The 230,686-nt window shown below is 66.0% G+C and carries 201 protein-coding genes and 8 pseudogenes (1 of these 209 only partly in view); 95 read left to right on the forward strand and 114 right to left on the reverse strand.

The genetic code is table 11. The annotated features are described in order from the left end of the window. Nucleotides 1–3,391 carry the 3' portion of an alpha-(1->3)-arabinofuranosyltransferase domain-containing protein gene (locus ACQY5A_RS23905; RefSeq protein WP_428342735.1) on the forward strand. It extends 809 nt beyond the left edge of the window, so 3,391 of the gene's 4,200 nt are visible here — the last part of the coding sequence; its start codon lies beyond the left edge, outside the window; it ends in the stop codon at nt 3,389–3,391. Between the two features lie 116 nt (nt 3,392–3,507). Continuing rightward, nucleotides 3,508–5,154, forward strand: a complete 1,647-nt coding sequence (locus ACQY5A_RS23910) for an alpha/beta hydrolase (RefSeq protein WP_428342736.1) — start codon at nt 3,508–3,510, stop codon at nt 5,152–5,154. 53 nt (nt 5,155–5,207) lie between these two features. Here the strand turns inward: ACQY5A_RS23910 and ACQY5A_RS23915 are convergent, their stop codons facing one another. Continuing rightward, nucleotides 5,208–6,854, reverse strand: coding sequence for an acetolactate synthase large subunit (locus ACQY5A_RS23915; RefSeq protein ID WP_428342737.1), 1,647 nt, complete (start codon nt 6,852–6,854; stop codon nt 5,208–5,210). Between the two features lie 78 nt (nt 6,855–6,932). On the opposite strand from ACQY5A_RS23915, the gene ACQY5A_RS23920 reads away from it, so the two are divergent. Beyond that, nucleotides 6,933–8,309 carry an NADP-dependent succinic semialdehyde dehydrogenase gene (locus ACQY5A_RS23920; protein ID WP_428342738.1) on the forward strand — a complete coding sequence of 459 codons (1,377 nt, stop codon included), beginning with the start codon at nt 6,933–6,935 and terminating at the stop codon, nt 8,307–8,309. Between the two features lie 73 nt (nt 8,310–8,382). On the opposite strand, the gene ACQY5A_RS23925 is transcribed toward ACQY5A_RS23920, so the two are convergent. Both ACQY5A_RS23925 and ACQY5A_RS23930 read right to left on the reverse strand, forming a co-directional pair. Further along, entirely contained in the window at nt 8,383–9,318 is a 936-nt protein-coding gene (locus tag ACQY5A_RS23925; RefSeq protein ID WP_428342739.1) for a R2-like ligand-binding oxidase, read from the reverse strand. Nucleotides 9,319–9,327: 9 nt separating this feature from the next. Continuing rightward, nucleotides 9,328–10,008: a TetR/AcrR family transcriptional regulator gene (locus ACQY5A_RS23930; RefSeq protein WP_428342740.1), complete on the reverse strand. Its 681-nt coding sequence runs from the start codon at nt 10,006–10,008 to the stop codon at nt 9,328–9,330. A 144-nt stretch (nt 10,009–10,152) separates the two neighbouring features. Between ACQY5A_RS23930 and ACQY5A_RS23935 the strand changes: the two genes are divergently transcribed. Both ACQY5A_RS23935 and ACQY5A_RS23940 read left to right on the forward strand, forming a co-directional pair. Further along, complete coding sequence (locus ACQY5A_RS23935; RefSeq protein WP_428342741.1) at nt 10,153–11,133, forward strand: phosphotriesterase-related protein; 981 nt, start codon at nt 10,153–10,155, stop codon at nt 11,131–11,133. Beyond that, nucleotides 11,130–12,653, forward strand: a complete 1,524-nt coding sequence (locus ACQY5A_RS23940; RefSeq protein WP_428342742.1) for an AMP-binding protein — start codon at nt 11,130–11,132, stop codon at nt 12,651–12,653. Before ACQY5A_RS23935 ends, ACQY5A_RS23940 begins: the two co-directional genes overlap by 4 nt. On the opposite strand, the gene ACQY5A_RS23945 is transcribed toward ACQY5A_RS23940, so the two are convergent. Beyond that, nucleotides 12,619–13,782: an acyltransferase family protein gene (locus tag ACQY5A_RS23945; RefSeq protein ID WP_428342743.1), complete on the reverse strand. Its 1,164-nt coding sequence runs from the start codon at nt 13,780–13,782 to the stop codon at nt 12,619–12,621. The two genes, ACQY5A_RS23940 and ACQY5A_RS23945, sit on opposite strands and share 35 nt — an antisense overlap. Before the next feature lie 176 nt (nt 13,783–13,958). Here ACQY5A_RS23945 and ACQY5A_RS23950 point away from each other — a divergent pair, with 176 nt between their 5' ends. Both ACQY5A_RS23950 and ACQY5A_RS23955 read left to right on the forward strand, forming a co-directional pair. Continuing rightward, nucleotides 13,959–15,206: a DUF3068 domain-containing protein gene (locus tag ACQY5A_RS23950; RefSeq protein WP_428342744.1), complete on the forward strand. Its 1,248-nt coding sequence runs from the start codon at nt 13,959–13,961 to the stop codon at nt 15,204–15,206. A gap of 36 nt (nt 15,207–15,242) precedes the next feature. Then, a complete protein-coding gene (locus ACQY5A_RS23955) occupies nt 15,243–16,967 on the forward strand; it encodes a hypothetical protein (protein ID WP_428343315.1) in 1,725 nt (574 codons plus the stop codon). Here the strand turns inward: ACQY5A_RS23955 and ACQY5A_RS23960 are convergent. Next, nucleotides 16,929–18,083, reverse strand: a complete 1,155-nt coding sequence (locus tag ACQY5A_RS23960; protein ID WP_428342745.1) for a glycosyltransferase family 4 protein — start codon at nt 18,081–18,083, stop codon at nt 16,929–16,931. The two genes, ACQY5A_RS23955 and ACQY5A_RS23960, sit on opposite strands and share 39 nt — an antisense overlap. Nucleotides 18,084–18,122: 39 nt before the next feature. On the opposite strand from ACQY5A_RS23960, the gene ACQY5A_RS23965 reads away from it, so the two are divergent. Continuing rightward, on the forward strand, nt 18,123–18,893 hold the full coding sequence (locus ACQY5A_RS23965) for a class I SAM-dependent methyltransferase (RefSeq protein ID WP_428342746.1): 771 nt from the start codon (nt 18,123–18,125) through the stop codon (nt 18,891–18,893). Nucleotides 18,894–18,935: 42 nt separating this feature from the next. Next, a complete protein-coding gene (locus ACQY5A_RS23970; RefSeq protein ID WP_428342747.1) occupies nt 18,936–20,420 on the forward strand; it encodes an aldehyde dehydrogenase in 1,485 nt (494 codons plus the stop codon). Between the two features lie 69 nt (nt 20,421–20,489). Here ACQY5A_RS23970 and ACQY5A_RS23975 read toward each other — a convergent pair whose 3' ends face one another. After that, complete coding sequence (locus tag ACQY5A_RS23975) at nt 20,490–22,325, reverse strand: acyl-CoA dehydrogenase (protein ID WP_428342748.1); 1,836 nt, start codon at nt 22,323–22,325, stop codon at nt 20,490–20,492. Between the two features lie 352 nt (nt 22,326–22,677). Here ACQY5A_RS23975 and ACQY5A_RS23980 point away from each other — a divergent pair, with 352 nt between their 5' ends. Beyond that, on the forward strand, nt 22,678–22,830 hold the full coding sequence (locus tag ACQY5A_RS23980) for a hypothetical protein (protein WP_428342749.1): 153 nt from the start codon (nt 22,678–22,680) through the stop codon (nt 22,828–22,830). Nucleotides 22,831–22,847: 17 nt separating this feature from the next. After that, complete coding sequence (locus ACQY5A_RS23985; RefSeq protein ID WP_428342750.1) at nt 22,848–23,471, forward strand: TetR/AcrR family transcriptional regulator; 624 nt, start codon at nt 22,848–22,850, stop codon at nt 23,469–23,471. A 1-nt stretch (nt 23,472) separates the two neighbouring features. On the opposite strand, the gene ACQY5A_RS23990 is transcribed toward ACQY5A_RS23985, so the two are convergent. Both ACQY5A_RS23990 and ACQY5A_RS23995 read right to left on the reverse strand, forming a co-directional pair. Continuing rightward, nucleotides 23,473–23,769, reverse strand: coding sequence for a hypothetical protein (locus tag ACQY5A_RS23990; protein ID WP_428342751.1), 297 nt, complete (start codon nt 23,767–23,769; stop codon nt 23,473–23,475). Between the two features lie 21 nt (nt 23,770–23,790). Continuing rightward, entirely contained in the window at nt 23,791–25,308 is a 1,518-nt protein-coding gene (locus ACQY5A_RS23995) for a class I adenylate-forming enzyme family protein (RefSeq protein ID WP_428342752.1), read from the reverse strand. Between the two features lie 196 nt (nt 25,309–25,504). On the opposite strand from ACQY5A_RS23995, the gene ACQY5A_RS24000 reads away from it, so the two are divergent. Further along, nucleotides 25,505–25,705, forward strand: a complete 201-nt coding sequence (locus ACQY5A_RS24000) for a hypothetical protein (RefSeq protein ID WP_428342753.1) — start codon at nt 25,505–25,507, stop codon at nt 25,703–25,705. 55 nt (nt 25,706–25,760) lie between these two features. Here ACQY5A_RS24000 and ACQY5A_RS24005 read toward each other — a convergent pair. Further along, nucleotides 25,761–26,568: pseudogene (locus ACQY5A_RS24005) on the reverse strand (crotonase/enoyl-CoA hydratase family protein). Nucleotides 26,569–26,655: 87 nt separating this feature from the next. On the opposite strand from ACQY5A_RS24005, the gene ACQY5A_RS24010 reads away from it, so the two are divergent. Continuing rightward, nucleotides 26,656–27,462 (forward strand): 1-acyl-sn-glycerol-3-phosphate acyltransferase, encoded by an 807-nt coding sequence (locus tag ACQY5A_RS24010; protein WP_428342754.1) that lies wholly within the window; start codon nt 26,656–26,658, stop codon nt 27,460–27,462. Between the two features lie 2 nt (nt 27,463–27,464). Continuing rightward, nucleotides 27,465–29,072, forward strand: a complete 1,608-nt coding sequence (gene fadD12, locus ACQY5A_RS24015; RefSeq protein WP_428342755.1) for an acyl-CoA ligase FadD12 — start codon at nt 27,465–27,467, stop codon at nt 29,070–29,072. On the opposite strand, the gene ACQY5A_RS24020 is transcribed toward fadD12, so the two are convergent. Together ACQY5A_RS24020 and ACQY5A_RS24025 are read right to left on the reverse strand one after the other, a co-directional pair. Next, complete coding sequence (locus tag ACQY5A_RS24020; protein ID WP_428342756.1) at nt 29,063–30,481, reverse strand: WS/DGAT/MGAT family O-acyltransferase; 1,419 nt, start codon at nt 30,479–30,481, stop codon at nt 29,063–29,065. The genes fadD12 and ACQY5A_RS24020 overlap by 10 nt on opposite strands. A gap of 28 nt (nt 30,482–30,509) precedes the next feature. Further along, nucleotides 30,510–31,730, reverse strand: coding sequence for an alpha/beta hydrolase fold domain-containing protein (locus tag ACQY5A_RS24025; RefSeq protein ID WP_428342757.1), 1,221 nt, complete (start codon nt 31,728–31,730; stop codon nt 30,510–30,512). A 150-nt stretch (nt 31,731–31,880) separates the two neighbouring features. Between ACQY5A_RS24025 and ACQY5A_RS24030 the strand changes: the two genes are divergently transcribed. The 7 genes from ACQY5A_RS24030 (at nt 31,881) to ACQY5A_RS24060 (ending at nt 38,685) form a co-directional block, all read left to right on the forward strand. Then, nucleotides 31,881–32,039 carry a DUF6307 family protein gene (locus ACQY5A_RS24030; protein ID WP_428342758.1) on the forward strand — a complete coding sequence of 53 codons (159 nt, stop codon included), beginning with the start codon at nt 31,881–31,883 and terminating at the stop codon, nt 32,037–32,039. Nucleotides 32,040–32,590: 551 nt separating this feature from the next. Continuing rightward, on the forward strand, nt 32,591–33,889 hold the full coding sequence (locus tag ACQY5A_RS24035) for a fatty acid desaturase family protein (protein WP_428342759.1): 1,299 nt from the start codon (nt 32,591–32,593) through the stop codon (nt 33,887–33,889). Nucleotides 33,890–33,997: 108 nt separating this feature from the next. After that, nucleotides 33,998–34,852: an alpha/beta fold hydrolase gene (locus ACQY5A_RS24040; protein WP_428342760.1), complete on the forward strand. Its 855-nt coding sequence runs from the start codon at nt 33,998–34,000 to the stop codon at nt 34,850–34,852. A gap of 116 nt (nt 34,853–34,968) precedes the next feature. Beyond that, the gene (locus tag ACQY5A_RS24045; protein WP_428342761.1) at nt 34,969–35,865 is read left to right on the forward strand and encodes an alpha/beta hydrolase; all 897 of its coding nucleotides are present in this window, start codon (nt 34,969–34,971) and stop codon (nt 35,863–35,865) included. A 23-nt stretch (nt 35,866–35,888) separates the two neighbouring features. Further along, the gene (locus tag ACQY5A_RS24050; RefSeq protein ID WP_428342762.1) at nt 35,889–36,989 is read left to right on the forward strand and encodes an acyl-CoA dehydrogenase family protein; all 1,101 of its coding nucleotides are present in this window, start codon (nt 35,889–35,891) and stop codon (nt 36,987–36,989) included. 60 nt (nt 36,990–37,049) lie between these two features. Then, complete coding sequence (locus ACQY5A_RS24055) at nt 37,050–38,210, forward strand: acyl-CoA dehydrogenase family protein (protein WP_428342763.1); 1,161 nt, start codon at nt 37,050–37,052, stop codon at nt 38,208–38,210. Between the two features lie 25 nt (nt 38,211–38,235). Beyond that, nucleotides 38,236–38,685 (forward strand): hypothetical protein, encoded by a 450-nt coding sequence (locus ACQY5A_RS24060; protein WP_428342764.1) that lies wholly within the window; start codon nt 38,236–38,238, stop codon nt 38,683–38,685. Nucleotide 38,686: 1 nt separating this feature from the next. Here the strand turns inward: ACQY5A_RS24060 and ACQY5A_RS24065 are convergent, their stop codons facing one another. From ACQY5A_RS24065 to ACQY5A_RS24075, 3 genes and pseudogenes are all read right to left on the reverse strand, one after another. After that, nucleotides 38,687–39,988: an amidohydrolase family protein gene (locus ACQY5A_RS24065; RefSeq protein ID WP_428342765.1), complete on the reverse strand. Its 1,302-nt coding sequence runs from the start codon at nt 39,986–39,988 to the stop codon at nt 38,687–38,689. Next, a pseudogene (locus tag ACQY5A_RS24070) lies at nt 39,982–41,082 on the reverse strand (CoA transferase); the annotation flags it as partial. The gene ACQY5A_RS24065 and the pseudogene ACQY5A_RS24070, both read right to left, overlap by 7 nt. Continuing rightward, nucleotides 41,061–42,047, reverse strand: a complete 987-nt coding sequence (locus ACQY5A_RS24075; protein ID WP_428342766.1) for a MaoC family dehydratase — start codon at nt 42,045–42,047, stop codon at nt 41,061–41,063. The pseudogene ACQY5A_RS24070 and the gene ACQY5A_RS24075, both read right to left, overlap by 22 nt. Before the next feature lie 35 nt (nt 42,048–42,082). Between ACQY5A_RS24075 and ACQY5A_RS24080 the strand changes: the two genes are divergently transcribed. After that, nucleotides 42,083–43,240 carry an acyl-CoA dehydrogenase family protein gene (locus tag ACQY5A_RS24080; protein WP_428342767.1) on the forward strand — a complete coding sequence of 386 codons (1,158 nt, stop codon included), beginning with the start codon at nt 42,083–42,085 and terminating at the stop codon, nt 43,238–43,240. A gap of 120 nt (nt 43,241–43,360) precedes the next feature. Here ACQY5A_RS24080 and ACQY5A_RS24085 read toward each other — a convergent pair whose 3' ends face one another. The 6 genes from ACQY5A_RS24085 to ACQY5A_RS24110 form a co-directional block, all read right to left on the reverse strand. Continuing rightward, on the reverse strand, nt 43,361–44,299 hold the full coding sequence (locus tag ACQY5A_RS24085) for an enoyl-CoA hydratase/isomerase family protein (RefSeq protein ID WP_428343316.1): 939 nt from the start codon (nt 44,297–44,299) through the stop codon (nt 43,361–43,363). 2 nt (nt 44,300–44,301) lie between these two features. Continuing rightward, entirely contained in the window at nt 44,302–45,843 is a 1,542-nt protein-coding gene (fadD4, locus tag ACQY5A_RS24090) for a fatty-acid--CoA ligase FadD4 (RefSeq protein ID WP_428342768.1), read from the reverse strand. A 59-nt stretch (nt 45,844–45,902) separates the two neighbouring features. After that, a complete protein-coding gene (locus ACQY5A_RS24095) occupies nt 45,903–47,186 on the reverse strand; it encodes a sodium:proton exchanger (protein ID WP_428342769.1) in 1,284 nt (427 codons plus the stop codon). A 159-nt stretch (nt 47,187–47,345) separates the two neighbouring features. Beyond that, nucleotides 47,346–49,175, reverse strand: a complete 1,830-nt coding sequence (locus ACQY5A_RS24100) for a phosphoenolpyruvate carboxykinase (GTP) (protein ID WP_428342770.1) — start codon at nt 49,173–49,175, stop codon at nt 47,346–47,348. A gap of 124 nt (nt 49,176–49,299) precedes the next feature. Next, nucleotides 49,300–50,826: a hypothetical protein gene (locus ACQY5A_RS24105; protein WP_428343317.1), complete on the reverse strand. Its 1,527-nt coding sequence runs from the start codon at nt 50,824–50,826 to the stop codon at nt 49,300–49,302. 41 nt (nt 50,827–50,867) lie between these two features. Continuing rightward, nucleotides 50,868–51,722 (reverse strand): hypothetical protein, encoded by an 855-nt coding sequence (locus tag ACQY5A_RS24110; protein WP_428342771.1) that lies wholly within the window; start codon nt 51,720–51,722, stop codon nt 50,868–50,870. Between the two features lie 292 nt (nt 51,723–52,014). Between ACQY5A_RS24110 and trmB the strand changes: the two genes are divergently transcribed. Genes trmB through ACQY5A_RS24125 form a run of 3 tightly spaced genes read left to right on the forward strand, consistent with a single transcriptional unit; the run spans nt 52,015 to nt 56,506 of the window. Next, on the forward strand, nt 52,015–52,809 hold the full coding sequence (gene trmB / locus ACQY5A_RS24115) for a tRNA (guanosine(46)-N7)-methyltransferase TrmB (protein ID WP_428342772.1): 795 nt from the start codon (nt 52,015–52,017) through the stop codon (nt 52,807–52,809). After that, complete coding sequence (locus ACQY5A_RS24120) at nt 52,806–53,501, forward strand: NYN domain-containing protein (protein ID WP_428342773.1); 696 nt, start codon at nt 52,806–52,808, stop codon at nt 53,499–53,501. The genes trmB and ACQY5A_RS24120 overlap by 4 nt, the downstream gene beginning before the upstream one ends. 50 nt (nt 53,502–53,551) lie before the next feature. Next, a complete protein-coding gene (locus tag ACQY5A_RS24125; protein ID WP_428342774.1) occupies nt 53,552–56,506 on the forward strand; it encodes an MMPL family transporter in 2,955 nt (984 codons plus the stop codon). A 21-nt stretch (nt 56,507–56,527) separates the two neighbouring features. Here ACQY5A_RS24125 and ACQY5A_RS24130 read toward each other — a convergent pair whose 3' ends face one another. Then, nucleotides 56,528–57,673 (reverse strand): AI-2E family transporter, encoded by a 1,146-nt coding sequence (locus ACQY5A_RS24130; protein WP_428342775.1) that lies wholly within the window; start codon nt 57,671–57,673, stop codon nt 56,528–56,530. 73 nt (nt 57,674–57,746) lie between these two features. Here ACQY5A_RS24130 and ACQY5A_RS24135 point away from each other — a divergent pair, with 73 nt between their 5' ends. After that, complete coding sequence (locus ACQY5A_RS24135) at nt 57,747–58,886, forward strand: lysylphosphatidylglycerol synthase transmembrane domain-containing protein (protein ID WP_428342776.1); 1,140 nt, start codon at nt 57,747–57,749, stop codon at nt 58,884–58,886. A 25-nt stretch (nt 58,887–58,911) separates the two neighbouring features. Here ACQY5A_RS24135 and ACQY5A_RS24140 read toward each other — a convergent pair whose 3' ends face one another. After that, entirely contained in the window at nt 58,912–59,460 is a 549-nt protein-coding gene (locus ACQY5A_RS24140) for a hemophore (RefSeq protein ID WP_428342777.1), read from the reverse strand. A 264-nt stretch (nt 59,461–59,724) separates the two neighbouring features. Here ACQY5A_RS24140 and ACQY5A_RS24145 point away from each other — a divergent pair, with 264 nt between their 5' ends. Genes ACQY5A_RS24145 through ACQY5A_RS24155 form a run of 3 tightly spaced genes read left to right on the forward strand, consistent with a single transcriptional unit; the run spans nt 59,725 to nt 63,685 of the window. Continuing rightward, nucleotides 59,725–62,730, forward strand: a complete 3,006-nt coding sequence (locus tag ACQY5A_RS24145; protein WP_428342778.1) for an MMPL family transporter — start codon at nt 59,725–59,727, stop codon at nt 62,728–62,730. Beyond that, entirely contained in the window at nt 62,727–63,266 is a 540-nt protein-coding gene (locus ACQY5A_RS24150; RefSeq protein WP_428342779.1) for an XRE family transcriptional regulator, read from the forward strand. The genes ACQY5A_RS24145 and ACQY5A_RS24150 overlap by 4 nt, the downstream gene beginning before the upstream one ends. Further along, the gene (locus ACQY5A_RS24155) at nt 63,266–63,685 is read left to right on the forward strand and encodes a CoA-binding protein (protein ID WP_428342780.1); all 420 of its coding nucleotides are present in this window, start codon (nt 63,266–63,268) and stop codon (nt 63,683–63,685) included. The genes ACQY5A_RS24150 and ACQY5A_RS24155 overlap by 1 nt, the downstream gene beginning before the upstream one ends. A gap of 5 nt (nt 63,686–63,690) precedes the next feature. On the opposite strand, the gene ACQY5A_RS24160 is transcribed toward ACQY5A_RS24155, so the two are convergent. Next, the gene (locus ACQY5A_RS24160) at nt 63,691–64,380 is read right to left on the reverse strand and encodes a hypothetical protein (protein WP_428342781.1); all 690 of its coding nucleotides are present in this window, start codon (nt 64,378–64,380) and stop codon (nt 63,691–63,693) included. Beyond that, nucleotides 64,377–65,000, reverse strand: coding sequence for a hypothetical protein (locus ACQY5A_RS24165; protein ID WP_428342782.1), 624 nt, complete (start codon nt 64,998–65,000; stop codon nt 64,377–64,379). The genes ACQY5A_RS24160 and ACQY5A_RS24165 overlap by 4 nt, the downstream gene beginning before the upstream one ends. 91 nt (nt 65,001–65,091) lie before the next feature. On the opposite strand from ACQY5A_RS24165, the gene ACQY5A_RS24170 reads away from it, so the two are divergent. Continuing rightward, a complete protein-coding gene (locus ACQY5A_RS24170; protein WP_428342783.1) occupies nt 65,092–67,098 on the forward strand; it encodes a M13 family metallopeptidase in 2,007 nt (668 codons plus the stop codon). On the opposite strand, the gene ACQY5A_RS24175 is transcribed toward ACQY5A_RS24170, so the two are convergent. The 5 genes from ACQY5A_RS24175 to ACQY5A_RS24195 all read right to left on the reverse strand — a co-directional run bounded on the left by ACQY5A_RS24175 (nt 67,095) and on the right by ACQY5A_RS24195 (nt 72,378). Next, complete coding sequence (locus ACQY5A_RS24175) at nt 67,095–68,021, reverse strand: hypothetical protein (protein ID WP_428342784.1); 927 nt, start codon at nt 68,019–68,021, stop codon at nt 67,095–67,097. The genes ACQY5A_RS24170 and ACQY5A_RS24175 overlap by 4 nt on opposite strands. A gap of 529 nt (nt 68,022–68,550) precedes the next feature. Further along, on the reverse strand, nt 68,551–69,330 hold the full coding sequence (locus ACQY5A_RS24180) for a TIGR04255 family protein (protein ID WP_428342785.1): 780 nt from the start codon (nt 69,328–69,330) through the stop codon (nt 68,551–68,553). A gap of 317 nt (nt 69,331–69,647) precedes the next feature. Then, nucleotides 69,648–70,679 (reverse strand): L,D-transpeptidase, encoded by a 1,032-nt coding sequence (locus ACQY5A_RS24185; RefSeq protein ID WP_428342786.1) that lies wholly within the window; start codon nt 70,677–70,679, stop codon nt 69,648–69,650. 126 nt (nt 70,680–70,805) lie between these two features. Continuing rightward, nucleotides 70,806–72,044 (reverse strand): MFS transporter, encoded by a 1,239-nt coding sequence (locus ACQY5A_RS24190; protein ID WP_428343318.1) that lies wholly within the window; start codon nt 72,042–72,044, stop codon nt 70,806–70,808. 43 nt (nt 72,045–72,087) lie between these two features. Then, nucleotides 72,088–72,378, reverse strand: coding sequence for a metal-sensitive transcriptional regulator (locus ACQY5A_RS24195; RefSeq protein ID WP_240260977.1), 291 nt, complete (start codon nt 72,376–72,378; stop codon nt 72,088–72,090). Nucleotides 72,379–72,577: 199 nt separating this feature from the next. On the opposite strand from ACQY5A_RS24195, the gene ilvD reads away from it, so the two are divergent. Next, nucleotides 72,578–74,290 carry a dihydroxy-acid dehydratase gene (gene ilvD / locus ACQY5A_RS24200; protein WP_428342787.1) on the forward strand — a complete coding sequence of 571 codons (1,713 nt, stop codon included), beginning with the start codon at nt 72,578–72,580 and terminating at the stop codon, nt 74,288–74,290. Nucleotides 74,291–74,294: 4 nt separating this feature from the next. On the opposite strand, the gene ACQY5A_RS24205 is transcribed toward ilvD, so the two are convergent. Continuing rightward, complete coding sequence (locus ACQY5A_RS24205) at nt 74,295–74,951, reverse strand: O-methyltransferase (protein WP_428342788.1); 657 nt, start codon at nt 74,949–74,951, stop codon at nt 74,295–74,297. A gap of 117 nt (nt 74,952–75,068) precedes the next feature. Between ACQY5A_RS24205 and ACQY5A_RS24210 the strand changes: the two genes are divergently transcribed. Then, nucleotides 75,069–75,212, forward strand: a complete 144-nt coding sequence (locus tag ACQY5A_RS24210) for a metallothionein (RefSeq protein WP_428342789.1) — start codon at nt 75,069–75,071, stop codon at nt 75,210–75,212. On the opposite strand, the gene ACQY5A_RS24215 is transcribed toward ACQY5A_RS24210, so the two are convergent. From ACQY5A_RS24215 to ACQY5A_RS24225, 3 genes are read right to left on the reverse strand one after another with little or no spacing between them, the layout of a single operon-like run. Continuing rightward, nucleotides 75,209–75,718 (reverse strand): TIGR04338 family metallohydrolase, encoded by a 510-nt coding sequence (locus tag ACQY5A_RS24215; protein WP_428342790.1) that lies wholly within the window; start codon nt 75,716–75,718, stop codon nt 75,209–75,211. The genes ACQY5A_RS24210 and ACQY5A_RS24215 overlap by 4 nt on opposite strands. Next, nucleotides 75,715–76,464 carry a DUF2786 domain-containing protein gene (locus tag ACQY5A_RS24220; RefSeq protein ID WP_428342791.1) on the reverse strand — a complete coding sequence of 250 codons (750 nt, stop codon included), beginning with the start codon at nt 76,462–76,464 and terminating at the stop codon, nt 75,715–75,717. The genes ACQY5A_RS24215 and ACQY5A_RS24220 overlap by 4 nt, the downstream gene beginning before the upstream one ends. Nucleotides 76,465–76,508: 44 nt before the next feature. Next, a complete protein-coding gene (locus ACQY5A_RS24225) occupies nt 76,509–77,348 on the reverse strand; it encodes an alpha/beta hydrolase (protein ID WP_428342792.1) in 840 nt (279 codons plus the stop codon). Between ACQY5A_RS24225 and ACQY5A_RS24230 the strand changes: the two genes are divergently transcribed. Next, entirely contained in the window at nt 77,296–78,375 is a 1,080-nt protein-coding gene (locus ACQY5A_RS24230) for a sigma-70 family RNA polymerase sigma factor (RefSeq protein ID WP_428343319.1), read from the forward strand. The two genes, ACQY5A_RS24225 and ACQY5A_RS24230, sit on opposite strands and share 53 nt — an antisense overlap. Before the next feature lie 17 nt (nt 78,376–78,392). Here ACQY5A_RS24230 and ACQY5A_RS24235 read toward each other — a convergent pair whose 3' ends face one another. After that, on the reverse strand, nt 78,393–79,295 hold the full coding sequence (locus tag ACQY5A_RS24235) for a DUF559 domain-containing protein (RefSeq protein ID WP_428342793.1): 903 nt from the start codon (nt 79,293–79,295) through the stop codon (nt 78,393–78,395). A gap of 115 nt (nt 79,296–79,410) precedes the next feature. On the opposite strand from ACQY5A_RS24235, the gene ACQY5A_RS24240 reads away from it, so the two are divergent. From ACQY5A_RS24240 to ACQY5A_RS24250, 3 genes are all read left to right on the forward strand, one after another. Next, nucleotides 79,411–80,133, forward strand: coding sequence for a pirin family protein (locus ACQY5A_RS24240; RefSeq protein ID WP_428342794.1), 723 nt, complete (start codon nt 79,411–79,413; stop codon nt 80,131–80,133). Nucleotides 80,134–80,160: 27 nt separating this feature from the next. After that, the gene (locus tag ACQY5A_RS24245; protein WP_428342795.1) at nt 80,161–81,486 is read left to right on the forward strand and encodes an ABC transporter permease; all 1,326 of its coding nucleotides are present in this window, start codon (nt 80,161–80,163) and stop codon (nt 81,484–81,486) included. Between the two features lie 90 nt (nt 81,487–81,576). After that, complete coding sequence (locus ACQY5A_RS24250) at nt 81,577–82,698, forward strand: phosphodiester glycosidase family protein (protein WP_428343320.1); 1,122 nt, start codon at nt 81,577–81,579, stop codon at nt 82,696–82,698. Here ACQY5A_RS24250 and ACQY5A_RS24255 read toward each other — a convergent pair. The 13 genes from ACQY5A_RS24255 to fadD5 all read right to left on the reverse strand — a co-directional run bounded on the left by ACQY5A_RS24255 (nt 82,695) and on the right by fadD5 (nt 97,609). Beyond that, nucleotides 82,695–83,453, reverse strand: coding sequence for a mammalian cell entry protein (locus ACQY5A_RS24255; protein ID WP_428342796.1), 759 nt, complete (start codon nt 83,451–83,453; stop codon nt 82,695–82,697). The two genes, ACQY5A_RS24250 and ACQY5A_RS24255, sit on opposite strands and share 4 nt — an antisense overlap. After that, on the reverse strand, nt 83,420–84,025 hold the full coding sequence (locus ACQY5A_RS24260) for a mammalian cell entry protein (protein WP_428342797.1): 606 nt from the start codon (nt 84,023–84,025) through the stop codon (nt 83,420–83,422). Before ACQY5A_RS24260 ends, ACQY5A_RS24255 begins: the two co-directional genes overlap by 34 nt. Further along, entirely contained in the window at nt 84,022–85,044 is a 1,023-nt protein-coding gene (locus ACQY5A_RS24265) for an RDD family protein (RefSeq protein ID WP_428342798.1), read from the reverse strand. Before ACQY5A_RS24265 ends, ACQY5A_RS24260 begins: the two co-directional genes overlap by 4 nt. Continuing rightward, on the reverse strand, nt 85,041–85,751 hold the full coding sequence (locus ACQY5A_RS24270; RefSeq protein ID WP_428342799.1) for a hypothetical protein: 711 nt from the start codon (nt 85,749–85,751) through the stop codon (nt 85,041–85,043). The genes ACQY5A_RS24265 and ACQY5A_RS24270 overlap by 4 nt, the downstream gene beginning before the upstream one ends. Further along, a complete protein-coding gene (locus ACQY5A_RS24275; protein ID WP_428342800.1) occupies nt 85,721–87,286 on the reverse strand; it encodes an MCE family protein in 1,566 nt (521 codons plus the stop codon). Before ACQY5A_RS24275 ends, ACQY5A_RS24270 begins: the two co-directional genes overlap by 31 nt. After that, entirely contained in the window at nt 87,280–88,473 is a 1,194-nt protein-coding gene (locus ACQY5A_RS24280; protein WP_428343321.1) for a virulence factor Mce family protein, read from the reverse strand. Before ACQY5A_RS24280 ends, ACQY5A_RS24275 begins: the two co-directional genes overlap by 7 nt. 8 nt (nt 88,474–88,481) lie before the next feature. Next, a complete protein-coding gene (locus tag ACQY5A_RS24285) occupies nt 88,482–90,128 on the reverse strand; it encodes a virulence factor Mce family protein (protein WP_428342801.1) in 1,647 nt (548 codons plus the stop codon). Continuing rightward, a complete protein-coding gene (locus ACQY5A_RS24290) occupies nt 90,125–91,711 on the reverse strand; it encodes an MCE family protein (RefSeq protein ID WP_428342802.1) in 1,587 nt (528 codons plus the stop codon). Before ACQY5A_RS24290 ends, ACQY5A_RS24285 begins: the two co-directional genes overlap by 4 nt. Next, nucleotides 91,708–92,745: a virulence factor Mce family protein gene (locus ACQY5A_RS24295; protein WP_428342803.1), complete on the reverse strand. Its 1,038-nt coding sequence runs from the start codon at nt 92,743–92,745 to the stop codon at nt 91,708–91,710. The genes ACQY5A_RS24290 and ACQY5A_RS24295 overlap by 4 nt, the downstream gene beginning before the upstream one ends. Beyond that, a complete protein-coding gene (locus ACQY5A_RS24300) occupies nt 92,742–94,052 on the reverse strand; it encodes an MCE family protein (protein ID WP_428342804.1) in 1,311 nt (436 codons plus the stop codon). Before ACQY5A_RS24300 ends, ACQY5A_RS24295 begins: the two co-directional genes overlap by 4 nt. Before the next feature lie 8 nt (nt 94,053–94,060). Beyond that, nucleotides 94,061–94,930: an ABC transporter permease gene (locus ACQY5A_RS24305; RefSeq protein ID WP_428342805.1), complete on the reverse strand. Its 870-nt coding sequence runs from the start codon at nt 94,928–94,930 to the stop codon at nt 94,061–94,063. Between the two features lies 1 nt (nt 94,931). Beyond that, nucleotides 94,932–95,648 (reverse strand): MlaE family ABC transporter permease, encoded by a 717-nt coding sequence (locus ACQY5A_RS24310; protein WP_428343322.1) that lies wholly within the window; start codon nt 95,646–95,648, stop codon nt 94,932–94,934. Nucleotides 95,649–95,947: 299 nt separating this feature from the next. Next, nucleotides 95,948–97,609 (reverse strand): fatty-acid--CoA ligase FadD5, encoded by a 1,662-nt coding sequence (fadD5, locus tag ACQY5A_RS24315; RefSeq protein WP_428342806.1) that lies wholly within the window; start codon nt 97,607–97,609, stop codon nt 95,948–95,950. A 105-nt stretch (nt 97,610–97,714) separates the two neighbouring features. Here fadD5 and ACQY5A_RS24320 point away from each other — a divergent pair, with 105 nt between their 5' ends. Then, nucleotides 97,715–98,404, forward strand: coding sequence for a GntR family transcriptional regulator (locus ACQY5A_RS24320; RefSeq protein WP_428342807.1), 690 nt, complete (start codon nt 97,715–97,717; stop codon nt 98,402–98,404). Here ACQY5A_RS24320 and ACQY5A_RS24325 read toward each other — a convergent pair. Together ACQY5A_RS24325 and ACQY5A_RS24330 are read right to left on the reverse strand one after the other, a co-directional pair. Next, nucleotides 98,401–98,853 carry an SRPBCC family protein gene (locus ACQY5A_RS24325; protein WP_428342808.1) on the reverse strand — a complete coding sequence of 151 codons (453 nt, stop codon included), beginning with the start codon at nt 98,851–98,853 and terminating at the stop codon, nt 98,401–98,403. The genes ACQY5A_RS24320 and ACQY5A_RS24325 overlap by 4 nt on opposite strands. A gap of 30 nt (nt 98,854–98,883) precedes the next feature. Then, nucleotides 98,884–99,363 carry an acyl-CoA thioesterase gene (locus ACQY5A_RS24330; protein WP_428342809.1) on the reverse strand — a complete coding sequence of 160 codons (480 nt, stop codon included), beginning with the start codon at nt 99,361–99,363 and terminating at the stop codon, nt 98,884–98,886. 14 nt (nt 99,364–99,377) lie between these two features. On the opposite strand from ACQY5A_RS24330, the gene ACQY5A_RS24335 reads away from it, so the two are divergent. Then, nucleotides 99,378–100,484, forward strand: a complete 1,107-nt coding sequence (locus tag ACQY5A_RS24335) for an alcohol dehydrogenase catalytic domain-containing protein (protein WP_428342810.1) — start codon at nt 99,378–99,380, stop codon at nt 100,482–100,484. A 71-nt stretch (nt 100,485–100,555) separates the two neighbouring features. On the opposite strand, the gene ACQY5A_RS24340 is transcribed toward ACQY5A_RS24335, so the two are convergent. The 8 genes from ACQY5A_RS24340 to ACQY5A_RS24375 form a co-directional block, all read right to left on the reverse strand. Further along, the gene (locus ACQY5A_RS24340; protein WP_428342811.1) at nt 100,556–101,461 is read right to left on the reverse strand and encodes an alpha/beta hydrolase; all 906 of its coding nucleotides are present in this window, start codon (nt 101,459–101,461) and stop codon (nt 100,556–100,558) included. A 13-nt stretch (nt 101,462–101,474) separates the two neighbouring features. Next, nucleotides 101,475–102,203 carry an SDR family NAD(P)-dependent oxidoreductase gene (locus tag ACQY5A_RS24345; protein ID WP_428342812.1) on the reverse strand — a complete coding sequence of 243 codons (729 nt, stop codon included), beginning with the start codon at nt 102,201–102,203 and terminating at the stop codon, nt 101,475–101,477. Next, entirely contained in the window at nt 102,200–102,955 is a 756-nt protein-coding gene (locus tag ACQY5A_RS24350) for an HpcH/HpaI aldolase family protein (protein ID WP_428342813.1), read from the reverse strand. The genes ACQY5A_RS24345 and ACQY5A_RS24350 overlap by 4 nt, the downstream gene beginning before the upstream one ends. Continuing rightward, nucleotides 102,952–103,923, reverse strand: a complete 972-nt coding sequence (locus ACQY5A_RS24355) for a zinc-binding dehydrogenase (RefSeq protein WP_428342814.1) — start codon at nt 103,921–103,923, stop codon at nt 102,952–102,954. The genes ACQY5A_RS24350 and ACQY5A_RS24355 overlap by 4 nt, the downstream gene beginning before the upstream one ends. 1 nt (nt 103,924) lies before the next feature. Then, nucleotides 103,925–105,139: a cytochrome P450 gene (locus ACQY5A_RS24360; protein ID WP_428342815.1), complete on the reverse strand. Its 1,215-nt coding sequence runs from the start codon at nt 105,137–105,139 to the stop codon at nt 103,925–103,927. Continuing rightward, nucleotides 105,136–105,840 carry an NIPSNAP family protein gene (locus ACQY5A_RS24365; RefSeq protein WP_428342816.1) on the reverse strand — a complete coding sequence of 235 codons (705 nt, stop codon included), beginning with the start codon at nt 105,838–105,840 and terminating at the stop codon, nt 105,136–105,138. Before ACQY5A_RS24365 ends, ACQY5A_RS24360 begins: the two co-directional genes overlap by 4 nt. Continuing rightward, nucleotides 105,840–106,406: a hypothetical protein gene (locus ACQY5A_RS24370; protein ID WP_428342817.1), complete on the reverse strand. Its 567-nt coding sequence runs from the start codon at nt 106,404–106,406 to the stop codon at nt 105,840–105,842. The genes ACQY5A_RS24365 and ACQY5A_RS24370 overlap by 1 nt, the downstream gene beginning before the upstream one ends. Before the next feature lie 95 nt (nt 106,407–106,501). After that, a complete protein-coding gene (locus tag ACQY5A_RS24375) occupies nt 106,502–107,671 on the reverse strand; it encodes a CaiB/BaiF CoA transferase family protein (RefSeq protein WP_428342818.1) in 1,170 nt (389 codons plus the stop codon). 153 nt (nt 107,672–107,824) lie between these two features. On the opposite strand from ACQY5A_RS24375, the gene ACQY5A_RS24380 reads away from it, so the two are divergent. The 3 genes from ACQY5A_RS24380 (at nt 107,825) to ACQY5A_RS24390 (ending at nt 113,361) form a co-directional block, all read left to right on the forward strand. Continuing rightward, nucleotides 107,825–111,139: a helix-turn-helix transcriptional regulator gene (locus ACQY5A_RS24380; RefSeq protein WP_428342819.1), complete on the forward strand. Its 3,315-nt coding sequence runs from the start codon at nt 107,825–107,827 to the stop codon at nt 111,137–111,139. Between the two features lie 65 nt (nt 111,140–111,204). After that, entirely contained in the window at nt 111,205–111,897 is a 693-nt protein-coding gene (locus tag ACQY5A_RS24385; protein ID WP_428342820.1) for a DUF427 domain-containing protein, read from the forward strand. A gap of 213 nt (nt 111,898–112,110) precedes the next feature. Next, the gene (locus tag ACQY5A_RS24390) at nt 112,111–113,361 is read left to right on the forward strand and encodes an HNH endonuclease signature motif containing protein (protein WP_428342821.1); all 1,251 of its coding nucleotides are present in this window, start codon (nt 112,111–112,113) and stop codon (nt 113,359–113,361) included. A gap of 105 nt (nt 113,362–113,466) precedes the next feature. On the opposite strand, the pseudogene ACQY5A_RS24395 reads toward ACQY5A_RS24390, so the two are convergent. The 3 genes and pseudogenes from ACQY5A_RS24395 to ACQY5A_RS24405 form a co-directional block, all read right to left on the reverse strand. After that, nucleotides 113,467–114,665: pseudogene (locus ACQY5A_RS24395) on the reverse strand (acyl-CoA dehydrogenase family protein). Between the two features lie 5 nt (nt 114,666–114,670). Next, complete coding sequence (locus tag ACQY5A_RS24400) at nt 114,671–115,552, reverse strand: acyl-CoA thioesterase (protein ID WP_428342822.1); 882 nt, start codon at nt 115,550–115,552, stop codon at nt 114,671–114,673. Between the two features lie 47 nt (nt 115,553–115,599). After that, entirely contained in the window at nt 115,600–116,520 is a 921-nt protein-coding gene (locus ACQY5A_RS24405; protein WP_428342823.1) for an LLM class F420-dependent oxidoreductase, read from the reverse strand. A gap of 158 nt (nt 116,521–116,678) precedes the next feature. Here ACQY5A_RS24405 and ACQY5A_RS24410 point away from each other — a divergent pair. The 3 genes and pseudogenes from ACQY5A_RS24410 to ACQY5A_RS24420 form a co-directional block, all read left to right on the forward strand. After that, nucleotides 116,679–116,798, forward strand: a pseudogene (locus tag ACQY5A_RS24410) (SRPBCC family protein); the annotation flags it as partial. Then, entirely contained in the window at nt 116,791–117,630 is an 840-nt protein-coding gene (locus ACQY5A_RS24415) for an SMP-30/gluconolactonase/LRE family protein (protein ID WP_428343323.1), read from the forward strand. The pseudogene ACQY5A_RS24410 and the gene ACQY5A_RS24415, both read left to right, overlap by 8 nt. Further along, nucleotides 117,627–118,439, forward strand: a complete 813-nt coding sequence (locus ACQY5A_RS24420) for a thioesterase family protein (RefSeq protein ID WP_428342824.1) — start codon at nt 117,627–117,629, stop codon at nt 118,437–118,439. The genes ACQY5A_RS24415 and ACQY5A_RS24420 overlap by 4 nt, the downstream gene beginning before the upstream one ends. 15 nt (nt 118,440–118,454) lie before the next feature. Here the strand turns inward: ACQY5A_RS24420 and ACQY5A_RS24425 are convergent, their stop codons facing one another. Then, nucleotides 118,455–119,084, reverse strand: coding sequence for an SDR family NAD(P)-dependent oxidoreductase (locus ACQY5A_RS24425; RefSeq protein ID WP_428342825.1), 630 nt, complete (start codon nt 119,082–119,084; stop codon nt 118,455–118,457). A 106-nt stretch (nt 119,085–119,190) separates the two neighbouring features. Here ACQY5A_RS24425 and ACQY5A_RS24430 point away from each other — a divergent pair, with 106 nt between their 5' ends. Then, the gene (locus ACQY5A_RS24430) at nt 119,191–119,730 is read left to right on the forward strand and encodes a TetR/AcrR family transcriptional regulator (protein ID WP_428342826.1); all 540 of its coding nucleotides are present in this window, start codon (nt 119,191–119,193) and stop codon (nt 119,728–119,730) included. A 2-nt stretch (nt 119,731–119,732) separates the two neighbouring features. Here ACQY5A_RS24430 and ACQY5A_RS24435 read toward each other — a convergent pair whose 3' ends face one another. Continuing rightward, nucleotides 119,733–120,794, reverse strand: a complete 1,062-nt coding sequence (locus tag ACQY5A_RS24435; RefSeq protein WP_428342827.1) for a GGDEF domain-containing protein — start codon at nt 120,792–120,794, stop codon at nt 119,733–119,735. Between the two features lie 186 nt (nt 120,795–120,980). Next, a complete protein-coding gene (locus tag ACQY5A_RS24440) occupies nt 120,981–122,333 on the reverse strand; it encodes an FAD-binding oxidoreductase (RefSeq protein WP_428342828.1) in 1,353 nt (450 codons plus the stop codon). Between the two features lie 46 nt (nt 122,334–122,379). Here ACQY5A_RS24440 and ACQY5A_RS24445 point away from each other — a divergent pair, with 46 nt between their 5' ends. Further along, the gene (locus ACQY5A_RS24445) at nt 122,380–123,303 is read left to right on the forward strand and encodes an alpha/beta hydrolase (protein WP_428342829.1); all 924 of its coding nucleotides are present in this window, start codon (nt 122,380–122,382) and stop codon (nt 123,301–123,303) included. A 92-nt stretch (nt 123,304–123,395) separates the two neighbouring features. Here the strand turns inward: ACQY5A_RS24445 and ACQY5A_RS24450 are convergent, their stop codons facing one another. After that, nucleotides 123,396–124,043, reverse strand: a complete 648-nt coding sequence (locus ACQY5A_RS24450; RefSeq protein ID WP_428342830.1) for a TetR/AcrR family transcriptional regulator — start codon at nt 124,041–124,043, stop codon at nt 123,396–123,398. Nucleotides 124,044–124,188: 145 nt separating this feature from the next. Here ACQY5A_RS24450 and ACQY5A_RS24455 point away from each other — a divergent pair, with 145 nt between their 5' ends. Beyond that, a complete protein-coding gene (locus ACQY5A_RS24455) occupies nt 124,189–124,320 on the forward strand; it encodes a hypothetical protein (protein WP_428342831.1) in 132 nt (43 codons plus the stop codon). Nucleotides 124,321–124,409: 89 nt separating this feature from the next. Here ACQY5A_RS24455 and ACQY5A_RS24460 read toward each other — a convergent pair whose 3' ends face one another. The 3 genes from ACQY5A_RS24460 to ACQY5A_RS24470 are packed head-to-tail and all read right to left on the reverse strand — an operon-like array spanning nt 124,410 to nt 127,342. Next, nucleotides 124,410–125,852 (reverse strand): NAD(P)(+) transhydrogenase (Re/Si-specific) subunit beta, encoded by a 1,443-nt coding sequence (locus ACQY5A_RS24460; protein WP_428342832.1) that lies wholly within the window; start codon nt 125,850–125,852, stop codon nt 124,410–124,412. Continuing rightward, nucleotides 125,849–126,184, reverse strand: a complete 336-nt coding sequence (locus ACQY5A_RS24465; RefSeq protein ID WP_428342833.1) for an NAD(P) transhydrogenase subunit alpha — start codon at nt 126,182–126,184, stop codon at nt 125,849–125,851. The genes ACQY5A_RS24460 and ACQY5A_RS24465 overlap by 4 nt, the downstream gene beginning before the upstream one ends. Then, the gene (locus ACQY5A_RS24470) at nt 126,185–127,342 is read right to left on the reverse strand and encodes a Re/Si-specific NAD(P)(+) transhydrogenase subunit alpha (protein ID WP_428342834.1); all 1,158 of its coding nucleotides are present in this window, start codon (nt 127,340–127,342) and stop codon (nt 126,185–126,187) included. 152 nt (nt 127,343–127,494) lie between these two features. Between ACQY5A_RS24470 and ACQY5A_RS24475 the strand changes: the two genes are divergently transcribed. The 4 genes from ACQY5A_RS24475 to ACQY5A_RS24490 all read left to right on the forward strand — a co-directional run bounded on the left by ACQY5A_RS24475 (nt 127,495) and on the right by ACQY5A_RS24490 (nt 132,915). Continuing rightward, a complete protein-coding gene (locus ACQY5A_RS24475) occupies nt 127,495–128,706 on the forward strand; it encodes an acyl-CoA dehydrogenase family protein (RefSeq protein WP_428343324.1) in 1,212 nt (403 codons plus the stop codon). Nucleotide 128,707: 1 nt separating this feature from the next. Further along, complete coding sequence (locus tag ACQY5A_RS24480) at nt 128,708–129,529, forward strand: tyrosine-protein phosphatase (protein WP_428342835.1); 822 nt, start codon at nt 128,708–128,710, stop codon at nt 129,527–129,529. Between the two features lie 283 nt (nt 129,530–129,812). Next, nucleotides 129,813–131,420 (forward strand): PE-PPE domain-containing protein, encoded by a 1,608-nt coding sequence (locus ACQY5A_RS24485; protein ID WP_428342836.1) that lies wholly within the window; start codon nt 129,813–129,815, stop codon nt 131,418–131,420. Nucleotides 131,421–131,550: 130 nt separating this feature from the next. Continuing rightward, complete coding sequence (locus ACQY5A_RS24490) at nt 131,551–132,915, forward strand: PE-PPE domain-containing protein (protein WP_428342837.1); 1,365 nt, start codon at nt 131,551–131,553, stop codon at nt 132,913–132,915. 14 nt (nt 132,916–132,929) lie between these two features. Here the strand turns inward: ACQY5A_RS24490 and ACQY5A_RS24495 are convergent, their stop codons facing one another. The 8 genes from ACQY5A_RS24495 to ACQY5A_RS24530 form a co-directional block, all read right to left on the reverse strand. Further along, nucleotides 132,930–133,793: an SDR family oxidoreductase gene (locus ACQY5A_RS24495; RefSeq protein WP_428342838.1), complete on the reverse strand. Its 864-nt coding sequence runs from the start codon at nt 133,791–133,793 to the stop codon at nt 132,930–132,932. A gap of 56 nt (nt 133,794–133,849) precedes the next feature. Then, nucleotides 133,850–135,277 carry an aldehyde dehydrogenase family protein gene (locus ACQY5A_RS24500; RefSeq protein ID WP_428342839.1) on the reverse strand — a complete coding sequence of 476 codons (1,428 nt, stop codon included), beginning with the start codon at nt 135,275–135,277 and terminating at the stop codon, nt 133,850–133,852. Nucleotides 135,278–135,377: 100 nt separating this feature from the next. Then, nucleotides 135,378–136,316, reverse strand: a complete 939-nt coding sequence (locus ACQY5A_RS24505; RefSeq protein ID WP_428342840.1) for a class I SAM-dependent methyltransferase — start codon at nt 136,314–136,316, stop codon at nt 135,378–135,380. A gap of 29 nt (nt 136,317–136,345) precedes the next feature. Further along, nucleotides 136,346–137,296, reverse strand: a complete 951-nt coding sequence (locus ACQY5A_RS24510) for a class I SAM-dependent methyltransferase (protein ID WP_428342841.1) — start codon at nt 137,294–137,296, stop codon at nt 136,346–136,348. Between the two features lie 65 nt (nt 137,297–137,361). Further along, nucleotides 137,362–137,997: a TetR/AcrR family transcriptional regulator gene (locus ACQY5A_RS24515; protein ID WP_428342842.1), complete on the reverse strand. Its 636-nt coding sequence runs from the start codon at nt 137,995–137,997 to the stop codon at nt 137,362–137,364. Nucleotides 137,998–138,069: 72 nt separating this feature from the next. Further along, nucleotides 138,070–139,041, reverse strand: a complete 972-nt coding sequence (locus ACQY5A_RS24520) for a pirin family protein (protein ID WP_428342843.1) — start codon at nt 139,039–139,041, stop codon at nt 138,070–138,072. 79 nt (nt 139,042–139,120) lie between these two features. Next, nucleotides 139,121–139,669, reverse strand: coding sequence for a Dps family protein (locus tag ACQY5A_RS24525; protein WP_428342844.1), 549 nt, complete (start codon nt 139,667–139,669; stop codon nt 139,121–139,123). Between the two features lie 46 nt (nt 139,670–139,715). Then, nucleotides 139,716–140,630 carry a DNA-3-methyladenine glycosylase family protein gene (locus tag ACQY5A_RS24530; protein ID WP_428342845.1) on the reverse strand — a complete coding sequence of 305 codons (915 nt, stop codon included), beginning with the start codon at nt 140,628–140,630 and terminating at the stop codon, nt 139,716–139,718. Between the two features lie 152 nt (nt 140,631–140,782). On the opposite strand from ACQY5A_RS24530, the gene ACQY5A_RS24535 reads away from it, so the two are divergent. Continuing rightward, nucleotides 140,783–141,181 (forward strand): nuclear transport factor 2 family protein, encoded by a 399-nt coding sequence (locus ACQY5A_RS24535; protein ID WP_428342846.1) that lies wholly within the window; start codon nt 140,783–140,785, stop codon nt 141,179–141,181. Here the strand turns inward: ACQY5A_RS24535 and ACQY5A_RS24540 are convergent. The 4 genes and pseudogenes from ACQY5A_RS24540 to ACQY5A_RS24555 all read right to left on the reverse strand — a co-directional run bounded on the left by ACQY5A_RS24540 (nt 141,178) and on the right by ACQY5A_RS24555 (nt 143,317). Further along, nucleotides 141,178–141,558 (reverse strand): DUF427 domain-containing protein, encoded by a 381-nt coding sequence (locus tag ACQY5A_RS24540; protein WP_428342847.1) that lies wholly within the window; start codon nt 141,556–141,558, stop codon nt 141,178–141,180. The two genes, ACQY5A_RS24535 and ACQY5A_RS24540, sit on opposite strands and share 4 nt — an antisense overlap. 84 nt (nt 141,559–141,642) lie before the next feature. Next, nucleotides 141,643–141,717 (reverse strand): annotated as a pseudogene (locus ACQY5A_RS24545) (hypothetical protein); the annotation flags it as partial. A 68-nt stretch (nt 141,718–141,785) separates the two neighbouring features. Continuing rightward, nucleotides 141,786–142,817, reverse strand: coding sequence for an NAD-dependent epimerase/dehydratase family protein (locus ACQY5A_RS24550; protein WP_428342848.1), 1,032 nt, complete (start codon nt 142,815–142,817; stop codon nt 141,786–141,788). Next, nucleotides 142,814–143,317 (reverse strand): nuclear transport factor 2 family protein, encoded by a 504-nt coding sequence (locus ACQY5A_RS24555; RefSeq protein ID WP_428342849.1) that lies wholly within the window; start codon nt 143,315–143,317, stop codon nt 142,814–142,816. Before ACQY5A_RS24555 ends, ACQY5A_RS24550 begins: the two co-directional genes overlap by 4 nt. 57 nt (nt 143,318–143,374) lie before the next feature. Here ACQY5A_RS24555 and msrA point away from each other — a divergent pair, with 57 nt between their 5' ends. Next, nucleotides 143,375–143,893 (forward strand): peptide-methionine (S)-S-oxide reductase MsrA, encoded by a 519-nt coding sequence (gene msrA, locus ACQY5A_RS24560; RefSeq protein WP_428342850.1) that lies wholly within the window; start codon nt 143,375–143,377, stop codon nt 143,891–143,893. A 73-nt stretch (nt 143,894–143,966) separates the two neighbouring features. Here the strand turns inward: msrA and ACQY5A_RS24565 are convergent, their stop codons facing one another. Beyond that, a complete protein-coding gene (locus ACQY5A_RS24565) occupies nt 143,967–144,428 on the reverse strand; it encodes a PaaI family thioesterase (RefSeq protein WP_428342851.1) in 462 nt (153 codons plus the stop codon). A gap of 11 nt (nt 144,429–144,439) precedes the next feature. Next, nucleotides 144,440–145,768 carry a cytochrome P450 gene (locus tag ACQY5A_RS24570; RefSeq protein WP_428342852.1) on the reverse strand — a complete coding sequence of 443 codons (1,329 nt, stop codon included), beginning with the start codon at nt 145,766–145,768 and terminating at the stop codon, nt 144,440–144,442. A gap of 172 nt (nt 145,769–145,940) precedes the next feature. Here ACQY5A_RS24570 and ACQY5A_RS24575 point away from each other — a divergent pair, with 172 nt between their 5' ends. Next, complete coding sequence (locus ACQY5A_RS24575; RefSeq protein WP_428343325.1) at nt 145,941–146,525, forward strand: TetR/AcrR family transcriptional regulator; 585 nt, start codon at nt 145,941–145,943, stop codon at nt 146,523–146,525. A gap of 123 nt (nt 146,526–146,648) precedes the next feature. Here the strand turns inward: ACQY5A_RS24575 and ACQY5A_RS24580 are convergent, their stop codons facing one another. After that, nucleotides 146,649–147,089, reverse strand: coding sequence for a MarR family winged helix-turn-helix transcriptional regulator (locus ACQY5A_RS24580; protein ID WP_428342853.1), 441 nt, complete (start codon nt 147,087–147,089; stop codon nt 146,649–146,651). A 71-nt stretch (nt 147,090–147,160) separates the two neighbouring features. Between ACQY5A_RS24580 and ACQY5A_RS24585 the strand changes: the two genes are divergently transcribed. Genes ACQY5A_RS24585 through ACQY5A_RS24600 form a run of 4 tightly spaced genes read left to right on the forward strand, consistent with a single transcriptional unit; the run spans nt 147,161 to nt 150,384 of the window. Next, the gene (locus ACQY5A_RS24585; RefSeq protein ID WP_428342854.1) at nt 147,161–148,348 is read left to right on the forward strand and encodes an NmrA family NAD(P)-binding protein; all 1,188 of its coding nucleotides are present in this window, start codon (nt 147,161–147,163) and stop codon (nt 148,346–148,348) included. Continuing rightward, entirely contained in the window at nt 148,345–149,166 is an 822-nt protein-coding gene (locus ACQY5A_RS24590; protein ID WP_428342855.1) for a class I SAM-dependent methyltransferase, read from the forward strand. Before ACQY5A_RS24585 ends, ACQY5A_RS24590 begins: the two co-directional genes overlap by 4 nt. A gap of 52 nt (nt 149,167–149,218) precedes the next feature. Next, nucleotides 149,219–150,154: an NmrA family NAD(P)-binding protein gene (locus ACQY5A_RS24595; protein WP_428342856.1), complete on the forward strand. Its 936-nt coding sequence runs from the start codon at nt 149,219–149,221 to the stop codon at nt 150,152–150,154. Between the two features lie 2 nt (nt 150,155–150,156). Beyond that, nucleotides 150,157–150,384: an SRPBCC family protein gene (locus ACQY5A_RS24600; RefSeq protein WP_428342857.1), complete on the forward strand. Its 228-nt coding sequence runs from the start codon at nt 150,157–150,159 to the stop codon at nt 150,382–150,384. 7 nt (nt 150,385–150,391) lie between these two features. On the opposite strand, the gene ACQY5A_RS24605 is transcribed toward ACQY5A_RS24600, so the two are convergent. Next, complete coding sequence (locus ACQY5A_RS24605) at nt 150,392–151,507, reverse strand: fatty acid desaturase family protein (protein WP_428342858.1); 1,116 nt, start codon at nt 151,505–151,507, stop codon at nt 150,392–150,394. A 29-nt stretch (nt 151,508–151,536) separates the two neighbouring features. Further along, the gene (locus tag ACQY5A_RS24610) at nt 151,537–152,592 is read right to left on the reverse strand and encodes a ferredoxin reductase (RefSeq protein ID WP_428342859.1); all 1,056 of its coding nucleotides are present in this window, start codon (nt 152,590–152,592) and stop codon (nt 151,537–151,539) included. Between the two features lie 69 nt (nt 152,593–152,661). On the opposite strand from ACQY5A_RS24610, the gene ACQY5A_RS24615 reads away from it, so the two are divergent. Further along, on the forward strand, nt 152,662–153,336 hold the full coding sequence (locus ACQY5A_RS24615) for a TetR family transcriptional regulator (protein ID WP_428342860.1): 675 nt from the start codon (nt 152,662–152,664) through the stop codon (nt 153,334–153,336). Here the strand turns inward: ACQY5A_RS24615 and ACQY5A_RS24620 are convergent. Then, nucleotides 153,333–153,767, reverse strand: a complete 435-nt coding sequence (locus ACQY5A_RS24620; RefSeq protein ID WP_428342861.1) for a MarR family winged helix-turn-helix transcriptional regulator — start codon at nt 153,765–153,767, stop codon at nt 153,333–153,335. The two genes, ACQY5A_RS24615 and ACQY5A_RS24620, sit on opposite strands and share 4 nt — an antisense overlap. Nucleotides 153,768–153,829: 62 nt before the next feature. Here ACQY5A_RS24620 and ACQY5A_RS24625 point away from each other — a divergent pair, with 62 nt between their 5' ends. From ACQY5A_RS24625 to ACQY5A_RS24635, 3 genes are read left to right on the forward strand one after another with little or no spacing between them, the layout of a single operon-like run. Continuing rightward, nucleotides 153,830–154,153, forward strand: a complete 324-nt coding sequence (locus tag ACQY5A_RS24625; RefSeq protein WP_428342862.1) for an antibiotic biosynthesis monooxygenase family protein — start codon at nt 153,830–153,832, stop codon at nt 154,151–154,153. A 21-nt stretch (nt 154,154–154,174) separates the two neighbouring features. Further along, on the forward strand, nt 154,175–154,969 hold the full coding sequence (locus ACQY5A_RS24630) for a DUF427 domain-containing protein (protein WP_428342863.1): 795 nt from the start codon (nt 154,175–154,177) through the stop codon (nt 154,967–154,969). Nucleotides 154,970–154,974: 5 nt separating this feature from the next. After that, entirely contained in the window at nt 154,975–156,063 is a 1,089-nt protein-coding gene (locus ACQY5A_RS24635) for a DUF4185 domain-containing protein (RefSeq protein ID WP_428342864.1), read from the forward strand. Here ACQY5A_RS24635 and ACQY5A_RS24640 read toward each other — a convergent pair. Both ACQY5A_RS24640 and ACQY5A_RS24645 read right to left on the reverse strand, forming a co-directional pair. Next, nucleotides 156,009–156,302: a hypothetical protein gene (locus ACQY5A_RS24640; protein ID WP_428342865.1), complete on the reverse strand. Its 294-nt coding sequence runs from the start codon at nt 156,300–156,302 to the stop codon at nt 156,009–156,011. The two genes, ACQY5A_RS24635 and ACQY5A_RS24640, sit on opposite strands and share 55 nt — an antisense overlap. 147 nt (nt 156,303–156,449) lie before the next feature. Next, entirely contained in the window at nt 156,450–157,061 is a 612-nt protein-coding gene (locus ACQY5A_RS24645; protein WP_428342866.1) for a GNAT family N-acetyltransferase, read from the reverse strand. A 26-nt stretch (nt 157,062–157,087) separates the two neighbouring features. Between ACQY5A_RS24645 and ACQY5A_RS24650 the strand changes: the two genes are divergently transcribed. Beyond that, nucleotides 157,088–158,380, forward strand: coding sequence for an acyl-CoA dehydrogenase family protein (locus tag ACQY5A_RS24650; protein ID WP_428343326.1), 1,293 nt, complete (start codon nt 157,088–157,090; stop codon nt 158,378–158,380). Here ACQY5A_RS24650 and ACQY5A_RS24655 read toward each other — a convergent pair. After that, nucleotides 158,377–159,283: pseudogene (locus tag ACQY5A_RS24655) on the reverse strand (alpha/beta fold hydrolase). The gene ACQY5A_RS24650 and the pseudogene ACQY5A_RS24655 overlap by 4 nt on opposite strands. A gap of 8 nt (nt 159,284–159,291) precedes the next feature. Beyond that, nucleotides 159,292–159,747, reverse strand: a complete 456-nt coding sequence (locus ACQY5A_RS24660; RefSeq protein WP_428342867.1) for a MaoC family dehydratase — start codon at nt 159,745–159,747, stop codon at nt 159,292–159,294. A 106-nt stretch (nt 159,748–159,853) separates the two neighbouring features. Here ACQY5A_RS24660 and ACQY5A_RS24665 point away from each other — a divergent pair, with 106 nt between their 5' ends. The 5 genes from ACQY5A_RS24665 to ACQY5A_RS24685 all read left to right on the forward strand — a co-directional run bounded on the left by ACQY5A_RS24665 (nt 159,854) and on the right by ACQY5A_RS24685 (nt 163,710). Continuing rightward, a complete protein-coding gene (locus tag ACQY5A_RS24665; RefSeq protein ID WP_428342868.1) occupies nt 159,854–160,351 on the forward strand; it encodes a metallophosphoesterase family protein in 498 nt (165 codons plus the stop codon). Nucleotides 160,352–160,407: 56 nt separating this feature from the next. Then, nucleotides 160,408–160,854, forward strand: a complete 447-nt coding sequence (locus ACQY5A_RS24670) for a MarR family winged helix-turn-helix transcriptional regulator (RefSeq protein ID WP_428342869.1) — start codon at nt 160,408–160,410, stop codon at nt 160,852–160,854. Between the two features lie 2 nt (nt 160,855–160,856). Continuing rightward, nucleotides 160,857–161,678, forward strand: coding sequence for an ATP-binding cassette domain-containing protein (locus ACQY5A_RS24675; protein WP_428342870.1), 822 nt, complete (start codon nt 160,857–160,859; stop codon nt 161,676–161,678). Beyond that, on the forward strand, nt 161,668–162,495 hold the full coding sequence (locus ACQY5A_RS24680) for an ABC transporter permease (RefSeq protein WP_428342871.1): 828 nt from the start codon (nt 161,668–161,670) through the stop codon (nt 162,493–162,495). Before ACQY5A_RS24675 ends, ACQY5A_RS24680 begins: the two co-directional genes overlap by 11 nt. Nucleotides 162,496–162,717: 222 nt before the next feature. Continuing rightward, nucleotides 162,718–163,710: an esterase family protein gene (locus ACQY5A_RS24685; protein WP_428342872.1), complete on the forward strand. Its 993-nt coding sequence runs from the start codon at nt 162,718–162,720 to the stop codon at nt 163,708–163,710. A 129-nt stretch (nt 163,711–163,839) separates the two neighbouring features. On the opposite strand, the gene ACQY5A_RS24690 is transcribed toward ACQY5A_RS24685, so the two are convergent. The 4 genes from ACQY5A_RS24690 to ACQY5A_RS24705 all read right to left on the reverse strand — a co-directional run bounded on the left by ACQY5A_RS24690 (nt 163,840) and on the right by ACQY5A_RS24705 (nt 168,800). Then, entirely contained in the window at nt 163,840–164,520 is a 681-nt protein-coding gene (locus ACQY5A_RS24690) for a YoaK family protein (protein ID WP_428342873.1), read from the reverse strand. A 67-nt stretch (nt 164,521–164,587) separates the two neighbouring features. Next, complete coding sequence (locus ACQY5A_RS24695; RefSeq protein WP_428342874.1) at nt 164,588–165,907, reverse strand: maltokinase N-terminal cap-like domain-containing protein; 1,320 nt, start codon at nt 165,905–165,907, stop codon at nt 164,588–164,590. After that, nucleotides 165,904–167,679, reverse strand: coding sequence for a maltose alpha-D-glucosyltransferase (treS, locus tag ACQY5A_RS24700; RefSeq protein ID WP_428342875.1), 1,776 nt, complete (start codon nt 167,677–167,679; stop codon nt 165,904–165,906). The genes ACQY5A_RS24695 and treS overlap by 4 nt, the downstream gene beginning before the upstream one ends. Nucleotides 167,680–167,771: 92 nt before the next feature. Continuing rightward, complete coding sequence (locus ACQY5A_RS24705; RefSeq protein ID WP_428342876.1) at nt 167,772–168,800, reverse strand: S1C family serine protease; 1,029 nt, start codon at nt 168,798–168,800, stop codon at nt 167,772–167,774. A gap of 198 nt (nt 168,801–168,998) precedes the next feature. On the opposite strand from ACQY5A_RS24705, the gene ACQY5A_RS24710 reads away from it, so the two are divergent. The 5 genes from ACQY5A_RS24710 (at nt 168,999) to ACQY5A_RS24730 (ending at nt 172,836) form a co-directional block, all read left to right on the forward strand. Continuing rightward, entirely contained in the window at nt 168,999–169,760 is a 762-nt protein-coding gene (locus ACQY5A_RS24710) for an SDR family NAD(P)-dependent oxidoreductase (protein WP_428342877.1), read from the forward strand. An 18-nt stretch (nt 169,761–169,778) separates the two neighbouring features. Then, nucleotides 169,779–170,186: a TIGR03668 family PPOX class F420-dependent oxidoreductase gene (locus tag ACQY5A_RS24715; RefSeq protein ID WP_428342878.1), complete on the forward strand. Its 408-nt coding sequence runs from the start codon at nt 169,779–169,781 to the stop codon at nt 170,184–170,186. A 212-nt stretch (nt 170,187–170,398) separates the two neighbouring features. Then, nucleotides 170,399–171,154, forward strand: coding sequence for a L,D-transpeptidase (locus ACQY5A_RS24720; protein ID WP_428342879.1), 756 nt, complete (start codon nt 170,399–170,401; stop codon nt 171,152–171,154). A gap of 37 nt (nt 171,155–171,191) precedes the next feature. Further along, nucleotides 171,192–172,133 carry an NADP-dependent oxidoreductase gene (locus ACQY5A_RS24725; protein WP_428342880.1) on the forward strand — a complete coding sequence of 314 codons (942 nt, stop codon included), beginning with the start codon at nt 171,192–171,194 and terminating at the stop codon, nt 172,131–172,133. A gap of 43 nt (nt 172,134–172,176) precedes the next feature. Then, complete coding sequence (locus ACQY5A_RS24730) at nt 172,177–172,836, forward strand: O-methyltransferase (RefSeq protein ID WP_428342881.1); 660 nt, start codon at nt 172,177–172,179, stop codon at nt 172,834–172,836. A 51-nt stretch (nt 172,837–172,887) separates the two neighbouring features. Here ACQY5A_RS24730 and ACQY5A_RS24735 read toward each other — a convergent pair whose 3' ends face one another. The 3 genes from ACQY5A_RS24735 to ACQY5A_RS24745 form a co-directional block, all read right to left on the reverse strand. After that, the gene (locus tag ACQY5A_RS24735; RefSeq protein ID WP_428342882.1) at nt 172,888–174,960 is read right to left on the reverse strand and encodes an acyltransferase family protein; all 2,073 of its coding nucleotides are present in this window, start codon (nt 174,958–174,960) and stop codon (nt 172,888–172,890) included. A gap of 348 nt (nt 174,961–175,308) precedes the next feature. Continuing rightward, nucleotides 175,309–175,701, reverse strand: a complete 393-nt coding sequence (locus ACQY5A_RS24740) for a type II toxin-antitoxin system VapC family toxin (RefSeq protein WP_428342883.1) — start codon at nt 175,699–175,701, stop codon at nt 175,309–175,311. 5 nt (nt 175,702–175,706) lie between these two features. Next, nucleotides 175,707–175,949 carry a hypothetical protein gene (locus ACQY5A_RS24745; RefSeq protein WP_428342884.1) on the reverse strand — a complete coding sequence of 81 codons (243 nt, stop codon included), beginning with the start codon at nt 175,947–175,949 and terminating at the stop codon, nt 175,707–175,709. Between the two features lie 248 nt (nt 175,950–176,197). On the opposite strand from ACQY5A_RS24745, the gene ACQY5A_RS24750 reads away from it, so the two are divergent. Continuing rightward, on the forward strand, nt 176,198–176,506 hold the full coding sequence (locus ACQY5A_RS24750; protein WP_428342885.1) for a hypothetical protein: 309 nt from the start codon (nt 176,198–176,200) through the stop codon (nt 176,504–176,506). A gap of 271 nt (nt 176,507–176,777) precedes the next feature. Here the strand turns inward: ACQY5A_RS24750 and ACQY5A_RS24755 are convergent, their stop codons facing one another. From ACQY5A_RS24755 to ACQY5A_RS24780, 6 genes are read right to left on the reverse strand one after another with little or no spacing between them, the layout of a single operon-like run. Beyond that, nucleotides 176,778–177,968, reverse strand: coding sequence for a CaiB/BaiF CoA transferase family protein (locus ACQY5A_RS24755; protein ID WP_428342886.1), 1,191 nt, complete (start codon nt 177,966–177,968; stop codon nt 176,778–176,780). Continuing rightward, nucleotides 177,952–178,887: an SDR family NAD(P)-dependent oxidoreductase gene (locus ACQY5A_RS24760; RefSeq protein WP_428342887.1), complete on the reverse strand. Its 936-nt coding sequence runs from the start codon at nt 178,885–178,887 to the stop codon at nt 177,952–177,954. Before ACQY5A_RS24760 ends, ACQY5A_RS24755 begins: the two co-directional genes overlap by 17 nt. After that, nucleotides 178,880–180,730 (reverse strand): flavin-containing monooxygenase, encoded by a 1,851-nt coding sequence (locus ACQY5A_RS24765; protein ID WP_428342888.1) that lies wholly within the window; start codon nt 180,728–180,730, stop codon nt 178,880–178,882. Before ACQY5A_RS24765 ends, ACQY5A_RS24760 begins: the two co-directional genes overlap by 8 nt. A 46-nt stretch (nt 180,731–180,776) precedes the next feature. Further along, on the reverse strand, nt 180,777–181,958 hold the full coding sequence (locus ACQY5A_RS24770; RefSeq protein ID WP_428342889.1) for an LLM class flavin-dependent oxidoreductase: 1,182 nt from the start codon (nt 181,956–181,958) through the stop codon (nt 180,777–180,779). Continuing rightward, nucleotides 181,955–183,325 (reverse strand): aromatic ring-hydroxylating oxygenase subunit alpha, encoded by a 1,371-nt coding sequence (locus ACQY5A_RS24775; protein WP_428342890.1) that lies wholly within the window; start codon nt 183,323–183,325, stop codon nt 181,955–181,957. The genes ACQY5A_RS24770 and ACQY5A_RS24775 overlap by 4 nt, the downstream gene beginning before the upstream one ends. Further along, nucleotides 183,322–184,170: an SDR family NAD(P)-dependent oxidoreductase gene (locus ACQY5A_RS24780; RefSeq protein ID WP_428343327.1), complete on the reverse strand. Its 849-nt coding sequence runs from the start codon at nt 184,168–184,170 to the stop codon at nt 183,322–183,324. Before ACQY5A_RS24780 ends, ACQY5A_RS24775 begins: the two co-directional genes overlap by 4 nt. A 194-nt stretch (nt 184,171–184,364) precedes the next feature. Here ACQY5A_RS24780 and ACQY5A_RS24785 point away from each other — a divergent pair, with 194 nt between their 5' ends. Genes ACQY5A_RS24785 through ACQY5A_RS24805 form a run of 5 tightly spaced genes read left to right on the forward strand, consistent with a single transcriptional unit; the run spans nt 184,365 to nt 190,533 of the window. After that, entirely contained in the window at nt 184,365–185,972 is a 1,608-nt protein-coding gene (locus ACQY5A_RS24785) for an SMP-30/gluconolactonase/LRE family protein (protein ID WP_428342891.1), read from the forward strand. Further along, entirely contained in the window at nt 185,965–186,699 is a 735-nt protein-coding gene (locus tag ACQY5A_RS24790; RefSeq protein ID WP_428342892.1) for a GntR family transcriptional regulator, read from the forward strand. The genes ACQY5A_RS24785 and ACQY5A_RS24790 overlap by 8 nt, the downstream gene beginning before the upstream one ends. Before the next feature lie 14 nt (nt 186,700–186,713). After that, complete coding sequence (locus ACQY5A_RS24795; protein ID WP_428342893.1) at nt 186,714–188,297, forward strand: AMP-binding protein; 1,584 nt, start codon at nt 186,714–186,716, stop codon at nt 188,295–188,297. Nucleotides 188,298–188,299: 2 nt separating this feature from the next. Further along, the gene (locus tag ACQY5A_RS24800) at nt 188,300–189,073 is read left to right on the forward strand and encodes an SDR family NAD(P)-dependent oxidoreductase (RefSeq protein ID WP_428343328.1); all 774 of its coding nucleotides are present in this window, start codon (nt 188,300–188,302) and stop codon (nt 189,071–189,073) included. Beyond that, nucleotides 189,058–190,533, forward strand: coding sequence for an AMP-binding protein (locus ACQY5A_RS24805; RefSeq protein WP_428343329.1), 1,476 nt, complete (start codon nt 189,058–189,060; stop codon nt 190,531–190,533). The genes ACQY5A_RS24800 and ACQY5A_RS24805 overlap by 16 nt, the downstream gene beginning before the upstream one ends. A 3-nt stretch (nt 190,534–190,536) precedes the next feature. On the opposite strand, the gene ACQY5A_RS24810 is transcribed toward ACQY5A_RS24805, so the two are convergent. Then, nucleotides 190,537–190,998 (reverse strand): SRPBCC family protein, encoded by a 462-nt coding sequence (locus ACQY5A_RS24810; RefSeq protein WP_428342894.1) that lies wholly within the window; start codon nt 190,996–190,998, stop codon nt 190,537–190,539. A gap of 6 nt (nt 190,999–191,004) precedes the next feature. Then, nucleotides 191,005–191,739 (reverse strand): enoyl-CoA hydratase/isomerase family protein, encoded by a 735-nt coding sequence (locus ACQY5A_RS24815; RefSeq protein WP_428342895.1) that lies wholly within the window; start codon nt 191,737–191,739, stop codon nt 191,005–191,007. Nucleotides 191,740–192,338: 599 nt separating this feature from the next. Between ACQY5A_RS24815 and ACQY5A_RS24820 the strand changes: the two genes are divergently transcribed. Next, nucleotides 192,339–194,093 carry a hypothetical protein gene (locus ACQY5A_RS24820; protein ID WP_428342896.1) on the forward strand — a complete coding sequence of 585 codons (1,755 nt, stop codon included), beginning with the start codon at nt 192,339–192,341 and terminating at the stop codon, nt 194,091–194,093. A 72-nt stretch (nt 194,094–194,165) separates the two neighbouring features. On the opposite strand, the gene ACQY5A_RS24825 is transcribed toward ACQY5A_RS24820, so the two are convergent. The 3 genes from ACQY5A_RS24825 to ACQY5A_RS24835 are packed head-to-tail and all read right to left on the reverse strand — an operon-like array spanning nt 194,166 to nt 195,923. Then, nucleotides 194,166–194,666 (reverse strand): nuclear transport factor 2 family protein, encoded by a 501-nt coding sequence (locus ACQY5A_RS24825; protein ID WP_428342897.1) that lies wholly within the window; start codon nt 194,664–194,666, stop codon nt 194,166–194,168. Between the two features lie 10 nt (nt 194,667–194,676). Continuing rightward, nucleotides 194,677–195,495 (reverse strand): SDR family NAD(P)-dependent oxidoreductase, encoded by an 819-nt coding sequence (locus tag ACQY5A_RS24830; RefSeq protein WP_428342898.1) that lies wholly within the window; start codon nt 195,493–195,495, stop codon nt 194,677–194,679. Beyond that, nucleotides 195,492–195,923 carry a nuclear transport factor 2 family protein gene (locus tag ACQY5A_RS24835; RefSeq protein ID WP_428342899.1) on the reverse strand — a complete coding sequence of 144 codons (432 nt, stop codon included), beginning with the start codon at nt 195,921–195,923 and terminating at the stop codon, nt 195,492–195,494. The genes ACQY5A_RS24830 and ACQY5A_RS24835 overlap by 4 nt, the downstream gene beginning before the upstream one ends. Before the next feature lie 99 nt (nt 195,924–196,022). Between ACQY5A_RS24835 and ACQY5A_RS24840 the strand changes: the two genes are divergently transcribed. The 8 genes and pseudogenes from ACQY5A_RS24840 (at nt 196,023) to ACQY5A_RS24875 (ending at nt 209,039) form a co-directional block, all read left to right on the forward strand. Next, the gene (locus ACQY5A_RS24840) at nt 196,023–196,877 is read left to right on the forward strand and encodes an IclR family transcriptional regulator (protein WP_428343330.1); all 855 of its coding nucleotides are present in this window, start codon (nt 196,023–196,025) and stop codon (nt 196,875–196,877) included. Between the two features lie 159 nt (nt 196,878–197,036). After that, nucleotides 197,037–197,963: a class I SAM-dependent methyltransferase gene (locus tag ACQY5A_RS24845; protein ID WP_428342900.1), complete on the forward strand. Its 927-nt coding sequence runs from the start codon at nt 197,037–197,039 to the stop codon at nt 197,961–197,963. Continuing rightward, nucleotides 197,960–198,589, forward strand: a complete 630-nt coding sequence (locus ACQY5A_RS24850; protein WP_428342901.1) for a class I SAM-dependent methyltransferase — start codon at nt 197,960–197,962, stop codon at nt 198,587–198,589. The genes ACQY5A_RS24845 and ACQY5A_RS24850 overlap by 4 nt, the downstream gene beginning before the upstream one ends. A 494-nt stretch (nt 198,590–199,083) precedes the next feature. Continuing rightward, a pseudogene (locus ACQY5A_RS24855) lies at nt 199,084–203,709 on the forward strand (HAD-IC family P-type ATPase); the annotation flags it as partial. 158 nt (nt 203,710–203,867) lie between these two features. Beyond that, nucleotides 203,868–205,670 (forward strand): AMP-dependent synthetase/ligase, encoded by a 1,803-nt coding sequence (locus tag ACQY5A_RS24860; protein WP_428342902.1) that lies wholly within the window; start codon nt 203,868–203,870, stop codon nt 205,668–205,670. Continuing rightward, entirely contained in the window at nt 205,654–206,433 is a 780-nt protein-coding gene (locus ACQY5A_RS24865) for an esterase/lipase family protein (protein ID WP_428342903.1), read from the forward strand. Before ACQY5A_RS24860 ends, ACQY5A_RS24865 begins: the two co-directional genes overlap by 17 nt. Nucleotides 206,434–206,575: 142 nt before the next feature. After that, on the forward strand, nt 206,576–207,673 hold the full coding sequence (locus tag ACQY5A_RS24870) for a phenazine antibiotic biosynthesis protein (protein WP_428342904.1): 1,098 nt from the start codon (nt 206,576–206,578) through the stop codon (nt 207,671–207,673). Between the two features lie 22 nt (nt 207,674–207,695). Then, nucleotides 207,696–209,039 carry an aldehyde dehydrogenase family protein gene (locus ACQY5A_RS24875; RefSeq protein ID WP_428343331.1) on the forward strand — a complete coding sequence of 448 codons (1,344 nt, stop codon included), beginning with the start codon at nt 207,696–207,698 and terminating at the stop codon, nt 209,037–209,039. Between the two features lie 139 nt (nt 209,040–209,178). On the opposite strand, the gene ACQY5A_RS24880 is transcribed toward ACQY5A_RS24875, so the two are convergent. Next, a complete protein-coding gene (locus ACQY5A_RS24880; protein WP_428342905.1) occupies nt 209,179–209,682 on the reverse strand; it encodes a ferritin in 504 nt (167 codons plus the stop codon). A 911-nt stretch (nt 209,683–210,593) separates the two neighbouring features. Here ACQY5A_RS24880 and ACQY5A_RS24885 point away from each other — a divergent pair. The 3 genes from ACQY5A_RS24885 (at nt 210,594) to ACQY5A_RS24895 (ending at nt 221,245) form a co-directional block, all read left to right on the forward strand. Beyond that, nucleotides 210,594–212,351, forward strand: a complete 1,758-nt coding sequence (locus ACQY5A_RS24885) for an AMP-binding protein (protein WP_428342906.1) — start codon at nt 210,594–210,596, stop codon at nt 212,349–212,351. 154 nt (nt 212,352–212,505) lie between these two features. Further along, nucleotides 212,506–213,039 (forward strand): chorismate--pyruvate lyase family protein, encoded by a 534-nt coding sequence (locus ACQY5A_RS24890; RefSeq protein ID WP_428342907.1) that lies wholly within the window; start codon nt 212,506–212,508, stop codon nt 213,037–213,039. A 151-nt stretch (nt 213,040–213,190) separates the two neighbouring features. Beyond that, nucleotides 213,191–221,245 carry an SDR family NAD(P)-dependent oxidoreductase gene (locus ACQY5A_RS24895; RefSeq protein ID WP_428342908.1) on the forward strand — a complete coding sequence of 2,685 codons (8,055 nt, stop codon included), beginning with the start codon at nt 213,191–213,193 and terminating at the stop codon, nt 221,243–221,245. A gap of 30 nt (nt 221,246–221,275) precedes the next feature. Here ACQY5A_RS24895 and ACQY5A_RS24900 read toward each other — a convergent pair whose 3' ends face one another. Then, nucleotides 221,276–222,037, reverse strand: coding sequence for an SDR family oxidoreductase (locus ACQY5A_RS24900; RefSeq protein WP_428342909.1), 762 nt, complete (start codon nt 222,035–222,037; stop codon nt 221,276–221,278). A gap of 115 nt (nt 222,038–222,152) precedes the next feature. Between ACQY5A_RS24900 and ACQY5A_RS24905 the strand changes: the two genes are divergently transcribed. After that, nucleotides 222,153–223,517 carry an adenylate/guanylate cyclase domain-containing protein gene (locus ACQY5A_RS24905; RefSeq protein ID WP_428342910.1) on the forward strand — a complete coding sequence of 455 codons (1,365 nt, stop codon included), beginning with the start codon at nt 222,153–222,155 and terminating at the stop codon, nt 223,515–223,517. 40 nt (nt 223,518–223,557) lie between these two features. Here the strand turns inward: ACQY5A_RS24905 and ACQY5A_RS24910 are convergent, their stop codons facing one another. Continuing rightward, nucleotides 223,558–224,448 carry an SDR family NAD(P)-dependent oxidoreductase gene (locus tag ACQY5A_RS24910; protein ID WP_428342911.1) on the reverse strand — a complete coding sequence of 297 codons (891 nt, stop codon included), beginning with the start codon at nt 224,446–224,448 and terminating at the stop codon, nt 223,558–223,560. Between the two features lie 156 nt (nt 224,449–224,604). Here ACQY5A_RS24910 and ACQY5A_RS24915 point away from each other — a divergent pair, with 156 nt between their 5' ends. Further along, nucleotides 224,605–225,342, forward strand: coding sequence for a methyltransferase domain-containing protein (locus ACQY5A_RS24915; RefSeq protein WP_428342912.1), 738 nt, complete (start codon nt 224,605–224,607; stop codon nt 225,340–225,342). Nucleotides 225,343–225,353: 11 nt separating this feature from the next. Here ACQY5A_RS24915 and ACQY5A_RS24920 read toward each other — a convergent pair whose 3' ends face one another. Continuing rightward, nucleotides 225,354–226,478, reverse strand: coding sequence for an FAD-dependent oxidoreductase (locus ACQY5A_RS24920; protein WP_428342913.1), 1,125 nt, complete (start codon nt 226,476–226,478; stop codon nt 225,354–225,356). Nucleotides 226,479–226,554: 76 nt separating this feature from the next. After that, a pseudogene (locus ACQY5A_RS24925) lies at nt 226,555–226,671 on the reverse strand (cytochrome P450); the annotation flags it as partial. Between the two features lie 110 nt (nt 226,672–226,781). Here ACQY5A_RS24925 and ACQY5A_RS24930 point away from each other — a divergent pair. Next, the gene (locus ACQY5A_RS24930) at nt 226,782–227,090 is read left to right on the forward strand and encodes a hypothetical protein (RefSeq protein ID WP_428342914.1); all 309 of its coding nucleotides are present in this window, start codon (nt 226,782–226,784) and stop codon (nt 227,088–227,090) included. Here the strand turns inward: ACQY5A_RS24930 and ACQY5A_RS24935 are convergent. Further along, the gene (locus ACQY5A_RS24935; RefSeq protein ID WP_428342915.1) at nt 227,059–228,486 is read right to left on the reverse strand and encodes an alpha/beta hydrolase domain-containing protein; all 1,428 of its coding nucleotides are present in this window, start codon (nt 228,484–228,486) and stop codon (nt 227,059–227,061) included. The genes ACQY5A_RS24930 and ACQY5A_RS24935 overlap by 32 nt on opposite strands. A 170-nt stretch (nt 228,487–228,656) precedes the next feature. Between ACQY5A_RS24935 and ACQY5A_RS24940 the strand changes: the two genes are divergently transcribed. Continuing rightward, the gene (locus ACQY5A_RS24940) at nt 228,657–229,865 is read left to right on the forward strand and encodes an MFS transporter (RefSeq protein ID WP_428342916.1); all 1,209 of its coding nucleotides are present in this window, start codon (nt 228,657–228,659) and stop codon (nt 229,863–229,865) included. Here the strand turns inward: ACQY5A_RS24940 and ACQY5A_RS24945 are convergent, their stop codons facing one another. Further along, nucleotides 229,866–230,597 (reverse strand): hypothetical protein, encoded by a 732-nt coding sequence (locus ACQY5A_RS24945; protein ID WP_428342917.1) that lies wholly within the window; start codon nt 230,595–230,597, stop codon nt 229,866–229,868. It lies immediately after the preceding gene. Nucleotides 230,598–230,686 lie beyond the last annotated feature (89 nt).

Genomic DNA, 230,686 nt, shown 5'->3' on the forward strand with positions numbered 1-230,686 from the left:
GCGCGGTACCGACAGCTGGACACCGTTCGTGGCGCCCAACGCCACCGCGGGCGCGCCACTGGTCACCGGGTCGGTCGCGATCGTGGCGACCTGCCTGGTGGCGGCGGCCGGGCTGGCCGGTCTCGCCATGAGCGCCATGCCCGCCCGTGGTCGATTGGTGACGATGCTGCTGCTCGGGGTGGCGTTGCTGGGTGCCGGCTACGGCGGTGGGCTGGGTTCGCCACTGGCGCAACAGGTTCAGGCCTTCCTCGACGCCGGTGCCGCGCCGCTGCGCAACGTGCACAAGTTGGAGTCGCTGATCCGCATTCCCGTGGTGTTGGGTCTGGCCCAGCTGCTGGGCCAGATCCCGTTGCCGGGTAGTGCGCCGAAAGCGTTGTGGCTCAATGCGTTCGCCCATCCGGAGCGCGACAAGCGGGTCGCTGTGGGGGTCGTGGCGTTGACGGCGCTGATGGCCGCGACGTCGCTGGCCTGGACCGGACGGATCGCCGCGCCCGGCACGTTCACGGCGATACCGCGGTACTGGCACGACACCGCGGACTGGCTTTCCGCGCACAACACCGGGGTGCCAACCCCGGGACGTGTGCTGGTGGTTCCCGGCGCGCCGTTCGCCACCCAGCTGTGGGGCACCAGCCACGACGAACCGCTGCAGGTGCTCGGCGACAGCCCGTGGGGTGTGCGTGACTCCATCCCGCTGACTCCGCCGCAGACCATCCGCGCGCTGGACTCGGTTCAGCGTCTGTTCGCCGCCGGGACGCCGTCGGCGGGACTCGCGGATACGCTTGCCGGCCAGGGCATTTCCTATCTGGTGGTGCGCAATGATCTGGATCCGGATGCGTCTCGGTCGGCCCGTCCGATCCTGGTGCATCGGGCGATCACGGGCTCGCCCCGACTGCAGAAGGTCGCCCAGTTCGGCGGGCCGGTGGGGTCGGAGCCGATGGCGGGGTTCGTGTCCGACAGCGGGTTGCGCCCGCGGTATCCCGCGGTCGAGATCTACCGGGTCGATACGGCGACCGGCGGCGCTCCCTATCTCGCCGATATCGACCGGATGCCGCGCATCGACGGTGGCCCGGAGGCGCTGATGCGCCTCGATGAGCGCCGACGGCTGACCGGGCAACCCGCCCTGGGTCCGGCGCTGCTGACTGCGGATGCGGTGGCCGCCGGCCTGCCGGTCCCGGTTGCGGTGGTGACCGATACGCCGCTGGCACGCGAGACCGACTACGGCCGGGTCGACGACCATTCGTCGGCGATCCGGGCGGACGGCGACACCCGGCGCACCTTCAACCGGGTGCCCGACTATCCGACTCCGGGCGCCGACACCGTCTACGGTGCGTGGACCGGCGGCCGGCTCACGGCATCCAGTTCGTCGTCGGACTCCACGGCACTGCCGGACGTCGCCACCGCCGCCTCGCCCGCCGCCGCGATCGACGCGGACTCGGCCACCGCCTGGGTGTCCAACGCGTTGCAGTCGGCCGTCGGCCAGTGGCTGCAGGTCGACTTCGACCACCCGGTGACCAACGCCGTCATCACCATCACCCCCAGCCCGACGACCGTCGGGGCTCAGGTCCGCCGAGTCGAGATCGAAACCGCAACCGGTACAACAACTCTACGGTTCGACGAGACCGGCAAACCGGTCACCGGTGCGCTCCCGTTCGGCGAAACCCCGTGGGTGCGGATCACCGCGATCGGCACCGACGACGGATCGCCGGGGGTGCAGTTCGCCCTCACCGACCTGTCGATCACCCAATACGACGCCAAGGGCTACGCGCATCCGATCAACGTGCGCCACACCGCCCTGATCCCGGCCGCACCGCCCAATGCTGTTGTCGCACAATGGGACCTGGGAACCGAACCGCTGGGCAGGCCGGGCTGCGCGACCGGACTGACGAACATGCAGTGCGCGCCCTCGATGGCGCTGGCGCCGGAGTCGCCGGCCTCCTTCAGTCGCACCTTGACTGTGCCGGCGCGGATGTCGGTGGTGCCGACGATCTGGGTGCGGGCTCGTGCGGGACCCCAGCTGGCTGAGCTGGTGGCCGAGCCGGACACCACCCAGGCCCACGGCGACTCCGATTCGGTCGACGTGCTCGGCGCTGCCTACGCGGCCACCGACGGCGACCCGACCACCGCATGGACGGCACCGCAGCGGGTGGTGCAGCACAAGACGCCCCCGACGCTCACCCTCACCCTGCCGCAGCCCACCGAGGTGACCGGCCTGCGTCTCACCCCCTCCTCGTCGGCGGTTCCGGCGCACCCGACGATGGTGGCCGTCGACCTCGGCGACGGCCCACAGGTTCGAACGATGAAAGCCTCTGGGGCACAGATTCTTTCACTGAATCCGCGGGTCACCAACGCAATCACGGTCAGCCTGCTGGACTGGAAAGATGTCATCGACCGCACCGCACTGGGTTTCGACCAGCTCAAACCACCGGGGCTGGCCGAGATAACGGCGCTGGACGCCGCCGGCACGCCGATCGCGGCCGCCGACGCGGCCCGCAACCGGGCCCGCGCCATCACCGTCGACTGCGAACACGGTCCGATCATCGCAATCGCCGGCCGATTCGTGCACACCGAAGTGCGCACGACGGCCGGTGCCCTGCTGAACGGTGCGCCGGTGAGCGCGCAGCCCTGTGACAGCGAGCCGATCATGCTTCCCGCCGGCCAGCAGGAGCTGGTGGTGAGTCCCGGCCCCCAATTCGTGGTCGACGGCGCGCAACTGGCCGGCCCGCTCGCGGCGCAGTCAACCACCCCCACACCCGTGTCCACCGGCGCCTGGGGCCCGGCCCGCCGCGAGGTCGCCATCCCGGAGGCGAACACGCCGCGGGTGTTGGTGGTGCCGGAAAGCATCAACGCCGGCTGGGTGGCGCGCACCGCCACTGGAGATCGGCTGAAGCCGTTGGCAGTCAACGGATGGCAGCAGGCATGGGTCATACCGGCCGGGACGTCAGGCACCGTCACGCTCAGCTTCGCACCCAACTCGTTGTACCGGGTCGGCCTGGCCGGCGGGCTGGCGCTGTTACCGCTGCTGGCCTTGCTGGCGTGGTGGCCACAGCGGCGCCGGGCGGACGGCCCCGCGGCTTACCCGTGGACACCCGGGCTCTGGGCCGCCGCCCCGGTGTTGGCGGCCGGCGCGGTCATCGCCGGAGTAGCGGGCATCGCGATCTTCGTTGCCGCACTGGGCCTGCGGTGGATACTGCGGACGCGCCCACAACAACGCGACAGTGCCACGCTGTGGCTGACCGCTAGTGGACTGATCCTGGCCGGCGCGACACTGTCCCGCCACCCCTGGCGCTCGGTCGACGGGTACGCCGGCCATTCCGCCGGAGTGCAACTGCTGGCACTGGTTTCTCTGGCCGCAGTGGCCGCCTCAACCGTGAGGCGTGCCGCTGAGCGTTAACGCGCGGCTGTGCATGGAGTTTCCCATCCGTGGGTGATGCGTCGATCGGTGACTTGCGGCGCCGCTGCGCTGCTGTTACGGGATAGGCAACGCATTCGCTTCTGAGGTGGTGAGACGTGGCGGCTGGAGAAACGGCACTCACTGTGGCCGACATCGACCGGTGGAACGCCGAGGCGGTGCGCGAGGTGTTCCATGCCGCCGTCGCGCGCGGGCAGGCGACGTTTGAGGTTGCGCGCCAACTGGATTCGTTGTCAGTGTTCGACACGTGGCAGGGCGCCACCGCGCAAGCCCGCCGGCACGCGAGCGCGTCGATTCGCGTGGACCTCGATTCCCACGGCAACGAATCACTCGCGGTGGCGAGGGCGGCCCAGAAGGCGGCTGACGACATCGCCCATCTGCAGTCGGCGCTCAACACGTTGCGCCGTGACGCAGCCGAGTTGGAGATGCTGATCGACCTTGCCACCAACACGGTGAAACCGATGTCGAACTTCAGCGGGCCGCCGATGGCAGCATTGATCGCCGAACTGCAGTTGCAGCATCGGTTGGATGCGATTGTGGCAGAGGCTGATTCAGCTGATCGAGAGCTGGCGGTCGCGATCGACATGGCCGACGGAGATCGGCCGGTTCCGTCGGGGCCGCACGACAACCGACCGCGCATCCAGGAGGCGCTGTCCGGGCCGCTGCCTGACGATCCCAAACAATTCAACGCATTGTGGAATCAGCTCAGCCACGAGGAAAAGGACTGGCTGTACAGCCGGGACCACAGCGTCGGGAATCACCCGGGGATGCCGTGGGATCCCCCGGACCACTTGGGCAAGGACCACTACAACCGGCTGCATCTGGCCGACCTGCAGCTGCAGTCCCAGTCGGACGTCGACCGGATACAGCGCAACATCGAAGCGCTGACGAGCGAGCCACACGTCGACGACGGTGCCCTCTATGCGTTGCAGTCGCAGTTGACCGGCGCCACAAGTCGCCTCGCGGGTTACGCGGCAGCGCGGGCGACCCTGGACTCCACCGACGGCCCACGCCGGTATCTCGGGCTGCTGGACGAGTCGGGCCGCGGCGCGGTGTCGATCGGCAATCCGGACACCGCCGCCCGGAACGCGGTCTTCGTACCCGGCACCGGTCAGGGGCTGGCCCGGCTGTCGTTCAGCGACGAGAAGTCGCTGGCGATGTACGACGCCACCCGGGCCGCCGACCCCGGCCTGGCGCCGGGCGACGTCGCCGTGACGACATGGATGGGCTACGACCGTCCAATGGACCTGAGCCACGCGGCTTTTCCGCAGCCTGCGTACAGCGGCGCGGACCGGCTGGACACGTTCGAAAACGGGCAGCGGGCCTCCCATGTCGGCGCGGCGTCCGTTGACACCGTGATCGGACACAGCTACGGCTCGACCGTGGTTGGAGCGGCCGCCTCCCGCGGGCATCACCTCGACGCCGACAGCGTCATCGCGGTGGGCAGCCCCGGCATGCTGGTCGACCGAGCCGACCGACTGGACCTGCACACCCGCGGCAACGTCTTCGTGATGCGCGCCGAGCACGACGCGATCAGCATGGGCGGCGTCGTCACCGGATGGACCCTGGGCGTCGACCCGATCGCGCCGGGCTTCGGCGCGCATCGGCTTGCCGCCGACCCGGGCCCGGCAGGACCTCTCGGGCTCCCGAGCATCGGCGCGCACAGCAGCTATTGGCTGGACAGCAACACGGCGCTGAAGAACTTCGCTGCCGTCATCGCCGGATTGGCGCCGGCGTTGAAGTGACGCTCCCGGGCAAGCGCGACGAAATACTCCAGCTGCCGGATCAGCACGGACCGCTACAGCGTTTCGTCGAGCTCCCCGAGGCGGTCGGTCAAGCGCAGGTTTTCGGAATAGTCGACCGGGCAGCAGATCAGCGACACCCCGTCGTCGGCCAACGCGGCCTGCAGCGTGGGCAGCAACTCGTCCGCGCTGCTGATTTGATAACCCTTGGCGCCGAAGCTTTCCGCGTATTTCACGATGTCGGGGTTGCCGAACTTGACGTAGTGATGCTCGCCGAGTTCGAGATCCATCTTCCACTCGATCAGGCCGTAACCGCCGTCTTCCCAGATCAGCACCACTAGCGGGATCTTCTCGCGGACCGCAGTCTCGATCTCTTGTGAGTTCATCAGGAAGGCCCCGTCGCCCGCCACGGCCAGCACCTTCGCATCTGGTTTGGCCAGTTTGACCCCGAGCGCTCCAGGAAGCGCAAAGCTCATGGTGGACAAGCCATTTGATACGAGGCAGGTGTTGGGCTCATACGTCGGATAAAGCCGGGCCATCCACATCTTGGTCGCGCCGGTGTCGACCAGCACGACGTCGCTGCGGCCCAGCGCCGTACGGATATCGGCGACTATCCGCTGCGGAGCCAGCGGGTACCGCGAATCCTGTTGTCCGCGACCGAATTCTTCACCGAGTAGGCCGGAGCCGGGGATGTCGGGATCGGCGGTGAAGACGTGATCCTCGAGCCCCTCGGCCACCGCGTCCAGCGATTCGCTGATATCACCGATGATCCCGACGTCCACCGAGTAGTGCGCATCCACCTCGGCTGGGAACCTATGGATGTGGATGATCTTCTTGTCGGCCTTGGGGTTGATCCGGACCGGGTCGAACTCCTGCAGCTCGTAGCCCACCGCGATGATGACGTCGGCGTTGTCGAATCCGAAGTTCACGTAGTCATGCCGCATGAACCCGAGCGCCCCGATGCTGTTGGGGTGGTCGTCGGGCATGACGCCTTTGCCGTGGAAGGTGTTGGCAACCGGGATGCCGAACTTCTCGGAGAAGCGCACCAAGGCGTCGGTCGCACCGGAACGGGCGGCGCCGTGGCCGGCCAGCAGCACCGGCCGCACGGCCTTGCGCAGGATATCGACGGCCCGCGCCACCTGTCGGATCGCCGGCGCGTCGGCGCGAACGACGTTGCGCGGCAACGGCCCCAGGTCGTAGTCGGCTTCATCGGCATCGATGTGCTCGGGCACGGCGAGATAGACCGCAGCCGGGCGCTCGGTCTCCGCAAGCTTGAACGCCTTGCGGACCATTTCCGGGATGGCCTGTGCGGTCGGGATGCCGGCGGACCACCGGGTGATCGGCGCGAACATCGACACCAGGTCGACGTACTGGTGTGACTCCTTGTACTGCCGGTTCTGGCCTACCTGAGCAGAGATCGCGACCAGCGGGGTGCTGTTGGTGGTGGCATCGGCGACGCCGAGCTGCATGTTGATCGCACCCGGGCCCAGCGTGGCGGAGACCACCGCCGCCCGCCCGGTGACCCGCCCGTACATCTCGGCCATGAAGGACGCGGCCTGCTCGTGCCGGGTGAGCACATAGCGGATGCTGGAGGAGGCCAGCGCCTGCACGAAGCGGATGTTCTCCTCACCCGGCAGCCCGAAGACCACCTCGACGCCCTCGTTTTCCAGGCACTTGACTATCAACTCGGCCGCTTTACTCATCGGCACCTCCCTTCGAGGAACGTTAGTGGCAGGCTATGTGTTGAAACTTTCACCATCTATGCAGCGAAGGATGTCATCGTGCCCATCGCGACCATCAACCCGGCCACCGGCGAGACCGTCAAAACCTACGACGCCGCCACTGACAGCGATGTCGACGCCGCAATTACCCGCGCCCACGAGCGCTTCCTTGACTACCATCGCTCCACCACGTTTGCCCAGCGCGCGGAGTGGGCAAACGCCACCGCTGATCTTCTCGAGAAGGAAGCCGACGAGGTCGGCGCCATGATGACCCTCGAGATGGGCAAGACCCTGAAGTCGGCCAAGGCCGAAGCGATCAAGTGCGCCAAGGGTTTTCGCTACTACGCCGAGAACGCCGAGAAGCTGCTGGCCGACGAGCCGGCCGAGGCGTCCAAGGTCGGAGCCAAAAGGGCGTACACCCGCTGGCAGCCGCTCGGCGTGGTGCTGGCCGTCATGCCGTGGAACTTTCCGCTCTGGCAGGCCGTCCGGTTCGCCGCCCCAGCACTGATGGCCGGCAACGTGGGCCTGCTCAAGCACGCCTCCAACGTGCCGCAGTCGGCACTGTATCTGTCCGACGTGATCGCGCGCGGCGGATTTCCCGCGGACTGCTTCCAGACGCTGCTGGTGTCTTCCAGCGCCGTCGAGCGCATCCTGCGCGACCCGCGGGTCAAGGCGGCCACGCTGACCGGAAGTGAGCCGGCCGGCCAGTCCGTCGCCGCCATCTGCGGCGACGAGATCAAGCCCACCGTGATGGAACTCGGCGGCAGCGACCCCTTCATCGTGATGCCGTCCGTCGACCTCGACGAAGCCGTCAAGACCGCGGTCACCGCCCGGGTGCAGAACAACGGCCAGTCCTGCATCGCCGCAAAGCGTTTCATCGTGCACACCGACATCTACGACGCGTTCGTGGACAAATTCGTCGAGAAGATGGAGGCGCTCAAGGTCGGCGACCCGACCGACCCGGACACCGACGTGGGCCCGCTGGCCACCGAGTCCGGTCGCGACGAGATCGCCAAGCAGGTCGACGACGCCGTCGCCGCGGGCGCGAAGGTCCGCCTCGGCGGCAAGACACCTGAGCAGCCCGGCTGGTTCTACCCGCCGACCGTCGTCACCGACATCACCAAGGACATGGCGCTCTACACCGAAGAGGTGTTCGGCCCGGTCGCCTCGATGTACCGCGCCTCGGGCATCGACGAGGCGATCGACATCGCCAACGCCACCACCTTCGGGCTCGGATCCAACGCGTGGACCAACGACGAGGCCGAGCAGGAGCGCTTCATCGACGACATCGAAGCCGGCCAGGTCTTCATCAATGGGATGACCGTGTCCTACCCCGAACTCGGGTTCGGCGGCGTCAAGCGTTCCGGCTACGGACGTGAGCTCGCGAATCTCGGGATCCGCGCGTTCTGCAACGCCAAGACGGTCTGGGTGGGCTAGCAGCTGTCCCAGCGAGCAGACGCAGAATCACGCGAAATCGGACCGATTTAGGCGATTCTGTGTGTGCTCGGCGTCAGACCGCCGCCAGTGCCTTCTCGTCTTCGGCCGCGAAGGTGTCTTCCAGCTGCACCGGTGAGTAGTCGAGGTCGATCTCACCGAGCGGGCGGCCGCGGGCGCTGGAGATGGTCCCGAACCGGCGCATCCCCTTGTCGGCGGCGTACTGCATGAATTCGTCCGCCGACAGGTTGAACGGCATCGGATCGTAGAGGGCGAAGCCCTCTTCCGTGAGGCGCAGCGCCATCGGCATGAGCTCGTTCATGCGGGCCTCGAAAACGTCCCAGTTGGAGTCGTCGGCGGCGACGTGGCGCCGGCAGGTGAAGGTGCCCCAGGCCATGTGGCGCCGCTCGTCGTCGCCGATGCGCCGGACCAACTCCTGCATGCCGGGAAGGATCCCGCGTTCCACACAGATCTTGTGCCAGCCGAAGTAGCCGGTCAGCGCCAGCATGCCCTCGACGATGTGGTTATAGGTGACGGACGCGCGGACCTGCGCGGCCGGCGAAGCGTCGGTCTCGAGGGCGCCGAGGCTTTCGGGTAGTTCCTCGTAGAAGATCTTGCGGTAGGTGGGGACGTCATCGAGGTAGTGGTGCAGGTCTTCGGTGACGCCGACGGCGTCGAGCCACATCCGGAACACCTGGACGTGCTTGGCCTCTTCGAACGCGAACTGTGTCAAGTACATCTCGTCGCCGAGCCGTCCTTCTTCCCGCATCGCGGACATGAACGGCTGGATGTCCTGGGTCACCGATTCCTCGCCGGCGATGAACTCGGCACACAGTCGGGTGGCGTAGTTACGTTCATCCTCCGTCAAGCGCTCCCAGTCGGCCCGGTCGCGAGAGAAGTCGATGTCGGCAGGATTCCAGAACTTCGCGTTGCCCCCGGCGAACAGCTTCAAGGGCAGGCTGTTCCAGTTGAGTCCTCCCGCGGCGAGCGAACCTAGCTGTGTGCGTGTCATCAGACCTCCTCAGATCTTTTGCGGCTGAATTTTCTTGCTGTCTAGGGGAATCGGAGCAAAGGCTGCGGTCAACACGGCGACCAGTCGGCGCACCGCCAGCGCCGGCTGTTCAGGAGTGGGGTCGTCGAGACCCAGGATGGGATCCAGCCCGCGCATGTAGGGCGCCAATGCCAGGTGCGGAAAGATCAACAGCAGCAACGACATCAAGGCATCGGTGTCGGCATCGCTGCGAAAGTCGCCGCGCTGATGAGCGTCGCGCACCAATGGCCGCAGCACTTCCAAGTAGTGCCGATGGATGACGCTGCGCACGCTGATCCGCGCATCGGTGTCGACCTCCAGACTGGCGGCGGCGTGCAGCGAGCGTTCGTGCGGATGATCGGCGAAGTAGGCGATCCACACGTCGAGCCAGTCGGTCAGGAATTCGAAGAACGGCCGACTCGGATCGAGTTGACGGATCCGCTCTTCCATGTACGCGCGTACCCGCTGACTGACGACGTCGGTGATGAACGCATACAGGTCGCGTTTGTCGGCAAAGTATTGGAACAGGCTGCCTTTGGCCACGCCCGCTCGCCGGGCGATCACGTTGAGGCTGCCGCCGGAGAACCCGTGCGCGCCGAACTCCGCTTCCGCAGCGTCGATGACTGCGGCCCGTCGCGCGGCATCGACGCGAGCCCAGGTGACCGTCGGCATCAGCCCTCTTCCAGTGGATGACCACCGGTCACCTTACTGTGAGCCACGTCACTTCACAAGGGGCCGGGGGTAGCCAACTCGCGATTCGATCCGGTCTCCCCGATCCGGACCATCGGACGCCGTCGGAGTCCTAGAGTCGGCTACGTGTCGTCAGTGAATACCGCTTCCGGACCTGTCACTACCACCGATATCGGCGTCACGCTGATGCACGAGCATGTGTTCATCATGACCACCGAGATAGCGCTGAACTATCCGGAAGCTTGGGGCGACGAAGACAAACGGGTAGCCGACGCCATCGATCGGCTCAACGAGCTGAAGTCGCGCGGAGTCGACACCATCGTCGACCTGACCGTGATCGGACTGGGTCGCTACATCCCGCGCATTGCCCGGGTCGCCGCGGCCACCGACCTGAATATCGTCGTCGCGACGGGTCTCTACACCTACAACGACATCCCTTTCCGGTTCCACTACGAAGGCCCCGGCGGCTTGCTCGGCGGCCCGGAGATCATGTCCGACATGTTCGTCCGCGATATCGAGGAGGGCATCGCCGATACCGGCATCAAGGCGGGAATCCTCAAGTGCGCCACCGATGAACCGGGTGTCACACCGGGTGTCGAGCGGGTGCTGCGCGCGGTTGCCCAGGCGCACAAGCGGACCGGGGTGCCGATCTCCACGCATACCCATGCTGGTCTGCGGCGCGGGCTGGAACAGCAGAAGATCTTCGAGGAGGAGGGCGTCGACCTGAGCCGGGTGATCATCGGGCACTCCGGCGACAGCACCGACATCGGCTACCTCGAGGAGCTGATCGCCCCCGGCTCTTACCTCGGCATGGATCGTTTCGGTCTCGACGTGATCTCACCGTTCGAGGACCGGGTCAACGTCGTCGCGCAGATGTGCGAACGCGGGCATGCCGACAAGATGGTGTTGTCCCACGACGCCAACTGCTACTTCGACGCGATCCCCGAAGAGGTGGTGCCACAGATGGCGCCGAACTGGCACTACCTGCACATCCACAACGACGTCATCCCCGCGCTCAAGGAACGCGGGGTCACCGACGAGCAGCTGCACACCATGCTGGTGGACAACCCGCGCCGGATCTTCGAGCGGCAGGGCTCCTACTCGTGACCGCGCCGATCCCACCGATCGGCGCCCAGATCTCCGCGCTGGCCGCGCTCGCTCCCGACGAGCCGGCCGTCACCTGCGATGGGCGCACGCTGACCCGTCGCGAACTCGATCGCTCCACCAACCGGCTCGCCCGCGCGTACGCCGAGCGGGGTGTCGGCGTCGGCGACTACGTAACCATGTTGCTGCCCAACGGGATCGAGTGGATCCAGGCCGCGGTGGCCTGCTGGAAGCTCGGCGCCGTGCCGCAACCGCTGTCGGCGCGGCTGCCCGACACCGAGCTGGCCGGTCTGCTGGAATTGCGGCCACCGACTTTGTTGGTCGGCCGCGAAGTCGATCGCCGGCTCGGCGAAGCCGGGCGCAGCCGGTCGACGACCATAAAGCCAAGCCATGGTGAAGTCGCAAGCGTGCCAGCAGGTTTCACGCCCGATCCGGCGTTGTCCGACGAGGCGCTACCCGAAGCGGTGTCGCCGGTGTGGAAGGCGATGGGGTCCGGTGGCAGCACCGGGCGTCCGAAGCTGATCGAATCCGGCGGTGACAGCCGCATTCCGGCCGCCATCGGCTATCCGCTCGGCGCCCAAGAGGGCGACATCACGCTGGTCCCGGTTCCGCTGTCGCACAACACCGGTTTCACCACCGCGACCATCGCGCTGCTGATGCGCCACCACCTGGTGCTGATGAGCCGGTTCGAGCCGGAGCAATTCCTCCGATTGATCAGCGACCACCGCGTCACCTTCCTGACCACGGTGCCGACCATCATGCAGCGGGCGCTGCCGGTCTATCGCGACAACGCGCAAGCCTACGACCTGTCGTCGCTGCGTCGGTTCTGGCACTTGGGTGCCCCGTGCCCGCCCGCCATCAAGCAGGCCTGGATCGATCTGCTCGGACCGGAGAAAGTCTGGGAACTCTACGGCGGCACCGAATTACAGGCGCTGACCTTCATCTCCGGCGACCAGTGGCTGGCTCACCGCGGCTCGGTCGGCATCGTGGTGGCCGGCGAGATGAAGGTGCTCGACAACGACGGCAATCCGTGCCCGCCCGGAGAGGTGGGCGAGATCTACATGAGGCCCAGCCCGGGCAGCGCGCCGACCTACCGCTACGTCGGCGCGACGGCGAAATCCCGCGACGGCTGGGATTCGTTGGGCGACCTCGGCTATTTCGACGCCGACGGATTTCTCTACATCTCCGACCGCCGAGTGGACATGTTCACCGTTGGTGGCCGCAACGTGTATCCGGCCGAGATCGAGGCGGCGTTGTCCGAGCATCCAGATGTGTTGTCCTGCTTGGTTGTCGGGGTTCCGCATGACGATCTCGGGCAGGTGCCGTACGCCCTGGTTCAGGCCGGCACCGAGCTGAATGAGCAGACGGTGCAAGAGTTTCTGCGCCAACGCATCGCCGGTTACAAGGTGCCGGAAACCGTGGAGTTCGTCGAAACTCCGCTGCGCGACGACGCCGGTAAGGCCCGCCGCTCCGCGGTCCGCGCGCAAATCATGGCGCGACTGCATCTTCTTGACGCGGGCTGACCGCCTGCGGGCGTGGGATCCGGCGTGATTCCCACCGCCGCAACGCCTCTCGGCATGGCGACTCGACCAGCGCGTAGCTGACCGCGGAAATCGCGATGCTGAAGACCAGCGTCGACGCCAGCACCTCGGGCAGGTGGCCATGGAACGCGAACTGACCGATCACCGGAAACACCATTGTGAGCGCGGCCAGATGCCAGATGAAGATTCCGTAGGACCAGCGTCCGAGCGTCACCATCGGGGCGCTACCCAGTAACCGGTGGCTGGCGTCGGGCCGGTCGAGCACCAGTGGCGCCACCAGGCCCGCGGCCACCAGCGCGCCCATCGCCGTCTTGACGGTGAACTGCGCAGCGCTGCTAGGGACCAGGCCGGCCGGGCCGGCCAGCGGGGAGGCCGCAACCAGATAGGCCGCCAGCACCACGACGGCCATCGGCACGCGCTGCCGCGCCAGTCGGTGTGGCCAGCCGATCGGACTGTAGATCCATTCGGCGAGCAGCATGCCCGCGGCGAACCAGGAGAAGAACGCCGGCGGCCAGGTCAGCGGATTGAGTCCGGGTGCGGTGTGCAGTGGGAGCCAACCCCAGAACCAGCTTGCGGCAGCCAAACCCGTGATCGCCGGCACCCGGGCGCGGACCGGCAGACGGGCGGCCAGCACCGCCAGGATCGGCAGCGCCAGGTAGAAGCTGACCTCGACCGACAGGCTCCACATCTGGGTCAGGCCGGCGGTCAGTGTCAGGGGCACATAGACCTGGGCGAGCGACAGGTTCGCCAGCCACACCGTCAGGTTCGGGTGATTGCCGTCCGGCAGCAGCGTCAGAATGACTACGACCGCAACCAGATACGCGGGCATGATGCGGACCACCCGCGATCGTAGGTAGTGACCGGTCGCCGGACGCGGTGACAGCCCGCGAGCGGCGGCGGCGTGGCTTCGCCACAGCAGGAACCCCGACAGCGTGAAGAACACCGCCACCGCAAGATCGAAGCGGCCGAACAGCCGACCGTCGAATCCGCTGGAGTGCCCGGTGTCGAAAGCCGCGTGGGTGACGACGACGCCGATTGCGGCGCAGGCCCGCATCCCTTCTACTGCGGGCAGGAATTTGCGGGTGCCACCCACCTGCCCGTTCGGATCCATAACGACAGTCTGCCCGGTCAACGCGCAAACGTGTTTGCCCACCCTGGGGACATAAACAGCGACCTTAAATAATGCTGTTAGGGTCGAACGAGTTTTGCTGCGCGGCCGTGCCGCCAGCGGGTAGAACGCCAGGTTTACGGCCTGAACCGGACGAGATCAGAAGGAGGTCACGGCACGTGAACCGAGCAGTCATGTTGCGGATGGCCGCGTGCGGGATCATGGGACTCGGAGCCGCGTTGCTGATCGCCGCGCTGCTGTTGTCGACCTACACCGGCAGCAGGATCACCAAGATTCCGCTCGATCTGGACGCGACCTTGATCGGTGAGGGCAGCGGTACGACCGTCGACCCCGCGTCGCTGTACAGCCCGAAACTCGTCGTCGACAAAAACGTGCCGGTGGTGTCTCAGCAACAGATCGACGTCGAATCCCCCGCCAACGCCGACGTCGTCACGTTCCAGGTGGGTAGCTCGGTTCGGCGCAGCGACAAGCAGAAGGACTCCGGCCTGCTGCTCGCCCTGGTCGACACCGTCACCCTCAACCGCAAGACAGCGACAGCGGTGTCCGACGACACTCATCCCGGCGGCGCGGTACAGAAGCCACGCGGATTCAAGGACGAAAGTCCGGCCACCAATATTGCGCTGCCGCATGAGGGGCTGTCCTACCGCTTTCCGTTCCACACCGAAAAGCGGTCGTACCCGTACTTCGACCCGATAGCGCAGAAAGCGTTCGAGGCCAACTACAACGGTGAAGAAGACGTCAACGGCCTGACGGTTTACAAGTTCACCCAGGACGTCGGCTACGACGCGGACGGCAAACTCGCCGAGCCGATCAGATACCCGTCGCTGTACGCCGACGACGCGGACAGCAAGGTCACCAATACCGCATTCATGTGGGGCCTACCGGGCGATCCGGACGAGAAGATCACCATGACCCGCTACTACGCCGCGCAGCGGACGTTCTGGGTCGACCCGGAGTCGGGCACGATCGTCAAAGAACAAGAGCGCGCCAACCACTATTACGCGCGCGACGCGTTGAAGCCGGAAGTCACGCTGGTCGACTACAAGATCTCGTCCAACGAGGAGACGGTCGAGGCTCAGGTCAACGCCGCGCGTAACGAGCGCGACCGATTGGCGCTGTGGTCGCGGGTGCTGCCGATCACTTTCACCGCGGCGGGCGTGATCGCCCTGATCGGCGGGCTGCTGCTCGGCTCGTTCAGCCTGCGCACCGAGACCGCATTGAACGAACCCGGCCAGGACGAAGCCGATCGCGGATTCTTCGGTCGCGGCGGCGATCCACCGGTCGAGCGGGTGCCGGGCGCCGAAGCCGAGACCGAGAAGATTCCCACATCCCCCAAGGACGTCAAGCGAGACGGGACGTCGAGCTCGGGGGGTTCTTCGACTCCCGCGCCGCCCGACCTTCCCTAGCTGGCTCAGCGCGTGCGGGCGCTCCCCCATCGGGTGCTGCGGTGGACCTGTCCCGGGTACGCACTCGCGTTGGCGTTACTCGTGGTGGCGCCGCTGCTGAAGCCCGGCTACCTCCTACTCCGCGACGCGGTGTCGACGCCGCGGTCGTACTTCACCGACAACGCTCTCGGCCTGGTCTCGGCTCCGCGGGCGACACCACAGGATTTCGCGATTGCCGTGGCCTCGCATGTCGTCGACGGCGGCATCGTGGTGAAAGCCTTGCTGGTCGCCGGCCTGTGGTTGGCCGGCTGGGGTGCGGCGCGACTGGTCGCACAACTGCTACCGGAGTCCTGTGCCGGCGGCCAATTCGTGGCGACCACGCTGGCGATCTGGAACCCCTACGTCGGCGAGCGGCTCCTGCAAGGGCATTGGAGCCTGTTGCTCGGCTACGGCTGCTTGCCGTGGGTGGCGACCACGCTGATCTCACTGCGTACGGCCGAAAGTGGCATCTGGCCAAGCATTTTCGGCCTGACATTCTGGATCGCGTTGGCCGGCCTGACCCCGACCGGGCTGATCCTGGCCGCCACCGTCGGGTTGACATGCGCTGCGGTGACGGGCACCGGTGTATCACGATGGCGTTGCGCTGCAATAGTTTCGGTTGACGCTGCGTTGGCGGCATTGCCGTGGTTGACCGCCGCGCTATTGGGCCTGGCGTCGACGGATCGGATGTGGTCCCACACACCGGGCATCGCCGCCTTCGCGGCCCGTGCCGAACCGGCGCTGGGCACCTTGGGCAGCCTGGCAAGCTTGGGCGGTATATGGAATGGTGACGCCGTACCAGCCTCGCGCACAACGTATTTCACATTGGTGTCTGCTGTCGTGCTGCTCGCTGTGGTCGCCGCCGGGTTCGTCACGCTTCGGCGTTCGCATGACGCACGACCCTTGCTGGTGCTGGCGGTGGCGTCGATTCTGGTACCGGCAGCGCTGGCCACCGGCCCGGGGTTGGCCGTCCTGCATGCGGTCGTCGAGACGGTCCCCGGCCTGGGTGTGCTGCGCGACGCACAGAAGTGGGTCGCGCTGGCGATGCCCGGCTATGCCTTGGCCGGCGCGGGTGCGGTGTTGACGTTGCGACGATGGCTACGACCGGCCATCGCGCCGCTGGTCTGCTGCGTCGCGCTGCTGCTGGCGCTGCCCGACTTGGCTTGGGGCATAGGCGGAAAGGTCCAGTCGACGCACTACCCCGGCGACTGGGCGGCCGTCGCGGCCGCCATAAACCGAGCACCCGCTGAAGTCGCGGTGTTGCCGGCCGACACCATGCGGCGGTTTTCCTGGTCGGGTCCGGCACCGGTGCTGGACCCGCTGCCGCGCTGGCTACGCGCCGACGTCCTGACGACCGGCGACCTTACGGTCTCCGGGACGACCGTTCTCGGCGAAGGTGACCGGGCCCGTGAGGTGCAGCGGCTGCTGTTGGCGGGCGCCGACCCGGATCAACTCCGAGCGGCCGGCGTGGGATGGCTAGTTGTCGAGGAGGGCACCGCGGGCGATATGAGTGGGGCCACCGAGACATTGGAGCGACTACCCGTTGCGTTCCGCGGGCGGGACCTGATGCTGTACCGGGTCGGCGGTAACACGGGCGGCGCATCGGCGGGCCGTCGGGCCGCGGTCATCATCGCGCATCTGGTCTGGTTGGCCATATTGATCGGCGGAGCTGTCGGTTCGGCCATCGCGGGTCGGTGGGTGCCGTCAGACCACGCCGGTGACGCGGTCACCGGCGACGACTGACTCCAGCACCGAGCGCATCGCGTCTGCGCTTTGCTTCCACGAGAACTCGGCGCTACGCGCTTGTGCCTTGACGCCGAGCTGATCGCGCAACACGGGATCGGCGAGCAACTGCTCGAGTCGGCGCACCAGTTCGGCACGGTCGTCGACCAGCAGACCGGTCACCCCGTCGATGATCGAATCGGCCAGCCCGCCAGAAGACCGGTAACCGATGGTCGGCACGGCATGCTGCGCCGCCTCGATCACCGCCAACCCCCAGCCTTCTTTCCGGGACGGCAGCACATGCACCCAAGCCTGTTGCATGACATGGTGTTTCGCGGTGTCGTCGACGTGTCCGTGGAATGTCACCGCATCGCCGATGCCCAGCCGCTGCGCATGTTCGGTCAACCGCTGGCTCCACCAACCGCCGCCGACGACATCGAGGTGCAGATCGGGTATTGATGCCCGCAGCTGCGCCACCGCGTCCAAGGCGTCTTCGATCTGCTTGTGCGGCACCAGCCGCGACAGCACCACCACGCGAGGAGTGCCCGCTCGCGACCCGCTCAGCGAGGCCACGGGTGCCTGGTCAAGCCCGTTGCGCACCACGGCGATTTGCTCGGTGTCGACGCCCAGACCGACCAGGTCGCGGGCCGACGGAAGTGACACTGTCACATACTGATTGCGGCGATGCACCTTCGGCGACAACCACGATTCGACGAACCAGCCGACGCGGCTGAGGAACCAGCCGGCCACCGGCCACTGCTCGCGGTGGCAGTGGTGTACCAGCACCGCCACGCGGGAGCCGTAGACGAGCCGGGCCAGAAATGGCAGGCCGTTCTGGGTGTCGACGACCACATCGGGTCGCACGCCGCGCAGCGGCCCGATGCCGAGCCTGGCCGCTGCCATCGCCAGCAGTGCCCAGATGTAGACCGAGTACGGCCCACCCGAGCGCCAGATGTGGACGCCGTCGACGATGTCGCGGCGGGCTGCGCCGGGGTAGCAGGCGGTGCGTAGCGTGACATCGACGCCGGATTCGGCCAACTGGGCGCCGATGCGCTGTAGGTAGGTTTCGCTGCCGCCGCCCTGCGGGTGGCCGGTATCACGCCAGCACAGGAGCAGCACTGAGCGCACACCGGACATTCGCCAAGCCTAGCGATGCCGGGGCTCTAGGGTTGGCCGGTGGCGGTGACCGAGGTGTTCGCGCGGCGGGCGACCTTGCGCCGTTCGGTGCGGCTGCTGTCGAGCTTCCGCTACGAGCAGGCCGAGCCGGCGCGTTTCTACGGTCCGCTGGCCGTCGACACCGTGCACCTGGTCAGCGACCTGTGGCAGGGCATGCACGGCGAACAGCCGGTCGGCCGCCGGGTGCTCGACGTCGGTGGCGGGCCCGGTTATTTCGCCGGAGCGTTCAGCGACGCGGGGCTCGGCTATATCGGTGTCGAGCCGAACGCAGGCGAAATACATTCTGCAGGGCCAGTTTTGGCGCGTGATACGGGGACGTTCGTCCGAGCGTCGGGCATGGCACTGCCGTTCGCCGACAACAGCGTGGACATCTGCCTGTCGTCGAACGTCGCCGAGCACGTGCCGCGGCCCTGGGCGCTCGGCGGCGAAATGCTGCGGGTGACGCGGCCCGGCGGCCTGGCGGTGTTGTCCTACACGGTCTGGCTCGGCCCGTTCGGCGGCCACGAGATGGGCCTGACCCACTACCTCGGCGGGGCCCGGGCGGCGGCCCGCTACGCCCGAAAACACGGTCATCCGGCGAAAAATCACTACGGGTCGTCGTTGTTCGCGGTGTCGGCGGCGGAAGGGCTGGACTGGGCGGCGAGCACCGGCGCTTTGGTAGCCGCCTTCCCGCGCTACCACCCGAAATGGGCCTGGTGGCTGACGGCTTTACCGATGGTGCGCGAGTTCCTGGTGAGCAATCTCGTTCTGGTGCTCCAGCCGCACCACTGAAACGTGTTCTCGTTTGGACGCCACTTGGGTATGGTGGCGGCCATGAGCCAAGTCACAACGGAGCAAGCCACAACGGAGTACGACAAGCTTTTCATTGGCGGTAAATGGACCGAGCCGTCGACGTCCGAGGTCATCGAGGTGCACTGCCCGGCGACCGGCGAGTACGTCGGCAAGGTGCCACTGGCTGCAGCGGGCGACGTCGATGCCGCGGTCGCCGCGGCGCGTGCGGCATTCGACAACGGACCATGGCCCTCCACGCCGCCGAAAGATCGCGCGGCCGTCATCGCCGGCGCACTGAAGCTGATGGAGGAGCGCAAAGACCACTTCATCAAACTGCTCGGCGACGAGACCGGTCAGCCGCCGATGTCGCTGGAGACCATGCAATGGATGAGTGGAATTGCCTGTCTGAACTTCTTTGCCGGCCCCGCCGTCGATCAGGTCAAGTGGCAGGAAGTCCGCAACGGCGGCTACGGGCAGACCATCGTGCACCGTGAGCCGCTCGGCGTGGTGGGTGCGATCGTGGCCTGGAATGTGCCGCTGTTCCTGGCGATCAACAAGCTCGGCCCGGCCCTGCTGGCCGGCTGCACGGTGGTGCTCAAACCGGCCGCCGAAACACCGCTGACGGCAAACGCTTTGGCGGAGGTGTTCGCCGAGGCCGGCCTGCCGGAGGGTGTGCTGTCGATCGTTCCCGGTGGTATCGAAACCGGACAGGCGCTGACCTCCAACCCCGACATCGACATCTTCTCGTTCACCGGAAGCTCGGCTGTCGGCAAAGAGATCGGCAAGCGCGCCGCCGAGATGCTCAAGCCGTGCACCCTGGAACTCGGCGGCAAGTCGGCGGCCATCCTGCTCGAGGACGTCGACCTGGCCGCCTCGGTGCCGATGCTGGTGTTCTCCGGAATCATGAACACCGGGCAGGCCTGTGTGGCGCAGACCCGCATCTTGGCGCCGCGCTCGCGATACGACGAAATCGTCGAAGCCGTGGGCAATTTCGCGCAGTCACTGCCCGTCGGGCCGCCGTCGGACGCAGGCGCGCAGATCGGCTCGTTGATCTCGGAGAAGCAGCGCGACCGTGTCGAGGCATACATCGCCAAGGGCATCGAGGAGGGTGCGCGACTCGTCGCCGGAGGCGGGCGTCCCGAAGGCCTGGACGACGGTTTCTTCGTGCAGCCCACGGTGTTCGCGGACGTCGACAATAAAATGACGATCGCGCAGGAGGAAATCTTCGGCCCGGTGCTGAGCATCATTCCCTATGACACCGAAGAGGACGCGATCAAGATCGCCAACGATTCAGCGTACGGGTTGGCCGGCAGCGTGTGGACGACCGACGTGCCACGCGGGATCAAGATCTCCGAGCAGATCCGCACCGGCACCTACGCGATCAACTGGTACGCATTCGATCCGTGCTGTCCGTTCGGTGGGTACAAGAACTCCGGAATCGGCCGCGAGAACGGCCCCGAGGGCGTCGAGCACTTCACTCAGCAGAAGAGCGTGCTGATGCCGATGGGCTACACCACCGAGGCCTGACGCTGCAGCGACGTGACGCTGCAGGCACACTTGAGCGCGAACGTGCCTGTGGCGTCACACTCAAGCTCGCTAGAACGACTCTTCGCGCAGCTGCATGACGGCGAGGTCGACATTGGCCGCAATCTCGCGTTCAGCAGTCAACCGCGGCAGCACGTTCTTGACGAAAAACTTTGCCGTGGCGACCTTTCCGGCGTAAAAGGCGCGGTCGGCCGCGCCCGGATCGCCGTCCAGCGCTGTCAGGGCTATTTCGGCTTGCTGCAGTAGCAACCAGCCGATGAGCAGGTCACCGACGGCGATCAAGAAGGGCACCGACTCAAGGCCGACGCGGTAGAGCTCGTTGGGGTTCTCCTGGGATTCGATCAGGTACCCGGTCATGGTCGCGACCCAGCCTTGCAGGTCGTCGAGCGCGGTGGCCAATTGCTTACGGGCATCGGCGAGTTCGGGACGGGCGTGGTTGCTGTCGATGAACGCCTCGAGCTGCGCGACCAGATGCTGTAGCGACTTGCCCTGGTCGCGAATGATCTTACGGAAGAAGAAGTCCTGCGACTGGATCGCGGTGGTGCCTTCGTACAGGCTGTCGATCTTCGCGTCACGAATGTACTGCTCGAGCGGGTAGTCCTGCAGGAAGCCGGATCCGCCCAGTGTCTGCAACGACTCGGTCAAGCATTGGTAGGCCCGTTCGGAGCCCACGCCTTTCACGATCGGCAACAGCAGATCGTTGACCCGCTCGGCCAAATCGGCGTCGGCGCCCGAGACCACTGCGGCAACCGAGGCATCCTGGTGCGCCGCGGTGAACAGATAAAGTGCGCGCAATCCTTCGGCGTACGCCTTTTGCGTCAACAGGGCACGCCGCACATCGGGATGATGAATGATCGTCACCCGCGGAGCGGTCTTGTCGGTCATCTGCGTCAGGTCCGCACCCTGGACACGAGTCTTGGCGTACTCCAACGCATTCAGATAACCCGTTGACAATGTTCCAATGGCTTTGGTGCCGACCATCATTCGGGCGTACTCGATGATCCGGAACATCTGCGCGATTCCGCGGTGGCTGTCGCCCACCAGCCAGCCGACCGCCGGGACGCCATGCTGACCGAAGGTCAATTCGCATGTGGCCGAGACTTTCAGGCCCATCTTGTGTTCGACGCCGGTGACGAAGACGCCGTTACGCTCCCTCGGCTCGCCGGTCTTGGCGTCGAGCAGGAACTTGGGCACCAGAAACAGGCTGAGCCCCTTGGTTCCCGGACCGGCACCCTCCGGCCGGGCCAGCACCATGTGCAAGATGTTCTCGAAGACGTCGTCGCTGTCGCCGCTGGTGATGAACCTCTTGACGCCGTCGATGTGCCAGGTGCCGTCGCCCTGGTCGGTGGCCTTGGTCCGGCCGGCGCCGACGTCGGAACCCGCATCAGGTTCGGTAAGCACCATCGTCGCGCCCCAGTTGCGGTCGATGGCCAGCGAGGCCCAATGCCGTTGCTGCTCATTGCCGATCCCGTAGAGGATGTTGGCGAGAATCGGGCCGGCGATGTACATGAACACCGCCGGGTTGGCCCCGAGGACCAACTCGTTGACCGCCCACTGCACCATCGACGGCGCGGGCACGCCGCCGACCGCCTCTTCGAGCCCGACCCGAAACCACTCGCCTTCGCCCCACGCGCGCAACGACTTCTTGAACGGCTCGGGAAGCGTGACCACATGAGTGTCGGGGTCGAACGTCGGCGGGTGGCGGTCGCTGTCGGCGAACGACTCAGCCACCGGTCCTTCGGCCAATCGGGCAGCCTCGGCGAGCATCTGCCGCACCGAGTCGCCATCGAGGTCGCCGAATGCTTCGTCGGCGAGCACCTCGTCCAACTTCAGCGACTCGAACAGGTTGAACTCCAGGTCCCGCACGTTGCTCTTGTAGTGGCCCATTGCTGACCCCTTTCAATCGCCTGGGCCGAGCGTAACGCGGACGGGCTCGGTTGGAATTGAGCTTGGTCACGCTCCGCACGCTTACCAGATCCTTGCGTGCGTTAGCAGTCTTCCGTGAGTGACTTGGGGACGGCGCTGGGCGAATGTGGTCATGCGGGTTGCGACAAAGAGAATTGCCGCACCGCCCAGGGCTGCGTCCGAAATATGCATTTCACCATAATTTCTGCTGAACAGGCGCGCGGCAATAGATGCGAGACGTCCGGTCCATTAGGTCTCTATCCTGCAACGGCAGCGCCGAGCGTTTGCTTGCTGGACGCGAGTCTTATATGGTCTCTTACATAGTTTTCAGGAGATGACCATGTTGATCGTCGAACTCAACGTCGCCGGCTACCGCTTGAGCGGGGAGTGGGCCGGTCTGCGCCGCAATACGCTGCGTCCCGCGCGATTGACCGCGAGGACACTTCACTGGCGTATCCCGCAGCTTCGCCAGACCCGCGCAGCCTGACAGGCCAGCGAGAGCCCATGTCGTTAGCAACTCGATCGCGCAGTAAGCGCGGTAACACCCGCGCCAAAATGCTGATCAGCGCCGCCGAGGTGATGCGGGAACGCGGTGCCGCCGGCGTGACCATCGACGAGGTGCTCACCCGCAGCGGCGCGCCACGCGGCTCGGTGTACTACCACTTCCCGGAGGGTCGCAACCAGATCCTCGCCGAGGCGTTGCAATACGCCGGGGACGCGATCACCGCCGACATCGACGACGCCGCCGGACGAGGCGCCAAGGTGCTGCTCCGGCAGTTCGTCGACTTCTGGGAACGCGTGCTCGCGGACAGCGACTACCACGCCGGCTGCCCGGTGGTCGCCGCGGCGATCGGCTCCGGCGACGACGAACTGCGATTGTCGAAAGAGGCGGCGCGGATTTTCGCGCACTGGCGTACGGCCCTCACGTGGGCGTTCGTCGGTGATGGCTTCGCGGAGTCCGACGCCGACTCGCTGGCGGTGATGTCGATCGCCACGCTGGAAGGCGCCGTCGTCCTGTGCCGCTCGGCGCGCAGCAGCGAACCACTGCACAAGGTCTACGAGCAGCTCGAGTTCCTGGTCAAGGCAAGGGAATTCGTCCGCCGCAACGGAGTCCCCGGGCAGTCCTGAGCTAATCGCTGGCCGGCAGCGGCTTGGCTTCCTTGAGGCTCAGTGCCGTCTCGCCCACAGCCAACGTTCCGGCCCCTGCCTTGGTCACCAGCACCTCGGCACCGGCGTCGTCGACGTAACGCTTGCCCATGATCGCGCCATCGGAGAATGCCGGATCCGGCTCACCGGACCGCTCCGCCCCCAATTCCACCATCGCCGCCCCACCGCAGCGCAGATCGTCGAGGCTGTCGGCGCTGCGGACGACGATCACCTGGGTGTCGCAGACCTGGCTCGCCAGACGGGTTCCGTTTTTGATCATGATTTCGATCCTCGGTTGGAGTTACTGCTCGGCCGGAGCGGCGCGAAGCTCTTCGACGATGTCGCGACGAAGCACTTTGCCCGTCGCGTTGGTGGGCAGCTCGTCGCGAAAGACTACCCGGTCAGGGGTTCGCGACCCCCGCAAACTCCTGCGGACATGCTCACGCAATTCCTCGGCGTCGGGGTCGGCTCCGGGGGCCGGCACCACGACCGCGACGATCGCCTGCCCCCAATGCGGATCCTCCACCCCGACCACGACGACGTCTCGCACGTGCGGGTGCTCGACCAGCACATCCTCCAGCTCGGCGGGCGCGATGTTCTCCCCGCCGCGGATGATCGTGTCGTCGCTGCGGCCGCCGATGAAGAGGTAGCCGCCCTCATCGAGGGTGGCGATGTCCTTGGTCGGGAACCATCCCTCGGCGTCGAGCACCGAGCCGATCCCGGTGTAGCGACCCGACACCTGCTCGCCGCGGACGAACAGCTCACCGGTCTGCCCCGCCGGCAGAACCGCGCCGTCCTCCCCGCGGATCTGCACCTCGACGCTCGGCACCGGCTGGCCGACCGAACCCAAGCGTTTCAGTACCGACGGGTCGGCGGCGGCCTGCGCCTCGCGATGGTCGTCGGGCGTCAGCACGGCGATCGTCGAACTCGTTTCGGTCAATCCGTAGGCGTTCACGAAACCGACGTGCGGCAGCAGTTCCAGGGCCTTGCGTACCAGCGGCAACGGCACTTTGGAGCCGCCGTAGGCCAGGTTGCGCAGCGACGGCAGCCGGTGTCCACCGCCCTCCAAGACGGTGACGATCCGGTCCAGCATGGTCGGGACCACCGTCGCGCTGGTGACGTGCTCGGCGTCGATCAGACGCAGCCACTCCTGCGGTTCGAACACCGGCAGATAGACCATCTTGCGCCCGGCGTAGAGATTCGACAGAGCCGCGCTGACCCCGGCGATGTGGTACGGCGGCACGCAGATCAGCGAGGCATCGGTCTCCTCGGCGGACCCGAACTCGACCGTGCCGGTGACGTAACTGGTCAGGTTGTTGTGGGTCAGCTCAACGGCTTTGGGCTGCGAGGTGGTGCCCGAGGTGAACAGCACGATGCCCACCGAGTCCGGGTCGGCGAACTCCACGACCGGCTCGGCGTCGCGGGCCTGCACCAGGAAGTCGTCGGACAGCATGACGTGTTTGGCACAGTCCTCGAGTCCGGCCGGCCCCCCGAGCTCGTCGAGGTAGCGGCTGTCGGCGACCACCAGCGGATGGGGCAGGCGCGCGATCAGCGTCTTGATGCCCTCGGCGGAAAGCCGGTAGTTGATCGGCGTGAACGTCAACCCGGCCCGTGCCGAGGCGAACATCAGCAGCGGCAACATCGCGCCGCCGACGCCGACGTAGACGACGTGGGACGCCTGCGAACCGGCGATGATGCCGGCCCCGCCATCGGCGAGATCGCTGAGCTGCTGCGCCGTCAGTCGGACATCCCCGGAGACCACCGCCGTCCGCTCGGGATCGCTCGAGCTGGCCATCTCGAGAAGTAACGAAATACTCACGCTCGCGCTTTCTGTGGTGTCCACACGTTACAAAGCTTGGCAGAAGTGTCATGCCAGTTTAGATGACCTCACAATCTCGCCCGCGCCGTGGCCGATGTCACTACGCCGACCGCGTTTACCTGCGCACGTGAGGGTTACCCGCTGCGGGTTCGCCAGTAGTTGACCAAGCAACCACAAGCGAGTTGGGGACAACACTTTGACGACCTTCGCAACAGACCTATCGCCCACGCACTCCACCTTCACCAGGCTCCGCGCCGGGATAGCGGGCGCCATGCTCGCCGAGTTCTTCGGCACCTTCGTGCTGTTGTTACTCGGCCTCGGCACCTGCGCGGTGAACACCGTCGGCCTGCCCGGTTCCGGCCGGCAGACCGTTCCGTTCGGCCCGGACAACTGGTGACCGCCGAAGACAGCGCCGAGGCCGAGGAACTAGAGCAGGATCGGGCGGCCTGAGCTCAGGTGCCCGTCCACTTGGCCGGGCGCTTCTCGGCGAACGCGATCGCACCCTCCTTGGCATCGTTCGAGGAGAACACCGGCATCAGGTGCTCGTTCTGCTTGGCGAACCGCTCGTCGGGGCTCCAGCCCCGGGACTCGACGAGGTGCTCGTTCTGCTTGACCGCTCTGCTTGGTGGCGGCCACGGCCAACGGACCGTTGACGGTGATCCGCTCGGCCAGATCGATCGCCGCGTCCAGCGCGCCGCCGGGCTCGGCCAGCACGTTGACCATGCCGAGGGCGTGCGCCCGCTCGGCGGTAAAGGCCTCGCCCGTCAGCGCCAACTCCATGGCGATCGCGGGCGGGATGCGCTCGGGCAGCCGGAACAATCCACCGCCGCCGGCGACCAGTCCGCGCTTGACCTCGGGGATGCCGAATGACGCGTCCTTGGACGCCACGATCAGGTCGGTGGCCAGCGCCAGCTCAGTGCCTCCGGCCAGCGCATAGCCCTCGACGGCCGCGATCAGCGGTTTGACGGGCCCACGCTCGGTGAAGCCCATCCCGCGGCCCTCGACGATGGGAACTTCGCCGCGGGCGAACGCCTTGAGGTCCATGCCTGCGCAGAACGTTCCGCCCGCGCCGGTCACAATGCCCACCGATAGTCCGGGGTCGCCGTCGAGCCTGTCCACCGCGTCGGCCAAACTGTGGGCCACCGCGGAGTTGACCGCGTTCTTGGCCTTGGGCCGGTTGATGGTGATGATCAGGATGCGGTCCCGCTGCTCGACGAGGACTTCGGGTTCTGCGGCTTCTTCAGTGCTCACTGGGCTCATAGCGGCGTCGCACTCCTAAGTCCTGTTCGTAATGGGTCTTGCGGAGATCGTATCGAGCCGTTCGGGCTCGGCTAGCATCACTGCCAAATGGCTGCCACCGATGTCGAACCCAACGAGATGTCCAAATGGGATCCCGGGCTCACCGAGCGCGTCATGGGCTGGCTGCGTCCGCTGATCAAGGGCTATCACCGGGCTGAGATTCGCGGCCTGGAGGCGTTCCCGCCGGGTGGCGCGTTGGTGGTGGCGAACCATTCCGGCGGGCTGTTCGCCATGGACGTGCCGGTGTTCGCGACCGGCTTCTACGAGCACTTCGGATTCGACCGTCCGGTCTACACGCTCAGCCACGATGTCATCTTCACCGGACCCACCGGCGAGTTCTTCCGCCGCACCGGTTTCATCCGGGCCAACCACGAAAACGCCGACGAGGCGCTCCGATCCGGCGGCGTGGTGGTGGTGTTCCCCGGCGGCGACTACGACGTCTACCGACCGACGTTGTCGGAGAACGTGATCGACTTCGACGGGCGCACCGGATATGTGCGGGCCGCGATCAACGCCGGAGTGCCGATCGTTCCGGCGGTGGCGATCGGCGGCCAGGAGAGTCAGCTCTACCTGACCCGCGGGATGGGCCTGGCCAAGGCGCTACGACTGGACAAGGTGATGCGGGTGAAGATCCTGCCGATCTCGGTGGGTTTCCCGTTCGGGCTGTCCGCGGTGTTGCCCGTCAACGTCCCGCTGCCGACCAAGATCGTGATGCAGGTACTCGAACCGATCGACGTGACAGCCGAATTCGGCGAACAGCCCGACATCGACACGGTCGACTCCCACGTTCGCCGGGTCATGCAGAAGGCGCTCGACGGGCTGGCCAAAGAACGCCGCCTGCCGGTAATCGGGTAGCGATGGCGCTCGGTCTGCTGGGCAGCATGGTCCGAGCGGGGATCATCGCCCCGATGCGGCCCGACAAGTATCTGCGCATCGCACGCGTGGTTCGCCGCGAAGGACTCGCCGTCACAAGCGGATTCGCGATGTCGGCGCAACGCTGCCCGAACCGTCCCGCGCTGATCGACGAGCTGGGCTCGCTGACCTACCGCGAACTCGAGCAGCGGGCCGATGCGTTGACCGCTGCTCTGCAAGCATTGCCGGGCGGGACCCCCGAGGTAGTGGCGATCATGTGCCGCAACCACCGTGGATTCGTCGAGTCGCTGATCGCCGCCAACCGGATCGGCGCCGACGTGCTGCTGCTCAACACCTCGTTCGCCGGCCCGGCACTGGCCGATGTGGTCAATCGCGAGGGCGCGGACGCGGTGATCTACGACGAGGAGTTCACCGAGTCGGTGGACCGAGCGCTGTCCGACAAGCCCGACACCACCCGCATCGTCGCCTGGACCGACCATCCGGATCGCCACGACGTCACCGTGGAGAAGCTGATCGGCGCTCACCTCGGTAAGCGACCCGTCAAGACGGATCGCAAGGGCAGGATGATCCTGCTGACGTCGGGCACGACCGGTAATCCCAAGGGCGCCAAGCATTCCGGCGGCGGGACAACGGAGCTCAAAGCGATGCTCGATCGGGTGCCGTGGCACACCGAGGAAACCACGGTCGTTGTGGCGCCGATGTTTCACGCCTGGGGTTTCTCACAACTGATCTTCGCCGCGTCGCTCGGGTGCACGGTGGCCACCCGGCGCAAGTTCGATCCGGAAGCCACCCTCGAACTCATCGACCGTCACCAGGCCACCGGCTTGTGCGTGGTGCCGGTGATGTTCGACCGGATCATGGACCTGCCCGACGATGTACGGCGCCGCTACAGCGGTCGCTCGCTGCGGTTCGCGACCGCATCCGGATCGCGGATGCGACCCGACGTAGTCACGAAATTCATGGACGAGTTCGGCGACATCCTCTACAACAACTACAACGCCACCGAGGCGGGGATGATCGCCACCGCGACACCGACGGATCTACGCGCCGCGCCGGACACGGCGGGAAAACCCGCTGTGGGCACCGAGATTCGCATTCTGGATTCCGACCATCAGTCGGTGCCCACCGGCGAAGTCGGCCAGATCTTCGTCCGCAACTCCAACCGCTTCGACGGTTACACCTCCGGCGCCGGCAGGAACTTTCACGACGGCTTCATGGCCTCCGGCGACGTCGGTCGACTCGACGAGGCCGGTCGACTGTACGTCGTTGGTCGCGACGACGAGATGATCGTGTCCGGCGGCGAGAACGTCTACCCGATCGAGGTGGAGAAGACGCTGGCCGGGCACTCCGACGTCGCCGAGGCCACCGTGCTCGGCGTCGACGACGAGCAGTACGGTCAACGGCTGGCGGCGTTCGTGGTGATGACACCGACCACATCAGCCACCGTCGATGATCTCAAGCAACACGTCCGCGACAACCTGGCCAATTACAAAGTGCCGCGCGAGATCATCGTGCTGGACGAGTTGCCGCGCAGCAGTACCGGCAAGATCTCCCGGCGTGACCTGCATGCTCACCTGAACGATCAGGCCTGAGCCAACGCGCTTTCGATCACTGTCAGCTGCTCGGAAAGCCCTGCCGCACGCCGGATTTCGATGAGCTCCGCGATGATGGCCCCGGTCACTTCATGTGGATCGTCGACCGTGGCGCCGTCGGCGAGCACCGAAACATTCAGCTGGTCAACGTAACTCCACACCGTGATGTTCAGACCGCTGCCGGTGGTCAACGGCCCCACCGAATAGATCTCGGTGACCATTGCGCCACCGACCCGGCCGTGCTCACGCGGGCCCGGGACGTTGGAGATCGGCAAGTTGAGCACCTTGTTCTGGCCGTCGCGGCTGGCCAGCCAGCGGAACAGCGACTCCGACGGCCCCGGGGGAAAGTACGCCGCCCATCGGCTGACGAGTTCCGGGCCGAGCAGCTGGTGGCTTTCTTTGGCGTCGACGGCGTAATCGTGAGCGCGTCGGACCCGCTCCAACGGATCGTCGACATCCGCGGGCAGCGCCACCATCATTCCGGTGAACAGGTTTCCCGAGACCCGGTCCGGCGAGAAGTCGAAGCTCACCGGCACCGACGCCAGCAGCGGGTGGTCGGACTCACCGTCGTAGTGCAGCCGCAGCTTGCGCAATGCACCCGCTGACAGCGCCAGCACCATGTCGTTGATCGTGGCGCCGAGCGCCTTGCTGGTCTCCTTGATGTCGCCCAGCGCCAAAGTCGCTGTGGCGAAACGACGTTCGGGAGTGAGCATGTGGTTCATGAACGTTGGCGGCGGGGTGAATGGCATCGTCAATTCCGGCGAGAGCTTGCGCGAGCTGCGACGCACCCGGTTGATGCCCTTCGCGGTGTAGCCGATGGTCCCCGGGATTCGACCGATGTGGCGCATGTGATCGGCAAACGCCGACCGCACCAGTTCCCCGGTTGATGGCGTCGGATCGGGCGCGTAGCGAGCGTCGCCGGTCTGCGGGCCCGGCGCCAGATCCATGCCGCGCGCCAACAGGTTCGCCGCGGCCACACCGTCGGCGAGGGCGTGGTGGACCTTGCCCACCACCGCGATCCGGTTGTCGGCCAATCCTTCGACGAAGTACATCTCCCACAGCGGATGGTCGCGGTCCAACGGCGTGCTGGCGATCTCGCCGATCGCCTCGTCCAGTTCGCGGCGGCCGCCCGGGGCCGGCAGACGCCACGGGCGTACGTGATAGGTCAGGTCGACGTCGCAGTTTTCCCGCCACATCGGGTGGTGCAACTTGAGCGGAATGTCAACCAGCTGATAACAAAACGGCTCCAGCTTGTACAGCCGGCTGTGGATCACCCGGCGGAACGCATCGATGTCGAAATCACGACGGTCGGCGTCCAGCTCGATCACGGCGACCTTGAGCGTGTGCATGTGCACATTCGGCGTTTCGCTGTACAGCAGTACCGCGTCCCAGCCGCTCAGCCGCTTCATGGGAGCGACCCTAACAACCGCGCGACGGCTAAATAACCTCTTTCGCCGCGATCATCCGGTTGCGATGAACCTGACCCAGAAACAGCCCGACCGCTGTCGACATGGCACCGGTTCGCGCGCCGTCGATCATGTCGAAACCATGCCCGGCGCCGGGCAACTCCACGTAGCCGACCAGCGAACGGGAAACGGCCCGCAGGCGCTCGATGAAGCTGCGCGCCTGCGCGACTGGGATCACCCGGTCGCTGCTGCCGTGTATCACCAAAAATGGTGGGGCGTCTGGGTGTGTCCGGGCAATCGGCGAGGCGTTACGGAACACCTCGGGATGCCGGCTGATCCTTCGCTTGACCACCACCCGCTCGAGGAAGTCGACGAACTGGTCCCGCTCCGGGGTCGATCGGTCCTCCCAGTCGTAGCGGCCGTAGATGCTTACCACCGCATCGACAGAGGTATCGGAGTCCGGCGGCAGGTCGCTCTGCATGTCGGGGTCGTTGGCGGTCAGTCCCGCCAGCGCCGCCAAGTGTCCGCCGGCTGAACAACCAGCTACCGCAATGAAATTGCGGTCACCGCCGAACTTGTCGACGTTGGCGCGTGCCCACGCGATCGCGGTTTTGACGTCGGTGATGTGCGACGGCCAGCGGTTGTGCGGCGACACCCGATACTCGGCTGACAGGCACACCCAGCCCATCTCGGCCAGGTGGGACATCAGCGCATAGCCCTGAAGTTGCCGGCCGCCATGTACCCAGGCGCCGCCGGGCACGAAGATCAGCACGGGCGCGGGACGAACCGGCAGGTCCTTGCGACGCCACACGTCCAACAGCTGCGACGGCTCCCGGCCATACCTCACCGATGTCCTGTGCAGGTGGCGTCGATGCTGCCGCGCCCGCCAGAACGGCGGGGTCCGGTCGGGAGCCGGCCACTCGATGTCCAGGTCTTTGGTTGGCACCAAGCCCCGCAGCGCGGCGTCGGTGACGGCCAGGGTTTGGTCCCGCTCGGCCTTGCGGGTCGCACCGATGCCGGGAGTGAGCCACGACCTGGCCGACGCCGACATGAACTCGGGCGCCAACCGGGAACCCCAGATGCTCATCGCGGTGATGCCGCCGAGTGGTTCCAGATGCTTGCCCACCACCGGTAGCGAGGCCATCGCGTCGCTGGCCGCCAGCATGTAGTCGCCCGGGCGGGCTCGCAGCAACCATTTGATGTGCGACGCCAGGGAGCGCCCAGCGGGGCGCGGCGCCGGTCGTACATTCATCGGCGCAGAATACCCCGGGGTATGGGCCTCCAACCCGGAATCGTGCCCAGTTCCCTGCCGATCGCCGGAGCCACACCCTGATGGCGTACGGTCGAGAGTGTCGGGCGGCTCGGTGACGAGCGGAAATGCCCGATCGAAAAGGAAAAACTGATGGCTTCACCGACCATGTCTCACTCACCCTATTTCGTTCGCTTGGAACTGGTCAGGGACACCCTGATGTCGCATTCCAAGCTGAAGGACGCCGAAGCCAGCGAATTGGCGGAACACGTTCTGCAGGCCCTGAATTCGATTCCAGAGAAGATCCGCTGAGCCCGCGGCGGCAGCGCCGCCTGCCGTAACCACACGTCGACGGGGCACAGACCTAGCGGCTGACGAAAAGCCGTTGAGGCGCAACCGCTTCCGTGGCAGGTTCGAGCGGGTCACGCGTCAGCAGCCACGCAGCGCGTGTCACCCGACGGGTGTACGATTGAGCGTGCTGAGACTTCCAGCCGTTACGGAAGGGATCTGGCCGCTGTGCCGCCGGACCCAAATGGGCATTCGCTCGCGCCGCACATCCTGCCTCATTTAGTGCAGCAAGATGTTGTAAGTAATTGCCGCGCAACGCAAGACGCGCCGCCCCCGTTTCATGTTGGAAGAGGACCAGGTATACGTCATGATCACTCTCGGAGTCGTCCCCGGCGCGTTTCTCGCCGTGCTGGGACGCACGGGATACACCTTCGGCGGACGCCGGCACCACCACTGACCCGCCCGGATAGACCCCCCGGCTCGGCCAGCAGCGGAGATTGTGAGCGGCCGAGCCGGGTGCCTTCCGTTGGCGAGCAAAGCCGACCCAGACAACCGCGCTAGAAAGGCGGAAACCCATGGCGATCACCGACGTTCCGGCCTTCGCTCACCTGACCGATGTCGACATCGACAACCTCGCCGTTGAACTCGACGCGATCCGGCAGGACGTCGACGATTCCCTTGGCGCGCACGACGCCCGCTACATTCGTCGCACCATTACCGCGCAGCGCGCGCTGGAAGTCGCCGGCCGGCTCATTATGGCCGGTAGCTCGCGACGCCCCGCCTGGTGGGCCGGGACCGGGACCCTCGCAGTGGCCAAGATCATCGAGAACATGGAGATCGGCCACAACGTCATGCACGGCCAGTGGGATTGGATGAACGACCCCGAGATTCACTCTTCGACGTGGGAGTGGGACATGAGCGGGGTGTCAAAACACTGGAAAGCCACTCACAACTTTCAGCACCACAAATACACCAACATCCTCGGTATGGATGACGATGTCGGCTACAGCACGCTGCGGGTCACCCGCGACCAGCCGTGGAAGCCGTACAACGTTGGCAACGTGCTCTTCAACACCATCCTGGCGCTCGGCTTCGAGTGGGGAATCGGCTTGCAGCCCATCGAGTTCGGCAAACTTCTCGGCGACGGTCCTGGCCGCGATCTGACCGCTCGACAGATCCGCGAATTCACTACGAAGGCGGCAAAGCAACTCGTCAAGGACTACGCCGCGTTCCCGGCGCTGACCTCGGTCTCGCCTGCGGCGACCTTCGGGTCGACGCTGAAGGCCAACATCGTGGCCAATGTCATCCGCAACATCTGGACCGACGCCGTGATCTTCTGCGGGCATTTCCCTGATGGCGCAGAAAAATTCACAAAGACCGACATGATCGGCGAAAGCCGGGGCCATTGGTACCTGCGCCAGATGCTGGGCAGTGCCAACTTCGAGGCTGGACCGGCGTTGCGGTTCATGAGCGGCAACCTGTGTTACCAAATCGAGCATCACCTCTACCCCGACCTGGCGAGCAACCGATTGCACGAGGTCTCGTTGCGGGTGCGCGAGGTCTGCGACAAGTACGACTTGCCTTACACCACAGGCTCATTCCCCGTGCAATGCGCCAAGACGTGGCGCACGATCGCCAAGCTGTCGCTGCCAGACCGCTATTTACGCGACACCGCCGACGACGCTCCAGAAACCCGCAGCGAGCGGATGTTCGCCGCACTTCAGCCCGGATTCACCGAGACCGCACCGGCGACCGGGCGTCGCCGCGGTCTCAAGACCGCGATTGCGGCTGTCCGTCAATGGCGTCAGGATGGGCGCGCGGGCGATGGCGCCGGTCAGGACCGAACCGCACGTCAGGCCACGGCATGCTACTGATCGGTAACCTACGGTAACGTAGGTCGGACCAGGGTTGGTCTGACGCCAGCGAAACGGCTGGTATGACAGCGTCCCAGCGATCAACGGAGGCCGGTTGAGGTGAGCGAGATGCGTTTTCTCGATCTGCACGGTGAGCAGATTGCCTATCGCGATGAAGGTGCCGGCGAGGCGTTGCTGTTGATCCACGGCATGGCAGGAAGCTCCGCAACATGGCGCGCGGTCATCCCCGAGTTGGCGAAACGATATCGGGTGGTCGCACCGGACCTGCTTGGACACGGCGAATCGGCGAAACCGCGCGGCGACTATTCGCTGGGGGCGTTCGCGGCGTGGCTGCGAGATCTGCTCGATGAGCTCGGTATCGACCGGGCAACGGTTATCGGTCAATCACTGGGCGGCGGTGTGGCCATGCAGTTCGCCTATCAACACCGTAACTACTGCCAGCGCCTCGTTCTGATCGGCAGCGGTGGACTGGGCCCCGACCTGAACTGGATTTTGCGGATCCTCTCGGCACCCGGTGCTGAATTCCTACTGCCGGTCGTCGCGCCGCAGCCGGTGTTGAACCTCGGCAACAAGCTGAAATCGTGGCTTACCTCAGCCGGAATTCAATCGCCCCGCGCGAGTGAGATGTGGAGCGCCTACTGCACGCTGTCAGATCGGCCGACTCGCCAAGCATTCCTGCGTACGTTGCGATCGGTGGTCGACTATCGCGGACAGGCGGTCAGTGCACTCGGCAAGATCCACGTCAGCTACGGGCTACCCACCTTGCTGATCTGGGGCGACCAGGACCGGATCATTCCCGTCTCCCATGGCTACGCCGCTCACGAAGCTGTGCCGGGTAGCCGACTCGAGGTGCTCGCCGGTGTCGGGCATTTTCCGCATGTCGAGTCCCCGAAAGCGGTGGTCGACATTCTGGACGACTTCATCGCCACAACAGATCGAGAAGCGACCGGCTCGCAGTGTTGATCATCTAGCTCGAATCATCAACACCGACAATAATATTGACGTGTCATCGCGACCGTGAAAAGTCGGTCGGGTAGTCCGGGTCCCAGGCGTCGCTCAGCGTTGGCGATACTGGAACGATGCCGAGCACCGAGTTCCATCCCGACCTCCGCAAGGTCGCCCGTTTTGCGCCTCGGGCGCTGGTCGGGCCCAGGACGCTGAGACTGATTCGCCGGCTCTCACGGGCGGTCCAGCGCGGCGGCGGCAGCGGCGACGTCGAGGCACTCATCCTGAGCTCTGGTGTCGGGGTGCGACTGCACCGCCCGGAGGGCGTCAGCCAGCCCGGGCCGGCGTTGCTGTGGATTCACGGCGGCGGCTACGTCATCGGCACCGCGCGACAGGACGACGAACTGTGCCGCCGGTTCGCGCGCGCGCTGGGCGTCACCGTCGCATCAGTCGACTACCGGCTGGCACCCGAGCACCCCTATCCCGCGCCGCTGGAGGACTGCTATGCGGCGCTGACCTGGCTGGCCGCGCTGCCCGCCATTGATCCGGCACGGATCGCGATCGGCGGGGCCAGTGCCGGCGGCGGGCTGGCAGCGGCCCTGGCGCTGCTGGCGCGGGACCGCGGCGAGGTGACGCCGACCCTGCAGTTGCTGGCCTATCCGATGCTCGATGACCGCAGCGGCTCGACACCGGAGAACCCGAATTACCGGCTGTGGGGACCGAAGAGCAACCGCTTCGGCTGGGCGGCCTACCTCGGCAACGCCGATCCGAAGGTCGCGGTGCCGGCGCGGCACAAGGACCTCGGTGGTCTTCCCCCAGCGTGGATCGGCGTCGGCACCCACGACCTGTTCCACGACGAGGACCTCGCCTATGCCGCCCGGCTGACCGCGGCCGGGGTGCCGTGCCAGATCGAGACCGTCCCCGGCGCGTTCCATGGCTTCGACCTCGTGGTGCCGAAAGCGGCTGTGTCCAAAGAGTTTTTTGCCAGCCAGTGCGCGAGCCTACGATCCGCGCTGGCCGTCACCAGCTGATGTCTGCCGGTGCGCCCTTTGCGGTGAGCGAGGAACAGCGGGCACTGCGCGGCGCGGTCGCCGACTTGATGGCCCGGCACTCCGGCGAGGCGCAGGTACGCATCCAGATGGCGACCGACACGGGTTTCGACCCGATGGTGTGGCGCCAGCTGGCAGCCATGGGTCTGACCGGTCTGCTGATCGACGAGAAGTACGGCGGCGCCGAATCGGGCCCGGTCGAAATGGGCATCGCGATGGAGGAGATGGGCCGGGCGCTGCTGGTCAGCCCGTTCCTGTCGACGGCCGTGTTGGTGCCCGGCTTGCTGACCGAAGCTGGCGACGCGGCCGAGTGCGACGCGGTGCTACCGCGCATCGCGGCGGGGGAACTGATCGCGACGGCGGCCTTCGCCGAGGACGGCTCGGCCCGGTTGCCGGCGACGATTTCCACGTCAGCGGGTCTGATCGGCGACACCTGGCACCTCACGGGCTACAAGCATTTCGTGCTCGACGGGCTATCTGCGCAACTGTTCTACGTGTTGGCGATCACCGACAACGGTCCCTCGGTGTTCGCGGTCAGCGCCGGCTCCCCCGGTTTGGCCGTGACGTCGCTGACCACCCTCGATCCGACCCGCAAGCAGTGCCGGCTGCAATTCGTCGACACCCCCGCCCGGTTGATCGGCCGGCCGGGTACCGGTGTCGGGGTCTTCGACGCCGCGCTCGACCACGCGGCGGTGGCCTTGGTCAGCGAGCAGGCCGGCGGCGCGCGGCGGGCAGTCGAGATGGCCACCGCGTACGCGAAGACCCGCTTCCAGTTCGGCCGCGCGATCGGCAGTTTCCAGGCCGTCAAGCACATGTGTGCCGACATGTTGCTGGAGGCAGAGTCTGCGGTGTCGGCGGCGCGCTTCGCCGCCCACGCATTCGCCGACCAGACGGCCTCGCGGGTGGCGGATCTTGCTCTGGCACAGGCGTACTGCTCGGACGCATTCGTCTTCGTGGCGGCGACCAATATCCAGGTCCACGGCGGTATCGGTTTCACCTGGGAACATCCGGCGCATCTTTATCTGCGTCGGGCCCGCAGCGACGCGCAGTTGCTGGGCGGCGCATCCTGGCACCGGGAACGCTACCTGCAGCAGATCGGAGCCTGATGACCCCGCCGGCGACGACAAACAGTGCAGTGCGATCGATAAGGGCAGGAGGAGTGGCGCTTGACTGACGACGAACTGCGCGGTGAGGTCCGGAAGTGGTTGGCGGCCAACTGGAATCCCGATATCGACCGCGCCAGTTGGGCTCACATCGTGGTCGATGCCGGGTGGGCGACCCCCAGCTGGGAATCGGAGTTTTACGGCCGTGGTCTCACTGATGCCCAATCTCGGCTCGTCGCAGCGGAATTCGCCGCCGTCGGAGCGCACGGTTGCGGACATGACCGCGGCAACCTGTTCGCCTGCACGCTGCACGACGCGGGAACCGACGAGCAGAAGCAGCGGCTGATTCCGCCGTCGATACGCGGCGAGAGCAAGTGGTGTCTGCTGTACAGCGAGCCCGGCGCTGGCTCGGATCTGGCCGGCCTGCACACTCGGGCCGAGCGCGACGGCGACGAGTGGGTGATCAACGGGCAGAAGGTGTGGACGTCGTTCGCCAAGACCGCCGACTACGGGATGTTGGTGGCCAGGACCGACTGGGATGTGCCCAAGCACCAGGGCATCAGCTTCTTCATGCTGCCGATGCGTCAGCCCGGCGTCGAGATCCGGCCGATCCACCAGATCACCGGTGAATCGGAATTCAACGAAGTCTTCATCGAAAACGCCCGGGTTCCCGCCGAGAACCTGATCGGCGAACTCAACGGCGGCTGGTCGGTGCTACAGACCGCGCTGGCCTACGAGCGCCGGTTCATGGCCGACATCGCCCGCACGGCCCGCGACGCCAAGCGCCCCCAGGCCGAGAAAGCCCATCTGCTGGTCGAATTGGCGCGGGACGCCGGCCGGTTGGACGACCCCTACATCCGCCAGCAGATCGCCCGCGTCGACGCCTTGGCCACCGTCAACCGGTGGAACACTCAACGCTCCAAGGCGGCTACCGATCGTGTAGAGTCGGCCACGTTGCTCGCGCTCGGCAAGATCGCGATGTCGCGGATCCTGCACGAGACCGCGCGCGTCGAAACCGAAATCGTCGGCGCGCAAGCTTTGTTGACCGGCCCGGACAACCCCGTCGGCGACGCCGTGACCTTCCGGACGCTGAACGCCTACTTCACCTCGATCGGCGGCGGCACCGATCAAATTCAGCGCAACATCATCGGCGAGCGTGTGCTGGGCTTGCCGAAAGAGCCTGAGCCATATCGCAACACGCCGTTCCGGGACTTGCCGCACTGATCCGGCCCGTGCCATCCTGGCAAGCGTGGCCCCTCGCGAGAACCCATTCCGGGCGATTCTCGACCCAGTGGCACGCAAGTTGCATCTGCCTTTCGGCACCAGAGACTTCATCGACAAGATCGTCCGCGGGGGTGTGGATCAGGCCGGCCGGCGCACACTGCAGATGCTGATCAGCACCTGGGATGTCACCGGCGGTGGACCGTTCGCCGCCAGCGCGATCGCCACGGCGGGCCTGGCCAAAACGGTCGACATCGCGCAAGGCCTGTTCATCGGCCCGGTTTTCAACCCACTACTCAAGGCGTTGGGCGCTGACCAGATCACGTTCCGCGCCTCGCTGTGCGCCTCGGCGGTGGTCGGCCTGGGCATCATGCGCTACGGGGTGAAGGTGGAGCCGATTCACTCGATGGATGTCGACACCCTGGTCAACGCGGTGGCGCCCACTCTGCAGCGCTACCTCATCGGTGACATTTCCTGATTCACCCTGACGTGTCGACGGTTTCGCCGCTGATGATGGTCGCCGCGACCATTCCGGCGTCCAGTTCGGCCAACGCCGTTTGCGGCGTGACGCTGAGCACGCACAGATCCGCGGGTTCACCCGGTTCGACCAGACGCGGCCGGGTGGGGTGTTCTGCGCTGCCGAGAAACATGGTCAAAGCCGTTCGGGCCGAGACACATTCAGTGCTGCCCAGTACGGCTCCGCTGTGTGTGGTGCGATACACCGCGGCGCGCATCGCCGCCCACGGGTCCCCATCGCCGAACGGCATATCAGTGGACAGCGCCACCGGCACCCCCGCCTCGATCAGCGACGCCACTCGCCACAGTTGATCGTGTTCGGCGGCGGGCACCTCGTCGAGGTACTGATCTCCGCGCTCGACAACGAAATTGGGCTGGGTCACTACCGTCACCCCGAGGTCGGCTATGTCGGCCAGACAGTCCGAGGGAACGACGGCGGCGTGTTCGATGCGGTCACCCGGATGACAGCCGGCGTCGCGCAGCGCCGCGATCGTCACCAGTAACTGCGCGGCGGTGACGCAGTGGACGGCAACCGGGTGGTCGTCGCGGTGCCGCTCGACGATCCAGCCGGCCAGCTGCTCGAGGTCGAGGTCGTCGTCGTGCAGGATCCGCTTGCCCGGGGCCAGACAGTGCACACGCTGACGGAGTTCACCGCGGCGGTGCAGCTCCGATAACCGCACCACGTCGGCGATAGCGAGATCCGGTGTGGCGTCGGTGATCCCGGTGACACCGTTGCTGCTCAGCCGCTGGCTGAGGTCGGCCAGGCTGTTTTCGCCGCGCCCCAGGGCGTCCGCCCAGGAGTCGGTGCTGCGCAGCCGGCCGTCTGGGTGATCGGGCAGGCCGACGCGTTGCAGGCCCGCCGAGTTGAGGATCCACAACAGTCCGCTGCGATGCTGAATCCGCACCGGCGCGGCGGGCGCGATAGCGTCCATCGCGTGGCGGTCCAGTGGTCCGGCGACCGAATCGTGGTATCCGACAGCGCGGATCCAGCCGTCCTCACCGGCCTCGGCGCTCGCCAGCGCGGCGGCCAGTGCGGCGTGATCGCGGACCTGCGGTGGGCCGACCCGGATCGAGGTCGCCGCGGCTGCCGCGGAGTACAGGTGCACATGGTGGTCGTGCAGGCCCGGCAGCACTGTCCCGCCTCTTGCGTCGAGCACATCCTCGCCAGACTCCGGTGTCAGAGTCTCGGCCACCTCGTCGATGCAGTCGCTCACCCTGATGTCGACGGCAGTGCCGTCGAGTCGCGTCGCGCGCTGAATCAGCATGAAGCGCCGAGCCTCTCGGACACCAGGCACTCGACGGCTCGATTGTCGGCCCCCAATGCTGACGCCGGCGGTGCCTCGGGCCGGGTGACCGCGGCCGCAGTGGCGCCGGGTGGCAGCGCCGCGTACCGGGCGGCCACTTGCGCCATCGCCACGTCGATCACCTCGCCACCACCGCGGCGCAGCGACTCCCCCACCGCGCGCGCCGCTTCCAGTCCGGTGAGCGGGTCCGCGATCGCATCGCCACGAAACACCGGTCCGCGGTCGTCGTTGTCGACCAGACCGCCGGCGACGGCGGCGTCGTCACCGAACGCTGGACGGTCCGGCTGATCACCGTAGCCATTGATCCGCAACCAGATTCGCCCTGGCCGGGCAGGCACGTCCTCGCTGGCGAGCCGACGGCGATGCAGTGCCCCGCGACGTGATCCCTCGATGACGATGTCGGCCACATCCAGCAGCCGGCGCAGTGCGTCCGCTTCCGCGTCGAAATCGACGGCATAGGAGAGCTTTCCGGTGTTCATCCAGTCGAAGAAGGCCGGCTCGCCGCGGCGGGTGCCGTCGGGCCGACTCGGGCTCTCCACCTTGACGACGACGGCGCCCGCTCGGGCGAGGAGCCGGCCGCACAGCGGTCCGGCCCACAGCGACGACATGTCCACCACGAGCAACCCGCCGGCCCGTCGCGGCACCACAGCGGCACCACAAATCCGAACCGCCGGCACCCCGGCCGACGCTTCGCCCAGGGCTGCGGCGGCGATGTCGAGCAGCCGGGTGCGGGCGATGACCTCGTCGCTGCAACGCAGTGCGGCCCAGCGGGACAGCGCCTCCCACGGGTCACCGACGACCGCGCCGACTTCCATCAGCGCCGGTAGCGCCGCGAGGTCGTCGTCGCGGGGCAGCGCCACCGCGCACCACCCGTCAACGGTGGGTAGGAGTCTGGTGGCGCCGCCGGCCGAGATACGGCCGGGCGGGCCGAGATTCATGATCGCTGCGCGGCCGGCCAAGGTGGTCGCGGCGTCGACGTCCACGCCGAGCAGCCCGCCGATGTCGGCGGCCACGCGGCAGGCTTCCTCCAGCATCAGAATTGCAGCGCGGTGAAACGCCAGTCGAGGACTTGCCGCGGCTCGTCGGGGTCGGCGCTGAACGCGTAGACCACCGAGCGCAATCCCAGTACCCCACCGCCTTCGGTCTGCTCGGCAGACTCGATGTGCAGTTCGCTGTAGAGGGTGTCGCCTTCATAGACCGGCGCGGTGTGATCGCAGGACTGCCAGCCCAGCACGGTCGCCAGGTTCGGCAACAACTTGCCGGCCTGCGCCAGCGCCAGCCCGATGGTGTGCCCGCCGTAGACCAGCCGGCGTCCGCCGAGGCGCGAATCATGGTGGACCCCAGCGAGATTCAAGGTGAGGCGGGCCAACTCCGGTGCGCTGCTCACCACGTCGGCGCTGCTGTGCAGCACCGTTCCGGCCAGGCCGGGGTCGAAATGCGGCCCGGTGACCCGCTGCCGGAAGGCATCGCCGTTCCACTCGGCGGCGGCCGAGGGCGGCGGGGCCAGGTCGGCACCGACCGTCGACAGGTCGTCGGCATGGTTGGAGCCCTCGGGGTCGGCACCGGCACTCAACGGCAACATCGCGCAGCGGTAGAAGTCGAGGATCAGCCGGTCCGCCTGGTCGATGGTGGTGATGCGCAGGGCTATCAGCCCGGTGGGCGCCCGGCCCGGCTTCGCCGAATTCTTCTTCAGCCCCACGATCTCGGTGCGGGTGAACAACGTGTCCCCGATCGCCGGGAACCGGAAGAAGGTCAGTCCGCGGTAGAACAGGTTGGCCTTGACGTGCTGGGTGGCCAGCGTCGACTGCCCGATCGCGACGTCGCAGACCAGGCCGGGATGCGCCAGCGTCGCGGGCAGGCCGGTGACCGCGGCGGACAGTTCGGCGTCCAACGGCAGGCGCAGCCGGTCGCCGAGGATGCTCTGATGCACGGCGGCCAGACCGGGGGTGAGCGTCATCGACGGCGCGCCGGTGAAGACCTGGCCGGTGTGCACCTGGTCGAAGTACGGGCCGACTGTCATCGTGACCCCGCTCCCCGGCATGCCAACATGGGCGTATGGGGCTTGACGACGACGAGGCAATGCTGGTCGCGACGGTGCGCGAGTTCGTCGACAAAGAGGTCAGGCCGACGGTCCGTGAAGTCGAGCATGCAGGAGAGTATCCCGAAGCGTGGATCGAGCAGATGAAGCGCATCGGCATCTACGGGCTGGCCGTCCCCGAGCAGTACGGCGGCACGCCGGTGTCGATGCCGTGCTACGTGCTGGTGACGCAGGAGCTGGCGCGGGGCTGGATGAGCCTGGCCGGCGCGATGGGTGGCCACACGGTGGTGGCCAAGCTGCTGGCGCTGTTCGGCACCGACAAGCAGAGGCAGCGTTACCTGCCGCCGATGGCCACCGGTGAACTGCGGGCGACGATGGCGCTGACCGAGCCGGGCGGTGGCAGCGACTTGCAGAACATGTCGACCACCGCAGCGCCGGACGGCGCCGATGAATCTGTTCTCGTCGTCAACGGCTCGAAGACGTGGATCTCCAACGCACGCCGGTCCGGGCTGATCGCGCTGCTGTGCAAGACCGACCCAAAAGCGACCCCGCGCCACAAGGGCATTTCGATACTGCTGGCCGAGCACGGCCCGGGGCTGACTGTGTCGCGGGATCTGCCCAAGCTGGGCTACAAGGGCGTGGAGAGTTGTGAGCTGTCCTTCGACAACTACCGGGTGCCGCTCTCGGCGATTCTCGGCGGCGATGCGGGAAATGGCTTCTCGCAGATGATGAAAGGCCTCGAGACAGGACGGATTCAGGTGGCGTCGCGCGCGTTGGGAGTGGCGACCGCCGCCTTCGATGACGCCCTGGCCTACGCGCAGCAGCGGGAAAGCTTCGGTCAGCCGATCTGGAAGCACCAGTCGATCGGCAACTACCTCGCCGACATGGCGACCAAGCTGACCGCCGCCCGCCAGCTCACCCGCTATGCCGCCGAGCGTTACGACAGCGGGCAGCGCTGCGACATGGAAGCCGGGATGGCCAAGCTGTTCGCCTCCGAAGTGGCCATGGAGATCGCACTCAACGCGGTCCGGATCCACGGCGGCTACGGCTATTCCACTGAATACGATGTCGAACGCTACTTCCGCGACGCGCCGCTGATGATCGTCGGTGAGGGCACCAACGAGATCCAGCGCAATGTGATTGCCGCACAGCTGGTGTCCCGCGGCGGGCTCTAGCCCGCCGAGCGGCCAGTTGTGGTCGCGCTTTTCGCGAATTGTGGGCAATAAGTGGCCACTCGGCACGATGTCGCAGTGCAGACCAAACCGCGACCGCGCTTCTGTTTCGCGCGGTACGGGTCAGCGCACGGCGTCGACGAGGCCCCAGGCCAGCGCGACGGACGGGTCAATGGTCTGGCCGCTCAGCACCAAATACGCCGTGCGCCAGCGACCTATCCGCCGAGTCACGCTGACGGTGCCACCTGCGCCGGGAATCAGCCCCAGGCGCAGCTCGGGCAGCCCGAACACGGTATCGGCAGCGGCTTCGATGCGGCCGCAGAACGCGGCCATCTCCAACCCGCTGCCGACCACCTGGCCGTGCACCTCGGCACGGCACGCCGGACCGAGTCGGGCGGTGATCGCGTCCAGCGCCAGCGCCGGGCTGTAGCGGGTGCGGGCCAGATGCGCGCTGGCCGGGTCGGTGAACGTGCCGAACTCGTCGAGATCACCACCGCTGCAGAAAGACGGCCCGTTGCCGGTCAGCACAACCTGGTCAACCGACCAATCCAGTTGCGCCACAGCCAAAGCCTCGAGCAAAGCAGCCCGGGCATCGGTGGAGAAGGCGTTGTGCCGCTGCGGGCGGTTGAACGCGATGTGCAAGGTGCCGCCGTCGCGGCGGACCTGCACCGGATCGGCGATGTCGGGCATGGTGGCCGGACCGCGGGCGGCCAGCCAGCTGGCGAATTCGGCGCCGGCCTGCAAGGTGGAGTAGGCCAGCGACTCCGTCACCACCCCGGGCGACGCCGCACCTGCCGGATCCACCGAGCGCAACACGTCGTCACAGGTCGCCGCCGCGATCGGCCATTGTTGAACCTGCGCCGTCAGCTCAACGAGCGCGGTGTCGATCGATGCGACGGTGATCGCCCGGCGATCGTCGGCGTGGTCCTCGGTGAGCGTGAATGTTGCCCGCTGCAACCAGAATTCGGAGGCACCACGCAACGACCCGATGGCGACGACCGGGTCACCGAGAAGAGCAGAGTCGACCGTGGAGTCAGGCTCTGAGACGTCGACAACGCGCAGCGTCACACCGAATACTTCTTGACCAGTTCGTGTTTGAACATCTTTCCGGTATCGGTCCGCGGCAGTTGCGCTTCGAACGAGATCGACTTCGGACACTTGTAGTGGGCCAACCGATCGCGCAGCCACCCCAGCAACTCGTCGGCGAATTCGCCGGTCGCATCGGCCGGATCCACGGTCTGCACCGCGGCTTTGACGCTCTGGCCCATCTCTTCGTCCGGAATCCCAAAGGCCGCTGCGTCAAGCACTTTCGGATGGGTGACCAGCAGGTTCTCCGCTTCCTGCGGATAGATGTTCACGCCACCGGAGATGATCATGTGGTGGCGGCGGTCGGTCAGGAAGAGATAGCCGTCCTCGTCGACGTAGCCGACGTCGCCGACGGTGGTCCAGCCGTGCTTGTCGTGCGCCGCCGCCGTCTTCTCCGAGTCGTTGAGGTACTCGAAGGAAAACCCACCCTCGAAATAGATTTCGCCCGCCTGGCCGGGCGGCAACTCGTTGCCGTTCTCGTCGAGGATGTGCAGTTGGCAGTTCATCGGCTTGCCCACCGAGCCTGGGTGGGCGAGCCACTCGTCCGCGCTGATCAATGTCGATCCGATGGCCTCTGACGAGGCGTAGTACTCGTCGACGATCGGTCCCCACCAATCGATCACCTGCTTCTTGATCTCCACCGGACACGGCGCGGCGGCGTGCATCACCCGTTCCAGGCTGGACAGATCGAACGAGTTGCGCTTCGCTTCAGGCAGTTTCAGCATCCGGGTGAACATGACCGGCACGAACTGTCCGTGCGTGACCCGGTGGAGCTGGATGGCATCCAGACAACCTTCGGGGTCGAACTTCTCCAGGACCACCGTGGTGATGCCGCCGGCCTGCACCGTCATCGACCACACCGACGGCGCGGTGTGATACAGCGGCGCCGGGCTGAGATAGACGGCATCCGGGTGCATCCAAAAGCCGACCAGAGCCGACATCATGCCCTGCGCTTCCGCGGGCGAGACGTGTGGCAGCGCTCGTTTGATTCCCTTCGGCCGACCGGTCGTACCCGAGGAATACTGCAGTAGATCACCTTCGCGCTCGTCCGCAATCGGGGTATCCGGCTGAGCGGCAACGCATTCCGGGTAGCGCTGCCAACCGTCGAGGTCGGGCTCTCCTTCGCCGGAGGCAAGTAGCAGCATTGCGGGCAGGCCGCCGGGTAGATGCTGGGCGAGGTTCTCGCACGTCTTGCGGAGCGCGGCCGACCCGACGATCGCCTTGGCGGCGCTGTTGTCGATGATGTACGCGGCTTCGGGCGCGGTCAGGTGGGTGTTGATCGGCACGTAGTACAGCCCGGCGCGGCGGGCCGCCCACATGACAGCATGGATGTGCTCGTTGTTCTCCATCAGGATCGCAACCGCGTCACCCTCGACCAGCCCGGCCCGCCGGAAATAATGTGCCAGCCGATTGGCACGGGCTTCCAGCTCGTCGAACGTGATCACCGTGCCGGAGGGGTAAAGGATGATAGCGGGCTTGTCGGTTCCACCCTGCCGGGAGGTGTGCTCGCGAATCTGCATGGCCAGACTGTACCGCCGGGAAATTTGACAGCTGTCAACAGGGCGTGATCGGTCCTTGACTACCGCGAATGCACCTGTTCGATCGAAAGATGCGGGTGCCCGCCATGCCGCTTGGCGCGGCCGCCGAAGGGTGCCGCCAATGTCGGCAGCACCTGGCGCCGGTAGTGGATCAGGGCCACCAATGCGATCACCCCGTACACACCGCTGAGCGCCAGGCGTCCCTCGGTCGAGGTGAGCGGGAATTGCACGACGAACAGGCCGAGCAGCGCCCAGGCCGCCCAGCGCTGGAACCGCAGGCCGAGCAACAGCGTCACGCCCATCAATGTCTGCGCCGCGGTCAACACGATCTCCTCGATCTGCCGGCCGTCCAAACGCATTGCGGCGCTTCCCCCGCCGAGCATGTACGCCACCGGCAACGATCCGATGAGCAGGGTCCACTGGTTGACCTTCGCCGAGATCAGCGTCGCGATGGCGTCGTCACCTTTGCCCCTGGACGCGAAGATGGTCGCGATGATGAATTCCGGCGCCTCTGACGCCAGCGGAGCCAACCACTGCACCAACAGGAACCTGTCGATGCCCAACTGGGTACCAGCGCCGATCAGGTTGTCGGCGAACGGTTTTGCACACGTCACGATGACCGCGGCGGCGAACAGGAACAGCGCGGCCACCGTGATGCGGCGGATGCGGTCGGGCAGCGCGCCCAGCGCTGCGGCGGTGCCGACCAACTCGGGTTCTTCGACCTCGCCGCGCGTCAGTTTGAACAGGTAATAGCCGAACCAGCCCAGCAGGGCTAGCCCGAATCCGATGTGGATGCGGCCGCTCGCCGGGATGGCGAACACCGCGACCCCGGCGATCATCAGGAAGCCGATCTCCACCCGGTTGCTCGGCTCGAGCTCCAGCCCGTCGATCTTGCGGCCGGACGTCCGGCGGGCCACCAGCACGCTGACCAGAACGACGACCGGCCAACCGAGGCCCATCAACAACCGATTGGAGCCGGTCATGTTCGCCGCCGCGTACTGGGTGTACTCGGGTAGGTGGCCGGCGGTGTAGGCGTAGTACAGGTCGACGGCGTACTCGGGCAGGACCGCGATCACGGCCAGAACGGCGACGGCGAGGCTGCCTGACACGTCGATCTGAGCGGCTTCCGCGGCCCACGCCAACACGAAGCTGGCACCGACGACGGCGCCGCCGTACGCGATCAAGCCGACAATGGGATCGAGCTGGATACCGACGACACGAAGCACCAGAGCCGGGCAGATCGCGGTGCCGACGATGACAAGCGAGCGGAACAACGTCCGCGAACCGGCACGCGACCCCGTTACAGCGCACCTCGTCGTTGTCACGTCGCCAAGCTACCCGGTGAGCACCTATCCAGCAACATAGCCTAGCTACCGAACGGATCCGGCGCGCGGATCAAATTTGCTGGTCGGCAGCGTCGCAAAGGAGAGTTCGGCTACCCGATCTTTGGGATTCGGCAACCCTGCTGCCGCAGCGGGAGCGCCCTAATCGGACTCGGCCAGACGCTGCTTGAGCGCCTCGAACTCGTCCTTGACGCCGGTGGGCAGCTTATCGCCGACGAACTCGAACCACTCTTCGATCAGCGGCAACTCTTGGCGCCACTCGTCGGCGTTGACCGCCAGTGCCCGATCCACGTCAGCGGCGTCGATGTCGAGCTCGGACAGGTCGAGGTCATCGACACCGGGAACGACACCGATCGGTGTCTCCTGGCCGCCGGCCTTGTGCTCGATGCGGTCGACGATCCACTTCAGCACGCGGCTGTTCTCGCCGAAGCCCGGCCACAAGAACTTGCCGCCGTCGCCACGACGGAACCAGTTGACGAAGAACACCTTCGGCAGCTTGGACTCGTCGGAGTTCTTGCCGAGGTCGATCCAGTGCTGGAAGTAGTCACCGACGTTGTAGCCGAGGAACGGCAGCATGGCCATCGGGTCGCGGCGCACGTCGCCGACCTTGCCCTCGGCGGCTGCGGTCTGCTCGCTACCCATGGTGGCGCCCATGAATACGCCGTGTTGCCAATCCCGCGCCTCGGTCACCAGCGGCACCGTGGTCTTGCGGCGAGCGCCGAACAGGATGCCCGAGATCGGCACACCCTGCGGGTCGTCCCACTCCGGCGCCAGGATCGGGCACTGCGACATCGGCGTGCAGTACCGCGAGTTCGGGTGCGCTGCTTTGGTTTCCGTCTCACGGAGGAGCCAGTCGTTGCCCTTCCAGTCGATCAGGTGGTCCGGCTCGCCCTCCAGACCTTCCCACCACACGTCACCGTCATCGGTCAGCGCGACGTTGGTGAAGACGGTGTTGCCGGCGGCAATGGTCTTCATGGCGTTGGGATTGGAGTCCCAGTTGGTGCCCGGTGCGACTCCGAAGAAACCGAACTCCGGGTTGACCGCGTACAGCCGGCCATCCTTGCCGAACCGCATCCAGGCGATGTCGTCACCGAGGGTTTCGGCGCGCCAGCCCGGAATCGTGGGCTGCAGCATCGCCAAGTTCGTCTTACCGCAGGCCGACGGGAACGCGGCGGCGAAGTAGTACGCCTTGTTCTCCGGCGAGATCAGCTTGAGGATCAGCATGTGCTCCGCGAGCCAGCCCTCGTCGCGGGCCATCGCCGAGGCGATCCGCAACGAATAACACTTCTTGCCCAGCAACGCGTTGCCGCCGTAGCCGGACCCGTAGCTCCAAATTTCGCGGGTCTCCGGGAAGTGCGTGATGTATTTCGTCTCATTACACGGCCAGGGGACGTCTTTTTGACCCGGCTCCAGCGGAGCGCCGATCGAATGCAAGGCCTTGACGAAAAAGCCGTCGCCGCCGAGCTTGTCCAACGCGGCCTTGCCCATCCGGGTCATCACCTTCATCGAGGCGACCACGTATTCGGAGTCGGTGATCTCCACCCCGAGCTTCGGGTCCTCGGCACCGAGGGGGCCCATGCAGAACGGGACGACCCACATGGTGCGCCCGCGCATGCAGCCGCGGTACAGCTCGGTCATGGTGGCCCGCATCTCGGCCGGCGGCTTCCAGTTGTTGGTCGGACCGGCGTCGACCTCGCGCTCGGAGCAGATGAAAGTCCGCGACTCGACGCGCGCGACGTCGGACGGGTCCGACAGCGCCAGGTAAGAGTTCTTGTGCTTCTTCTCGTTCAGCTTGGTGAACGTGCCGGCCTCGACCAGTTGATCGGCGAGCCGCTGGTACTCCTCGTCGGAGCCGTCGGCGAAAATTACTCGATCCGGCTGGGTGAGCTCGGCGACCTCCTCGATCCAGGACAACAAGCCCTGGTGCTTCGTCGGGGCGGTATCCAGACCGGGAATCGTCGCTGAAGTCATCAAAATCTCCTGCTGTCGCGTTGCACGTGATGCGCGGCTAGTTTGCGGCGGCTTGCTCACAGGTTATCGCGAGCGGTATACCCATAAAAAGTCGAGGTTGTATCGGTTAACTCACAGGAACGATTCAGAACACATTATCTGCGGTGTTTGTCGCCGATTTTCCGCCAATTTGCCCGTCGTCGGTGCCCTCCGGCACCGGCACCTCGGCCTCGTCGCCGACATCGTCGGACGCGCTTTCACCCTCGTCGACCGTCTCGGTTTCGCCGAGTTCGGCCCGCACCGCGGTGAGGGCGGCCTGCAACGTCGGCATTTCCTTGCCGCGCAGCGCCGCGGCCCGCGCGCCGGAGACGGAGTGCTCCCGCAGCTCGGTGTCAATAGCGCTGACCTGCTCTGCCACCCGGGTGCTCTCGGTTTCGTCCTGCTCGCTGAGCGCCGCGGTCAGCGCCGATTCGGCGGCCAGCACCCGCGTCGCGACCAGCTGTTCCGCGGCGGACTGGACCAGGGCGGTGGATTCGCCCACCCATCGGTCCAGCAAGGCCCGGTCGCGAAGCAGCCCGCGCATCCCGACCACCCAGACGGTGAGCGCAAGCCCGATCGCCGCGCAGGCGACGGCGCCGGCCGCGGTCAGCCCGGGGGTCAGGTCGGCCAGCAGCCGGCTGAGGGTCAGCGCCACGCCCAGCCCGAAGCCGGCGCCCACCAGCATCATCAGCCGGGTCTCCAGCTTTCGTGACTTCAACTGCGGCGCGGGCAGGTCCACCGTGGGCAACGGCGCAGGTGCGGGCGGGTCGATCTTCAAGCCCAGCGTCTGAGCGACCTCGGCCAGATGCGTCGTCGTGCCGTCGCCCACCTCGGCGAATACGGCGTTGAGCCGGATGCCGGCATCGGACTCGAACTCCCGCAGCTTGCCGCGGCTCAGATTCGCGGCGTCTTCCTGCAGCTCCGCACGCACCGCGGCACAGCGGTTGCGGCCGAGGTAGGACAGCTGCACGCGGGCCTGCTGGGTCTGGCTGCGCAGCGCGATCGTCCGCTCGGACTTGGCCAGCCGTCGCTGCCGCAGGATCTCGCCGCGCTGCTCCCGCAGTGCCTCGACCCGCGCTCGGCGGCCCGCTCCGTCGGCGTCGCGATCGTATCGGTCGGCGACGGCCTGAAGCCGGGATTTCCACGCGCGCAACCTATTTCGCCGAGTGAGCTCAGCGTTGGACAGGTGCTCGGATAGTGCTGTGGCGAGGTCATCGATGCGCGGCTCACCTTCTTCGGGCGCGGCGGCGACCCCGACCCACGGCACGTCGCTGTAGCGCGGCGCGTGCGCCGCCAACGCCTCCCGGTTGCCGGCCAGAACGTCGTGCCAGTTCTGATGCACGTCGATCTTGGAGACCGCAGCGATCACCGCGTCGGTCTCGGCGGCGGCCGCATCGAGCAGCGCGCAGTCGGAGGCCGTCAGCGCGGCGGCGGCCGAGACGACGAACACCACCGCCGTCGGCGCCTCGCCGGTCTCCAGGTCCGTCGACTCGATGAAGGTCTGCTTGGGCAGCCGCTCGCTGAGCGCCGCGACGACGCCGCTCACCCCGGCCAGCCATGGCCCGGTCACCAGCACGGCGTCCCGGCGCTCGGTGGTCGGCGTACCGAGCTGCGGGCCGATCTCCGTCACCATGGCGTCCACTTCGGCGATCGCGTTGCTGGCCTTCTTGTCGCTCACACCGATCCTCCGACCCTCGACCACAGCCGCAGCGAGCCGCGGACGATGTCCGCGTCGCAGGCCCGCTCGGTACCCCCGACCGGACCGCGGCGCAGACCCTGCCAGTGCTTGGCCCGACGTAGGTGCGCCGCCGCGGTGTCGTCGCGATCCACCGGGATGCCGACCGCCTCGACCGCCTCCACAGCAGCCATCATCCGGGCGACCACGGTGTCGTCATCGGTCAGGAACTCACTGATCCGCTGGTCGGTAACGGTCATCGTCTCCAACTCGGCAACGGCATCCAGCATCCGCTGGTAGCGCGCTGGCGCGCCGAGTGCACCGATCTTGTCGACGACGGCGTCGATCCCGCTCAACCCGCGCAACAGGGCGTCGACGTACCCGCGGCCGACTCCCCGCCGGATCGCGGCGCTCGCCTGCCGGATGCCGAATGCGTCGAGGGTGGCCATCAACCGGCTGCGGAGGGCGGCGTCGACGGACTGTCCGCCAGCCATCGCCCGCAGCCCCTGCCACGATGCGTCGTCCAGCATCGGGCCGGCCAGGATGCCGATCAGCGGCTCGATGGGCACCCCGGCGCGCGCGGAAAGCTGGGCGCATCGGGCTCTGGCAGCGGAGGTTGGACCGTCGGGGTGACGACCGGGTGCGGTGGTCGCGAGCAGGTCGGCCTTGTTCAGCACGGCCAGCAGCGGCCGCCCGGCGGCCTCGATGGCGGCGTGGTCCTCGGGTTTGACCGCATCGGCCAGCACGTGGACGTTGACGTCGGCATTCGCTGGGGATGTCAGCGCGAACCCGCGAGAAGCCAGAGCGTGCGCGACCGTGGTGCGGCCGACGCCACGGCGCCCCGTGACGGCCACCCGCAGCGGGGCGGCGAGCCGCTTCGCGATCGCGGCGCAGCGCGGGTCGCCGACCGCGTCGGCAAACCGCTCCAGCTCTTCGACGAAAATCGGCAGCCCCTATCCGCTCAGGTCGCCTTGCAGGTACTGCTAACCCCTCATTGTGGCCGAGTAACTGCGGATCGCGACGTAGCCCCGCGGGTTTTTCGGTCGAATGGTGACATGTCCACCGCCGCGAAGCGAGTCACCTAGTACCAGGCAAAGGCAACTGTTGGGTATCAATCTGCCCCGCGGGCGGCGACATGATGGGTTCATGGGCGACGATGAACGGATGCGCGCGCAGCCATGGGTGGACGCGGCCACACCGCCGACGCCACCTACCGCCGTGCCTGCGGAACGTGAGGTCGGCGAATACCGTCGGACCGCTAGTTTTCGCACGCGGCGCTCACAGCTGTCGGCCGCGCAGCAGCGGACCTGGGAACGGCTGTGGCCGGAGCTCGGCATCGTTGCCGTATCGGGAGACGACTCGAAAGGACCGGCAGAGCCGCTGGACACCCATGCCTGGTTCGGTCGCGACGCTCCGCTTGTGCTTGAAATCGGCTGCGGCACAGGAACTTCCACGTTAGCAATGGCGAAGTCCGAGCCAGACGTCGACGTCATCGCTGTCGAGGTCTATCGGCGCGGGCTGGCCCAACTGCTGTCGGGCATCGACCGGGAGCACGTCACCAACATCCGGCTGATCCGCGGCGACGCCGTCGATGTGCTGGACCTGCTGCTGACTCCCGGCTCGCTCACCGGGGTCCGGGTGTTCTTCCCCGACCCGTGGCCCAAGGCCCGCCACCACAAGCGCCGACTGCTGCAACCGGCCAATGTGGCGATGATTGCGGACCGGCTTCGGCCCGGCGGGGTGTTGCACGCCGCGACCGATCACGCCGGCTACGCCGAGCAGATCGCCGAGGTCGGCGACGCCGAACCGCGGCTGACCAGGCTGGACGCCGGAGCGCAGACCCGGGTGTCCACCGCGCGTCCGGCCACCAAATACGAGGGCAAGGCGCACGACGCCGGCAGCGCCGTCACCGAATTCCTCTGGGAAAGACGCGCGCTATGAGTCTCACCGACGAAACGACCAGCGCTCCGGCCGCCCCGCCCGGCGAGCTTCAGGCCGAATCGGGGCCTAAGCCGCGGCGGGTGCTTCTGGTCTGGGACGCGCCAAACCTCGACATGGGCCTCGGATCGATCCTGGGCCGTCGGCCCACCGCCACCGAACGGCCCCGCTTCGACGCACTCGGACGCTGGTTGCTGGGCCGCACCGCCGACGTGTCGACCCACCACGACGCCGTATCCGCCGAGCCTGAGGCGACCGTGTTCACCAACATCGCCGCAGGCAGCGCCGACGTGGTCCGGCCGTGGGTCGATGCGCTGCGCAACGTCGGGTTCGCGGTGTTTGCCAAACCGAAGCTCGACGAGGACAGCGATGTCGACAGCGACATGCTCTCCCACATCGCGCAGCGTTCGCAGGAGGGTTTGGCGGCGCTGGTGGTCGCATCCGCGGACGGGCAGGCATTCCGTACGCCGTTGGAGGAAATCGCCCGCAACGGGGTGCCCGTCCAAGTGCTGGGATTTCGCGAACATGCGAGTTGGGCGCTAGCGTCGGATACCTTGGAGTTTGTCGACCTGGAGGACATCGCGGGTGTTTTCCGGGAGCCCCTGCCGCGGATCGGCCTAGATTCGCTGCCTGACAAGGGGGCGTGGCTGCAACCGTTCCGGCCACTGTCCTCGCTGCTGACCTCGCGTGTCTGACAACTTCACACCAATGCGCGGGTCGTCGCAGATCCAGTAAAGGAGCTTACGTGTTCGCCTGGTGGGGTCGAACTGTATATCGCTACCGATTCATCGTGATCGGGGTGATGGTGGCGCTGAGCCTGCTCGGCGGCATCTTCGGGATCAGCCTCGGCAAGCACGTCACGCAGAGCGGTTTCTACGACGACGGCAGCCAATCGGTCAAGGCGTCGGTGCTCGGCGACGACACCTACGGGCGTGACCGGACCAGCCACATCGTGGCGATATTCGCCGCACCCAAATCGATCAACGACCCGGCCTGGCAGAAGAAGGTCGTCGACGAACTCAACGCCTTCAAGAAAGACCACCCCGACCAAGTGGTCGGCTGGGCCGGCTGGCTGGCCGCACCGACCAGCACCGACCCCGTCATCAAGGGCATGGCTAGCGAGGACGGCAAGCACACCTTCGTCAGCATCCCGCTCAAGGGCGACAACGACGACACGATCCTGACCAATTACAAGGACATCGAGCCCGACCTGCAGAAGCTCAACGACGGAAAGATTCAGCTCGCCGGTCTGGAGCCGATCGCCAACGCATTGACCGGCACCATCGCCACCGACCAGAAGCGCATGGAGGTGCTGGCGCTGCCGCTCGTGGCGGTCGTGCTGTTCTTGGTGTTCGGCGGTGTGATCGCGGCAGCGCTGCCGGCGATCGTGGGTGGCCTGAGCATCGCCGGCTCGCTCGGCATCCTGCGCTTGATGGCCGAGTTCGGCCCGGTGCACTTCTTCGCCCAGCCCGTGGTGTCGATGATGGGTTTCGGTATCGCGATCGACTACGGACTGTTCATTGTCAGCCGGTTCCGGGAGGAGATCGCCGAGGGCTACGATACCGAAGCCGCGGTGCGCCGCACGATGATGACGGCCGGCCGCACCGTGGTGTTCTCGGCGACGTTGATCGCCGTGTCGGCGGCCAGTTTGTTCCTGCTGCCGCAGGGCTTTGTGAAATCGCTGACCTACGCGGTGATCATCTCGGTGTCGCTGGCCGCGGTGATGTCGATCACGCTGCTGCCGGCCTGCCTGGCGATCCTGGGCAAGCACGTCGACGCGCTCGGCGTGCGCACCCTGTTTCGGGTGCCGTTCCTGGCGAACTGGACGCCGTCCCGTGTGTACCTGAACTGGCTGGCCGACCGGCTGCAGAAAACTAAAACCCGGGAAGAGGTCGAGGCCGGATTCTGGGGCAAACTGGTCAACGTCGTCATGCGGCGGCCGCTGGTGTTCGCCATCCCCATCGTCATCGGGATGATCGCGCTGATTCTTCCGCTGCACAACCTCTCCTTCGGCGGCGGGATCAGCGAGACGTACCTTCCGCCGGACAACTCGGTGCGCCTGGCACAGCAGAATTTCGACAAACTCTTTCCCGGCTACCGCACCAACCAGCTGACACTGGTGATCGAAAGCAACAACCACAGCAAGGTCACCGATCAGCAGGTCGCCGAGATCCGCAACGACGCCGCCTCGATCAGCGGCTTCACCGACACGACGTGGCAGGAGCGGGCCTGCCCGACGATCGAAGGCAACCCCTGCGTCTCGATCCCGAATGGCAGCCACCCCAAGGACGATTCGGTCCGGGTGATCCAGAACGGTCTGGCGCACGCGAGCGACGCCGCGAAGAAGCTCTCCGAGTTACGGTCGATGTCGCCGCCGCGCGGCCTGACCGTGTTGGTAGGCGGCGTACCGGCGCTCGAGCAGGACAGCATCCACAGCCTGTCCAATAAGGCACCGCTGATGGCGGTGGTGCTGCTGTCCACCACGATGCTGCTGATGTTCCTGGCGTTCGGGTCGGTCGTGCTGCCGATCAAGGCCGCAGTGATGAGTGCGCTGACGCTGGGATCGACGCTGGGCATCCTGACCTGGATCTTCGTCGACGGACATTTCGCCAACCTGCTGAATTTCACCCCGGCGCCGTTGATGATCGTCATCATCGCGTTGGTGGTCGCGGTCGGTTTCGGCTTGGCCACCGACTACGAGGTCTTCCTGGTCTCGCGCATGGTCGAGGCCCGAGCCCGCGGGATGTCGACCGCCGAGGCGATCCGGATCGGAACGGCAACCACCGGTCGCCTCATCACCGCGGCCGCATTGGTCCTCGCAGTAGTCGCCGGCTCGTTCGCGTTCTCCGACCTGATGATGATGCAGTGCCTGGCCTTTGGTCTGATGGCGGCGCTGCTGCTGGACGCCACCGTGGTCCGGATGTTCCTGGTGCCGTCGGTGATGAAGCTGCTCGGCGACGACTGCTGGTGGGCCCCGCTCTGGATGAAGCGCCTGCAGAATCGTTTGGGGCTCGGCGAGATTCACTTGCCCGACGAGCGCAAGGTGCCGTTGGCGCGGGCCCGGTCCGGTCGGCCTGCCGCCACCACCCGCCCGCCGGTCGCGCCGACGCCGCGTCCGCCGCACGACCCCACTCACCCCAGCCCGGAGGGCGGCGTGCGGCCGACCCGGCCACCGACACCCCCCATCGCGCCGCGACGCGACGTGCGGCCGCCGGCCGCCGATGCGCCGTCGGCTGCCGGGACCACCCGGATGTCCGCGCCGGGACGGACCGAGCCCAAAGAGGCGCCGACGACCCGCTTCTCGGCCCAGCCGACTCCGCCGGCCGCTCCGGCGCCGATGCGGCCGCCGGCACCGTCCGCTCCCCCGCAACCGCCACGCGGGGAGGACCGCGAAATCGAGTCCTGGCTCAGCGACCTGCGCGGCGGAAAGACCGGCGACCCGCGCGGCGCTGCCCCCAAGGCCCCGCAGCCGTCCGCCGACGAAACCCGGGCGCTGCAGATCCCGCCGCGGGACAAGCCGTCGGGCCCACCGCCCACCGGACCCGAAGACGCCACCACCGCGATCCCGACCGCACCGCGGGAGGACAAGGATTCCGACGCCGCCACCGAGAAGCTCAACGCCCGCGGTGAGAAGCCGCGGCCACGCCGCGGCGGCGGGCTCAGCGCTCAGGACCTGCTGCGCCGAGAGGGACGGATCTAATCGCGAAGTCGCTTCGCGCTGTTAGCTTTTGGATCCCACTCGGTCCGGATCGGCCTGCATGACCGTGGCTTCGTCGTCCTCGGTTTCGGCCGCAGCTTCTTCCGGGTCGGCGGCCAGCAGCACCTTGAACGCGTTGTTCAAGAATGCGACGGTCGGGACCGACAGCAGCGCACCGATAATCCCGGCAAGCACGCCGCCGGTGGCAATCGCCACCACAATGGCCAGCGGGTGAATCGACACCGCCCGACCCATCACCAGCGGCTGCAGAATATGGGCCTCGAGCTGGTTCACCGCGACGAGCAGGCCGAGGGTGATCAGCGCGTAGACAAAGCCTTTCGCCAGCAGCGCCACGATGACCGCCAGGAAGCCGCTGAGGACAGCACCGACCAGCGGGATGAAAGCACCCAGGAACACCAATGAGGCCAGCGGTAGCGCCAGCGGCACACTCATGATCGCCAACCCGGTGCCGATGCCCAGCGCGTCGACCAACGCCACCAGGAAGGTGGCCCGCACATAGCCGGTCAGCGAGTGGAATCCGGCACCACCCGCCGTGCGAACCCGCTCGCGGACATGGGTGGGGACGAGCTTGGTGACGTAGCTCCAGATGTTACGTCCGCCGTACAAGAAGAAGATCAGCGTGAACAGCATCAGCAGTGCCGCGGTGATGATTTCGGTGATGGTGGCCGCGGTCGAGAGGGCACCGCTGGTCAACTTCTCCTGATTGTTCTGCAGCGCCTGGATTGCCGAATTGCCGGCGTGGTCGATCTGCTGGCGGCTCAGATGCAGCGGACCCTCGATCAGCCACCTCTTCGCGGAGTCGATGCTGCGGGTGACTTCGTTCACCAAATCCGGTACACCAACGATGAATTGGCTGACGACGAAGGTCATGATCCCGCCGAGGATCGCGAAGCCGGCCAACAACACCAGCGCGACGGCGCCGCCACGGGGCGCACCGCGCTTGTCCAGCCAGTCCACGACGGGAACCAGCAACGCGCTCAGCATCAGGGCGAGCAGCAGCGGAACGACGATCACCTCGAGTCGCTCGACCACCAAAAGCAGTGCGACGACGGCGGCCAGGATCACCAACAACCGCCAGGCCCAGGCTGCGGTCTTGCGGACAATCGGTTCTACCGATTCGGCGTAATCGGACGCGGCCTTCGACGGCATAGCGCCAAGACTATGTGCGAACACCCGCGTCGCGCAGCGATCCGGGCGCGACCTGCGGCGTTACGCTGATCGCGTGTCACACGACGCACCAGCCGGCAACGTCGACGGTCAGGCTCTCGAGCACGACCGCGGCAGGTACCGGTGGCTGCGGTGGGCCGCGCTGGCGGTGGTCGCGATCGTGTTGGCCGTCGAGGTGGCGCTGGCGTGGGATCAGCTGGCCAAGGCCGCCCGGAGCCTGTATTCGGCGAAGTGGTGGTGGCTGCTGGCGTCCGCGCTGGCGGCGGTGTTGCTGATGCACAGTTTCGCCGAGGTGCAGCGGACGCTGCTGGGCTCAGCGGGAGTGCGGGTGCAGGGGCCGCGATCCGAGGCGGCCTATTACGCGGCCAACTCGCTGAGCACCACACTGCCCGGAGGTCCGGTGATCGCCGCGACGTTTCTGCTCCGCCAGCAACGACTTTGGGGGGCATCGACGTTGGTGGCGTCCTGGCAGTTGGTGATGTCGGGAGTGCTGCAGGCGGTGGGATTGGCGTTGCTCGGACTGGGCGGCGCGTTCGTCCTCGGCGCCAAGAACAACCCGTTCTCGTTGCTGTTCACCTTGGGTGGCTTCGTCGCGCTGCTACTGCTGGCGCAGGCGGTGGCATCCCGACCGGATCTGATCGAAGGCATCGGCTGCCGGGTGTTGGCGCGGTTCAACGCGTTACGCGGCCGGCCGGCCGGCGTCGGTCTGGCCAAATGGCGCGAGATGCTCTGCCAGCTGGAATCGGTCAGCCTGAGCCGTCGAGACCTGGCGGCTGCCTTCAGCTGGTCGGTGCTCAACCGGTTCGCCGATGTCGCGTGCCTGGGATTCGCGGCCTACGCCGCCGGAGCGCATGCGTCGGTCGGCGGGCTGACGGTCGCGTGCGCCGCCGCCCGCGCGGTCGGGACGATCCCGCTGATGCCGGGCGGGCTGCTGGTGGTCGAAGCGGTGCTGGTGCCGGGCCTGGTATCCAGCGGGATGTCGCTGCCGAACGCCGTCTCGACGATGCTGATCTACCGGCTGATCAGTTGGCTGATGCTCGCCGCGATCGGCTGGGTGGTGTTCTTCTTCATGTTCCGCGCCGAGAACCACCTCGACCCCGACGACACCGAGGCCGAATCAACACCCTGTCTTGACGCCGTCGAGGCGCCGGAGGAGGCCCTGCAGGGCCCGTCAGACGACGAACGAACGACGTGAAACCCCGACCTATGTGAAAGCCGCCCTATCTGACGGCGCTCAGTCCCGGCACGGCTGCGGTGGTGCCGGGCACAGCTGCGGCGGCGCCCGCGCCGCCCGGCATCGTGTTCTGCGCCCCCGAGATAACGCCGCCCGGCATGGCTGCGGCGGCGCCGCCCGGCATCGCCCCCTGCGCCGACTGCATGAATCCGAGCACCTGCGGAAGGCTGACCGAAATCTTGCAGCGGCTGGACAGTCCGGCGAGCGGCGACGCGATGGTCTGCATGTCGCTGGCCGCTTTGGGGTTTGCGTCGAAGTAGGTCTCCAGCGAGCTGACCGATGTCGGACCCGGGGGCTGCTGCATGACGGAGGTCATCGCCTGGTTGGTCTCCGGGTGCCCGTCGAGGTAGTCACCGGCGGACCTGGCCACGTTGCTGATCGTGCGCGCCATTTCACTGGCGGCACACGGATCTGACGCCCCGACCGCCGAGGGCGCGGACAGCAACACCACCGCCGTGGCACCGCCCAGCCCGGTCGCAGTCAGCGCGGCCAGCAGTCGACGGCGCGCCGCCGCACTTGCAGTCAGGGACCTCATCGCAACTCCTTGTAGCTTGCCGGGCTGATTGCCCAGCTGCCGGCGTAGCGCCAACGCATGCCGATAATCCTGCCACCGAATTCGTCGCCGTCGCCAACCCTGTGTTCAGGGTTCTCGTCACACCTGTGCAAAACCTGTGCGGGAATCGGCATCGTTGCCGAGTCGTTGCAGCTCAGCGACCCATAAGCAGCCTCGGCAGATAGCTGGCTGGGGTAGGCTCGCGGGCACGCAAACTAATGCGGGGAGACCACAATCCAGCACTTCATGATGCGCTTGAGCAGCAGCCTGCGCAGGTGTCGCTGGCTGGTCTTCGCAGGCTGGGTGCTCGCGCTGATCCCGGCCCTCTACCTGGTGCTGACCTCGTCGGGTCATCTCACCGGTGGTGGCTTCGACGTGCCCGGGTCCCAGTCGCTGCGTGTCCACGACCAACTCGAAGCGCATTACCCCGACCAGGGCACATCACCGCTGGCGCTGGTGGCGGCCCCGCGCGCGGATGCCAGCTACGAGGACATGAACGCCGCTGCCGGGTTCCTGCAGCAGGTTGCCAAGCAACTGCCCGACGTGGTGGTGGTGCCCAATCCCGCCCAGCCCGCCCCGCAGCCGGACCGGCCGTACGTGGTGTCGTTGCGACTGGACGGCGCCACCAACAGCGCCAGCGACGCCGCCAAGAAGCTTCGGGTCAAGGTCGGTGTGCAGGGTGAACGTCCCGGACAGCTGCAGAACGGCCGGGTCCGGCTCTACGTGATCGGCCAGGGTGCGCTGAGCACGGCCGCTGCGGCCAACACCAAGCACGACATCGCCAAGGCCGAGCAGTGGAACCTTCCGATCATCCTGATCGTGTTGCTGGCGGTGTTCGGCTCGCTGGCCGCCGCCGCGATCCCGCTGGCGCTGGGCATCGTCACCGTCATCGTCACGATGGGCCTGGTCTACCTACTGTCGGCCTACACGGTGATGTCGGTGTTCGTCACGTCGACGGTGTCGATGTTCGGCATCGCGCTGGCGGTCGACTACTCGCTGTTCATCCTGATGCGCTTCCGCGAGGAGTTGCGCGCCGGACGCCAGCCTCAAGAAGCGATCGACGCGGCGATGGCGACGTCGGGCCTGGCGGTCGCGCTGTCCGGGATGACCGTCGTCGCGTCGCTGACCGGCATTTACCTGATCGACACTCCGGCGCTGACATCGATGGCCACCGGCGCGATCCTCGCGGTTGCCGTGGCGATGCTGACGTCGACGACCATGACGCCGGCGGTGCTGGCGACGTTCGGTCGGTCGGCGGCCAAACGGTCGGCGGCGCTGCACTGGTCGCGGCGCCCGGAGACCACGCAGTCGCGGTTCTGGACGCACTGGATCGGCGCGGTGATGCGCCGGCCCTGGGCGTCGGCGACGGCAGCCTCGGTCGTGCTGCTCGCGATGGCGGTGCCGGCGCTGTCGATGGTGTTGGGCAACAGCCTGCTTCGCCAGTTCAGCTCCTCGCACGAGATCCGCGCCGGGGTGTCGGCGGCGTCCGAGGCGCTGGGTCCCGGCGCGCTCGGCCCGGTTCAGGTGCTGGTGACCTTCCCCGACGGCGACGCGTCGTCGGCGACGCACACCCAGTCGATCGCCGCGATCCGCGACCAGATAGGTCGCTCTCCCAACATCCTGTCGGTGGCCGCGCCGGTCTTCGCCGACAACAACAGCAGCGCGATGGTGTCGGCGATGTTGTCGGTGGACCCCGAGGACCTCGGCGCCCGCAACACCATCGATTGGTTGCGCGGCCACCTTCCGGCGGCCGCCACCGATTCGGCGCAGGTGAGTGTCGGTGGACCGACGGCGCTGATCAAAGACTTCGACGACCAGGTGTCGCGAACCCAGTTGCTGGTGTTGGTCTTCGTTGCGCTGATCGCGTTCGTGATGCTGCTGCTGTCGATCCAGTCGGTGTTCCTGGCGCTCAAGGGCGTGGTGATGACGATGCTGTCGGTGGCCGCGGCCTACGGCAGCCTGGTCGTCGTTTTCCAGTGGGGTTGGCTGGAAAAGCTCGGCTTCGCCCCGATCACCTCGATCGACAGCACCGTTCCGCCGCTGGTGCTGGCCATGACGTTCGGCTTGTCGATGGACTACGAGATCTTCCTGCTGACCCGGATCCGGGAACGGTTCCTGCAGACAGGCAACACGCACGACGCGGTGGCCTATGGCGTGAGCACCAGCGCACGGACCATCACCAGCGCCGCGCTGATCATGATCGCGGTATTCATCGGCTTCGCGTTCGCCGGTATGCCGTTGGTGGCCGAGATCGGAGTGGCATGCGCGGTGGCGATCGCGGTCGACGCCACCGTGGTGCGACTGGTGATGGTGCCTGCCCTGATGGCGGTGTTCGCCGAGTGGAACTGGTGGCTGCCCGCCTGGCTGGAACGCATCCTGCCGTCGGTCGACTTCGAAAAGCCTTTGCCCGCAGTCGATCTCGGCGACGTGCTGATGATCCCGGACAGCATCTCAGCTCCTGCGGTGCCCAGTGCCGACCTGCGGATCGTGCTCAAATCCGCGGCCCGGCTCAAGCACCTGGTGCCCGATGCGATCACCGTCGCCGACCCGCTGGCGTTCATCGGATGTGCTCGCGCCAGCGAGCCGCACGTCAAGGTCAAAGGCGGCAACTACGTCGCCAGCGCCGCGTCCCGCCAACTGGCGGTGATCGGCACGCCCAGTGGTAACAACGGTAGCAACGGCGGCCATCCGACCGCGCGGAAGTTCGTCGGCGGCCGGTCGCAGCGCAGCGGCACCGGCCGCGCCGCACCGCGCGGGGCGCGGCCCGTCCACCCGGTCACGTTGTGGCGGGGCCGGCTGTTGGTCGCGCTGGATGCGTTGGGAGCACAAGCCGCCGCCAGCGAAAGCGCCCAGCCGGAATTCGAGCGGCGCAGCCCGGTGGAAACCACGCACGTCCAGTTGCCCACCGGCGACCGGCTGCAGATCCCGACCGGCGCCGAGACGCTGCGGCTCAAGGGCTACCTGATTCTGAGCCGCAACAGCAGCCGCGATTTCACTGAATTCGCCGAGCTGGTCGACACCATGGACGCCGAGAACGCCGCAGTCGTGCTGGCCGGGATGGACAGGTATTACTCTGGTCAATCACCCCGGCGGCAATGGATCGCCAGCCAGCTGGTCCGTCGGCTCGCTGACCCACATCCGTCGGATATCGAGCACGATGGTTGGCCGGAGTCCGATACGAAGGCAGACTGGGAAGGTGTACGGCGGCGCTGCCTCGCGGTGGCGGTGGCGATGTTGGAGGAGGCGAGGTGACGTTGGCAGCGGATCGACGCCATGGGCAGTCGCCGCACCGTGCCCCGGCGAGCCCCCGCAACGGTGATCGGCCCGTCGAGTTCTGGCCGACTTCAGCGATTCGATCGGCGCTCGAAGGTGGCGACATCGCCGTCTGGAAGCAGATCGCGGTGGCGATCAAGCGCGATCCGTTCGGCCGCACCGCCCGCCAGGTCGAAGAGGTGCTGGAGAACTCGCACCCGTACGGCATCTCCAAAGCCCTCGCCGAGGTGCTGGACCGGGCCCGGGCACACCTGGAGGCCAATGAGCGCTCCGAGGTGGCCCGTCATGTCCGGGTCCTGATCGAGCGCTCCGGCCTGAAGCTGCCGGAGTTCGCATCCCGCATCGGCGTGCCCGTCGACGAACTCGGCGAGTACCTCGACGCGGTCACCAGTCCGTCGGCGTCGTTGATGATCCGGATGCGCCGGCTGTCCGATCGCTTCGCCAAAGCCCGTACGCACGAATCTCCTCCACAGCAGACCCGGCGCACTCCGCAGCGGCCGCCACGCGGCTACTGATGGTCGGCCGGCCCGACACTGACACCCTGCGGCGAATCCTGGTCGACACGCGGACCATCGCGGTCGTCGGCGCATCGGACAAACCGACCCGCCCCAGCAACGAGATCTACAGGTATCTGGTGGCAACCGGCCAGTATCAGGTCTTTCCGGTGAACCCGACAATCACCGAAATCGATGGCGCACAGGTGTATTCACGATTGGCCGATCTGCCGGTGGCGCCCGATATGGTCGACGTCTTCCGCCGTTTCGACGACCTGCCCTCGGTGCTGGCCGAAGTGCTCGCCCTCCCGCTACGGCCGAAGACCCTCTGGTTGCAAGAAGGTCTCTGGCACGAGGACGTCGGCCGCGAGGCCGAAGCGGCCGGGCTGCAAGTGGTCATGGACAGCTGCCTGATGGTCGAGGACGCGCGACTTCGCTAGAGTTTTCAGCGCGGGTTGAGCGGCGATACGCCGACGACCAGCCAGTGGCCGCTCTGCTTGGTCAGCGTGACCCGCAGTGCCAGCACCGCGTTGTCGGGCGGCTGGCCCGGTTCGTTCTGCGTCGCCCGCATGACGACCGCCACGGCGGCTGCGGACGGGCCGATTGCCTCGAGGCCGGCCTCCATCGTCGCCGCGGTGGCCGTGACATTGCGATGCGCCAAATCCGTTGTGGCCTTACCGAACTGCTCTTTGAACGTAGCTCCCTGCTCGGGCACCATCATCGCCGCGGCACGGTCGATGGCGGCCATCGGCTCGGATGGCGAGAACGTCGCCGTCGCCTGGGCCATCTCGGTGGCGATGCGCACCACCTCGGCCGAATCGACCTTCAGGTCGTGGTCCGGCGACGTCCAGTGCCGGTATCCGGTCAGCACCGCCGCGACCAACGCCGATGTGGTCAGCGCGACGACCGCCAGACGCAGGCCGGGTGCGTCGTCGTCGGTGCCCACCGTCACCGAATCACGGCGCAGCAGAAAGATGTTCAGCGCCACGCCCTCGACGATCAGCAGCACCAGCACCGAACACAGCGACACCCACCAGACCGGCCACGACAGCACATACCCGATCGCCAGCAGCGCCGCGATCGCGGCCAGCGGCGCCGCGACGTCGAAAGCCAATACCCGCCATGCGTTCCTCATCGGATCGACTCCAGGTGCGCGATCATCAGCTTGCCATCGACGTCGGCGATTCCGAGCCGCAGATTCCAATGCACGGTCTGCGACTTGCCGCCGGCGTTCTCGGTGACCGAGGTGGCCACCACCATGACCGTGTCGGTGCGGCGGGCGATGGACGCCGGCAATTGATCCGACGGTGCGGGTCGACCCGGCTGTGCGTCCAGGTCGTGGTGCACCGTCTCGAAGGCGACCGCCTCGACCTCGCCGCGGCTGCGCGACTGCAACCGCTCCACCACTTGCTGATACGGCTGGATCGACGAGTCGAAATCGGCGTTGAGTTCACCGATGGTGCCGTCGTGCAGACGCTGCAGGCTTTCCTTGATGTTCTCGGTGTTCATGTTGATCAGCAGGCCGGTCCAGTCGGCCGCGGCCTGCATGGCCCGAGTTTGGTAGCTGCGCTCGTCGGCGTCGCTGCGGTGGCCGGTCCAGATCACTGTGCCCAACGCGATCGCCGCCACGCACAGCGCTCCCAACACGGCCGAGCCGATGCCGTAGGGCGAGAAGGCCGGGCCGTCGACGTCGTCGTCTGTCGACGTGACTGTGGACTCGTCGGCCGGCGGCGCGGCTTGCTCCTCGTCGGGCATGGCCGTGAGCCTAGCCGGGCAACGATGCGGAGCCCGCAGGGCGATGGGGAGGAGCACGGCAATCAGAGACAGCATCGTTGGCTAAGGAACAATGGCAAGCGTGACGATAGAAACTATCCGGTCGGGCCTCGACCTGAGCCATGTCGACGTTGGTGCCCGCCCCCAAGACGACCTGTTCGGACACGTCAACGGTCGCTGGTTGGCCGACTACGTCATCCCCGCCGACCGTGCCACCGACGGCGCCTTTCGGCTGCTGGCCGACCGCGCCGAGGAGCAGGTACGCGACATCATCACCGAGGCCGCCGCGACCAATGGCGCCGAGGGCACCGACCCGCAGCGCATCGGCGACCTCTACGCCAGCTTCATGGACACCGACACCATCGTGGCCCTCGGCGTCCGCCCGCTGCTCGACGAGCTCGCCGGCGTCGATGCCGCGCTGACGCGCGCTGAGCTGGCCGCCGAACTCGGCAAGCTGCAGCGCACCGGCATCGGCGGCGGCACCGGCCTGTACGTCGACACCGACTCGAAGAACTCCACCCGCTACCTGCTGCACCTGAGCCAGTCGGGCCTCGGGCTGCCCGATGAGTCGTACTACCGCGACCCCCAACACGCGGCGATCCTCGCCGAATACCCCAAGCACATCGAGCGGATGTTCGCGCTGGTCTACGGCGAGGACGAGGGCGACTGGGAGGCGACCGCCGCGCACATCGTCGCGCTGGAGACCAAAATCGCGGCCGCACATTGGGACGTGGTCAAACGCCGCGACGCCGACCTGACCTACAACCTGCGCACTTTCGCTGAATTATGCTCGGAGGCAACCGGTTTTGACTGGCCGGTGTGGCTGCATGCAGTGGGCGCTGACCTCTCCGGCAAGGCGAGTGGGCCCCTCGAGGTCGTCGTCCGCCAACCCGACGCGCTGATCGCATTCGCCGCGCTGTGGGACAGCGAAGGCCTCGAGGACTGGCAGCGTTGGCTGCGCTGGCGCGTGATCAGCGGGCGGGCGTCGCTGCTGAGCGACGACATCGTCGAGGAGAACTTCGCGTTCTACGGCCGCACGCTCTCGGGCACCGAACAGTTGCGGATGCGGTGGAAGCGCGGCGTCGGCCTGGTCGAGACCCTGATGGGCGACGCCGTCGGCCGGCTCTACGTCGAGCGGCACTTCCCGCCGGACGCCAAGGCCCGGATGGACGAGTTGGTGGCCAACCTGCGGGAGGCCTACCGGGTCAGCATCACCGACCTGGAGTGGATGACGCCGGAGACTCGCAAGCGGGCGCTGGAGAAGCTGGACAAGTTCACGCCGAAGATCGGCTACCCGGCGAAGTGGCGGAACTATTCGTCGCTCGTCATCGCCCGTGACGACCTGTATGGCAACTACCAGCGGGGCTACGCGCTGGAATACGACCGCGATTTGGCCAAGCTCGGCGGGCCGGTCGATCGCGACGAGTGGTTCATGACGCCGCAGACCGTCAACGCCTATTACAACCCCGGGATGAATGAAATCGTCTTTCCGGCAGCCATTTTGCAGCCTCCGTTCTTCGACGCCGAAGCCGACGACGCCGCCAACTACGGCGGTATCGGCGCGGTGATCGGCCACGAAATCGGCCACGGCTTCGACGACCAGGGCGCCAAGTACGACGGCGACGGCAACCTGGTCGACTGGTGGACCGACAACGACCGCGCCGAGTTCGGTTCCCGGACAACGGCTCTGATTGAGCAGTACGAGGTGTTCACTCCTCGTAGCCTCGGCGCCTCCCACCACGTCAACGGTGCGTTCACCGTTGGGGAGAACATCGGCGATCTCGGTGGGCTGTCCATCGCGCTGCTCGCCTATCGGCTGTCACTGAAGGGCGCAGACGCGCCCGTCATCGACGACCTGACCGGGGTTCAGCGGGTGTTCTTCGGCTGGGCTCAGGTGTGGCGCACCAAATCCCGTGACGCCGAGGCGATTCGGCGACTTGCCATCGATCCGCACTCGCCGCCGGAGTTCCGTTGCAACGGCGTCATCCGCAATCTCGACGTCTTCTACGACGCCTTCGGTGTCACCGAGGCCGACGGGCTCTACCTGGACCCGCAGCGCCGAGTCAGGATCTGGAACTAAAGTCGGTGATCAGGCTCCGACAGGTATTCGAGGTCGAGCGGCTCCGACTTTCGAACTCTGGCGAGCGGGAATTCGTCGTCGCCCCACAGCTGCCATTCGACTGCGCTCACCGCGGCGCCAACGACTTCTGCCTGCTCCCCTAAGTCCTTCGGCGGCTTACATAGAGTTGCAAATGACTCTGCTAACGCGTCCAGAATATGTTGTCGTTCATGCACGTCGAACGTGTTAGCAAGTAGATCAGCGAGTGCAGCAGGCGATTTGATGCGGTCTTCCGGATCGCGCAGGCTCTGCGCAAACTCGGTTAGTTCGGGTACGCCGTCGGCCAGTGTGGGCAATGCCTCTGCCCGCACGATTGTATGAACTGTTAGGCGGTAGGGGGCCTGACTCCACTGACTTGCCTCCTCGACCCGTATTTCTACGACAAGTTCTCGGAGCAATTCGCCCAACGTAGACTGCTTGCGGTACTTTTCGCGTATGACGTGCTCGAGCGGACGCAACCAGTAGACAACGTTGTCCGGAAACGGGAATCTACCGAACCATCTAGTGAGCGACAGCGAGAAATCACGCTTCAATTGCTCGTCATCGATATCGATTCCAGGCGTATATGCCCGGCCAATCAAGACCTCCTTCTTGTGGGCTTCGACGAAGCAGAGGTCTGCGAATTGACTGGTCCCAAGAAGTGGCATCGCGACAAATCTCGGATTTGCTGCTGTGGCGGCCTGCGAGCGGTCAGCGCCTGCTAGCGTAACCACGTCCGCGAGAATTACCGTGGGGCGCTTCGGCAAAACGACATCGCACGTTTGTGAAATGACCACGAGCTGGCGCGGTTCGTGATCGTCGAACTCAGCATCCAACGAGAACACGTGTCCTTGACGGACTTGCTGAAAGAATTCCTCTTCGGAACTTCCTTTCGGATCTGTCACTGATTAGGCCTAATCGACCGCGATTCCGGTCCGCGGGGGCCGATTAATGTCGGTCTCACGCGAAGACCGCCTTGCACGTTCTGCGTCGATTATGTTCAATCCGCTATCCGATGCTAATAGCGCTTGCCGGCGGTCCGCAGGCGCTAGATGCCTCACAGCCTCGACCGCACGAACAATATGCGCTAGAAGCTCTTCGTTCGATGCAGTCATCCGGCCACCTGAGGCCCATAGGTGCACAGCACGGCGAGAGACACCGAAATATTTGGCGATTTGCTCCCAGGTGAGGCCGGAAACCTCGCGTGTTTCAGCGAGCACCGACGCCGTGGAGCGCCCACGGGCGCTAGCGTCAATCGGACAACCAATTAAGGGCGGCACAATATTTAGAATTTCCTCTATCGGCGCCAGATAATTCGAACTCATCGGGAAGGAGTGCCGAAAGTCTTGCAGTTGCCCGTTGGATGAGCCAATCCATACGGCCGCGCCGACACCCAGCGCAAGCAGGACGGTTTCGGTCCCCCGCGGCAGTGGGCTAACGCGTGAAGCGGGCACGATACTCATCAGTAGTTACCTTTGTGAAGAAGTCGAGAGCCTTTGCGGCAAGCACGCTCGCTTGTTGACTCAGTGAGGCGTCATCAAATGCGGATGAAGGTCCGCCGGCAAACGCGTCGAGGTCCAACATCCATGACGGCGTCGAGACGGGCTGAATGGTCGTGTCGATACTCGCGTTCGGCGGAAGATAAGCAGATTTGACCAACAGCGAAGCCTCGCCACCGTCGTAGACTGTCTCACCAACATGGTGAACCAAAGTGTCACCAAAACTCAAAGCCAGAGTCCCAAGGACTGCGGGATCGAACATCTCTCGTAGCGACTCTAGGTCGGATTCATCACTGAATCGGTTGGTATATCTATAGCCGAAGCGATCCCAACGCTGGAGTGGTAAGTACCCTTTTATCTCGCGTAGCACGGCCACGAATCGAGGGATGAAGTCCTCGTGCGAACGGTAAGCGGAGGTTTCCAGCGTGACGAAGGTCGCGGCGAACGTGACAGTCCAGTGCCGGTCACCGTCGGTAAATCTGTGGAGTGTGCCGCCTGACTGCTGCGTCACACCATCCGGCGTCACCACGAAACCGAGTTCCTGACCTCTTTCTCGTAGTGGGTAGTCTTTCCCAATTCGGATAGCCAGCTGGTCCGCGACGTTGTCGTGAGCAAAACCAGACATGACCGGCCAGCGAACTTGCGACAGAACTCGAATCAGATGCGGGGACTGCGATGCCCCCCCTCTGGTCTCGGCGGCAATTGACTCAGTCACACTTCACACGATACTTCACAGTCGGCACCGGCGAGGCTTTCCATGGCCGGCGGAATCCGAAGTGAGTCCGCCCCGAGGATCAGCGATAGTTTGAACGGTCTAACGATGCACTTGGGCGGAGCACTTGAGCACTACCTCCCAAGTAGATTGCTGCGAGCAACCGATACACGCGCCAGTGACCAACAGCTTCGCGGAGTCGGCGTACCCGACTGGCGGGATGGTCAGGGACAGACCCACCACGCCGTCCGCGCACGCTCGTCAAAGATGACTGGGACAGGCCCACACACGTCAAGGACCCGTACCGACGCAGCGCGGTTTTAAAGCTGCCAGTCGTTGGAGCCGTCGTTTTTGCTGTAGGTCCCCACCGAGTTCTTGACGACGATGGGGTCGCCGGCACCGAAGTTGGCGAAAAACCACTTGGCGTTGGTCGGGCTGATATTGATGCAGCCGTGGCTGACGTCGCGCTTGCCCTGGTCGGACACCGACCAGGGCGCGCTGTGCACATAGTCGCCGCTGTTGTCGAATTGCACGGCGTCCTGGACGTCCACCTTGTAGCCGTAGGTCGAGTTGACCGGCACGCCGTAGGTGGACGAATCCATCACGACCTTGGCCTTTTTGTCGAGCACGTAGTACGTGCCGTTGGGCGTTTGGTGACCGCCGGCGGCCATGCCCATCGACATCGGGAAGGTCTGCTCCACCGCGCCGTTACGTGCGACGACCAGTTGGTGGGTCGCATCGTCCGCGGTGGCCAGCAGCGCATCGCCGGTGACGAAGTTGTTCTGCGTGCCGGCCGCGTCGACGTGCACCGCGGTGTGCGCGGGCCAGAAGCTGAGCGGGCGCCAGCGCACCTGGCTCGACGTCAGCCAGTAGAACTTGCCCGACACCGGCGGGGTCGACGACACGTGGATCGCCTGCTCGGCCATGTGCTGGTCGGCGATCGGGCGGGCGAAGTTGATGATGATCGGCTCAGCGACGCCGACAGTGGAGCCGTTGACCGGGTTGAAGGTCGGCGGCACGAACGGCGGCGGCCCGGTGAACGGCTCGGGGTTCTGCCCGACGACCGGCCCCGACGGCGCGGCGGCCGGGGTCGCCGGCGGCACGGCGAGCGGGTCACCCGGCGGCGTTGCGACCGGGCCGCCCGGTGCGGGCACGACCGGCGGCTGGCCGGCCAACGGATCGGCGGGCGGCGGTGCCGGGTTCCCCGGGGGCGGAGCCGGGGCGTCCACTCCGGGAGCGGGCGACGGCGGTTCTGGGTCGGCAACAGCCATTCCGCTGCCCAGCATCAGCGCAGCGGTCACTGCTACTGCGCTGAACGCGGCCGCCAGCGGACCCTTGGTCCATCGCGACATTTGATTCCCTCCAAGTCACGGTCTCAGGCCAGTATGCCGTAGCTCAGCGCCCAGCCATTAATCCGGCGACGGCAGCAGCGTCGAAAGTCCGGCCGCCGTCAGCCCGCTGAGCTGCGTTTTTAGCCGCTACTGTGAGTTGCTCGCGGGGACGTCGAAGAGCTGCCGCTCGGCGGTCATTCCGGCCGCCCCGAAGCCGATCAAGGCGGCCGAGGCGGCGAACATCGCCAGCACACCGCGCTCGTAGAACAGGCCGCCCGCGAACGACCCGGCCATGATGCCCACCTGGAAAGCCGCCATGTACAGGCCGGACGCGCCGTCGGGGTCGTCGGCGCCGGCGCGCATCGCCGCAGCCTGCAGCATGGGTGACACCCCGTTCGCAAAAGCCCCCCACAACGCGATGGCGACGACGCCGACCAGGGCGGTCGCGATCGCCGGCAGGCGGTGGAAGGTCAGCGCGGTCAGCACCAGCAGCGTCACGTACAGGCCGACCATGCAGCTGATCGCGGCGGCTCGTGGGTGATGATCGAGCGGCCGGGCCACCAGCGGCATCGCCAGCAGTCCCGCGATGCCGTAGATGGACAGCAACCAGGCGATATCGGGTCCGCGAATGCCTACGACGTCGCGGATGATCACCGCGAGGAACGTGAACGAGATGTAGTGGCCGGTGACCGCGATCATGGTCAGCAGGCTCACCGAGATCAGCCTGCGGTTGCGGTGGTGCCCGGCGGCCCGGCCGACGCGGGCGCGCTGCTCGGTGCTCAGCGACAACGGCGGTAGCACCGCAGCAGCCGCGACGGTGACGACCGCGGCAAGGGTGGCCACCGACCCGACTGCGATCCGCCAACCCCAGGTCAGGCTTATCGCCGCCGTCGCCGGGCTGCCGACCACCACGGCCAGGCTGATACCGATGTAGATCATCGTCGTCGCACGTCCCGAGTGGCTCGCCGGCACCAACCGGGTGGCGACCGGCGCGATCACCGACAGGATCAGCCCGTGGGTGACCGCCGACAGCGCGCGCCCGCCGGCCAGCACCACGAAGTTGGGCGCCAGCGCGGAGATGATCTGAGAGACTGTCAGGCAGCACAGCGACAGCAGCAGCGCGCGGCGGCGCGGCCAGTGCGCAGTCCAGCGGACCAGCGGAACCGTTGCCACCGCGGCGACCAGGGCGTACCAGGCCAGCAACGTCCCGACCACGGGGATGCTGACGTGTAGATCACGGGCGATCGCGGGCAGCGCTCCGATCGGCAGCAGCTCGGCAGTGACGTAGATGAAGGCCGCAGCGGCCAGGACCGCGAGCTGGAGAGCTATTCGAACGGTCCAGGGCCCGCTCGTCGCGGTTCCTCCCTCGGCGGCACGGGCAGGCACCACGGCCACTACTCAACCACGCGTGGCAAGGATCCGTTGACGATCAGGAGCGGACGAGTCGCGCAATGGCCGCGGAGGCTTCGGCGAGCTTCTGGTCGGCCTCCGAGCCGCCTTGCGCTACTGCGTGGGTGAGGCAGTGCCCGAGGTGTTCGTCGAGCAGGTTCAGCGCCACCGACTGCAGTGCGTTGTTGGCGGCGCTGATCTGGGTGAGGACGTCGATGCAGTATTTATCGTCTTCGATCATCTTGGCGATGCCGCGGACCTGGCCCTCGATGCGCCGTAATCGTTTGGCGTAGTTGTCTTTCTGCGACGAGTATCCGTGTGTGGGTGCCATCTGCCCCTCCAACATCGTGGTCGTGACGTTCGTGCTCGGGCCATTGCGGCGGCGCCGGTATTGCCACCATTGTCAACGATTGGCCCGCGTTCGCGCCACGCCACCCTGGTAAGGGCGCATTTCGCCGGTTCGGCACGCATACCCCTTGGGGGTATTCTAACGATTTTGGCCGACCTGTCGAAACACGCATACTTGATCAATGGCCGACACGCATTCCTCTCCCACCATCGACATCAAGCCCCGCAGCCGCGAGGTCACCGACGGCCTGGAGAAGGCCGCATCCCGCGGGATGCTGCGGGCGGTCGGGATGGACGACGAAGATTTCGCGAAGCCGCAGATCGGGGTCGCGTCGTCGTGGAACGAGATCACGCCCTGCAACCTGTCGCTGGACCGGCTGGCCAAATCCGTGAAGGAAGGCGTGTTCGCCGCCGGCGGCTATCCGCTGGAATTCGGCACGATCTCGGTGTCCGACGGTATCTCGATGGGTCACGAGGGCATGCACTTCTCGCTGGTCTCGCGCGAGGTGATCGCCGACAGCGTCGAGGTCGTCATGCAGGCCGAACGGCTGGATGGATCGGTGTTGCTGGCCGGGTGCGACAAGTCCCTGCCCGGGATGCTGATGGCCGCGGCCCGCTTGGACCTGGCATCGGTGTTCCTCTACGCGGGCTCGATCCTGCCCGGTCGCGCCAAACTCTCCGACGGTACGGAGCGCGACGTGACGATCATCGACGCGTTCGAAGCGGTCGGCGCCTGCGCCCGCGGGTTGATGTCCCGCGAGGACGTCGACACCATCGAGCGGGCCATCTGTCCCGGTGAAGGCGCGTGTGGCGGCATGTTCACCGCCAACACCATGGCCAGCGCCGCCGAGGCACTGGGCATGTCGCTGCCCGGTAGCGCCGCTCCTCCGGCCACCGACCGCCGCCGCGACGGCTACGCCCGACGCAGTGGTGAGGCGGTCATCGGCCTGTTGCGCCGCGGAATCACCGCGCGCGACATCTTGACCAAGGAGGCGTTCGAGAACGCCATCGCCGTGGTGATGGCGTTCGGCGGTTCGACCAACGCGGTGCTGCACCTGCTCGCGATCGCCCACGAGGCCGACGTGAAACTGTCACTCACCGACTTCAGCCGCGTCGGCGCGAAGGTGCCGCATCTGGCGGACGTCAAGCCGTTCGGCAAGCACGTCATGTTCGACGTCGACCGCATCGGCGGAGTGCCGGTGGTCATGAAAGCGCTGCTGGATGCCGGTCTGCTGCATGGCGATTGCCTGACCGTGACTGGTAAAACCATGGCCGAGAACCTCGCGCACATCGCCCCGCCGGACCCCGATGGCAAGGTGCTGCGGGCGCTGGACAACCCGATCCACCCCACCGGCGGGATCACCATCCTGCACGGTTCGCTGGCCCCGGAAGGCGCCGTGGTCAAGTCGGCCGGGTTCGACTCCGACGTGTTCGAGGGCACAGCAAGGGTTTTCGAGCGCGAGCGGGCCGCGCTGGACGCGCTGGAAGACGGCACCATCACCCATGGCGACGCGGTGGTGATCCGCTACGAAGGGCCCAAGGGCGGTCCCGGGATGCGCGAAATGCTGGCGATCACTGGCGCGATCAAGGGCGCCGGACTGGGCAAGGACGTGCTGCTGTTGACCGACGGCCGGTTCTCCGGCGGCACCACCGGGCTGTGCGTCGGCCACGTCGCGCCCGAGGCGGTCGACGGCGGGCCGATCGCGTTCCTGCGCGACGGCGACCGGATCCGGCTCGACGTCGCCAACGGCACCCTGGACGTACTGGTTGATGCCGACCAATTCGCTTCCCGCCGTGAGGGTTTCACCCCACTGCCGCCGCGCTACACCTCGGGCGTGCTGGCCAAGTACGTCAAGCTGGTCGGATCGGCGGCCAACGGGGCGATCTGCGGCTAGTCGCCTACTTCACCAACGCGAACGCCAGGCCGTCCCAGTGCTTGGCGCCGACGGTCTGCAGCACCGCGGTGTCGAGCTGGGGATGCTCACCCATCAGCTCGAGGACTTTTCGCGTTCCGAGCAGCACGGCATCCTCGCCGGGTGACAGGATACCGCCCTCGCGAATCACGTTGTCCACCACGATCACTGATCCGTGCCGGGTGAGCTCGACGGCCCACTCCAGGTATCCGGGATTGTTCTCCTTGTCGGCGTCGATGAACACCAGGTCGAAAGGACCGCCGGTGACGCCCGGCAGGGTGTCCAATGCCGCACCGACCAACACCTCGACCCGGTCGCCGACTCCAGCGCGTTCGAGGTTGGCGCGGGCGACCTCGGCGTGCTTGGGCTCGTATTCCAGCGTGGTGACGCGGCCGTCCGGGCCGGCGCCGCGGGCCAGCCAGATCGTGCTGAACCCGCCGAGCGTGCCGATCTCCAGGATGCGGCGGGCCCCGGTCGCGGCGACCAGCAGGCTCAGGAACTTGCCCTGCTGCGGCGACACCGCGATCTTCGGCAACCCGGCCGCATCGCTTGCCTCGAGAGCCGCGGACAACACGGGGTCGTCCTCCAGCACAGTGCGATCCAGGAATTCGTCGACGTCGGCGGGGGTGGGCTTTTCGGTCATGTCTCAACGCTAGCCTGGCGACTTCGCCGTCCGCCACCGTCTTCACCGTCTTGCCGGGTACCCCCCAGGGGTATAGGCTGGCGGCAGTTCGGTCCCCGACCCGTAGAGGTGGAGAAGATGTCAAACGAAGCAGGCACGCTGTTGAGCTGCGGCCACGATGGTTGCGGATGTCGCGTGCGCATCGAGGTCGCATGCAACTGTTCCGGCGACCAGGCCTATGTCTGCAAGTGCGGTGACGAGATGGTCGAGGTCGCCAGCTAGCGGACTCCTTCTTTCGCATAGACCACCCGCAGGACGTGCCCGACTTCGGGCCCCATGACCAGTTCGGCCAGGGTGCACAACGTCGTGACGTACTGCGGGCCGTGCGGAGGGTGCTCGTCGCAGAGGTGATGCGCGATCTCGTGCAGGACCACCAGCTCACGCATCGCCCAGTCAGCGTCGGCACGGTCCGGCACCGCGATAATCCCTGCGCCATCGCGGTTTTCGTAGTGTGCGGCGGTGGCGGCCCGCCGGGCCCGCACCTGCAGGGGCGCCACCTCACCCCACTGCTTCCGCACCGCCGGCAGCGCCAGCACGTCGTCGGCGTAGCGCTGCACCGCATTCAGCGATCCGAACCGCGCCTCGGGCGGCAGCGTCAACTCCGTGCCGAAGAACTCCATGCTGCTCGACCCGTGTTGGGCGGCGCGGTCGAACAGGGTTCGGACGAATTCCTCGGCCGCGTAGACCTTGGAGCGCTGCGAGTCCCGCACCGACCCGTCGGAGCTCATCGTTCCAGCGCGGTCCGCGCTCCGGACAACTCTGGGCCGCTCCCCAGGCGCGCCCGCCTACCGGCACGGTCTCCCGCCCGTCGCGCTGCCGATGAATATCCCGCGGTTGCCCGGCTGGCCTGCCAGGAACCACGTGCCTTCGATGCGGTGCGGTAGTAGTCGCGAAGTTCTAATTCCTTGTTGCGCAACGCAATTGCCGTCCCTGGCGGGCGGCGGCGGTCTTTCTTCGCGTCGCGCTGGGTCTCTTCACGAGCCTCGGACAACCGCTGACCGACCCGCGCGCCGTAGGCCAGCTGAAAGTTCAGCCGCGCGGTGATCGTCGGGGTGGGCCGGTGCTCCCCCGACGAGATGTAGGCATCCGAGGCGCGCACCATCTGCACGACCAGGCTGGCGTACAGCGCGTGGGTGGTGTCGATGTCCTCGGCGAATCCGTAGGCGTAGACGAAGGTCGAGTTTGACGCGATGTCGCAGCGCACGTCGTTGGCCGCCGCGATCACGACGAACAGCTGGACGTAGGTGCGCAGGCCCTTGGAGCCGGCCGTGCCGATGGTGATCGTGCGCTGCACCGGGGTCTGGGCGGGTGTGCGCTTGTCGGCGTGCGACCGCGCGACGGCGAGATCGATGGACGTTGCCGTGGCCAGCCGTTGAGCGGCCGACATGAATGCCTCGGCCTCGTGCGCGTTGTCGGTGCCCTCGGCCTGACGCAGCAGCGCGGCGATCCGCGCCAGCATCTTGTCGTCACTCATGGCAACCAAACTAGGTCAAACGTACGACTTTGCGTCGCAGCCATTCACAGTCGCGCGTTGATCCAGGACACAACGTCGTCGAGCACCTGCTCCTGCTCCGGTTCGTTGAACACCTCGTGATACAGGCCCGGGTAGACCTTCAGCTCGACGTCGGAACTGCCGACGGCGTCGACCAATTGGTGACTGCCGATCTCCGGGATCAGCCGATCCTCGGATCCGTGCACGACCAGCAACGGCGCGGTCAGCGAAGCGGCCCGCTGCGGCATCGTCTCGCCGACCAGCAGCAGCGTGCGGGCGATGCCGCCAGGGACCTTGCCGTGATACACCAGCGGGTCGGTGTTGTAGGCATCCACCACGGCCGGGTCACGCGAGACCGCGTCGGCTTCCAGTTGCTGCAGCGGCAGGCCCGGCGCGATCGCCCCGATCGTCTTGGCGAACCAGCCCAGCAGCGGAGAGACCACCGTCTGCGCCGCCACCGCGGGTCCGGACAGCACCATCAAGTCATAGTTGTCGGGATGCTCGACGCCGTAGGAGAACACGATCCCGCCGCCCATGCTGTGCCCGAGCACGACGCGCGTCACGCCGGGATGTTCCTGCGTGGCGATGCCGACCAGCGTATCGAAGTCGCCGGTGAACTCGGCGATGTCTTTGACCAGCACCCGCTTGCCGCCGGAACGCCCGTGGCCGCGGTGGTCCAGCGCATAGGTCAACAACCCGTCCCGGCCGAAGCGTTGGGCGACATGGTCATAACGACGGGCGTGTTCGCCGAACCCGTGCGACAGGACCACCACCGCGCGCGGCTCGGTGTCGGGTGTCCATACGTCGTAGACAATCCGCACACCGCCGACGCCGTCGAAGGTGTGTTCGGTCCGGGTGATTGCCATCAGGGGCAGCGTAGACCCAACGTCGGAGTCGGTACGTAAGCTCTGTCCGGTGAGCGTGCTCGCCCGCGAGGTGGCCGATGACGGCCGGACGGATTTCTCTGCCACCGCTGAGCCATACCGGCGTGAACTACTCGCGCACTGCTATCGAATGACCGGGTCATTGCACGACGCCGAAGACCTGGTGCAGGAGACGCTGCTGCGCGCCTGGAAGGCCTACGACCGCTTCGAGGGCAAGTCTTCGGTGCGCACCTGGCTGCATCGGATCGCGACCAACACGTGCCTGACCGCGCTGGAGAATCGTCAGCGGCGGCCGTTGCCGACCGGGTTGGGGGCGCCGAGTTCGGACCCGAGCGCGGAGTTGGTCGAGGGCGCCGAGGTGCCGTGGCTCGAGCCGTTGCCCGACGCGGCGGGTGACCCCGCTGCGATCGTCGGGTCGCGCGAGTCGATCCGGTTGGCGTTCGTGGCCGCCCTGCAGCACCTGTCGCCCCGGCAGCGAGCCGTGCTGCTGCTGCGCGAGGTGCTGCAGTGGAAGGCCGCCGAGGTGGCCGACGCGATAGGTTCCACCACCGCCGCGGTCAACAGCCTCCTGCAGCGTGCGCGTTCGCAGCTCGAAGCCGCCGGGCCCACCGCCGACGACGCAATCGTCGCGCCCGATTCCCCGGACGCCCAGGACCGGTTGCGGCGCTACACCGCCGCGTTCGAGGCCTACGACATCGACCGTCTAGTGGACATCTTCACCCGCGAAGCGATCTGGGAGATGCCGCCGTTCGTCGGCTGGTATCAGGGGCCGCAGGCGATCATCACGCTGATTCATCAGCAGTGCCCTGCTGAGTTGCCCGGCGACATGCGGATGCTGCCGCTGACCGCGAATGGACAGCCCGCGGCGGCGATGTACATGCGCGACGGAGACGGCCATGTGCCGTTTCAGCTGCACGTCTTGGATGTGACGGCCGACGGGGTGTCCCGGGTAGTGGCGTTCCTGGACATCGGGCTGTTCGCCAAATTCGGCCTGCCGGAACGGCTTTAGTAGCGTCGAGTGGCCAGTTATGTCCCGAAATCTCGCAGAATGCGCGCAATAACTGGCCACTCGGCGCCTGCCTGCCGGAGTGCGGCGCACACTCGGACGACGACGACCTCGGGTCGATAGCGAAGGAGATCGCTGCTGACCCTGACGATCAGCCAACCCAACGCGCCGAGCTCGGCGTAGCGGTCGATATCGGCAGTGCGCTGCGCGGGATCGGTCCAGTGTTGTGCACCGTCGAATTCGATCGCGACCTTCAATTCGCGGTACCCCATATCCAACCGGGCGAACGTATGGTCAAAGCGGTTCACGACACGAATTTGCGTCTCGGGTTTCGGCAAACCGGAGCGCACGAGCAAGAGCCTCGTTCTGGTTTCTTGCGGAGATTCCGCGCCCCCGTCCATGAGCCTGAGGACCTGGCGCAGTTGCACCAATCCGCGGATGCCTGGGTGGCGTTGCGCCAGGCGTTCAACGTCGGCCGGCATCACATTGGTCGCATTGGCCAGCGCATCCACCCGTATCAGGGCCGACGTCAGCTCTTTCCGGCGCCCGAGATCGAGCACGGTCCGGGCCGGCGTAGTGACTGGTATTCCGCGCACCGTGCAGATCTCGTCGGCCCGCAGTTCGTCGCGATGGATGACGATGCCGTTGACGGGTTTCCCGTTTCGCCGGTGGACCTCCGCAGGAAGCTCAGGGTCGATCCACCGCATCCCGTGCATCGCTGCTGCCGAGAGCCCGGCCAAAACCGCCTCGCGCCCAGACCACAACCACGCGGCGACACCACGACTGGCAGCGGTCAACTCGTGCCCGATCGGCACGTACACGTTGCGGTAGACCGGCCGGTATCGACTGCGCAGGGTATGTCTGCTGAGTCGCCCGTCGGCCAGCGCTTCGGTCCCGACGAACGGCCAATTACGGTCGTTCACGCGCCCACCGTGGCAGAGGAGTCCGACACCTTCGTCGAGTGGCCAGTTTTGGCGCTGATCCCGCCAAAAACCCTGCAGAACTGGCCACTCGACGCAGGCCCGGTAGCGTGACGGCGTGCCCGCCAGTGTCCAGATCTTGCGCGCCGCCGACCGGGCGGTCACCACGACGTCGTGGCTGCACTCGCGGCATTCGTTCTCGTTCGGCGATCATTACGACCCCGGCAACACTCACCACGGCGTGCTGCTGGTCAGCAATGACGACGTCGTCGCGGCGGGTGCCGGCTTCGATACTCACCCGCACCGCGACATGGAGATCGTGACCTGGGTGCTGGACGGCTCGTTGGCCCATCGCGACTCGGCCGGCAACAGCGGTGTCATCTATCCCGGTCTGGCGCAACGGATGTCGGCGGGCAGCGGTATCACACACTCGGAACGCAACGACTCGGTCACCAAGCCGGTGCGCTTCGTCCAGATGTGGGTGCAACCGGACTTCATTGGCATCCAGCCGGGTTATCAGCAGCACGCAATCAGCGACGACGAGCTGGCCGGCCGCCTGGCGACGATCGCGTCGGGAATGCCGGGCCACGATGCCGCGATCAGCATTCACAACCGGAAGGCGGCGCTGCACGGGGCGCGGTTGCGGCCCGGCGACGAATTGAGGCTGCCCGGGGCACCCTACCTACATCTGTTCGTCGCCCGCGGACAGGTCGACTTCGAGCAGACCGAGCTGAGCGAAGGGGACGCGGTCCGGCTCACCGCATCAGACGGTGTCCGCGTGGCGGCCCGCGCGCCCGCCGAAATCCTCGTCTGGGAGATGCACGCAGCTCTCGGCGACTAGGGTGGGCGCCGACGAACAGGAGCCGGTATGTCCGAACCGTATGCCCGTCACGAGGCGCCTGACATCGCTTACGGCGACGACCCTTCCGTCGACGATCGCCTATCCGAGCCGAAATCGACCGATACTGTTCGCTTTTGGGCCCTGCCAATCCTTGGAACACTCACCTTGCTGTCGGCCCTGGCCGCCTTCTACCTCGGCGGAATTCTCCAGCCGATGACCAATCTGCGACACTTTCCGATCGCGATTCTCAATGAAGACGCCGGGCCGACGGGCGCGCAGGTGGTCAAAGGCATGCTGGCCGGTTTCGACAACGACGCCTACGACGTCCGTGAGCTGAACCACGATCAGGCCAAGACGCAGCTGGACACCGCGCAGATCTACGGTCTCGCCGTCATACCGCCGAACTTCTCCTCCAAGCTCCAGGCTTACGCGAAAAGCGCATTGACTCCCGGCCGCGTCGAACGGGCGGTCGTCATCGTGTCGACGAATCCGCGTGCGGGGACGCTGGGCGCCGGCATCGCCGGCCAGACGCTGCAGCGCGCGGTGTCAACGATCGATCAGCGCGTGGGTCAACGGCTTTCGCAGGAGGTTGCCGAGCAGACCGGCAAGGCCCCCGAGCCCGGCGCGGTGGCGCTGATGCTGGCCAACCCTGTCGAAGTCAAGTCCACCGTGCACAACGCGCTACCCGATGGAACCGGTAATGGGTTGTCCGCCTTCTACTATGCGTTGTTGTTGGTGTTGGCCGGCTTTACCGGGAGCATCGTGGTCAGCAGGCTGGTGGATTCGACGCTCACCAATCCGGCCAAGATCTCGCGCTCGCGGACTCTGTTGATCAAGTGGGTGATGATCGCCGTGCTGGCCCTGCTGACCTCCGCCGCCTACGTTCTGATCGCCGGCCAGCTGGGCATGCCGGTCCAAAAAAGCGCGGCGCTTTGGCTTTTCGGCGCCTTCGCGATTCTGACGGTGGGCGTCGCGTCCATATCGCTGATCGCGGCACTGGGCGCTGTCGGTGTTGTGGTCAGCATGTTCATCTTCGTCATCCTGGGCATTCCGTCGGCGGGGGCTACCGTGCCGTTGCAGGCGACTCCGGCATGGTTCGAATGGCTGGCGAAGTTCGAGCCGATGCACCAAGTCTTCCTGGGCACAAGGTCGTTGCTGTACCTGGGCGGGGGTTCCGGTTCGGGTCTTTCGCAGTCGCTGGGGTGGCTCGCGGTCGGTCTGGCGGTCGGTGTGCTGTTCGGCGCCGGCGTTGTCCGCAGGTACGACCGACGGGCTCACGATCGCGTCCCGGTGAGCACCGCGGGCGAGAGTCCGGCGGACATGCCTGCCGAAATCGCCTACCCGGACCGGTAGGCTCGACCGCCGGCAAACGCCCAGCGCTAGAACGTCATTGGACTGCCGCCGAACCGTCACGCCGCTGTTATGCACGTTGCTGTGTAATACCTGGGTAATGACACTCGGGCCGAAGGGGCACACGTGCCATCTCTTGCTGCCGCCTTTCGGCGTATCGCAGCCTGCTGCGCCGGCAGCGCGCTGTGCCTGACGCTGGCGACCAGCACGGGTCAACCGGTGGCGCGGGCCGAAGCCCGCGAACTGCTGGCCAGCGCCATCGCCAGTACCCAGGGCTCGTATCTGGTGTACAACTTCGGCGGTGGGCATCCGGCGCCGATGCTCAATGCCGCCGGCAATTGGTATGACGGGGGCAGCGGCGGTCACCTGATGATCATCAAGGCCTCCTCGCAGCGACTCGAGCCGCATCTGCTGGTGGACAGCCATCGCGGTGCTCAGTCGCGCTGCGAACGGAATCCGCACGCGCGCACCGGCGATGGTCTGGTGCAGGCCTCGGAGACCTACACGGCCGTGCAGGCCTGGCAGGTGCTGGGCAAGCCGACGATCGCGATCAACGCCAACTTCTTCGACATTCGCGGCCAAAAGAGTGGCTCGTGGCGCTCGACGGGCTGCAGTTCGCCGCTGGGGGCGTACGTCGACAACACAAACGGGCAGGGCCGGGCCAATCAGGCGGTCACCGGCACCATCCCGTACGCCGGCAAGCAGGGCCTGTCCGGTGGAAACGAGAACTGGAGCGCGCTGGCGACCATGGTTCTGCCCAAGCGCGGGGCACCCTCGATGCTGTGGCCGCGCGGTGGTCGCGACGGCCACGACTACGACGCCGCCACGTCGGTCGTCACCGGATTGGTGGACCGCGGCGAACAATTCGTCGCGGTGAGTGGGCTCGGGCTGCTGGCACCCGGTAATACCGGTCAGCTCAACGACGGTGGCCCGAGCGCGGCCCGCACGGCGCTGGCCTACTCCAAGCCCCGCGACGAGATGTACGTGTTCCAGGGCGGAAGCTACACGCCGGACAACATTCAAGACCTGTTCCGCGGGCTGGGCAGCGACAGCGCCGTGCTGCTGGACGGCGGCACCTCGTCGGCGATCGTGCTGCGCCGCGACACCGGTGGCATGTGGGCCGGCGCCGGCGTGCCCAAAGGCAATTGCGACAACTACGAGGTGTTGTGCGACGCGCACGAGCGCTCGCTGCCGGGCTGGCTCGCGTTCAACTAGAACTTGGGGGTGAGGTCCAACGAGGTGATCGTGGTCATCTTGGTGACCAACCAGCGTGCGTTATCCCGTTGCAGCACAAGCCGATACGACAGGTACTTCAGCGAGGGTACGTCCTTGGTGGTCGGACTGGTCGACTCCGTGTTGGTGTAGACGATCGCGGTTGCGTCCGACGGAGTCAGCGACTCCACGGCCGCGCCGACGACCTGAGTTGTGTTGGTGATCTTGGCCTGCTTGTTAGGTGCGACCAGCGCGTCGAGGTACTTGCGATAGGCGGCCTGGAAGTCACCGCTGAGGTACTGCGAGGCCCGATCGGCCAGCTTGTCGATGTTCTCCGGGGTGTAGGTCCACAACGTCGTGATCGCATTGGCGGCGGTGCGCGCGACTTTCAGCTTGGTCGCCACTGTCGCTCGATCGGCCAGATACGGCTGCACGGTCGCACCGGCGAATCCGCCGGCGCCGACGAACAGAACAGCCGCCACGGCCGCCGCGATCACCGACCACTTGGTGGCCGGCTTGCGCACGCGGAACCGCACGACGGTGTCGTCACCCTCGGACTCGGCGTCTTCGGCTGCGCCGTCAGCGTTTTCGTCGTCAACGTCCGCCTCGTCAACGTCGGCCTCGTCGGCATCCGCCTCGTCGGCAGCTGACGCGGCAACGGTCGGCTCGTCGACAGGCGCGGCTTCGGTCTCAGCGGCAGCGGTGCCAGCGGCCGATTCGTCGGTCAGATCACCTGTTGCAGGCTGCTGATCTTCCACTGGTTACCTTCCCGCTGAGCTGTGACCACCCAACGATTTGTGGTTTGGATTTTTTGCTTTCCGTCAGGAGTCTTCGACGAAACGTCGGTCGCCACCATGACATTGGCGCTGCCGTCGTCGTTCCAGCGCTCCACGCCGACGGCGAGTGCAGTTCCCTTGGTCGGCTCCGCCCGGGCGATCTGCACCAGGATCTCGTTCTCTTTGTCGTGATATTGCTTGGCGAAATCGCCGGTCGCGTTGGCCATTATCCGGTCGAAATAGGCGTTGGCATGAAAGGGGTCCAGCGTGGTGAATCCCGTCATGAAAGCCTTGACGTAGCCGAGCACGTCGACTTCCCGCATGGTGTCCCGGTGGTGCGAGCGCTGATTGACCAGAACGAGTGACGACGTCGTGACGGCGCCCATGGTGAGCACCGTGGCACCGGCCACCGCCGCGGGCAATGCCCAAGTTTGTGACGGCTTCCACCACTGCTCCGGCAACGTCGGTCGCCATGGCAACCGCGACCACAGCGTCGGCTTGGGCGCCTTCAGCAGCGGCTCTTCACCGGGCTGAATCCGTCTGCGAGGGCTCACTTTTGCCCCTTTGGCGCAGCCGGTGCGTTCGGCGGAGCCGGTGCCTTGGGCGGAGCCGGCTTGGGCTTGGTTACGACGTCCAGGTTCTCGACCAACCACTGGCCGGCTTTACCCTTGACGAACGAAACCCGAACCGTGGCGGTGATGAACCGTTGTTCGTCACCGCCGCCGCGGTGGCCCTGCATAAACAGCAGCATGGTTGCGGTATTTCCCGTTGCCGACAGCACCGTGCTGTCGGTCACCCAATATTCATTGACTGCCGGATGACCCTTGAGCACCGACTCCTGCTGCTTGACCAACTCCGGTCGATACTTGTCGGTGGTCAACGAGCGGGCATGATCGAAGTCCTGTTGCAGCGACTTCGGGTCGTAGGTGAGCATTTCGGTGACAATCTTGGGACCTTGGGCGTTGATGGCGTCGCTGGTTTGCTCTGAGGCCCGCTCGGGCAGGTAGATCGCGAAGGTGCTGGTCGCGGCGCCTGCGACGCACAGCAGCACAGCCACCCCGGCAACGGTCGCCGCGTGCCGCCGAATGTCTGCGGGTCGCCGGTCGTCTGCCACGCTGCGCACTTCGGTGCGCAGCAGCAGGTCGGCGAAGGTCCGCCGGCGTGAATCCCAGAGCGGCCACAGCCATCCCACGAAGACCGAGAGAGTGTCGAGCAGGTGCGCGAGTTCCCGCAGCGACAATCGCCCGACTCCGACGGCCGTTCCGTCTTGCTGCACGACCTCGATACCGAGTAGCGCTCGACCCAGGCTCCACCCGAGGGTCGCCGGCAGCACCGCCCGGTTGGCCATCGTCATCAGAGTCACGAAGACGACGACCGAAATCGACGCCCACCACCAGATAGTTTGCGGCGGCGTCGCCAACCAGACCATCGCCATCGTCACCACCACGGCGACTCCGGGCACCAGGTCGACCGCTAGGGCAGCAGCGCGAATGTGCCAGCGCACCAACCCGTTCGGCGTTGCCTCGTCAACTGCGGCTTGGGTGCCTTTGGCCTCCTCGACCAGCATCGTCACTTCGCCACCTGGTCGAGCTTGGAAATTCGGTACTTACCCTCGTCGAGCACCATCGTCACCCGCAAGCGGTAACCCGCTTCCTGGTTCTCGCTCTCGCTGTTGGAGACCTTCACCCGCAACGGCACCAGAATCTCGACGGAACCGTCGGGGTTGTTGCGTTCGACCGCCGCGCGCAGGTCGGACACCTGGACGTGGGCGTTCGCGGCCTGATAGGCCTCGACAAGTAGGCCGCTGTACAAGATCGCCTGCGACCGGAAGGCTCCGGCGCCACACTCGACGATCTTCTGCGCACTGGAGGCCATCGCCGCGATGTCGGGTGCCTGAGTGGCCCCGACGCAGTCCTTCGCGGCTTCCACCGCGGCGGCGTCCCGACGCGCGGTGGCCTGGCTGTCGTAATGCGAGCGCAGTGCAACGAAGTAACCGCCAGCTGCCAGCCCACCAGCGAGCACCATCAACGTCGCTGCGATACCGATGAACCAGCGGCGGCCCAAACGCGAGGTAGCGTGCGGGTCATCCTCGCCTTCGGAAATCTCGGCTAAGTTTTCGGCGTCTGACTCAGAGATCTCGTGCTCGGCCGCGTCGTCGGATTCTGCCGAATCTTCGGCCGTCACCTCCGAAGCCGTATCCTCGCCGGTCAGCTCCGGAAGCGAGGGATCTTCATCCGTGTCGTTCGGGGTCAGCCGGCTGGCGCCAGCATCTCCTTCCATCCGTCATCTCCTGTGTTGCGTGAGTTATTGACGGAGTATTTAGAACCGTCGGGGCCCGTCACATCGCCACTCATCGGACTATAGACGGCTGCTGGAGGTCCGCCTGGAGTGTAGATGCAGGGGTTGGGTTGCTGACCGTTGCACTGGACAGCGCCCGAGCCCGGTCGCTGCAACGGATCGCTTTTCGGCGGCGGCGTCTGCCCGCCAGGTGGCAGGCGATTGGCCGGGAGCGGATTCAGTCCGTTGTTGATCGACGGCGCCGGGATCACGAAGCCCGGTTTCACCGCCTGATCGCAACGCCCGGCGGGGGCCGGGCAGTTCAGGATCTGGTTGGGATCGCCGTACCACGGGTTGGTGCCCAGCGGCTCGTACGGCTTGTTGCTGCGGCACTCTTTCGGCGTCGCCGCACGCTTTCCCGGGACATCGGCACACGGAATGTTGCGCACTCCGCGCACCACGTTGGAAGGAGTGTCTTGTGGGATCTTGCAATACGATCCCGCCGGCAAAGGCTCCAAACTGACATCCGCGGGCGACCGCCACTGCGATGCCGGAACGAATCCGGTGAAACATGGCGGCGGCAGGTTGATCGACAGTGAGAGGTCCAGCGCGGCCAAGTGGTCCTTTTCGTACGGCGCGGAAATCGCCTGGGTGAGCGAGCCGACTTCCGGCAATATCACCAGGGTCTGCTCGACACCGCTGTGGTAGCGCTTGAGCATGTCGACCACGATCTCGAGATTGGCCAGGGTCTGCGGCAGCGATTCGCCGACGTCTTTGAACGTCGCGGCGACCTGATCAGCGGTCGGCGCCGCTTGGGTCAAAATGCTGTTCAGATTCTGGTCTTTTTCCGCGGTTTGGGCCGCCAGAATATTCAGGTTGCGCGCCCAACGTTCGATAGCGTTACTCGAGACGGCTTGGCTGTCCAGGATCGGCGCGGAGTTCTGAATGATGTCATCGACCTGGTTGATGTTGGTCTTGAAGTCGCCGACGATCGCCTGGGTGGAGTCGACCAGGCGCTGCAACGCCGGACCCAAGCCTCCCACTGCGTCGGCTGTCTCGTTCAGCAGCTTACCGATCTTGTCCTTCGGCAACACTGCCAACCCGCGATTGGCAGTGTCCAACGCCGGTCCGATTTCACTCGGCACGGTGCCTTTGGTCATGGTCTGCCCGGGCGAAAAGACGCCGCGCGCTTTGCCCTCCGACACCAGGTCCAGATACTGCTCACCGACTGCGGACACCGAGTGCACGTTCGCCACCGCGTCAAGCGGAATCTTGAATTTGCTGGCGATGCTCATCTCCGCCTCGGCGCCCTTCTCGGTGGGCTCGACGGAGGTGACCTTGCCGATGGTGATACCGCGATAGGTCACGTTGGCTGTCGGGTACAAGCCGCCGGATGCCGGCAGTTCGGCCTTCAGCTGGTACTGACCAACGCCCACCAATGTCGGAATCCGCAGGTAGTAGATCCCCAATACCAGCAGGGCCACCGCGGTCAAGATGCCGAAGATGACCAGCTGGCGCCTAATTAAACGAGTCAGCATTGCCGGTCCGCCCTCTCCACCAGTGGGCCACCCGGCGCGTCGTTCGGGTTCGGCGTGTACCGCACGTCGGGAATCATCGTCTCGGGATCACGGCCAAACGATTGCTCCAGTGCCCGCAGGGCGCCGGAAAACCCGGTGCCGGTGAGGAACGAGTTGTCCACCGACGACAACGTCGTGTCCAGCGTCAGGGAGGAGTTCATGAAGTCGCCGCGGATCAGCTTCGGAGCGGTGTCGACGTCAAACGGAAGGGTGAAAACCAACTTCAGCGCACCGAGCAGATCAGGCGAAGCGCGCCCCAGCTGCTTCAGCGGGCACTGGAGCAACTGCAGGTCCTGATGCAGCGGGCCTCGCGTCTCGCCCAGGTACTGGGCGGCGGCTTGGCTGAGCCGGCCCACCGAATCGATAGCGTCGATCAAATGCTTTTGATAGTCCTTGTTCGCCAAAAACTTGATCAGCGGCGGGAATTCGGTGAGCACGCGATCCAGGACATCGGACCGGTTGGCCGCGACGGCCAACAGCCGGTTGGTCGAGTCGATGGCGTGGGTGATGTCGTCGCGCTGCTCGTTGAGCTGACGGGTGAAGGTGTCCAGTTTGCCGAGGAACGCGCGGATCTGCGGGCCGCGGCCGGCCAGAATCTTGCTGACCTCGTTCTGCAGGACTTCGAGATTCGGGAGTCCGCCGCCGCGCACGATCATCGCAAGACTGGCCAACGTCTGCTCGGTACTGGGAAAGGCCGAGGAGTTCTTCAGCGGGATGGTGTCGCCGTTTTTCAGCATTTGCGATGACGGGTCGGCCGGTGGGGCCAACTCGATGTGCTGCGAGCCCAGCAGGCTGGTCTGCCCGATCTTGGCGGTGGCGTTTTTCGGCAGCTTGACGTTCTTTTGCAACCCCAGCGTCAGCGTGGCTACCCAGTTCTTGGCACGATGGCCGTTGATCTCGAAATCCGGGGTTCTGAGCTCGATCTTGCGGATCGAGCCGACGAAGACGTCGGCCACCATGACTTTACTGTTGCCGTCGATGGCCAGGGTGTCCGGCATCTGCACGTAGACGGTGTAGGCCCCGGTGCTGTCGCCCGGACCGCCGGGCAGCGAGACGTTCGAGACGCCGTGCCAGCCGCACGAGCTCAACACCATCGCGGTGACCAACAGCACCAGACTTTGCCAGCCCCGGTGCCGAGCCTGACTAATCACGTTGTTCACTGGCCGCCTCCTGGTGCGGATGCCGCCTCAGCGGGCAGCGGGGGTCCGGGAAGCTGTCCTGCCAGCGGCGACGGTCCCGGCGCCGGCACGGGTGCGACCGGACCGGGAATCACCTCGGGTCCCGGTGGTGGCGGTGGTATGGGCGCGGGGTTGCCAGGCACCCCGATGAACGGTGCCGGACCGGGCTCCTCGTTGTAGGCGTTCGGGTAGCCCGGCGGGGTCTGCAGGGTGGACTGCACCGGCGCGATGTCGGGGCCGCCCATGAGTTCGGCAAGCGATTCAGGGGTCAGCAAGCCCGCCGTGATCGGTCCGACCTTGACGCCCTGCATGCCGGGTGCGGTGATCCAGCCGTGCTGCGTGTTGCGGTGTGACGTTGGTGTGTCGGGAACCCAGATACCGGGCACCGTGGTGTCCTTGTAGCCGTTCGGCGGATGCAGCCGGTCTTCGGAGTAGGCGATTTCCTTCGGCAACGTCGCGGCGGTGCTGAACAGGTTCAATCCGAACGGCGGGTAGTTGAACTTGACCGCATCCAGAATCGGTGCCAGGTACTGCGCACAGAGCTCGGAGGATTCCTGGTAGCCCAGCCGGCTGCCGGCCTGGATGGCGCTGCAGATCAACTGCATAGGGTTCGCGGTGCCCTGAGCGCCGAGCAGTGAAATGGGTTGGCCGATAATGGCACCCTGCGCCGGATGGTAAATCGAGAGGGCATTCGCTCCCGCGGTCGGTAGGACGTGCAGCAGGGTTTCCAAACCGTCCAGCGGCTCGGGTTGGACCAGCGTGTTGGTGGTGTCGGCGAGGTTCTGGATGTCGTGGGCGAATACCTCCCGGTTCTTCTCAAAGAACGGGCGCGTCGCCTCGAGCAGACCCTGAGTCTGTTGGAGCGCATTGGCCAGGTCCCGGTCGGAGCCGGTCAGGCTGTTGGTGAACTGAGCTATGTTCCTGTTCAGGGCCACGAACTTCTGATCGTCCGCGTGGAGCGCGTTCACGAACAGCGCCAGACTGCGTACCACCGCGAAGAAGTCACCTCGTCCTTGGTTGAGGGCGGTAAGCGCTCGGGACAAGTCGTTGAAGGTGGTGTTGAGCTGCTTGCCCTTGCCGGCCAGCCCGTCGGCGAAGGAGTCGATGACCTCACCGAACGGGCCCTTGGGCTGCTCCTTGGTCGGCCCCAGCTTGGAGATGATGTTGGTGACGGCGTTGCGCAGCTCGTCGTACTCGGTCGGCACCTGGGTGCGCTCTTCCGGGATCACCGCGTTGTCGGCGAGCACGGGCCCACCCTTGTACACCGGTTCCAGCTGGATCAGGCGCGAGGCCACCAGCGTCGGGTTCAGGATCGCCGCCTGCGCGTTGGCTGGCACCTTGTACTTGTTGGCGTAGTGGAAGGTCACCTTCATCTTGTCGCCGGCCGGCTCGACCTTGTCGATCGCGCCGACCTTGACACCCATGATCTCTACTCGGTCGCCGTTGTACAGGGCGTTGGCCGCCGGGAAATAGGCCACCACAGTGTTGTTCGTCAGCTTCTTATAAAGCTGGACGCCGAGGTAGGCCAAGACCAGCGCCGCCACAATCGCGAGCGAACCGATGATCAGGGAGGCCCGTGACACCTTCGGCAGCCGGATATTGCGGACGTTAAAGATAGTGCTCAATTCTGGCTACCTCCTTGGGCACCGCTGCCACCGGCTCCACCTGTGTTACCGATGAACGGTGCCGGCACCTGCGGACCGGGCCCCGGTGGCGCGGGCGGCCCGGGGGGCAACGGTCCAGGTGGTGGTGCCGCCCCGGGATTCGCCGGAGCTGGGCCGGGTAGCGGTCCTAGTGGCTCGGTGCGACTCCCTGGCGGTCCGGGTGCGATCGGCACCGGGGTGCCCGGCAGATCGGGTTGCACCTGCCCGGGCCGCCCGGCGATCGGTATTCCCGGGGTCGGGGGCAAGCCGTTGGGGTTCGGCGGCGACGACGCCACATTGGGCAATGCCGGATACGGCCCGTTCGGCCCGAACGGCCCGAGGTTTTGATCCACACCCGCACACGGCAACGGGTTGCCTGGGCGCGGCAACAAATCCAGGGGCGGTGTGTAGGAGCACGGCGATCCGGGCGCCACCGCCGGGTACGGATGATCCGGAGTGCCTTCCAACACTGGCGGCGCAGGCGGCGGCGCACCGTTGGGGAACCGCGTGCCGTTCGGGTCGGGGAACCGGAACGACGGCAACCCGGCACTGCGGTAGAAGTTCTCCGGGTCGATACCACGCTTTTTGAACGCCGCATCCACAAAGGGCTGCAAGATGAAGAACGGCAACAGGTTGGCCAGCGATACCTTGAAGTACGGTCCCGACGCAACAGCCTCGTTCAGGGCCGCGATGTTCTTGCTCCCATTTGTGAGCGTCTTAGCCAGGTCGTCCTTGCGTGCCGCCAGAAGGTCGCTGACGATCCGCAGCTGCTCCAAAACCTGGTTGAGGGTCGGGGTGTTGTCGTTGACGAGGTTCTGCACCTGCGCGGAGAACGTGGCAACGTTGCTCAGCAAGGCGCTGATCGCCCGACTGCGCTGATTGAGCGCGGCCAGCAGCGTATTGCCGTTGACGAATAGCCGGTCGATCTGCCCGCTTCGATCACCCAGGACGCTGGCGAGCTGATTGGCCTGCGCTAGTAGATGCGTGATCTGCTCGTCGCGCTTGCCGATGGTGTCGGAGAACTTGGCCACCCCGTCCAGCGCTGCGCTGATATGCGGGTAGGTCTGATCGATGGTCTCGGACAGGACGTGCAGCGACTCTTTGACGGTGTCGATGTTCCAGCCGGCAGCGGCCTTGGTGACGTCGAAGAACGCGTCGTAGATCTGGTAGGGGGTGGTGCTTTGCCCCAGCGGCAGGGTGGCGCCGGCCTGTAACGTCTGGTTGCCCCGCGGCTCGATTTCGAGCACCTTCTTACCGAGGATGGTGTCGGTCTTGATTGCCAGCCGGCTGTCGGTACCGATTGTGTTACCGCCGGTCGAGAACTTCATCACGATGTGGTCGCCGTCGATGTTGATCGACTCGACGTCGCCGACGTCGACGCCGGCGATGCGCACCTTGTCGCCCTTGTTGAGCTGTCCCGAATCGGTGAACAGACCGTAATAGACGGGTTCTGCGAACAACTGCGGGGTGCTGGTCAGGGTCTGGCCGACACCGACGACCATCACCGTCACGATCAGGCCCATCAAGCCGATCCGCTTCCGGTTGGCGGGTTCCAGCGTTCTCATTGCGGCGTGCACCTACCCGTCGGCTGGTCCCAGATCTTGACCGTGCGAACCGGGCCGCCGGCTTGTAGTCCGTTGGTCTTCAATACGAGATCGCAGAGATAGAAGCTGATGAAGTCGCCGGAGCTGAAGGCGCGGCCTACCGTGTTGATGCCGGGGGGTGTACGACGGATTTGATCGTCGTAGAGGTCACGCTGGTCGATGATCGGCTGCTGGATGGGCTCGAGGTAGTTCAGTGTCTTGTGCAGCAGGGTCCGGTTGTCGGCCAAGAGGTCGCCGACGGTCCCGGCCGCGTTACTGATGTTCGCCGTATCGGCAGCCAGTGACTCGGAGTGGTCGCTCAGGCCGCTGATCAGCTTCTCGAAATTGTCGACGGTCGCGTCGAAGTCTTTGCGGTGCTTGACCGTGGTGTCCAGCACGATGTTGAGATTTTTGACCACCTCGCCGATCGCCTCGTCACGCTCGGCGATGTGGGACGTCAGTTCCGCCGTCTGGTCGAGGATGTCGTTGATGGTGCCGCCCTGTCCCTGGAAGACGGTGATGATCGAGGTCGCGATGTTGTTCACTTTCTCGGGATCGAGCGCCCGGAACAACGGCTTGAAACCGCCGATCAGCGCGTCCAGGTCTAGCGCCGGAGAGGTGTGCGACAGCGGAATGAACCCATGCGCCGGAAGCACCCGGTCGCCACCTTCGCCGTCGCCGCGCTTGAGCTCGAGGTAGCGGTCGCCGATCAGGTTGAGGTAGCGCACCTGGGCAGTGGTCGACTGATACAGCGGGACGGAATGGTCGACGTTGAACTCGACCCGCACCCGGTGGCCACCATCAAGAAGCTCGATGTCTTTGACCTTGCCGATCTCCACGCCCGAGGCCCGAACGAATTGGCCCGAGCGGAGTCCGCTGACGTTGTTGAACTCCGCGGTGTAGGTGGTGGTCCGGTCAAAGCGCATCTGACCGAACACGACGGTGATCAGCGCGGTGAAGAAGATCAACACCAGCGAGACGATGCCGAGTTTGACGAGGGTTCCGGTCATTTTCATGGGTTGATCGTGTTATCCCCCACTTGGCGGCCCCAGACGTACTCGGCTGCGTACGGGGAACCGACATCGACATGGTTGTACGGCGCTTCGCTGGAGCCAGTGTCCATCACCAGGAAGGGCGCGGGCCAGAGATCACGGGTGATTGTCTGCCAGCAACCCGGCGCGCCGCCAGGGCCGCCATGAGCGTTGATCCGCGGCAAATTCTCCGGGTACGTGTACGGGTTAGGCGCTCCACCGATCAGGCCGGCCAGCCCGAGCAACCCCCCGGAAGCGAGCGTGAGGCCGAGCCCCGGCGGACTCAGCGCCAGCCCCAGCCCGGAGAGCACTGTGGTGTTGCTTCGCAGCGAGTAGCCGTTACTCCCGCCGGTAAAGGCGGCGACTTTCGGTTCGATGTCGTGCAGATTGCGGACTGTGCAGTACAGCTCAGGGCTGTAAGTGTCCAGTAATTGGGCTGACGGCACCAGATCCTTGGCCGCACGTGCCAGATACGGGCCGCCGCGGTTGAAGAGGTCGGCGCCGGAATTGCCAAAACCGATCGCGGCCAACAGGGCCGCGTCCAGGTCTTTCTGATGAGCGTTGAGGGTGTGTGCCGTTTTCACCGCGTTGTTGAGAAAGTCGAACAGATCCGGTGCGGCATTGGCGAAGGTGTCACCCACCGTGGCCAGTTGTTGAATGTCGTGGCGGATGATCGGCATCCGCGGATTGACCTCATCCAGTGCGGCGCTGCCGTTGATGATCGACTGCCCGAACTTGTCACCCAACCCGCTCAACGCCTGCGCCGCCGCGCTCAGCGTCAGGTTGACCTTGACCGGGTCTACTTTTTCGGCGATCGAGGTGATGGTCTGAAACAGCGTGTTGATCTCCGTCGTCACCGACCGGACATCGATCACGTTCTTTGCCGTGATCCGTTGCGGCAGGGGGTTTTTCGGTGCGGTCAAGGACACATACTTCTCACCGAACACCGTGGTGGCCACGATTTTTGCGTCCACGTTCGCCGGAATCAGGTGCAGGTACTTGGGATAGACGTCCAGGGTGAACTTGGCCGCGGGCTTGCCGTCGTGCTGAACCTCGTCGATGTCGGCGACCCGGCCGACCTGCACGCCGTTATAGGTGACCTTCGAACCGGGGTCCATCACCAGGCCGGCCCGGTCGGACAGCATGGTCAGCTTGGTCTTGTCGACGAAGTCGCCGCTGTACTGCAGGAAGACCAGCCACAGCACGAGCGCGGCAATGAGAAAGACGATGATGCCGGCGACCCGGAAGGGTTGGAACGGCGCCTTGTTGATTTTCCCGCGTGGATGCGTCACTGCCCCCCCTACACCGTGAAGTTGAAGTTGGGATTGACGCCGTAGAGCGCCATTTCGGCCAGCAGGATGACGACAGGGGAGGCAACCAGTGAGAAACGCATCGACCGACCGACTGCCTCACCGACCCCGACCGGACCACCGCTGGCGTTGTAGCCGTAGTAGCAGTGCGAGAGCATCACCACCGCGGCGATGATGATGACGTCGACGAACGACCAGAACACGTCGTCGGGGCGCAGGAACGTCCGGAAGTAGTGGTCGTATGTACCGGATGTCTGGCCATATAGGAATGTCGTGACGATCTGCGGCGACAGGAAGGACAGGATCAAGCCCACGGAATAGAGCGGGATGATTACCACCAGCCCGGCCAGCATCCGGGTCGACACCAGATACGCATTGGATTTGACGCCCATCACCTCGAGCGCGTCGATCTCCTCGCTGATCCGCATGGCGCCCAGTTCGGCGGTCGCGCCGGCGCCGACCGTGGCTGCCAGCGCGATGCCGGTGACGATCGGGGCAACCAGGCGCACGTTGATGAATGCGGAGACGAATCCGAGCAGCGTCTCGAGTCCGACATGGCCCAGCGACGCCAGACCCTGGATGGCGACCAGTGAACCGGCCGAAAGCGTCACGAAACCGATGATCACTGCGGTGCCGCCGATCACGGCCATGGCGCCGGTGCCCATGCCGACCTCGGCGATCAGTCGCAGGATCTCCTTGCGGTACCGGGTCAGCGCCCACGCCATGTCGCGGACACCGATAATCGTGAACCAGCCAAGCTTTCCAGCTTCGTCGAGCGGCTTGGTCGCTGTCTCTCCGAAGCGACGTATGTCGCCGGACAGCCGCGGGAAGCGGGCGCGAATTACCTGGACAGTCGACATGTCAGCGTCCCGTTCCGAATCGCACACCGATGGTGGTCAGCACCACGTTGACCGCGAACAGCGCAACCACGCACAGCACCACGGTCTCGTTGACGGCGGTGCCCAGGCCTTTGGAACCACCGCTCACCGTCAGCCCGCGGTAGCAGCCGACCAGTCCGGCGATCATTCCGAACGACAACGCCTTGATCGTCGCGATCACGACTTCCGGCAGTCCGGTGAGCTGGGTCAGCGTCGCCAGGTAGGCCCCGGCCGACACATGTTGGAGGTAGACACCGAAGACGAACCCACCGACGATCCCGACCATGCTGACCAACGCGTTGAGCAGCATCCCGACCAAGGAACAGGCCAATACCCGAGGCACGACCAGCCGGTGGATCGGGTCGATGCCGAGCACCTCCATCGCGTCGATCTCTTCGCGAATGGTGCGCGCCCCCAGGTCTGCGCAGATGGCGGTCGACGCCGCTCCGGCGATGACCAGCACGGTGTTGAGCGGACCGATCTGGGTGATGACGGCGATACCCGCACCGGCGCCGGAAAGGTCGGCGGCGCCCACCTGGATCAGCAGGATGTTGAACGTGAAGATGAACAGCGCGGTGATCGGCACCGAGATCGCCATGGTTGGCAGAATCGCTACTCGCAGGATGAACCAACACTGGATGATGAATTCTCTCCACTGGAAAGGCGGGCGGAACAACGCCTTTCCAGTGAGCACACACATCCGGAAGAAACCGCCGATGAGTACCAGCGGTGGGCCAACCTGATCACGAATGTAATCAGTGACGCGCGGCTGCGTCGTGGTCACTGGCACCCCCTCCCGATGCAACCCTGCGCCTTACGGGGGAGCGGCGAACAGTCTCGCACAGCTCCTCCTTGCCCCGTTTCCAGGTGTGTGATCCGCGTCTCACTACTGGTAGGTAGTAAGGCGGACCACAGGACTGTACCCGATGGGCTCGGGGGCGTGCATGGCATCGGCGTTATTAGCCTTTCGTCAATATGACCTGCGGGTTTTCCGTTATGTCAGCTTGATTCGCCCGGTCCGGGATCCGTTGATGGGGAACCGCTTTGAGCGGCAGCCGCGGTACCGTACCGCGCCCGCAATTCGGTCTTGAGCACCTTGCCCGCGGGGTTGCGCGGAAGCGCGTCGACGATCTTCAGCCCCTTCGGATGCTTGTACCGGGCGAGTCGCTCGGCGAGGAAATCGTCGAGGTCCTCGATGCGTAATCTGGCCTCGGTGACTGCCACGACCGCGACTGGAACTTCACCCCATTTTTCGTGCGGCCGACCGATCACCGCGACCTCCACGATTGCGGGATGACTGGCCAAGACGTTCTCGACTTCCGCACAGTAAATGTTCTCTCCGCCGGAGATGATCATGTCCTTTTTGCGGTCGACCACCCAGACGTAACCTTCGTCGTCCATCCGGACCAGGTCGCCGGAATGGAACCAGCCGCCGTGGAACGCCTCCGCCGTGGCCTCGGGATTGTTCCAGTAGCCGCTCATCAATGTAGGTGCGCGATAGACGATTTCACCGACTACGCCGGTTGGCACGTCGTTCATCTCCTCGTCGACTACGCGGGCCGCCACGGTCGGAATCACCTTGCCCACCGAGCCGAGCTTTCGCAGCGCGTCGTCGCCGAGCAGCATGCAGGTCACCGGGGACATCTCGGTCTGGCCGAAGGCGGCCAGGATCTGTGAACCCGGAAAGGTTTCCGACATCTGACGCAGCAGGGTATCGGACGCCGGCGCGGCACCCCAGGAAATCACCCGCAGCTTCACATCACGCGGTTTCGCTTGCTGCGCAGCACAAACCGCCTGCCACTGGGCGGGGACCAGGAAAATCCCGGTGACCTTTTCTGCGGAAAGCACGTCGAGCAGGTGACCGGGATCGAAGGCGCCGAGCGGATGGATCACGGTGGGCAGGCCCATCAGCATTCCGGTCAGCAGGTTGCCGATGCCGGCGATGTGGAAGAACGGCACACCGATGAATCCGACGTCGTCGGCCGCGAAGCCGTGGGTGTAGAGGTTGGCCGTGGTCTGACAGGTCAGGTTGGTGTGGGTCAGCACCGCGCCCTTGGGCCGGCCGGTGGTGCCGGAGGTGTACATGATGAGTGCCGGCGAGTCGTTGGGAATGTCAGCCGGCGTGGCCGGATCGCCTGACTCGGCTACCAGATCCTCGTAGGCCAGCAGGCCTTCGTCGGCCGAACCGCCGGCCACCACGATGGTGCCCAGCACCGATGTGACGCCGCGGACGGCCGAGGCCACCGGCGCCAGCACCGATTCGGTGATCATCAGCCGCGCATCGCAGTCCTCGACCAGGAAGGTGATCTCCGGCGGCGTGAGCCGGAAATTGACCGGGACGGCGATGGCTCCGATCAAGTTGGCCGCCAAGACTGACTCGACGAACTCGGTTCGGTTCAGCATCAGGATCATCACCCGGTCGCCGTTGGCGACCCCGCGACGACTCAGTGCTCCGGCGAGCCTGGCGACCCGTTCGCGAAGATCGGCCCACGTGAGGGTTTTGCCCGTGAACCTCAACGCGGTCGCGCGCGGTTGCATGAACGCGTGCCGCTCGAGTTGGTTGACCCAATTCTGTCGTCGCGCCAGGTACGGCTGCTCGGAACGGTCGCTCACGGAGTGGTGGGTGCTCTGGGCGCCGTGGCCGGTCAACTGCGCGGTCAACTCGTCGCTGTCCTTCCTGGTAAGCCGTCTGCTTAAGTTGATATTTGATAAAATCTGGTGTTGTCTGGGTCACACTATGGTCTTGGTGCCACGTTGACAACCCCGATGAGTTCGGTGAGCGCGCTCGCCGCAACGCGGCTTCCGCTGCGCCGTGCCCAGCTGTCTGATGAGGTCGCGGGCCATTTGCGGGCCGCCATCATGTCGGGCGCGCTGCGGCCGGGAACGTTCATCCGGCTCGACGAGACCGCTGCCAAACTCGGCGTCAGCGTGACGCCGGTGCGCGAGGCGCTGCTGAAGCTGCGCGGCGAAGGAATGGTGCAACTCGAACCCCACCGCGGGCATGTGGTGTTGCCGCTGAGTCGCCAGGACGTCGACGACATCTTCTGGGTGCAGGCGACCATCGCCAGGGAGCTTGCCACCTCGGCGGCCCAGCGCATCACCGCGACCGAGATCGACGACCTCGAACACCTCACCGATAGTCTTGCCGCCGCGGTCACCGCCGGGGACGTCGAAGCGATCGCGACGACGGAGTTCGCATTTCACCGCACCTTCAACCGCTGCACCGGGCGGATCAAGCTGGCGTGGTTTCTGCTGCACGTGGCCCGGTACATGCCGTTGATGGTCTACGCCACCGATCCGGAGTGGGGCACTGCCGCGGTGCGTAACCACCGGGAGGTGGTCTCGGCGCTGCGCCGCCGGGACACCGCCGCGGTCGTGGAGCACACCGACTGGGGTTTCAACGACGGGGCGCGTCGGCTCACCGAGCGGTTGGCCAGCAGCGGGATCTGGGACTAGGCGCCGGACGCTTTGGTCGCCAGATCCTCGGCGCGCTTCTTGAGGTTCTCGGCGAGGTAGTCCAGCACGTTGCCGGCCAGTTGCTTCACCATCGGCGCCGGAATCGGCAACGACGGCTCCACATCGAGGTCCACAGTCAGCAGCGACGACAGGCCGGTGTCGACCACGCTGAACAACTGCTCCTGCTTTTTGAACAGGTTGCCTTGCTGCAGCACAGTCTGGATCTGAGTCGGGCTCGGGTAGTAGACGGCCTGGATCAAGCTGTCCTCGATGGATTCGAACTTTGCATCGAGACGCAGCTGGCTGGGGCGCCCGTCGTCGTAGCGGGCCAGCACCCACAGGCCCTCGACTCCGTCGTTCCAATCGGGGTAGGACTCGAAGTCGGCCACGATGGCCAGGATTGTGTCGGCGTTGGCGTAAACCTCAACGGTCTTGCTGACGAAAGGCATTCGCCGAGCATAACGAGAACGCCTCGAGGGTCAGCTCACGCAGGCCATCGACAGCAGCGCGCGGATGTCGTCGGGAATGGGCGTCGGCCGGCGAGTGGTCTTGTCGATGTACACGTGCACCCAGTGGCCGACCGCGGCGACGGCTTGGGGCGCCGTGTCCTCCGCGTCGGCAGGTCCACCGCCGGCCCGAAATACCCCGAGCCGATACGTCACGCTGCTGTTGCCGAGCCGGGTCACGGCCACGCCGACGACAAGCCGTTCCGGGAAGTGCAATTCCGAGAAATAGCGGCAACCTGACTCGGCGACGATGCCCTGCGCCGACGCCGTCACCGGGTCGAGCGCAACGTTCGTGCCGATCCAGCCGTTGATCGCGGTGTCGAAAAGCTGGTAGTACACCGAGTTATTGAGGTGGCCGAACATGTCGTTGTCGGCCCACCGGGTCAGCACCGGCCAGTGCACCGGGAAGTCGCGGCCGGTGAGCCCTTCGGGTGCGGGCGGAATCGAGCTCATGGTTGTATTCGACCATGCTGAAAATCCGGGGTGCCGTGCTGGAGCAGATCGGATCGCCTCGGCCGTATGCGCAGTCCCGGCCCATCACCGTCACCGAGATCGCGCTGGCTCCGCCCGCTGCCGACGAGCTGCTGGTGCGCATCGAGGCCGCGGGCGTCTGCCACTCGGACTTGTCTGTGGTGGACGGCAACCGGGTGCGGCCGACGCCGATGCTGCTCGGGCACGAGGCGGCCGGGATCATCGAGCGGGTCGGCGACGGCGTCAACGACGTGGCCGTCGGCCAGCGGGTGGTGATGACATTCCTGCCGCGTTGCGGTCACTGCACGGCGTGCGTGACCGACGGGCTGACGCCCTGCAAACCGGGCAGCGCGGCCAACAACGACGGGACGCTGCTGGGCGGCGGGATGCGGCTGAGTCGCGGTGCCGCCTTGGTCTTCCATCACTTGGGGGTCTCCGGCTTCGCAACGCACGCGGTGATCAATCGCGCGAGCGTCGTCCCGGTGCCCGACGACGTCCCTCCCCCGGTTGCCGCACTGCTGGGGTGCGCGATGCTGACCGGCGGTGGCGCGGTGCTCAACGTCGGCAAGCCCGCGCCGGGGCAGACGGTCGCCGTCGTCGGCCTCGGTGGTGTCGGCATGGCCGCGGTGATGACCGCGCTGTCCTATGCGGGCGTCCACGTGATCGGCGTCGACCAGCTTCCCGAAAAGCTGGGCGGTGCAAGCACTCTCGGAGCTCACGAGGTCTACACCCCGCAAGAGGCGATCGACGCCGGCGTGAAGGCGGCCGTGGTGGTCGAGGCTGCCGGTCATCCCGCCGCGCTGGAGACCTCCATCGCGCTCACCGCCCCGGGCGGCCGGACCGTCACTGTCGGCCTGCCCCGGCCGGACGCGCGGATCAGTGTATCGCCGTTGGGTTTTGTGGCCGAAGGCCGGTCGCTGATCGGCAGCTACCTGGGGTCCGCGGTGCCGGACCGCGACATCCCGCAGTTCGTGGAGCTGTGGCGTTCGGGCCGGTTACCGGTGGAGTCGCTGGTGTCCTCGACGATCGACTTGAACGACATCAACTCCGCGATGGATCAACTCGCCGACGGTCGTGCCGTGCGTCAGCTGATCTCGTTCTGATATCTCACCGAGTGTGAATCCGACTGCGCCGCATCGGCCTTAGGCTCGTCGTATCTTTCACACTCGGCGCCTCACGCCCCGTGGAACGCTCGCCTCAGCGCACGACCTTGTAGCGCGAACAGCTGCTGGGAGACTTCCCAGTCCGGTAACAGCGAGTCGAATCCATGACAGGTGCCGGCGAAGACGTGCAGTTCGGCGGCGACCCTGTCGCGTAGCAACTGCACTGCGTAGTCGAGCGCTTCGTCGCGGAGCGGGTCGATGTCCGAGCAGGTGATGAATGCTGCCGGCAGCCCGCGCAATTGATTCCGTCGGGCCGGCACAGAGTCGGCCGACGGCTCGGCCGCCCCCAGGTAGTAGCGCCACATCAGTTCGGCGGCAGGCCCATCGAACGCCGGTGCGGCATCGAACTCCGTCTTGGATCCCGTGACCCGGTCGTCGAGCACCGGCTGGTGCAGCAGTTGGAACACCACGGCCGGCAGTGACCCGTCAGCGGACCGCTGGGCAAGGCAGGCCGCCAATGCGCCGCCGGCACTACTGCCGGCCACCGCGATGTGCGAGGTGTCGACGCCGAGCTCGCCGGCCTGCGCGACCACCCACTTCAGCACCGCGACAGCGTCCTCGAGTGCGGCCGGATACGGGTGTTCGGGGGCCAGCCGGTAATCCACTGCGACCACCAAGCACTGTGCGCGGCGGGCCAACTCGACACATTGGCGGTGGTCGGTGTCCAGGTTTCCGAGCACGAATGCGCCTGCGTGACAATAGATCACGACGGGCGCCGGTGCCGGTGCGCCGCGGTAGATGCGCACAGCTACGCCGGACGCGGTCGCATCGCTGATCGATACCCCGATGGCGTCGGTGCTGTCGAGCGCCGCGTGGCGACGTTCGTTCAGTCCAACGCGGACCGGGCCGACGCGTGAGAGGTCGGTGCGGGTCGTCGCGACGGCGCGCAGCACCGGGTCGAGGCGCTCGGCTGTCACCGAGTGCCGGCCGCTACTCGATTTTGAGGCATTGGCCGCCGTCGATGACCAGTTCCGAGCCGGTGATGAACGACGCCCTCTCCGACACCAGGAACGCGATTGCATCGGCAACCTCAGACGGTCGACCAATGCGGCCAAACGCCGACGCTGCCGTCAACCGCGCCTGGGTGTCCGCATCCAGCATCGGTGTCGCGATTGGACCCGGAAACACCGCGTTGACGCGAATCCCGGCGGGCGCGAGTTCTCCGGCGGCCGCCTGGGTCAGTCCGCGTAGCGCCCATTTCGCCGAGCCGTAGGCGATGTGGTTCGGGAACGGCCGCATCGCACCGGTGCTGCAGGTGTTGACGATGGCCGCACCCTCGGCTGAGCGCAGCTGCTCGAGCACCGCTTGGATACCGATGAAGGCGCCCAAACAATTGACCCGCCAAGACTTTTCAAAGCCATCAAGCGATTCTTCGGCGATCGAGGCACGGTGTAGCAGGCCCGCGTTGTTGACCAGGGTGCTCAGCGATCCGAACCGGTCGACGATCGTCGCGACGGCCTGCTGCCATTCCCACTCCAGCGTCACGTCGAGCGGTATCGCGATCACCGCGTCATCGCCCAAGCCGTCGACCGCGGCGCGCAACTCGGCCGCGCTGACGTCGCACGCGGCCACCGAATATCCGTCGGCGCGTAGCCGTTGGGTGATGGCCCAACCCTGCCCGCGGGCCGCCCCGGTGACCAGCGCTACCCGACCGGTCATCGCTCACCCCGCGCTTCTTCGAGGCCCGCAGCAGCGCCGCGCCGTAGGGCCTGCGTTTCGGAGGCGAGGGTGATCATGCGAAAACCTATCTGCGCCATGGTATGTCCGACTTTACCGTTGCCGGCGTGGATGGCCGACACCAGTCCGGCGGCCGACGCGGCCGCATGGATCGCGCTGATGGCCGCCCGTACGTCCGGGTCGGTGGTGGCGAAGACGGCGTCAACACCCATCGAGATCGCCAGATCCGCCGGGCCGACGTAGATTCCGGCCAGCCCGGGTACCGCGCAGATCGCGTCGACATCGGCCAGGGCCGCGGCGGTTTCGATCATCGCGAACACGCTGACCCGTGCCTCCAGCGCGGCGGTATCGGCGCCGAGGCTGGCCCGCAGCGGTCCGAAGCTGCGCGCGCCGGCAGGCGGGTAGCGGGTCGCGGCCACCGCTGCAGCCGCCTGGCCGGCCGACTCGATCATCGCGACGATGATGGCGTCGGCTCCGGCGTCGAGCACCCGACCGATGGGCGCCGCATCGGCGTTGGGCAGTCGCACCGCGGTTCCAATGGGTACGTGTTCGATGCGGCGCAACATGTTCGCGATGTCGGCGTCGTCGATGTAGCCGTGCTGCGCGTCGAAGCCGACGTAGTCGTATCCGGCCCGCGCGAATTCCTCCGGCCCGATGGCGGTCGGTCCGGTGATCCAGCCGCCCCACACCGGTTCCCCCGAGGCGAGTGCCCGCGTCAGATGACTGGCGGTCACGACGCCACGATCGCGATCTTGCCGCGCGCCGGATCGGGGCGGGCAGCCAACTCAAAAGCACCCTGGACGTTGTCGATGCCGAAGGTGTGAGTGGAATAGTCGGCCAGCAGACCAGGGTGTTCGGCGGCGAATTTGTTGGCAAGTTCGAGCATCCGTGGACGATCAAGCGCCACACCGGATTTGAGTGTCAGATTGCGACGCAGCATGGTGCGCATGCTGATCGGGTAGCTGTCGTCGTCGGGCACGCCGAAGTAGAACACCGTGCCGCCGGGCGCGGCGGCTTCGATCGCGTGATTCAGGGTGGCCACCTGATGGCCCACGGTTTCGATCACGACATCCGGCCGGTCATGGCGGTCGAGATGGCTGACCCAGCGGTCGCTGGTGGCCCGCACGTAGGTGTCGGTGCCGAACGTCGTTGCGATCCCGGCCCGGTCCACCGGGTCGACGCCGGTGACCTGGCGCGCACCCGCGGCTTTGGCCGCGGCCGAGAACAGCAGCCCGATCGAGCCCTGCCCGATCACGCCGACGTGGCGACCGCTGAGGTCGGGCAGTTGCTCGATCGCATACAGCACGCAGGCCAGCGGTTGCAGCCCGACGGCCTGCGCCGGGTTCAGCGTCGGGTCGTACGACGTCACCTGGTTGCCGTCGGTGACGACCCGCTCCATCAGGCCGTCGAAGCCGGACGCCCAGCCCACCACCCGATCGCCGGGCTGGTGTCGGTTGTGCCGGCTGGCGAGCACTTCGCCGACGACTTCGTGGATCGGAAAGCCGTCCTTCTCGGCGCCACTGCGCCCGTCGTCGCCGGGCAGTACCCCGCGAACACCGCGAAAGGCCGGCATGTCACTGCCGCAGACACCGGCGGCCAGGAACCGCAGCAATACTTGGCCGTCGGTCAGGCAGTCAGGTGTCTTGTCGTCGATCGAGTTCCGTTCGAATTGGTAGGGCGCGACGATCCGGTAGGACCACATGTCACACCTCCACCGGCAACCGGCTCCAGCCCCACTGGAAGCTGGACGGCGGGCGGAACGCCGCCTCGTCGATGATGCGGTAGTCCGGCACGCGCCGCAGCCATTCGGTCACCAGGATCGACACTTCCAGGCGGGCCAGGTGGTAGCCCAGGCAGAAATGCTGCCCGCGGCCGAACGCCAGCGAGCGGCCGATGGCCCGGTTCCAGATGAACTCGTCGGGCTGCGGGTATTCGCGCTCGTCCCGGTTGGCCGAGGCGAGCAACGTGATGATGCGCTGCCCCGGTTCGATGGTGGTGTCGTGAATCGTGAACGGTCTACGTGCGGTACGGGCGAACCACTGGGCGGGAGCGCAGTAGCGGATCATCTCCTCGCGCGCGACACCCACATTGGCGGCCGGGTCCGCACGCACCGCGGCCAGCTGGTCAGGATGCCGCAGCAGTTCCCACAGACCGTGGGCCACCACCTTGGGTACGGTCTCGGTCCCGCCGATGAACACGCATAGCATCTGGGTGGCCACTTCGACGTCGTCGAGCGCGCTGTCGTCGGGTAGTCGGTAACCGAGCAGCCCGTCGACCACCGGCAGCTCACCGTCGTCGGCGGCGGCTCGTCGCCGACGGACGGCAGGAATCAGGTGCTCCAGGTAGTTCGGCCGGGCTGCGGCGGTGTCGACGCCGCTGCCGGGTTCGGCCAGGCTGCCCGCGTTCACGGTTGCCAGCACATCGGATGCGAATTCAACTGGTACACCCAGTAATTCGCAGACCACCGAGGCCACGACGATGCCGCCGTATTCCTGGGTCAGGTCGAACGTGCCGCGCGGCAGCAGTTCGTCCAGTCGCTCGTTGGCCAGCTCGCGGATCCGGGCTTCCCTCCCCGCCGCCCGGTTCGGCCGGAACGGCTGGCTGTGCGCCCGGCGTACACCGTCGTAGATCGGCCTGTCGAACACTGCGTGAAACGGCAACGGGTGCAACGGCGGGTCGGCGACCGGCCCCTGGTTGTGACGGGCCAGCACGGTCGCCGGCGGCAACGTCCCCTCCGAAGCGACGAAGGTTCCGTCGTTGAGCGCCAGCACATCCCAGATGTCGTCGAACCGTGACAGTGCGAACGTGTCCCACTTGGGCAGGTAATACACCGGATGGCGCTCCCGCAGAACCCGGTAGTACGGCAATGGGTCGGCCATCACCGCCGGGTCGAACGGGTCGTAGCTGAAATCATTCATTGCAGTGGCGACGGTGGAAGAGCTTGCAGGACCGAGTCTTCCCACCCGTCGCGCAGGGCCGGGGCAACGCTCATCCAGGTGACGATCTCGACCGGCGGGCTTTCCTTCCAGGACGGATAGTGCTCGGCGAAGCAGTCCCAGCCGCCGTCCAGCGCCCAGTAGTGGATCACCTCGTTGAAGCGAAACGTGGTGGTGAACGAACCCAGCCAGTGCTTACCGGTACGTTCCGACCACGGCACGTACAGTCGCTCCAGCTCACGGATGTAGTCGTCCTGGCGACCGGGCTTGGTCTGCATGATCTCCTGAATCACCACGGACGCACTGAAATTGGTGTCGCACAGCTGGGTGAGCGTCTTGTTGCTCGGCCCCGGGTACATGATCCGGCCCTCACCGGAAGCCCCGATACCGGCGAGAAAGGCCGCCCACTTCCCGGCCGCCGCGTGGTGGCTGCCGCCGCGCGCCTGAGCGGAGCCGATCCGCGCGTAGTCGGCGAACGCGTCGATCTCCCAGATGATCGTCACCTGCGGCCAGTGCCCGTTAAATGGCGTGGACTCCCACAGGGCGAACAATCGGGCGCCCAACTCCTGCATCATCGGCTGATAGACGTCGGTGAATGCCGCGGAGAATCGGTCGCTCGATCCCGAGCCCAGCGCGATCGTCTCGTGCAGATACAGCAGGGTGTGGCTGTGGTACGTCCGCATCAGCCAACCGGGATCAGTTCGGAATCAACCGGCAACGAGGCTTTCATGTCGCTGCGCAGCGTCTCGGTCGGGCCGACCTCCCCCGGTATTCCGGCCGCGACGAGCGCGTGACGCTTGAAGGCCCGGGCAGCGCCGGAGAGCACATGCTGCACAGTGGTGGTGCGATGCCCCACGCTCAGCGGCCAATCCTCATGCCAGAGAGTCACTTCCGTCATCCAGCGATCCAGCGCCGCCAGCACCTCGTGCCGGATGCGCCCGTCGGTGGCGAACATGTCCGCACTGACGGCCAGACCGCGGGCCGCGCAGTCGGTGCTCGCGGCGAGGATGTGCGGATCGAGTTCGACGGCGTGCACGCCAAGGATCTGCAACGGACGGTCGTCGCACTCCTGCGGCAGCAGCACCTTGACGTCCCACCCGGCTCGCACCCGGTCATAGAGCCAGCCACCGATCGAGCCCACTACGTCCGCGGCACTGCATGCGACGACGTCGAGACGGTATTTGACCGATCCGCTGTCGCGATGCGGCATCGGTGGCCGTCGATTCTCGAAGTCCACCTCGAAGGCCACCATCGCATCCCTTCAGCAGATCGAACGCCTCTGCGCGTTCGACGACCGGGACCCAGCGTGACACTTTTACTACAATCTGTAAAGTTTCGCTTCAATCAAGAATTTCGCCGCGACTCGAGCTCGGCGAGGACTTCACCGGTGTGCTGGCCGAGCTGCGGCGCGGGTGCGCGCGGCGCCCACGGTGTGCCGTGGAAATCGGCCGGTGTCGCGACCATCGGTATGACCGCGTGGCCATCCGGCACGTCGACCATGCCGCCGGCGGCGTGAAACTGCTCGTCCGCGATGACATCCTCGATGCTGTTGACCGGCGACCAGAAGAAGTCCGGTTCGCCGGCGAAGATTGCGGCCCACTCGTCCAGGGACTTGGCAGCGAATATCTGGTCCAGCTCGCTGATCAGCTCGACCGCGTTGACTGCGCGGGACCGCGGATCGATGAACCGTGGATCGTCCAGCCACTCGGCCTTGCCGACGGCGCGGCACAACGGGGGCCAGTGCCGCTCGACCTCCAACCCGACGATCCAGAACCGGCGGCCGTCCGCCGTGGCGTAGTTGTTCATGCACGGATTGAACATCGTCTCGCGTTGCCCGATCGCGATCGGCTGACCCGACATCAGGTAGGTGTTCAGGTCGAAGCTGACGGTGTAGGCGCCCTGACGGTAGAGCGAGGTGCTGACCAACTGACCGTCTCCCGTGCGACCCCGGCCGACCAGCGCGGCGCAGACCGCCGCGGCCAGCGTCATGCCGGCGGAGTGATCGCCCATCCCGCCGCGCTGGAACGGCGGTGTCTGCCCGGGCCGGGTCAGCAGGTGCGCCAGGCCGCCGCGGGCCCAGAACGCGGCCACGTCGTAGGCCGCCCGATCGGCGTCCGGTCCGGTCTCGCCGTAGCCGGTGATCAGGCCGTACACCAGGCGCGGGTAGTCCGGGGCCAGCGACTCGTAGTCCAGCCCGAGCCTGCGTAACGCTCCGGGCCGGACGTTGGTGATGAAAACATCGGCGCCGCTGATCAATTCGAGCGCGGTGCGGACGCCGTCCTTGGCGGTCAGGTCAAGGACGATGCTGCGTTTGGACCGGTTGTCCATCTCGAACGGCGGGCTGACGTCGACGTCGAGTCCGAGCATGCGGCCGAACATCCGGGCCGGGTCGCCGGTCGGCGGCTCGATCTTGATGACGTCGGCGCCCCAGTCGGCGAGGATGCCGCCGGTCGCGGGTCCGGCCACCCACACGCCGAGCTCGACGACGTTGATGCCCTCCATCGGTCCGGCCATTCTCGGCATCCTCTCGTCGGTTCTGTACGGACTGACTTTCCGTGCCACGTCGCGGTCTCACGAAGCATGTCATTCTCTGCCGGGTGGTAAATCCGCACGGTGATTGTCGGGCTCTACGCATTTGTGCTGATGTTTGTCGGTCACTGTGCCCAGATGCTGGCTAGCATGAGCGCAATTGATCTGCATGCGGATACGCCGCTGCTGACCTGGAACGAGCAGAGCGTGGGCGAGCTCCCAACGGGAACCGTGACGTTGCTCCTTGCCGACGTCGAAGGCTCGACGCGGCTTTGGGAGACCCAATCGGACTCCATGACAACGGCGCTCGAGCGGCTTAACCGCACGGTCGACGACCTGGTCGCCGCCCATAATGGGGTGCGGCCCGTAGAACAGGGCGAAGGTGACAGCTTCGTCGTCGCGTTCGCCCGCGCCAGCGACGCCGTCGCCTGCGCGCTGCAACTGCAGCTAGCCGAGCTGTCGCCGATCCGCATCCGCATCGGGCTGCACACCGGGGAAGTGCAGTTGCGCGACGCTGGCAACTACGCCGGAACCACGATCAACCGGACCGCACGACTGCGCGACCTCGGCCACGGCGGGCAGACCGTGCTTTCCGGAGCAACCGAACAATTGGTCGTCGACCGGTTACCCGCTGATGCTTGGCTGACCGACCTTGGCGAACACGCGTTACGGGACCTGCCGCGCGCGGAGCGGGTCATGCAACTGAACCATCCCGAGATGTGCAACGACTTCCCACCGCTGCGCACCGCGAATAACGATGGTGCTGCTCATCTTCCGGTCCAGCTGACTAGCTTCGTCGGCCGCGGCTCGCAAGTCAGCGACATCAGGCAGAACTTGAAAGAGAACAGGTTGGTGACCTTGACCGGCGCGGGCGGAGTCGGAAAGACCCGGTTGGCGGTGCAGGTCGCCGGCCAAGTGGCAGACGAGTGCGCCGGTGGCACCTGGTTTGTCGATCTTGCTCCGGTCACTAACCCCCTTGTAGTGCCGGTCGTGCTGGCACGAACTTTGGGTCTTGCGGACCAACCGGGCCGCTCCACCATGGAGATCCTGTCGAAGTTCGTCCGGAACCGCACGATGCTGCTGGTGCTCGACAATTGCGAGCATCTACTGGACGCGAGCGTGGATCTGGTGACGGCTCTGCTCGATGCGGGTCCGAATGTCACCGTATTGGCGACCAGCCGGGAGCCGATCGGCATCGCCGGGGAGCTGACATGGCGGGTGCCGTCGCTGTCGGTGGACGGCGAGGCCGTCGAATTGTTTGTCGACCGTGCCCGTCGGACGAGGCCGAATTTCCGCCTCACTGAAGGCAATTCGTCGGGCATCGCTGAGATCTGCCGACGCCTGGATGGCATGCCGCTGGCTATCGAGCTGGCCGCCGCGCGCACCCGCACGCTGTCGCTGACCCAGATCGTCGACAGTCTGCACCACAACTTTCGCCTACTCGCCGGCGGCGCGCGCAACGCGGTTCGCCGCCAACAGACGTTGCGCGCGTCCATCGACTGGTCGCATGCCATGCTGACCGAGCCGGAACGCATCTTATTCCGCCGCCTGGCCGTCTTCATGGGCGGGTTCGACCTCGACGCCGCTCTCTCGGTAGGTGCCGACGCGGAGGTGGAGCAATTTCAGCTGATCGATCTACTCGGCCTCCTCGTGGACAAGTCACTGGTCGTCGCCGAAGAAGTCGACAGTGTTATGCGGTACCGCCTGCTGGAAACGGTGCGCCAATACGGTCTGGAAAAGCTCACGGAGTCTGGCGAAGCCGAGGCGGTGCGGACCCGTCACCGCGACCACTACACCGCCGGCGCGATGACGCTGGCGGCACAGGGACTCGGCGACGAAGCACCGCTGGTCCCGTGGGCGGAACTAGAAATGGACAACCTGCGGGCGGCGCACGCCTGGAGCTGCGACGCTGAGGAGTTCGAGCCGGCGTTGCAACTCGTGTCGGCGTTGCAGCGGCTGTGGCTGACACGCGCACGTTTTCGCGAAGGTGTGGCCCTATTCGACAACGTCTTCAGCAAAGAGCGTTACCGCGATGGTGACGTCGCCCCCGCTGTTTGGGTGCGGGCGATCGCCGACGCCGGGCTGCTGGCGGTGTGGTTCTTCCACCCGTTCAGCCTGCAGCGCGCGGAGGAAGCCTTGGCCGCGGCCCGCCAACTTGGCGATCAGGCGCTCGTCGTACAAAGCCTGGCTACCTGCGGCATGCTGGCGTTCAACGATCCCGAACTCGCACAGCCGTATTTCGTCGAAGCGGCGGACCTGGCTCGGGCATCGGGTGACCTCGCGGCGCTTTCTCAGCTACGCGCCTACCAAAGCTTCGTCGGTACCGTGGCCGGTGATCCGATCGCTGCGCAAGCGGCCGGCGAGGAAGGGCGAGACCTCGCCGACACGCTTGGCGACAGCTTTATGTCCCGGTACAGCAGGACGTTCCTCGGCGTAGCGCTGGCGAACCGGGGCAATCTCGCCGAGGGCCTCCTGGTGTCCCGTTCGCTGGTCGAGGAGGCGCGGGCCGCCGGGGACCGCCCAATGGAAGCACTCGGTCTGGTCAGCCTGGCGCACTCGATGGCGTTCACCGGTGAAGCCACGGCGGCCCGCGCCGCGGCCGAAGCCGTCCTCGAAATCGGGGCCGCCCTGGGCGGTTTCCACGAAGACAACGCCTACGTCGCCTTGGCAAATGCAGCGCTGGCCGGCGGCGACGCCGCCGCGGCCAAGCAGGCCTGCGATGCGGCATGCCTGCATACCTATCCCTTGAAGGAGTTATTCACCAGAAGTCTCGCGCCGATGGCCGAGGCGGCGATGGGCTGCGGCGACCTCATCGCAGCCCGCCGCTGGGCGGATGACACCGTGGCGGTCGCTCCAGGCTCCCATCAGATGCTCGCGCTGACCGCGCGCGCCCGGGTCGCGATCGCGCAAGGTGAGCCGCAGCAGGCTGAAACAGACCTGCACGATGCCGTCGCGGTCGCCGAGCACACCGGCGGCTACCTGTACCTCCCCGATGCTCTCGAATGTCTGGCAACACTCGCCACCAACCCCGAGCATGCCGCCCGGCTCTTCGGTGCTGCCGAAAGCATGCGGCAGCGGCAAGGCGAAGTGCGGTTCAAGGTCTTCCAGGCGGCCTACGACACGGCGTTGGCGGCTCTACGGGACGCATTGGGAAAGCAGGCTTTTGATGCTGCGTGGTCGGAAGGCCGCGCGCTGTCCACCGGCGAGTCGATCAGCTACGCGCAGCGGGGCCGCGGTGCCCGCGGCCGCCCGACCAGCGGGTGGGAGTCGCTGACGCCTGCCGAACGCGACGTCGTTCGGCTCGTCAGCGAAGGACTGTCAAGCAAGGACATTGCCGCGCGGCTGTTCATCTCACCACGCACCGTGCAGTCCCACCTCACGCACACCTATACCAAACTTGGCATCTCGTCGCGGGTACACCTTGTCCAAGAAGCCGCCCGACACACCAAGTGACTGGCTTGTGGTCAGCCCGCCGTACCCTGTGCTCAGAGGTGCCGAGCCGACGCCTGGGAGGGCCCATGAGCATGGTCACCGGGCACGGGCCGCTGAGCAGTGCTCCGGCCGGGTGGTTTTCGCCGACGGTGCCCGCCGTCGTAGTCTACGTCGAGCCGCATCCCCGTCGCATCCAGGCGGTGAAAGACGGGCGCACGGTGATCGACACCGAGCGTGCGTTGCTGGTGCACCGGCCCGATCGCCCGCTTAGCTTCGGTTTTCCCGCCGCGGAGACACGCGACCTGCCCAGTGAACCCGTTGCCGAGGCACCAGGATTCGTGCAAGTGCCGTGGGATGCGGTGGACACCTGGATCGAAGAAGGACGCACCCTGGTGCACTATCCGCCCAACCCGTATCACCGCGTCGACTGCCGGCCCACCACCCGGCGATTGCGGGTCCAGGTGGCCGACAGCACGCTGGTGGACACCGACGATACGGTGATCGTGTTCGAGACCGCCTTGGATCCTCGGCTTTATGTCCACCCGGCACACGTGCGCAGAGAGCTTCTGCGGCAATCGGATACGTCGACCTACTGCAACTACAAGGGCTACGCGACCTACTGGTCGGCTGTCGTCGGCGATACCGAAATCCACGATGTGGCATGGTGCTACCTTGATCCCCCGCCGGAAAGCCGTCCCATCACAGGCTTTTTCAGCTTCGACGCCGACCGTGCGGCAGTGGTCGCCGAGCTGCCCGTTCAGGACCTCGGCGGCGAATAGTTCGGTCGCCCCAGCCCCCGGGCGTGCTGGGCGATCATGTTGCGGAACAGCTCCACTTGACTTGGCTGACGATTCGGGGTTCGAGGTAGCCGCGGCGGGTTGACCCGTTGTTTTTCGGTTTTGGGCTGCGGAATCTGCGCACTAAATTCGCTGGCCGGTCTGGGCGCGGATCGTCAGCCGAAACTTGTCGGACCGGGCTGCCATGATGGCGTCATGTCCTCGATCACATCCACTGACGCTGTGGCGGTGAGTCCTAGCGAGCGTCTTGAGGTGTTGTTCGAGGAGTTGGCGGAGTTGGCTGGTCAGCGCAACGCGATTGATGGGCGCATTGTGGAGATCGTCGCCGAGCTGGATCGCGACGAGCTCTGCGGGGCTACGGGTGCGCGGTCGGTGGCGGCGTTGGTGGCCTGGAAGCTGGGCTGGTCCTCGGGTAATGCCCACACGGTCGCCACCGTGGCGGGCCGGCTGCAGGAGTTTCCCCGCTGCGCGGCGGGCATGCGGGAGGGTCGGCTGTCGCTGGATCAGGTCGGGGTCATCGCGGCGCGGGCGGGCGAGGGTTCCGATGAGCATTACGCGCAGCTGGCGGCGGTCGCCACAGTCAGCCAGCTGCGCACCGCGGTCAAGCTGGAACCGCGACCCGAACCCGATCCGCGGCCACAGCCGCAGCCCTCGATCACCAAGACTTCCGGCGAGGAGTTCAGCTGCTATCGGATCAGACTCCCCCACGAGGACGCGGCGAAGTTCGACGCCGCCTTGGCGTCTCATCGTGATGCGCTGTTCGCCGAATGGAAACAAGATCACGGCAGTGGCGCGGGCGCCCCAGATCAGCGGCCCCCGTTGCCGGGCACCGTCGAGGCGTTTATGCGCCTGATCCAGGCCGGCTGGGACGCCGAGGCCACCCGCCGGCCCCACGGGCAGCACACTACGGTGGTGGTACACCTCGATGTGGAGCAGCGCGCCGCGGCGCTGCATCTGGGTCCGCTGCTGCCCGACGCCCAACGCCGATACCTGACCTGTGACGCCACGTGTGAAGTCTGGTTCGAACGGCACGGCGAGGTCATCGGCGCCGGCCGAGCGACCCGGCTGATCAACCGGCGGCTGCGCCGTGCCCTTGAGCACCGCCATCCCACCTGCGCGGTTCCCGGCTGTGGGGCCACCCGCGGTTTGCACGCACACCACATCCGGCACTGGGAAGACGGCGGCCCCACCGAGTTGTTTAACCTGGTGTTGGTATGCCCGTATCACCATCGGTTGCACCACCGCGGGGTCATCACCATCACCGGACCCGCCGACGATCTCGTCGTCACCGACAGCACCGGCCGAGAACTGAGCCCGGGATCGCTGGCGCGTCCTCCCACCCAACCCCCGCCCGCTGTCCCGCCATACCCGGGGCCCACCGGCGAGCGCGCCGACTGGTGGTGGTACGACCCCTTCCAACCCCAACCACCACCAACAATGAACTAGGTTGGCTATCGGAGCCGGTCATTACCGGCACCGTGCCTAAGCCCAAACAGGCTCAGGCACAGCGATATTCGTTCGCGATACCCGACGAACTGGCCCCACCCTCATTCAGGACCTCGGCGGCGAGTAGTTCGGTCGCCCAGCCCCAGCGCGTGCTGGGCGATCATGTTGCGGAACACCTCGAGGGTGCCGCCGTAGATACCGACCGGCGAGGCCAGTCGGAAGATGTATTCCGCGCCGCCATTGTCGGCTCCGTCGGCGGCCCCCTCGGTGTCGACCGGGAGCGCCGACGCGGTACCGAGGATGTCCATCAGGTCCGGCGCGACGTCGCGCATGGTCTGCGCATTAGCCACCCGGCCGAACATCCCCGGTGTGCTCAGCGCAGCTTCAGTTCGAGCAACGCTGCGGCCCAACCGATATGCCACCGACGTGTCATCGATCAGGCGGCGGCCGTTGGCACCCCGGCGCGTGGCCAGCGCCGCGATTCGGTCGATCGCGTCGGCCATCAGCGTCAGGTGCTCGCTCATCACCGCGACCCGTTGCAGACCGTCGTTCGCTTTTTCAGCGGTGCCGTGCTCCTCGTCGAGCGCGCCCCGTAGCACTCCCCAGCCGCCGTTCACGGCTCCGATGCGATATTTGTCGTCGACCCGCACGTCGCTGTAGAAGACGATGTTGGTGCGGTCGCCGTCGACGGTGCGGATGGCTTGGATGTCGACGCCGGGCGTGTCGAGCGGCACCAGAAACATGGTCAGGTTCTTGTGTTTCGGCGCATCCGGGTCGGTGTTGGTGAGCAGGAAGACATATGTGGCGTTGTGGGCGTTCGAGGTGAACATCTTGGAGCCGTTAATGACCCAGCTAGATCCATCCGCTTCACGCATCGCGCGGGTTTTGCACGTCGCCACGTCCGAGCCGCCCTCGGGCTCGGTGTAACCCAGGCACAGCCGGGTCTCACCAGCGAGCACGCCTGGCAGTACCTCGGCGGTCAGGTCCGGCGGTCCAAACTGGCGCACCAGTTTCGCCACCACAGCGGTGGTGCCCCAGTGGAACCACGGCGTGTGCGCCCGGCCGATCTCCAGATCCCAGATGCGCCGGCGCAACGCGCTGAAGCCGCCGTCGTGCTCGTCGTTCCAGTCGGCGGCCAGATAGCCCTCGGCGCCCAGTGCCAGGTGCACGCCCTCGTCGAAGTTCTCCCCCGTCTCCCGGTCCCGGCGGATCACCTCGTCGGTGACCACGTCGACCAGGAATGCCCGCAACCGATCTCGGAATTCGGTGTCGTCCGGGGATAGTTCGACGCATCCGAAGTCCATGACTGTTAAAGCCGCGCTTCGGTTTTGATGGAGTTGTCGGTCGTGCGCAGCGGCCGGATCAGCGCGTCCTGAGCGAACGACGCGATCAGCTCACCCTGTTCGGTGTGCACGGCGCCGCGGACATACGACATGCCCGCACCCGCCTGGGTGCTCTCGTGTGTGTAGAGCAGCCAGCCGGTCCACGTCACCGGCTCGTGGAAGCTGACTGACACCGTCATCGGCGCGGTCGACACGGTCAGATGCGACTGGGCGGTGCCGATGCCCTCGTGGGCGCGCATGGTGGTCGAAATCCCAAGGTGGCCGGTGAAATACGCTACCAACGCCTTGGCCAGATCATCGCGGCCCGGAATCGGGTCGTAGTGCAGCCACGCATACAGCTCCGGGGGTCCGACCTCGTCGGGGCTGTTCACGTCGACGACGTCGACGAGCCGCAGTTCCCGTCCGGCCATCGCCATCCCACCGTCGTTGGCGTCGCGGGGCGCGGTCACCTCGGGGCGGGGCAGGTGGTGGCGGATGACGTCGCCGGACGGCACGTCCAGCAGCGCGGTCACCGTGATGGCGCGACGTCCGTTCTGCGACACGCCAACCACCGCGGTCGCTGTCGAGCGTCCCTCGGCGACGACGTCGATGTCGATCTCGACCGGCGGCCCGACCAGCACAGCGCGGGCGAACACGGCGTGCACCGAACGCACCGACTTTTCCGGAAACCGTTTGGCGACAGCGACAATCACCTGGGCGAGCACCTGCGTGCCCTCGACCACCTGACGTTGGTCCTCCGCAGCGATGCCGGTGTCGGCGGCGAATCGGCCGTCTGCGGCCTCGCGCGCATCGAACAAGTCCAAGAGGCCGGCGACCGACCAGTGCGTCTGCTCAGAGTCTGTTGTCACCTAGCGAGAATGACATTCTCATCAAACCTTGTAAAGGCATCGCGTCATCAGGAAGCGTCGATCACCAGGGTCTTGAACCGGTCGATGACGTCCAGCGCGTGCGCCAGGCTGTCGCCCGGAAGGCCGACCTGCACCCAGTTCACGCCGAGCTTGGCCAGTCGTTCCAGTCCGCCCAGGTAGGCCTCGGCGTCGAAGTCGTCGGCGGCCGGGCTGCCGCCCTCGAAGTTGCCGAAGACGATGTCGATCGTCGAGGGGTCCCGGTCTGCCTTGTCGAGCCGGCGGCGCAGATCGTCGATGCCGTCGGCGAGGGCCTCGATGGAGTCCATCGCCGCCGTGCGTGCGGTCTGCGCCAGCTGCGGTGGCGCGGCGAAGGGGCACCAACCGTCACCCTTCTCGGCGACCCGCCGGCGGGCCGCCCCGCTGTTGCCGCCGATCCAGATCGGCGGATGCGGATCGCTCACCGGCCGGGGGTGCGCGGTGACGCCGTGAGCGCTGAAGTGCGCGCCCTCGAACGTGACGTCGTCGGAGGTCCAGATGGCGCGGATGGCGTCGAGTGCCTCATCGAAGAGTGCGGCACGCTCCTCGAAGTCCACCCCGAGTGCGGCGAACTCCCGCTTGAGGTAGCCGACACCGACGGCGAGGGTGAACCTACCGCCGGACAACAAGTCGAGTGTCGCGCCAGACTTGGCCACTACGAACGGGTTTCGATACGGCAGCACCACAATGTTGGGGATCAGCCGCAGCGTGGTGGTGTGCGCCGCGGCGTATCCCATCGCGACGAACGGGTCCAGCGCGTCGTGCCCGCCGGCCTCGAGCCAGCGCTGACTCGGCGCCGGGTGGTCGGTGAACCCGAAGCCGTGGATACCCGCGGCTTCAGCGGCCGCAGCCACTTTCGCGATGCCCTCGCCCGTGACCAACTCCGGGTTGTAGGGGTGGCTGTGCATCGGGTGGGTGATGGTGAAATGCATCTGCCGCTCTCCTTCGCTGAGCGCCGACGGTATCCCTGCAAGCTACCGCGTGACATTTGTACGATAATCTGTAAAGCCAATCGGATGACAGGCTGGTCCGTTCTACCGCCGCGAAGGAGTGCTGACGTTGGGCATCAATGACGACGAGTTCGGAAACGGCCTACAAGCACGCACCGCTGCCCGATGCCATGTTCCGACAGGCCAATCCCGCCAAAATCGACGCCTACCGCCGGGCAATAGCCCGAGAATTGGACGGGGTCGATGACAGCCATGGTTGACGGATTGACCCCGCTGGCAACCGGGTTCTGCTTCGGCGAAGGCCCGCGCTGGTTCGAGGGTCTGCTGTGGTTCTCCGACATGCTGGGCGAGGCCGTGCACACCGTCACCGTCGGCGGGTCGATGACCACGCTGCCGTTGCCCGGACACGCGCCCTCCGGCCTGGGCTTTCGCCCAGACGGGACGCTGATGATCGTGTCCGCCGAGAACCGAACGCTGCTGGCCTACGACGGCGAAAACGTGAGCACCGTAGCCGAATTGAGCGCGCTCGCACCGGCGGACCTCGGCGACATGGTGGTCGATCACCACGGCCGTGCCTACGTCGGGTCGCAAGCGTTCGAAGGCGGCGTGATCCTGCGGGTCGATCCCGACGACACCGTCAGCGTGGTGGCGCGCGACCTCGACTTCCCCAACGGCATGGCGATCACGCCCGACCGCCAGACCCTGATCGTCGCCGAGTCGATCGGCCGGCGGTTGACCTCGTACACCATCGGCGAGGACGGGGACCTGTCCGACCGGCGAGTCTTCGCGGACGGTCTGGACGGCCCGCCGGACGGCATCTGTCTCGATGCCGAGGGCGGCGTGTGGACGGCGATGACGCTGGCGCACCAGTTCGAGCGCATCGAGAACGGCGGTGGTGAGGGGTACGTAACCCATCGCATCGACATCGGCGACCGCGCGGCAATCGCCTGCATGCTCGGCGGGGTCGCTGACCGCACACTGTTCATGCTGTCGAGCAGCGACGCCTACCCCAAGCGTCTGGTCGGTACGCGTCTCTCCCGAGTGGACACGGTGATCGTGGATACTCCCGGGGTGGCCGCGGTGGGAGCGTGAACAATTCCTATTACGAGTTGACCGACGCCGCCGACCCGGTGGGCGAAAAGTTCACTGCCACAGACCTGGTACGCAGCACCTGGACGGCGAAGATCCAGCATGCCGCGCCGGTGTCGGCGCTGCTGGTCCGCGCGCTGGAGCGCTGCGTACCGCGTGATGACACCCGGCTCAGCCGGGTCGCGGTCGACCTGCTGGGTCCGGTTCCGGCCGACGGCGACATGTGGGTCCGCTCGAAAATCGAGCGTCCCGGTAAGCAGATCGAGTTGATCAGCGCCGAAACGTTGGCCCTTGGACCCGATGGCCGGCCGCGGCCGACGGCGCGCGCCACCGGCTGGCGGCTGCAGCAGCTCGACACCACGGAGGTGGCGCACGACGCCGCGCCCCTGCCGCGTCCACGCAGCGAGGCCCGCAGCCGCGATCTGGCGAAGAACTTCGACCGGAACTACGTGCACAGCCTCGATTGGCGCTGGCTGACCAGTCCACTCAACCAGGGTCCGGGCGAGTCCTGGATCAAGCCGACGACCAGCCTGGTCAACGGCGAGACGATGACACCGTTGCAGCGGTTGTTCGCGGTTGCCGACTGCGCCAACGGAATTGGCTCCAAGATCGACATCACCACCTGGACGTTCTTGAACAACGACCTTGTCGTACACGTGCACCGGGTCCCCGACGGGGAGTGGGTCGGCATCCGTGCCGAGACCAACTACGGCCCGGACGGCATCGGGACGACGGTGGGCACGCTGTTCGACGAGACCGGGGCCGTGGGCAGCATTCAACAGTCGGTGCTGGTGCGCCGCCGGCCCGGCTGACTCGCGAGAGTGCAACTAGTAGCGCATTTCCCGAGATAGGCCGTCACTGATTGCACTCTCGCGGCGCGCCGGGATGACGTCGACGACACGTAGGTGCATCTGGTCGGGTGCGCTGATGGCCGCGGCGATCAGGCAGCCGGCGTCGGCTGCTGGCACCGCGCCGGTCGAGCGGACGATCGAGGCCCGCACGCCGGTTCCGACGAATTCGGCGTCCAAGCCGCTGACCCAAGCCTCGAGCATCCGGTCCGCCCCGGCCGGCGACGCGCCGACCAGTTCCGGGCTGAGCAGTACAACGTCTCCGCGACCGTTGTCGATCATCGGCGGAACAAGTTGTCCCACAAGGTGTTGCGCGCCCGCCCAGGATCTGTCGATCACACCGGCCGTGCTGATCAGCACGTCGACCTCACCGATCAGATAGTCGGCGGATTTCATGAATCGATCGATCGTGGGCGGGTCGGCCAGGTCCAGGTGAGCTGCGAACACCGACGCACCCCCGGACCGGAGCCGGGCGGCGAAGTCCTCGCAGACCTGCGACCGGCGGCTGCCCATCATGACCAGATGCCCGCCCGCCGCCAATCGGGCCGCGGTGGCGCATGCGACCGGCGAGGACGCTTCGGTGATGACGACCGCTCTGGCGCGGCTCACCGCAGACGCCCGGCGTTTCGGGCTTGCCCAGCTAAGCTCGGGTGATCAGCTAACAGTGGCACGAAAACAGCGTGACACTTCGGCCTAATTTTGTAAAGTTGCGGGTATGGACCAGACGTCGACCATCGAGGGCGACACCTCGACACAACAGCGGATCCTCGCGGCGACCGCTGAGGTCCTCGGCCGCAATGGCAAGCGCAAGCTCAGCCTGTCCGACGTCGCGGTACAGGCGGGGGTGTCCAGGCCGACGCTGTATCGCTGGTTCGCCTCCAAAGAAGACCTGCTCTCGGCGTTCTCCAGGTACGAGCGGATCACCTTCGAAAGCGGTATGAGCCGGGCAACAGCCGGACTCAAAGGCACCGACAAGCTCGACGCGGCGCTGCGTTTCATCGTGGACTACCAGCATTCCTACACCGGTGTGCGGATGGTCGACATCGAGCCCGAGCACGTCATCACCCAGTTCTCGGCCGTCATCCCGCAGATGCGCGACGGTCTGCAGCGGCTGGTGCCAGGCCCCAATGCCGCGGTCAAGGCCGCCACAGCGATCCGAGTAGCGTTCTCGCACTACATGATTCGCAGCGATGACGCCGAAGAATTTCTGGCGCAGCTGCGGCACGCGGTCGGCATCAAGGCTCAAGCGGACTGAACCTACGCGGCGCTTCCTTTGGCTGCCGCGAACGGCGATGCGTTGAGATGGTCCGAGCGGCTCTGGTTGCCCCCGGCGCGCTTGGCGGCGTACATCGCCGAGTCGGCTGCGTTGATCAGATCGTTGATGAGTTCACGCTCGGCGGGGTCGAAGCTCGGGCCCAGCGGGGTGCTGATGATGCCGATGCTGGCCGTGACGGGGTAGCGGGTAGCGCCGACGGCATTTCGCAAATGTTCAGCGACGTCGTGTAAGCCGTCGGTGTGGTAGATGTCGGCGACGACGAATTCTTCGCCGCCGAAGCGCGCGATGATCGATGTGTCCGGGCTGGCCAGGCGGAGGGCACCTGCCACTGCCACCAATGCCTCGTCCCCGGCGGCGTGGCCTTGAGTGTCGTTGAGGCGCTTGAAGTTGTCCAGATCGATCATCGCCACGGCCAAATACCTCGGACCTTGTCGGCGGCGCAGCAGCAACCCGTATGTCGATTGATAAAAAGCCCGGCGGATCAATAAGCCGGTCAGCGGGTCGCGACTTGACTGCCGTAATTCGCTGGCAAGCGAATGGACAAGCCATTGCACCGCAAACGGAAACGCGACGTTGAGAACGAGGATGAGCATCAACCCGCCGCCCGCCACGAAGATGTCGTAGGAGCGGACGAGACGTCCTGCCAACGTGACGGCGGTGGTCATGGCGATCACGAAATTAATCGCCGTGTATTGCGCGGTGTGAAAGAAGGCGATGTAGCCGCCGAGCACGGCAAACGCGCAACAGCCCAGCATGCCTGCGAGTGGGTCGCGTTGCACGAGGCAGGCACCCGTGATGCAGATGCTCCCCGTCAGCGCATACACGAGGGATTGGACGCGGGTAGGCCAACGGATCAGCCACAGCAAGGCCATGGTCAAACCCGCGCCGCTGACAGCCGGTCCGACGACTTCGGCGGCCGGGTAGCGCGGCAGGGTCGGCCCGGCCAACACCGCAGCTGGAATCACGGAAATCGCTGCGATCACAGCAGCGATCAGTGCCCGCCATGTCAACCGGATACCCCGGGTATTCAAATACAGAGCCAACCAGTCAAACTGGTCGCGTCGGCCCCACCATCGCCGAACGGCGCTCACGTTGCTGCCCCCCGCTTCACTTCATATTCGTTATGCATGCATTTTCCATGCTGTCAGACATTGTGCGGCCCACAGACCTGGTCTGCACTACATTTCGCCCGCCACGAGGGCGAAGAAACAATTCAGGCATGCCAACGCTCAGTCGAATAGCACCGCGGCGTTGAGATAGCCGGTCGGGTCGAAAGCCGATTTCAACAATCGCATCGCCGCGATATCGGCGGCGTCGCGGGACATGCCGAGGTAGCGACGTTTTCGGCTGCCGACCCCATGCTCGGAGCTCACGTTGCCGCCGCATTCGGCGATCAGGTCCATCATCGCGGCGTATAGCTTCTTCTCCTGCTCAGCGCTGCAGCGCAACAGATTCAGATGCAGGTTGCCCTCACCGATGTGTCCGAACAGCACCCCGAAGGCGTCGGCGGCGTGCCGCTGAATGAGCGCCTCGGCATCGCGGGCGAACCGGTCCACCGCGGACAGCGGCAAGGACACGTCGAACTTCAGCGGCGGACCATACACCCCAACCACCTCGGCCAGTGATTCGCGGACCCGCCAAAGCCGTTGCTGCGCAGCGGGATCGACGCCCACCACCGGCTCACTCGACGTACGCACACCCTCCAGCGCGTCGGCTAGCCGGTCGGTCTGGTCGTGGTCGGCCGCCAACTCCACCAGCAGCAGCCAGCGGTCGTGCACCGGCGGGGGGACGCCGAGATGCTCTTCGGCCAGCGCACCGGCCCGGCCGTCGATCAGTTCCAGCGCCGCGATGCCATCCATCTCGCGGAACAGTCGGCCCGCGTCCGCCAGCGCGCTGAGCTCGTCGAAACCGCAGATGGCGGTGATGCGATGCGCCGGATCCGGATGCAGACGCAGGTCGAGCGCCGTGATCACGCCCAGTGTCCCTTCGGCGCCGACGAACAGCGACGGCAGGTCGTAGCCGGTGTTGTCGGCCCGCACCGGCGAATGCCGCCGCAGCACCGACCCGTCCGGCAGCGCAACGTCCATGCCGATGACCTGGCTGCCCATGTTGCCGTACCGCAAAGTGCGCAACCCGCCGGCGTTGGTCGAGGCCATCCCCCCGACGGTCGCGGTGTCACGCGCGGCAAGGTCGACACCGAACACCAGTCCGGCCGCGCTCGCGGCCCGCTGCACCGCGCTCAACGTTGCCCCGGCCCCGGCCGGCACGCGACGCTCGGTCGCGTCGACATCGCCGACGGTGCACAGCCTTTCGGTGGACAGCAACACGTCGTCGTGTTCGGGGACGGTCCCGGCCACCAACGACGTCCGGCCGCCCTGGACCGTCACATGGGTGCCGGCGTCGCGGCATACCCGCAATACCTCGGCGACCTCGCCGGCCGAACCCGGTCGCACCAGGGCGCTGGCGTGGCCGCGATAGCGGCCGGTGTAGTCGACGCTGCGGCCCGCTAGCACGTCGGGATCGGTGCTGACGTAATTCGCCCCCACCAGCGACGACAGCTGCTGCGGCACACTCGCGGCCATTCCGTGGGTCTATCACACGCGCCGATCGCCGTGCAGGATGAGTGTCATGCAGCGTGAAGATGTCTGGTTCAACTCCGGCAGCGACCGGATCAGCGCGTGGCTCTACCGGCCCGAGGGCAGCGGCAACTCCCCGCTGCTGGTGATGGCGCACGGTTTGGGCGCGGTTCGCACGATGCGCCTCGACGCCTACGCCGAACGATTCGCCGCGGCCGGTTACGCCTGTCTGGTGTTCGACTACCGGAACTTCGGCGACAGCGAGGGCGCACCACGACAACTGCTCGACATCCGGATGCAGTTGCAGGACTGGACGGTCGCCGCGGCATTCGCACGCACGCTGCCCGGGATCGATCCCAGTCGAATTGGCTTGTGGGGCACATCTTTCAGTGGTGGCCATGTGATCGCCACGGCGGCACGGGTGCCGGGCATCGCCGCGGTCGTGGCCCAGTGCCCGTTCACCGACAGCGTCGCGTCGCTGGGCGCGATCAATCCGCTGATCAGCGTCCGACTCACCGCGCTGGCCACCCGCGACCTCGTCACTGCCCGCTTCGGGGGTAATCCGGTGATGGTGCCGACCGCCGGACACCCGGGCGACGTGGCGCTGATGACGTCACCCGATGCTTACCCCGGCTACCTGGCCCTGGTGCCCGACGGTGCGCAGATGCGCAACGAGGTGGCGGCCCGCATCGGTGTGAAGATGCTGCCCTACCGGCCGGGCCGACTTGCGGCGAAGGTGCCCTGCCCAATCCTGTTCTGCATCTGCGAGTCCGACACGGTTGCGCCGTCCGGTCCGACCCGCCGCTATGCCGCGACGGCGCCGCGTGGCGAGATAAAGCTTTATCCCGAAGGGCATTTCGAAATCTACGTCGGCGACGCGTTCGAGCGCGTGATCGCCGACCAACTCGAATTTCTGGGACGGGTTTTGGCCACCGGCGACGATGCAGTGGGGGTGCCTCCAGCCGCGCAGCGGTGAGGGGGACGCGCAGCGCGATGAGGAGGAGCCGGGCAGTCAGGCTCAGCGAATGACGCCTACGCCGCCCTTGCCGTCGAGGCGAAACAGGTCCGTCAGGGCGCGACGATCTCCGCTTTGGCTGTCCCGAGCGGGGAATGGACCCGGACCGCCTCGTCCCGAATCAGGCCGCGGAGCAGCGCGGTGCTGAATTCGGCGGCGATCTCCTTGGCGCTGCGTCGTCCGCTCGGCCGAAGCCAGCGGTAGGCACCCAGCGTCATCCCGATGTAGCCGAGGGCCAGGACGTGGGAGTCGCTTTCGTAGAACTCGCCGCTGGCGATGCCGCGGTCGATGAGCCCGTGCACGTGCTCGTACACCTGGGTCTCCTTCTCGCGGACCGCAGCGACCTGCTCCGCGGTGAACCACTCGGTGATGTAGGGCTGCTCTTGGAAGTAGACCGCGGCGCCTTCGGGGTTGGCGGCAATCTGGTTGAGCAGTCGCACGGTGTATTGGTAGAGCGCCTCGCGGGCCGACATCGTCGGATCGTCGTGCACGGCAGCCAGGGTCCGCTCCGCGGCCTGCTGGTAGATGTCGTAGAGGATCAGCGACTTGCTGGCGTAGTAGTGGTAGACGGTGGCCTTGTTCAGGCCGACCACGTCGGCGACGTCGTCCATCCGGGTGCCGTGATAACCGCGCGCGGCGAACAACTTGGTGGCAACAACCAGCAGCTCCTCGCGGCGGGTGAGCCCGTTCTCGGATGGCATGTCTTCTCGCTATCGGCAGTCCGGGGGCCGCCCGGAGTCAATCAACTAGTTGGGTAGTCTAGGCAACAGGACAGTTCACTGTTGCGCGCTGCCCGCCGGGACTACACTTCGGCAGGAAGCGCGAGCCGACTCGAGAGGCAGTCAGATGCAACCGGATCCCGATCCCAGCTACGACTTTTCCGACGAACTCGAGTACTTCTTCAGGTACCTGCCGTTCGGCCTGCGCGGCGTGGAAGACGGCCGGGGCTACCCGCCGCCGGCCTACCCGCCGGTCTAAGCCGGCTCACACCCTTCGAGGTCGACGCCAGCGCGGACTTTTGCGAGTGAGCGCATCGCCAGCGTCGGTTTGATGTGCGTTTACCGCGCTTAGAGCGCCTTGAGCTCCTCGGCCACTTCGGACACCGACTTCTTCGCGTCGCCGAACAACATCGACGTCTGGGGCAGGAAGAACAGCGGGTTCTCGATGCCGGCGTATCCCGATGACATAGAACGTTTGAGCACGATCACCGACCGCGACTCGTCGACGTTGAGGATCGGCATGCCGTAGATCGGAGAGCCGGAATCGTTGCGGGCAGCTGGGTTCGTGACGTCGTTGGCGCCGATCACGACAGTGACGTCGGTGCGGCCGAACTCACCGTTGACGTCGTCCATCTCTTTCATGGCGTCGTAATCGACGTCGGCCTCGGCCAGCAGCACGTTCATGTGACCGGGCATTCGGCCGGCCACCGGGTGGATGGCGTACTTGACCTCCACGCCCTTCTCCTCCAGCAGGCTGGCCATCTCCTTGACCGCGTGCTGCGCCTGCGCGACCGCCAGCCCGTAGCCGGGCACCACGATCACCTGGTTGGCGTAGGCCATCTGAATCGCCACGTCGGCGGCCGAGGTTGCCCTGACGGTGCCCTGGTCTCCGCCCACGGCACCGCCCGCGGCGGCGTCGCCGCCGAACGAGCCGAAGACAATCGCGGGAATCGACCTGTTCATCGCGACCGCCATCAGGTTGGTCAGGATCGAACCCGAAGCGCCGACAATCATGCCGGCGACGATCATCGCCGTGTTGTTCAGCGCCAAACCCGCTGCGGCTGCGGACAGTCCGGTCATCGCGTTCAGCAGCGAGATCACCACCGGCATGTCGGCGCCGCCGATCGGGAACACGACGAACAGGCCCATCACGCCCGCGAAGACCAACACCAGCACGATCCACCCGACCGGCATCCCCGGGTTCAACCCCAGATAGACCGCGACACCGATCGCACCGAATAGCAGCAGGAAGTTGGAAACCTGGAACAGCTTGGCCGATGCGACCAGCCGCTTTTCCACATTTTTGGGAATCGACTCCTGCAGCTTCAGGAACGCCACCAGCGAACCCCAGAAGGACACCGAGCCGATGACGGCCGCAAACAGCGACCCGACGACCAGTGCGACAGTGGGCGCCTGGTCGGGCCTGAAGACTGAAAAACCCTTGGTCCCAATGAATTCCGACCACGCAATCAGTGCGACCGTACCGCCGCCGACGCCGTTGAACAGCGCCACCAGCTGCGGCATCGCCGTCATCTTGGTCTTCTTGGCGGGTGGCACGCCCAGCGTCACGCCGATCACCAGGCCCGCAGCGATCATGATCCAGTTGATCGACGCGGTGTCGCGCACCTTGATCAGCGTCGCGACCACCGCGACGCCCATGCCGACCGCAGCGATCCAGTTGCCGCGCACCGCGGTCTTCGGGCCGGTCAGGCCGGACAGGCCGAGGATGAACAGCCCGAACGCCAGGATGTAGAGGACGTTCACCCCGTAGTTGACGGTCTCGGTGCTCACTTCGAGGCCTCCTTCGCGCCGACTGCCTTGTCGTCGGCAGTCTTGCGCGACTTGAACATGCCCAGCATCCGGTCCGTCACCAGGAAGCCACCGATGACGTTCAGCGTGCCGAAGATCAGGGCAACGAACGCGATAGCCCGCACGCCCCAGCTGGCGTCGGCGGGCAGCTCGCCCAGCACCAGCAGCGCACCGAGGACCACGATGCCGTGAATGGCGTTGGTGCCCGACATCAACGGGGTGTGCAAGGTGTTGGGCACCTTGGAAATGACCGCGAAGCCCACGAACCCGGCAAGCACCAGGATTGCCAGATTGGCCAGCAGGTGGTCGTACATCTAGGAGTCCTCTTCCGTCTCATTACCCGGTTTATCAGCGTCGCTGCCCACTGCATCGTCGCCGGTGGCAGAACGGGTAACACACGCACCGGCAACGACCTCGTCTCCGAAATCCGGCGCCAGTTTGCCGTCGGTGATCAACAGGTCGAGCAGCGCGACGATGTTTTTGCTGTAGAGCTCGCTGGCGTGCTCCGGCATCGTGGCCGGCAGGTTCAGCGGCGAGGCGATCGTCACGTCGTGCTTGACGACGGTCTGACCCGGTTCGGTGAGCTCGCAGTTGCCGCCGGTCTCACCGGCCAGGTCGACGACGACACTGCCAGGCTTCATCGCCTCGACGGCGGCGGCGGTCACCAGCTTGGGCGCGGGACGGCCGGGAACCAGCGCGGTGGTGATGACGACGTCGAATCCGGCGATCGCGTCTTCGAGCGCCTTCTGCTGCTGCGCGCGCTCTTCGTCGGTGAGCTCGCGGGCATACCCGCCCTCACCGGCGGCAGCCACCTCGTTGTCACCCAGTGACAACCATTGCGCACCCACCGAGCGCACCTGGTCGGCCACCTCGGGGCGAACGTCGTAGCCGGTGGTTTTCCCGCCGAGGCGCTTGGCCGTCGCGAGCGCCTGCAGGCCGGCCACACCGACGCCGAGCACCAGCACGGTCGCCGGCTTCACAGTGCCTGCGGCGGTGGTCAGCATCGGGAAGAACCGGGTCGACTCCGACGCGGCGAGCACCACGGCCTTGTACCCGGCGACGTTGCCCTGCGACGACAACGCGTCCATCGCCTGCGCCCGGGAGATGCGCGGGACTGCCTCGAGCGCGAAGGCCTGCACCCCGGCCTCCTCGAGCGCGCCGATCGCGTTGTCGGCGTTACGGGGGGCGAGAAAGCCGATCAGGGTTTGCCCGCTGTGCAGTTTCGCCACCTCGTCCGCGGTTGGCGGCGCAACCTTGATCACAACGTCGGCGGCCCAGGCGTCGCCGATGGTGGCGCCGGCCTCGGTGTACAGCGCGTCGGGCAGGAGCGCCCGCTCGCCGGCGCCCGACTCGACAACGACCGCGATCCCGCTTTTGACCAAGGGCGCGATTACCTTCGGCACCAGCGCGACCCGCCGCTCGTCGGCTCCCGACTCGGCGACCACGCCAACTGTCGTCTGCGTTTCTGTCATGGCGTCCGCATCTACTTCCTGTACTCCCTACTCGCCGGTAGATCGGCACCAACCCTAACCTGAGGCCCTGGGCGGGCATCAGTCATGACGTTCCTGCTGCCCCCGGTGTGGCCTCGAAGCGGGTGGCTTATCGTGACGTAATGGACTTCGCGATGTCAGCCAAAGCCAGCGACTACCACAAGCGACTGAGCGAGTTCATCACCGATTACGTGTTTCCCGCCGAAGCCGAGTACGACAAGTACCGCGAGGAAGTCGGCCCGCACGACCACACCGTTCCGCCGGTGATCGAGGACCTGAAGATCAAGGCCAAGGCCGCCGGACTGTGGAACCTGTTCCTGCCGTCGGAGTCCGGTCTGACCAACCTGGAATACGCGCCGCTGGCCGAGCTGACCGGGTGGAGCCTGGAGATCGCGCCTGAGGCGATCAACTGTGCGGCGCCGGACACCGGCAACATGGAGACCCTGCACCTGTTCGCCACCGAGGAGCAGGGCAAGCGGTGGCTAGAGCCGTTGCTGAAAGGCGAGATCCGCAGCGGCTTCTCGATGACCGAGCCCGCCGTCGCCAGCAGCGACGCCCGCAACATCGAGACGTCGATCGTGCGCGACGGCGGCGACTACGTGATCAACGGCCGGAAGTGGTGGACGTCGGGGGCGGCGGATCCGCGCTGCCGGATCCTGATCGTGATGGGGCGCACCAACCCTGAGGCGGCCAGCCACCAGCAGCAGTCGATGGTGCTGGTCCCGATCGACACACCTGGCGTCACCGTGGTCCGCTCGACATCGGTCTTCGGTTACCAGGACCAGCCCGGGCACTGCGAGATCATCTACGACAACGTCCGGGTGCCGGTGACGAACCTGCTCGGCGAAGAAGGCGGCGGCTTCGCGATCGCCCAGGCGCGCCTCGGCCCGGGCCGCATCCACCACTGCATGCGCGCACTCGGCGGGGCCGAGCGGGCGCTGGCCTTGATGGTGCACCGGGCGAACACCCGTATCGCATTCGGCCGGCCGCTGGCCGACCAGGGCCTGGTGCAACAGGCAATCGCCCAGTCCCGCAACGAGATCGACCAGGCCAGGATGCTGTGCGAAAAAGCAGCCTGGACGATCGACAAGCACGGCAACCGGGCCGCCCATCTGCTGGTCTCCCAGATCAAGGCGGTCGCACCGCAAATGGCCTGCAATGTCGTCGACCGCGCCATCCAGGTGCACGGCGCGGCCGGCGTCAGCGAGGACACCGTGCTGGCCCGGATGTACTCGTGGCAGCGCGCGATGCGGATCTTCGACGGGCCCGACGAGGTGCACATGCGGACCATCGCGCGCTCCGAAATCGGCCGAGAGAAGACCGCTTTCGCCGCGGCGGTCACCTAAAGTGACCACCGGCTTACGAGATCTGCAGGGAGCCTGGAACTTTCGCGACGTCGCCGACACCACCGGCGTGCTGAGACCCGGTCGGCTGTTCCGTTCCGGTGAGCTGAGCGAGCTGGCCGACGAGGGCCGAGACGAGTTGCGCCGCTTGGGCATCACCGATGTCGCCGACTTGCGTTCCCGCAGTGAGGTCTTGCGCCACGGTCCCGGTCTGGTGCCCGACGGCGTCGACATCCATCTGCTACCCATCCCGGATCTCCCATCCGAAGAGGGCAACCCGGACGGCGAGGCCCCGCACGAGCACGCGTTCAGGCGGCTGTTCGAAGAAAAGCCGGACGGCGAATCGGCCAGCGACGCCGCCAGTCGCTACATGGTCGACGAGTACAGCAGGTTTCCGACCTACCCCGGCGCCCGCGAGGCGGTGCACCGCCTCGTGACGCTGCTGGCCGACGGGCGCACTGTGCTGGCCCACTGCTTCGCCGGCAAGGACCGCACCGGGTTCACCGTGGCTCTGGCGCTGGAGGCCGCCGGTGTCGACCGCGACGCGATCGCGGCGGACTTCCTGACCAGCAACCAGGCCGTGCCACTTTTGCGTCGGCGCATCCTCGACACGATCCGGCAGAGGGCTGATGTCGAAGCGACACCGGAGCTGATCGCGACCAGCGAGGCGCGGCTCTCTGAAGAGGTGCTCGGCGTGCGCGCGGAGTACCTCGACGCCGCGCGGCGGACCATCGACGACAACTTCGGGTCCCTCGAGGGCTACTTCCGCAGCGCGGGCGTCACCGAAGATGACGTGGCCCGCCTGCGCGACGCCCTGCTGGGCTGAGCACACCGCCACGGTGATACCGCCCCGTGCGCTTTTTGAAAAAACAGCATCGGCCCCAGCCAGTGAACGCTGGGGCCTCTGAGGCCCGTGATTCGCGTCCAACATTCCAGACGTGAAACTTAATTTTCGCCAACGAAAACCTGTGTATTTCTCAGACATTTGGGTCTTATAGGCGTAGACATATGCGTAATACCCGCGCCGCTGGAGCCGCTTCCTGCCCTGGCGACCACGAGCCCACAGCCCCCCGAAAGGTCGCAGAATGTCTGGTCGCAAAGCTCGTCTCATGGCTCTGGGAATGGTCGCGACGGCAGGTGCCGGTTTTTTGAGCCTGGGCGCAATGATGAACTCCGCGGTCGCCCTCGGCGACACGCCGGACCTCGTCGCCCCGGTCATCCCGCCGGCCGGCGATATCGGCTTGTTCGTCGGCGCCAGCGGCACCCCCATTCCCGGGCCCGACTATGTGGGAGCCGCTTACGAGCTCTACGTCAACCACAACTTTCCCGGCATCACCAGCTTCTTCCAGGGGGCGGCGAATCCCCCCTTCGGCAACGGTGTGTTTACCCCCGAAGGCCTCTATCCGCTGGAAGCCGCCGGCGTCCACCAGCTGTATCTGAACTACCCGCAAGTCGACGGTCTGCCGTCCCTCACCAGCTCAGTGGGGCAGGGCGCCTTCAACGTGCAGAGCACGGTCCTCACCGAGCAGGCAGCGAATGAGGCCTCGACGGTGTTCGGCTATTCGCAGGGTTCCACGCTGAACGGCATCGCCATGAAATTGCTCGACCCGCTAGGCACCGAGAAAACCGGCGCCTTGGACCCCAAATTCCTGCTGATCGCTGACCCCAGCAATCCCAACGGCGGGTTGCTGGAGCGCTTCAACGGTTTCGAAACCATGGGAGGTCCTCAAGCGGGTACCGTCGACCCGCTGAGCCTGCCGAGCCTGGGTCTTTCGTTCGACGGCGCTACTCCGGCCGACGACTACACCACAACCATTTATTCGCTCGAGTACGACGGCTTCGCCGACTTCCCGCGCTACCCGCTGAACTTCCTGGCCGACCTGAACGCGTTTTTGGGGATCGCCGACCTGCACGGCACCTACCTGAACGGTGCAGCTCCTCCCAGCATGGACCTGTCCGGTCCATCGCCTGACGACATCGCCAACGCGGTTCACCTCACGACGACCGGGGGCCTCACCAACTACTACATGATCACCTCGGACACCGTCAACGGGGTGGACGGTCCCGTGACTCCGCCGCTAGTGTCGACGCTGGGCGACATTCCGGTGATCGGTAAGCCGCTGGCGGACCTGCTCGGGCCTGACCTCACGGTGCTGATCAACCTGGGCTACGGCAGCGACAACCTCGGCTACTCGGACGCACCGGCGAATATCCCGACCCCCTTCGGGCTGGCGCCCGACGTCAACTCGACGACGCTCATGACCGAGTTGACCGCCGGGGCCCAAACTGGATTTGCCGCTTTCGAGAAGGACCTGTCCGATCCGGCTGCGTTGTTCTCGTCGCTGACGGAGCCGTCGACGACATCAGGCCCGTCACTGTCGGACATCTTCGCCACCTTGGCAACCGACTTCAGCTCTCCAGAGGCCGCAAGCACTACCCTTACCGAGCTCGCCAACGCCTTCTCGAGTGCACTTTCGACGGCGTACTCGGTTTTCCTGCCGCTGACAGACATATCGAATGCCCTGAGCACCAGCCTTCCGGCGTACGACCTCTCGCTGTTCACCGACAACCTGGCCACGGGCGACCTCGCGGACGCCTTTGGGCTGCCGATCGCGGCGAACACCGCGCTGGAGACGCTGGCCGCCGGCTTCTCCTACGAGGTCATCTCGACTGCAGCCTCCCAGATAGCCGCCGACTTCACGGCTATCGGGTTCTAACAGCGAACGCGCCGCTGCCGGCTTGCTGGCCGCGGCGCGTTCCCGACGGAAAGGCGCCGTGCCGTTGCGTTGGCTGAATTTTGGTCTGCCGACATCCGCTGTTGTCGCGGCTCTTTCAGCGACGTCAATCATGCACGCGGCGTTCGCATTTGGCGACAACGAGGCGATCATCATGGGGCCCAGCGGTTTTCCAGCACCGCCGGACACCTATGTCGACGCCGTCAATCAGGAGTACCTGCACGATCTGCCCTCCGGGTCCCTCGACGCCCTGACTACGCCCGAGGGCCTCTATCCGGTGACTGGCGTCAACACACTGCCGATCGATTCCTCGGTCGCGCAGGGTGTCACCACCTTGGACCGCGAGATCTCGAACGCGCCGGCCGGCGACCGTGTCGAGGTGTTCGGCTATTCGCAGAGCACGGTCATCGCCACTGAGGAGCTGTCCCGACTCACGGGCGAGGGAGTCGATCCGTCGAAGGTCAACTTCATCCTGGTCGGCGATCCCAATAACCCCGACGGCGGGCTGCTCGAACGGTTCGTCGGACTGTCCATTCCCAGCTTCGGCGCCACGTTCAACGGAGCGACTCCGAGCGATCTCTACCCCACCGACATCTACACGAACGAATACGACGGCTTCGCCGACTTTCCCCGCTACCCGATAAATCTGCTGTCCGACCTCAACGCGTTTCTCGGCATCGCCTACGACCACGCCACCTACCTGGACCCGCTGGCAGGTTCCCAGCAGATCGACCTGGGCACCTTCGGCGACACCACTTACTTCATCAATACTGACCCGACCCTGCCGCTGCTGGATCCGCTGCAGCTGATCCCGGTCATCGGCAAGCCCATCTACGACCTACTCGAACCGGACATACGCATTCTGGTGAACCTGGGGTACGGCAGCATCTACGACGGCTGGGACACCCAGAACGCCCCGAACGTGCCCACCCCGTTCGACTTGTTCCCGACCAACATCGACCCGACCCAATTATTGACCGCGCTGTACAACGGGGCACAGCAGGGATTCACCGACTTCGTCAACGACCTGCAGCACCTGTCGTTTAACTTCGACTTCACCTCGATTCAGCCGCTGCTGGACGCCGCCTACACCTTCGGGCTGACTCCGACCGAGATCGCCGATCCGTTGAATCCGCTGTCGAATCTGACGGAGTTGATCAACGCGATCAGCACCTTCGCCCACGGCGACATTCCCATCCAGGCGGATAACTTCATCGACGCCCTGCTCGGTTCGGCGTCGACCGATGCGGGAGTGTTGCAGCCACTGGCCGACGCGGGACTTGCCCTGATCGGCACGCTGCCCGCATACGACGCCACCCTGTTCATCGACGGCCTGGAAGCCGGAAATCTGGTCGAAGCCATCGGCAACCCGATCGCCGCAGATATTGCGCTCGTGCCGTTCGCACTCGGCTTCGGAGTCCTGCCCGTGGTGGAAGCGGCCGCCATCAACTACAGCGAGTTCGCCAGCCTGTTCTGAGGGCCCAGCGTTGGTTACCGGATCGAGAAGTTGGCCGCCTCAGCCGCGGACAGGTCGTCGATCTGGCCCCAGTGGGAGGCGATGTCGTCGACCGACGGCGGGGTCTTGAATGTGACGCCCTCGTTCTGGAACAGCGCGGCGCGCTGCACCTTGCCGCCGCCGACGATGAAGACGGAGCCGGTGTCGGGCACTTCCTCGGTAACCAGGTAGGCCACCACCGGTGCGACGAATTCCGGTGTCAGGTTTTTCAGCACCTCGGGCGGCAGGATGTCTTCGGTCATCCGGGTGGCCGCGATCGGCGCCAGCGCGTTGGCCTTGATGTTGTACTTGGCGCCTTCCTGGGCCAGCGTGTTGATCAGGCCGACCAGGCCCAGCTTGGCCGCGCCGTAGTTGGCTTGGCCGAAGTTGCCGAACAGTCCGCTGGTGGACGTGGCGACCAGCACGCGGCCGTAGCTCTGCTCGCGGAAATGTGGCCACGCGGCGCGGATGACGTTGTAGCCGCCGTAGAGGTGCACCTTGAGCACGGAATCCCAGTTCTCGAACGACATCTTGTGGAACGTGCCGTCGCGCAGGATGCCCGCGTTGCTCACCACGCCGTCGACCTTGCCGAACTCGTCGATCGCAGTCTTAATGATGTTCTCGGCGCCCTCGGACTCGGCCACGCTGTCGTAGTTGGCAACCGCGCGTCCGCCGGCGTCTTTGATCTCCTTGACGACATCGTCGGCCATGTTGTGTCCGGCACCTGTGCCGTCACGCGAACCACCGAGGTCGTTGACGACGACGCTGGCGCCTTCTTTGGCGAGAGTCAGCGCGTACTCGCGACCCAGACCACCACCGGCTCCGGTGACGACGACAACGCGATCCTGCACTCCGGGCATGAACTTCCTATCTCTCGATCGTCAATGACCAACAGTGTGAAAACGAGCCGGCCAAGTCAGAACAGCCGACGCGCCAACTTCCACGCCTTGTCTGTATACGGCGGGTAGATGAAGGAGGCGATGTCGGGTCGGGTCGGCTTGGTCAGCACCGACTTGCGGTGGCTGAACTCCTCGAAGCCGAACTTGCCGTGGTAGGCGCCCATGCCCGACGGGCCGACGCCGCCGAACGGCAGCTTGTGGGTGGCGAAGTGGAACACCAGGTGGTTGATCACCATGCCGCCGGCCGGCACTTCCTTGATGACCCGTTCCCGCACGGCTTTGGCCTTGGTGAACAGGTACGCGGCCAGCGGCTTGGGCCGGGCGTTGACGAATGCGATTGCCTCGTCCAGATTTTGAACGGTTACCACCGGAAGGATCGGGCCGAAGATCTCATCGGTCATCAACGGCTCGTCGGCCGCGGGGTCCACCACCACGGTCGGCTGAATGTTCAGCTTCGACGCATCCGAGCCACCGCCGATGGCGACGGTCCCCTGTGTGGCGTCGAGCGCCGTCGTGAGCCGGTTGAAATGCCGCTCGTTGACGATCCGCTTGCCGCCGGTGGTGTTCTCCGCCTCGAACCCGGTGACCGCCTTCTGGATCTCCTCGACCAGCTGATCGCGGATCGGCGCCTCGGCCAGGACATAGTCGGGCGCGATGCAGATCTGGCCGGAGTTGATCAGCTTGGTCCACGCGATGCGCTTCGCGGCGACCTTGATATCCGCGTCTTTCGACACGATGACCGGGCTCTTGCCGCCGAGTTCAAGGGTCACCGGGGTCAGGTGCGACGCCGCGCCTTCGTAGACCTTGCGGCCGATCTCGGTCCCGCCGGTGAACAGCAGATGGTCGAAGCCCTGCGCGATGAGCTCCTGGCTGACGTCGCCGTCGCCTTCGATCACGGCGATCGCGTCGTTGTCCAGGTAGCGCGGGACCAACTCGGCCATCAGCGCCGACGACGCGGGCGCCACCTCAGACGGCTTGAGCAGCACGGTGTTACCCGCCGCAATCGCGCCGACGGCGGGACCCAGCGTCAGCGCGAACGGGAAGTTCCACGCGCCGATGATCAGCACGGTGCCGTACGGCTCGTACTCGACCCAGCCCCGGCCGGGCAACTGCGACATCTCCAACCGATGGTGGCGACGCTTGGCCCACTTGCCCACGCTCTTCGCCGCATACGCGGCTTCACCGCTGGTGCTGGCGACGTCGGCGAGCCAGGCCTCGAACGGTGACCGCCCGAGGTCCTTTTCCAGCGCGTCGGCGATCTTGGTCTCGTTCTCGACCATCAGCCGGTTGAGCGCGCGCAACTGCTCCTTGCGCCACTCCAGACTGCGGGTGCGGCCGGTGGCAAATGTCTGACGCAGCCGCGCAACGGTCTTCGCGACGTCAGACCCGGCAGCGGGAGTTGTGGGAGCGGCGGATGCGGCGGGAGCAGTGATTTCGGTCGTCATGGGGATCCCTTCCTCGACCGGCGAAATCCCAATCCTAATCAACCACCCGGTTGGGCAACAGGTCCCCTCGGCTATTGCCGCTTTGCGCGCGCGTGACCGCTCAGATGCGTTCGGCGGTCACGAACTGCGAGAAAGCATCCCTATCGTCACCGGAAGGCACACCCTCGACCCAGCGGTCCAGCCGGCGCATCTCGTCGTCGGAGTTCTGCGCGGTGGCCCGCCAGCCATGGTCGTCGAGCCACGTCGCGACGTCGGCGCGATGGTCGTCGCGGTACATCAGGTCCTGGATGTCGACGTTGCGCTCGATACCGAGCTTGGCGGCGACCCGGTCGAGGCGCTCCCGCATCTCCTGCCGACGGTCGTCGGCGTGGCTGGCCGCGGTCTCTGCGGCGATCCGGCTGCCCGGCGCACTCAACTCGCTGATCTGTGTGAACAACCGGTCCTGGGCCTCGGCCGGCAGGTACATCAGCAGCCCCTCCGCCAGCCAAGCGGTTGGCGCCTTCGGGTCGAAGCCCTCCGCGACCAGCGCCGCCGGCCAGTCCTGCCGCAGATCGATCGCGACCTCGTGGCGGTCGGCCGACGGCGTCGCGCCGTGCGCTCGCAGCGTCGCCGACTTGTACTCGAGCACCTTGGGCTGGTCGATCTCGTACACCGCGGTACCAGCCGGCCAGTCCAGCCGGTAGGCCCGCGAATCCAGGCCGGAAGCCAAAATCACCACCTGGCGGATTCCGGCGGAGACCGCCTCGGCGAAGTGGGCGTCGAAGAAGTGGGTGCGCACCGCCTGGTAGCCGCGCATGTGCTCGAAGATCGCCGCGGCCTCCGCGTCGATCTCCGCCACCTGGTCCAGCAGCGAGCTGTCGAGCATCTTTTCCCACACCCCGGTGCCGGCCTCGGTGACCAAAATTCTCGCGTACGGATCGCGGATCAGCGGGTCGGGCCGGTCGGTCTCGGCGGCGCGGGCTGCGGCCACCATCACCGCGGTGCTGCCCACACTGGTGGCGATGTCCCAGGTGTCGTCATGGCTACGCAAGCTGCTCATCGGGTCCTACCTTCGAAAGTGGTTGGTGGTCAATCAGTTTCGCTGAGTTCGGCGCTCAGTAACGTGGTGGTGAGGGCCTCGTCGGCCAGATCGGCGGGAATCGCCCGGCCCAGCCGCGCCATCTCGTCGGTGTTGCTGACCCCACTCACCTGCCAACCGTGCCCGGTCAGCCAATCCTCGGCGTCAATCCGGCCGCCCTCCTGGTAGGTCAGCGTTTCGACGTTGATGTCCAGGCCGAGGCGTTGGCGCATCCGGTCGAAACGCGCCCGCCGCGCGACGCGACGCGCTTCGTTGTCGCCCGTACCGAGGCTGAACGCTTCGACGGCAACCCGACTGCCCGGCGCGCTCAACCCGGTCACGATCTCGAACAGCCGGTCCTGGGCTTCGGCGGGCAGATACGGCAGCAGGCCCTCGGCCAGCCATGCGGTCGGTTGCCCGGCTTCGAAGCCGGCGGCTGTCAGCGCGGCCGCCCAGTCGTCCCGCAGGTCGACCTGCACGGTCCGTCGCTCAGCCGTCGGCGCTGCGCCAGCCGACTCCAGGGTGGTCGTCTTGTACTCAACAACCTGCGGCTGGTCGATCTCGTAGACCGAGGTGCCGGCGGGCCACTCCAGCCGGAAAGCTCGCGAATCCAGGCCGGCGGCCAGGATGACCACCTGCCGGATACCGGCAGCGACAGCGCCGGCGAAGTAGGAGTCGAAGTAGTGCGTGCGCACCGCCTGGTAGTCGACGGCCAGCCGGTGTGCCCGGCGACCGTGATCGTCGTCGCCGATCCATTCCAGGGAGGTCGCCAGCCGTGCCCATGGCTGCCCGGCGGTGGAGACCAGCAGGTAGGCGAATTGGTCGCGGATCAGCGGGTCATCAGAGCCGGTCTCAACGGCGCGGGCCGCAGCAACGCTCAAGGCGGTGGCGCCCACGCTTTCAGTGATATTCCAGCTGTCACCCTCAGAACGGATGGATGTCGCGTCGTGTGCACCAGTCATAGCGGCACTGATGCTACCCAAGAACTTAGATAATCTATATGGTTGTGTGCGCTACATCACTGCTGTCAATTCACCGGCCGGGCGAGGCTGCGCGTGAGCAACAATTTCAACTGATCGGTGATGGCATCGAGTTCGTGGCGACTGCCCACGAAGCCCGCATAGAAACCAACGCCCAACAGCACCGCCAGCAGCATTTCGGTCAGCGCCACCGCGTCGGTGTCCGCGTTCAGTTCGCCACTCTGAATGCCGTCGTTGATCGCCCACAGCAGGAATGACCGGGTGGTGCCGACCGAATCGGTGCCGGGTCGGCTCAATTCGGGGTTACGCTGCGACTCCAATGTTGCGGCAATCAGGAACGCGGCTGCCGCCCGGTTTTCGAGTTCGGCTGCGATGGTGCCCTCGATGAACGCCGACACCCGAGCGGTCAGCGTCTTTTCACTCCGCGCCCGCTGAGTACTCGCGGCGACGACGGCACTGTTGGTCTCTTCGAGCACCTGCCAATACAACACGCGCTTGTTTGCGAAGTAATGGTTGATCGCAGGCCGGGTCAGGTCCGCCCGAATCGCAATCGCCTGAAAGGTGGCCGCGTCGTATCCGCGTTCGCTGAACACCTCGCGCGCGGCACGCAGAATGCGCTTACGTGTCTCAGCTGCTTTTGCTGCTGGGGGGCGACCCGGCCCCCGGCTGGCTGGCTGAACCACCCCTCGATTGTGCCATAGCTCACACCTACGGCTTTCAGTAGATTGACCGCCCGGTTAGCTGATAGGCCGGGGTCAGGTCGACCGATGGGGCATCAACGCGTCGGGTGGCACGGTGCCGAATTTGCCGGCCTGGAAGTCTTCGAGCGCCTGCACCACCTCGGCCTTGGTGTTCATCACGAACGGTCCGTAGTGGAACACCGGTTCGCGGATCGGCTGTCCGCCCAGGATCAGCACCTCGAGCGCGGGAACCCGTGACTCATGCGACTGTGCGGCGGTTACGGTGATCCGGTCGCCCGGACCCAACATCGCCAGTTGACCGTGCTCGACCGGGTGCGAGATCGGCCCAACCGACCCGCGCCCGGCCAGCACATAGACCAGCGCGTTGTAGTCGCGGTTCCAAGGTATGTTCAGCCGCGCGCCGGGTTGAATAGTCGTGTGCGCCATCGTGATTGGCGTGTGCGTCACGCCCGGCCCGCGGTGACCGTCGAGCTCGCCGGCGATCACGCGGACCAGCGCGCCGCCATCGTCGGACGACAGCAGAGCGACGTCGTTGCTCTCGATGGCCTGGTATCGCGGCGCGGTGAATTTGTCTTTTTTCGGCAGATTCACCCAGAGCTGCACGCCGTGAAAGATCCCGCCGCTCTCGACAAGATCGACCGGCGGCGTTTCGATGTGCAGGATGCCCGCCCCCGCGGTCATCCACTGAGTCGCACCGTCGGCGATCAGCCCGCCGCCGCCATGCGAGTCCTGGTGCGCGAAGCGACCGTCGATCATGTAGGTGACCGTCTCGAAACCGCGGTGCGGGTGCCAGTCGGTTCCCCGCGGTTCACCGGGCTGGTACTCCACCTCGCCCATTTGATCCATGTGGACGAATGGGTCCAGCGCGGCGCTGCTCACCCCGGCGAAAGCCCGGACCACAGGGAATCCTTCTCCCTCACGGCCGCGTGGCCCGGTGGTGACAGATCGAACCGGACGTTCGGTATCGATGGGACCTGCAGCGGACACCCGCGGCAAGGTCAATGCGTCAGCGGTGATTGCGGGCATCTCGGGCCTCCTCGTACTTCGGATACCCGCTATAACCGGACTACGGTCCGATTATTCCATCACAGCTGTTCGGCGGGGCTCAGCCCTTGGCCTTGGCGGACTTCGCCGCGCCCTTTTCGGTGGACGACCCCGCATGGTCCAACCCTCCACCGGCGTTCTCCAGGTGTGCACGGACGAACCACTGGAACTTCTCCAGCTCGGCGGCGTGGTCGATCAGGATGTCCTGAGTGATCGGATCGAGTTTCTCGGTGTCAGCGATGCCCTTGCGGGTGTCTTCGATGACGCCGTTGTAGACCAGGTCGAGCGCCGCCAGGTGGGCCTGCACGGTGTCGCGGCCCACCGAATAGTCGTCCCAGGTGCGGTCTTTGAGGATGGCGCCCGGTGTGCCCTGCGGCGATCTGCCCAGCGTGGCGATCCGCTCGGCCACCTCGTCGGCGTACCCGCGAACCAGGTCAACCTGCGGGTCGATCATTTCGTGCACCCCAATGAAGTTGGGACCCACCACATTCCAGTGGACATGCTTGAGCGTCAAATGAAGGTCGTTATAGGTGCTCAGCTGCTTCTGCAGCAGGTCAGCTACTTTGGCCCCCTGTTGTTCGGTCAGGCCGGGAACGGTGAATTGAGTCATGGGCGGCGAGTACCCGATGACCGATGCGAGTAATCCCGGCATGCCGTCACAGGGCGCGGATGTCTTGCACCGGCAACCGAGCCCCACGACGTGGCTCGTAGGCCAGGCCGCTGGCGTAGAGCAACTGGACTACCCGATGGCGGTGTGGGCGCATCGGTTCGAGCAACTCGACCATCTCGGCGTCGTCAATCGGATGACCCAAAAACGTCCAGCCGATCATCTTGCAGATGTGATAGTCGCCCACCGACAGCGCGTCGGGATCGCCGAACGCCCGTTGCGCCGTCTCGGCCGCGGTCCAGATCCCGACGCCGGGCAGCGACATCAGTGCTTCGCGGGCCTTGGCGGCCGGCCACGATGTGAGCCGCTCCAACGACTCGGCCCGCTGCGCGCAGCCGACCACGGTGCGGGCCCGGCCCGGATCGACGTTGGCGCGGTGGAACTCCCACGACGGGATCATCCGCCACACCTCGGCCGACGGCGGCACCCGCATCCGCTGCGGCGCGGGTCCAGGTGCCGGTGTCCCGTACTTGGTCACCAACAGCCGCCAGGCCCGGAACGCATCCTTGCCCTGTACACGCTGCTCGATGACCGCGGGGACCAGCGCCTCCAGCACCCGATCGGTGCGCCCCAGCCGCAGGTGCGGCACCCGCCGATACGCCTCGGCGACGATCGGGTCGGCCGGCGCGAAATCCGACCGGTCGTCGTAAGCGCCCAGCATCGCCGGAAGCGCGTCGAGAAATTCCTCGGCCCCGCTCCCCCACGCGGTGCAGTCGACTGCGTCGGCGGCGGCGCGACTGATCCGCGCAGTGACAGATCCGCTAGCCAACAAGCTGGTTCGCCAGATCACGCCGTCTTCGCCGACCTGAAAACACGGGTCACCGGGACCCCTGCGGAGCGGGAAGAGGGTGCTCCTGGGACTGACCGCACTGGGAAATGTCAGCGTGCGAGCGCTACTCACCATGTGCTCCCGCCGGGTACGGCACCTGCTCGATCCTGACGATCATAGGTCCGGCTCGGGTTCGGGGTAACTGTCCCCAGCGTCATTGACCGCCACCTTTCTTCGGGTCAGGATGGCGAGGTGACCACCGCGCCAGCCGACGATGCAGAGCGCCAATGACGACGCCGTTCGACGATCCGTCCGCCGAGCTGGCCTGGATGTTCCTTCAGTGCCTATCCGATGGCGCTGACGTCGACGAATGCTTCGAGCTACTGAGCGAGGACTTCACCTACTGGAGCATCCTGACCCGCGACTCGGTCGACAAAGAAGCGCTGCGCGAAGAGTTCGAGCGCCGCAAACGGCGGGCCAAGTTGAACCTGGATTTCATCCAGTGCTTCAACGACGGCGAAAGCGTGGTGATCGAAGCGGAAACCGACGGCGAGACCGTCGATGGCGTCCGCTACAACAGCCCGGCGGTCTTCATCTTCGAAACCCGCGACGGCCTGATCGCCTCGCTGCGTGAATACAGCGACACCCAGTTGGCCGCGCACGTGTTCGGCCCGGCGAGCGCTTAGGCGTCGCCGACCACGACCTCCGCCTTCTCCGGATAGAAGGCCACGTGGCCGACGATGTCCGCCACGGCCGGGTAGGGCTGCTCGTAAAACCAGATGACGTCATCGACGGTGTCACCGGCGGCGGTCGTCACGCTGTAGTAGGCGGCTTCGCCCTTGAAGGGGCAGTAGGTAGTGGTGTCGGTGCGCGTCAGCCCGTCGCGTACCACGTCGTCTAGCGGAATGTATTGCACCGCAGGGTAAGTGGACTCCTGCAGCTGCAACGCCTGGTGGGTATCGGCGACGATGTCGCCGTTGACACGGACCACGACGTGTTGTCCGGTCGGGGTGATGGTGATCGGGTGCTCAGCGGTCGGTTCCAGAACGGGTCGACTGGTCATGGCGACGTCTCCTCAGGTGCGAATAGCTCATTCAACACCGCCGGGCGCACAAGATTCCCGAGTTCGGCGCTTGATTCAGCCCGCCGGCGTGTAAACACAGGGGTTGGGCTGCTGGCCGTTGCACTGCACAGATCCTGAGCCGGGCCGCTGGAGTGGATCGTCACCGGCGGTGCTACGTAACAAAAATCACTTCGGCTACATCAGACACGCGGAGTTCACCGCGGCCACTATTCGGCGGGCGTCGCTCTACTGCCGCGCTTGGCGTTTTTCAGGTTGGCCCAGAATCGGGCGGCCTCTCGAATCGATTTCTCGACCGGTCTTGGCTCCCAACCCAATTCGCGGGTCGCCTTACTGTGGTCGACAGGAGCTTCGGCGCGCATCATCCGCACCGACTGCATGCTGAGCTCGGCATCTTTACCCGTCAACCGAGCGCGAAGACTGCCCAGCACGCCCATTCCGTACAGCACGGGCACCGAGATGGACCGCTGCGGCGCCCGCACACCGGCTTCATCGGCCGCGATCTCGACCACGTCTTTGAGCGCCATCATCCGCTCCGAGATGATGTAGCGCTCGCCGTTGCGGCCTCGCTCGGCGGCGATCAGCAGCGCTTTCGCCGCGTCGTCGACACCGACGACCTCCAGCTGGATGCCATTCATCAGGAACGGCAGCTTCCCGAACACCGCGCCCGCGATGAATGCGCCGTGTGGCGTGCGGCCCCAGTCGCCGTCGCCGTACGTCGTCGACACGCACATCGCGACGGCGGGCAGGCCCTTCTCCGCTGCGTACCGCAGCACCAGATCCTCGGCCTGCACTCGCGATTGCACGTACGGAGTGAGTTTGCGCCGGTCGATCTGCTCGGTCTCGTCCGCCACGTGGCCGTGCCGTCGGGCCATCGTGGCGTAGGTGCTGGTGAACACGAACCGCTGCAGTGTCGCGGCAATCGACTCTTCGACGGCGACGTCGAGGACGTTGCGCAACCCCTCGACGTTGGTGTGAAACAGCGGCGCCGGATCCTGCAGCCAGGCCCGGGTGTCGACCACGCAGTAGTACACCTGGTCGCAGCCCTGCATCGCGTCGCGCACGGTGTCCGTGTCGAAGACGTCGCCGCGAAAGCGGGTGACGTCGAGGTCGTCGACGCTGCGGGTGTTCGCGCCGTGGCGGATCATGACACGGACGTCGGCGCCGGTCGCGACGAGCTGGCGGGTGACGTGCGAACCCAGAAATCCGTTGGCGCCGATAACCAATTTGGGCTGGATCACTGCGGGCCGCCGTAGGTTTTCAGCCAGCTCGCGGCGTCATCATCAAGCGTGCCAAGGCTTTTCGCCTTCTTGCACCACTTGACTCCGGCCTGCAGGAACCGCAGCGGGTTGTAGATGTCTTCCTGACGAGACCATTGGCCGTCGCCGGCGTAGGTGACGATCGAGATGTTGGTCGCGCTGATGATGGTGCCGTCGCCGGGATCGCGCATCGGGTTGTCCAGCTCGCAGATGATTCGCCCGGTGGCCTCGTCGATGACCGACCACAGCGACGGGAACGCCGTCATGTGGCTTCCCGGAAACGTCGACATGGTGTTGCGAATCCAGGCACGCACTTCGTCGCGGCCCTTCATGGTGCCGGCTGCGTGCTCGATGTAGTCGACGTCCGGGGTGTAATGCTGCACCCACTCGTCCCAGTTCTTGGTCTCGGCGGCGTGCGCCACGGTCTGCTCGAACGTGTCGAACGCGGCAGCGAGTTCGTCACGGCTGAATACCTGCGTCACGCAAGAAACTAGAACACGTTCTACTGCGGTTTGTCGAGGAAGTGGATAATCGACAAGATGACGGACTACAAGAAGGCAATATTGGCCGGCGGCTGCTTCTGGGGCATGCAGGACCTGATCCGCAAGCAGCCCGGCGTGGTCTCGACCAGGGTCGGCTACACCGGCGACCCACACGTCCCCCACGCCACCTACCGCAATCACGGCAACCACGCCGAAGCCATCGAGATCACCTACGACCCGGCGCAGACCGACTTCCGGAGCATGCTCGAATTCTTTTTCCAGATCCACGACCCGAGTACCAAGAACCGGCAGGGCAACGATATCGGGGCCAGCTACCGGTCGGCGATCTTCTACACCGACGAGGATCAGCAGCGGGTTGCGCTGGACACCATCGCGGACGTCGAGGCCTCAGGTCTGTGGCCCGGCAAGGTGGTGACCGAGGTGAGCCCGGCCGGCGACTTCTGGCAGGCCGAGCCCGAGCACCAGGACTATCTGGAGCACTACCCGAACGGGTACACCTGCCACTACATCCGGCCGGATTGGAAATTGCCGCGACGGGCATCCGTCGAAAGCTGACTCCGCGAAACCGAAACCAGGGCTGTGGTTTCGGCGCGATCACGACCCTCGCCGCTGTCTCGCGTGTGGCGAGCTACTTGCCGATTGTGCGCAGCTGATACACCCCGCGGGTGGTCGCGACGGTCTTGCCGTCGGCGTCGGTCACCGTCGCCTCGAGATGGAAGTCGGACTTGCCGCGTTCGGCGGCCTCGGCTTCGACCCGCGCGATCGTGGCGTCGTCCAGGCCGGCCTCGGCCCGTAACTCCGACCGGGCCATCCCGACGAACGAGATGTCGAGGTTTTTCACCAGCGGAAAATACTTGGTGCTGTCGAATGTGCTCAAACTGATGATGCCACCGAGGATTTCGGCCACCGTGAATTGCACCCCGGCATAAATCACGCCGAAGTGGTTGCCGTTGCCCTCAACCGGCACGGTGGCGGCGGCGAAGCCGCGACGGGCCTCCACGACGTGCACGCCCATGTTCTGCGCGGTCGGGATGGTAGCTCCCAACGCGGCGTTCATCGTCTCGACGAGCTGTTCGGCATCGGTGGTCACGATCGCCGATCCTAACGCCGATGGACCACGATCTTTCCGCCCTCCTTCGGGGTGAAGGCGACACCGCGGGCATGTAGCTTCTCCGCCGGTGCAGTACTGGCCTCAATAGTGAAGTGCCGCAACACTGTTCGTAGCACCACATCCATCTCCATGCTGGCGAAAACGGCTCCCACACAGCGTCGCGCGCCGCCGCCGAACGGAATCCAGGCAAAGCTGGGCGGCTTGCTGCCGACGAAGCGCTGCGGGTCGAACCGATCGGGCTCGGGGAAAAGCTCGGGGTCGTCGTGGAGCCGCGAAATGCTGACGATGATGGTGTGCCCGTGCGGGATCGACCATTCGCCGAGCTGGTACACCGGCGCGTAGACGTGACGGCCGATGGCGTCGATGACGGTTCGGCTGCGCTGCGTTTCGAGGATCGTCGCCTGGCGCAACTCGTTGCCGTCGGTGTCGGCCTCGGCGGCCAGACCCGCCAGCACGTCGGGGTGGCGGCTGACCCGCTCGAACGTCCAGGCGAGCGCTGAGGCGGTGGTCTCGTGCCCGGCCGCCAGCAAAGTGAGTAGCTCGTCGCCGATGTCCTCGCGCGACATGGCCGAACCGTCTTCGTAGGTGCTGCGCAGCATCAGCGCCAGCACGTCGGTGCGGTTCTCGAAATACGGGTCGCGGCGTTCGTCGTCGATGAGCTTGTCGATGATCGCGTCGTAGCGGGCCCGCCATTCGACGAGCCGGCCCCACGGGGAGTAACGGCCATAGGTGCGAGACGGTTTGGGCAACGGAGCCAACCGCGATCCCAGCGTGACCCACGGGGGCAGGATTCGGCGGAGTTCGTCGAGCTCGGCGCCTTCGGCGCCGAAGACCGCGCGCAGGATCGCGTTGAGCGTGATGCGCATGGTCGACGGCAGGGTGGCCAGCGGCGTGCCCTCCGGCCAGCCGGCGATCTCGCGCAGCGTCTCCTCTTCGATGATCGTCTCGTAGTTCTTGATGCTCTTGCCGTGGAAAGGGGGCGCCAGCAGCCGGCGGCGCTGCCGGTGCTCTTCGCGGTCCAGTGCGAACACCGAACCAGGGCCGAGTAGCCGGCTCAAGTTGGGTTGGATATTGCCGAGCACGTCGGGGCTGGTGGTGAAGATTTGCTTGGCCAGCTGCGGGTTGGCCACCACCATGATCGGACCATAGATCGGCACGTGCAGTGTGAACACGTCGCCGTAACGCTGGGCCACCTGATGCACGAACGGTCGGCGCAAGAACCCAAACGCCATGCCCTGCAGGATCTTTGGAATACGCGGGCCCGGGGGAAGGTTGGCGGCGATCGTCGGTGACGCCACATGCGATTCGACTGTGCTCATGGTGGTGCGCTCCCAACGTCGCGGCGTGGTACTGCGCCGTACCACAATTCTGTTGTACGGTACCGTCTGGTACCAAGTCCTGGCAAGGGTGCGAGTCAAAGGAGGCGACGTGGCCACGACCATCGCTGACGATGCGACCCCGGCGGGGAGCTCGGCTGATCCTACTGAGCCCATTGGGCCCGACGGCATCGATCCGTTCCGGCAGCGGCTGCTCGACGGTCTCGCGGCCGCGATCGACGAGCGCGGTTACCGCGCCAGCACAGTCGCCGACATCGTCCGGCACGCCCGCACGTCCAAGCGCACGTTCTACGACCAGTTCGCCAGCAAGGATCAGTGCTTCCACGAGCTGCTGCACGTCAGCGTCGAGCAACTCGGCGAGCACATCCGCAGCGCGGTCGATCTCGCCGCCGACTGGCAGACCCAGATCCGGCAAGCCGTCGAGGCCTACGTCGGGCACATCGAGTCCACGCCAGCGCTCACCTTGAGCTGGATCCGCGAACTGCCGTCACTGGACGCCGCGGCGCGGCCGTCGCAGCGTCGTAACACTCAATTGCTGACCAGCTTGCTGGTGAATTTGAGTGACACGCCCGCATTTTGGAACGCGGACCTGCCGCCGTTGACCCCCGCGAAGGCGGTGATCCTGGTCGGCGGACTGCGTGAGCTGACCGCTCAGGTCGTCGAAGACGGGCACAGTCCGCGCGACATCGTCGAACCCGCCGTGCAGGCCTCGATCGCGTTGCTCGGCTACCGCGCGTGAACCTTAGCCCGCTTGTCGCAACTGCAATTCTTGAATTGATGAATCAACATCGTGGAGCGCGGCGAGTTTGCGCTGACGATCGTCTCTAGACGCTGCGGGAAGGATATTGACACCGCACCAGGCTCAATGCTGCAGCCAGGTGTCCAGGATGGCGGCTGCGTCATTGCCGAGGGTGTCGCGGGCCGTTGCTTGAGCGGTTGACCAGGCCTGTTCGGCTCGGTTCAGCATGTGGCGACCTTCGGTGCTGACGGTCACCGCGAGTGCACGACCGTCAGTGGAGCGCGAGGTCGTGGTGATCCAGCCCTTGCGCTCCAGTAGCGCGACGTTGCGGCTCATCGTGGAGCGCTCTACCGCGCACAGGTCGGCAAGTTGAGCGGGTTTGAGCGGCTGGCCGGCCACGACGAGGGTCGACAGCACCTCCAGTTGTGACACCGAGATCCCGAGTGGGGCCAGGGTGTCGTCGAAGATGGCGTTGATCACACGGTGCAGACGTGCGACGCGCATGCCAAGGCATTGCCCGCGCAGCGTGGTGGCGAAACGTTCCGTTCGAGACCGTTGTTGCATATGCACCTCCTGGCGGTTAGTGTAGCGGTATCAAAAAGATGTATGTACACCAAATGAAGGGCGGCGCTGCCGTGACTGATGTCGACCAATATCTCGACCGCACGGAAGGGTCCCGGCCGTCGTCCATCACGGCGACCGCCGGCGACCAACCGCTGATCCTGGTGACCGGGGCCTCCGGTAAGACCGGGAGGACGGTCGTGCGCACCCTGCGCGAACATGGAGCACGTGTCCGCGCGCTGGTGCACCGCCACGACGCCCGCAGCGACCTGCTGACCCAATGGGGGGCCGAGGTCGTAGCCGCCGATATCTTTGACCCGCTTGCGGTGCGCGCCGCGATGCGCGGGGTGTCGCGGCTGTACTACGTGCCGCATTTTCACCCGCATATGACCGACAGCGCAGTCAACGTCGCCACCGCCGCGCACGCCGAAGGGGTGGAAGCCATCGTGGGCCTGTCACAATGGCTGGCCAGCCCCCTCCACCCGTCGCTGGCCACCCGCCAGACCTGGTTGGTGCAACGCCTCTTCGATATGGTCCCCGCCGCGAGCCACACCGTGGTGCAGCCGGGATACTTCGCTGACAATTACCTGGCCGGGCTGATCGGGTTCGCCGCACAACTCGGCGTCCTGCCGGTCCTGGCCGGTGATCAGCGCAACGCGCCGCCGTCCAACGAGGACATCGGCCGCGTCGCCGCCGCGATCCTGCTCGACCCTCAGCCACACGCCGGGCGACGCTATCGGCCAACCGGGCCGGCGCTGTTGTCCAACACCGACATCGCTGCGATGGTCGGTCACGCACTCGGTCGACGCGTCCGCCCCGCGCCGATGCCGGTGTGGATGATGCTCAAAGCGCTACGGGCCACCGGCGGGCGCGTCGGCTTGGACACCTTCCAGATCAGCCAGATTCGGCACTACTGGACCGAAGGCCAACGCGGTACCTGGGAGGTGCACGCACCCACCACCGATGTCTACGACCTCACCGGACGTTCCCCCGAAGACTTCGCCACCATCGCCGCCCGTTACGCCACACTCCCGCAAGCCCGCCGCACCGCCGGCAACCTCACCCGCGCATTGTGGGACTTCACTCGCATCGGTCTGACCCCGCGTCCAGCACTGGACCGATTCGTGCGCACCCAACAACACCCCCAGCCCCTGACTCCCGAACTGGCCGCCGACTCTGTCATCTGGAAACGCGAACACCGCGAGGAGCAACCGGAGCGCGAACGCAGCGTCATCGACGCGATCGCGAAGGTGGCCCGATGACCGGCCAGCGATACGCGGGCAGCGTTGCCGCGCAGTACGCGACCGGTGGCACCCGCGCCCGCATCGAAGCCGCCCTGCGGGCTGCAGGCAAAGACCTCGATGGTCTTCACCCCAGTGACTTCGCCACCTTCGAAGACTTCCACTCGCTGGGCCGCCTCGGCACGGTCAGTCTGTTAGAGGCCGCCGGTGTCAACGCAGCCGATCACGTGCTCGACGCCGGCAGCGGAATCGGCGGCACCGCGCGGCTGCTCGCCGCCGACCACGGCTGCCGTGTCACCGCAGTCGACCTCACCGACGAGTACTGCGATACCGCACGCTGGCTCAACGACCTCGTCGGGCTCACCGACAACATCGACGTAATCGAAGGCGACATCACCGCACTTCCCTTGCCTGACGCGACTTTCGACCTCATCGTCACCCAGCACGTCCAGATGAACATCGCCGATAAGGCGGGGCTCTATCGTGAAGCTCGCCGCGTGCTGCGGCGCGGCGGCCGCCTCGCACTGTGGGACGTCACCGCTGGCCCCCACCAGCCCATCCACTTCCCGGTGCCGTGGGCCGACACTCCCGAGGGCAGCCACCTCATCACCCCGGACGAGCTGCGCACCACCCTGCAACGCGCCGGCTTCACTATCGACCGATGGAACGACCTCACCGATTTCGCCGTCGCCGCGATGACCCCCGTTTTCGATGCCGCGCCGGATCCACTCGGGCTGCAGCTGCTGGTTCCCGACATCGCCACCAAGGGCAAGACCTTGATCGCCAATGCCCGCGAGGACCGGCTGCGACTCATCCAAGCCGTCGCCACCGCCGCCTAGCCCCAGCGAGACAGCCACCAACCCAGTAACACTCACACCACCTGAGGAAACCATGACCCACTTGCAACCAGCCCGAGTCCCTACTGACGGCGCTGCGTGCTTCTTCGTGGCCGGCGCAGCTGGCGCCACCGGAGCACGGGTAACACGATTACTGCTCGAACGAGGGCATCACGTCCGCGCCTTCGTGCACCGCACTGACGAGCGCTCCGAGGATCTGGCCCGCGCGGGCGCCGACGTCGTCGTCGGCGACCTGCACGATCTCGACGCCGTCACCGCGGCCCTGCAGGGCACCCGGGCCGGCTACTTCGTCTACCCCATCGCCCCCGGACTGATCGAGGCCACCGCGGTGTTCGCCCAGGGCGCCCACGAAGCCGGCCTGGGCGGGATCGTGAACATGTCGCAGATCTCCGCCCGCCGCGACGCCGCCAGCCACGCTGCCCAGCAGCACTGGATCGCCGAACGCCTGCTGGACCGCTCCCCGGTGCCGGTGACCCACTTGAGGCCCACCTTCTTCGCCGAGAACCTGCTGCTGACCGCCACCGATGTCACCGAGCACGGCGCGATCCGGATGCCCATGGGTCAGGGGCGGCACGCCCCCGTCACTGTCGAAGATCAGGCCCACGTCATCGCCGCCATCCTGACTGATCCCAGCCCGCACGCCGGGGCGACCTACCCGCTGTACGGACCGGTAGAGATGGACTTCGCCGACATCGCCCAGGTGTTCTCCACCGTCTTGGGCCGGACCGTCCGCTATGAACCCATCGGCTACGACGAGTTCGCTGACCAACTGACCGCCATCGGCTTCGGCTCCCATCTCATCCAGCACCTGCGCCATGTCTCGCAGGACTTTCAACGCGGCGTATTCGCCGGAACCAACGACGTGGTGCAACGCATCGGCCATAAGACCCCCGTCGCCGTGGCCGAGTTCGTCGACCAGTACCGCGCGATCTTCCAGCCCGTCGCCACCCCGTCGGGCCAACCCTCGTGACCGTGCTGCGACCCCCTCGCCGCCGCGGGGGTACGCACACGCAAACCGGGTCGATCACCATCGCCGCCCCACCAGAAACGGTGTGGGATCTGATCACCACCATCGACACCATCCCAGAGTGGTACGACACCTGGGACACCGCCGAACACGACACCGCCGACCCACGACTACGCGTGGCTACGTCGTTTTCGCTCCTCCGCCACCGTCGCGGCCGCGTCTCCACCTGCTAGTGCCCGATCAGGCTGCGACGCGTTCGCGATCCTTCGGCTCGGCGGCGCTGCGCTCCCTCGGCGGCATGGCCAGCTTGACGATCTTGCGCACCACGGTGCCGAACTGCTTGGGCAGCGAACCCGCGTTGTACGGGATGCCGTAGCGCCGGCAGATCTCCTGAACCTCGGAGGCGATCTCCGAGTACCGCTGGGCCGGCATGTCCGGGAACAAGTGGTGCTCGATCTGGTGCGACAGATGACCCGACAGCAGGTGAAAGAGCTTGCCGCCGGTCAGGTTTGCCGACCCGAGGACCTGCCGGAAATACCACTGGCCGCGTGACTCGCCCGCTGTCTCCTCGACGGTGAATTCCTGTGTGCCGTCCGGGAAGTGGCCGCAGAAGATGATCATGTACGACCACACATTGCGCATCAGGTTGGCAGTCAGGTTGCCGGTGAACACGAACGGCGCGAACGGTCCGGCCAGCAGCGGGAAGGCAACGTAGTCCTTGAGCACCTGCTTGCGAGTCTTACCCCAGATCTCCTGCAGGACTTTGCGTTTGTCAGCCAGCCGGATCTCGCCGGAACGGATGCGCTCGGTTTCCAGCTCGTGCAGCGCTACCCCGTATTGGAACAGCACCATCAGCAGGAAGGCGTAGACCGGGTTGCCCAAGAAGTATGGCTTCCACCGCTGATCCTCGCTCATCCGCAGGATGCCGTAGCCGATGTCGCGGTCCATGCCCACGATGTTGGTGTGGGTGTGGTGCATGTAGTTGTGCGAATGCCGCCACTGGTCGGCCGGGCAGGCGGTGTCCCACTCGAATTCCTGGCCGCGGATCGACGGGTCACGCATCCAGTCGTACTGGCCGTGCATGATGTTGTGGCCGATCTCCATGTTGTCGAGGATCTTCGAGATGCCGAGCATCGCGGTGCCGGCCAACCACGCCGGCGGAAAGATCCCGGCCATCAGCAGGGCGCGGCCGCTGACTTCGAGAGTGCGCTGTGTCTTGATCACGCGGCGGATGTAGTCGGCGTCGCGCTGACCGAGATCGGCCATCACGCGCTCTTTGATCGCGTCGAGTTCAGCGCCGAACGCATCGGCCTGCTCGGGAGTCAGGGTGATCTTGGGCTTGACTGTCTGAGACATGGTGGAGCCTCCTATTTCGCTTATGCGGGTTAAAGAGCGATGTCGACGTCGCCGACGGGAACGGACACGCAGATCTGCACGTCCTCGTCGGGGGCGGTCGATACCGAACCGCTGGTCAGGTTGCGAACCACGCCGCTGGTCTTGCGGCGGGTGCAGGTGTGGCAGATGCCCATTCGGCAACCGTTTGCCGGGCTCAGTCCGGCCGCCTCCGCCTGCTCGAGCAGCGAGCGGCCGTCGTCGGTGACCTCGATGGCGCTGTCCGCGAACGTGACTCGCCCGCCGGACGGCTGGGCTGGCAGGTCCAGCTTGGGCGGAACGAAACTCTCCGATTGCACGTCCGCGCAGTGCTCGCGGACGGCATCGACCAAAGCCGCTGGCCCGCAGGCGAACACCACGTCGGGGTCCGGCATGGCCGCTGCCAGGTGGTCCGCGTCGAACCGGCCGTCGAGATCGCCGCCGGCCGATCGGGTGTAGCCGTGCAGCACCCGCACTCCCGCCAACGCGGCCAGCTCGTCGTGGTAGCAGGCCTCGGCGCGGTTGCGGGCGTAGTGCACGAATGCGATCTCGCCGGTGTGGCCTTCGTTGACCAGCGTGCGCAGCATCGCCAAGACGGGGGTGATCCCGCTACCGCCCGAGACGAACAGGATGCGGCGGGGCCGCTGCGCCGGGAGAACGAAGTCGCCTCCCACTCCGGTGAGCCCGACCACCATGCCGCGACGGGCGTGCTCATACAAGTAGGTCGAGACCACCCCATCGTCGTGCTTTCCGATGGTCAGCTCGAGGTGCGTGGCGCCCTCGGCGTTGGCCGGTGAGTAGCACCGGGTGTGCCGGCGCCCGTCGATCTCGACGGCGACGTTGACGTACTGCCCGGCTGAGATGGCGTCGGTGAACGCGTCGTTGGGCGCCAGAATCAGGGTGACGCTGCGCAGGCTGTCCCGTCGCACGTCGACGACCTTCGCGCGGCCCTCGGCCAGCGTCCAGGCCGGATCCACCTGTTCGGTGTACCGGTCGACACCGTGCGGGCCGGTGAGCAGGCTGAGCAGGTCGGAACCAAGCACCCGCTGCTTCAGAGTTTGAGTGAACATGTGTATACCGTGCGCCCACTAAGTCCAGTTCGTCAAGGGTTTACCCTGGTCTGTGTTAGGCTTCACACAGTGAACAGTCGTGCGCCTAGCTCACGGCCGCACCGATCGAGTCGCGGCCGCAGCCGCGAAGGACCGTCCCGCGAGGAACGCAAAGAAGCGACCCGGCGGGCCATCGTCGCCGCGGCGCTGAAGCTTCTCGACGAACGCAGCTTCAGCGGATTGAGCCTGCGCGAGGTGACGCGCGAAGCGGGCATCGTCCCCGGCGCGTTCTACCGCCACTTCGAGTCGATGGAGTCTCTCGGGCTGGTCCTGATCGACGAGTCGTTCCGGACGTTGCGGGACATGCTGCGAGGTGCCCGCGCCGGCAAGCTCGACCCGAATCGGGTGATCGAGTCATCAGTGGAAATCGTGGTCGCCAGCGTCACCGAGCGTCGCGAACACTGGCGGTTCATCGGCCGCGAACGCTCCAGCGGCGTCACCGTGCTGCGCTACGCGATTCGCACCGAATTACGGCTCGTCACGTCCGAGCTGGCCACCGACCTGGCCCGGTTCCCGGGGCTGAACACCTGGAGCACCGACGATCTGAACGTGTTGGCAATGCTGTTCGTCAACTCGATGATCGTGATCGCCGAGGCGCTCGAGGACGCCCAGGGCCCCGAGTCGATCGAGGAGATCCGCCAAGCTGCGGTCAAGCAACTCCGGATGATCGTGATCGGCATCACCGGCTGGCGCAGCAAGCCTTAAAGGCTCTCCATATTTTTCGCGCAGCGGAGCAAAGCCTTTGCGACACTGGGCCTTTCGTGTGCTGAGATGCCGTGCAGCATCGCCGCTTCGACACCGAACACGGCGTCGTGGGCCGAGCGAAGCCGCCGCGAGCCAACACGCGTGAGCGCCAATGACTGTGCGCGCCCACGAGATTCGGCGGTGGCGTTCTCGACCAACCCCGCGGCGCGCAACCCGGTGAGCATGTCCTGCAGCGACTGCCGGGTCACGAAGCACAGCCGAGCGAGCTCGGCGGCCGAGGCGTCAGGATGTTCGTCCAGCGCCCGCAGCGTCGCGTACTGAGCCATCGAAATGCCAATGGCTTTCAGCGCGGCGTCGCATCGACGCCGCAATCCCTGTTGAACGCGTTTGACCAGATAGCCGATGGAGCGCTCGGCGTCCGACGATTGCATGACAGGAACCTTACACCCATGCTATCCTGTTGCGTCAGGAACCTGACACAAAGGAAAAAGATATGACCACCATCACCGCGCACTCCGACCACGCCACGCTGATGAATGTGTTCACCGTGCAACCTGACCGGGCCCGTGAACTCGCCGACCTGTTGACCGCCGCCACCGAGGACGTCATGCAGCACATCGACGGGTTCATCTCGGCGAACATCCACCTCAGTACGGACGGCACCCGGGTGGTCAACTACGCGCAGTGGCGCAGCGCCGAGGCCATGCACGCAATGCAGCAGAATCCCGTCGCCCGTGAGCACATGGTGAAGTGCGCCGACGTGGCGGACGGCTTCGAGCCGCACCTCTACACCGTCGAGTCCGTGCACGAGGCCTAACCGCCGAGCCATGATGGTGTGATGGGCACTCGACTGCGGGATTTGCTTGGCGGCGCGCTGGGATCGCTACGCTACGAGCCGACCGAGAAACGTCTTCGGCTCTATCTGGACGGCGTGCCGGTCGCCGACACCGTCCACGGCCTGCTGGTGTGGGAGCCACGCCGATTGGTCCCGACGTATGCGGTGCCACACGCCGACTTCGTGGCTCAACTGGAATCGGCCGGGCGGGTCGACGAGCTTGCCGACCTGCCCGTGCTGGTGCCGACGAATCCCTTTGCGGCGCATACCTGTACCGGCGAAATGCTCGACGTCCTCGTCGAGGGTCGGCGATGCCCGTCGGCGGCATTCCGGCCCGACGATCCAGACCTGGCCGGCTTTCTCACCGTCGACTTCAGCGCGTTCGAGTGGCGTGAGGAAGACGAGCCGATCGTCTCGCACCCGCACGACCCGTTCAAACGGCTCGACATCCTCGCCAGCACTCGCCATGTCCGGATCGAGTTGGACGGACGACTGTTGGCCGAGTCGTCGCGGCCGCTGCTGCTGTTCGAGACCTCGCTGCCGACCCGGTTCTACCTTCCACCCGCGGATGTCGTCGTCGATCTCGAGCCGACCGACAGTGTCAGCTACTGCGCCTACAAAGGCCGGGCCACGTATTTCTCGGCGCCGAATGGTCCGGCAGACATCGCATGGACCTACCGCGATCCCCTTCGCGAGGCAGAGCCCGTCCGGGACCACATCGCGTTTTTCAACGAGCGGGTCGACGTCATCGTCGACGGCCAACTCCGGCAGCGGCCCATCACCCCGTTCTCGCACTGACCACAGTGGCCGCCGCATATCCACCCGAGGGCAAGCTGGCCGACATCACCGGCCCGGGCCGCACCGATCGGTGGGGTGTCACGTGCACTGACCTCGGTGCCTCGGTCATCGCGCCGGACGGATCCCTGGTCTCGGTATTCGGCGACACTTTTTCGGGTGAATCTGTCGGACAGGGTGATTGGCGCTCGCCGGTCATCCTCATCGGTACCGGCGATGCCAGCCACCCGATCACCTTTGACCGCGCCGGCGGTGCCGATCCTGAATTCGCCCGACAACTTTGGCGCTACCCGCATCGCACTGGCGGGTCAGGGCGCCCGCGCCGTGGCATCAGCACGGTCATTCCGTCCGACCTGCTGCGGGTGGGTGACGCGCTCTATCTGCACGCGATCGTCAACCGGGGCTTCGGCAACGTGGTCTGGACCGAGATCTGGCGCTCCGACGACGGCGCTGTCTCGTGGCGACGTCGGGGTGACACGTTTTCCGCCACCCTGCACGACGGTCACGCGCAGTGCTGGTCGTGGGATTACGACCCTGTCGACGGCTGGATCTACGTGGCGTCCACCGGATTTCAGCGGGACAAAGGGATCATTCTGCGGCGGGTGCGGCCCGAACATATCGCCGATCGGCGCCAATACTTCGGCTGGGGACGGCGGAAGGGTCTCTGGTCATGGGCCGCGACAGCCACCCCACTGACTCCTATGGGCGAGACCTGGGGTGAGCTGTCACTGCGCCGGCTAAACACCGGCAGATGGGTCCTGGGCGGGTTTCTGTCTTCGGAATACGCACTCGGGTACCGGGTGATGCGCTCGCCCACCGCGGTTCGTGGGGCGCCGCTGCAGCGGCCGGTGATCGGGTCCGGCTGGGACGACGAGGACCATGCCGGTAGCCGGGTGGCGCAACTCTACGGCGGTTACATCCTGCCGGGCTCGCAACTCGACGTGGTGGGCGGCGTCGGACTGGTGGTGTCGCAATGGCATACCGAGAACGGATGGCCTTATCGGGCAATGCAGTTCCGCGCGACGCTGCGTGACACCACGCGTCACCTCTCGACGTTGAACAGCGAGTCGCCGTCCTCGGGGGCTCCGTCGATCTGACCGCGGTGCACCTGAACCGGACGCTCCGGGGGTGGCCCGGTGTTGGGTAGCACGTCCGGCTCTTCGGCGCTGAGCTTGTACTCCAGCGACTCGCCCTCTTCCTCCTCGCGCGCCGTCATCCCGAATCGATTGGCCTCGCTCCAGTCGTCGGGCGGATCGACGACGATGTCGCCGTCGTCGTTACGAAGCTCATCGGAATCGGTCGACTCGCTCGGGCTCAGGGTGTCGTCGTCGGGCATAGCGGTTCGGTTGCCCTGGTGCTCGAACAACTAAACACAAACCAAGGCTGACGCCATGCCTCGAGTGTGCGTTGAGGGCGGACAACCCCGGCGTGTCGTCACCCTGGGCGCACGCTCGACGTGCAAAGGGCATCCTGAGCTGAGCGGTCAGCGGGCTCGCCGCCACATCGCCCACAGCGTCGGTCCATCGGGAATGACGAGTTCGCTGGTGACCTCGAAGCCGAACCGTTCGTAGTACGGCACGTTCTCGCTCTTGCTGGATTCGAGATAGGCGGGGGCGTGTTCGGCGTCGACGCGGTCGAGCCGCGCCTGCATGAGGGCCCGCCCGTAGCCTTTGCCGCGGACCGTGGGGTCGCTGCCGATCACCGCGAGATACCAGTGCGGTTCCTCGGGGTGCTGCGACTTCATCTGATCGAGCAGTTGGATGAGTTTTCGGCCCGTCGCGATACTCAACCCGAATCCGAAAATGAACGACGGCAGCATCATCAGTTGTTCGCGGGTCGACTGCTTCCACCGGCCCGGCGGATCCCACAGGGCCGCCGCGCCGATCGTGGAACCGTCGGTGGCCACCTCCACGCCACCGCCGGCGAGGTGGTGGTGCCGGGCGATCGCCGCGAAGAACTTTCGCTGACGGGCCGCTCGGGCTTTGTCGTCGGGCATGATCCAGACCGACACCGGGTCGTCGTAGAAGGCGCGACCGAGGGCGTGCGAGAGCTCGGTGACGTCGGCTTTGCGCGCCGGACGCGTGGTGATGGTCATCGAAGCCCAGAGTAGTAGCGTCACAGATCGTGTGGGACTTCGAGACGGACCCGGAATACCAGCAGAAACTCGACTGGGTCGAAGAGTTCATGGTCAACGAACTCGAGCCGCTCGACCTGGTGTCGCTCGACCCTTACGACAAGAAGGACGCCGAGACCATGGCGATCCTGCGGCCGCTGCAGCAACAGGTCCGCGATCACGGCCTGTGGGCCGCACACCTGAAACCCGAACTCGGCGGCCAGGGCTATGGCCAGGTCAAGCTGGCGCTGCTCAACGAGATCCTGGGGCGGTCCCGCTGGGCCCCGTCGGTGTTCGGCTCGCAGGCGCCCGACTCCGGCAATGCCGAGATCCTGGCCCTATTCGGCACCCCGGAGCAGAAGACCCGCTACCTGCAGCCGCTGCTCGACGGCGAAATCACCTCCTGCTACTCCATGACCGAACCGCAGGGCGGTTCCGACCCGGGGTTGTTCGTGACGAGCGCGCAGCGCGACGGGGACGACTGGGTGATCAACGGCGAGAAGTGGTTTTCCACCAACGCCCGGCACGCGACGTTCTTCATCGTCATGGCGGTCACCAATCCCGAGGCGCGCACCCGCGACAAGATGTCGCTGTTCATCGTTCCGGCCGGCACACCCGGTGTGGAAATCATCCGCAACGTCGGGGTCGGGACGGAGTCGCACGCCACCCACGGCTACGTCCGTTACGCCGATGTCCGGGTGCCGGCCGACCACATCCTCGGCGGCGAGGGTGAGGCCTTCGCGATCGCGCAGACCCGGCTGGGCGGCGGTCGGATCCATCACGCGATGCGCACGATCGCGCTGGCCCGTCGGGCGTTCGACATGATGTGCGAGCGGGCGGTGTCGCGCCAGACCCGGATGGGACCGCTGTCGAATTTCCAGATGACACAGGAGAAGATCGCCGACAGCTGGATCCAGATCGAGCAGTTCCGGCTGCTGGTGCTGCGGACCGCCTGGCTGATCGACAAGCATCACGACTACCAGAAGGTGCGGCGCGACATCGCCGCGGTCAAGGTCGCGATGCCAACGGTGCTGCACGACGTCGTGCAGCGCGCATTGCACCTGCACGGCGCGCTCGGGGTGTCCAACGAGATGCCGTTCATCAAGATGATGATCGCCGCGGAGTCGCTGGGCATCGCCGACGGCGCCACCGAGCTGCACAAGATGACGGTCGCCCGTCGCACCTTGCGCGAATACCAGCCGGTGTCAACGCCTTTCCCGTCGCAGCATCTGCCCACCCGGCGCGCCGAGGCGCAGGCCCGGTTGGCCGAGCGGCTGGAGCACGCGGTCGCCGAGTTCTAGCTTTCGGCGGTGACGCGGTCGATGTGGGCGAGAAAGTGTTTCAGCACCGCATCGGGCGCTTCGAGTTGCGGCCAATGCCCGATGTCGTCGGCGAGCATCACCACGTCGGCGTGAGGAATCACCTCGGCGTAGCGGCGCGCCATGTGCGCACCGGAATTGGGATCGATCGGCCCGTCGATCAACCGCATCGGCACGTCGGTCTCGCGCATGGCCCGCACCCACCGATTCCGGTGTGTGTGGCGGTCTTTGATGAAGCGTCCGACCTTGTGCAGCACCCGGCGGCCGTCGTTGTAGCCCAGGATCTGGTGGAAAACGTCCATCATGTGCGGGCTCGGTTTGGTGTTCGGGCCGAACATCTCCCGTATCGTCGGCTCCAGCACGCGACGCGACACCGGGCTGTTCTGCAGCGGACTCAGGATGTCGCCCAACGGAGTTCCCGACAAGCAGCTTCTGCGCGGCCCGGGGCGTGTAGGTCTCGACGAACATCCCGCCGTTGAGCCAGGTGATCGAGTCGATACTCAGGCCACCGTAGGCATGCTGGCCAAACTCGTGGCGGGCCAACAGTTCCTGACCCACCGAGTCCCCGAGGTCGTGAGCCAGGATGTGTGCGTGCCGGATACCCAGGTGATGTAGCAGCGCCTCGTGCATGTCGGCGTGATCGTGCACCGAGTACTCGTAGGCAACCGGCTTGGCGGAGAAGCCCATCCCCAGCATGTCCGGTGCGATGACGGTGAACCGCTGCGTCAGCGTCGACCACATCGGTTCCCAGTCAAAGGAATTGAACGGGTATCCGTGGATCAGCAGCAGCGGTGGTCCGCTGCCCTCGACCCGGTAGAAGATCTCGAAGCCGAGGTAGTCGAAGTACAGCCCGGCGTCCAGCCAGGCGGCCAGCCCCGTGTCCATGGCCCGGCCTACGAGATGTAGCGAACGACGCTCTCGGCGACGCACGCCGGTTTGTCGGCACCCTCCACCTCGACGGTGGTCGACACGGTCGCCTGTGTGGCTCCGTTGCCGAGGTCCTCGATGTCGACCAGCGAGCTCTTCGCGCGAACCCGCGAGCCGACCGGGACCGGCGAAGGGAAGCGAACCTTGTTGAGGCCGTAGTTGATTGCGAGTTTGATACCGTTGACCGTGTACATCTGGTGCTGTAGGCGGGGCAGCAGCGCCAGCGTCATGAACCCGTGCGCGATGGTCTTGCCGAACGGGCCTTTGGCCGCCCGTTCCGGGTCGACGTGAATCCACTGGTGATCGCCGGTCGCGTCGGCGAAGAGGTTGACGTCTTCCTGGCTGATCGTCACCCAATCGCTTTCGCCGATGCTTTCGCCCTTGATGGAGGCGAGGTCGGCGACTGAATCGAAGGTGCGCATGGCGTTTCTCTCCCTTGAGTCGGCCCGGCAGCGGAGCTAGCTAGCATCGTGCCACCCGGCGGACTCGGCACGACCACCGGGATGTCGACGGGAGGAGGATGGTCGGGTGAAGCTGCTGCTGCTCGCCGACACCCACGTTCCGCGACGCGCCCGCGATCTGCCGCCGCGGGTGTGGGAGGAGGTCGACCGGGCCGACATAGTGGTGCATGCCGGCGACTGGGTGGTGCCCGAATTGCTCGACACGCTGAGCGCCAGGTCCGCGCGACTGCTGGCCTGCTGGGGCAACAACGACGGGGCAGAGTTGCGGTCGCGATTAGCGGAACGGGCCGACGCGGTGCTCGACGGGCTGCGGTTCACGGTGGTCCACGAGACCGGCGGCAGCGCCGGACGCGACGCCCGCATGTCTGGGCTGTACCCCGAGACCGATGTGCTGGTGTTCGGCCACAGCCACATCCCCTGGGACACCACGACCGGCACCGGTTTGCGGCTGCTGAACCCCGGCTCGCCGACCGATCGGCGGCGGCAGCCGTTCTGCACCTATATGACGGCGAGCGTCGACGACGGCGTGCTGGCGGACGTCGTCTTGCATCGTTTGGAGAAGTAGCTCGCTGCTAGCGCAGACATAGCGTCTACACATTCTTAGCTCGTAAACAGATACAAGTGACCACATTCATCGACCCCGTCAACGAAGTCTCGCGCGTCGTCGGCAGATTCCGGCGGCAACTCCGCCGATCGGCTGAACGCGGCTTCGACTCTGCGCAGCTGACCGAATCGCAGACGGAGTTGCTGTGGCTGGTCGCCCGGCAGCCCGGCATCTCGGTCAGCGCTGCCGCAACGGAGCTGGGGCTGGTCGCCAACACCGCGTCGACGCTGGTCTCCAAGCTGGTGAGCAAGGGGTACCTGGTCCGGACCGCCGACGAAACTGACCGCCGGGTGGGCCAGTTGCGGCTGGCCGGAGCGGCCCAGCACATCGTCGACACCTCGCGCGCGGCCCGTCGCGCCATGCTGGCCGACGTGCTCGAAGAACTCGGCGACGACCAAATCGAGGCTCTGACAAAGGGGTTGGAAGTCCTCGACACCATGACCCGACGACTACAGGAGCGATGACCATGAGCAGAGCGCTGCCGATGGCGGTCGACGGCCGCAACCTGACCTACCGGTACGGCCAGTTCACCGCGGTGGACGACGTGACCTTGCAGGTTCGGCCGGGCGAGACGATGGGCCTGCTCGGGCCCAACGGCGCCGGCAAGACCACGGTCGTGCGGATGCTGACCACGCTGACACCCGTGCAGCAGGGTGAGCTACGCATCTTGGGTCTCGACGCCCGCGACCAGACGACCGACATCCGAAGCAACATCGGCTATGTGCCGCAACAGCTTTCCATCGAGTCGGCGCTGACCGGCCGGCAGAACGTGGCCTGGTTCGCCCGGTTGTACGGTGTCCCCCGCTCGCAGCGATCCGACCGGGTCGACGAGGCGTTGGCCGCCATGGAATTACTCGACGTCGCCGACCGGCTCGCCGGAACGTACTCCGGCGGCATGGTGCGCCGCCTGGAAGTGGCGCAGGCACTGGTCAACCGGCCGTCGCTGCTGGTGCTCGACGAACCGACGGTGGGATTGGACCCGATCGCGCGCGACCGGGTGTGGACCCACGTACTGAACATGCAGAGCCAATTCGGCATGACCGTGCTGTTGACCACCCACTACATGGAAGAAGCCGACGCGCTGTGCGATCGGGTGGCGCTGATGCACCATGGCACGCTTCGTGCCATCGGGACACCGACGAAGCTCAAGTCGACGGTGTCGGCATGCGCGACGCTGGAGGACGTGTTCCGACACTACGCCGCATCAGATTTGTCAGAGCAGCCCCAGAGCTCGGGCTCACTACGTGAAATCCGTTCCAGCAGAAAGGTTGCCAGCCGTGCCGGTTGATAACGCTGTCAAGCCCGCGCCGATAACGCTGACTCGCGCACCGCACGGGTGGCAGCGGGTACCCGCGACGTTGGGTCGGGTCGGCGCGTTCGCGCTGGTGGAGATGCAGAAGCTGCGCCACGATCGCACCGAACTCGTCACCAGGATGGTGCAACCGGCGCTGTGGCTGCTGATCTTCGGCACGACGTTCAGCAAGCTGCACGTCATCAACACCGGGCCGGTGTCATATTTGGCGTTCCTGGCGCCGGGGATCATCGCCCAGTCGGCGTTGTTCATCTCGATCTTCTACGGCATCCAGATCATCTGGGACCGCGACGCCGGAATCCTGGCCAAGTTGATGGTGACGCCGGCCCCGGCGTCCGCGCTGATCACCGGTAAAGCGTTTGCGGCGGGCGTTCGATCGGTGGCCCAGGTCGTCGGCGTGCTGGCGCTGGCCTATCTGATGAGGATCGGCATGACGATCAACCCGCTGCGCATCGTGGCCGCGATGGCCGTGGTGATGCTGGGTTCAGCGTTCTTCGCCTGCCTGTCGATGACGCTGGCCGGGCTGGTGCGCAGCCGCGACCGCCTGATGGGTATCGGCCAGGCCATCACCATGCCGCTGTTCTTCGCCTCCAACGCGCTCTACCCCGTCGACGTGATGCCGGGGTGGCTGCACGCGCTCAGCACCGTCAACCCGCTCAGCTACGAAGTGCACGCATTACGGGCGCTACTCATCGGCACCCCGTTCAACCCGCTGGATATCGTCGTATTGGTTGTTGCGGCAGCTCTTGGAATCGCCACCGCATCAACGCTTTTGCGGCGCCTGGTCAGATAAGTCACGAACACGTAACGACCCGCTGCTGAATTCGATTGAGCAGCGGGTCCTTTCGCGTCGAGTCGCATTCGTTACCCACAGGTGATACTCGAGCCTCAATCGTTAGCGAACCGCGATCCCCCACCCCGCGCCGAGTGACATGGTTGTAGTTACTGGCGTGTTTGACTGCCACAGACAGCTATTCGACCGCGTTTGCGGCAAATAAAAGTTGGGATAGGAGCTATGAAGTTCGCAGAGAAATTCCGCGGTGCGGCAGGAAGTTTGCCGCGCAGGTTGGCAATTGCGACCGTCGGGGCAGCGCTGCTGGCCGGCCTGGTCGGTGCTATCGGAGGCTCGGCGACCGTGGGGGCGTTCTCCAAAAAGGGTCTGCCGGTCGAAACTTTGAACGTCCCATCGGCGTCTATGGGCCACGACATCAGGGTGCAATTCCAGGGCGGCGGACCGCACGCGGTCTACCTGCTCGACGGCTTGCGCGCACAGGACGACTTCAATGGTTGGGACATCAACACTCCGGCGTTCGAGGAGTATTACCAGTCGGGCCTGTCGGTGATCATGCCGATCGGTGGACAGTCCAGCTTCTACAGCGACTGGTACCAGCCGGCGTGCGGCAAGAGCGGTTGCCAGACCTACAAGATGGAAACCTTCATTACCAGGGAGCTTCCCGCATATCTGCAGGCTAACCGAGGCATCTCCCCGAACGGCAATGCCGCGGTGGGTCTTTCGATGTCGGGTGGGTCAGCGATGATCCTGGCCGCGTACTACCCGCAGCAGTTCTCCTACGCCGCATCGCTGTCCGGCTTCTTGAACCCCTCCGAGGGTTGGTGGCCGACGCTGATCGGTCTGTCGATGGGCGACGCGGGCGGCTACAGCGCCTCTAACATGTGGGGTCCGACCAGTGACCCGGCCTGGAAGCGCAACGACGCGATGGTGCAGATCCCCCGCCTGGTGCAGAACAACACCCGCATTTGGGTCTACTGCGGCAACGGCACCCCGAACGAGTTGGGCGGCAACAGCATGCCGGCCAAGTTCCTGGAGCAGTTCACCCTGCGCACCAACGAACAGTTCCGCGACAACTACACCGCTGCGGGTGGCCGCAACGGCACGTTCAACTTCCCGCCCAACGGAACGCATGACTGGGGTTACTGGAACCAGCAACTGGTTGCCATGAAGCCTGACATTCAGCGGACTCTGAGCGCTGCTCAAGGCGCAACCTGATCGACCCACCCATGCATCGGCCGCAGCGTTCCCCCGCGCTGCGGCCGATGTTTTTTGCCGAGATTGAAAAGGTTGCGATCTCGAACGACGATTCGTCGCAACGGTTTACGTGTCGGCACCGGAGGAAAGCTAATCCAGCAGGGCGCGCCGATCCTGATGGAAGTAGGTGTAGCCGGTTGCCAACGTGCACATCGCCGACGAGAAGACCAGCATCCCGGTGCCGTTGACGAACAAGCTCATCACACCGCCGACGGAAGCGCCGACAATGAAGCTACCGAACAGCATGAAATAACCGAACCAATCGGACAGGTTTCCGCCGGCGATATGACGCTCGATGCCCTGACCCATCTTGACCAACGTCCCGGTCACATAGCTCAACGGCACCGACACCTCTCCGTCTTTGACGAATGACGTGTTCAGCGCGCCAATACCGAAGGCCAGCAACATGATCGGCGGGAAGTCGAGCTGACTTTCCGACCAGCCTTCGTCGAACACGTCGACGATGGTGGCGGCCAGCAGACTGAACGTCGCCAGCATCGTCGGCCCGTGCGGGTGCGCCAGCCAGAAATGCCGCCGACACACCGAGGCCACAACGACACCGGCGACGAAGCTCAGCAGCAAAAGTCCGGCCGTCACGGACAACACCACGTCGTCGTTGAAGTAGCCCAGCACGGCGCGTTGCGCATTGCCGGTCATGAACGTGACGAAATACCCGGCGGAGTGGGTGAAGGCCGTGGCTCCGAGCACGCCGGCAAGGACTGCCAGCACATACGAGAGCCGGGCCTCGCTGTCGAAGGTCTCACCAAACATAAAACCATGGTTCCATCGGAACTATCCGCCGTGCCGTGCGGGGGCCGCCTTTCAGGCGCGATTCACATCAGTCTGCTACGAATTTGGCGATCGACCGCAGCGGGATAGGCAGCCAGCCGGGCCGGTGCCGAGACTCGTAACCCGCCTCGTACACAGCCTTGTCCAGTTCGTAGGCTGCCAGCACCAATCCGGAATCACGGGGGTCCACGCCCGATGCCGCCGCGTATCCGTCGCAGAACGCTGTTCGGTTGCGCTGCACCCACTCTCGAGCACGCGCCGCCAACATTTTGTCCGCCGACTGGTCGACCAGCGGCCCATACGCGGCGTAATCGAACGACCGCAACACACCGGCCACGTCCCGCAGCGGGGAGTCCGGCGCGCGTCGCTCGTCCACCGGTTGGCCCGGTTCACCTTCGAAATCGATCAGCACCCAGGTCTCCGGCGTGCGCAGCACCTGGCCCAGATGCAGGTCGCCATGCACCCGCTGCACGGTGATGGTCTGGTCAACCATTTTCTGAAAGCGCTGGCCGATCGCCGGCACGTACTGCTCGAGCTCGGAGACCGCCGCGGCGGCCGAATCCAGGCGGGCCAGCACGGTGTCGACAGGGAACGGGGCCTGCGAGGTGCCGAGCGCTTCGGCGAGTCCGGCGTGCACCGACGCGACGGCTTCGCCGAGGCGATAGGACTCGCCGGCGAAGTCGCCGCCGACCTCGTAGGCGTACAGGTCACCTTCGGCGAACAGGTCGCGAACACTGGCGGTGGCCATCGCCCAGCCCTCGGCTGCGTTGCCCTCGTACTCGGTGGCCATGCCCAGCGGGCAGCTGGCGTCGGCGTCACCTGCTGTCAGTTCATAGGTGCCCAACAGGCGGGCCACGTGCGGGTTTTCGGCCCGGCCGAGAATTCGGTTGAGCTCGATGTCGGGGTTGACACCGGGGCTGACGCGGCGGAACACCTTGAAGATGGCGTCGCGATCGAAGATCACGCTGGTGTTGCTCTGCTCGGCGTCCGACACCCGCGGATAGGCGTTCAGCGGCAGGGTGACGTTGGGTTCCTTGCTGAACGACACGCCTTCCCGGGTGGCCGACGAGTCGACCAGCGACAGCAGAAACGCGGCCGCGTCCGGGTCGTACAGCGCGTCGAAGCCGACCCGGCCGCCGTCAGCGCCGATGGTGGCGACCGTATTGAACTCGCTGGGCGGCTCGGAATCCCAGCCGACGATCACCTGGTAGCGCTCGGCCGAGCCGTCGGTGTAGACGACGTCCACCAGCGTCAGATCCAGATTGTCGCGCAGACCCACCACCAGACCCGGCTCAGCGGACGCCAGTTCGCGGCTGCGGCCGGCGTACCAGCGCTGCTGCGGAAGCCATTCTGACCACGGCAGATTCATTGCGACTCCTCAGACCCGCACAGCTGGAACCAGTAGAACCCGTGTCCCGGCAGTGTCAGCATGTAGGGCAGGTGGCCGATGCGCGGAAACTCGACGTGTCCGGTGAGCTCGATCGGTGTGTGGCCGCTCCAATGTTGCAGGTTCAGTTCGAGGGGCTGAGGGAAACGCGACAGGTTGTTGACGCAGAGCACGGTGTCGCCGTCATTTGGCAGCTGGCGCAGGAAGGCCAGTACCGACGGGTTGGAGCCGCCGAGTTCTTCGAAGCTCCCGATGGCGAATGCCTTGTGCCGGCGGCGCACCGCGAGCATCATCCGGGTGAAGTTCAGCAGCGACGTCGAGGTGTCGCGCTGGGCTTCGACGTTGACGGCCTGATACCCGTAGACCGAGTCCTGGCTGGGGGGCAGGAACAGCCGACCGGGATTGGCCTTGGAGAAGCCGGCGTTGCGGTCCGGCGTCCACTGCATCGGCGTCCGGACCCCGTCGCGGTCACCGAGCCAGATCACGTCGCCCATGCCGATCTCGTCGCCGTAGTAGAGCACCGGCGATCCGGGCAGCGACAGCAGCAGCGCGGTGAACAGCTCGATCTGGTTGCGGTCATTGTCCAGCAGCGGCGCCAGCCGGCGGCGGATCCCGACGTTGGCCTTCATCCGTGGGTCTTTGGCGTACTCGGAGTACATGTAGTCGCGCTCTTCGTCGCTGACCATCTCCAGGGTCAGCTCGTCGTGGTTACGCAGAAAGATCCCCCATTGCGCCATGTCGGGAATCTGCGGCGTCTGCCCGAGAATCTCGGAGATCGGGAAGCGCGACTCGCGCCGGACCGCCATGAAGATGCGGGGCATCAGCGGGAAGTGAAACGCCATGTGACACTCGTCGCCGCCGGTGCTGGCATCGCCGAAGTATTCGACGACGTCCGCGGGCCACTGGTTGGCCTCAGCCAGCAATACCCGGCCGGGGAACTCGTCGTCGACGACCTTGCGGACCCGTTTGAGGAAGGCATGCGTCTCGGGCAGGTTCTCGCAGTTGGTGCCCTCGCGCTCGAACAAATAGGGCACCGCGTCCAGCCGGAACCCGTCGATCCCGAGGTCGAGCCAGAAGCGCAGCACGTCGATCATGGCTTCCTGTACGGCCGGGTTGTCGTAGTTCAGGTCGGGCTGGTGGGAAAAGAATCGGTGCCAGTAGAACTGCTTGCGCACCGAGTCGAAGGTCCAATTCGACTCTTCGGTGTCGACGAAGATGATCCGCGCATCGGTGTACTTCTCGCTGGTGTCGCTCCAGACATAGAAGTCGCCGTACGGGCCTTCGGGGTCGTGACGTGATTCCTGGAACCAGGGGTGTGAGTCTGAGGTGTGGTTCATCACGAGGTCGGTGATGACCCGAATGCCGCGCTCGTGCGCAGCGTTGAGCAGCGCCACGAAATCCTCGACGGCGCCGAACTCGGGGAGAACTTTGTAGAAGTCCCGAATGTCGTAGCCGCCGTCGCGAAGCGGTGAGTCGTAGAACGGCGGCAGCCAGATGCAGTCGATGCCGAGCCACTGCAGATAGTCCAACCGTTGCAGCAATCCGCGAAGATCTCCGGAGCCATCGGCGTCGCCGTCCAGGAAAGCCCGGACCAGCACCTCGTAGAACACCGCGTGCTTGAACCAGGTCGGATCAGCGGGCAGCGATTTGGCCTCGGTGAACTCGTCGGCGTTGGGATGTTCGACCACGCCGCCTTCGACGTGACTACCCGCCGCGGGGTCGTGCTCGGACGAGTGTTCTCTGTCCCTGGTCAAGTCCACGACCTTACACGTACCCGAGGCGCGACATCGAAAACCTTATGCGCCAAACGAATTGAGCGCGACTGTTGAGCTGCGGCCTTAAGGCATCAGCCGGGCGGGCCGTCTCCCAGCTGCACGTCGATGTCGCGGCCCCTCAGCCCCACGCTGACGTGGTCGCCGGGGTGGTGCTGATCGAGGATGTTCGTCAGTGCGGTGGCCGAGTTGACCGGCTGACCGTTGATCGCGGTGACCACGTCACCCGGGGCGAGCCCGGCCGCGGCGGCGGGTCCGGTCGGAATCACCTGGCGGACGATCGCGCCTCCGCCACCCGGGGCGTCGTTGACTCCGACGCCGAGGAATGCCGTCGGACCGATGTGCACGCTCGGCGACGAGGCGCCGGCGCGGATCTGCCCGGCGATGGCCATCGCCTCGTTGATCGGGATCGCGAAGCCCTGGCCGCGGCCGAGGTGGAAGTTCTGCGATGCGGCGGTGTTCATGCCGATCACCTGGTTGGCGGAGTTGACCGTTGGGCCGCCCGAATCGCCCGGGCGGATGTTCGCGTCGATCTGGATCAACCCGACCAGTGTCTCGGTGCTGCCGGTCAGCGCGTCGTTCGCCGATACCGTCTGGTTCAGCGCCGCGACCCGCCCGGGCTCCACACTCGGCGCTCCACCGACACCACCGGCGTTACCCAGCGACACCACCGGCTCGCCGACGCTGATGCCGTCGGAGTTGCCGATGTTGGCCGCCGGCAGCCCGCCGCCCGCGAGCTGCAGCACAGCGATGTCGTGCTGGCGGTCGAAACCGATCACGCTGGCCGGGAAGGTCTGGCCATTCGCGATGGACCGCGCGGTGAGGTCGGTCGCGCCGGCGACCACGTGGTTGTTGGTCAAGATGACGCTGGGGTCGATCACGATGCCGGTCCCGGCGCCAACGGCGCTCTGATACCCCAGCTTGGCGTCGATGTCGACGATCTGGGGGCCTACCTGCGCGGCCGCGCTGGCGGCATCCCGCGGCGGGGGCGGCATCACGGGCGACGCGTTCGCGGGCACCGTGGCCAGACCAAGTCCTGCCGCTGCCAACAGACTGAGCAAGCTCAGCGACCTCCGCGGTTTGCGGCGGTGCGATCCGCTCATCCCTTCACCTCCTGCGTGAGTTCCAGCCCGGATTAACCAGAAATGTCGCCACGGGTAAGTGACGACGACACAACGTGGTTCATCTAACCGTAGCGTGCGTCGCTGAAACGGGCATATCGACGATTGGTGCATGTGCCAGTGGACGGTAGCTTCAAAGGTCCGGCTGGACGGCAACTCAACGGCAAAGGTGTCCTTGGTATGAGCGTTCTTGATTCGTTCCGACTCGACGACAAAGTGGTGATCGTGACCGGGGCTTCGTCGGGGTTGGGGGTGTCGTTTGCCCAGGTCTTCGCCGAGGCCGGCGCAGACGTCGTGCTGGGGGCGCGGCGTGTCGACCGATTGGCCGACACCGCAGCGCTCGTCGAGGCGAGCGGGCGCAAGGCGTTGACGGTCGCCACCGACGTCAGCGTGCCCGAGCAGAGCCAGGCGTTGGTCGACGCCGCCATGCAGACATTCGGCCGGGTCGACGTGTTGATCAACAACGCCGGCGTCGGCACCGCCCACCCGGCGACTCGGGAGACACCCGAAGAATTCCGGTCGGTGATCGACGTCAACCTCAACGGCTCGTACTGGATGGCGCAGGCCTGTGGGCGGGTCATGCAACCCGGAGGCTCGATCATCAACATCGCCAGCATCCTCGGGATCACCACCGCGGGCCTTCCGCAGGCGGCCTACAGCGCGAGTAAGGCCGCGATCATCGGGCTCACCCGGGACCTGGCGCAGCAGTGGGGCTCGCGCAAGGGAATTCGCGTCAACGCACTGGCTCCGGGGTTCTTCAAAACCGAGATGACCGACGAGTATCCGCCCGAGTACCTGGAGAGCCAGTCGCATCGACTGGTGTTGGGCCGCCTCGGCGATGACCGCGAGCTGGCCGCCACCGCGGTGTGGCTGGCGTCGCCGGCCGGCGGGTACGTCACCGGGCAGACGATCGTCGTCGACGGCGGCCTGTCCATTAACTAGCCCTGTCCGTCAACTCCTATGCCCGACTTCGATTTCGAGGCCCGCTTCGCTCAAGCGCCGGTAGCCCGACTGGCCACCGTCGCGGACGACGGCCGTCCGCACCTGGTACCGGTGGTGTTCGCGCTGCACGACGGGGTCGTCTACACCGCAGTGGACGCCAAACCGAAGACCACGCAGCGGTTGCGTCGGTTGGCCAACATCGAGGACAACCCGCAGGTGAGCCTGCTCGTCGACCATTACGCGCAGGACTGGGCGCAGCTGTGGTGGGTCCGCGCCGACGGGCTCGCGACCATTCATCACGATGGCAGCACACTGCACGCGGGACGGGACCTCTTGCGCGCGAAATATGTTCAGTACCAATCAGTTTCACTGACCGGCCCGGTGATCGCCGTCGCGGTGGGGCACTGGAGCAGCTGGCACGGGTGACGGCGGCGGACTTGCTTGCCAACTCGCGGTCAACTTGAGCACCCGACGCGGGACGAGCCGACGTGAATACGCCGTTCAGCAGCGCATATGCCCTGTAGAATGAGGCACTAACTGCGACCTGCGCAACCAATGTTCCCTTTGCTGAGCGGAACATAGGGCATATTGGAGGCAACGCGAGCGGGGGGTTCGCATCGCCTTGGAGGGTGGACACGGTGGGTAGAGCGATTCGAACGGGCTGGCTGGCGACATCGGTCGCCACGCTGGCCGTGATGGGCTCCGCCGCCCCGGGCATGGCGGCGATCGCACCGCCGACCCCATCCGGCGCAGTCGCCTCGATCCTGCCGGCCAACGGCGCGGTGGTCGGGGTGGCCCAACCGGTGATCGTCACGTTCACCGGCCCGGTCACCAACCGCTCGGCAGCCGAGCGGGCGATCAAAGTCACTGCGCCCAACCACATGACGGGCACGTTCGACTGGCCCGAACCGAACATCGTCGAATGGAAGCCAGACGGCTACTGGCCCGCGCACAGCCACGTCGGCGTTCGGGTGCACGCATTGTCGACCGGTTTCGAGACCGGCAACGAAGTTGTCGGCACCGCAAGCATCTCCGCGCACACTTTTACGATCACCCAGAACGGTGAGGTATTGCGCACGATGCCGGCATCGATGGGTAAGGCCAGCCGCCCGACGCCGATCGGAAACTTCACCGCGCTGTCGAAAGAGCGCACGGTGGTTATGGATTCGCGCACCATCGGCATTCCGCTGGAATCGTCAGAGGGTTACAAGATCACTGCGCAGTACGCGGTCCGGGTCACCTGGAGTGGTGTGTATGTGCATTCGGCGCCGTGGTCGGTCGACTCGCAGGGCTACGCCAACGTCAGTCACGGCTGCATCAACCTCAGCCCGGACAACGCCGCGTGGTACTTCGATACGGTCCACCTCGGCGACCCGATCAACGTGGTCGCCTAGGAATACATCCGCCCGAGGACGAGTTGGCGCCTGCATGGTGAGCACACAGACGCGCGCGGTTCGGTTTGACAGTTACGGCGGACCCGAGGTCCTCTACGTCGCCGACATCGAACGGCCCGCGCCCGGCGCCGGCGAGGTGCTCGTCGAGGTTCGGGCGGCCGGCATCAACCCCGGCGAGGCGGGCATCCGCACCGGCGCCCTGCACGAGCAGTTTCCCGCGACGTTCCCGTCCGGTGAAGGCAGTGACCTGGCCGGCGTCGTCATCGGAGTCGGTGACAGCGTCCGCGATTTCGCCGTCGGCGACGAGGTGCTCGGGTTCAGTTTCCAGCGGTCGAGCCACGCCACCCACACGACCGTGCCGGTGGATCAATTGATCCGCAAACCAGCGGCGTTGAGTTGGGAGGTCGCAGGTTCCTTGTACGTCGTGGCCGCCACCGCATACGCCGCCGTACGCGCGGTTTCGCCGCAGTCCGGCGAGACCGTCGCTGTCTCGGCGGCAGCCGGCGGAGTCGGCAGCCTGGTCGTACAACTGCTTGCGCAACGCGGCGTGCGGGTGCTGGGCATCGCATCGTCGGGCAATGCGGAATGGCTCCGCGCGCACGGCGTCGAGCCGGTCGATTACGGCGACGGGTTGGCTGACCGTCTTCGGCAAGCCGCCCCGGATGGCGTCGATGCGTTCATCGATCTGTTCGGGCCACAATATGTAGAGCTCGCCATCGACCTCGGTGTGCCACCCGAGCGAGTCAACACGATCATCTCGTTTGCCAAGGCCGCCGAAGTCGGCGCAAAGGCAGAAGGCAGCGCCGAGGCTTCGACCCCGGCTGTGCTGCAGGAAATTGCCGATCTGATCGTCTCCGGCGCACTGGACTTCGATGTTGCCGCCACCTATCCGCTGGACCGGGTGGTCGCCGCGTTCGAAGAACTCGAGCAACGGCACACCCACGGCAAGATCGTGCTGCTGCCGCAGTCGGCCGGATGAGGTAAGTGGCCGTGAGCGTTCATTAAGGCCTAGGCTCGACGGCATGGCTACTACATTGCAACAACCCCGAGTTGCGGACACCCTGCACCGGATGTACGCCGAGGCGCAGGACCAGATGTCGTTGCTGCGCGAGCGGCGCCCCAATATGTCTGCCTCCGCGACCGTCAAGGAACGCGCCGACGCGATGAGCGAGTTCTATATCCCCGTCACCCCGGAGTCAGGCCGGCTGCTGTACTCGCTGGTGCGGGCGACCAAGCCGGCCACTATTGTGGAATTCGGGATGTCCTTTGGTATTTCAGCGCTGCACTTGGCTTCGGCGGTGCGTGACAACGGCTCCGGCCGGGTGGTCACGACCGAGATCAACGAGACGAAGATCGCCGCCGCCAAGCAGACCTTTGCCGATACCGGCCTGGACGACCTGATCACCGTCTTGGAAGGCGACGCCCTCTCCACGCTCGCTGAACTGGACGGGCCGGTCGACTTCGTCCTGCTCGACGGCTGGAAAGAGTTGTACCTTCCGGTGATCAAGCTGCTGGAGCCGAAGTTGTCGCCGGGTGCCCTTGTCATCGCCGACAACACCGAAAGCCCGGACACCCGGACTTACCTCGATTACGTCCACGGCAGCGAAAGCGGTTACGTGAGTTTCAATTTCGCTGTCCGCGACAGCGACAGCATGGAGCTCAGCTGCTTCGCGGCCCCGTAAGTCGTCGGCGGCGGCTAGTGACTCTATAGATGCCGACTGTGTAGCGACTGCTCACCGCGGTTTCAGCGACTGCTCGAGCCACGGCGTCATCCACTGGACGCCCTCCTCGGTGAGGTGCACGCCGTCGCTACGGACATGGATGCCGTCGACGTCGGCCGTGTACCTGCCTTCAGGGCACAGCTTCTTCTTGAGGTCGAGGACGTGCACGTCCGGGCGATTGCCAATCATCTTGCCCAGCATGGTGTTCCACTCGTCGACCCGCTGGGGTTGATCCTCGGGATACAGACTGCCGTCCGGCCGTTCACCGCGTCTGCTGTACGGCAGGTTCGCGACGGTCAGCGGCGCACCGCTGAAGCTGAGGATGTCGACCGCGCGCCGTAACTCCGCGCTGATGTAGGAGTCGAAGGCCGGGTCGCCGATGTGGGTCCACCGTCCCTCGTTGACCCGGTCCACGGTCTCCCAGCGCCCGATGACCAACAGGACGGCGTCCGGTTGATCGGCGGTGATCTGCGAGGTCCATCTGCCCGGCCAGGATTCGCATTCGCTCTTCTGGTCCAGGGCCTGGCCGAGATAGCTGTACGGTCCGCCGCGCACCAGGCTGCAGCCGATCACGGTGTGGTCAACGAACTGGAACCCCGGCGTCGGCGGCAGGAAGTGCATCATCGTCCAGCCGATCGAGTCGCCGAACACCGACACCGTGAAGGGACGCCGCGGGTCCCGCTTGGTGATCGCCCGCGCAGGCCGGACGCCCTCGGCCGGCGACGGCGAGACCACCGCAACCGGCGACACACCGGGCGGAAGGCTGGCATCCAGTGCGCTGACACCGGCCTTCGGAACCACCGGAACCACCAGCAACGTCACCGCCGCCGCGGTTGCCGCGGTAGCGCCGGCCAGGGGAAGTAGCGGCACCCGCACCGGGCGCCACTTTCGGACCGGTTGCTCGATCGCCCACCACGACACCACCGAGATGGCCAGCGTCACCGCGCAACGGAGGGCGAACAGCGACGGACCGTGCCAGCCGGTCCGTTGGCCGTTGAGCACCAAGAAGACCGGCCAGTGCCACAGGTAGATGCTGTACGAGATGCCGCCGAGCCAGGCCAGCGGAGCCCAGGCCAGCGCGGTGGCGATCGGTCCGCCCTGATCCAGTGCCACCGGGGCGATCACCAGCACCGCCGCGACGGCGACCGCGATCAGCAGGCCGCCTCGGAACTCGCGCGAGCTGCCGGTGGCGAAGTGCACGGCCGCGCCGAGCAGCGCCAGGCCGATCACCGGCAGCAGCCGGGCGATCCATTTCGCCGTCCGGGAGCGGATCAGCGACCACCCGCGGTTGAGCGCGGGCCAGTCGCCGATGAGCAGCGCGGACGCCGCGGCGCCGACCAGCAGCGCCTGAGCCCGGGTGTCGGTCCCGAAATAGACCCGATCGCGGTTCGAGTCGGACGCGAGCAGGATCGCGGTGGCGGCGGATCCCAGCGTTCCGAGCGTGGCCAGCAGGAAGACCGTGAGGCGTACCGCGCCGACCGTGGCCCGCGTGTTCCGGCGACGTGCGCGGATCGCGAGTCCCACCGCCACCGCGGCCAGGACCAGCGGCCAGACGATGTAGTACTGCTCTTCCACGCCGAGTGACCAGGCGTGCTGCAGCGGTGACGGCGGAGATCCCTGAGCGAAGTAACCGGTCTTGTCCGCGACGAACATCCAGTTCGCCACCCAGAAGAAGGCGGCGACGGCGTCGTCGCGCAGGCTGGCGATCGCCTCCGGGGAGAAAAATTGGCGCCCGGCGGCCACCGTCAACACCATCAAGACCAGCGCCGGCAGCAGTCGGCGGGCCCGCCTAATCCAGAAGCCGGCCAGGTCGATACGGCCCGTGCGGCCCAGTTCGTCCACCAGCAGCGACGTGATCAGGAAACCGCTGAGCACGAAGAACACGTCGACGCCGAGGAACCCGCCGGCCATGCCCGGGATGCCGCCGTGGTCGGCGAGCACCAGTCCGACGGCCAGTGCGCGTAGGCCGTCCAGCGCGCGGATGCCCGGGCGACGTTCGTCACCGTCGCTCGTCTTGCGGGCGGCGGGTCGGGTCGGCGGTGGCGGGGCGACCCAGCGAAGCTTCCGAGCAGAATGAACCGGCACGGGGTACGCCCCGGCCGGTTCTCTGTTCACCTCTCCAGCGCGTCGACCGGTGTCCTGGTCGGCGGCTTTTTTGGCGCCGATACTCGGGTGCCCCTCCCTGCTTGATGCAGGCGTCAGTTTAGGTCGGGGCAGTGCGCGTCAGCGGCAGACACGACGCGGCGGCGCTTGAAATATGCTGCTGAGCCCCAACTCCGCGCTATGCCGAGCCGGGCGTGGCGCGACACTGGTGCCGTTTATGCACCGGCTGTCACCCCTGGCTTTCCACAACGCGATTCGCCTTGCTTGCACAAACTGCCGCGGGCACAACCGCTGAGCAGCGCGGTTGTCGCCGCAGCATTCGCTCGCAACTCACACGTTTCGACTCGGCCCCTCAGCCAGCAGCTGTATGTGGCATTGAGCGCCGGGCGCGTTTGCCAGTCGGGCATCGGTGGTGAGCAGCGATGTGGCGCCGGTCATTTCAGTTAGTGCCACGTAGGTTGCGTCGTAAGCACTCAGATTGTGACGCAGAGCCCACATTCTTGCTCGCAGCCCATCCGCTGGAAACCTGGTCAGCGTCAGCTGGGTGAATCCGTCCAGTGCCAGGGTCCCTTGCTCTTCGCTGAGGACGGCACGTCGGACGAGGCCTCGGAGCACGTGCGTTACTTCGCTGTCGAGCAGGTGCGGGGCCGCCAGTTCTTCGTCGCCGAGCAGGTCGGGATCAAGGTTTCCGGCGACCAGTTCCACAACGACACCGGCGTCCACGATCCTCAATCTCCGCGGCCTTCGTGCAAGACCGACAAGATCACGTCACGGTTGGTCCGGGCCAGAATCCTGGCTTGGGTCTGGCGAATGACCGCAGCGTTGTCCCGTGTTACTTGTGCCCGCTGAGCCAGATGTTCCAGTTCGCGCAATACGTACCGGGTCAGCGAAAGCCCTTGTGCCCGCGCCGTCTGAGCCAACGCATCATGGACATCGTCAGGCACATCGCGGATCTGCACGACCTTGGGCATGTTGACCATCCTACCCCAAGGTGGGTGCAGACTGCACCCACCTTGGGGTGCGGCGGCGAAGATGTCCATCGCACTGCCGCTCTAAACAGATTATTTGAAGAATCTTCCCGCACGCTTCAACCCGCATGTAGCTCGCACAAACAACGTGCCCCTCATCGGCGATGACGCGCCGATCACCACGTCCTATTCCATCGAGCGCGAGGTAATTCCATACACCGCGAAATGGCCGTGGTGGGTATCGTCTCGCCATGGGAACGAAGGCCGAACGCCGGGCCGCGAGAGAAGCCGTGGCCGGCTATCACGAGGCGCGACTAGGTGAGCTCATTGGATACATTGCGATAGCGATCGACTGCTACCGTTCCGGCGAGGTCGACGCCTTCACCGTCGATGAGACGATCCACCACTATCACCGGGCAGCCCGTGAGCTGTGGAAGTTCTGCTGTTCGGGCGGTGGAGGATCGCACATCGAGATGATTGCTCACATCCTCAACCAGATGGCCACCGACGGTGAAACTATCGACTGGTGGGAACGGGTCTCGCCGCGACAGCTGGACTGATTTTTCAGATGCGCAGTTCCTCGGCGGGCCGCCGCGCCCGTGCCGTGTCTAGGGCGGCGGCCATGTCCTCGCCGGCGTCGAACCGCTTGTCGAACTCCTTAGCCTTCATGGATCGCCACGTCGTTTTCCTGTGAGCGACGTACGGAGTGATCCGGGCATTTTCATCCAAATGGACTGCGCCACAGCGAAGTCGATGCCGTGCTTGATGACGTTTGCCGCGCTCTTTGCGGGGCAAACTCAAATTCAAGCAGGTATAGAAATGGCATCTTATTTACTCACCTGAAGGGGCGCACGCAACTTCGGCGCCCAGCCCGAGTTCGTCGAGCACCTCCGCGGTGTCGGCACCCAGCTGCGGGGCCGGACCTGCGACGTGGCCGGAGGTCCGGGAAAACCAGGTCGGCACACCAGGGAAGCGCACCGGTCCGTGCTCGGTGTCCACCGTCTCGAAGAAGCCGACGGCGTTGAGGTGCCGATCGTCGAACAGCGCGGCCGGCGTCTGTAGCGGGGCCGCCGGAATCTCCAGCTCGCGGAACAGTTCCAGCCACTCGCTGGTGGTTCGCTCCGTGAGCGTCTCCGCCAACAGGGCGTACACCGTGTCGATCTGGCGTGCCCGCCGCTCAAGCGTGGCATACAGGTCACTCGCCCACGGGGGTTGCACGGCGTCGATGAAGGCAGACCAGTGCCGGTCGTTGTAGATCAACGCAGCGATGTAGCCGTCTCTGGTGCGGTACGGCTTGCGGTTCGGCGCCACTGTCCGGGGGTAGATCGCGGGCCCCAGCGGGGGGTCGAACATGGCACCGTTGGCATGCTCGACCAACATGAACGATGCCATGGTTTCGAACATGGCGACCTCTACTTGTTGACCTTCGCCGCTTCGTTCGCGGTGGAACAGCGCCATCGTCGTCGCGTAAATCGCGGTCAGACCCGCCACCTTGTCCGCGATGATGGTGCCCACATAGTTGGCCTCGCCGGTCAGTAGCTCCTGAACTGCCGGCAATCCGCACTCGGCCTGAATGGTGTCGTCGTAGGCCGGCCGGTCCCGGTCCGGCCCGCGGTGGCCGTAGCCGTAGCAGTTGGTGTAGATGATCGCCGGGTTGATCGCGGCGACGTCGTCGTAGCTGAACCCCAGCCGCGCAATTGCCTTGGCCCGCATCGAATGGATGAATACGTCCGCCGTCACGATCAGTGCGCGCAGCGCGGAGCGGCCGGCTTCGGAGCGCAGATCGAGGACCACGCTCCGCTTACCGCGGTTCACGTTGACGAACACCCCGCTCATCCCGGCAGCGGGGCCGACCGAGATGTAGCGGGTGTCATCGCCGTCCGGGGACTCGATCTTGATCACGTCCGCGCCCATGTCGGCCATGATCTGAGTGCAGTAGGGGCCCATCACCATCGCAGTGAGGTCAACCACCCGGATCCCAGCTAGCGGGCCGGAATGTCTGGGTTCAGCGCCGTTGACCATCACCGGCTCCTTCCCGCTCGACCCGAGCGAAGCTGTAGCGCAGATGTTCGGCGTGGCCATCGGGTACGACGGGAAATATCAAGGGCGCTGCGGTGTCCCGGATCGCGTCCAGATCTTGGCCGACGTCTTCGATCGACCACGACGGTCGGTACACCCCCACCGACTCCGCCACTGCCGCCCGGGCCACCCGGCCGGCCACCGCGATCAGCATTTCGCCGGTGATCGAACAGGACTGGTGAGCCAGCCACCCGACCACCGGCGCCACCTGGTCCGGGCACATCGGCGGATACGCCGAAGTATCAAGTCCCTCAGCCATTCTGGTTACCGCCGACGGCACGATCACATTGCATTTCACGTCGTCGGCTGCACCCTCGAGCGCGACGACGTTGGACAGCCCGATGACGCCCGCCTTGGCCACCGCGTAGTTGGCGATGTCGTGGTTGCCGTAGAGCCCGCCGATCGACGATGTCAGGACGATGCGCCCGTAGTGCGCGGCCCGCATCAACGGAAACGCCGGACGCACAACGTGGAACGCACCGCGCAGGTGCACGTCGAGCACCGCGTCGAAGTCGTCGTAGCTCATGTCCGTCAGCGCGGCACGGCGGACGGTGCCGGCGTTGTGGACCAGGATGTCGACGCGGCCGTAGTGGTCGAGCGCCGCCTGGATGATCGCCTCACCGCCGGCGGCTGTCGCGACAGATTCTGTGCAGACGAGGGCTTTTCCGCCGGCCGCTTCGATCTCGCGCACCACCTCCTCGGCCGGACCGGTGCCGCCGCCGTCTCCGGTGAGGCTCGCACCGGTGTCGTTGACGACGACCGTGGCTCCCCGCGAGGCCATCAGCAGCGCGTAGGAACGGCCGAGTCCCCGGCCGGCGCCGGTGACGACGGCGACCCGATCGTCGAACCTCAGCTCACTCATCGGTTCCCAGCACGAGACCGTCCATGTCACCGTTGTTGCGCCATTGCGCGAGCAGGTCACCGAAGGCGTAGAAGCCCGGCCCGTACGGCTGGCCCAGGTGCGACCGGATGCCTTCTCCCCCGCCGCCGCCTTCGTTGTTGTAATAGCCTGGCGTGCAGTGGGAGTCGAACGCCGAGTTGTCGATCGCGGTTTCTTTGACAGCGGTGCACCACTCGTCTTGCGCCCGCTGGCTGGGTTCGACGGTTGTCGCGCCACGCTCCATCGCCTCGCCGATGATGTACGCGATGTGCTCGCCCTGCAGTTCGTAGTTGGCGGCGATGTTGGCCGAGATACCGACCTGGGTGAAGCCGGTGAAGAACTGGTTGGGGAAACCGCGACTTGTCATCCCGTGCAGGGTCTGGTACCCGTCGGCCCAGTAGTCGAACAGCGTGAGTTCGTCCCGGCCCTCGATGGCGTCGATCGAGTACCGGCGGCTCATCTCGGTGGTGATCTCGAACCCGCTGGCGTAGATGATGCAGTCGACTTGGTATTCGATGTCGTTGGCGACCAGACCCTTTTCGGTTGCCCGCTGCACCCCCTTGGTCGCGGATACGTCGACCAGCGTGACGTTGGGTCGGTTGAAGGTTTCGAGGTAGTCGTCGTTGGAACATGGCCGCTTGCAGAGGAATCGGTAATACGGCTTGAGCACTTCCGCGGTGTCGTCATCGGCGACGATGCTCTCGACGCGACGCCGGAGCCGCTCCATGAGTTTGTAGTCTTCTTCTTCGCGGATCGTCATGAACTGTTCCGGGCTCAGCGCGGCCGCGTCTTCGAGCGCGAGTACCCGAGCCGCGGTGTTGCGGCCGAGCTCGGTCCAGAAGTCGCAGACCAGGTCCGGCTGTCCGAGCGCCATCCCTTCGAACGTCCACGAGTGGAAGTTGCGCTGGCGTTCCTTCTGCCAGCCCGGCTGCAGCGACTTCACCCATTCCGGATCGGTCGGGGTGTTGTTACGGACGTCGACTGTGGACGGTGTGCGCTGAAAGACGTAGAGGTGCTTGGCATGACGGGCGACGAACGGTGTCACCTGGATGCCGGTCGCGCCGGTGCCCACCAGCGCGACTGTCTTGTCGGCGAGCTTGTCCAACCCACCCGTGCTGTCGCCGCCGGTGTAGGAGTAGTCCCACCGCGAGCTGTGGAAGCTGTGCCCCGCGAAGTCCTTAATGCCGGGGATGCCCGGCAGCTTGGGCCGGTGGAACGGTCCGGACGCCATCACCACGAACCGGGCACGTATGTCGTCGCCGCGGTCGGTGCTGATTCGCCAGCGCTTACCCGGGTCGTCCCATCGCAGATCGCGGACCTGGGTGGAGAAGATCGCACCGTCGTACAGCCCGAAATGTTTGCCGATGTTGCGGCAATGCTGGTAGATCTCTGCACCGTCGGCGAACTTCTTGCTCGGCATGAAGTCGAGCTCCTCGAGCAACGGTATGTAGCAATAGGACTCGTTGTCACACTGGATTCCGGGGTAACGGTTCCAGTACCAGACTCCGCCGAAGTCACCACCGAGCTCGATGATCCGGACGTCGTTGACGCCGGCCTTTTTCAGATGCGCGGCGCAGAGCAGACCGGCGAAGCCGCCACCGATCACCGCGACGTCAATGTCCTCGGCCATCGGGTCGCGCACCAGCGGCGGTGAATGCGGGTCGGTTTCGTAGTATCCGGCGAAGTCGTCTTCGAGTTCGACGTACTGCTTAGAACCCTCGGAGCGCAAGCGCTTTTCACGCTCATGCTGATACTTCTCGCGCAGCGCCAGGATGTCGACGTCGTCGGGTGTATCGGTCGGCTGCTGACAATCGCGCTCCGTCATACGGCGCTGCTCCTCCTCATCACTGCGTTCTGCATCGTCGACAGCGCTATGCCAGGGCGTTCTCCGGAAGAGCGGCCGGGTGCAACGGCGCGGCCATCTTCTGTACCTGCGGCAGAACCTCTTTGGCGAACAGCCGGGTGCTGGCGATCGCGTCCTCGTAGGGCATGGTGCCGAACTGCGGGACGATGGTGAGCTCTTGGAACGAGCACGCTTCCTGCGCGGCCTGGATCCGGTGGAAGATCTCGTCCGGCGTTCCGATCAGCAGGTTGGACGCGTGGTAGCCGGCGGTCTTCGGTTTGCTCATGTCGTCACCGGTGACCGACGAGGCCAACACCGCTGTCGCGGTCGCTTCCCTTGACGCGTAGGCCTCGTAACCTTTGACGCCCTTGAAGTTCGACGCGTCGGCGAATCCGTAATGCACGGTGACATCGCGGTTGGCGGTCCAGATCCACTCTTCGGATCGCGCGGCACCGTCGGCGTCGGGTGTGCAGTACATGAACATGACGTTCTTCGGCTGGCAGGGCGCAAACCCTTCCTCTTTGCGGAAGGTGTTGACCTTCTGCACTTCCCGGCCGGCATCCTCGATCGGCTTGTTGCCGACGAACAGCGGGACCATGCCCCGACGGGCCAGGATCTCCAGTGACTCGGCCGTCGACGACGAGCTGTAGATCCGCGAGAACAGGTCGCCGCTCAACGGCTCCGGGCGAAGTGACATCTCCGGAACCTTGAAGATCTCGCCGTCGTAGGAGAAGCGCTTACCGGAGAAGGCCAGTTCCAGGATGTCGAGCGTTTCGTTGAACCGCTGGCGGCTTTCCTCACGCGGCACACCGACCGCGTCGAACTCACTCTTGGACACCCCACGACCGATCCCGATGGTGGTGTAGCGGCCCTTGGAAATGATGTCGAGATAAGCGATTTGGTGCGCCAGCCGAATCGGATGCCACCACGGCGCGACGGCGACGAAGGTGCCCAGGCCGACCCGCTCGGTCCGCCCGGCGAAGTAACTCAGCGTCTGGATCGGGTTGGGCGTCATGCCGTAGGGAGTTCCGCAGTGCTCGGGCATCCAGATGCCGTCGTATCCGAGGGGCTCGGCCAGATCGGCGAGTTCGAGCGTGCCCTGCACACACTCCCAGTCCGGAGTTGCCGGCGGTCGGCTGAAGTCTCCGGCCAGCACACGGTCGTCCCAGTCGTGCGAATTATGTGTTCCGAAACCGAGGTTGACTTTCAACGTTGCTCCTTCGCTACGCTCTGCGGCGCACCGGTGCCCATGTATTCGGCGAGGTTGCGATGCAGGTTGACGGTGCTGCGTTCCATATAGGGGTTGGGCTTGGTTCCGGTGAAGCCAAGTGATTTCATGCCTTGCTGTACGGCGGCCATGTTGGAGAAGTCCTGCGGGAACACCGTGCGCCAGTCGGGATCGTCGGCCTCCAGATACGTCCACTCGGTCTGCGGCTCTTGGCCTTCGGGGTACAGCTCGTAGCAAGCCGCCTCGAAGATGCAGCTGTTGGGGTCGTACCCGTTGGGCCGCGCGCTGTAGCACAGTGCGGTCGTCAGGCCCTGTCCGATCTGAAAATTCGGGAAAATCTGCCAGGCGGTACCGCTTTGGGCCAGGTGCTCGGGATCGATGATCGGCCAGATCACCCCGCGGGCCGCGTCGTCGCTTCGCGCGGCGGCCAGCCAATGGCTGAGTACCTGGTCCGACGGGGTGCCCTCTGGCAGCTCGTCGGCCAGTCGCTTCGCCGCATCCACCAGCGTTTTGGTGGTGGTGGCGTTGGTTTCCTCCAACGTGTACACCTGCATCTCCGCCGTCGAGATCCGCGGATCTCCGGTACCGAGCCGAATCTTCGACTTGGTCTCGGTCAGATCTTTGGGTGCGTCGTAGCCGATGTTGCTGTGCTTGCCCTGCGCCTTCGCCCAACCGCGGAAGGTGCCGAATTTGTTGAACTGCGGGTGGGTGGTAGCGACATGGTAGGTCTCGTTGAACGCTTCGATTGCCACCTTCCAATTACATTGAAAGGTAAGCCATTTGCGCCATTTTACCCGCATGTTCTCACACCCGAACGGATCAAGCATGGTGGCGGCCGGCTCGAGATAGTCGCGCAACGGCTCGCAGCGGGGATCCAGGTTGACGAAGATCCAGCCGCCCCAGGTGTCGACGTGCACCGGGGCCAGGTGGGTGTTCTGCGGCGTCAGTGAGTCTTGCCAGTCCTGTCGCTCCGGGATGTGGGTGCAGTCACCGTCCAGGCCGTAGGTCCAGCCGTGGAACCCGCACACGAACGACTTCTTCTGCCCGCACCCACTTTTCGTGCGCTCTGGTGTGTCGACCAGGCGGCGACCGCGGTGCACGCAGACGTTGTGGTGGGCCTTCAACGTGTCCGGACCGGTACGCACCACGATGACGGAGTCGTCGAGGATGTCGTAGGTGAGGAAGCTGCCGGTCTTGGGCAGATCTTCGACCCGTCCGACCTGTTGCCACACCTTGCGCCACAACTTGTCGCGCTCGGCGCGGGCGTAGTCCTCGGACAGGTAGGCCTCGACGCCGATGGTTAGGGGAGCGGAAAGCTGCTCGGGCGCTTCGACTTTGACGTCGGTCATTCCGTGCTCCTTATCGCCGCCCGGAAGGATTCGTCCTTGAGGAAAAGTGACGTGTTGTCGGCGTCCAGGTGTGTCCACTTGAGGTCCAGGCCCCCGTCGACCAGCAGGGTCTGGCCGGTGATGTAGCTGGACAGATCGGACAGCAGGAACAGGATGGCGCCGGCGATTTCTTCGGGGCGGCCGCGGCGTCCCATCGCGATCGCTCGGCGATCCCGTTCGGCATCGTCGTCGACGTAGGTGAGCGAGGCCGGGGTCGCCGTGACGCCGGGGGCCACCGCGTTCGCGCGGATCTCGTCGGCGGCGAGTTCCACGGCCATCGTGCGCGTCATGGCCGCGATCGCCGCCTTGGCGGTGCCGTAGGCGATGTGGAACGGCGCGGTGTTCATGCCGCTGATCGAGGAGATCGACACGATCGATCCGCGACGACGGCCGGCCTTCAATTCCGCGGCCACCGCCTGGCTCATGAAGAACGCGGTCTCCAGATTCTGTTCGAACAGATCGCGCCAGTCACTACGGCTGACCCTGGTCGACGGCATCCAGGTCCCCGGCGACGCACCGCCCGCCACGTTGACCAGGCCGTGCAGGTCGCCGTCGACACGCAGCGCCTGCTCGATCGTGGCGGCCACGCCGTCTTCGGTGGCGACGTCCGCAGCGACGGGAACGATGGGCAGTCCGCGTTCGACCAGCGGAGAGATGTGGGTGTCGAGGTTGTCCTTGCCTCGGCTGACCGCGACGACCGTCGCGCCGGCCTCGGCGACCATGCGGGCCACGGTGGTGCCGATGCCGCCACCAGCGGCGCCGGCGACGATGACCACGCGCCCATGCAGATCGAGCAGATTATCGATCACTGTGAGAATTCGCCTACGTATTGTCCGGACAACACATCGAAATGCGCGTAATTGAGAATATGATTCTCTGCAAATGGCCGACAGTCAAGTGGCACTGGCGCAACTATGGCGGGCTATTGTCCGGACCAGGATCGGTTGCTAACGTCACCGGCTGAAACGGCCGTGACGTCACGGTACGGAGGTCATCACCGATGTTGCTGCAGGAAGGCCGCTCCGGCGCAGCGGGGTCACCGACCCTCGCGGCGAGCTGGCGCATGGAGCGGCTCACCCCGCCGAGCAGGCTGTTCGGCGCCAACGGCTTGCGCACCGGGCCGGACGGCCGGATCTACATCGCACAGGTGACCGGCAGCCAGATCAGCGCGCTCGACGTCGGCACCGGGCACCTGGAGATCATCAGCGCCAAGGGCGGCGACATCATCGCGCCCGACGATGTGGCGTTCGGCCCGCACGGTGATCTCTACGCCACCGAGGTGATGGACGGTCGGGTCAGCGTGCGCGGCGCCGACGGCCATACCCGCGTGCTGCGCGCGGACATCCCCTCGGCCAACGGCATCACCGTGCACCACGGCCGGTTGTTCATCGGCGAATGCCGGGAGGGCGGAAGGCTTCTCGAGCTGGACCTCAACGGCGGCGCGCCGCGGGTACTTTCGGAGAACGTCCCGTCGCCCAACGCGATGGAAGTGGGCCCGGACGGCTTACTGTACTTCCCGGTGATGGGCGCCAACGAGATCTGGCGCATCGGCCTCGACGGGGGCGAACCCGAGACGGTCGCGTCCGGCCTCGGCGTGCCGGACTCGGCGAAATTCGACTCGGCCGGGCGCATCGTCTCGACTCAGGTGCACAGCGGCCAGGTGTTGCGCATCGACCCGCGCACCGGCGACCAGACGGTGCTGGCGAACCTCAGACCGGGCCTGGACAATTCGACTTTCGTCGGCGACCGGCTGTTCGTCTCGAACTTCACCGGCGAGATCACAGAGATCCTTGCTGACGGCTCGACCGAGGCCCTGCTGCCGGGGGGTTTGAACTGGCCACTGGATCTGACCGTCGGCGCCGACGGCAGGCTGTATGTCGCCGACGGCACCTACTTCTACGCGCTGTGTCCCGACCGCACCTTGCACACGGTGGGCATGCTGTTCACTCCGGGATATCCGGGGTTCCTGCGCGGGCTCGCTTCCGCCGGACCGGGCGAGTTCGTCGTCACCACATCCGGTGGGCAGATCGCGCGCTACCGGCCCGCGGACGGCGAAAGCGACGTGCTGGCCGACGGGTTCGATCAGCTCTACGGCGTGGCGATCGCTGCCGACGGGACGATCGCGGCCGCCGAACTCGGGACGGGACGGGTGGTGTCGATCCGGAGCGGCCGGGCCGAGGTGATCGCGTCCGGGTTGGCCGATCCGATCGGGGTCGCGGTCGCGCCCGGCGGCGGGTGGCTGGTGTCGGAGGCCGGCAGCGGTCGGGTGATCACGCTCACTGGGTCCGTACGAAAGACCGTGGCCGCCGAATTCGACCGTCCGCAAGGCATTCTGGTCGACGATAATCGGCTCTACGTCGTCGACGCCGGCGCCAAGGAGCTAGTCGAGGTGGATCTCGACGACGGGTCGCGGATCACGATCGCCTCCGGGTTGCCGCTCGGCGCCGCAGCCGGTGTGGTGCCCAAGCCGCTTAAGGGCATGCCACCGTTCTCCGGGCCGCAGGGACCGTTCGCCGGCATCACCGCCGGGCCCGACGGCACGCTGTATGTGTCGGCCGATGCGGACGGCAGCCTGCTGGCGTTTCGACGGGGCGGTCACGATGGCTGACACCACCGACCACCGCTACCTGCAGGTCGCCCGCGCGCTGCGGAAAGAGATCGTCGACGGCGTGTACCCGGTGGGGTCGCAGCTGCCCACTGAACATCAACTTTGCGAACGCTTTTCGGTCAGCAGATACACCGTCCGGGAGGCACTGCGACGGCTGCGCGACGACAATCTCGTCGCATCGCGGCCACGAGCCGGCACACTCGTGGTGCCACGCCCGTCGTCGGATTCCTACGTCCAGGACGTCGTCTCGATCAACGACCTGCTGGCCTTCGCCACCGGGGCGCAGTTTGCGATCGAATCCACCGGGATGACGGTCGTCGACGACGAGCTGGCCGCCCGGACCGGGCTCGACATCGGCGAAGAGTGGTTGGCCGTCAAAGGCTTTCGCCGGATCGAGGGGGCCAAGTATCCGGTCTGCCGGACCGAGTACTACATCAATCGGGCGTTCGCGGGGGTCGGCCGATTGCTGCCCCGACACACCGGCCCGATCTTTCCGCTCGTCGAAGACATCTTCGGGCTGAGTATCGTCGAGGTCCGTCAGGAGATCGCCGCGGTGCTGATCTCGCCGACGCTGGCCGAGCAACTCAGCGTCGACGTCGGCAGCCCCGCGCTCGAAGTGCACCGCACCTATGCGACCTCTGACGGTGAAGTCGCGCAGCTGACCATCAACACGCATCCCGCGTCCCGTTTCCGTCACACGATGACGATGCGACGGGTCCGCGGCTAATCTCAGATGCGGCGATGTCGAACACCAAACTGATCGGCGGGCGACTGGTCCGCTGGGACGACGAGCGGGCCGCGGAAGCCTACGCGCGGGGCTGGTGGGTGCCCGAGACCCTGGCCGATTCGCTCGCCGACGCCGCGCAGCGCACCCCGCAGCGGGTGGTGCTGATCGACGGCGAACACGAGGTGGACTGCCGCAGCCTGCACGAGCAGGCGACCGAGCTGGCCGCAGTGATGCTGGACCGGATGCCGATCGGCAGCGTCGTGTCGTTCATGCTGCCCAATTGGCATGAGGCCGCGGTCATCTACCTTGCGGCAACGCTCGCCGGCATGGTGGTCAACCCCATTCTCCCCTCGCTGCGGGACCATGAGCTGCTGTTCATCTTGGGGGATGCGAACACCCGGATGATCTTCGTTCCGGCGGTGTTCGGCCGGCACGACTATGCGGAAATGCTGGCCCGGGTCGTCGCGCAGCTGGCGGACCCACCCGAGGTCGTCGTGGTGCGCGACGGCACACCGTTACCCGGGGCGACGCCGACAATCGACCTGCCCAGGCTGGATCCCGATGCGGTGCGGATGATTCTCTACACATCGGGCACTACCGGCCGCCCGAAAGGCGTTCTGCACAGCCATAACTCCGTGCACGCGTTGATCACCCAACTGCGCGAACACTGGCAGCTGCTACCGGGTGATCGGTTCCTGGTGCCGTCGCCGATCGCTCATATCGGCGGAAGCATCTACGCATTCGAATGCCCACTGCTGCTTGGTACGTCGGCCGTGCTGATGGACCGTTGGGACGCCGACGCCGCGGTCGAGCTCATCGGACGACGGGGGTGCACCCATATCGCCGGTGCGACACCGTTTCTGGAGCAGCTGCTCGTGGCGGCCGAACGCGCCGGCACGCGATTGCCCGCGCTGAAATTGTTCGTCTGCGGTGGCGCGTCGGTGTCGCCGTCGCTGATCCGCAAAGCGGCAGGGTATTTCGATCGCGCCGCCGTCACCCGGGTGTACGGCTCCACCGAAGTTCCGGTGACCACGGTCGGCGCGCCGCTGGACCCCGACCATGCCGCGGACACCGATGGACGGCCCGGCTTCGCCCAGGTCGCGCTGCGCGGCAGTGACGGCACTGGCGGCGAAATCCACGCCCGGGGCCCGCAGATGCTGGTCGGCTACTTGCATGCCGCCGACGCAGCCCAATCCTTCGACGACGCAGGCTATTTCCGCACCGGCGACCTGGCTCGCTGGGTCGACGACGATTTCCTCCTCGTCACCGGGCGGGCCAAGGACATCATCATCCGCAACGGCGAGAACATCGCCCCCAAAGAGATCGAAGACATTCTGATCGGCCATCCCGGTGTCGCGGAGATCGCCATTATCGGTCTGCCCGATGCCCGCACCGGCGAACGGGCTTGTGCCGTCGTCGTGCCCAACGATGAACCACATCCCGACGTGGACAGCCTTCGCGTCTTCCTGCAGTCCCACGGCGTCGCTATCTTCAAAGCGCCCGAGCAGGTGGTCATCTGGGAGGCATTACCGAGAAACGACGCCGGCAAGGTGCTCAAGCACCGCATCCAGTCGGCCCTGACGACGACGGACGGATGACCATGCAGGTAGCGATCGTGACCGGCGCCAGCGGCGGTATCGGATTCGGGTGCGCGACCAAGCTCGCCGATGCGGGCATGGCCGTCCTGGCCACCGGCCGCAACGAGCAGCGACTGACCGAGTTGGCCTCCGCCATCAATGATCCCGACCGTATCGAGACGGTGGCGGTCGACGTGACCGACGACGACGGGCCCGCACGGATTGTGTCGGCAGCCGTCGAGCGCTGGGGCCGGGTGGACTTCTTGATCAACAACGCCGGGGTCGGCAACCCGACCCCGCTGCACGGCACCGACGACGAGACGTTGGACCACTTCCTCAACGTGATGCTGCGGGCACCGTTTCGGCTTGCGCGAGATGTATTGCCGCACATGCAGGCCGGTTCGGCGATCATCAACATCACGTCGACGTTCGCTGTCGTGGGCGGGCTGCGCGGTGGTCCGTATTCGGCGGCGAAAGGCGGTTTGACGGCGTTGACCACCCACATCGCCTGCCAGTACGGAGCGCACGGCATCCGCTGTAACGCTGTCGCTCCCGGCGTCATTCAGACCGCGATGACCGAAGAACGGTTACAGGATCCCCGGTTTCGCCGGATGCAGGTCGAGATGACCCCGCACCAGCGGCTGGGCACCGTCGACGACGTGGCGAGCACGGTGGCATTCTTGTGCTCTCCGGGAGGCAGTTTCATCAACGGTCAGACAATCGTCGTCGACGGCGGGTGGAGTTCGACGAAGTACCTGTCGAAGTACGCGCTGACCTCGGAGTGGACGGCACAGTGAACCTGTTTGCGTTGCTGGATCAAGCCGCGCAACGCTTTCCCGACCACGACGCGGTGTACCACGGCCGCCGACGCTGCTGCACCTGGAGCGAATTGCACGACCGCGCGCTGCGGCTGGCCGGCTCGATCCGCCGCCACTACCCGGCGGGCGCGCGGATCGCGATCGCCAGCGAGAACCGCCCGGAGATCATCGAGTTGCTGTTCGGGATCTGGGCCGCGGAGTGTGTCGCGGTGCCGATGAACTACAAGCTGCATCCCCGCGAGATGGCGCAGATCCTCGACGACGCCGAAGCCTCGCACGTCTTCGCCTCATCCTCGATCGCCGCCCACCTAGATTCCAGCTATTCGGTGGAAGCCGTTGACTCCGAATCATATTCAGGTCGGTTCAGCGCCACACCTGCCGTCGTTCCGTCCACAGAGCCGTCGACGCTGGCCTGGCTGTTCTATACCAGCGGCACCACCGGGAAGTCCAAAGGCGCCATGCTCAGCCATCGCAATCTGATGGCGATGACGGTCGCGCACCTGGCCGACATGGACAATCCCGACCACGAGTGCAGCCTGGTGCACGCGGCGCCGATGTCGCACGGTTCTGGCCTCTACATCCCGGCCTACGTCTCACGGGGCGCGCGGCAAGTGATCTCAGAGCGTGGCGGATTCGAGCCGGGCGAGTTTCTCGACCTCTGCGAGCACCATCCGGGCTGCAGCGCGTTCCTGGCGCCGACCATGGTGCAGCGGGTGATCGAGACGGGGCGCGCCCGTCCGGAACAACTACGGACCATCATCTACGGCGGCGGTCCGATGTATGTGGAGAGCATGAAAAAGGCGCTGGCGGCATTCGGCCCGGTGTTCGCGCAGATCTACGGTCAGGGAGAGTCACCGATGACGATCACCGGCCTGCGCCGCGCCGACCATCAGCACGCCGACGATGCGGTCCTGGGCTCGGTCGGCTACGCACGTTCGGGCACGCAGGTCGCGGTGCTCCGCGACGACGGCACGCGGACGGCGGTAGGTGAGATCGGTGAGATCGTCTGCCGCGGCGATGTCGTGATGGGCGGTTACTGGCGCAATCCCGCGGCCACCGACGACACGCTGCGGGACGGCTGGCTACGCACCGGCGATATGGGCTCGTTCGACGCGCGTGGCTACCTGACGTTGCACGACCGCTCGAAGGACGTCGTCATCAGCGGCGGCTCCAACATCTATCCGCGTGAGGTGGAGGAAGTTCTACTCGAACACCCTGACGTCTCGGAAGCGTGCGTGGTCGGGGCGCCCGACGAGGAGTGGGGCGAGGTTGTGGTCGCCTTCATCGTCGGTGCGGCCGACCCCACCGATCTCGACGCGCATCTGCTGAACCGCATCGCCCGCTTCAAACGCCCGAAGCGATACCTGGTCGTGAACTCACTACCGAAGAACAGCTACGGCAAGGTACTGAAGAAGGACCTGCGTCTGCAACTGGTCTGAGGCTCAACGACTTTCAAAGTGGCCGCGGATGCCGGCCAGCATAACGGCATGCGCCTCGACGGCCTCGCGCTGGGTCACGGCGGCGAGAAGTCGGGGAGCCGCAATCCTCAGCCGCTCGGTTAGACGGGTGCCCACCTGGGTCGGCTCGAAGCTCACCACGCCGTTGAGCCGAACCCGCGGAAATTGACGCGCCTCGGTGATCACGTCGCCCGCGGTCGGAACCTGGACCTGCGCCCAGTAGGTGATGGGCATTGTCAACGGCCCCAGTGGAATACGGTCACGTACCCGATACGTCTGCTGGTAACCCTCGTCGGTTCGGCTGTGCGATAAGACCTCGACCGAAACCACCAGGGGATGAAACTCTTTGATGTTGTTCAGGTCGACGTAGAAGTCGCGCACCACGTCCGGCGCAGCGGGAATCTCTTCGCCGATGGTCCGCTCGGCATGGGCGATCCAGAGGCTCATGATGTTTCAGCCGCGGCCGTGGGCCAGTGCCTCGAGGAACCCGGCGATCCGGCCGCGGGTCTCCTCGGATATCCAGCTGGCCCGCACGTCCGCGTCCGCCGCGGTGCCGGCGTCGATCGCGGCGCGGACCGGCTTGTGTAGCTGGCCTTTGGTGGCCGCGTAGGCGGCCGGCGAATATTGACCGAGCTCACGGGCGGTGGTCAACGCCTGAGGAAGCAGGTGGTCCTTCGTGATCACCGCATCGATCCAGCCGCGGGCCAGCGCGGTCTCGGCGTCGATTGTCTTGGCCTGCAACGCTGCCCGGGCTGCCGAGACTCCCATGCCGGCGCGGCATATCTCGAGCGCGGCTACCGGGAAGGGAACGCCCACGGAGAGTTCGGTGAGCCCGATCGTCCCGCCCGACATCAGGCGCACATCGGCGCACATGGCCAGTACGCAACCACCGGCGATGGCGTGTCCGTTGACCGCCGCGACCACCGGAGCCGGGTAGTCGTAGATCGCGAGAAAGGCCGCCGACAGCGCCGCGACGAAACGCCCGGCATAGTCGGTGCCGCCGTCGACGAGGGCTCGCAGGTCGACCCCAGCGGAGAAAGCCCGCCCGGCACCGGTAAGCACGACCGGGCCCTGCACGCTTCCCATCGAGGCAATGATGACCTCGAGCAGGTCGAGGTCGAGCGCGTTCACCGGTGGGTTGTCCAACCGGACGATCGACACGCCGTCCACGGTCTCGAGATCTGTCACACGCTCTCCTTGCCGCGAGCCAGACGTCACGGTCGTGACCTTGCGATTCTTGCAACCCCGCCTTCTGTGTCGGCACAGACGGGTCGCCCGGGCATTGAGCAACCCGGCGATCCGCTGTCTGGTCATCGACACCAAATGAAAATGTTGTTCTCACTCAAGGCTACGTCCCTGGCGCCGCAATCAACGTCGACGGCGGATCAGATTTCGTCTAGGTCCGTTGCGCCTGCGGCGGTCGCGAAGAACAGCATTCTCCTGGTCAGCTAATGGAGGTTCCTGGAATCGCGACGGCTTGTGGCTACCGTTGGGAACCCGACTCCAGGGCTGGGCGCGACCTGAGTGTCCTTACAGATTCACTCAGGCCGTGCGCGACACGTAATCCCAGATCAACACTTCAATGACTCGCCCACCAAGCTTTTGAGCTCCGGCTTTGGTCCTATTGACCCACTGTCAATAGGCTGGCAATCGCCTGCCAACCTGAGAGCAGCCCAAGATTTTGTATTGACTTCCTATATTACTGCTGAGTAGCGTGCCGTGACGTTACTCACAAGTAACTACACGCCCGCCCTGGATCACACCTACAACCAATAGGAGTAAGACCTATGCATAATCGCTTGATATTGGCCGGTTTGGCGGCCACCGGCGGGCTGCTGACGACGGCATTTCTGCAGACAGCGGTGGCTGTCGCGGACACCGCCGGGGCGGACGCCTTCACCATCGGCGGCTACACCTTCGACCCGCAACTGGCCGGCGGCGGCGAGGGTTTTGACCAGGTCGCAACCCTCACTTCCTCTCCCCCGCTGCTCGAACTCGGTGGCGGAACGGCACTCGGCCTGCCGCTCGCGAGCCAGGATTTCAATGTCTACGACCCCAGCAGCGGCACTGAATTGGGCAGCATTCAAGGCAACGAGACCATCCTGAGCCTGTTCGGTCTGACCAACGCCGAGTTCACCGTCGCCTCCGACAGCCCTGCCGATGGCGCCACGACAGCGCTGCCGTCAGTGAACTCGGTCTACGACGTGTTCAACCTGGGCAATGGCTACGAGAACGTCTACGTCGCCACCCCGGACGTCACCGTCGACGGCGTGACGACCCCCGGCACCGTGACCGACACGTTCGTGACGCCGTCCGGGAACACCGACCTGAGCTCGTTGTTCGACTTTAACGCAGCCAACCCGCTCAACCCCGGCGACGCCTTCACTGGTCTCGATGCGAGCGGAATCACCGGCGCACCGGATGCTTTCAGCATCGGTGGCCTCACGCTCGACCCCATCAGTGCGGCGGGCGGCGAGGGTTTCGACACGATCGCCCCGCTCGCGACGGCTGCACCGTTTTTGGAGATCGGTGGCTCCTCCCTCGGTGATCCGGCCACCGGCGGAAACGACCTCGCTACCCAGAGCTTCGACGTTTACAGCGGCACGGGGTCTTCTGCCGCCGAGATCGGCACCATCAACACCGGCGTCGACGTGACAAACCTGTTCGGCCTCACCAACACTCAGCTCATCGTCACGGGTGTGACACCGGACGGCGCTGACACCACAGGCCTGCCGGCGGTGGGATCGATCTACGACGCGACGAACCTTGGGAACGGGTACGAGAACGTCTACACCGCGGTTCCCGGCGCCGACGGCCCTGTCACCGACACCCTGGTGACGCCCTACGGCAACATCAACCTGGATTCGTTGTTCGGCAGCGTCAACTACGCCAATCCGCTCGAGCCGGGCGACGCTCTCACCGGTCTGCAGGCCGGCGACAGTGCAATCGGCGCCGACGCGTTCAGCCTTGGTGGCTTCACATTCGATCCGACCCTGGTGAGCGGTGCCGAGGGCTTCACGCCGGTCGAACAACTCGTCGGTGCCCCACCGCTGTTGGACCTGGGTGGCGGTACGCCGACGATCTTCGGTGCCACGTTGTCGCTCGCTGAGCAGAACTTCAACATCTACGACGGCAGCACAGCGGCGGACCAGATCGGCAGCATCACCACCAACGATCAGGTGACGAACCTGCTCGGCTTGGTCAACACCGAGTTCACCGTCACGGGTCACTCGTTGCTGCCAGATGCTCCTGCCGGTGCGGAACTACCGACAGATGGATCGGTCTACGACGTCCTGAACATCGGTGGCGGAATCGAGAACATCTACACTGCCATCCCCGGTGTAGACAGTGCGGCCGCCCAGATCAGCGACATCCTGGCGACACCGTTCGGCAACGTCGACCTAAGCGATCTGTTCGGCGGTATCGACGCGACGTCGTTGCTGAACCCGGGCGACGCCTTCGATGCATTGACCTCTGGGCTCGCCGAAGCGGGCGCAGGCGCAGCCACGGCGATCGACCCGCTGGCGTTCTTGGGTCTTTAAGGGCCTGTATACCGACCAGCACAAACCAAACGTCCCAGGTCCGAAAGGGCCTGGGACGTTTGGCGTTCAGGTTTATTGCGGTAACAAATGTTGCGCCACTCGGGCTCCGACATTTCGCATACGCTGCGAAACACGGAGCGATATCACCGGATTGAAGATGTCTTCCCGGAGCCGGGTGAGCTTCGAGGTCTTGATCCGCCACTGCCCGTCGACCTTTTCGTAGGTCTCGTGATAGTGGCCGTAACCGTTCAAATTGACGCCGGGCGCCAGACGCACCACATCCTCGAGAGCCCACACACCGCGGGCAGTCGTCTCCGATACCAGCTCGATCTCCGGCGCATGCACCTGATGCACCGTAGGCTGAGACGGCTTGCCGAGAGTCTTGCGAATGTAGGCCACAAATTCGTCAGCCCCGACCAGTACCTGGCCGCCCGACTCCGATGTGTCGCTGACGAAGTCGTGGCTGAAGATGTTGCGCCACGCCGACCAGTCCTTGGTATCCAGGAACCGGCAGTAGCGGGCCTTCAGTTGTTTGATCGCCTCGATCTCCCGCAGTTCGGTTGCGGCATCCACGTTCGCCCGCCTAGCTGTCTGCGCCCATGGCGGCGGCCTGGGCTTGAGTCATCAAGGTGACGACCTCGTTGCGAGTCAGGGATGCCATCATCGGAACGACGGCGCGCATCATCTCCCCGACCATCAAAGTCGGTCCGTTGCCTAGGTTTTCGAAATCCTCGGCAATCACGGTCTCGACGCTGTCGGCGTCCGTCGGCGCCGCGTCCTCGGAACTCAGATGTCCACGACTGTGTTCGAGACGGCGTAGCGCGGGGGTGTTGGTCTTGCCGAGAATGAGGCCGAGCACGTCGACGCCTTTGTCGTGCACTTCGCTCCACAGCGCCTCGGTGAACACCATGTCGAACGCCTTGGTGGCGCCGTAGGCCACCATGTTCGGGCCGCCGGCGAGTCCAGCGCCCGAACCGAACACCACGATCCCACCGCTGCCCCGCTGCACCATCGCCGGGGCGAAGTGGTGGCACAGTTGCATCGGCGCAACGCAGTTACGGTGCACCATCGCCTCCGCGGTCTCGATCGGGTTGTCGAGAAACGGCTCGAAGACCGGATCGGCGCCGGCGCAGTACACCAGGAAGCCGACCTCGAGGTCGGCGGTCGCAGCGGCAACCTTCGTTGAGGCGTCGGGGATCGCGAGATCGACTGCCACAGTGCGGGTTTCGACACCGGTGCGTTCGGTGATCCCGGCCGCCACCTCGTCGAGCACAGCCTGTCGCCGAGCCAGCAGCACGACGTTGACGCCACGCTGGGCGAGCGCGTCGGCGAATGCGGCACCCACGCCGTCGGAGGCGCCGGCCACCAGGGCCCACGGTCCGTACTTGTCGGCGAACGTCATGACGGCTGCCCTACCGGAGCTATCCGCACTTGGACGAAGCGGCGCCGGGCTACCCGCCAGCCGTCGTCGCCGCGGACCAGCTCGTCGTCGTAGAAGCCGGCCGCGTTGACCCCGGAGTTGTTATCGCCCACCATGATCAGCGCATCGACGTAGGTTCGCGACTGCGCCTTATCACCGTCGACGGTGATCACCTGATTGGTCAATCGGTGCATGGTGTGGCTTGCCATCTTATGGGCCTGCTGCATGAATTCGGTGATCGCGTCGACGCCGTGCCAGGAGCCGACCTCGCCGTAGTTCAGTTCGCAGTCGTCGGTGAACACCGTGCGGAACAGCAACCAGTCCCGGCGATCAATCCCCGTCGCATAACGCAGCGGGTCCACGATTTCTCGCACGTCGAGCCGACCGTCCCGCAACACCACTGCACGCATCCGCGCACTCCTATGTGCTTGAGGGTCCTCGATTATTCGAGATAGTATCTCGACAATCAGAGCATCAGAGTATGAAACTCGGCGAAAGGAAGTCAAGGCATTCCCGCGTCTCCCCCGACAGCGCGTGTACTCGACGTCGTCGAACTGCTCGCCGGCTCAGACCAATCGCGGCTGCGGTTTTCCGACGTGGTGCGCGAACTAGGGCTGACCCAGGCGACCGCGCACGCCATCCTGGCGACCCTGTGCGATCGCGGTTGGGTCAGTCGCGACCCGGTCGACAAGACCTACTCGCTGGGTCCGGCGCTGGCGGTGGTGGCGGCGCGAGTCGAGACGGCCCGGCCGACCTCGCATGCCGCCCGGACGGCGGCAATTGATCTTGCAAACGAATTCGGTTATGCCACTTCGGTTGTCGAACGAGTTTCCGATTCACTGGTGATCACCTCGTTCGAGGACGCCGGCCAACGGTCCATCGGCGCACCCGGCGAGCGGATCCGCTACGCGCCGCCGTTCGGCGTCGCGTTCGCCGCGTGGGACACGGCCGAGGAGCAGCAGGCATGGATCGAGCGCAGCGCGGCCACCAACTCGGTGCTCACTCGTCGCCTCGAGGACGTGCTGGCCCGGACCCGGCAGCGTGGATTCGACGTGGACTGCACCACGCCGGCATTGACCCAGGCCGCGCGCGTCATGGAGACGCTGCCCAGCGACGGGCTGCCCGATCACGTCCGCAAGATCACCGATCAGCTGCTGATGGAATTCACCACCATCGGCTTCCTGGCCGACGACGACGCCGAACGTCGGCGGCCGGTGGCAACCATCGCCGCGCCGGTCTTCGATCACCGTGGCCGGGTGCCCATGATCGTTGCCGTCCACCCGCTGCAGGCGCTGTCGCCTAAGCGGATCGACGCCGTCGGACGGCGCGTCGCCCAGATCACGGCCGCGATCAGCCCGCACTGAGCCCACCGCATCCCGTCGAGTGGCCAATTATGTACGAACTGCGGGCGCTGGGGCGCCATAACTGGCCGCCCGAGCTTGGCAAATCCAGCCGAACTTGATAGGTGAACTAAATACTTGTTATGCTAACTAAATATCGTCCCGACTACCAAGGAGCACGCAATGCCGCGCACCGACAACGACACCTGGGACCTCGCCACCAGCGTTGGAGCCACCGCCACGATGGTGGCCGCCGCCAGGGCCGTCGCCACCAAGGCCGACAACCCCGTCATCCACGACCAGTTCGCCGAGCCCCTCGTCCGCGCCGTCGGCGTTGATTTCCTGACCCGCTGGGCCTCCGGAGATCTGAACGCCGCGGACGTCGACGCCGACGATTCCACCTGGAAACTCCAGCAGATGCCCGACGCGATGGCCGCCCGAACGCGGTTCTTCGACGCGTTCTTCGCCGACGCGACTCAGGCCGGCATTCGCCAGGCCGTCATCCTGGCCTCCGGCCTCGACGCTCGCGCCTACCGGCTGGAGTGGCCCGCCGACGCAACCGTTTTCGAGGTCGACCAGCCCGAGGTGATCGCGTTCAAGACCCAGACGCTGTCCGATCTGGGTGCCAGCCCGACCACCGACCGTCGTACGGTCGCCATCGACCTGCGCAACGACTGGCCGGCCGCGCTGACCGAGGCCGGTTTCGACCGGACCCGGCCGACCGCCTGGATCGCCGAGGGATTGCTCGGCTATCTGCCACCGGAGGCGCAGGACCGCTTGCTGGACAACATCGCTGCGCTCAGCGCCGACGGCAGCCGGCTGGCCACCGAGGCGATTCCGGACATGCCCGAGGTCGATCAGGACAAGGCGCGTGAGCTGATGCAGCAGGCGACCGACAAGTGGCGTGCCCACGGCTTCGACCTCAATTTCGAGGAACTCGGCTACCAGGGTGACCGCAACGACGTCGGCGCGTACATGGACGGGCTGGGCTGGCGCTCGACCGGCCAACAGATGAGCCAGCTGCTGGCCGAGCACGGCCTCCCGCCGGTCCCCCAAACCACCGACTCGGTGTCGATGGCCGACACGATCTACTACACCTCCACCAAATGACGCAGACAGCGCAGCGACGCGGTTTCAACGACCTCGTCACGCAGTTCTGGGGTGTGGCCGCCCCGGCCTACAACCTGCCCTTTCTGCAGCAGTGGGTCTACCGCCCGGCGCACGACGAGGTGGTCGCGCAACTGCGCGACCACAAGTCGGCGCGGGTGGCCGATATCGCCTGTGGCACAGGAATTCTGGCCGATCGCATCCAGCGTGACCTGCATCCAGCCGCGGTCTACGGCGTGGACATGTCCGAGGGCATGCTCAAACAAGCCCAGTCTCGATCGAGCGAGGTCGACTGGCGGCGCGGCCCCGCCGAGCAACTGCCCTTCGACGACGGGACCCTCGACGCCGTAGTGACAACCTCGGCGTTTCACTTTTTCGACCAGCCCGCGGCACTCCGCGACTTTCACCGCGTGCTGGCCCCCGGCGGACTGGCGGCGGTGTCGACCATGAGTGCGCGGCGGCCACTGTTGCCCGGCAGCCGATGGACACCGTCGCATAATCCCAGCCCGGCTGAGATGCGACGCCTGCTCGAAGGCGCCGGGTTCACCATCGTCGAGCAACACCGCGTGCGTCGCCCGCTATGGACGAAGCCGCTCGGCGACCTGTTCACCGCCGGCGTCAAAAGCTGACGAACGCGTCCCAGCGGTCGTAGTTGACCACCTCGCGTCTCTCCCTTCCGGTTTCGCTTTCCGGAAGAATTTACTGGCGGCGATCCGGCCGCCGCCAGATGTCAACTGCGCGGTGGCCGGTGATCGTCGGGATCGTCGTCTTCTGCCACTCCTCACACGGCCGGGCGCAGACGCAACACGTACGCTCGTCTGATAACGGGGGACGCCAGCCTTATCCCCGTTTCGTCGAAGCTGCCGCGTTGCCCCAGGCGGCGCTGATCGACAACACAGACGTTGTGAAGGGTGTGTTGATGAGGGTTCCAGGTGTGACCGTCTTGGTCGGCGGTGTGGCCGGTGGAGCAGTCCAGATGTTGCAGGCCGGCGCGCAGAGCGTGGCCAGTGCCGCCGATGCCGTGCAGACGCTGACCGCCCCGGTGATCGACACGGTGAGTCATTCGACGGCGCGCGTGTTGGGCAGCGGCCGCCCGACCAACCGCGGCCGAGACGCGTCGGCCACCGTGCGGTGGCAGAGCGGACGGCGTGTGCACCTGGACCTGGACCCGTTGCTGCCGTTCCCCCGCTGGCACGAACACGCCGCGGTGGTCGAAGGACCGGTTCGCGCCATAACCGGCGTCGCCCACGCGCACGTCGAGGGCGCTCTGGGTCGCCTGGTGGTCGAACTCGACGACGACACCGACCCTGACGTCGTACTGGACACCGTCCGTGACGTGGTGAACTCCGCAGCGTCCGACCTGTTCGCCGCGGGGCGTGAGCCGCAGATCCGGATCGCCCCGTTCGCCGATCCCGGCAACCCGCTGGCGGTTCTCGTGCCGCTGACCGCGGCCGCCTTCGACGCGTTGGCGATCGGCGCCGCGGTGACCGGTTGGGTCGTCAACTTGCCCGCCGCTCCGAAAACCACTCGTGCCGCCGCCGCCCTGCTGAAAGACCAGCCACGGGTCGTGGCGGTGCTCGAGTCGCGGCTGGGCCGGGTCGGTACCGACCTCGCGCTTGCGGCAACCACCGCAGCGGCCAACGGGCTGACCCAGGCGGTCGGCACGCCGCTGCTGAACCTGGTCGAACGGGTCCTGCAGATCTCCGAAGCCGAGGCGCACCGCCGACGCTGGCGCGACCGGGAGCCGCAACTGGCCTCCCCCAACCGGCCGCAGGCTCCCGTCGTCCCCGTCATCTCTTCGACTGGTGTCGCCAAAGTGCAAGCTGCACAGCATAATTGGGCGGCAGCGGCTGCTGGCGAAGCATCACACGTGGTGGTCGATGGATCGATCGACGCCGCCATCGACACCGCGAAGGGATCGATGGCCGGACCTATCGAGGAGTACGTCGACTCGGCCGCCAACGGCTCGCTGATCGCGGCCGCGAGCGCGCTGGTCGCCGGCGGTGGCCCCGAAGACGCGGCCGGCGCGGTGCTGGCCGGCATCCCGAAAGCCGCGCACATGGGGCGGCAGTCGTTCGCTGCGGTGCTGGGCCGTGGACTGGCCGACGACGGACAGATGATCCTCGACCCCGGCGCCCTGCGCCGGCTGGACCGGGTCAAGGTCGTCGTCATCGACGGCGCCGCGCTGCGCGGCGACCACCGCGCGGTGCTGCTCGCCCGCGGTGACGTGCAGGGCTGGGACGACGACCGGGTCTACGAAGTCGCCGACGCGCTGCTGCACTCGGAAGAGCCACCAGAGCCGGACCCCGACGAATTGCCCGCCAAGACGGCGCGGTTGCGCTGGCTGCGTCCCCAGGGGCCCTCGGCCACCCCCGCTCAGGGCCTCGAGCACGCCGACCTCGTCGTCGACGGGGAGACCGTCGGCCACGTCGAGGTCGGCTGGGAGGTCGACCCGTTCGCGATTCCCCTGCTGCAGATCGCCAACCGCACCGGAGCCCGCGTCGTGCTGCGTCACGTGGCTGGCACCCAGGACCTGGCCGCCAGCGTGGCCGCCAGTCACCCGAGTGGCACGCCGTTGCTCAAGCTGGTCCGTGACCTGCGCGCCGATCGCGGGCCGGTGCTGCTGATCACCGCGCTGCACCGCGACTTCGCTTCGACCGACACCTTGGCCGCGCTGGCCATCGCCGACGTCGGTGTCGCGCTCGACGACCCCAAGGCTGCAACACCGTGGAGTGCCGACATCATCACCGGCACCGACCTCGCCGCCGCCGTGCGGATTCTGTCGGCGCTACCCGCTGCCCGTCAGGCCAGCGAGTCGTCGGTCAACCTTGCCAAAGGCGGCACCACGCTGGCCGGCCTACTGCTGGTCACCGGCAACCCGGCCGGACCGACCAACCCGATGGCGCTCCGTCGCTGGCTCAACCCGGTCAACGCCGCCGCGGCCAGCGCGCTGATGTCCGGGGCGTTCGCCGCCACCCGGGTGTTGCGCCAACCCGACCCCACGCCGCAACCGCTGACCGCCTGGCACGCACTCGACCCGGAGATCGTCTACGCGCGGCTGGCTGGGCGTAGCTCGCCGCTGGCGATCGTCGAACCCGGATTGCCGGGCTGGCGCCGCGTCCTTTCAGACCTGTCCGACAGCCCGATCGTGTCGCCGCTGCGGGGGCCGGCGCGTCGGGCGGGCAAGCTGCTCTCGGCGACCCGGGCCGAACTGTCCGATCCACTCACCCCAATCCTGGCCGTCGGCGCCGCCGCCTCGGCGATCTTGGGCAGCAACGTCGATGCGGTTCTGGTCGGTGGTGTGATGGCCGTCAACGCGCTGATCGGTGGATCGCAGCGGCTGCGTGCCGAGGCGGCGGCCGCTGAACTCTTCGCCGAGCAGGACCAGTTGGCGCGCCGGGTGGTCATCCCGACCGTCGCGACGGCGCGACGACGGCTGGAGGCGGCCCGAAAGGCCGAGCGTCTGGTCACCGTGAGCGCGAGCGCCTTGCGTCCCGGCGACGTCATCGACCTGGCGGCGCCCGACGTGGTGCCCGCCGACGCCCGTCTGCTGGTGGCCGAGGACCTCGAGGTCGACGAGTCACTGCTCACCGGCGAGTCGCTGCCGGTCGACAAGCAGGTCGATCCGGTCGCGGCAGCAGACCGGGATCGGGCCAGCATGCTCTTCGAGGGCAGCACGATCGTGGCAGGCCACGCCCGGGCGATCGTGGTGGCGACCGGGGTAGGCACCGCCGCGCACCGCGCGATCTCGGCGGTCATCGACATCGAGTCGTCGGCGGGAGTGCAGGCCCGGTTGCGTGAACTGACCGGCAAGGTGCTGCCGCTGACCCTGGCCGGCGGTGCCGCAGTGACAGGTTTGGCCATGCTCCGGCGTGCCACGTTGCGGCAGGCCGTGGCCGACGGCGTTGCGATCGCCGTGGCCGCCGTGCCGGAAGGTCTGCCGCTCGTGGCGACGCTGTCCCAGCTGGCCGCCGCGCAACGGCTTTCCACCCGTGGCGTGCTGGTCCGCGCTCCGCGGACCATCGAGGCGCTGGGACGGGTGGACACCATCTGCTTCGACAAGACCGGCACGCTCACCGAAAACCGTTTGCGCCTTGTGCTTTCGGTACCGGCCGCCACCAACCCGCACGGGCCGTTCCCCGGTGTCGCCGACCCGGAGGCCACCCGTGTGCTGCGGGCTGCCGGGCGCGCGTCGTCCCAACCGCACGAGTCGCAAGGGCACGCGCACGCGACCGACGAGGCGATCCTCAAAGCCGCGGAATCCTATGCCGGCAACAGTGATTCCGAATGGGAGTTGCTCGCCGAAGTGCCGTTCGAGTCCAGCCGTGGTTTCGCCGCCTCGATCGGCACGCTCAAGGCGGATCCCACGCAACCCGTCCTGATGCTCAAAGGCGCGCCCGAAGTCGTCTTGCCGCGCTGCGGGTTCGACGACCCGCAGGCCGATCTGGATCACGCCGAGTCGTTGGTGCACAACCTCGCCGAGCAGGGCTTGCGGGTGCTGGCCGTCGCGCAACGCAAGTGGAAGCACGCGACCGACGACGATGGCACCGATGCCGACGCCGTCGACGCTGCCGCCCAAGATCTGGAATTGATCGGCTACGTCGGGTTGGCCGACACCGCGCGCCCGTCATCGCGCCCGCTGATCGAAGCACTGGTGGATGCCGGCCGCGACGTCGTGCTGATCACCGGCGACCACCCGGTGACCGCGCGGGCGATCGCCCGCCAGTTGGGGTTGCCCGACGACGCACGGGTGATCACCGGGTCCGAACTCGTGGGCCTCGACGAGGACGCGGCCGCCAAGCTCGTCGCCGACGTGCAGGTGTTCGCCCGGGTCAGCCCGGAGCAGAAGGTGCAGATCGTCGGAGCCCTACAGCGGTCGGGGCGGGTGACCGCCATGGTCGGTGACGGGGCCAACGACGCTGCCGCGATCCGGATGGCCGACGTCGGAATCGGGGTAAGTGGTCGAGGCTCGTCCGCCGCCCGTGGCGCCGCGGACATCGTGCTGACCGACGAGAACTTAGGCGTCCTGCTCGACACGCTTGTCGAGGGCCGCGGCATGTGGGCCGGGGTGCGCGACGCGGTGACCATCCTGGTCGGCGGGAACGTCGGTGAGGTGCTGTTCACCATCATCGGCACGGCCCTGGGCAGCGGGCGCGCCCCGGTGGGAACTCGTCAGCTGCTGCTGGTGAACCTGTTGACCGACATGTTCCCGGCGCTCGCGGTCGCCGTCACGCCGCAGTTCGAGGAACCCGACAGCGACGAGTACGAGACCGAAGAAGAGGCCCTCGAAGCCCGGCGGGAGTATCAGCGGTCGGTGCTGACCGGGCCGACGCCGTCGCTGGACGTGGAGCTGATGCGCCAGATCGTCACCCGCGGCGCGGTCACGGCCATCGGCGCCACCTCGGCCTGGGCCATCGGGCGTTGGACGCCAGGCACCGAAAGACGTACCTCGACAATGGGATTGACCGCCCTGGTGATGACGCAACTCGCGCAGACGCTGCTGACCCGCCGGCACAGCCCGCTCGTGGTGGCGACGGCGCTGGGCAGCTCGGCGGTGCTGGTGGCCATCGTCCAGACGCCCGGCGTCAGTCACTTCTTCGGCTGCACCCCGCTCGGTCCGGTCGCCTGGACCGGCGTCGTGGGAGCAACCGCGGGAGCCACCGGGCTGTCGGTGCTCGCGCCCAACTGGCTGGCGAAAACCGCCGGAATGGTGCAGACCGAGCTGGCGGAGGCCACCGCGAACGCCTAATCGAGCAGCAAAATGACGTTTTGGCCTTCCCGGGGTGGGCACTCCCAGCAAGATCGACATGACGGAGACGGATCGCAACCGCGGGTCGTCGTGAACCGATCGATTGCGAATCGTCATGCTTGCACCAGACGACGTTGCTGAGAGCAAAAGGAAGTCCGATGAGCAAGAGCAGTGCTACCCATATCGAGGCGGCCAACCTGGCGCAGCTGTTCCTGCAGCGCGTCGAGAAGTCCGGCGACAAAGAGGCCTTCCGGATTCCGGCGAACGGTGACTGGACCTCGATTACCTGGAAGCAGGCGGCCGACCGGGTCGAGCCGCTGGCGGCCGGACTGCTGTCGCTCGGTGTCGAGCCCGAAGACCGCATCGGTATCGCCTCGACCACCCGGCTCGAGTGGATCCTGGCCGACCTGGCGATCTTGTGCTCCGGCGCGGCGACGACGACCGTCTACCCGAGCACGAACTCCGAGGACACCGCCTACATCCTCGCCGACTCCGACTCCAAGATCGTCTTCGCCGAGGACGAAAGCCAACTCGAGAAGCTCACCGAGCAGCGCAGCGAGCTGCCCAATCTCACCAAGGTCGTGCTGTTCGACGGTGACTCCGACGACGACTGGGTGATCACCCTGGACGACCTCGCCGACCAGGGAGCGAAATACCTGGCCGAACACGCCGACTGCGTGAGCAAGGTTGCCGACGAGACCAAACCGGAGCAGTTGGCGACGCTGATCTACACCTCGGGGACCACCGGTAAGCCGAAAGGTGTGCGACTGCGCCACAAGGCCTGGGTCTACGACGGCGCCGTGATCGAAAGCATGGGGCTGCTGAGCGAGGACGACGTCCAACTGCTCTGGCTGCCACTGGCGCACGCCTTCGGGAAGGTGCTGATCTCGACCCAGCTCGCGTGCGGCTTCGCCAGTGCGATCGACGGCCGGGTCGACAAGATCGTCGAGAACACCGGCGTGGTCAAGCCGACCTTCATGGGCGCCGCCCCGCGCATCTTCGAGAAGGCCTACTCCAAGATCATCACGCAACAAAAGGGCGCGAAGGCTGTCCTCTTCGGCTGGGCATTCGCCGTGGGCAAGGAGGTCGCTCGCCGTCGGCGCGAAGGCAAGTACGTGTGGCCGCACCTGGTGCTGCAGCAGAAGCTATTCGACCGGTTGGTGTTCGCGAAGATCCGCGACGTGTTCGGTGGGCGGATCCGGTTCTTCATCTCCGGTTCCGCGCCGCTCAACCGGGACATCGCCGAATGGTTCGAAGCGGCAGGAGTTTTGATCCTGGAGGGCTACGGGTTGACCGAGTCGTCCGGCGCAGGCTTCATCAACCGGCCGGACAACTACAAGCTCGGCACCGTCGGCCTGCCCTTCGACGGCACCGAGGTCCGGATCAGTGACGCCGGCGAAGTCCAATTCCGCGGTGACTGTGTGATGGCCGGCTACCACCACCTCGACGAGGCCACCGCTGACGCACTCAACGACGACGGCTGGTTGTCCACCGGCGACCAAGGCAAGCTCGACGACGACGGCTTCCTGTCGATCACCGGCCGGATCAAGGAACTGTTCAAGCTGTCCAACGGCAAGTACGTCGCTCCGCCGGCGATCGAGGCGAAGTTCGCGACGCTGTGCCCGTACGCCAGCCAGTTCATGGTGTTCGGCGAGGGCAAGAACTTCGCCGTCGCCCTGATCACCCTCGACCAGGATTCGATCGGCGGCTGGGCCAAGGACCACGGCCTGAGCGGCACAGGCTACGAGGAGCTGACCAAGTCCGACGCCGTGCACGACATGATCGACGAGGACATCAAGAAGCTCAACGCCAGCCTCAACCGCTGGGAGACGATCAAGAAGTGGGCTGTGCTGGACCACGACCTCTCGGTCGAGGGCGGTCAGCTGACACCATCGCTGAAAGTGAAGCGCGGGGTCGTCGCGGAGCAGAACAAGGAGACCCTGGATGGCTTCTATTCCTGAGCCGGTCGCCGAGCGGTCGGCTCAGGTCCCCGACGCCGCCAACGCGGCACCACCGGGGCACCTGCTCCGCACGCTCGAGTGGCGCACCGGCCTGGAGTACCTTTCCGCGCGGCTGGCGATGCGCCGCATCGCGGCCTGGCAGCCCGGTGACGGGCATCCGGTCCTGGTGCTGCCGGGATTCCTGGCCGGCCCACTGTCAACCGATCTGCTGCGAAATGTGCTGCGCCAGTTGAATTATCGGGTCTACGACTGGGGGCTGGGCACCAATATGGGCTATCGCGCCACGATGCAGGAATCGTTGCCGGCGCGCCTGCATCACATCCGCGAACGCAACGACGGCCGGCGGGTGAGCCTCCTCGGATGGAGCGCCGGCGGGATCTACGCCCGCGAACTGGCCCGCGGACTACCCGACGACGTCCGGTCGGTGATCACGCTGGGCTCACCTTTTCGCGGCAACCATCAGGCCAGCACCGCGTGGCGGGTCTGGCGTCTGGTCAACCGCGGCGCGGACGCCACCGAGTCTGTCTCTGCGCGGTCCCTCGAGCGCCGCGCACAACCGTTGCCCATGCCGACGACCTGCATCTACAGCAAGTCCGACGGCATCGTGGCCTGGGAATGCTGCACCAGCGTGCCCGCTCCGCAGACAGAGAACATCGAAGTGCGCAGCAGCCATCTCGGCTACGGCCACAACGTGCAGACACTGTCGGTGATCGCCGACCGGCTCGCTCAGCCGGAACAAGGCTGGCAGCCGTACCGGCGTTAGCCACCGACCCGCTCGCCGAGGTGTCCTGGCAACTAACGCTTCGGCTACAGCCGGTTAATTCCGCACGAAAACCGTTATTGGTGAAGCAGATTCGCGGGATGCCGTTTGCCCGGGCGATCACGCCTGCGACATGATCGGACCCATGGGCCACATCGATTTCTCGCTGCTGGACGTACCGCGATCGGAACCGGTGGGCGACCCGGAGGCCTACCTGCGTGCTGCGATCGCCTGGCACTTCGGCGAAGAGACCGGCAGCGCTTTCTGGTTGCGGGCGGCCCGGACGCTGCCGTTCAACCCGCTCACCGACGTCACGACGTTCGCCGACCTGCGACTGTTTCCCAACCTGCTCAGCGAGTTACGAACCGAGCCGGTCGAAGACCTGATTCCGCGCGGATACGGCTCACCGGCGCCGGTGCCGCAGATCTTCGAGTCCGGCGGCACCACCGGTGCACCGAAAAGGACTGTGCAGCTGCCGGATTGGGTTGCTCAGGTGGTGCAGTGGCAGACCGAGGACTTCGCCGACGGCGGCTTCGTGCGGGACGGTGGCTTTCTCTGCATGATGCCGAGCGGGCCGCACGGAGTGGGCTACTTCTCGCGTCTGGTCTCCGAGCGACTCGGCTCGACGTTTCACGCCATCGACCTGGACCCCCGGTGGGTGAAGAAACTGGTCGCCCGAAACGCGGCCGTGGAGATGACGGGCTATGTCGACCACCTCGTCGAGCAGGCCGTGCACGTGCTGCACACGCAGCACATCGCGAACCTGCACACCACTCCACCGCTACTGGAGGCCATCGCCCGTGACGATGACGTGGTCAACCTGGTCAACGAGAAAATCCGCTTCCTGTTGCTCAGCGGCGCGCACGTCGACATCGACACCCTGGACCTGCTCGGTGGGATCTTCCCGAACACGACGATCACCATGGCGTTCGGCAGCACGATGATCCTGTCCCAGGCGATCAGCCACCGCATCGACGGCGACGGGCCCTTCGTCTTCCACCCGCGCAGCCCGTATGCGACCTTCCGGGTGGTCGACCCCGACACCGGCGAGGACGTGCCGTACGGGCAGCGCGGCCAGGTGATCATGAACCACATCAGCAAAGGCATGTTCCTGCCGAACAACCTGGAGCGCGACAGCGCCATCCGGCTACCGGGACTCGACGGCCAGGTGGGTGATTCGCTCAGCCAGGTGCGGCCCGTCGCCGCATTCGAAGGCGAGCCGGTCATCGAAGGTGTCTACTGACATGGCCTCTGAGGCAGCCGATCTGATCGCCATCGACGCGCTTGGACCCGACGGGACCTATCGCACGCGTAGCCGGGAGCCCGTCGTCACCACCGATGGCGTCACGGTCGCCGAGCTCAGTCTTGCACCGCCGCTGTATGTTTCGCGCGCGCTCGGTGCTCAACGAAGTGCCCGGCCGTTGCCTGCCCATGAGCGGGAGGCCGCGCTTGCCAAGGCCGCCGACGCGTTCGCCCACGAGGAGATCGCCGGGCTCGACTTCGACGCCTATACCGACCTGGCCAGCCGGATCTCCGGGGTGCCGATCTCGGTCACCCGAGCCGGGGCACGCGCCGTCGCCGAAGGTGTCGCCTCGGCATTCGGTGCGGTGCAACCGGCCCGGCCGTCCGGCGCGGTGCTGGACTGGCGTCACGAACAGGCCCGCGAAGGTGGCGCGGTCTGGGCGCGGCGGGGCAACGTGTTCGCGGTCCTCGCCTCCGGCAACGGCCCGGGCGTGCACGGCCTGTGGCCGCAGGCGCTGGCCCTGGGCTATCGGGTCGCTGTTCGGCCGTCACGCCGCGAACCGCTCACCGCCCACCGCCTGATCCAGGCGTTGCGTCAGTCCGGATTTCGCCCCCAGGACGCCGTCTACCTACCCACCGATCATCGCGGGGCCGACGAGATGGTCAGGTCGGCCGACCTGGCCATGGTCTACGGCGGCCAGGACGTCGTCGACAAATACGCCGGCAACGCAACGGTGTTCGTCAACGGGCCGGGCCGGGCGAAGATTCTGATCACCGCCGACCACGACTGGCGTGACTACCTCGACACCATCGTCGATTCCATCGCCGACCTGGGCGGGGTGGCATGCGTCAACACCACCGCCGTGCTCTACGAGGGCGAACCCACGCCGTTGGCCGCGGCGATAGCCGAACGCTTGTCGACCGTCGGCAACGACGCGCTACCTACCCAGAACTTCGACGCTGCAACGGTTTTGGCGAGCCATCTGGCTGCGGTGGCCGCCGGCAGCACTCCACTACTGGGCGCCGATCAGGTCGTCGCCGCCCTCGGCGACGGGTACGCGGCGCTACGCCCCGCCGTCCACCTGCTGTCCACACCCGACATAGCGAAGCTCAACGTCGAGTTGCCGTTCCCCTGTGTCTGGGTGGCGCCCTGGTCGCGCGCTGACGGGCTGGAGCCGCTGCGGCATTCGCTGGTGATCAGTGCGATCACCGACGACGACGCCCTGATCGACGATCTGCTCGCCGAACCGACCATCGCCAACGTATACGGCGGCCATCACCCGACCCATCACACGGCGCCCGAGATTCCGCACGACGGCTTCCTGGCGGACTTCCTGATGCGGAACAAGGGCTTCATCCGCGACTGAGGTTGTCCGCCTGACTATTTCGTGCGGGTCGTCCCTGGGCATGCCTCGGGGAGACGGCGGCAATGCCGACTCTGACATGAGACCGGTCGTGATAGCCGTCGCGTTAGTCGGCGACGGGCACGACGTGATGGATTCACCGCTAAGACGAGTTGATATGCCTGGCCATGAATTCCTCGAGGTCGAACATGTTGTCTCCGGCGCGCTCGGCAACGCGCAGCAGCGTGATCGCCGTCTTCTCTTCTTCGCGCTGCTCTGCCAGAAACCCCCACAAGAACTGTTCGCCCAGGTAGTCGCCTTCTGTTCGTGCGGTGGCCGCTAGCGTACTGACTTGGTCGGTCACGGCGCGCTCGAGGTCTAGGGCGAGCGCGATCGCGTCGCGAGCGGTATCGAACTCGTTGCGCACCTCACCGGCCCCCGGCACCTGCACGTGCACGCCGCGGTCGACGAAGTACTGCAGGATCTTCAGGGCATGCTCACGTTCGCCCTCGGCCTGGTTGTAATAAAAGGTCGCCAGCTGAGGCAGACGCTCGACAGCAAAGTGTGTAGCTATTGCATAATACTGCTGCGAGTTTGTGAACTCGTTGTATATCTGCTTTTCAAGCAACTTCAGGAACGGTGTTGATACGGCGTAATCATTGCTCATGGCCTCGACGTTAGTGCACGTCAATCCGGGTCCGCAACAAAGGCCACACTCATTAAGTGTACCGTTGCCTAAGTGAGGACAGGCGAACCTATATAGAAATTTGGTCCGGATAACCTAGCTCAGGAAAGGCTATCCACTCATGACAGCAAAGCATGCAAATTCGCGCCGGATGTCCTACGCTTGTGTCACAACCGCAAAGATTTGTGCGCACTGCTGTCGGCGCGGCTAGCGATCGGAGTTCGTCGCTATTGCGGCGCTCGTCGTTGCAGTCGCGGGAGACTTACCCGCCGACTCTCGGGCGATGACGTGGCAGTGCAACTGCGGCGCCGATATCTTTCTTTGCGGCCAGTGTTCGTCGCAGGCCTGGTCAGCAAGTCTGCCGGCAGCGGCCAGTGCTGGGTGTCAGTACGCGGCATCAGCTGGCACGCTCCTCGTCAATAGCCGCTGCGCGAAGTGGGTTGCCCGCTCAACGGCAACTGCCGCTGCTGGGTCGAACCCTGTCGTTGACCTACTGCGCGGGTCAGACCATAGCGGCTGAGGAGCGCGGGAATTTAGCCAAATCAGTGAAGATCAGCCGCGGAAATCCCCTGCCGGACCGGCACTTCCGGCACTGCATGTCGACAACCGTCATCAATAGTGAGCGACCCGGCTAACACGTTGAGCGCGCTGATAATAGACGATTATCTTCACTGTCGCGATGTCCGGCGATGCGCACCTGGCTACTGAAAGCACCCCTTCCAGGCCGGACCGGGTTTCATGGTACGCACCCTGTAGAACTGCTATCCTCGTGCCAAAAGAACGGAAAACGCAGAATGAGCACAGGGTCAGTTCAGTCTGCGGTCCCGGGGGGGACGCCACCGGAAACGGGGCGAGAAGCTGCACAACCGCCGGACGGGATCGCAGCGCGATTTGTGAGCACCGAGTCGACGCTGCCGGCTGTGCTGCGGAAAGTAGCCAGCCAGCAGCCCAATCGTGCCGCGTTCAGGTTCATCGACTACGAGGTCGATCCAAGCGGCTTTGTTGAGGTTCTCACCTGGTCGCAAGTCCATCGGCGAGCGATGGCCGTGGCAGATGAGCTCAGGCTCTGCGGGGCGCCCGGCGATCGGGTGGCCATCGTCGCGCCACAAAGTCTGCACTACATCGTGGCCTTTCTGGGTGTGTTGCAGGCCGGCTTGATTGCGGTGCCCCTGCCAGCGCCGCAACTCGGAATTCATGACCAGCGAATCGCTTCTGCGTTGCAGGACTGCTCGCCGGTCGCCATCCTGACGACCTGGTCGATCATCGACGAGGTCATCAAGTACGCACCGAATACGCGCGCCACGTCGCATCGACCTACACCGGCCGTCGTGGCGATGGAGTCGCTCGACCTTGACGCCCCGCGAGACTTCGATGCGGCCCGGTACGCGCATCCGGACACGGCCTATCTGCAGTACACCTCGGGGTCGACCCGCGAGCCTGCCGGTGTGGTTGTCTCACACCGAAATGTCATCGCCAATTGCGAACAGTTGATGTCGGACTACTTCGAGGACACCCAACAGCTTCCAACGACTGCGGTGTCCTGGCTGCCCTTCTATCACGACATGGGTTTGTTGCAGGGCATTATTCTGCCGATGGTCAATCAAGACACCGCAGTCTTGATGAGCCCGGTCTCCTTTTTGCAACGGCCGGCCCGGTGGATGCAACTGCTGGGCAAACACATCGGACCAGTTTCCAGTGCCCCGAATTTCGGTTTCGAGTTGGCCGCTCGTGGAACATCCGATGACGATATGGCCGGGCTCGATCTCGGCGATGTGCGGGCGATCATCAGTGGTGGGGAACGGCCAAATCCTGCGACGCTCAAGCGTTTTACCGATCGGTTCGCCCGCTTCAACCTCAATGAGACGGTGATTCGACCGTCCTATGGTCTCGCGGAGGCGACAGTCTACGTGGCCAGCGCCAGACCGGGCCGCCCACTGACGACAGTGTCCTTGGACTATGACAAATTGTCAGCCGGCAACGCTAAGCGCTGTGAGGATCAAGGATTGCGCGGTGGCGCTCAGCTCATCAGCTATGGCGAGCCGCGGGCATCGAGACTTCGAATCGTAAACCCCGACACCAGGATAGAGAACCCACCGGGCGTGGTCGGCGAAATTTGGGTGCGTGGTGAGAACGTGGCGATGGGTTATTGGCGCAAACGCCAGCAAACCGAACGGACGTTCAGCGGAAAGCTCGCCGACTCACTACCAGGTACACCAGACGATCGGTGGCTCAGAACCGGAGACCTCGGCGTAATTTTCGATGGCGAACTGTTCATCACCGGCCGCATCAAGGATCTTTTAGTGGTCGATGGCGCGAATCATTATCCGGAAGACGTAGAAGCGACGATCCACGAAATCACCGGCGGCCGGGTCGTGGCCATCACTGTACCGGGCGACCCGACCGAGGAACTTGTCGCCATCATTGAGCTGAACAAGCGCGGTCGCAATGACGATGAGGCCATGGATGACCTTCGCGCCATCAAACGTGAAGTGGCCGGCGCGATTTCGAAGTCACATCGTCTGCGCGTCGCGGATCTCGTACCAGTGCCATTGGGCAGTATCCCGATCACGACCAGCGGCAAGGTTCGACGGTCCGTTTGCGTGGCGCGTTACCGGCAGCACGAATTCACCCGCTTGGATATTCCGGCATGAGGACCAGCGGTGCACGAGCCGTGTTCCACCGAACGGCGCCGGCCTTACCCACGGAATCTCTTCCGCTTCAGGGAAAGCGACGCGCGAGCCAAGCCCGCGACCGCACGGAGCTTCCGGCACATCGAGGCGGAGTCTTTCATCGGAAGCCGACCATATGACCGAATGCCAGCTAGCTGCCGCAGAAATCTGCAAGCTGAATCGTGACCTGCGGTTGCTCATCGAAACAAATGGCACCCTCACACGGATTCTCAGAGTTCTCGCCGACGAAGAGATCATTGTGCAGATCATCAACCAGAAGATTGCCCCTCATGCGCCGGAAGAGACAAAGTCGCGACAATTAGCCGGCGATAGAATTCTTCAACGTCATGTCTTACTCAAAGGTCGGAACTCAGGACGGCAATTTGTGGCCGCCGAGTCGCTGGTCGCGGTAGACCTCTTACCCCTCGCAATAACCGCAAGTCTGACTGAAACGGATTGTCCAATCGGTGAGATCATGGCGGCCGGTCGCCTTGAAACGTTCAAAGAGCCCGCTGCTGTTTGGATCGGAGAAACGCCCGATTGGCTTGCGGTTGAAGGATATCGGACTCCGCGACCGAGAACCGTCGGTCGCCGCTACCGCATTATCAGCGGAGGGCGACCCGTCATCATCATCAACGAGTATTTCCTCGAATCTCTGGCTTCCGCGTGAATTCGCAGACACGCGAGTATTCGCGCGTCCGGCCAATCCGGCGAGCGCGTCGCAATTCATTCAGGGGTGCTCAACGGTGCTGGTTCAGTACATTCCTGCCGCGTCAGGGCGAGGCGCAGCGGGTCACAGTGGCGACCTAGGGGGTCCACTAATGCAAAATGGCAATTTAGCTCAATTCCTGGCTACAAAAGCGTCGGACGCAGGATGGCACGACAAGCCCGCCTATGTCGGGTCGCACGTCGTAACCCACGGCCAAATCCACGATGGCGGCGCACGTCTCGGCGAAGTGCTGAAAAGCCGTGGACTGTCAAGTGGAGACCGCGTCCTGGTGTGCCTTCCGGATTCACCGGAGCTCGTGCAGCTGTTGCTGGGCTGCCTGAGCCGTGGCATCGTGGCATTCCTTGCGAACCCCGAGTTGAACCGGCAGGACCACGCCTTCGTCGAAAGCGATTCGGAACCGGCGCTTGTCGTCACTAGTGACTCTCTCCGGGATAGGTTTTCACGCTCGAGCATTGTGGGAGCCTCAGAGCTTGTGTCCGAGGCCGGCCGCGCCGAGCCGACGGACTACGAGCCGCTGAGTGCTCACGCCCACGCCTACGCCACCTACACATCCGGCACTACGGGTGCACCGAGGGCAGCAATCCACCGGCACTCCGATGTCTCGGCGTTCGTCGACGCCATGTGTCACCGAGCGTTGCAGCTCACGTCCGAGGATGTCGGGCTATGCAGCGCCCCAATGTATTTCGCGTATGGCCTGGGAAATTCCGTCTGGTTCCCTCTCGCGACGGGCGGTTCCGCTGTCATCACCCAGTGGCCGGCGAGCGCAGAAGCGGCGGCCACGCTGAGTGCGAGATTCCAGCCATCGGTGCTCTACGGTGTGCCAACGTTCTTCGCAAGAGTTGTCGACACTTGCTCCCCCGACTCGTTTCGTTCGCTTCGCTGCCTGGTGTCGGCGGGAGAGGCTCTGGAGATTCGTCTCGCCGAGCGGCTGATCGACTTCTTTGGCGATATTCCAATCCTCGACGGACTTGGATCTACCGAGGTCGGGCAGACATTCTTGTCGAATACCATCGCCGACTGGCGGCTGGGAACTATTGGAAAAGCACTCCCGCCGTACGAGATTCGGGTTGTGACGCCCGATGGTGCGACCGCCGGACCCGGGGTTGACGGGGACCTGTGGGTTCGCGGACCGTCGATATCGCCCGGCTACTGGAACTCTGCGACGAATCTTGCTATGCGAGAAGGGGATTGGCTCGACACCCAGGATAGGGTGTGCGTCGACGGCGACGGATGGGTTGAATACCGCTGCCGCGCGGACGACACCGAAATCGTCGGAGGCGTCAATTTGAATCCGCGCGAGATTGAGCGACTCATCACTGAGGACGACAGTGTGGCGGAGGCTGCGGTGGTCGGAGTAAGGGATTCCGTCGGCGCGTCGGCGTTGCAGGCTTTCGTGGTACCGACGAATCACGCAGTCCTGGACGAATCCGTGATCCGAGACATCCACCGGGGCTTGCTGGTTCGCCTGTCTGCGTTCCAGGTTCCGCACAGGTTCGTCACTGTGGAGCGGCTTCCTCGAACCCCGACCGGGAAACTCCTGCGGACTGCGCTTCGTGCGGAAAGCGCGGCGACGCCGATTTGGCAGGTTCCCGCCAACCAGAGTCCTTCGGACACGTCGCTGCCTCTCGATCTCGTGCGCGCATCGCCGAATCACCAGAACGGCCAGACCGCCGCCGGTGACGTGACGCTTCGCGATCGCCTTGCCGTCCTGCAGCAAGAACATCACCGACTGGTGGTGGAGACGGTCTGTGCAGAGGTCGCCAAGATGCTGGATCAGCCCGGTCCACAGTCGGTGAACCGGGATCTCGCCTTTTCCGAGCTGGGTTTCGACTCGCAAATGACCGTTGAACTTCGTCATCGATTGGCCGCAGTCACGGGGCTGCGGCTGCCTGACACGGTGGGATGGGACTACGGCTCGGTCTCGGAACTAGCCCAGTACGTGGAAGCTCAATTTTCCGACGGCAACCAAGGACCGGCATCCCGCTCGTCGGCGACAGTCCATGAGCCGGTGGCAATTGTGGGAATGGGTTGCCGGTATCCCGGCGGGGTGGATTCGGCGGCGGGACTATGGCAAATGGTGTCAGAAGCTCAGGATGTGGTGTCGGAGTTTCCGACCGATCGCGGTTGGGATGTGAACGGGTTGTTCGACCCGGATCCCGATGTGACGGGCAAGACGTATACGCGCTGGGGCGGCTTCCTCGCGGACATTGCCGGTTTTGATGCAGGGTTTTTCGGAATCCCACCAGGCGAGGCGTTGGCGATGGACCCGCAACAGCGGTTGATGCTGGAGTGCTCCTGGGAGGCCTTGGAGCAGGCCGGGATCGACCCGGCGTCGTTGCGAGGATCAGCAACCGGAGTGTTCACCGGCATCTTCGGACAGAGCTACGGGTCCGACGGAACCGACAGGTTGGAGGGCTACGGGCTGACCGGTTCTGCGTCGAGTGTGGCCTCGGGGCGGGTGGCGTACGTATTAGGGCTCCAAGGGCCGGCAGTGTCGGTGGATACGGCGTGCTCCTCGTCGTTGGTGTCCCTGCATTGGGCAGTGCAGTCGTTGCAGTCTGGGGAATGTGATCTGGCGTTGGCCGGTGGGGTGACGGTGATGACATCACCGGCGATCTTCGTCGGGTTCAGCCGCCAGCGGGGACTGGCCGCCGATGGGCGGTGCAAGGCCTTCGCCGGAGCCGCTGACGGCACCAGCTGGGGTGAGGGCGCCGGAGTAGTGGTGCTGGAGCGGCTGTCGGATGCCTTGAGTGCGGGGCACTCGGTGTTGGCTGTGGTGCGCGGTAGCGCTGTCAACCAGGATGGCGCCTCCAACGGTCTGACCGCACCCAACGGGCCTTCCCAGCAGCGAGTGATTCGCGCGGCCTTGGACAGTGCAGGGCTAGACGCCGCCGACGTAGACGTGGTGGAGGGTCACGGGACGGGCACCAAGTTAGGTGATCCCATTGAGGCGCAGGCACTTTTGGCCGCCTATGGACAACACCGTCCGCCGGGACAGCCATTATGGGTGGGCTCCGTCAAATCGAATATGGGTCATACCCAGGCCGCCGCGGGCGTGGCCGGGATCATCAAGATGGTGCAGGCGATGCGCCACGGCGTGATGCCGGCGACCCTGCACGTCGACGAGCCCTCTCCCCGAGTGGACTGGGCCAGCGGTGCGGTGTCGGTGTTGACCGCGGCCCGGGATTGGCCGGTCAACGGTCATCCACGCCGGGCCGGTGTGTCCTCGTTTGGAATCAGCGGCACCAACGCGCATGTGATCTTGGAGCAGGGCCCGCTCGAAGCAGCGGAGGAGTCCGGCCACGGCGCGACCTCCACTGGCCGTTATTCTGTGCTGCCGTGGGTGATTTCGGGTAAATCGGCCGATGCGCTGACGGCGCAGGCCAGCCGGTTGTCGGCCTATCTGCTGGCCAATCCACGGCTGGATCCGGTCGATCTCGCCTACTCCTTGGCGCGGCGTTCGGTGTTCGAGCATCGAGCGGTGATGGTGGGTGCCGATCGTCAGGCGCTCATGACGGGATTGGCCAGGGTGGCCAATGGCGATCCGAGCCCGGGTGCGGTGATCGGCCGCGCGGGCACGATGGGAAAGACCGTGGTGGTGTTTCCTGGTCAGGGCTCCCAGTCCATCGGAATGGGCCGGGAAATGTACGACCAGTTGCCAGTGTTTGCCGAGGCGTTTGACGCAGTGGCCGACGAGTTGGATCGGCATCTGCGGTTGCCGCTGCGCCGAGTGGTTTGGGGCGCTGACAGTGGTCTGCTTGATCGCACCGAGTTCGCTCAGCCGGCATTGTTCGCGGTGGAAGTGGCGTTGTTCGCGGTACTCCGGCACTGGGGTGTCGCCCCAGACTTTGTGATGGGCCATTCGGTGGGGGAGTTTTCGGCGGCGTACGTGGCCGGGGTATTGACCCTGGCTGACGCCGCGCTGTTGGTGGCTACGCGGGGCCGGCTGATGCAAGCGTTGCCCGCCGGTGGGGTGATGACCGCAGTGCGCGCCGCCGAGCGCGAAGTGGCGCCGCTGCTGGGTGAGGAAGCGGCGATCGCGGCGATCAACGCGCCCGAATCGGTTGTGATTTCAGGTGGGCAACGCGCCGTGAACGCGATCGCGCAGCAACTGGCGGCACAAGGCCACCGGGTGAATTCGCTAGCGGTCTCGCATGCCTTCCATTCGCCGCTGATGGAACCGATGCTCGAGGAGTTCGGGCGCATCGCGGCCCAGGTTAAGGCCCGGGAGCCGCGGATCGCGCTGATCTCGAACGTGACAGCCGAATCCACGAGGGCCGGCGGCGATTTCGGCTCGGCGCAGTACTGGGTGAAGCACATCCGCCAACCGGTGCGTTTCGCCGACAGTGTCAGAAATCTGCACACGCGCGGAACAACGCACTTCATCGAGGTCGGACCCGGCAGCGGTTTGACGGCCTCCATCGAGCAGTCGCTGTCTCCGGCTGAGGCAGTGGTGGTGTCGCTACTGGGTAAGAACCGCCCCGAGGTGGCCGCACTGATGAGCGCTGCCGGTCAGCTGTTCACCACGGGTGTCCAGCTGGATTGGTCGGCACTATTTACCGGCTCGGGTCGGCGGCGGGTTGAGTTGCCCACCTACGCATTTCAGCGGCGGCGATTCTGGTCGGCGCCGACCGCCTCGAAGCCCGCTGACGTTGCCGAGTTGGGTCTGATTGACGCCGAGCACCCGTTATTGACGGCGGTGGTCGAACGGCCCGATTCCGGCGGGATGGTGTTGACCGGGCGATTGTCGCTGGCCGACCAACCGTGGTTGGCCGATCACACGGTGGGCGGGGTGACGCTGTTTCCTGGCGCAGGTTTTGTGGAGTTGGTCATCCGCGCGAGTGACGAGGTTGGTTGCGCGGTCATCGACGAGCTGGTGCTGGCCGCGCCGCTGGTCCTGGACGACGACGCCGGGGCTCGAGTGCAAGTTGTGGTGGGGACAGCTGAGGAGTCCGGCGGCCGAACGGTCTCGGTGTATTCACGGCGCGATGAATCCAACGGTGAGTGGTTACTACACGCCGAGGGAACGCTTGGGCTCGTCGCCGCGGAGTCCTCAGTGGAGTTGTCGGTGTGGCCGCCGCCGGGTGCGGTGAGTGTGGATGTGTCCGACGGCTATGGGCGACTAGCGGTGCGAGGCTATGAGTACGGCCCGGCTTTTCAGGGGTTGGCGGCGATGTGGCGGCGTGGGCCAGAGCTCTTCGCGGAGGTCGCCGCGCCTGACGAAGCCGGCGTGCAGGTGGACCGGATGGGGATCCACCCGGCAGTCCTGGACGCGGTACTGCACGCAGTTGGGCTTGCCGTCGACACCAATCAGACGATGCTGCCGTTCTGCTGGCGGGGGGTGTCGCTGCATGCCGGCGGCGTAGGCCGGCTGAGGGCCCGCTTCACCGCGGTCGGCCAAGACGCGATGTCGATAGATGTGGCCGACGCCGCGGGTGCGCCGGTGCTGACGGTGCGATCTCTGGTTACGCGGCCGATGACCGCCGAGCAGTTACACACCGCGGTGGCCACCGCTGCCGCCGGCCCCGATAACGGGCCGCTGGAGGTGGTGTGGTCGCCAATACCGCAAAGCCAGATGACAATTGGTCGCTCGGACCGGCTCCAGGCGCAGTCCTGGGAGGACTACTGCTCTGGTGATGGAGTGGGTGCTGGTGACCGTGTGGTGGTGTGGGAGTGCGCAACCACCCATGACGACCTTGTCGGCTCGGTCCACGCCGCCACCCGCACCGCACTGCAGGTCTTGCAGCGCTGGTTGGCCGGCCACGCGGGCACGCTGGTGGTGCTGACCCACGGCGCGGTGGGGTTGTCTGGCGAAGATGTCAGCGATCTGGCCGCCGCGGCGGTGTGGGGTTTGGTGCGTTCAGCACAGGCCGAACACCCCGGTCGCATCGTGCTCGTCGACTCGGACTCGGCGATTGACGTGGCGGTGCTGGTCGCCGCTGAGGAACCACAACTGCTGGTGCGAGCGGGGGTGACAAGTGTCGCACGGCTGACCCCTGTCCCTCGGCTGCTGGAGCTGCCGGCGCGGCAGCCAGTGTGGCAGTTGGCGACCGGGGGCGGCGGAACGTTGGAAGATCTGGTGATCCAGCCCTGCCCGCAGGCAGAGGTACCGCTGCAGGCAGGGCAGGTGCGTGTCTCGGTAGCGGCGGTAGGGGTCAATTTCCGGGATGTGGTGGCGGCGCTGGGGATGTACCCCGGCCACGCCCCAACACTGGGTGCAGAGGGCGCCGGGGTGGTGGTCGAGACGGGTCCCGACGTGACCGGGATAGCAGTCGGTGACGCGGTGATGGGTTTGATCGCTGGAACGGGCCCGTTGGCGGTGGTCGACCAGCAACTGCTGACCACAGTGCCGCGGGGATGGTCGTTCGCGCAGGCCGCAGGTGTGCCGGTGGCATTCCTGACGGCCCTGTACGGGTTGGCTGATTTGGCCGGGATCTGCGCCGGGGAGTCGGTGCTGGTGCATGCCGGTACCGGCGGGGTGGGGATGGCGGCGTTGCAGCTGGCTCGCCAGTGGGGGGTGGAGATCTTCGCAACCGCCAGCCGCGGTAAGTGGCCCGCATTGCGCGCCATCGGTTTTGACGAGGACCACATTGGTGATTCCCGCACGCTGGACTTCGAGGACAAGTTCTTGGCGGTCACCGGCGGCCGAGGGGTCAACGTGGTGCTGAATTCGCTGGCCGGTGAGTTCGTGGACGCGTCGCTGCGGTTGTTGGTCCGCGGCGGCCGTTTCATCGAGATGGGCAAGACCGATATTCGCGACGCGGATGCGATCGCCTCCCAATATCCCGGTGTGTCCTATCGGGCGTTTGATCTGTCGGAGGCCGGACTCCAGCGGATGCAGGCGATGCTGCGCGAGACGAGGGAGCTCTTCAACTCTCAGGTATTGCGTCCGCTCCCCGTCACCACCTGGGATGTGCGCTGCGCCGCACACGCCTACCGGTTCATGAGCCAGGCGCGCCACATTGGCAAAGTGGTCCTGAGCATGCCGTCGGCGCTCGCCGATGACCTTGCCACAGGCACGGTGTTGATCAGCGGCGCGACCGGGATGGTCGGTGCGACGCTGGCCCGCCATCTGGTCAGCGCCTACCGGGTGCGTCATGTGGTGCTCGCCAGTCGGCGTGGCGATCGGGCCGAGGGGGCGGTTGCGCTAGCCGCCGAACTGACGGCGGCCGGCGCCGCCGTGCAGCTGCTTACCTGCGATGTGGCAGATCGGGACGCGGTAGCCGAGATGCTGGTCCAGATCGCGCAGCGATGTCCGCCATTGCGCGGGGTGATTCATGCCGCCGGGGTGCTCGACGACGCGGTCATCACCTCGCTGACCCCGGACCGTCTAGAGCCGGTGTTGCGGGCCAAGGTGGACGCTGCGTGGAACCTGCACGACTTGACCCGTCATCTCGGTTTGTCGATGTTTGTGTTGTGTTCCTCGATAGCCGGCACCGTGGGTGCACCCGGCCAAGGTAATTACGCGGCAGCCAACGCGTTCCTGGACGGATTGGCCGCCCACCGGCAGAGCACCGGGTTGGCGGGCGTGTCGCTGGTGTGGGGGTTGTGGGAACAGGCCAGCGCCATGACCGCTCACCTGGGCGACCGCGACCGGGCCCGAATCAGCCGTAGCGGGATGGCGGCGATGAACCCCTCGGAAGCGCTGCAGCTTTTCGACGCGGCGCTGACCGTCAATCACCCCGTGATGGTGGCCGCCCGCCTGAACCGCACGGCGTTGGACGTCAACGCCCGTCGCGGCGCGTTGCCGTCGTTGTTCAGCAGGCTCGCCCGCCGCCCGCGGCGGCGCCATCGCGATGACACCGCCGATGCAGCGAAAGCGCCATCGACGCTTGCCCATCGCCTCAGCGGGCTGTCGTCCTCCGAACAGCACGAGCTGCTGGTGGGCACGGTGTGTGTGGAGGCCGCGGCGGTGCTCGGTCACCCCGCACCCGAAGACATCGACCCGGGCGCCGCGTTTCAGGATTTTGGACTCGACTCGCTGACCGCGGTCGAGCTGCGCAACCGCCTGAAAACCGTGACCGGGCTGACCTTGCCGCCCACGCTGACCTTCGACAACCCCACTCCCGCCGCCGTCGCCGAATACATCGTGCGGCAAATCGCCGAGGCGCTCGATACCGGATCCGGCGCCGAAGCCCCGATCTAAATGCAACGGCGAGACTCGCGCTTTGTTGTCTCAGGCGCGTTCCGCGGCCATCCGCTCGTTCAGGATCGGATACACCTCGTCGAAGGATCCGTTGCGCTCGGCGAAGCGGAATGCCTTGGCGGCTTCGACGACGATCTCTTCGGCGTCGGGTGTGGTCTGCAGCAGTGCCATCGTCTCGGCGATGTACTCCTCGAGCGGCATCGCCCGTGGGTCGAATCCACGTTGCCCTTGCAACGCCGTCTGCACGTGCGGCGGAATGATCTCGATGACCTGAACCGCGGTGTCGCGCAGTTGATAGCGCAGCGACTGCGTGTAGGAATGCAGCGCCGCCTTGCTCGCGCAGTAGGTGGGCGTGAGCGCGGTGGGGATGAACGCCAGCGCGGACGTCACGTTCAGGATTGCGGCATGGGGCTTGCTGAGCAGCTGATGCAGCACGGCCGAAGTGAGCCGAATGGGTCCGAGCAGATTGATGGCGAGGGTCAGCTCCGCGGTCCCGGGGCCACCGCTGGTGATGTCCTCGACCCGCTGGATGCCGGCGTTGTTGACCAGGACGTTGACGTCGGGATGGTGATCCTTCAGCTCGATGGCGAACCGCCGGATGTCCGCCGCGTCGCCCTGATCCAGCGAGAGGTATTCCATGCCCGGATTGGCCTCCGCGACATTTTTCAGCAGTTCGACGCGCCGGCCCACGATGACGACCTTGTTCCCCGACTGGTGAAAGGCCTCGGCCAGTCCGCGACCGATCCCGGTCCCCCCTCCGGTGACCAGGACGGTGTTCCCCGTCAACTGCATGCGTTGTCCTCTCGTCGCTGTCTGATACCTGCATACTCGTGGCCGCGCGGCCAGGAAGCGACGACCCCGCACAACACGGCGTAAACGTGTCGGTTTCCTGATCTAGCCTGTAACCGTGGCGCAGTTTCCGCGGACTCGCTACGCCAGTTGCAGCGACGTCGACATCGCCTATCAGGTCTTCGGCGAGGGGCCGACCGATGTACTGGTGCTGCCGGGGCCGTCCATCCCGATCGACACCATCGATGCCGAGCCGTCGATGTACCGCTTTCACCGGCGGCTGGCATCGTTCAGCCGGGTGATCCGGCTCGACCAGCGCGGGGTCGGTATGTCGTCACGCGTGTCGCGGGACGTGATCGGCCCGAAATTCTGGGCTAAAGACGCCATCGCGGTGATGGACGCGGTCGGATGCGAGCGGGCGACGATTTTCGCTCCCGGATTCGCATCGATGACCGGGCTCGTTCTCGCGGCCGATTATCCCGAGCGAGTGAGCAACCTGGTGATCGTCAACGGAGCGGCCCGGACGCTGCGCGCCGACAACTACCCGATGGGGTTCGAGATCAAGGAGGAAGATCCCTACACGACGGTGGCGATGGAGCCGGATGCCGTCGACCAGGGCTTCGACATGCTCGGTTTCATCGCGCCAAGCATGGTCGACGACAACGCATTTCGCTCGTGGTGGGACATGGCCGGCAACCGGGCCGCATCACCGAGCATGGCCCGCGCCATCATCCTGACCGTCCGGCATTGCGATGTCCGCGACACCCTCGAACGCATCACCGCGCCCACGCTGGTGGTGCACCGGGTCGACTCGGAATTCTGCCCGGTCGACAACGGCCGCTACATCGCCGAGCACGTCGCCGGGGCACAGCTCCTCGAGCTGCCCGGAGCGGACGCGCTGTATTGGACCGACGACACCGCGCCGATGCTCGACGAGATCGAGGAGTTCGTCACCGGCGTGCGGGGCGGCTTCGGCGCCGATCGCGTGCTGACCACAATCATGTTCACCGACATCGTCGGCTCGACCGAGCGCGCCGCCGTGCTCGGCGACGGCCGGTGGCGGGACCTGCTGGAAAACCACGACACAATCGTCCGTCACGCACTCGAACGGTTCGGCGGCTTCGAAGTGAACACCGCCGGTGACGGATTCATCGCATCCTTCCCCAGCCCGAGCGCCGCGATCGCGTGTGCCGACGCGCTGATCGACGGGATCCGGGTGCTGGGCATCGAGATCCGGGTGGGTATCCACGCCGGCGAGGTCGAGGTGCGCGGCGACGACGTCGCCGGAATGGCTGTGCACATCGGCGCGCGCGTCGCGGGACTGGCGGGGCCCAGCGAAGTGCTGGTGTCCTCGACGGTGCGCGACATCGTGACCGGCTCCCGGCACCGCTTCGCCGACCGCGGCGAGCACGAGCTCAAAGGCGTGCCGGGTCAGTGGCGACTGTGCGCACTCGAGCGGGCGCACGCAACCGTCGGGCAGTAGCGCGAAAACCCTTGCTGATCGAGCGCATCGGCTCGGACCGCTACACGGAAGACGTTGTGCCGGTTTCTTTTTCGCCGAACTCGAACACCTTGCCGGCAATCTCGTAGTCGGCCGCCAGCGCCGAGCGGCCGATGAGTACCGGGCCGCCTTTGAGGCCGAGACGTCCGTCGACACCGACGTAGCTGCCCGGCGGGATCGGCTCGCTGATGCAGTACAACGTCGGGCCGGCGCCCTCTTCGATGTCGTTGCCGAATCTGTCCGCCAACGCCGCAACCACGTGATGGAATCCCGCCATCAGGCGTTTGTCCGACACGTTCGACAAGTTCGACGACACCCAACCGGGGTGGGTGAGCTGGGCGGTCACCGGCGAGTTCGTGGCCCGCAGCCGGCGGTCGAGTTCGAGGGTCCAGAGCATTACCGCGAGCTTCGAGCGCGCATACGCCGGATAGGCCGCCCACTTGTGCGAGCGCAGGTGCATGTCGTCCAACCGCAGCGTGGCGGCCTTGTGGGCGTCGGATCCGACGTTGATGATCTGCGAACGCACCCGGCCCAGCATCAGATTGGTCAACGCGAACGGGCCCAGAAAGTTGGTGCCGATCGTCATCTCGAAGCCGTCGACGGTGTCGGTGCGATGCTGGCTCAAGCCGCCGGCGTTGTTGATCAGAATGTCGACGTCGCCGTCGAACTGGTCGGGGAACGCCCGCACCGACGAGAGATCGGCGAGATCGAGTTTCGCGATCGACGTGGAGCCACCGATCTCGGCGGCACGCTGAGCGCCCAACTCGGTGTTGCGGACGGCCAGGATCACGTGCGCACCCGCGTGAGCCAGCAGGCGTGCGGTGCCAAGGCCTACCCCGTTGGTTGCTCCGGTCACGATGATGCGCTTGCCGGACAGGTTGCCGAGTCGGCTCGGCGACCAGGATGTAGTCACCTTTCGACATTAGCCCGGCCGACGGTACGGCGACCTCGGCGGGTGGAGGCGATCGACGGCACGGCGTAGGCTGCGGACGGAAGCACGGGCTTTACGAATTGCGGGTGCCAATGCGTAAACGCCTGTGGAAGTTGGGATTTCACCGAAGGAACATTGATGACTGAGCTGAAAACTACCCTGCCGCCCGCACTGATAAGAGCGCTGGATCTGCTCGTCGACCCACCCGCCGAGCCGGACGTCAGCAACGGCTACCTGGATTTGCTGGGTGCTGCTGACGACGACGTTGCCAAGAACAACGGCGTTATCCAGGCGGCCTGGGCATCGCCGATCGGGTCGTTCCTCTACGACAACGCGCAGGCGCTGAGCCGGCGGTTCATCGCGGCAATGCAGCTACCGATCGACTGGCTGGACATCCCCGAGGGCGGCGTCGCGTTGGATGTCGGCGCCGGTCCCGGCTCGGTCACCACGTCCCTGGCTCACGCCGCCGGACCCGACGGGCTGGCGCTGGGCATCGACATCTCCGCGCCGATGCTGGCCCGCGCGGTGCGCGCGGCGGCGGGCCCGCAGGTTGGCTTCCTGCGGACCGACGCGCAGAAGCTTCCTTTCCGCGACGGGGCCTTCGATGCCGCGATCTCCCTTGCGGTGATGCAGCTGATCCCCGACCCTGCAGCCGCGCTGTCCGAGATCGCCCGCGTCCTGAAGCCCGGCGGCCGACTTGCGGTGATGATTCCCACCCTGCGCGCTCCGATCGACGTGTGGCGCGCGCTGCCCACCGGCGGAGCACACATCTTCGGCGAAGACGAAGTCGGCGACATCCTGGAAAGCCACGGCTTCACCAGCGTGCGGGTCAAGAGTGTCGGGACTTTTCAGTGGGTGCGCGGCAAGCGCTCCTGATGACGCGCCCGTCAGAGTGGAGGCCGGTTCTCCCGCACCCCGCCGTACATGCCCCGGCGCACGACCAACGGCATCACCAGTTGTTCCACCGGCCATGACGGCAAGCGGAACGCCTGCCCAGTAGGCAGGAATACCTCCAACCCGTCGGGCTGGATACCCAGGACCGAGCCCCAGCGGCGGCCGGGCGCGCGGTACGTGCCTGAACGGCCGCCGGCGATCTCAGCGCGGACGTTGCGCGCGACCAGCGCGTCGCCACGATTGCGGGCGGAGCTGCGCAACGGGTCGGTAGCCGCCACGTCGCCGGCCGCGAACACGTCCGGGTGGCCGGGCACCCGCAGTTCGGGGGTGACGCGAACGAAGCCGCCGTCGTCGAGGAGCTCGCGCGGCAACCAGTCGGTGTTGGGGCGCACCCGCCCGATCGCCCAGAGCACCGCGTCGGCCGAGGCCGCCGGCTGTCCGGTGCTCCAGTCGACGCCCGCGCTGGTGATCTCGTCGCCGGCGAAACCGTTGGTCAGCGCGGCTCGATGGCCCGGGTGTAGGCCGACCCCCAGCCCGGCCAGGCGGCGCTGGATGCGCTGCCAGATCCGCGGGTGGTAATCGCCGAGCGCGCGATCGCCGGGGAAATACAGGTCAATTCGCTTGTCCGGCCACGTGGTTGCGAGGTTCACCGCGCTGGTTACCGCGGCGGCTCCACCGCCGACGACGATCACGGATGCGGCGGCGGCGAGGCGATCGTGTGCGGCGTGGAGATCAGCGCCGACGTCGGCGGCCGACTGCAGGGTCGGCTGCCGCCAGAAGCCGTTGCTGACTCCGGTCGAGATGACCAACGCGTCGTACCCCTCAACGAACGGCGTGCCGTCGTCACCGTAGCCGGACACGGTCCGCGCGGCCAGGTCCACCCCGGTCAGCGCGCCCTGGATGATCCGCACCCGGTCCAGGCGGCGGAATCGGTCGAAGGGAATCCAGTAGTCGCGCGCCCAGTCGCGGGGGCGGGCCAGACGCACACCGAGCTCCTGGCCGCTGACCAGGCCCGGTTTCACCGAGACGCCGACGACGTCGAAGTGTTTGGCGAGCCGGATAGCGGCGAGAACGCCCACGTCGCCCAGGCCCGCAACGACGACGCGTTTGCGGCTCATGCGAAAAAACTGTAACAGGTTCTAGTTGGCGGCAGACCAGGAAACTGTCGGCCCAACGCGGGGTGTCGTTCGGATCGACCGCGAACTCCTGTGTCCGCTCGAGCAAGGTGGTCAACACGGCCCCGAGTTCGATGCGGGCGAGCGTGGCTCCCACGCAGTAATGAATGCCGTGCCCGAACGGGAGATGACGCAACGGAGAAAGCTGTTGATATTCGGCGGTCGCTGGCTACACTTCGGCGTGTGATGACGCCGTCGACCCCCTGGGGGAACGAGCGAGGGCAGCTACTGCGAGCGAGCAATTACGTGACCGGCCGCCGCCACGCGCGACGACTGAGCCGGCGCCTCGCCCGGGTCGGCGAGACCACGTCGCCCGATCGGCTCCGGAACATGCTGGCCGGTTCCTCCGTCGCCTGCAACGAGGTCGCCGACTTCAATTTCGCGCTGATTACGACGCAGTTCAAACGGGATCAGTTCAGCGCGAAGATCCGGCGCCTCAAGCGCCGCGGCACCCGCTCACTGCTGGTCGTCGGCATGGTGCTCGTCACGCTGAATTTTCTGTTCTGCCTGGCGTACGCCTTGTTCAGTCTGACACTCGAGGCTGCGCCGCTCTGACGTCGCCGGGGAACGTCGCGGCGGCGAGATCGAGAATCTCTGTGCGATCAGCGGGTAGCAAGAAGCCCAAGCTGATCGCCGAATCGAGCGACGCGGTGAAGCGTTTCAAATATTCCGCCACCCCGTCCGGGTAGAGCCGGTGGACGGTCGCGGCGCCGAACAGCTCGCCCGAGCCGAAGATCGATGACATCGTGTTCTCGCCTCCCCCGACGCCGGATGTCCGAGCGATCGGCACGTCGACCCATGGTGTCCGGACCCCACCCCGCACCAGACCATGCGGGTCCAACACCGGCTCGTCGCCGTCCATCTCGATCGGTGCGCCGCTGGGCGCGGCCAGTCCGGTGCTCACCCAGCCGTGCAACTCCGCCAGCGCCGCCTGCAGGACGTAGTGGTGCTGGGGCGCGAAGTTGATGCAGTGGTCCAGTTCTTGACCCATCAGCATGTTCGTTGGCGCGTACGCGGCGACCACGTCCGCCAAGGCCGCGGACCCGTTGTCGATCGGCGCCACCTGAATCGTGTAGTTGTCGGCGTGCGCCGTGCCGGCGATCTCCCACACCCGAAGTTGTTCGTGATCAGGCTGTCTCGCGCTGTGATACCCCAGTCGCCGGCCGCTGAAAAGATCCGTCTCGGTGATGATCGTCAGCAACGGGACGCGTAGGTCCGGACGAAACTTCACCGCCTGAGCCGACTCGCTGTCCAGCACATCGAATATCGAGCTGCCGTCGAGTGGGGCGGCGGGCCCGAATCGGGAGTGCACCAGGAAGCCGTCGTACACGCCGGCGATGGGGTCGACGGCGTTGATGTAGGTCGTCAGGAACATCGCCGACTGCGACTCGCCGAGCGCCAGGACCCGCTCGGGACGCAGCCCACGCAGAAGTTCTTCGCCTCGGGCCAGCCGGCCCGCCTGGGAGAAGATGTCGTAGGAGTACGCGTCACCCGGATGGTGCAGCGGCGAATACCGTTGCGCATTCTGACTTTTCAGCGACATGTCGATGCCCATGAGATTCGCGCCGCCCTCGACGCCAACGTGTTGCGCCGAAACCGCGACGTAGGCGTAGCCGGCGCGCAGCATTTCGCGATGCGCCATCATCCACACCGCCGGCGCATCGATGCCACCGCTCACGTTGAGCCACTCGACCAGCACCGTGCCGTTGAAGCGGGATTGATCAGGCGTCAGCACCACGATCCGGGTGGTGTAGTCGGCGGTGTCCCCTGGTGAGACATTCCAGCGGCCGTCGGATCCGAGGTCGCCCGCGCGGCGGTAGGAGCGCGCCCGTCCCGAGATGAAAAACTCCGCTGCGACATATCCCACATCGGTGATGTCGAAGGCGCCCAACAGGAGTGCGGGTTTGCCGGGCACCGGCGTGTACGTCGCCGCGTCGCCGCTGGTTGCCACGTGCGGATCATAGAGCCGGGGGTCCATTGCGTGGGCCGCATCAGCGTCAGCGGCGACGGCTCGCCGAGCTGAATATCGAGTTAATTGCGTTGCGATCGCGGTCGGACCGGGAATAACTTTCCAGGCGTCGTGGTCGTGTTTGATCGCGTCTACGAGGAGGAATGGGATTCATGATCGCGACGGACGGAGCAACGGGCCTGCTGCCAGGTCCGCGCTCGCGCGCCGGTGATGGATCCAGCTGCCAGTTCGGGGCCGTGCTCGGTGTCCTCCTGGTCACCGGCTGGGTGGCCAACCATTTCGTCGCGCTGATGCCCAGCATCAGCGATCGTCAGCACCTGAGCACGACGACACTCGACGCGATCTTCGGGATATACGCGGTGGGACTGCTACCCGGCCTGCTGATCGGCGGCCGCGCCTCGGATGCGTTCGCCCGCCAGGCAGTGGCGTTGACGGGCTCAGCGACCGCAGTGATCGGCACGGTCGCGATGCTGCTGTCCCAGCAGCCCGACGTGTTGTTGGTGGGACGCCTGGTCGTGGGCGCCGGCGTGGGTCTGGCGATGACGGCCGGCACCGCGTGGGCGTCTGACCTGCGCGGCCCCGCCGGCGCAGCCACCGCCGGGGCGGTGCTGATCACCGGGTTCGCCGTCGGGCCGTTCGCGGGTGGGCTGATCGCCGGGTCCGGAGATTTCGGCGTTGAGCTCTCCTTCGCGCTGGCCGCGGTCCTGGTCGTGATCGCGATGGCCGTCGTGGTCATGGCGGCACGGCGTACAACGGCGCCATCGGCTTCTTTCGGTTCGAAACAGTTCGTCGCAGAGAATCTTTCGGCGATGAGGGCGTTGGGTTGGGCGATGCCGTTGGCGCCGTGGGTGTTCGCTTCGGCGACGCTGGGATTCATCACCATTCCCGCCCGGGTGCACACGGGGCTCGCGGCACCTACCGCTGCGGGCATCGCGGCGTTGCTCGTCAACGGCTCCAGCGGCGTCATCCAGATCATCGCCCGCGCGGGCTCCTGGGGACCGCGGGCCGGCACTGTCGGCGCGGCCTTGGCCGCGCTCGCGTACGCGCTCATCGCGTTGGCGCCGCCGACGATGCCGCTCACGCTGGCTTTGCCGCTGCTGGTGATACTCGGGTGCGCGGGTGGTCTGTCACTGCGGGAGGGCCTGATCGACCTGGAAGCCGCCGCGCCACAACATGTCCGGGGCGCGTTGACCGGGGCGTTCTACGCGTTGACCTATATCGGCTTCGGGTTGCCGCTGCTGTTGACCACGGTCGGGTTCAGCGGGGCGCCCATCATCCTTACCGGCATGGCCGCGCTTGCGGCATCGGCCGCGATCTTCCGGACGTTACGGCTACGACGAGATGGCCATCGGCAGAACTGATTACGCGGCAACGACTTTGCGCGTCCGGACGCCGCTGACGGGGATCGGGTCGTTACTCACCACGCTCAATCCGGCGAGGCGACGCCACGAACGAATCGCGTTGCGGGTGACCTCCACCATGCGCGCAGCCCCGGCATCACCGTTGGCCAGCCGGTGCGCGCGCAGCGCATTGCCGGTGACGGCGTCGAGAGTGTCCCAGTCGTCGCTCTCGACGAGCGACGTGGACTGGCAGGCGGCGCGCACCGCGTACAGCTCGGCACCCTCCACTGCCTCAGCGGCAGCACGGCCGGCGCGCGCGGCGCCGTCCCAGTTGACGATCGACGGCACGTCGCCGGGCACGAAGGTGCGATGCAGATCCGCGATGTCGGCGATGGCCTTGGCGGCCGCGTCGCCGGCATATCGGAGGACGCCCCACGGCGGACTGGTCAGCAGTTTGGTCACCCAGATGTGCATGATCGCGTCGGCGACATCCGCGGTCCCGAGGGTCAGCCAGCCGAGATCGAGCACCAGCACGCTGTTCTGCGCCGACAGGTAACCGTCCGGCTCGGCCAGCAAGTCGTTGCACAGCTGCACGAACGACGCCAGCGGGCGGGCCGACGTCGCCGGGAAGTCGGTGATCTGCTCGTCGCCGTTGATGTAGGAGATGACGTTCATCGCGCACCCTCGACCCGATCCGGGCTGGTGCGATCCCCTCGCCAGGCGCAACGGGTTGGTGATGCGGTCGACATCCATTTGAGTTGCTTCCTAAGGGTTTTCGAGCTCAACGACCTTGAGACCGTGATCGTATGACAGCTCAGGCCGCCAACGGCCGCGACACGACG

This window comes from Mycobacterium sp., assembly GCF_965277065.1.
Classification (GTDB): domain Bacteria; phylum Actinomycetota; class Actinomycetes; order Mycobacteriales; family Mycobacteriaceae; genus Mycobacterium.

Bases quoted from the DNA above. Each gene is read 5' to 3' on its own strand.
- ACQY5A_RS23930 (WP_428342740.1), bottom strand. From the start codon at position 10,008: ATGCCGACGGTCACCTGGGCTCGCGTCGATGCCGCGCGACGGGCCGCA.
- ACQY5A_RS24490 (WP_428342837.1), top strand. From the start codon at position 131,551: ATGCACGCGGCGTTCGCATTTGGCGACAACGAGGCGATCATCATGGGG.
- ACQY5A_RS24130 (WP_428342775.1), bottom strand. From the start codon at position 57,673: ATGCCGTCGAAGGCCGCGTCCGATTACGCCGAATCGGTAGAACCGATT.
- ACQY5A_RS24940 (WP_428342916.1), top strand. From the start codon at position 228,657: ATGATCGCGACGGACGGAGCAACGGGCCTGCTGCCAGGTCCGCGCTCG.
- ACQY5A_RS24035 (WP_428342759.1), top strand. From the start codon at position 32,591: ATGGCGATCACCGACGTTCCGGCCTTCGCTCACCTGACCGATGTCGAC.
- ACQY5A_RS24065 (WP_428342765.1), bottom strand. From the start codon at position 39,988: ATGCTGATTCAGCGCGCGACGCGACTCGACGGCACTGCCGTCGACATC.
- ACQY5A_RS24030 (WP_428342758.1), top strand. From the start codon at position 31,881: ATGGCTTCACCGACCATGTCTCACTCACCCTATTTCGTTCGCTTGGAA.
- ACQY5A_RS24640 (WP_428342865.1), bottom strand. From the start codon at position 156,302: ATGCCCGACGACGACACCCTGAGCCCGAGCGAGTCGACCGATTCCGAT.
- ACQY5A_RS23970 (WP_428342747.1), top strand. From the start codon at position 18,936: ATGAGCCAAGTCACAACGGAGCAAGCCACAACGGAGTACGACAAGCTT.
- ACQY5A_RS24790 (WP_428342892.1), top strand. From the start codon at position 185,965: ATGGCTGACACCACCGACCACCGCTACCTGCAGGTCGCCCGCGCGCTG.
- ACQY5A_RS24100 (WP_428342770.1), bottom strand. From the start codon at position 49,175: ATGACTTCAGCGACGATTCCCGGTCTGGATACCGCCCCGACGAAGCAC.
- ACQY5A_RS24430 (WP_428342826.1), top strand. From the start codon at position 119,191: ATGGACCAGACGTCGACCATCGAGGGCGACACCTCGACACAACAGCGG.
- ACQY5A_RS24785 (WP_428342891.1), top strand. From the start codon at position 184,365: ATGTTGCTGCAGGAAGGCCGCTCCGGCGCAGCGGGGTCACCGACCCTC.
- ACQY5A_RS24945 (WP_428342917.1), bottom strand. From the start codon at position 230,597: ATGGATGTCGACCGCATCACCAACCCGTTGCGCCTGGCGAGGGGATCG.
- ACQY5A_RS24595 (WP_428342856.1), top strand. From the start codon at position 149,219: ATGACCCACTTGCAACCAGCCCGAGTCCCTACTGACGGCGCTGCGTGC.
- ACQY5A_RS24475 (WP_428343324.1), top strand. From the start codon at position 127,495: ATGTCAGCCAAAGCCAGCGACTACCACAAGCGACTGAGCGAGTTCATC.
- ACQY5A_RS24915 (WP_428342912.1), top strand. From the start codon at position 224,605: ATGACTGAGCTGAAAACTACCCTGCCGCCCGCACTGATAAGAGCGCTG.
- ACQY5A_RS24510 (WP_428342841.1), bottom strand. From the start codon at position 137,296: ATGACTGGTGCACACGACGCGACATCCATCCGTTCTGAGGGTGACAGC.
- ACQY5A_RS24695 (WP_428342874.1), bottom strand. From the start codon at position 165,907: ATGAATCTGCCGTGGTCAGAATGGCTTCCGCAGCAGCGCTGGTACGCC.
- ACQY5A_RS24775 (WP_428342890.1), bottom strand. From the start codon at position 183,325: ATGACCGACGTCAAAGTCGAAGCGCCCGAGCAGCTTTCCGCTCCCCTA.
- ACQY5A_RS24390 (WP_428342821.1), top strand. From the start codon at position 112,111: ATGTCCTCGATCACATCCACTGACGCTGTGGCGGTGAGTCCTAGCGAG.
- ACQY5A_RS24160 (WP_428342781.1), bottom strand. From the start codon at position 64,380: ATGAGGAACGCATGGCGGGTATTGGCTTTCGACGTCGCGGCGCCGCTG.
- ACQY5A_RS24760 (WP_428342887.1), bottom strand. From the start codon at position 178,887: ATGAGTGAGCTGAGGTTCGACGATCGGGTCGCCGTCGTCACCGGCGCC.
- ACQY5A_RS24275 (WP_428342800.1), bottom strand. From the start codon at position 87,286: ATGCTGACTCGTTTAATTAGGCGCCAGCTGGTCATCTTCGGCATCTTG.
- ACQY5A_RS24020 (WP_428342756.1), bottom strand. From the start codon at position 30,481: ATGAAGCGGCTGAGCGGCTGGGACGCGGTACTGCTGTACAGCGAAACG.
- ACQY5A_RS24810 (WP_428342894.1), bottom strand. From the start codon at position 190,998: ATGAGCCTCTGGATCGCCCATGCCGAGCGGACCATCGGCGAAGAGATT.
- ACQY5A_RS24610 (WP_428342859.1), bottom strand. From the start codon at position 152,592: ATGTTCACTCAAACTCTGAAGCAGCGGGTGCTTGGTTCCGACCTGCTC.
- ACQY5A_RS24505 (WP_428342840.1), bottom strand. From the start codon at position 136,316: ATGAGCAGCTTGCGTAGCCATGACGACACCTGGGACATCGCCACCAGT.
- ACQY5A_RS24570 (WP_428342852.1), bottom strand. From the start codon at position 145,768: ATGAGCACAGTCGAATCGCATGTGGCGTCACCGACGATCGCCGCCAAC.
- ACQY5A_RS24715 (WP_428342878.1), top strand. From the start codon at position 169,779: ATGCCCGACTTCGATTTCGAGGCCCGCTTCGCTCAAGCGCCGGTAGCC.
- ACQY5A_RS24335 (WP_428342810.1), top strand. From the start codon at position 99,378: ATGCTGAAAATCCGGGGTGCCGTGCTGGAGCAGATCGGATCGCCTCGG.
- fadD12 (WP_428342755.1), top strand. From the start codon at position 27,465: ATGGCGCTCGGTCTGCTGGGCAGCATGGTCCGAGCGGGGATCATCGCC.
- ACQY5A_RS24215 (WP_428342790.1), bottom strand. From the start codon at position 75,718: ATGAGCTCCGACGGGTCGGTGCGGGACTCGCAGCGCTCCAAGGTCTAC.
- ACQY5A_RS24245 (WP_428342795.1), top strand. From the start codon at position 80,161: ATGTCCGAACCGTATGCCCGTCACGAGGCGCCTGACATCGCTTACGGC.
- ACQY5A_RS24685 (WP_428342872.1), top strand. From the start codon at position 162,718: ATGAAGTTCGCAGAGAAATTCCGCGGTGCGGCAGGAAGTTTGCCGCGC.
- ACQY5A_RS24205 (WP_428342788.1), bottom strand. From the start codon at position 74,951: ATGACCGAAAAGCCCACCCCCGCCGACGTCGACGAATTCCTGGATCGC.
- ACQY5A_RS24185 (WP_428342786.1), bottom strand. From the start codon at position 70,679: ATGTCGCGATGGACCAAGGGTCCGCTGGCGGCCGCGTTCAGCGCAGTA.
- ACQY5A_RS24645 (WP_428342866.1), bottom strand. From the start codon at position 157,061: ATGACCATCACCACGCGTCCGGCGCGCAAAGCCGACGTCACCGAGCTC.
- ACQY5A_RS24105 (WP_428343317.1), bottom strand. From the start codon at position 50,826: ATGGTGACGGAGATCGGCCCGCAGCTCGGTACGCCGACCACCGAGCGC.
- trmB (WP_428342772.1), top strand. From the start codon at position 52,015: ATGGGCGACGATGAACGGATGCGCGCGCAGCCATGGGTGGACGCGGCC.
- ACQY5A_RS24500 (WP_428342839.1), bottom strand. From the start codon at position 135,277: ATGACGACCGAAATCACTGCTCCCGCCGCATCCGCCGCTCCCACAACT.
- ACQY5A_RS24165 (WP_428342782.1), bottom strand. From the start codon at position 65,000: ATGCCCGACGAGGAGCAAGCCGCGCCGCCGGCCGACGAGTCCACAGTC.
- ACQY5A_RS24080 (WP_428342767.1), top strand. From the start codon at position 42,083: ATGGGGCTTGACGACGACGAGGCAATGCTGGTCGCGACGGTGCGCGAG.
- ACQY5A_RS24865 (WP_428342903.1), top strand. From the start codon at position 205,654: ATGGCTTCTATTCCTGAGCCGGTCGCCGAGCGGTCGGCTCAGGTCCCC.
- ACQY5A_RS24355 (WP_428342814.1), bottom strand. From the start codon at position 103,923: ATGTGGTCCTACCGGATCGTCGCGCCCTACCAATTCGAACGGAACTCG.
- ACQY5A_RS24330 (WP_428342809.1), bottom strand. From the start codon at position 99,363: ATGAGCTCGATTCCGCCCGCACCCGAAGGGCTCACCGGCCGCGACTTC.
- ACQY5A_RS24835 (WP_428342899.1), bottom strand. From the start codon at position 195,923: ATGCGTGCAGTGGTGTTGCGGGACGGTCGGCTCGACGTGCGAGAAATC.
- ACQY5A_RS23960 (WP_428342745.1), bottom strand. From the start codon at position 18,083: ATGTCCGGTGTGCGCTCAGTGCTGCTCCTGTGCTGGCGTGATACCGGC.
- ACQY5A_RS24890 (WP_428342907.1), top strand. From the start codon at position 212,506: ATGACCGAATGCCAGCTAGCTGCCGCAGAAATCTGCAAGCTGAATCGT.
- ACQY5A_RS24820 (WP_428342896.1), top strand. From the start codon at position 192,339: ATGCATAATCGCTTGATATTGGCCGGTTTGGCGGCCACCGGCGGGCTG.
- ACQY5A_RS24210 (WP_428342789.1), top strand. From the start codon at position 75,069: ATGTCAAACGAAGCAGGCACGCTGTTGAGCTGCGGCCACGATGGTTGC.
- msrA (WP_428342850.1), top strand. From the start codon at position 143,375: ATGACGGACTACAAGAAGGCAATATTGGCCGGCGGCTGCTTCTGGGGC.
- ACQY5A_RS24705 (WP_428342876.1), bottom strand. From the start codon at position 168,800: ATGAGCGGATCGCACCGCCGCAAACCGCGGAGGTCGCTGAGCTTGCTC.
- ACQY5A_RS24380 (WP_428342819.1), top strand. From the start codon at position 107,825: ATGCTGGCTAGCATGAGCGCAATTGATCTGCATGCGGATACGCCGCTG.
- ACQY5A_RS24145 (WP_428342778.1), top strand. From the start codon at position 59,725: ATGATGCGCTTGAGCAGCAGCCTGCGCAGGTGTCGCTGGCTGGTCTTC.
- ACQY5A_RS24520 (WP_428342843.1), bottom strand. From the start codon at position 139,041: ATGCCCGCAATCACCGCTGACGCATTGACCTTGCCGCGGGTGTCCGCT.
- ACQY5A_RS23915 (WP_428342737.1), bottom strand. From the start codon at position 6,854: ATGAGTAAAGCGGCCGAGTTGATAGTCAAGTGCCTGGAAAACGAGGGC.
- ACQY5A_RS24620 (WP_428342861.1), bottom strand. From the start codon at position 153,767: ATGCAATCGTCGGACGCCGAGCGCTCCATCGGCTATCTGGTCAAACGC.
- ACQY5A_RS24195 (WP_240260977.1), bottom strand. From the start codon at position 72,378: ATGGCACCCACACACGGATACTCGTCGCAGAAAGACAACTACGCCAAA.
- ACQY5A_RS24045 (WP_428342761.1), top strand. From the start codon at position 34,969: ATGCCGAGCACCGAGTTCCATCCCGACCTCCGCAAGGTCGCCCGTTTT.
- ACQY5A_RS24225 (WP_428342792.1), bottom strand. From the start codon at position 77,348: ATGGCAATCACCCGGACCGAACACACCTTCGACGGCGTCGGCGGTGTG.
- ACQY5A_RS24895 (WP_428342908.1), top strand. From the start codon at position 213,191: ATGCAAAATGGCAATTTAGCTCAATTCCTGGCTACAAAAGCGTCGGAC.
- ACQY5A_RS24025 (WP_428342757.1), bottom strand. From the start codon at position 31,730: ATGAATGTACGACCGGCGCCGCGCCCCGCTGGGCGCTCCCTGGCGTCG.
- ACQY5A_RS23975 (WP_428342748.1), bottom strand. From the start codon at position 22,325: ATGGGCCACTACAAGAGCAACGTGCGGGACCTGGAGTTCAACCTGTTC.
- ACQY5A_RS24580 (WP_428342853.1), bottom strand. From the start codon at position 147,089: ATGCAACAACGGTCTCGAACGGAACGTTTCGCCACCACGCTGCGCGGG.
- ACQY5A_RS24630 (WP_428342863.1), top strand. From the start codon at position 154,175: ATGGGCACTCGACTGCGGGATTTGCTTGGCGGCGCGCTGGGATCGCTA.
- ACQY5A_RS24415 (WP_428343323.1), top strand. From the start codon at position 116,791: ATGGTTGACGGATTGACCCCGCTGGCAACCGGGTTCTGCTTCGGCGAA.
- ACQY5A_RS24900 (WP_428342909.1), bottom strand. From the start codon at position 222,037: ATGCAGTTGACGGGGAACACCGTCCTGGTCACCGGAGGGGGGACCGGG.
- ACQY5A_RS24730 (WP_428342881.1), top strand. From the start codon at position 172,177: ATGGCTACTACATTGCAACAACCCCGAGTTGCGGACACCCTGCACCGG.
- ACQY5A_RS23990 (WP_428342751.1), bottom strand. From the start codon at position 23,769: ATGATCAAAAACGGAACCCGTCTGGCGAGCCAGGTCTGCGACACCCAG.
- ACQY5A_RS24305 (WP_428342805.1), bottom strand. From the start codon at position 94,930: ATGTCGACTGTCCAGGTAATTCGCGCCCGCTTCCCGCGGCTGTCCGGC.
- ACQY5A_RS24590 (WP_428342855.1), top strand. From the start codon at position 148,345: ATGACCGGCCAGCGATACGCGGGCAGCGTTGCCGCGCAGTACGCGACC.
- ACQY5A_RS23980 (WP_428342749.1), top strand. From the start codon at position 22,678: ATGACCATGTTGATCGTCGAACTCAACGTCGCCGGCTACCGCTTGAGC.
- ACQY5A_RS24010 (WP_428342754.1), top strand. From the start codon at position 26,656: ATGGCTGCCACCGATGTCGAACCCAACGAGATGTCCAAATGGGATCCC.
- ACQY5A_RS24220 (WP_428342791.1), bottom strand. From the start codon at position 76,464: ATGAGTGACGACAAGATGCTGGCGCGGATCGCCGCGCTGCTGCGTCAG.
- ACQY5A_RS24325 (WP_428342808.1), bottom strand. From the start codon at position 98,853: ATGCCTTTCGTCAGCAAGACCGTTGAGGTTTACGCCAACGCCGACACA.
- ACQY5A_RS24795 (WP_428342893.1), top strand. From the start codon at position 186,714: ATGTCGAACACCAAACTGATCGGCGGGCGACTGGTCCGCTGGGACGAC.
- ACQY5A_RS24830 (WP_428342898.1), bottom strand. From the start codon at position 195,495: ATGACGTTCGCCGACAAGTACGGACCGTGGGCCCTGGTGGCCGGCGCC.
- fadD4 (WP_428342768.1), bottom strand. From the start codon at position 45,843: ATGCAGATTCGCGAGCACACCTCCCGGCAGGGTGGAACCGACAAGCCC.
- ACQY5A_RS24690 (WP_428342873.1), bottom strand. From the start codon at position 164,520: ATGTTTGGTGAGACCTTCGACAGCGAGGCCCGGCTCTCGTATGTGCTG.
- ACQY5A_RS24470 (WP_428342834.1), bottom strand. From the start codon at position 127,342: ATGACAGAAACGCAGACGACAGTTGGCGTGGTCGCCGAGTCGGGAGCC.
- ACQY5A_RS24535 (WP_428342846.1), top strand. From the start codon at position 140,783: ATGACGACGCCGTTCGACGATCCGTCCGCCGAGCTGGCCTGGATGTTC.
- ACQY5A_RS24880 (WP_428342905.1), bottom strand. From the start codon at position 209,682: ATGAGCAATGATTACGCCGTATCAACACCGTTCCTGAAGTTGCTTGAA.
- ACQY5A_RS24320 (WP_428342807.1), top strand. From the start codon at position 97,715: ATGAGTTCGGTGAGCGCGCTCGCCGCAACGCGGCTTCCGCTGCGCCGT.
- ACQY5A_RS24495 (WP_428342838.1), bottom strand. From the start codon at position 133,793: ATGCCCGGAGTGCAGGATCGCGTTGTCGTCGTCACCGGAGCCGGTGGT.
- ACQY5A_RS23925 (WP_428342739.1), bottom strand. From the start codon at position 9,318: ATGACACGCACACAGCTAGGTTCGCTCGCCGCGGGAGGACTCAACTGG.
- ACQY5A_RS24485 (WP_428342836.1), top strand. From the start codon at position 129,813: ATGGCTCTGGGAATGGTCGCGACGGCAGGTGCCGGTTTTTTGAGCCTG.
- ACQY5A_RS24385 (WP_428342820.1), top strand. From the start codon at position 111,205: ATGAGCATGGTCACCGGGCACGGGCCGCTGAGCAGTGCTCCGGCCGGG.
- ACQY5A_RS24860 (WP_428342902.1), top strand. From the start codon at position 203,868: ATGAGCAAGAGCAGTGCTACCCATATCGAGGCGGCCAACCTGGCGCAG.
- ACQY5A_RS24625 (WP_428342862.1), top strand. From the start codon at position 153,830: ATGACCACCATCACCGCGCACTCCGACCACGCCACGCTGATGAATGTG.
- ACQY5A_RS24120 (WP_428342773.1), top strand. From the start codon at position 52,806: ATGAGTCTCACCGACGAAACGACCAGCGCTCCGGCCGCCCCGCCCGGC.
- ACQY5A_RS24445 (WP_428342829.1), top strand. From the start codon at position 122,380: ATGCAGCGTGAAGATGTCTGGTTCAACTCCGGCAGCGACCGGATCAGC.
- ACQY5A_RS23985 (WP_428342750.1), top strand. From the start codon at position 22,848: ATGTCGTTAGCAACTCGATCGCGCAGTAAGCGCGGTAACACCCGCGCC.
- ACQY5A_RS24920 (WP_428342913.1), bottom strand. From the start codon at position 226,478: ATGAGCCGCAAACGCGTCGTCGTTGCGGGCCTGGGCGACGTGGGCGTT.
- ACQY5A_RS24540 (WP_428342847.1), bottom strand. From the start codon at position 141,558: ATGACCAGTCGACCCGTTCTGGAACCGACCGCTGAGCACCCGATCACC.
- ACQY5A_RS24660 (WP_428342867.1), bottom strand. From the start codon at position 159,747: ATGCGCACCTTCGATTCAGTCGCCGACCTCGCCTCCATCAAGGGCGAA.
- ACQY5A_RS24440 (WP_428342828.1), bottom strand. From the start codon at position 122,333: ATGGCCGCGAGTGTGCCGCAGCAGCTGTCGTCGCTGGTGGGGGCGAAT.
- ACQY5A_RS24360 (WP_428342815.1), bottom strand. From the start codon at position 105,139: ATGAATGATTTCAGCTACGACCCGTTCGACCCGGCGGTGATGGCCGAC.
- ACQY5A_RS24845 (WP_428342900.1), top strand. From the start codon at position 197,037: ATGCCGCGCACCGACAACGACACCTGGGACCTCGCCACCAGCGTTGGA.
- ACQY5A_RS24605 (WP_428342858.1), bottom strand. From the start codon at position 151,507: ATGTCTCAGACAGTCAAGCCCAAGATCACCCTGACTCCCGAGCAGGCC.
- ACQY5A_RS24405 (WP_428342823.1), bottom strand. From the start codon at position 116,520: ATGCATTTCACCATCACCCACCCGATGCACAGCCACCCCTACAACCCG.
- ACQY5A_RS24075 (WP_428342766.1), bottom strand. From the start codon at position 42,047: ATGACAGTCGGCCCGTACTTCGACCAGGTGCACACCGGCCAGGTCTTC.
- ACQY5A_RS24270 (WP_428342799.1), bottom strand. From the start codon at position 85,751: ATGGAAGGAGATGCTGGCGCCAGCCGGCTGACCCCGAACGACACGGAT.
- ACQY5A_RS24675 (WP_428342870.1), top strand. From the start codon at position 160,857: ATGAGCAGAGCGCTGCCGATGGCGGTCGACGGCCGCAACCTGACCTAC.
- ACQY5A_RS24040 (WP_428342760.1), top strand. From the start codon at position 33,998: ATGCGTTTTCTCGATCTGCACGGTGAGCAGATTGCCTATCGCGATGAA.
- ACQY5A_RS24290 (WP_428342802.1), bottom strand. From the start codon at position 91,711: ATGAGAACGCTGGAACCCGCCAACCGGAAGCGGATCGGCTTGATGGGC.
- ACQY5A_RS24140 (WP_428342777.1), bottom strand. From the start codon at position 59,460: ATGAGGTCCCTGACTGCAAGTGCGGCGGCGCGCCGTCGACTGCTGGCC.
- ACQY5A_RS24170 (WP_428342783.1), top strand. From the start codon at position 65,092: ATGGCAAGCGTGACGATAGAAACTATCCGGTCGGGCCTCGACCTGAGC.
- ACQY5A_RS24295 (WP_428342803.1), bottom strand. From the start codon at position 92,745: ATGAAAATGACCGGAACCCTCGTCAAACTCGGCATCGTCTCGCTGGTG.
- ACQY5A_RS24465 (WP_428342833.1), bottom strand. From the start codon at position 126,184: ATGTACGACCACCTGCTGGCCAATCTGGCAATCCTGGTGCTTGCCGGG.
- ACQY5A_RS24750 (WP_428342885.1), top strand. From the start codon at position 176,198: ATGGGAACGAAGGCCGAACGCCGGGCCGCGAGAGAAGCCGTGGCCGGC.
- ACQY5A_RS24530 (WP_428342845.1), bottom strand. From the start codon at position 140,630: ATGGTGAGTAGCGCTCGCACGCTGACATTTCCCAGTGCGGTCAGTCCC.
- ACQY5A_RS24710 (WP_428342877.1), top strand. From the start codon at position 168,999: ATGAGCGTTCTTGATTCGTTCCGACTCGACGACAAAGTGGTGATCGTG.
- ACQY5A_RS24375 (WP_428342818.1), bottom strand. From the start codon at position 107,671: ATGGCCGGACCGATGGAGGGCATCAACGTCGTCGAGCTCGGCGTGTGG.
- ACQY5A_RS24525 (WP_428342844.1), bottom strand. From the start codon at position 139,669: ATGACTCAATTCACCGTTCCCGGCCTGACCGAACAACAGGGGGCCAAA.
- ACQY5A_RS24850 (WP_428342901.1), top strand. From the start codon at position 197,960: ATGACGCAGACAGCGCAGCGACGCGGTTTCAACGACCTCGTCACGCAG.
- ACQY5A_RS24345 (WP_428342812.1), bottom strand. From the start codon at position 102,203: ATGACCGGTCGGGTAGCGCTGGTCACCGGGGCGGCCCGCGGGCAGGGT.
- ACQY5A_RS24745 (WP_428342884.1), bottom strand. From the start codon at position 175,949: ATGCCCAAGGTCGTGCAGATCCGCGATGTGCCTGACGATGTCCATGAT.
- ACQY5A_RS24450 (WP_428342830.1), bottom strand. From the start codon at position 124,043: ATGCCATCCGAGAACGGGCTCACCCGCCGCGAGGAGCTGCTGGTTGTT.
- ilvD (WP_428342787.1), top strand. From the start codon at position 72,578: ATGGCCGACACGCATTCCTCTCCCACCATCGACATCAAGCCCCGCAGC.
- ACQY5A_RS24800 (WP_428343328.1), top strand. From the start codon at position 188,300: ATGCAGGTAGCGATCGTGACCGGCGCCAGCGGCGGTATCGGATTCGGG.
- ACQY5A_RS24455 (WP_428342831.1), top strand. From the start codon at position 124,189: ATGCAACCGGATCCCGATCCCAGCTACGACTTTTCCGACGAACTCGAG.
- ACQY5A_RS23945 (WP_428342743.1), bottom strand. From the start codon at position 13,782: ATGGATCCGAACGGGCAGGTGGGTGGCACCCGCAAATTCCTGCCCGCA.
- ACQY5A_RS24310 (WP_428343322.1), bottom strand. From the start codon at position 95,648: ATGTGTGTGCTCACTGGAAAGGCGTTGTTCCGCCCGCCTTTCCAGTGG.
- ACQY5A_RS24765 (WP_428342888.1), bottom strand. From the start codon at position 180,730: ATGACGGAGCGCGATTGTCAGCAGCCGACCGATACACCCGACGACGTC.
- ACQY5A_RS24155 (WP_428342780.1), top strand. From the start codon at position 63,266: ATGGTCGGCCGGCCCGACACTGACACCCTGCGGCGAATCCTGGTCGAC.
- ACQY5A_RS24365 (WP_428342816.1), bottom strand. From the start codon at position 105,840: ATGCGGACGTACCACAGCCACACCCTGCTGTATCTGCACGAGACGATC.
- ACQY5A_RS24755 (WP_428342886.1), bottom strand. From the start codon at position 177,968: ATGGTCAACGGCGCTGAACCCAGACATTCCGGCCCGCTAGCTGGGATC.
- ACQY5A_RS24870 (WP_428342904.1), top strand. From the start codon at position 206,576: ATGGGCCACATCGATTTCTCGCTGCTGGACGTACCGCGATCGGAACCG.